Raw genomic sequence first — 224,948 nt, 5'->3', positions numbered from 1 at the left:
CGGCCGGGTACGGCCGGGGCCCCGGGGCTGCTGCGCACCACCGTCTTCGCGGGTCTGCTGTCGACGGGCGTCCAGGGCGGCTACTACACGCTGGCGACCTGGATCCCGACGTACCTCAAGTCCGAGCGCGGGCTGTCGGTCGTCGGCACCGGAGGCTATCTGGCCTTCCTGATCTCCGGGGCCTTCCTCGGTTACCTGACCGGCGGGTACCTCACCGACCGGCTGGGCCGACGGCGCAACATCTGGCTGTTCGCGCTGCTCTCGGCGGTCTGCGTGCTGGCGTACGCGCACATCCCCGGCAGCGCCGACACTCTGCTGCTGGTGCTCGGTTTCCCGCTCGGCTTCTGCATGTCGGCGATCTTCAGCGGCTTCGGCTCGTACCTGAGCGAGCTGTACCCGACGGAGGTGCGCGGCACCGGGCAGGGCTTCACGTACAACGCGGGACGCGCGGTCGGCGCGGTCTTCCCGACCCTGGTGGGCTTCCTGGCCGACAGCTGGGGCGTCGGCGGCGCGCTGGTCTTCGGCGCGGCCGGTTACGGACTCGCCGCCCTGGCGCTGCTCGGGCTGCCGGAGACGCGCGGAAAGGAACTGGCGTGAACCACACGGAACCCGTCCTCTCGGCCGAGGACCGCCCTGTCGTCCTGACCGACGGGCACGCGCACGCGTGGCGCCCGGAAACCGCCCGGGCCCGCTTCCGGGCCGGCCTCACTGGCGCCACGGCCGGGGTCGCGGCCGGTCACACCCAGGCCAACCTGATCTCGGTGCCCGCCGACTGGGCCTACGAGATGCTGCTGTTCTGCCAGCGCAACCCCAAGCCCTGCCCGGTGCTCGACGTCACCGACGCCGGTGCCACCGGCACAGTGCTCGCGCCGGGCGCGGACCTGCGCACCGACCTGCCGCGCTATCGGGTGTGGCGGGACGGGGAGTTGGTGGACGAGCCGACGGACGTGCGGGCGTACTGGCGGGACGACCTGGTGTCGTTCCTGCTCGGCTGCAGTTTCACGTTCGAGTGGGCGCTGGCCGCGGCCGGGGTGCCGATCCGGCATGTCGAGCAGGGCCGGAACGTGCCCATGTACGTGACGAGCCGTCCGTGCCGCCCCGCGGGGCGGCTGCGCGGGCCGATGGTGGTGTCGATGCGCCCGGTGCCGCCGCACCACCTGTCGGCCGCGATCCGGGAGAGCAGTCTGCTCCCCGCGGTGCACGGCTCCCCCGTACACTGCGGCGATCCCTCGGCGCTCGGCATCGACGACCTCGGCCGGCCCGACTTCGGCGACCCGGTGGACACCGAAGCGGACGACATCCCGGTGTTCTGGGCCTGTGGGGTGACCCCGCAGGCGGCGGTGACGGCCTCCCGGCCGCCGTTCGCCCTCACCCACGCGCCGGGCCAGATGTTCATCAGCGACGCCCGCGACGAGCAGTTCCGTGTGGCCTGACAGGAGAGACAGCCGATCCATGACCTCGATCGATCTGAACGCCGACCTCGGCGAGGGCTTCGGCCGCTGGCGGCTCACCGACGACGAGCAGCTGCTGTCCGTCGTCACCAGCGCCAACGTGGCCTGCGGTTTCCACGCGGGGGACGCGGCCACCATGCGGCGGGTGTGCGAGCTGGCGGCGGGGCGCGGGGTGACGATCGGCGCCCAGGTGTCCTACCGGGATCTGGCCGGGTTCGGGCGGCGCGCGATGGACGTGCCGCCCGCGGAACTGGCGGCCGAAGTGGCCTACCAGATCGGCGCGCTCGAGGTCTTCGCCCGCGCCGCGGGCTCGCGCGTGGCCTATGTGAAGCCGCACGGCGCGCTCTACAACCGGGTGGTGCACGACGAGGAGCAGGCCGCCGCGGTGGTCGACGGGGTGCTCCTCGCGGACGGCTCGCTGCCCGTGCTCGGGCTGCCCGGTTCGCGGTTGCTGGCGCTGGCGGCGAAGGCGGGGCTGCCGGCTGTCACGGAGGCGTTCGCGGACCGCGCGTACACCGACGAGGGCACGCTCGTCCCGCGCGGGCGGGAGGGGGCGGTGGTGAGCGACTCGGAGGCGGTCGTGGAGCGCTCGGTGGAACTCGCACGCTCCGGCGCGGTCACCGCGTACTCCGGCGCGCGCATCGCCGTGCGCGCCCGCTCGCTCTGTCTGCACGGCGACACCCCGGGCGCCGTGGAGCTGGCGCGCAGGGTGCGCGCACGGCTCACGGACGCGGGCGTGACCGTGGCGGCCTTCGCGTGAGCGGCAGCCGTCCGGGGAGCGAGGGCCTTGGCGTGAGCCCGGAGGCGGGAACCGGCACCGCCCTGCCGATGACCGTCCATCCCGTCGGTGACGACGCCCTCCTCGTGGAGGTCGGCTCCGGTGCCGAGGCGCATTGGCTGCACGCCGAGTTGGTGCGCCGCCGTGCGGAGGGCTCGCTGACGGTCCGCGAGATCGTGCCGGCCGCCCGCACCGTCCTGCTCGACGGCGTCGACGACCCCGCCCGCCGGGCCGCCGAGCTGACCACCGCGGAATTCCCTCGCACTCCTGCACCCGCGCGGGCCGCGGTCGAACTCCCCGTGCGGTACGACGGCCCGGACCTCGCCGACGTCGCCGCGCACTGGCGGGTGACCGAACGGGAGGTGGCCCGTATCCACGCGGGCACCGAGTTCACGGTCGCCTTCTGCGGCTTCGCGCCCGGCTTCGGCTACCTGACCGGGTTGCCGGACCGCTACGACGTGCCGCGCCGGGCCACCCCGCGCACCGCCGTGCCCGCCGGGGCGGTGGCGCTGGCCGGGCCCTACACCGGCGTGTACCCGCGCTCCTCGCCGGGCGGCTGGCAGCTGATCGGGACGACGGAGGCGGTGCTGTGGGACCACGCGCGCGTGCCCGCCGCGCTGCTGGCGCCGGGGACACGGGTCCGGTTCGTACCGGTGGGGGACGTATGACCGACCGTGCGCTGGTCGTCGTGCGCGCCGGGGCGCTGACCACCGTGCAGGACCGGGGACGGCCCGGGTACGCGCATCTCGGGGTGCCCCGTTCCGGGGCCCTGGACGCGCCTGCCGCCGCCCTCGCCAACCGCCTGGTCGGCAACTCGGCCGCGGCGGCCGTCCTGGAGACCACCCTCAACGGCTGTGCCCTGCGGGCACGTTCCGCGGTGGTGGTGGCGGTCGCGGGCGCGCCGTGCCCGGTGGCGGTGGGCGGCCGGCCGGCCGCGTGGGGCGCGCCCGTCGTGGTGCCGGCCGGAGAGCTCCTGGAAGTGGGGGCGGCTCTGTCCGGGGTGCGCAGCTATGTGGCCGTCTCCGGAGGGATCGCCGTCGATCCGGTGCTGGGCAGCCGGGCCACGGACCTGCTCTCCGGGCTCGGACCCGCGCCGCTGGCGGACGGCGTTGTGCTGCCGTTGGGCGCTCCGGCGGGCCCGTACGCGCGCGTGGACGTCGTACCGCAGCCGTCCCCGCCGACGGAGCTGGTGCTGCGGGTGACGCCCGGTCCGCGTGCCGACTGGTTCACGCCCGAGGCCGCCCGCGTGTTCACCACGCGCGCGTACCGGGTGTCGTCGGCGAGCAACCGCATCGGGCTGCGCACGGAGGGGCCGGCCCTGGAGCGGGCCCGTCCCGGTGAACTCCCCAGCGAGGGCATGGTGCTCGGTGCCGTCCAGGTCCCCCCGGACGGCCGTCCAGTGGTGTTCCTGGCCGACCATCCGACCACCGGCGGCTACCCGGTGATCGCGGTGGTCCGTGCCGCCGACCTCCCGGCGGCGGCCCAGGCGGTCCCGGGCACCCCGGTGCGCTTCGTGACCGTACGCCGCCGCTGAAACAGTCCGGGCGCCCCCTCACGCGGCGTCGGCCGGGCGCTCCGGTGGCTGGAGGGCGGCCAGTGCCGCGGAGACGGCGGCCGACGCGCTCAGGTCCAGGCGGGCGCTGGTGCCCTTGCGACGGTGCCGCATCTCGTCGACGGCCAGCCGCAGCAGCTGGGGCAGCAGGTCGCGGCAGCGCCTGATCACCCAGGCGGTACCGGCGGTGGCCAGCCAGAGCAGGCTCGCCTTCCTGGTCGGCGCCGGGAACTCGGGCTCGGACGACGGCGCCGTCCCGGTCGCCTTGCCCAACGGGGCGAGCAGGGCGTGGAAGCGGACGGCGAGCTGCCGGTGGCCGCGCTCGCCGGGGTGCAGCCGGTCCGCGCTCCACATCGCGCGGTCGGCGAGCCAGGCGCCCTCCGCCGCGTGCAGGTGGACGGCGCCGTACCGTTCGGACAGCGCGTGCACCACCGTGTTGACCGCGCGCTGCCGGCGGGCCAGCGGGCGGGCCAGGGCACCCGGCAGCCCGAGCATCGAACCGGGGTCGGGCAGGCAGGCCGTGAGCAGCGTCGCGCCCGACGCGGTGAAGGCGGCGTACACCTTGTCCAGCCGTTCGGCCACCGCGTGGATGTCGAAGGTGCAGCGCAGGGTGTCGTTGACGCCTATGACGACCGCGACGATGTCGGGGCGCAGTTCCAGTGCGGCCGGGGTCTGACGTTCCAGCACGTCCCGGGTCTGCGCCCCGCTGACCGCGAGGTTCGTGAAGTCCACGTCCTGTGCCGCGAGTCCGCCGGCCAGCAGCGCGGCCCAGCCGCGCCACCCGTCGCCCGCGGGGTCGCCCACGCCCTCGGTCAGCGAGTCCCCGAGCGCCACGAACCGTACGGTTCTCATGCCACGCCCTCCGCCACGACACGGCGGGCCGGTGCCGTCGCCGCGTCCTCGGGCCGGTGGCACGTCAGCGGCGCGTCGTGCGCGTCGAGGAACGCCTCCACGGCCGTTCGCCAGCCGAAGCACTCCGCACGCGCGCGTGCCGTTTCCCGGCGTTCGGCGGCGGGCCGCTCCAGGATCGTCTCCACGGCGTCGGCGAACGCCTCGCCGCGGTCGGCCGCGGTGGCCCCCGCCGATCCGATCACCTCGGGCAGCGCGGAGGACGCGCTGGCGACCACGGGTGTCCCGCAGGCCATGGCCTCCAGGGCGGCGAGCCCGAAGGTCTCCGCGGGCCCGGGCGCCAGGCACACGTCCGCGGACGCCTGCAGTGCGCCCAGGGTGCCGCGGTCGGAGACGTGTCCCAGGAAGGTGACCGGCAGCCTGCGTTCCCGCGCCCGCTGTTCGAGACGCTCGCGCAACGGCCCGTCACCGGCGACGATCAGGACCACCCGCCGCCCGCGCCGCACCATCGCGTCCACGGCGTCGAGGGCGGTGCCCGGCCGCTTCTCCACGGACAGCCGCGAGCACATCACCAGCAGCGTCTCGTCCTCGCGCGCGTAGCGGGCCCGCAGGTCGGGGTCGCGCAGCGAGGGGTGGCGGCTCACCAGGTCGACGCCCAGCGGTGCGCGGACGACGTTGCGGGCGCCGATGCGGACGAACTCGCGCTCGGCGAACTCGGTGGTGCACACCACGCGCGCGTAGGTGTGCGCCGTACGGGCGTTGAGCGCGTCGGCGGTGCGGCGGGACATGTTCTCGGACATGCCCCAGGTCCGCAGGACGCCGTCGGCGGTCTCGTGGGAGACCATCACGGCGGGGATCCGGGCCCGCCGGGCCCAGCGGCCGGTCCAGCGCAGGGTGGTGCGGTCGGACACCTCCAGGCGGTCGGGCGCGAGGTGTTCCAGCAGGGTCTGCACCCGCCGCTTGTCGACGAGGACGCGGTAACCGCCGGTGCCGGGCAGCAGCGGGCCGGGCAGGGTGATGACCCGGCCCTGCTCCTCGTCCCGGTCGGAGTAGCGCTCGCCGGGCACGATCAGGACGGATTCGTGACCTGCCGCGACGAAGCCCTTCCCGAGTTCGCGCAGGGCGGTGCGCAGGCCCCCGGAGGAGGGGGCGACGAAGTTCGCCAGCCGGACGATGCGCAGCGGGCCCGGCGGGACGGACGGGGAGGCGCTCATGCCGCCACCACCGGCCGGCGTGCCGCGAGCACGTCCTCGTAGTGGCCGATCAGCTGGTCGCCGACGGCGGCCCAGGTGCGGCCCTCGACGGTGGCCCGCGCGGCGGCGCCGAACGCGGTCCGCAGGCCGGCGTCGGCGACGAGGGAGGCGACGGCCTCCCGTACGGCCCCGGCGTCGCGCGGCGGGACCAGGAACCCGGTGCGGCCGTGGTCGACCAGGTCGATGGGGCCGCCGGCGGCGGGGGCGACGACCGGGACCCCGCTTGCCATGGCCTCCTGGACGGTCTGGCAGAAGGTCTCGAACGGGCCGGTGTGGGCGAAGACGTCGAACGAGGCGAAGATCCGGGCGAGCTCGTCGCCGGTGCGGCGGCCGAGGAAGACCGCGCCGGGCAGCGCCTCGGTGAGGTGGGCCTGAGCGGGCCCGTCGCCCACGATCACGACCTTCACGCCCTCCAGGGCGCAGACCCCGGCGAGGAGTTCGACCTGCTTCTCGGGGGCGAGACGGCCGACGTAGCCGACGATCACCTCGCCGTTCGGGGCGATCTCGCGGCGCAGCGCCTCGTCGCGGAACTCGGGGCGGAAGCGGACGGTGTCCACGCCGCGCTGCCACAGCTGGATCCGGGGGACGCCGTGCGCCTCCAGGTCGCCGATCGAGGCGGTGGACGGGGCGAGGGTGCGGTCGGCGGCGCCGTGGACGGACCGGATCCGCCGCCAGGCGGCCGCCTCGCCGGCGCCCACGTAGGTCCGTGCGTATCCGGCCAGGTCGGTCTGGTAAACGGCGACGGCGGGGATGCCGAGCCGGGCGGCGGCGGCCATGCCGCGGACGCCGAGGATGAAGGGGCTGGCCAGGTGCACCACGTCGGGGCGGTGCCCGATCAGCGCGGCCGCGAGTCTGCGGCTGGGGAGAGCCACTCGGACCTGGGGATAGCCCGGGAGCGGGAGGGAGGGGACATGGACGACAGGGCAGGGCGCCTCGGCCGCGGCGAGCCTGTTTCCGGGAGCGGGAGCGGGGGCGACGACGAGGGGGGCGTGACCGCGATCGACGAGGTGTCGGGCGGTCTGGAGCGCGCAGTGGGCCACGCCGTTCACATCGGGGGGAAAGGATTCGGTCACGATGACGACACGCATACCGGTGTTGTCGCCGTGCTGGACGTGGCCGCGTCAAAGTGGATCTTTCCGGATGTTAAACGTCCCATGAGCGTTGCTCTGCACACCCGAGCGGGTCAGCCGGTGTCCATGTCCGGCTGATCCGCCGGTCACCGCTCGTTCATCCGGCGGGCGGTCGTCCGCACCTGCAACGTGTGAGGGTCCCCCGTGGTTCCCGTGGTCCCCGTGGTTCTCGTGGTGCCCGCGGTGCCGATGCCGCCGTGTTTCCCCCGTGGTCCCGTGTCACACGGCGGGTGCGTCCGGTCCGATGCGGCTGCGTACGGCCGTCTGGACCTCGGCCTCCTCGGCGGGGTCGGCGGCGAGCCGGCGGAGTTGTTCGACGACCCGGGCGTCACCGGTCTCGGCGTGCCGGGCGGCGATCTCGCGGGTGGTCTCCTCGCAGTCCCACAGGCATTCGACGGCGAAGCCGGTGGCGAAGGAGGGGTCGGTGGCGGCCAGGGCGCGGGCGGTGCGGCCGCGCAGGTGGGACGAGGCGGTCTCGCGGTAGACGTGACGCAGGACGGGGGCGGCGCAGGCGATGCCGAGCCGTCCGGTGCCGTCGACGAGCGTCCAGAGGGTGGGTGCGTCGGGGCCTTCGCCGCGGACGGCCTCCCGGAGCGCCGCGAGGACCAGTTCGCTGTCCTGGGCGCCGCCCCGGCAGGCGAGCATCCGGCCGGCGGCCGCACCGAGGGCGTCGGGGCGGCGGGCCCAGCCACGGGCGCGGTCGACGGCGGCGATGCTGCGCATGCGTTCGAAAGCGTCGACGGCGGCCTCCACCACCGTGGCCGTGCCGTCGGTCACCGCGGCCTCGATCAGGTCCGGCGCGGCGGGGTCGTTGGTGTCGGCGAGGTAGCGCAAGGCGGTGCAGCGGGCTCCGTCGGTGCCGTCCTGGGCGGCCCGGAGGATCTCCGGCCGGTCCTCGGGTCCGGCGACGGCGACCAGACACCGGGCGGCAGGCACATGGAGTGCCGCCCCCCGCTCGATGCCCTGCTGGGCCCACTCGAAGACCGCCCGCACGCTCCACCCCGGACGGGGCCCGGTAGGTCGCATCTGGCGTTGCCAGCGGTCGAAGCAGCCGGTCTCCTGCGCGGCACGCACGCGCGTGGCGATCGTTTCGCGGGGATCCTCGGCCCACAGCCGCCAGGGCCGTGGCTCGAAGGCGTCCCGTACGGCGGCGGCCAGCTCGGCCTCGCCCTCGGCGTCGGCGGCGAAGCGGGCGAGCACCGGGGCGGCGAGGGCGCGCAGGCCCGCGTCGTCGTCCCGCAGGGCCAGCTCGTCCAGGGCCCAGGCCCAGTTGACGCCGCACGCCGCGTATCTGCGCAGCAGTTCCAGGGCGTCCCTCCTGCCGTAGGAGGCGAGGTGCCCGAGCACGGCCAGCGCGAGGCCGGTGCGGGACTCCTCGGGATCGAGGACGTCCTCGGGATCGAAGAGGTGTGCCTCGATGGCGTCCAGCTCGCCGTTCAGGTCGAGGTAGAGCCGGGCGTAGTACAGGGAGCGGTTCTCCACCTGCCAGTCGTGGCGGGGGTCGCTCAGCACACAGTGGTTCAGCGCCGCGAGCGCCTCGGCGCGCGGGGCGGTGAGCGCGTGCAGCGTGCCGTCGCCTCGGCCCCGCTGGAGCAGGCCGAGCAGCGTACCGCTGGGCGCTATGACCGGATCGAACATGGGAAACAGCCTCACATCAAGCGTCGACGCAACCGGAGAACACGCATTACCTGGCCGCGTGACACAACGTCGGGGCGCCCGCCGTCTCTTGCTTGCTGTAGACCATTTCTCTCTGCCTCTCGTCAGTGGCCCGTGCGGGCCGATCACGGCCCGCGCGGTGCGGCAAGACCTGCCCGGCCATCGCGTCCGTGAATCACGACGTCATGATGACTCGGCACTTCGACCTGCCGCGACCGAAATTTCGGCGGCCCTGTACCGCCTCCCCCGTTTTGTGTGCTTTAGCTGGTCAGAACAGATGGGTCAGTGGGTACCGAACAGTTCCAGAAGGTCCGCCTTGCCGAACATGCGCGCCGTGTCGACGGCCGACGGAGTACCCGCCGCCGGGTCCGCGCCCGCGTTCAGGAGCACTCTGATCACTTCCGTCTCACCTTTGAAGACCGCTCCGGCGAGTGGTGTCTGACCTCGGTCGTTGACCCGGTCCGCCTCGGCACCCCGGGCGAGCAGCTCTCGTACCGCCTCGGCGTGCCCGTGGTAGGCGGCGAGCATCACGAGGGAGTCGCCGCGGTCGTTGGTGAGGTTGGCCGGAACGCCCGCGTCGAGGTACGCCACCAGCGCCTCGGTCCCGCCCTGCCGGGCCAGATCGAAGATCTTGGTCGCCAGCTCCACGACCTCGGGGTCGGGGGCTTCGGTCATCACCGGGACCGCCTCTCCTGTGTGCTGCGGGACATACGAGTGAATCGACAGCGTACTGGTTCGGGCTGGGCGGGCAATCCGGTCAGCTCCGGTCGAGAGTGATCCACCAGCAGAGTGAAATATACCGAGATTCACTCAATTGCACCTTTAATCGTATGGATACCTTCTGTGATGCTGGAAGAACTCATGGTGACTGTCCCCCCTCGACACCAGGAGATCTCAATGATCCTCTCCATCTCAGGCGTCATCGTGCTCGGCATCATCGTCTTCCTCTTCTTCCGCAAGGACGGGCTGAAGCCCTCGCACGCCACGGTCTCGGCGCTCTTCGGCTTCTACCTCGCCAGCACGGCCATCGCGCCGAGCATCAAGGCCGGCGGCGAGAGCCTGGCGAGCCTGCTCGGCGGCATCAAGTTCTGACGCTCGTCCCGCCCGTACGCACCATCAGGAGACAGCAGTGGCCCGGCGCCCCCTCCCCCGCATTCTGAGCAACGGCACCGCGCAGCTCGCCCGAAGCCGGGAGCTGGCCCGGACGGCTGCCGACAACGCCACCGACGTCCTCCACCCGCTCATCACCGTCACCCGCGGGCTGAGCCGGCTGGCCTCGGCCGGACGGCGCAGGTGGGCGGAGACGCCCAAGGACAAGCGCGGGCCACTGCTCTTCCTGGCGGCCTCGGCCGTCCTGGTCGTGGCGCTGGTGCCGTACGGACCACTGCTCGCCGTCATCACCCTGATGGCGGCGAGCGCCTGGCAGGGCCGCGACCGCACCCCACCCCCGCCGGAGGGTCCCGACGAGTCCCAGGCCCAGCGACTCCAGTCCCTGTACGAGGCCCTGGTGCCGTACTTCTCGGCCGCCGAGGACCCGGCGCCGCTGTACGCACACGGCGGGGAGTGGGACAAGGCCTTCCTCGCCCACGAGTTCGACGACACGGGCCGGATCGGCCAGCTGGTGATCCGCTACCCCGCATACTTCCCGGACGGCGACCCCGCGGCCCGCGCGGGGATCGAGCACTTGCTCACCGCGAAGTCCGGCCGGGGCCGCGAGTACCACTTCGCGTGGGACGAGGAGGCCAACCAGCTCACGGTGGCCGTCCTCGCCCCGCTGCCCACCGACATCGCCGCCCAGCGTTTCGTCACCACGCCGGGCGAGACGGTCCTCGGTTTCACCGACCCCACCGAGGTCCTGCGCACGCTCCCGCTCGGGTACGGCGAGGAGCAGCGGGACGTACCGCCGGTCGTCTGGCGCACCGGCGCCCGCTCCACCGAACCCCACCTGCTGGTCATGGGCAGGCCCGGCAGCGGCACCTCGACCCTGCTGCGCTCGGTCGCCCTGCAGGCCCTCCAGTACGGCGACGTGCTCGTCGTCGAGGGCGGCGGCACCGGCGAGTACGCCTGCCTCAGCGGCCGGGACGGGGTGCTCGCCGTGGAGTGCGGCCTGGCCGGGGCGCTCGCCAGCCTGGAGTGGGCCGCGCACGAGACGGAGCGACGGCTCATCGCCCTCAACCTCGCGCGGCAGGCGGGGCACGCTCCGCCGGAGGACTGCAGACGTCCGCTGTGGATCCTGCTGGACCGCCCGAGCGCCTTCGTCCACCTGGCCTCGGCAGACGGCCACGAGGACCCGCAGTCCCTCCTCCAGGTCCCCCTCCGGCACGGCCGCGCGGCGAACGTCACCGTGGCGGTCGCCGAACATCTCGACAGCGCGGACACGCTGAGCGAGGCGGTACGACAGCACACGCGCGCGCGGGTCGTGCTGGGACCGGCGCTGCCGGACGAGCTGACGGCGGTGCTGGGGGCGCCGCCGCACACGACGCCCTTGGCCCAGGTGCCGCCGGGGCGGGGCTACGCCCGACTGGGGCTCGGGCCGGTGCTGCGCCTTCAGGTACCGGCGACACCGGACCCGTACGACGACGCGACGAGCGAGGTGGACCGGGAGGCGGTACTGGCCCTGCTGCCACCGCGCAGCGGGGTGGTGGAACAGGCCGGAGCACCTCCGATGGAAGCCGCCGTGGCCGAGGGCTGAGGCGGGGGCCGGGTGGCGCCGGTCGCGGCCGAGCCGCTACGCCACGAACGACCTCGGCCCCTCGCTCCCTCCGCTTGCCCCCGACGCCACCAGCCGCCCCGCCGCGGCCAGCCGTGCCGCCGCCTCCTCAGCCACCGCTCCCCCCACGGTGAACGGCAGCCGCACATACCCCTCGAAGGCCCCGTCCACCCCGAAGCGAGGACCGGACGGGACCCGCACGCCCACCCGCTCCCCCGCCTCCGCGAGCCGCGATCCGGACAGCCCGCCGGTCCGGACCCACAGCGTCAGGCCGCCCTTCGGCACCTCGAACTCCCAGTCCGGCAGCTCCCGGCGCACCGCGGCCACCAGGGCGTCCCGGTTCTCGCGGGCCTGGGCCCGGCGCAGGTCGACGGCCCGCTCCCAGCCGCCTGTGGTGAAGAGCCAGTTCACCGCCAGCTGCTCCAGCACCGGGGTCCCCAGGTCGGCGTAGGCGCGCGCGGCGACCAGGCTGCGGACGACGTCCGGGGCCGCCCGTACCCAGCCGATGCGCATGCCCGCCCAGAAGGCCTTGCTGGCGGAGCCGACCGTGACGACCGTGGAACCGGCCGGGTCGAAGCCGCAGACCGGGCGGGGCATGGTCACGTCCTCGTCCAGCCACAGCTCGCTCATGGTCTCGTCGGCGACCAGCACCGTCCCCGCCGAGCGCGCCGCGTCCACCAGCCGGCGTCGCTGGTCGTCGTCGGCGAGCGCCCCGGTGGGGTTGTGGAAGTCGGCGACCACGTACGCGATCCGGGGCGCCGCGTCCCGCAGCACCTGGCGCCAGCGGTCCACGTCCCAGCCGCCCAGCCCCTCGGCCATCGCCACCGGCACCAGCCGGGCGCCCGCCTCCCGCATCAGCTGGAGGATGTTGGCGTACGACGGCGACTCGACGGCGATGCGCTCGCCGCGGCCCCCGAAGAGATGGCAGATCGCGTCGATCGCGCCCATCGCGCCGGTCGTGACCATGATCTGCTCGGGCATGGTGGGGATGCCGCGGGCGGTGTAGCGCTCCGCGATCATCGCGCGCAGGACGGGCAGGCCGGCCGGGTAGTCGCCGTGGGTGTGGGCGTAGGGCGGGAGTTCCTCCAGGGCGCCCTGGACCGCCCGGGTCAGCCAGGGCTCGGGGGCGGGCAGGGCGGCGGTGCCGAGGTCGATCACCGAGCCGAGCGCCTCGGGGGGCAGGGGTTCGAGGCCTCGGGCGGGCAGCGGGTTGCCCGCCGGGACGGCGGTCCAGCTGCCGGCGCCGCGCCGGGACTCCAGGAAACCCTCCGCGCGCAGCGCCTCGTAGGCCGCCGCCACGGTCGTCCGGCTGACGGACAGGGAGAGCGCCAGTTCCCGTTCGGCCGGCAGCCGGGCGGCGACCGGGACGCGGCCTTCGAGGACGAGCAGCCGGATGCCGTCGGCCAGCGCGCGGTAGGCGGGCGGGCGCCGGGTGCCGGGGCCGGCCGGCCGGTCCTGCTGCGAGTTGAGCAGCCGAGCGAGCTGCGCGGCCCCCACCGCTGACGTCCACTGCGCCATGAGAATCAGTCCACCTTCCCCGAATTGGCCATGGATGGCCCTTCCTCCCAAGCCACAGAGTGACACGGGTCAGGCCACCTTTTCCACCTCTCCCGTCGGAGGTATCCACTTGTCCACGCACGGCCGTCTCGGACGACGGTTGGTCCAGCTCTACGTGGGGCTCACGCTGTACGGCGTGAGCTCCGCGCTTCTCGTCGTGGCCGGTCTCGGCCTGGAGCCCTGGGGCGTGTTGCACCAGGGCCTCGCCGGGCACACCGGAATGGACATCGGCACGGTGGCGATCATCGTGGGCGCGGCCGTCCTGGTCCTGTGGATCCCGCTGCGCCAGCGGCCGGGACTCGGCACGGTCTCCAACGTCTTCGTCATCGGCCTCGCGATGAACGCCACGCTCGCCGTCGTCCCGGTGGCGCACGGGTTCGTCCTGCGGGTGCCACTGATGGCGGCGGCAATCGTGCTGAACGGAGCGGCGACCGGCCTGTACATCGCGGCGAGTTTCGGGCCGGGGCCCCGGGACGGTCTGATGACGGGGCTGCACCGTCGTACCGGACGCTCGATCCGGCTGATCCGGACCGGGATCGAGGTGGCCGTCGTGGTCACCGGTTTCGCGCTCGGCGGGACCGTCGGTGTCGGCACGCTCCTGTACGCGGTCTCCATCGGGCCGCTCGCGCAGCTGTTCCTGAAGGTGTTCGCCGTCCGGGCGGCATCCGGCCGCAGCACGGTCGTTGCCACGGGGTCACCGGAACACGCGATACTGCCCGAGTGAGCACGCCGAAACGCCACCCGTACCTGGACCACCCCGGCCCCATCGCCTTCGCCCACCGGGGCGGGGCCGCGGACGGCCTGGAGAACACCGTGGCGCAGTTCCGGCGCGCGGTCGAGGCCGGCTACCGGTACATCGAGACCGATGTCCACGCCACCGCGGACGGCAGGCTCGTCGCCTTCCACGACGACACCCTGGACCGGGTCACCGACGGCGCAGGCCGGATCGCCGACCTGCCGTGGGACGACGTACGGCACGCGCGCGTGGCGGGCCGCGAACCGCTCCCCCTCTTCGAGGAACTGCTGGAGGAGTTCCCGGACGTTCGGTGGAACGTGGACGCCAAGGCCGAGCCCGCCCTGCGCCCGCTTCTCGACCTGATCGAGAAGACGGACTCCTACGACCGCGTCTGCGTCGGCTCCTTCTCGGAGGCGCGGGTGCTGCGGGCGCAGCGACTGGCCGGGCCCCGGCTCGCCACCTCGTTCGGCACCCGTGGTGTGGTCGGGCTGCGGCTGCGCTCCTGGGGGCTACCCGCGGCGGTGCGCCGGTCGGCGGTGGCGGCCCAGGTGCCCGAGTCCCAGTCGGGGGTCCCGGTGGTGGACCGGCGCTTCGTGCGCGCCGCCCACGCGCGCGGGCTGCACGTCCACGTGTGGACGATCAACGAACCCGCGCGGATGCACCGGCTCCTGGACCTGGGTGTCGATGGCATCATGACCGATCACATCGACACGCTGCGCGAGGTCATGACGGACCGGGGCGTCTGGGTCTGAGAGGCGCGCGGCGCCGCCGCGGGAAGGGCGAGGGCACGGGTGGGCACGGAGACCGTGCGGACGGAGGCCTTGGACGAGGCCGCCGCACTGCGGCGCGAACAGCGCGGATGGTATGTCTACGACTGGGCGTGCTCGGTCTATTCGACGAGCGTCCTGACCGTGTTCCTCGGCCCCTATCTCACCTCGGTGGCCGACCACGCGGCGGACGCCGACGGCTATGTGCACCCGCTCGGCGTCCCGGTCCGGGCCGGCTCGTTCTTCGCGTACTCGGTCTCCCTGTCGGTGGTCCTGGCGGTCGTCCTCATGCCCCTGGTGGCCGGCGCGGCCGACCGCACGGGCCGTAAGAAGCACCTGCTGGGCGTCGCCGCGTACACCGGGGCCACGGCGACGACCGGCATGTTCTTCCTGGACGGCGACCGCTATCTGCTCGGCGGCCTGCTGCTGGTCGTCGCGAACGCCGCCCAGTCCGTGGCGCTGATGCTGTACAACTCCTACCTCCCGGGGATCGCCGCGCCCGAGGAGCGCGACACCGTCTCCTCCCGGGGCTGGGCCTTCGGCTACGCGTCCGGTTCGCTGGTGCTCGTGGCCGACCTGGTCCTCTACTCGGCGCACGACTCCTTCGGCCTGTCGCAGACGGAGGCGGTCCGCATCTGTCTGGCCGCGGCGGGTCTGTGGTGGGGCGCCTTCGCCCTCGTGCCGCTGCGTCGGCTGCGCGACCGCGGTGGCCGCGGCGACCGGACGGCCGGGGCGGCGGCGCCGGGGCTGCGTCAACTGTCGGCGACCGTCCGGGACATGCGCCGTCACCCGTTGACGCTGTCCTTCCTGCTGGCCTGCCTCATCTACAACGACGGCATCCAGACCGTGATCTCGCAGGCGTCCGTGTACGGCTCCGAGGAGCTCGGGCTCGGCCAGTCGACGCTCATCGGCGCCGTCCTGATGGTGCAGGTGCTGGCGGTGGCGGGCGCCCTGGGAATGGGGCGGCTGGCGCGGGTCCACGGGGCGAAGCGCACGATCCTCGGGTCGCTGGTGGCGTGGACGGTGACGCTGGCGGCGGGGTACTTCCTGCCCGCCGGCGCACCGGTGTGGTTCTTCGTCCTCGCGGGCGGCATCGGTCTCGTCCTCGGCGGCAGCCAGGCCCTGTCGCGCTCGCTCTTCTCGCACCTCGTACCGCCCGGCAAAGAAGCCGAGTACTTCGCGGCGTACGAGATGAGCGATCGGGGGATGAGCTGGTTGGGACCGTTGTTGTTCGGGATCACCTACCAGCTGAGCGGAAGCTACCGTTCGGCGATCATCTCGCTGGTGGCCTTCTTCGTCATCGGGTTCGCGCTGCTCGCGCGGGTACCGGTACGGCGGGCGATCGACGAGGCGGGCAACCCGGTTCCGCAGAAGATCTAGCAAAAAGATCCAGTGGGAAGATTTAGCGTTCAACGCGAAAGGGCGGTAGTGTACGCGTTTGGCCTGCCGGGCGTACCGTTACTGCGCGTCAAAGATGCCGAAACGCTGGGTGACATCTGTTAGCAGATGTGACAAACCGGGCGCTGGTGGGTACAACAAGGGGCGGCTACGACGGCGACGCATGACCCGGAACGGGAATCTTTACCGCCGACCGGACGTTGACCGGATGACGACGACAGCGACACCTGTCCTGTGGGCGACAAGCCCGGGAGGCACGATTCATGAGTGAGCGAGCTCTTCGCGGTACGCGCCTCGTGGTGACCAGCTACGAGACGGACCGCGGTATCGACCTGGCCCCGCGCCAGGCCGTGGAGTACGCATGCGAGAAGGGGCACCGCTTCGAGATGCCCTTCTCGGTCGAGGCGGAGATCCCGCCGGAGTGGGAGTGCAAGGTCTGCGGGGCCCAGGCACTCCTCGTGGACGGCGACGGCCCTGAAGAGAAGAAGGCCAAGCCCGCGCGTACCCACTGGGACATGCTGATGGAGCGGCGCACCCGTGAGGAACTCGAAGAGGTCCTCGAGGAGCGTCTGGCGGTACTGCGCTCCGGCGCGATGAACATCGCGGTTCACCCGAGGGACAGCCGCAAGTCCGCATAGTTCCGTGTAACGGGAAGCCGACACAACCCATCGAGGGCGCCGTACGTTCTGTGAACGTACGGCGCCCTCGGCTTTGTGTTCCCGGAGGGTCACCGCGTCAGCGGCGGCCGCTCCCCCGTCGGCTCGTCACCCCGGTCGGGGCCCTCGTGCCTGATCACCTCGCCCTGCACCACCTTGCCGTCCGGGCGGTGCATCCGGGCCTGCTGGAAGGCGTTGCCCAGGGTGCCGGGGGCGGCCGCGCGGAGCCTGCGGTCGATGGTGCGTTCCGTGAGGCGGGAGACGGCCTTGTGGACCGGGGGCAGCAGGAGCAGCAGACCGAGGGCGTCGGAGACCAGGCCGGGGATCATGAGGAGCAGGCCGCCCAGCATCATCAGGCCGTTGCCACCGCCGCGCTCCGGGGAGCCGCCGCGCCGGATCGCCTCGTTGAGGCTCTGGAAGGCACGGCGGCCGGCCCGCTTGATGACCACGGCGCCGCCGACGAAGCCCGCCACGAGCAGCAGGAAGACGGTGGTGCCGCCGGCCGCGCCCGCGACCACGGTCAGCAGCCAGATCTCCAGCACGAGCCATGCCGCGAGGCCCAGCGGCAGGTACCGGACGAGCCGGGAACGCCGGGGCCGGTCGGTGTACGGAGGGGTCTGCGCGCCAGTCGTCATGCACCCAGTGTGCCTGGGCCCGGCTCAGCGCGGGATAAGGGGATGATCACCCGGATCTGGGACGTTTCCGGACCTCGACGGTGGCGGCCGCCGCCCTAGGACTGTCCGCCCTTGCCGGTGATCTTGCCCACCCGCTCGCTGACGCCCCACGAGGTGACCCGCCACAGGGCCTCCACCAGGATGTCCCGGCTCATCTTGGAGTCACCGAGCTCGCGCTCCACGAACGTGATGGGCACCTCGACGACGTGGAAACCGGCCTTGACCGCGCGGCGGGCCAGGTCGACCTGGAAGCAGTAGCCCTGGGAGGCGACCTCGTCCAGGCCCAGACCCTCCAGGGTCTCGCGGCGGAAGGCGCGGTAGCCGCCGGTGATGTCGCGCAGCGGCAGGTCGAGGGCGAGGCGGGAGTACAGCGAGCCGCCCCGGGAGATGAACTCGCGGGACTTCGGCCAGTTGACGACCCTGCCGCCGGGCACCCAGCGGGAGCCGAGCACCAGGTCGGCACCCTTCAGCGCGGTCAGCAGCCGGGGAAGCTCCTCCGGCTGGTGGGAGCCGTCGGCGTCCATCTCGACGAGCACGCCGTAGCCGTTCTCCATGCCCCAGCGGAAGCCCGCGAGGTAGGCGGCGCCGAGGCCTTCCTTGCCCTTGCGGTGCAGGACATGGACGTGGTCGTCCTCGGCGGCCAGTTCGTCGGCGAGCTTGCCCGTGCCGTCGGGGCTGTTGTCGTCCGCCACCAGAACGTGCGCCTCGGGGACAGCCTGGCGCACCCGGCCGACGATGGACTTGATGTTCTCCGCCTCGTTGTAGGTCGGAATGATCACCAAGGCCGTGCCGAGCGGACCGAACTGCCTACCCTGGGCCTTTGCCGCGAGGGTCCCGTCGCCGTCGTTCACTGCTGCCCCTTCATGTCGTACGCAGGGGACCACCATAGTGGCCACGGCCTGCGCAGACGTGACAGCTCATTCGTATGGCGGTGTCGATTGCACAAGAACGGGGTAAGGATGCCCGTTTCAGGTGGCCGTCATCCGCGCTTTCGCCACTGTGTTCCCCCGGACGGCCGGTCCGTTCCCCTGCGGATGGGGGCCCGGCGCCCTTCGGGCCGACCTGGGGCCCGCTGGCTGCGGGTCGACCGAAAGCCGTTGTCTACTGAGCTCCGGGCCCCACCCGGGTCACACCTCCCGACCGTGCGGAACGTTCCCTCGTCGGCGCGGGCGCTGAGCCTGGCTCCCAGTGACGGTGCCCCGGTGCGGGGCACCGTCCCTGACCCAGCGGCGCTGCGACGAGTGCGCGAACTGCTCCCCGGTCGGGCGTCCGGTGGTGGACTCCGCCGAACCTACCGGCCCGCTGCCGTTGGCTGTCAACAGCCGTTTGACCTGCACAGACGCCCTCAAACCCCTGGTCAGAGCAGAGGATGCGCAGGTCGCGCGACGCGGCGGCGGTCGGTGATCACGGCCGCGCCACCCCGGGAGATCACTCGCCCGGCCGTACGAATGCGGTCCGGTCACTCGCCCGGCCGTACGAACACCGTTCGGCCGCCGACCACCGTGCGCAGGCAGACCGGCAGCGCGCGGCCGGGGGTCAGGTCGGGCAGCCCCGGGGTACCCGAGCGGGGGTCGGTGGACCAGCGGGCGACCCGGTCGTCCGGGGCCTGCACCACCAATTCGTCGGTGCGCCACACCGCGTAGTCGGCCGGCGCGCCGGGCACCAGGACACCGGCGTCGTCCCGGCCGATCGCCCGCCAGCCGCCCCGCGTGTGCGCGGTGAACGCGGCGCGGACGGAGACGCGGTGCTCGGGCGTGTGGTGGAAGGCGGCGGCGCGGACGGTCCCCCAGGGGTCGAGCGGGGTGACCGGGCTGTCGGAGCCGAAGGCGAGCGGGACCCCGGCCTTCAGGAGGGCCGCGTAGGGGTTCAGGGCGCGGGCCCGCTCGGCGCCGAGGCGCTGGGCGTACATGCCGTCCGCCCCGCCCCACAGGGCGTCGAAGGCGGGCTGCACGGAGGCGATCAGCCCCAGTTCGGCGAAGGCGGCGATGTGGTCGGGGGTCAGCATCTCGGCGTGCTCGACCCGGTGCCGGGCGGCGCGTACGCGGGTGAGGCCGACCTTCTCGGCGGCGGCGCGCACGCCCTCCACCACGGCGGTCACGGCGGCGTCGCCGATGGCGTGGAAGCCCGCTTGGAGGCCCGCCTCGGTACAGGCGACGACGTGCGCGGCGACGGCCGCCGCGTCCAGGTAGGCGGCGCCGGTGTGGTCCGCGTCGGCGTAGGGCTCGTGCAGACAGGCGGTGTGCGAGCCGAGGGCACCGTCGACGAACAGGTCACCGGCGGCGCCGAGCGCGCCCAGCTCCCGCGCCTTGTCGGCGTCCTGTTCGGCCCAGTAGCCGACGACCCGGGGGCCGGGCACCTCGGCCGCGAGCCGCAGCAGGTCCGTGAAGTCGTCCTCGGACGAGATCTTCGGGCCGCCGCACTCGTGCACCGTGCCGACCCCGAGCGAGGCCGCGCGCGCGAGGGCGGTGCGCTGGGCCTCGGCACGCTGGGCGGGCGTCACTGCCGCGAACGCGGCGGCGCGTACGGCGTGGTGGGCATCGCCCGTCAGCGGGGCGTCCTGCCGGGCCGCCGCGTCCGGGGCCAGGTCCAGCAGGGCGGTGGTCACGACGGCCGAGTGGACGTCGACACGGGAGAGGTAGAGCGGGCGTCCGCCGGTGGCCGCGTCCAGCTCGGCGCGGCTCGGCGGCCGGCCGCCGGACCAGCGGGAGGCGTCCCAGCCGTGCCCGAGCAGCACCCGGTCGTCCGGGCGGGCGGCGGCGAAGTCCCTGACCAGCGTGAGGATCTCGGCGACCGAGGCCGCCCCCGACAGGTCGAGGCCGGTGAGCGCGAGCCCGGTGGACGTGGTGTGGACATGAGCGTCCGTGAAGGCGGGGGTGACGAGCGCACCGTCCAGGTCGACGATCTCGTCGACCCCGTCGGCGAACGCGTCGGCGGCACCCTCGGACCCGACCCAGGCGACCTGTCCCCGCTCCACGACCATCGCGGTCGCGAACGGATCGGCGGGGCTGTGCACCTCGCCGCGGCGGAGGAGAACGGTCAGGGACTGCTCGGTGCGCTCACTCATGGGGAACAGTCTCGCCCCTCGCGCCGATCACCCGGTCACGAGGGGCCGGGTGAACGTGCTCGCACCGCTCAGATCCTCGGCGGACGGGCCTCGTAGGGCGTCGACAGCACCACCGTCGTCCGCGTGGACACCCCCGCCAGGCTGCGCAGCCGCGCCAGCAGTTCCTCCAGCTCGTGGGGCGTGGCGACGCGTACCTTGAGGATGTAGTTCTCGTCCCCGGCCACGCTGTGGCAGGCCTCGATCTCGGGGACGCCGGCCAGCCGGTCCGCGATGTCGTCGGGGGCGCTCGGATCGAACGGTTTCACCGAGATGAACGCCGTCATGGGCAGCCCGACGGCCTCCGGGTCGACGACCGCGGCATAGCCGCGGATGACGCCGCGCTGTTCCAGCCGGCGCACCCGCTGGTGCACGGCCGACGTGGAAAGACCCGTGGCCTTGCCCAGGTCCGTGTAGCTCATCCGCCCGTCCTTGACGAGCAGCTGCACGATGTGACGGTCCAGCTCCTCCATGGCGCAAAAGCTACCGTGCGCCTGATCTCCGGGGATACCTCGGCGACGCAGGTCATGGCCGGTTCCTGAGGTCACGGAGGGCGCGCCGCGGCGCACGCGGGGGGGGACAAAGCCACCGCAGCGGGCACCTGCGAATGGCATGTGACGAAGGACACAGCCCTCGAACCGGCTCCGTGATGGTCTCGTGATTACCGCCGAGACCGGACGGGAAGTGCTTGCTGTGGTCGAGGCCGCAGCGCCGTCCCGGCCCAGCCCGAGGGGGAGTACCCATGCAGAGTCTTAAGCGCCCTGGTCGTTCCGTGCCCAAGCGCCCGCAGTTGGTCGTCGAGCCCGAGCCGGAGGGCGTCGAACCCGACCTCTACGAGGCCGAGGAACCGGACGCCTACGACACCTTCGAGATGTTCCGGGTGGTCTGCCCGGACTGCGCGCAGCCCATCGCCCTGCTGGCGGACGAGGAGTTCCTGCCGGAGCACGCGCTGTGCGCCTCGCCGTGGAACCCGTTCGGCCTCACGGTCTGCCCCGGTACGGGCCGCGCGGCCGCCGACGCACCGTCCGCGGACGAGTCGGCCGAGCCGCAGGAGCAGGACACCGCCCTCCTGCTCACCCTGCCTCAGGGTCTGGACTGGCGGACGCAGCCCTTCTCGCACGTCGGCGGCCCGGGCTCACGCCCGATGCGCGTACCGGCGATGCGCTTCGGCGGCCGGGTCCTCGGCCGTCAGGCCGCCTGAGCCGGCGCACCGCACTCCAGTAGTCGCCCTGCACCATGGCACGCAGGCTGCCGTGGTGCGGGATCGGTGCGTCCGGATCCGCGACCGGACGCCCGTGAACTCACGCGCGAATGCGGGGACCGGTGACCTGGGCGGCCGGAGCCGCGTTGGGCGGGCATGACGACCACGTACTCCGCTCTCGGCCGTCAGCGCCGGATCTTCGTCCCCCCGCCCGCCTCGTCGCTTCCGCCGCCCACGCCGCAGGATCCGCCGATCTACCGTGAGCTGATGCGGATCTGGGCCGACCGGGGCCGCGCCCTGCCGGGCCGCCACGACCCGGAGTGGGTCAGGCTGGCGGCGCCGACGGTCGCACGCGGGCAGTTCAGCGACTTTCCGGCCCTGCCACATGACGGGCGATGACCATCCGCTGGATCTGGTTGGTGCCCTCGACGATCTGCAGGACCTTGGCCTCGCGCATATAGCGTTCGACCGGGAAGTCCGCCGTGTAGCCGTAGCCGCCGAGTATCTGGACGGCGTCCGTGGTGACCCTCATCGCCGTGTCGGTGCAGTGCAGCTTGGCCATGGCCGCCTGCCGGGCGAACGGGCGGCCGGCGTCGCGCAGCCGGGCCGCCGCGAGGTAGAGGGCGCGGCCGGCCTCGATCTGGGTGGCCATGTCGGCGATCATGAAACGCAGGCCCTGGAAGTCGGAGATGGGGTGCCCGAACTGCCGCCGTCCGGTGGCATAGGCGACCGCCTCGTCCAGGGCGGCCTGGGCCAGACCGATCGCGCAGGCCGCGATGCCGAGCCGGCCTGAGTCCAGCGCGGACAGGGCGATGGCGAAGCCCTGGCCCTCCTCCCCGAGGCGGCGCTCGTCGGGGACCCGGACGTCGTCGAGGTGGACCTGGGCGGTCGGCGAGCCCTTCATGCCCATCTTCTTCTCCGGCGCCGCGCCGGACAGGCCCGGGGCGTCGCCGGGGACCAGGAAGGCGGTGATGCCGTGCGAGCCCTCCCCGCCGGTGCGAGCCATCACCGTGTAGAAGTCGGCGATGCCGCCGTGCGTGATCCAGGCCTTGGTGCCGTTGATCACCCAGGAGTCGCCGTCGCGGACGGCCCTGGTGCGCAGGGAGGCCGCGTCCGAGCCGGAGGCCGGTTCGGAGAGGCAGTAGGCGCCGAGCAGGCCGCCGCCGAGGATCGCGGGCAGGTGCTCGACCTGCTGCTCCTTGCTGCCGTAGGCGGCGAGCGGGTAGCTCGCGAGGGTGTGCACGCTGACCCCGAGGCCGACGGTGAGGCGGGCCGCGGCCAGCTCCTCCAGGACCTGGAGGTAGACCTCGTAGGGCTGGTCGCCGCCGCCGTACTCGGCGTCGTACGGCAGGCCGAGCAGGCCTGATGCGGAGAGCAGGGTGAAGACCCCCCGCGGGAAGCGTCCGGCGTCCTCCTCCTCGGCCGCCCGGGGCGCGATCTCCTGCCGGGCGATGTCCCGGACCAGCGAGAGCAGGTCTCTCGCCTCTTCCGTGGGCAGTTGACGCTCCACCGGCTGCGGGTCGCGGTCGGACATGGCGTCGGTCTCCTCCCTGTCGGGCACCGGCGGTCGCGGCCCACGGGTGGGGGCGGCTCCGCCTGTCGTTCGGGTGCGGCCGAGGTGGGCACCTCCGGGTCTCGGAAGCTGCTGACCTGCGGCTGCGCAGTGAGTATGCCCGATCGGGGACCTTCCGTCACCAGTTAACGACCGCTTACTTCAGGAATCCCCGGCCACCATACGAGCGCATCGAAATTGGTCCGAACTATTGACCGACTGGTCTAGTCCTCCTAGGGTTCACGACCAACGCCTTACCGCGTTCATGCCAATCGGCGCGCGTTCCCCTCTCCCCCACGAGGAGACACCCGATGCACCTCTCCCACCGCTCCCGTTTCCGGGCGCTGCTGTCCGCGGGATCGTCGGCTACTTCACGGAATGGGGCACCTACGCGAAGCTCACCCACATCAACTACGCCTTCGGCGACGTGACCGGCGACCCCGCTCACCTCGGCCGATGAGTCACCGTTGCTTTCCTGCGACTTGATCCGCCGGACAGCCCCTGGCCCCCGCCACGGGGGGAGCGGGGCGGGGGTGCCACGAGACCTCCGCCCCGCGCACGTCACGTGTCCCGGCGGGCCGGGGCCGGGGCGGGGTAGGACGGGTCGAGTTCCTCGATGGCGCGCAGGGTGCCGCCGAGGGTCTTGACCAGCAGTTCACACATGGTGTCGCGGGAGAGTTCGGGACGGTCGATCCACGCGAGGGTGGCGCCCTCCACGCTGCACAGCCAGGAGAGCAGGCCCATCCGGGCCGGCGGGGCGATGTCGGTACGGCCGTAGGCGCCCTCGGCGATGGTCGCGACGATCGCCTCGCGCACTCCGTCCCGGATGGCGTGCACCTCGGCGTCGAAACCGACCCCGCCGCTGACGATCGTGCGGTACGCGGCCTGGTGGTGCTCGGCGTAGCGCAGATAGCTGTCGATGGTGCGGTGGACGCGGTCCACCTGGGGCAGTTCCAGACCGCTCGCGGCGTACGTGACCAGGTCGGCGACCGAGTCCTGGATGATCGCCAGGTAGTAACCGCGCTTGGACTGGAAGTAGTAGTAGATCAGCCCTTTGGCGACATGTGCCTGCTTGGCGATGTCGTCCATGGAGAGCGCGTCGTACGAGGTGTCGGCGAACAACTTCCGCCCGATGGCGATGAGTTCGGCACGACGGGCCACCGAGCGCTCGGTGCCGCGCGCCCGTGGGCGGGCGGCGGCACTCTGTTGACTGATATTCAATTTCGACCCTGGTCTCAACGGGCTGCGGGACATCCGCAGTATGTCAGCTCGGGTCGCGCGTCAGGTCACAGCAGCCCGAGTTGGGTGACCAGCATGGCGACGACCACGACCAGGGTCCAGCCCATGACGTGTTCCAGGACCTTCGGGCCGTCGTCCTTCGGGCCGCCGGTACGGGCGCGGACAGCGGTGGCGGAGTGCGTGGTCATGATGTCCACCATGCCACCGCCCGCGGCTTTTGCGACGGAGAGCTTGCTCACAGCAGCGCAGGTCAGCGCACGCCGACCGCCGCGAGCGCCGCGGTCTGGGCCGGCGTCGGGAAGGCCGGAAAGTACAGGTAGCAGATCCCACCGGTGCCGGAGGTCACCTTGCCGTCGGCGTTGTAGCGCCTGGTGCGCAGCCAGATGTTCTCGAACTCCCGCCGCCGGTAGACCCGCCGGACCGCGTCGTCGGCGGGCGAGCACGGGTCGTTGGCGATCACGTCGCCGTCCGCGGTGAGGCCGATCACCGTCATCAGGTGCCCCGAGGTCCCGTACCCGGCGCCCGTCAGCTCGCTCGCCAGGAACGACTGCGAGGTCATGGCCGGGATGCCGGCAGCGATCAGGGTCTCCAGGTCGGTCAGCGAACCGAGCCGCGTCACCACGCCCTGGAGGTCCTTGTACGTGGCCGCGTAGGCCGCGTTGAACGGCCAGTTGCCGCAGCCCCCGTACTGGTAGTCGTAGGTGGAGCGGGCCGCCTGGCAGACCTGCGGGTCGGCGTAGGACGGGTCGACCCAGGCCAGCTGCGCGGGGGTGGGCCGGCCGCCCCAGTACTCGACGATCATCTGCGAGGAGGTGGGACTGCACCAGGCCTCGCCCCCGTTGTCGTACTCCGGGTACTGGCCCTTGTGGATCTCCTGCGAGTACCGCGGGACCTGCAGTTCCCGGGCGAGGCCGGGCGTCGAGGCCGGGACGGTGAAACGGTCCGGGACGTCGGAGCCCATGGCACCGAGCCGCCAGACCGTCGGGGTCAGGCCGGCACCGGGCCGACGGTAGAGGGTCAGGCGCAGTTGGTACGAGGCGAGACGCAGCCCGCCGGCGGGGTCGGTGACGACGAAGGTGTCCGTCGAGATGCTGCTCCTGCCGTCGCCCTGACCGTCGACCGAGGTCCGCTTGATGTCCTGGTCGCCGGCCGCCCAGCGGCCCATCACGTACCAGGGGGTGTCGGTGCCGTCGGAGTAGGTGCCGTGCAGTTCGACCTGGATCCAGGTGCCGGCCGGGGTGTCCGCGTTCCAGGAGGCTACGGCCTCCGTGGCGGGGACGGCGAGCCGGTGCACCGGTCCGGTCCAGGTGGCGTACTCCCAGTCGGCGGCCTTGCCGGTGTGGGGATCGGTGTAGGTGGTGGTCCCGGCCGGGGTGGCGACGACCACGCCGGGGCGGTCACCGGCGACGACCTCGGTTCCCCTGGCGGTGCCGGTGCGCCAGTCGTCGTAGGTGGTCCAGGAGCAGTAGTCGACCAGGGCGCTCGCGGCCCGGGCGGCCGCCCCGGCCTCGGCGTCGGTCTCCGGTGCCGCGGCCGCCGGGACGGCGGCGACCGCCCCCTGGGCCACGGCGGCCGCGGCGACGCGGACGGCGGCGGCGAGCACGGTTCTGCGGGACGGCTGTTCGGCTCTGCTCATGGGTGGAAGACCCCCAGGGGTGCGCGTCGCGGCTGGTCGGGATGCGGGACCGTGCGCCCACTATGGAACAGGCGCCCTGCCCCCACCAGCACTTGCGCGTGTGCCACGCCCACCAATATTGGTCCTGTCCACTGAAAGGCGGCCCGGGGTCAGACGAGGTCCATCGCGGCGACCTCGTCGGGGCCGCCGTAGCTGACCGGGCCCTGGAAGCGGCGGCGGGCGGTGGCGAACCACCAGGCCGTGGCCACGACCAGGACGACGGCGAGTGCGATCGGCGCGTAGTTGAAGGAGTCGACCGTGACGGGCGAGGCCTGCGGCAGCATGAACAGGACGCTGCTGAGCAGGATCCAGACCACCGCGAGCCAGCCGACCGGCTTGCTCCAGCGGCCCAGGTTCCAGGGCCCCGGCTGGAACTCGGCACCGAGGCGCAGCCGCAGGAACACCGGCACGGCGTAGGCGAGGAACAGGCCGACGACGTTGACGCTGACGATCGCGGTGAACGCCGTGTGCGACCACCAGCCCGGCACCACCAGGGCGAGCGAGCAGGCCACCGCGAGCCATACGGCCTTGACGGGGGTCCGGGTGCGGGGTGAGACCGAGTGCCAGTGCCGGGAGCCGGGCATGGCACCGTCCCGGGAGAAGGCGAAGATCTGCCGGGTGTTACTGGTGAGGTTGGCGAGGCCGCAGAAGAGCATGGCGCCGATGACGACGAGCAGCATCGCCTTGGCCCAGCCCATGCCGAGCCCGTCGATGAGGATCTGGACGGGCGGCGCGGAGGAGCTCGCCACCTTGGCGTAGTCGCCGATGCTGTAGACGAGGGCCAGCATCAGGACCAGGCCGGCGATCGCCGAATAGCCGATGGAACGGATGATGCCCTTGGGGGCGTTGACGGTGGCCTGGACCGTTTCCTCGGACATGTGGAAGCTGCCGTCGAAGCCGGTGAAGGTCCAGCTGGTGACCAGCAGACCGAGCATGCCGCCGTAAAGGCCGTCGGTGAAGCCGGTGTTGTTCACGAAATGCGTCACGAAGGACGCCGGCCGGTGATGGTCGGGCAGCACGGTCAGTGCGCTCACGATCACCACGAGTCCGATCAGCAGCCACCACACGGAGATCCGGTTCAGCACGGCGACGAGTTGGACGGTGTAGGTGTTGGCGAGTCCCTGGAGCACGATGATCAGGGCTGTGATCAGCACCGTCTGGTGGGCGGTCGGCGTGTACGAGGTCCACTGGAGGGCGACGAAGGCCTGGACGAAGGTGGCCGCCGCGTATCCGGTGGCGGCCGTACCGCCGATCTGGCCCACGAAGTTGAGCCAGCCCGTGTACCAGGACCAGGCACCCTTGTGCCGTTTGGCGAGTTTGCCCGCGGAGAAATACAGCGCACCGCTCGTCGGATAGGCGGAGGCGACCTCCGCCATGGCGGCGCCGATGCACAGCACCAGCACGCAGACACCGATCCAGCCGAACACGAGAATACGGGGACCGCCCGCATTCATACCGAACCCGAAGGACGAGAAGATACCTGAAAGGATATTGATGATGGTGAAGGAGATCGCGAAATTGTCGAATGCCTTGAATCGGCGGGTGAGTTTCCGCGGATAGCCCATCGCGTGCAGGGTCGCGTCGTCGTCGAGCACGACCGGATCCGCTGTGCGTTCTGACACTTGCCGACCTTTCAACTGGAGGGACCGGGAGGGACCAGCAGGGACTCGGGAGGGACTAGGAGGGGACGGACAGGCCGCAGGCACGGCGGGCCCGGGAGAGCTGCTCGGCGGGCTCGCCGAAGACGCTCCAGGGCATCCGGGAGGCGTACGGCCCCATGGCCGCGAAGACCGCCCGGGCCTCGAACTCGCGCCGGGCCATGACCAGCGCGTGCGCGAGATAGGCCAGATCGAGCACCGGGGTGAAGCGGTAGCCGGCCACGGCTGGCAGCCAGTTGTGGTAGATCGCCAGCGCCGTGGCGCGCCACTGGGGCTGCTCCCAGACCCGTTCGGCGAGCAGCTGGGTGGGGTTGTGGCTCTCCACCAGCGTGACCAGGGGCAGCAGCCGTAGCGCCGAGTCGGCGGGGGCCCGCTGGCCGAGGAAGGCGGCGACGTCCCAGGCCGCGGTCACCGAGCCGCCGTGCCGGGTGAAGAAGAAGGAGAGGAAGCGGTGGTGCGCCTCGCGGTGCCATGGGTCGAGGCTGAGGGTGTGCGCGAACAGCCGCCAGGGCCCCGGCGGCGAGGTCAGCAGGCCGCCGGGGGCGGCGTCGTGCGGGCGGTGCAGCCGGGCCATGGCCAGCTTGGCGGCCCAGGGCGTGGGGTCGGCGGGGTTCATGGCGGCGGCGCGCTCGCAGGCGGTGAGGGCGATCCGCTCCAACGCCTCGGCCCGCTCGTCCTGGGCGTCGGCCGCCCGGATGGCGCGCTGCACGGCGACGCGGGCCCACATCAGCGCGGACTCGGGGCCCGGTTCCTCGGCGAGCCAGCGTTCCACCAGGTCGGTGCCGGCCGCCTCGGAGGCCAGGACCAGGGAGCGGTGGGCACGCAGGGCGAAGTCGGAACGCGTCTCGGCCAGCGCCTCGCGCGCGCTCAGATATCTTCCGGCGCGTACGTCCACGCATACACTCGCGAGGAAGCGGTCATCGGCCGCCGGATGCCATACGTACTGCCCCTCGAATAACTCCGCGGCCATCTTCCCCTGTCCGTCCCCGTGTGACGCGTGCACGCTGAAGGCACCTTACTCACGGCTGGGGAGGGCGGGAACATCCGAATTCGACATATCGGTCAGCCGGTCGGAAATATTGACGACCCTTGCCGGAGACCGGCCCTAAATTAGTTCAACCCGAGACTTCCCGGGGGCACAAACGCCCGCTATGCGCCGCACTACTAGACTGTTTCCGGAAAACACCCCACACCACGGCACACCTCGGGAATCGTCATTCACCACCTCGCCTCCGCACTCCGGAACCTGCCCCCTTCCTGCGGTCCGGTCCGGCTCGTCGCCGTCGACGGGCACGCCGGCTCCGGAAAGACCACGTTCGCCGGGCGGCTGGCCGGCGCGCTGGGCGGGGCGCCGGTGCTGCACCTCGACGACATCGCCAGCCACGAGGAGCTGTTCGGCTGGACCGGCCGCCTGCTGACCCAGGTGATCGAGCCGCTCGGCCGCGGCGAGACGGCGCGCTACTCCCCCTACGACTGGCGGGCCCGCCGCTTCGGCCCCTCCCGCCCGCTGCCGCCCGCCCCCGTGGTCCTGATGGAGGGGGTCGGCGCCGGCCGCCGGGCCCTGCGCCCCCATCTGGCGCGGCTGCTGTGGATGGAGCTGCCGCACGAGGAGTCCTGGACCCGGGGCAGGGCACGGGACGGCGCCGAACAACGGGACTTCTGGGCCCGGTGGGTCGAGGAGGAACGCGAACACTTCGCCGAGGACCCGTCCAGACCGTACGCCGACCTTCTGGTGACACAGTCGCGGCAGGGGTACGAGGTACTGCCGGGGCCTGTGAAGACCATTGGACCGGACCACGGCGTCACCCACCGTGACGGGCCGTCGGCAGTGTGCTGAACTTGTGAAGACACGCCCCGAAGAAGTTGCCCGAGTACCTCAACTCGGCTTGACCGGGGGGTCGTACAGGTCTTACGTTCTCAAGGAGCGGCCCTCTCAGGCCGCCCCACAGACGCGAAGCCCCCGGTTGTTCCCCCGTGATCGGGGGCTTCGTTCTGCCCTTTGCCCCTTTTGCGTGCGTCGCGTGCGCCCTCGCGCTCACCCTGGGTCACCGCCGGGTGTGCGCCCCGTCTGCTCCCACCTCGCCAAACGGCCTGTGCGGCACCCTTCGGCGGGCACCGGAACCGCAGGTACGATGCCCTCGGTGCGACCTTCGAACGGCTGCCTCGCGCACCTGCAACTCCGGTCCGCGGCACAGCGGTTCGACCAACGGCGGCCATCGGGGGGAGCCCGGGGGCACGGTTTGTGGGGGACGTGATGGAATTCGGCACGCAGGGCCCCGAGGCCCCGGCCGACCTCGCCTGGCTGCGAGGCGTGGACGCCTACACCATGGGCGCCTATCCGCAGGCCGAGGAGGAGTTCCGCACCGCGGTGCGGATGGATCCCGGGATGGCCGACGCCTGGCTCGGACTGCACGCGCTGCGGGTCGACACGACCACCGCGCTGCTGCGGATGTTCCGGCACCGGGACCGGTTCGGCGAACAGCGCGGCCGGCATCGCCGTACGCTCAACTCCTGGTACTGGCTCGGCTGGTGGGTGCAGCCGGTCCTGGAGAGCCCTCGTGATCTGCTGCTCGCCCACGCCTCCCACTGGCTGGACGGCAGGCACGTCCCGGAACTCGACCGGGCCCTCGCCGGACTGCCGCCCGTCGACGCCGACCCCCACGTCCGCTTCCTGCACTCCTGCCGGGCCTATCTGGTCAAGGACTGGGAGCAGCTGGTACGGCACACCGACCCGCTCCTCGACGATCCCCTGCTCGGCATCGAGGCGGGACTCTTCGGCGGCATGGCCCGCGTCCGTCTCGAGATGTACGGACAGGCCGAACCCCTGCTCTCCGCGGCGCTGATGCGGTGCCGCAGCGAGCAGCCGCAGCGCAAGGAGCTGCGCTACTGGCTGGCGCGGGCACACGAGGGCACCGGCCGCAGCGCCGCCGCACTCCCCCTGTACCGGGCCGTGCACCGGGTCGACCCCGCGTTCATGGACACCTCCGCCCGGCTGGCCGCGATCGCCGAGGGCGACGGGTACGACGACACCGCCGACCTCGCGGCGATCACCCTCGCCGGCGCCGGGCAGGACGTGGTGGACGGGCCCGACCTGCTCGACCCGCTCTTCGGCACGGAGGGACGCGACCTGCGGTTCGGGGAGGCGGAGCCGCCGGCCGGCGCGATGCCGTCGGTGATCGACCCGGCGGTGCGCGAGAAGACGGTGACGGCGCCACCGCTGCCGGCCGGCCCGACCGACCCCGCGTTACTTGAGGAAGCGCTCGCCGAACTGGAGCGCATGGTCGGGCTGGAGCCCGTGAAGCGGCAGGTCAAGGCGCTGTCCGCGCAGTTGAACATGGCCCGGTTGCGAGCCGGGCAGGGGCTGCCGGTGCAGCCGCCGAAACGCCACTTCGTCTTCTCCGGGCCGTCCGGCACCGGGAAGACCACCGTCGCCAGGATTCTCGGCCGGGTGTTCTACGCGCTGGGTCTGCTGGGCGGGGACCACCTGGTGGAGGCCCAGCGGGCCGATCTCGTGGGCGAGTACCTCGGCCAGACCGCCGTGAAGGCCAACGAACTGATCGACTCCGCGATCGGCGGTGTGCTGTTCGTCGACGAGGCCTACTCCCTGTCCAACTCCGGGTACGGCAAGGGCGACGCGTACGGCGACGAGGCGCTCCAGGTGCTGCTGAAGCGGGCCGAGGACAACCGCGACCACCTGGTGGTGATCCTGGCGGGCTACCCGGAGGGCATGGACCGCCTGCTGGCCGCCAACCCCGGGCTCTCCTCCCGCTTCACCACCCGCGTCGACTTCCCGTCCTACCGTCCGGCGGAGCTGACCTCCATCGGGGAGGTGCTGGCCGCGGAGAACGGCGACGCGTGGGACGAGGAGGCCCTGGAGGAGCTGCGCTCCATCGCCGGGCACGTGGTCGACCAGGGCTGGATCGACGAACTGGGCAACGGCCGGTTCCTGCGCACGCTGTACGAGAAGAGCTGCGCGTACCGGGATCTGCGGCTGTCGGCCTACCCGGGCGTGCTGACGCGGGACGACCTGGCGACGCTGCGGCTGCCGGACCTGATGCAGGCGTACGGGGAGGTGCTGTCGGGGCGGGGCCCGCAGGATCCGGCGGCGATGTAGGGGGCCGGGGCCGGAGCGGGGACGCGTGCCGGCGCCGGCAGGGTGCCTCCCCCAGCCTTCGGCCGGGGGACCCCCCCAGCGCCCACCCGCGCCGCCCTGCGGCACGCCTGCCCGCGGACATCGTGCCCCGTCGGGGGCGCGGGGAACTGCGCGACCGGCACCGCCGGCCCGCAGTTCCCCCGCACGCCCTCAGCCCACCGGCACTTCCTCCGGCTCCCCGCTGGAACGCGGCTCCGGAGTCCGTGGCGGTGTCGGCTGTTCCCGGTGCGCCGGGTCCGTCACCTCGCCGACGAGCAGTTCGAGTACGTCCTCGAGGGCGACCAGGCCGAGCACCCTGCCCTTCGCGTCGGCCACCTGGGCCAGGTGGGTGGCGGCCCGGCGCATCACCGTGAGGGCGTCGTCGAGAGGCAGCTCCGCCCTCAGGGTCGTCATCGGCCGCCATATCTGCTGCGGCACCGCCCGCTCCGAGTCCTCCAGGTCCAGGACGTCCTTCACGTGCACGTAGCCCATGAAGGCACCGGACTCGGCCGCCACCGGGAAGCGGGAGTACCCGGTGCGGGCGGTGAGCTCGACGATCTGGCCCGGGGTGACCGACGGCGGGACCGTGATCAGGGACTCGCGTCGCAGGAGGACGTCCGTCACCGGGCGGGAGCCCAGTTCCAGCGCGTCCTCCAGGCGCTCCCGCTCCTCGGGGTCGAGAAGTCCCGCCTGGCCGGAGTCCTCCAGGAGCCGGTTCAGCTGCTCGCTGGTGACGACGGCCTCGACCTCGTCCTTCGGCTCCACCCGGAAGAGCTTGAGGATGCCCTGGGCACAGGCACCGAGCGCGACCGTGATCGGCCGGCACACCCGGGCGAAGGCCACCAGGCCGGGACTCAGCCAGAGCGCCGCCTTCTCCGGTGCCGCCATCGCCAGGTTCTTCGGCACCATCTCACCGATGACCAGGTGGAAGAAGACGACACCGGCCAGCGCGATCACGTAGCCGAGGGGGTGGATCACGCCCTCGGGCAGGTGGACCGCCTCGAACAACGGCTCCAGCAGATGCGCCACGGTCGGTTCGGCCACCGCGCCCAGGGTCAGCGAGCAGACCGTGATGCCGAACTGGGCCGCGGCCATCATCTGCGGCAGACGTTCCAGGCCGTACAGCACCTGGCGGGCCCGCGCCGTGCCCAGCGGTTCGATCTGGCTGCGGCGGACCGAGACCAGCGCGAACTCCGCGCCCACGAAGAAGCCGTTGGCCAGGACCAGCAGCCCGGCGAAGACCAGTTGGAGGACGCTCATCGGGCGGCCTCCGCCACGGCTGGGGCGACCCGGACCAGGCGGACGCGTTCGGCGCGGTAGTGGCCGACCCGGCGGACCGACAGCCGCCAGCCGGGCAGTTCCGCGCGGTCGCCGGGCGCCGGGATGCGGCCGAGCAGGTCGGCGACCAGCCCGGCGACCGTCTCGTACGGGCCTTCCGGCACGTCCAGGCCTATCCGCTGGAGGATGTCCACGCGGACGCTGCCGTCGACGTCCCAGGCCGGCTTGCCGTCCTGGGAGGGGGCGGCGGAGAGTTCCGGCGTGTCCGGGCTGTCGTGCTCGTCGCGGACCTCGCCGACGAGTTCCTCGACGATGTCCTCCAGGGTGACCACGCCGGCCGTGCCGCCGTACTCGTCGACGACGACCGCGATGGGCTGTTCGCTGCGCAGCCGTGCCAGCAGCGGCTGGACCGGGAGTGTCTCGGGGACCAGCAGCGCCTGGCGGGCGATGCGGCCCACGGGGGTGTGCAGCCGTTCGTGCACGGGCACCGCCAGTGCGTCCTTGAGGTGGGCCATGCCGACGATCTCGTCGATCTTCTCCCGGTAGACGGGGAAGCGGGACAGGCCGGTGGCCCGGGTGAGGTTGACGACGTCCTCGGCGGTCGCCGAGTCCTGGAGCGCGCTGACCTTCACCCGGGGGGTCATGACGTGCTGGGCGGTCAGCTCGCCCAGGGACAGGGTGCGGACGAACAGGTCGGCCGTGTCCTGCTCCAGGGCGCCGGCCTGAGCCGAGTGCCGGGCCAGGGAGACCAGCTCGCCGGGGGTGCGGGCGGACGCCAGCTCCTCGGCCGGTTCGACGCCCAGCGCGCGCACGAGCCGGTTGGCGACCGTGTTCAGCGCGGCGATGACCGGGCGGAGGAGCCGGGAGAAGCGGGCCTGGGGGCCGGCGACGAAGCGCGCGACCTGGAGGGGCTTGGAGACCGCCCAGTTCTTGGGTACGAGTTCGCCGATCACCATCTGGATGGCCGAGGCCAGCAGCATGCCGACGACCACGGCGACACCGGAGACGGCGCCCTCGGGGAGGCCGATCGCGGTCAACGGGCCGCTCAGCAGCGCGGCCAGCGCCGGTTCGGCGAGCATGCCGACGACCAGGGAGGTGATGGTGATGCCGAGCTGGGTGCCGGACAGCTGGAAGGACAGCTCCTTCAGCGATTCGACGACCGTACGGGCACGCTTGTCGCCGTCGGCGGCGGCCTTCTCGGCCTCCGGGCGCTCGACGGTGACCAGTCCGAACTCGGCGGCCACGAAGAAGCCGTTGGCCAGGATGAGCAGGAACGCGGCTGCCAGGAGCAGCAGGGGGGTGGTCATGGTGCCGCCGCCTCCGCTTCGTCGCGGACGGGGCCGGAGCGGTCCGCGGTATGTCGGGAGGGGGCGGCGCAGGTACTACAGGACGATCCGTCCATCGCCGGAGAGGGTCACTCCTCGGGTAGCAGGAACCCCTGTGCGCGGGGCGCGCCACAGGGGCGGAGGCGGGACGTGAAAAGCCTCCGCCAACAGATTAATCAAGACGGGGGCCGTTGCGGCAGGGTCGACGGCCCCGAGGCGCCCCCGAAGTTGCGTGATCTCAGCCCTGATGCTGCTCGGGGTCGCGGATCGCGCGGGCCTCGGCGAGGGCTCGCAGGGCCCTGGCGTCGGCGATCGCGCGCTGCCTGGCGATGCCCGGCTGGATGCCGAGCGCGGGCAGGCTGGTGCCGTCGCTGAGGTTGAGGAACACCCACGGGTCACCCGGGCGGAGGTTCACCTGGAGGATCTCCGCCCACTCCAGGTGCCGCTCGCCGGCGATGTTGACGACGGTGACGCCGGACTCCTCCGCGACGACCTTCACGCGGGCCAGCCGCGCCAGCACCCAGAAGATCAGTGCGCCGGTGAGGACGAAACTGAGCTTCTCCCCCGGGCCGAGCTGCTCCAGGAGCAGCGCGACGCCGGAGATGGTGACGAAGATCGCGGCACCCGCTGTGAGCAGGATCGCGCGGGTGTGGCCCGGCCGGAAGGTGACGGGCAGGGTGGGCGGCTCGGACATCTCTCGCGGGCCCTCAGAGGCGGCAGGCGTGGATGGCCGTGGTCAGGATGGCGCGGGCGCCGAGGTCGTACAGGTCGTCCATGATCCGCTGGGCGTCCTTGGCGGGGACCATGGCGCGGACGGCGACCCAGCCCTCGTTGTGCAGCGGGGAGACGGTCGGCGACTCCAGGCCCGGGGTGAGGGCGACGGCCTTCTCCAGCTGCTCGACCCGGCAGTCGTAGTCCATCATCACGTACGTCCGGGCGACCAGGACGCCCTGGAGGCGGCGCAGGAACTGCTGGACCTTGGGTTCCTCGACGTCGGCGCCGGTACGGCGGACCACGATCGCCTCGGACTTCATGATCGGCTCGCCGAAGACCTCCAGGCCGGCGTTGCGCAGGCTGGTGCCCGTTTCGACGACGTCGGCGATGACCTCGGCGACGCCCAGCTCGATGGCGGTCTCCACGGCACCGTCGAGGTGGACGACGGAGGCGTCGACGCCGCTGTCGGCGAGGTGCTTGGCGACGATGCCCTCGTAGGAGGTGGCGACCGTCTTGCCCTTGAGGTCCGCCAGGGTGCTCGCGGCGCCCGGCTTGGAGGCGAAGCGGAAGGTGGAGCGGGCGAAGCCGAGCGGGAGGATCTCCTCGGCGTTGGCGCCGGAGTCCACCAGCAGGTCGCGGCCGGTGATGCCGATGTCGAGGCGCCCGGAGGAGACGTAGATCGCGATGTCGCGGGGGCGCAGGTAGAAGAACTCCACGTCGTTGACCGGGTCGACGGTACGGAGTTCCTTGGACTCCCGGCGCTGCCGGTAGCCGGCCTCATGCAGCATGTCCGCCGCAGGGCCGGAGAGGGAACCCTTGTTGGGGACGGCGATGCGCAGCATGAGGTCGGCTTCCTTCGCTTCGAAAGAGGGCTGATAGGGGGTGTCTGAAAGGGGTTTCACAGGTGGGCGTAGACGTCGTCCAGCGAGATCCCGCGGGCGACCATCATCACCTGGACGTGGTAGAGCAGCTGCGAGATCTCCTCGGCGGCCGCCTCCTTGCCCTCGTACTCGGCGGCCATCCAGACCTCGGCGGCCTCCTCGACGACCTTCTTGCCGATGGCATGGACGCCCTTGCCGACCAGCTCGGCGGTGCGGGACGTGGCGGGGTCGCCGTGGGCGGCCTTGTGCTGGAGCTCGGTGAAGAGCTCCTCGAAAGTCTTGTTGGACATGGTGAGCGCCAGACTACGCCAAACGCCGCCTCGCTCAGTGCCAGGGTTCGGATACTGAGCGGAGGGTGGCCGCCGTCGCCACCGCCGCGGTCACCGCCTCGTGGCCCTTGTCCTCGTTCGAGCCGGGCAGGCCTGCGCGGTCCAGGGCCTGCTCCTCGTTGTCGCAGGTGAGGACGCCGAAGCCGACGGGGACGCCGGTCTCGACGGAGACCTGGGTGAGGCCCTGGGTGACGCCCTGGCACACGTACTCGAAGTGCGGGGTGCCGCCGCGGATGACGACGCCGAGGGCGACCACCGCGTCGTAGCCGCGGCCGGCGAGGACCTTCGCGGCGACCGAGAGCTCCCAGGTGCCGGGGACCCGGAGCAGGGTGGGCTCGTCGATCCCCAGCTCGCGCAGGGCCCGCAGGGCCCCGTCCACCAGTCCGTCCATCACCTTCTCGTGCCACTGGGCCGCGATGACGGCGACCCGCAGGTCGCTGACATTGCGTACGGACAACTCCGGTGCACCCTTGCCGCTCACGTACGTCTCTCCTCAGTGCTGTTTCTCTACTGGTTCGCGCAGGTGGCCACGGCCGCCGTGTCCAGCCAGGGCAGGTCGTGGCCCATCCGGTCCCGCTTGGTGCGCAGGTAGCGGAGGTTGTGCTCGCCCGCCTGCACGGGCATCGGCTCGCGCCCGCTGATCCTCAGACCGTGGCTGAGCAGCGCGTCGCTCTTGTCGGGGTTGTTGGTCATCAGGCGGACGCTGTGGACGCCGAGGTCGGCCAGGATCCGGGCGCCCGCGCGGTAGTCGCGGGCGTCGGCGGGCAGGCCGAGTTCGAGGTTGGCGTCGAGGGTGTCGCGGCCGCGTTCCTGGAGTTCGTAGGCGCGCAGCTTGGACAGCAGCCCGATGCCGCGGCCCTCGTGCCCGCGCAGGTAGACGACGATCCCCCGGCCCTCTGCCTGGATCCGGTCGAGCGCCTCGTGGAGCTGGGGGCCGCAGTCGCAGCGGGCGGAGCCGAAGACGTCGCCGGTGAGGCACTCGGAGTGGACGCGGACCAGGACGTCCTCGCCGTCGCCGATCTCCCCGTGCACGAGGGCGACGTGCTCGACGCCGTCGGTGGTGGAGCGGTAGCCGTACGCGGTGAAGGTGCCGTGCCGGGTGGGCAGCTTGACCTCGGCCTCCCGGCGGACGGCCGGTTCGGCCGACCGGCGGTAGGTGATCAGGTCCGCGATGGAGATGATCGTCAGGCCGTGCTTGCGGGCGAACGGGATCAGCTCGGGCAGGCGGAGCATCCGGCCGTCCTCGCCGGCGATCTCCACGATGGCACCGGCGGGACGCAGGCCCGCGAGGCGGGCGAGATCGACGGCGGCCTCGGTGTGGCCGTTGCGGCTGAGGACGCCACCGGGGCGGGCGCGCAGCGGGAAGACGTGGCCGGGGCGGACGAGGTCGGTGGGCTCGGCCTCACCGCTCGCCAGCAGCTGGAGGGTGGTGGCGCGGTCGGCGGCCGAGATGCCGGTGGTGACGCCGTGCGCGGCGGATGCGTCCACGGAGACGGTGAACGCGGTCTTCATGGACTCGGTGTTGTCCTCGACCATCTGCGGCAGCCGGAGCCGGTCGAGTTCGTCGCCCTCCATGGGGGCGCAGATCAGGCCGCGGCACTCGCTCATCATGAAGGCGACGATCTCGGGGGTGGCCTTCTCGGCGGCGATGACGAGGTCGCCCTCGTTCTCGCGGTCCTCGTCGTCGACCACCACGACCGGTCGGCCGGCGGCGATGTCGGCGATGGCCTGCTCGATGGGGTCGAGGGTGAGGCCGTCGATGTCGTGGGTGTGGTGGAGAACGGGTGCCGCGGTCATGCGGGTGCTCCTTCCAGAGCGGGCCGCGAACCCTGGCGGGAGCGCAGCCACCAGTCGCGCATGCCCCACAGGACGAGCGCGCCGTAGATGACGTAGACGAAGCCGGAGAAGGCGTAGCCGTTGGCGAAGTTCAGGGGGACGCCGACCACGTCGACCAGGAGCCAGGCGATCCAGAACTCGACCATGCCGCGGGCCTGGGCGTACATCGCGACGATCGTGCCGACGAAGATGTAGGCGTCCGGCCAGGGGTCCCAGGACAGGGACGGGAAGGCCTTGAACAGCAGGGCGACGGCGACCGTGCCGGCGGCCGCGGCGGCGAGCATCGCGCCGCGCTCACGCCAGGTGGCGAAGCGGGGGACGATGTGACCGTCGCCGGACTGGCCCTTGTTCCGGTTCCACTGCCACCAGCCGTACAGGGCGACCACCATGACGACGACCTGCTTGCCCGCGCTGCCGGCCAGGTGGCCGTAGAAGGCGATGAACAGGACCAGGCCGGAGAGGAACTGCACCGGCCAGGTCAGCAGGGAGCGCCGCCAGCCGAGGGCGAGGGTGATCAGGCCCAGGATGTTGCCGATCATGTCCGACCAGATGATGCGCTGGTGGAGGAGGGTGAAGGCCTCGGAGTTCAGCCAGTTCACTTGCCCGCTCCCCGCGTGTTCGCGAGCAGCCGCTCGACGTACTTGGCGACCACGTCGACCTCGAGGTTGACCGGGTCGCCGGGCTGCTTGTGGCCGAGCGTGGTCAGGTCGAGGGTGGTGGGGATGAGGCTGACGGTGAAGTGGTCCTGGGCCGCCTCCACGACGGTGAGGCTGATGCCGTCGACCGTGATGGAGCCCTTCTCCACGACGTAGCGGCTGAGGTGGGCCGGGAGCGAGATCTTGACGATCTCCCAGTTCTCCGAGGGGGTACGGGCCAGCACCTCGCCGGTGCCGTCGACGTGGCCCTGCACGATGTGGCCGCCGAGGCGGGAGCCGACGGCGGTGGGACGTTCCAGGTTGACGCGGGAGCCGACGCCGAGGGCGCCGAGGGAGGAACGCTGGAGGGTCTCCGCCATGACGTCGGCGGTGAACTCGTCGCCCTCGTGCTCCACGACGGTCAGACAGACGCCGTTCACGGCGATGGAGTCGCCGTGCTGTGCGCCCTCGGTCACCACGGGGCCACGGAGCCGGAAACGGGAGGCGTCGCCGAGGTTCTCGACGGCGGTGATCTCACCCAGCTCTTCGACGATTCCGGTGAACACTTCCCGGGTCCTCCTGCCTCAACGGGGCACGGACTCCGGGGCCTGTCGAAGGACGACAGAATGTACGGGTGAGCACACCGGGGCGACGCCGAAGAGGTCCCGCCCGGCATCGGACGAGACCAGATACGGCGGCGCGCACATGTACATGCTCGCCCGCCGCGCACTGCCTCCCATCCGGACTTTAACCGTCGGTCCAGGAATTTCACCTGGTCAACCGGCCGCTGGAAGCGGACGGGTCGCGGACTGTAACCGCCGGTTCGGAGTTTCACCGACCCCGGAGTGCGCTGCTTCTGGTACACCGCCAGTGTGCCACGCCCGATGGTGGTCCATACAGGGGAACCGTGTGGGCTGCCTCACAGTCGGTGTCGCTGGACTTCTCACCAGGGACGCCATGTGCCCAACGGCCGCGCGGGCCCGCGCTCTTGACTTCGATTCACCTCTATTGACCCGGCTGGTCTAGTCCTTTTAGGGTGCGGTCGGCCCGGTGGCGGTGACGACGGCCCTTGCCCGCCGCCGGGTCGCGCCGATGTCACATTTCCCGGCGCCCGCGGGGTCGTACTCGCCGGAGGGGCGTTCCGGCCGGGAGCGCCCGGTGTCCGGAGGGACGGAACGACATGACCACGACCCTGGTGACCGGCGGGACCGGAACGCTGGGCAGGCTCGTCGTCGGGCGGCTGCGGGCGGACGGCCACGAGGTGCGGGTGCTCAGCCGGCACGCCGACCCCTACGCCGTGGACCTGCGCACGGGTGGGGCCGGTCTGGAGGCCGCGCTGACCGGCGTGGAAACGGTCGTGCACTGCGCGAGCACCCCCAGGGGCGGTGACGAACGGGCGGCGGCGAACCTGATCGCGGCGGCGCGGCGGGCCGGGGTGGGCCATCTCCTGTACATCTCGATCGTGGGCGTGGACCGGGTGCCGCTCGGCTACTACCGGGCGAAGCTCGCGGTGGAACGGCTGGTCGAGGAGTCGGGGCTGGGCTGGACCGTGCTGCGTACGACGCAGTTCCACGACCTGCTGGTGACGCTGTTCGAGGGGCTTGCGAAGGCGCCCGTGCTGCCGGTGCCGCGCGGGGTGGCCGACCAGCCGATCGAGGTGGGCGAAGTCGCCGACCGACTCGCGGAGTTGGCCGGTGCGGGGCCGGCGGGGCGGGTGGCCGACATGGGCGGGCCCGAGGTGCGGCCGCTGGAGTCGCTGGCGCGGGCGTACCTCGAGGCGGGCGGGCGGCGCCGGGCGTTGGTCGGGGTGCCGTTGTTCGGCGGGGTGTACCGGGCCTTGCGGGAGGGCGGTCATCTGGCGCCGGAACGGGCGGTCGGGAAGGGCACGTTCGAGGACTTCCTCGCCCGGCGCTGAGGGCGCGCGGGGCCGGGTCAGCGATCGGGGGGCGCGAACAGGTCGTCCTGGGCGCGCTCCCGGGCGGTCAGCAGGGCGCCGCGCAGGACGGCCGCGCCGCCGAGAGTGCTCGCCCGCACCTCCGTGGCCATCGGGGACATCCGGCGCAGCCGGGCCTCGACGCGGACGGCGAGCGCCGCGCCGCCGGCCGGGCCGACCTCTCCGCCGAGCACCACGCAGCCGGGGTCGAGGACGGCGACGACGGCGGCCACGCCCACGGCGATCCGGTCGGCGAGCACATCGAGAAACCGGGAGCGCGCCACGAACGGGCCCGGATCGGCCCGGTGCCCGGGTGCGGGCGCGTCGTGGCCGGTCGCGCCGTTCCCCGCGCCCCCGAGGGGCGCCGACACGTCGGCGTCGCTATGGGAGCCCTGTGGGCCGACCAGGCAGTTGTCAGGCGCGGGCGCGTCGTGGCCGGTCGCGCCGTTCCCCGCGCCCCTGCGGGGCGCTGTTGCGTCGGCGTCGGCGTGGGGGCCCTGTGGGCTGACCTGGCGGTTGTCGGGGTCGGCGGGCGTTGTTCGGGCGGCCAGTTCCACGGCGTGTGCCGCGGTCCCGGACGACGTCATCCCGTACTGTTCGGCGAGTTCCCTGATCGCCGCCGCTCCGACCAGGGAGTGGTAGCCGCCGGAGCAGTCCGTCGCCGACGGGAGCGCCGGGGTCCCCGGGACCGGCAGGAAGCCGATCTCGCCCGTGCCGCCGGAGGCGCCCCGGCGCAGGCTGCCGTCCAGGACGACGGCGGCGCCGGGGCTGTCGCCCAGCCAGAGCAGGACGAAGGTGTCCCGGTCGCGTGCCACGCCCTCCCGTTGCTCGGCGAGGGCCGCCAGGTTGGTCTCGTTCTCGACGCTGACCCCGGCCTCGGGAAAGCGCTCCTGGAGGACGGCGACCAGGCGGCGATGCCAGGCGGGCAGCCCCGCGGAGTCGCGGAGTTCGCCGGTCGCCGGATCGACGAGCCCCGGCGCCCCGATGCCGACGGTGTGCAGTCGCCCCCCTCCGGTGGCCTCCGCCTCCTTCACCGCCCGCTCCACCAGCCCCACCGCCTGCTCGACGGCGGCCGTGGTCCCCGTCTCCGGGCCGACCGGCACCGCCCCCTCCGCCAGCACCCGTCCCACCAGGTCGGAGACGAGGACCGAGACGCTCTCGGTGCGCACGTCGAGGGCGGCCAGACACGCGCGGTCGGCGGCGATCCCGTACAGCCGGGCGTTCGGCCCGCGACGCTGCTCGCCCGACTCGCCGACCACCCTGATCAGGCCGGACGCGCCGAGCCGTTCGACCAGGTCGGCGACGGTCGGCCGGGACAGCCCGGTCAGCTGTTTCAACTGGCCTGCCGTCAGCGGACCTTCCCGCTGGAGCAGGCTCAGGGCGAGCCGGTCGTTGATGGCCCGGGCGGTACTGGGTGAGGCGGGCATGACGGGCATCCTCCCAGAACGCGCGGCCCGCAACGGCCACTTCGCTCCCTATCTATCAGGCAGGGTCCCTGATAGTTTACGGCGGACAGCGGGGCGGCAACCGGCCGGGGAGGGCGGGACCATGAAAGACGTGGACCACGGACAGGGCGAGGTGAGGCGCTCGCGGTACGCCGTCGCGGCCGTGTTCACCGTGCACGGTGCCGTCACCGGCTCGTTCGCGACCCGGGTGCCGTGGATCCAGGACCACGCCTCGCTGGGCGCGGGACAGCTCGGCTTCGCGCTCGCCTTCGGGGCGTTCGGCGCCTCGTGCTCGATGCCGCTGGCGGGCCGGATCAGCCACCGCTTCGGCAGCCGGACCGCGATGCGCGGTCTGATCGCGATGTGGACGCTGGCCCTGGTGCTGCCGGCCCTCGCGCCGAACATGTACACCCTCTGCCTGGCCATGTACGTCTACGGCGCGAGCGCGGGCATGGCCGATGTCGCGATGAACGCGCTCGGCGTGGAGGTGGAGCGGCGGCTCAGGAAGTCGATCATGTCGGGGCTGCACGGCATGTGGAGCGCGGGCGCCCTGATCGGTTCGGCGGCCGGCACTCTCGCCGCGCACCTGGGCTCGGACGCCCGGCTGCACTTCGCGCTGGCGGCGGCCACCCTGACCCTGCTCGGCATCCTGGCCGCCGGCTGGGTCCCGGACCTCAGGCCGGAGGCGGGCGAGGAGCCGCCGCCGCGGTTCGCGCTGCCGCCCCGCTCGGCCCTGCTGATCGGCGCGGTGGGCTTCTGCGCGGTGTTCGCCGAGGGGGCGAGCCTGGACTGGTCGGCGGTGTTCCTGAAGAACCGGATGGACAGCTCCGCCGGGCTGGCGGCGGCCACCACCACCGGGTTCATGCTGACCATGGCGATCGCCCGGATCAGCGGGGACGCGGTGGTGAACCGCTACGGCGCGGTCCGTACCGTGCGCGGCGGCGGGGTGCTGGCCGTGCTCGGCGGGCTGCTGATCGTCCTCGCGGGGCATCCGGCGGTGGCGATGACGGGGTTCGCGCTGATGGGCCTTGGCATCGCGGTGGTCGTACCGCTGTGCTTCGCGGCGGCGGGGCACGCGGGGCCCAATCCCAGCCAGGCCATAGCGGGCGTCGCGACGATCACCTACACCTCGGGGCTGGTCGCCCCGAGCCTGATCGGCGGGGTGGCGCAGGCGACCAGTCTGGTGGTGTCGTTCGGCCTGGTCACGGCCCTGGCCTTCGGCCTGGTGGCGTGCGCGGGCGTACTGCGGTCCGGGGAACGCGCGGTCCGGGCGGAGGTCAGCTCCCGGGCCGAAGCAGTTCCCGGCCCGCGGCCCTGAACCGCTCGCTCCAGGGAGCCGGGCGCAGCGTACCGGCGTCCAGCCGGACCAGGACCCGGGTGCCCTGGGCATAGGTGACCGCGCCGTCCGCCGAGCAGAACCGGAAGCCGTAGGTCAGGCCCGTGGTGCCGAGCCGTTCCAGCCAGAGGTGGACGGCGTAGGCGCCGGGGCGGGTGACCGGCGCCTCGTAGCCGATGCGGAGTTCCTTGACGGCGTTGCAGGCGTCCTCGGCCGCGGCCCAGTCGCCCTCGAAGGCGAAGCCGTGCTCCTGCCACAGCTCGGCCCAGGCCCGCTCGACCATCACCGGGTAGCGGGCGTTGTGGAGCAGTCCGAGCGCGTCCAGGTCGTCGAAGTGGACGGTGACGGGGATCAGCCGGCCGTAGGACAGGGTGGGGGCGGTCGGGGCTTCGGCGGTCACGGGTGGGGCTCCTGAGCAGGGGGACGAAGTGGTGGGGACACTCCATCCTAAGCGGGTGCTCAGGAGCCCCGGCCGGGACGGGGCCCTCAGCCCGCGATCGAGTCCAGCTGCTCGGCGGCGGGCCGCAGGGCCCAGAGGTCGCCGCCGGGCGGTGCCTGAAGCCGCCGGGCCGCCTGCTGCGCCGCCCTGTCGCCCGCGTCGGCCGCCGCATGGACGACGTCGGTCGCGGCGTAGCGGTGGAACTCCAGCTCCGGGTACGGCCAGGCGGCGGCGCCGGTCGCGGCGGGCAGCAGATAGTCGACGGCCTTGGACAGGCCCTGCCCGTCGGGCCCCCGGTAGGCCCAGAGGTCCACCTCGACATGCCGGCCGATGGCCGCGAGCCGGGTGTAGGCGACCAGGTCGAAGGCCGAGTAGTGCCAGCTCCGGGTGCGGGCGAGTTCCTGCGGCTGGCTGCCGTCGCCCGCGATCTGCGGATCGATCCGCTTCGCCCGCGCGTCCAGCACGGTCTTCCGCGCCAGCGCCTTGTCGCCGGTCGCATAGGCGAGGGCGGCGAGCTGCATGTCGTAGAAGGTGCCGTGGTTGTTGGCGGCGGCGCCCTCCTCCTTGCCGAAGGCGCTGTTCTCCAGCCAGTCCCGGAAGTCCGTGTTCCAGCTCCGCATGCCGGACCGGTCCGCGGCGCTCCAGCCGGGCGCCCCGGTGCCGAGGAGGGCGAGCGCGTCGATCACGCTCGTGTACGACTGGGAGAAGTCGATGATGCCGATCGACCGGCCGTCGTACCTGCACGGGATGAACTGGGCGTGGTTCAGGTTCGGGTTCATCCGGGTCGCCGGGTCCAGGAACCAGGTGCGCAGCACCTGCCCGGCCTTCTCGGCGTACGCCCGCCTGCCCGTGTAGAACCAGGCGAGGGAGAGGTCGTACGTCGAGTCGAAGACCTTCTCGACGTCCTGGCGGTCGGTGCCGCTGTCGACCTCGGGGTTGCGCTGACCGTCGCGCTGCACGTAGGGGCAGCCCCAGGGGTTGTCCGCGGTGGGTGTGGTGGTGGGCCACCAGTAGGGAGCCTGGCTCAGGTAGTCGTGGACGTCACCGCCGGGGGCGGGCTTCGGTTTGTCGACGACCGTCCAGGGGCCCTGGTCCAGCCAGGCGTCGGCGCGTGCGGTCAGGTCCTGGACGGCGCGGCGCAGTCGCGGGTCGCCGTGGCCGAGTTCCGCCCGGGTGCGCAGGAGGCGGGCGCCGTCGAGGACGGCGGTGTCGGGCACCCGGTCCGTCCTCGCGGTCGCGTGGGCGGAGGGGGCGAGCACAGCCGCGACGGCCGCGAGCGCCGTCAGGACGACGGCCGCACGGGATCTTCCACTCATCGAGCACCCCGATCGTCTATTCAGACATGTGAACGCAGTTCATGAGTAGGACCGTGCGAGCGTAGGGCCCTCAGGTAGCCGTGACAATGGTCCGGACCGACTTCACGTACAAGGAAAGCGAAGCCCCACCATGGATCTCGGCGTGCGCTGGAAACTGCACGGCGACGGGCGTACGCCCGCGCCCGGAGCGGTGGTACGCCCCGACGAACGGCTCTCCTGGCCCCGCACCGTGGGGCTCGGCGCCCAGCACGTGGTGGCCATGTTCGGCGCGTCCTTCGTGGCGCCCGTCCTGATGGGCCTCGACCCCAACCTCGCGATCATGATGTCCGGCGTCGCGACCGTGATCTTCCTGCTGGCGACGCGCGGCCGGGTGCCCAGCTACCTCGGCTGTTCGCTGTCGTTCGTCGGGGTGGCTGCGGTGATCCGCGCACAGGGCGGGACGAGTGCCACGGTCACCGGCGCCACCCTCGTGGTCGGCGCCGTGCTCTTCCTGATCGGGCTCGCCGTCCAGCGCTTCGGCGCCCGGATCATCCACGCCGCGATGCCCCCGATCGTGACCGGCGCCGTCGTGATGCTGATCGGCTTCAACCTGGCGCCCGTCACCGCCGCCACCTACTGGCCGCAGGACCAGTGGACGGCGCTGCTGGTGATGCTGTTCACCGGTCTGGCCGTCGTCTGTCTGCGTGGTTTCTGGTCACGGGTCGCGATCTTCCTTGGCCTGGTCTTCGGATACGTCCTGTCCTGGGCCCTCGACCGGATCTTCGGCCGGATCCACTCGATGAGCCCGAGCGGCAAGGTCACCGACCACTGGCGCCTGGACCTCTCCGGCGTCGGCAAGGCCGACTGGATCGGGCTGCCGTCCTTCCACGGCCCGTCCTTCCAGTGGTCCGCGATCCTGGTCGCCCTCCCGGTCGTGATCGCCCTGGTCGCCGAGAACGCCGGACACGTCAAGGCCGTCGGCGAGATGACCGGCGACCCGCTGGACGACAGGCTCGGCACGGCGATCTCGGCGGACGGCGCCGCCTCGGTGCTCTCCTCCGCCGTGGGCGGCCCGCCCAACACCACCTACTCCGAGAACATCGGCGTGATGGCCGCGACCCGCGTCTACTCCACCGCCGCCTACTGGGCCGCCGCGGGCTTCGCGCTGCTCTTCGGCGTCTGCCCCAAGTTCGGCGCGGTCGTGGCCGCCGTCCCGGGCGGGGTGCTCGGCGGCATCACGGTGATCCTGTACGGCATGATCGGCCTGCTCGGCGCCCAGATCTGGCTGCACGCCAAGGTGGACCTGCGCAACCCGCTGAACCTGGTCCCGGCCGCCGCGGGCATCATCATCGGCGTCGGCAACGTCAGCATGAAGTTCACCGACACCTTCTCCCTCAGCGGCATCGCGCTCGGCACCCTGGTCGTCATCACCGGCTACCACGCGCTGCGCGCCATGGCCCCTTCCCACCTCAAGGCGCAGGAACCGCTGCTCGACGAGGGCACCAGCTCCTACGACGACACCAAACCCTAGGCGGACGGCGGGCACGGGTTCCGGCGGCCGCCGTTCCCCCGTTCCGGGGAAGCGCCGGGCCCGTCGGCCCGGGTGCCGGCCCGGGACTGGGACCCTGCCCCCATGGCGCAGCTGGAACACCTCACCGCTCCGGTCGACACCGTCGTCTCCCGGATGCGCGCCCTGGACGAGGACCTCCCCCGGCGGGACGGCGTGGCGGTGTTCAACCGCGTCTACCTGGCCGTCACGCAGGAGGTCGGACGCCGCCTGAAGGCGGGCCGGTTCGGGGATCCGAGAGCCGCCGCGACGCTGGACGTGCGGTTCGCCGAGCGCTACCTGGCGGCGGTGGACGCGGAGGCCGCGGGCCACCGCCCGCCGGCCTGCTGGCGGCCGTTGTTCCAGTTCCGGCACCATCCGGGGGTACGGCCGCTGCAGTTCGCCCTCGCGGGCATCAACGCGCACATCGGGCACGACCTCGCGCTGGCCGTGGTGGACGCCTGCCGTACCCTCGGCTGCGAACCGGCCGAGCTGGAGGACGAGTTCGACCGCGTGGGCGACCTCCTCGTCTCCCTGGAGGAGCGGATCCGGGAGGACCTGATGCCGGGTCCCGACCTGCTGCAGATCGCCGACCCGCTGACCCATCTGCTCGGTTCCTGGAGCCTGGAGCGGGCCCGGGACGCGACCTGGTCGGCGGCGCGGGCCCTGTGGGCGCTGCGCCGCTTCGAGGGCCTGGCCGAGGAGTTCGCCGAACGCCTGGACGCGGCGGTCGGCCTCGCGAGCCGCATGCTGCTCACCCCGCTGCGCGACTGAACCCGCAAGCACCGGTCCGACCCGTCTACTAGTCCTCCGGGAGTTCCACCGGGGCGATCTCGTCGTAGACGTCGCCGGGGCCGGGATTGGTCCGGTCGGTCTCTCCGCCGAAGTGGTGCATGACGCCCCAGACGGCGTTGAGCGCGGTCTGCACGGCGCCCTCGGCCCAGCCCGCCGTCCAGGAGATGTCGTCGCCGGCGAGGAAGATGCCCCGCTTGTCGTCGGGCAGCCGGTCCTGCATGAAGTGCGTGAACAGGCGCCGCTGGTAGCGGTAGTGGCCGGGCAGGTTGGCCTTGAACGCGCCCATGAAGTAGGGCTCGTTCTCCCAGGAGACGGTCACCGGGTTGCCGATGATGTGCTTCCTGATGTCGACCTTCGGGTAGATCTCGCCGAGCGACTTCAGCATGACCTCCATCCGCTCGTTCGCGGACAGCGGCAGCCACTTCAGGCTGTCGTCGCACCAGGTGTACGACAGGCAGATCACGGCGGGCCGGTCCGGGCCGTTGTCGAGCAGATAGGTGCCGCGGGTCATGCGGTCGGTGAGCGTCATCGACATGACGTCCCGGCCGGTCTCCTCGTCCTTGTCCAGCCAGAACGGCCGGTCCACGGGCACGAAGAGCTTGCTGGACTCCATGTAGTGGGTGCGCTCGATCGCGGTCCAGTGGTCGATCGGGAAGAGCGAGTCGTCGCAGGCGATCTTGGACAGCAGCATCCAGGACTGGGCGGTGAAGATCGCCGCCTTGTAGGTCCGGATGTCGCCGTTCGTGTCGGTCACGGTGATCTGGTTGCCCGCGGTGCGGTGCAGCCGGGTCACGGCCGGGCGGGGCTCGCCGTCCACGTGCAGGGACTTCAGCGAGGTGCCGTACGGCCAGTGGACGATCTTCTCCGGCTCGCGCTCCCAGAGGCGCAGCGGCAGCTGCTGGGAGCCGCCGACGATGCCGCGGTGGTGGTCGTCGGCCTCGGTGTAGACGACGCGCAGGATCTCCAGGATGGAGTTCGGGAAGTCGGTGTCCCAGCCGCCGGTGCCGAAGCCGACCTGCCCGAAGATCTCGCGGTGCCGGAAGGACCTGAAGGCCTCGGAGTCGCAGAGGAAGCCGTAGAAGGTCTGGTTGTCGAGCTTCTCGACCAGCTTCGCCCAGATCTCCCGGATGCGCGGGACGTCACGCTCGCGCATGGCGCGGTTCATGTCGGAGAAGTCGGCACCCTCTTCGAGGCACTTGTTCCAGGCCTCGGCGACGTCCCGGTACACCTGGGGCAGGTCGGCGCTGGTCTCGGCGTAGTGCGACTCGCCCTTGAGGTCCACGACGGTCGAGGGGGTGGCCTCGGCCAACGGGTTCGGGAAGGGACGGGTCTGAAGGCCCACCAGGTCGATGTAGTGCTGGAGGGCGGTGGACGAGGGCGGGAAGCGCATCGCGCCCATCTCGGCGGTCAACGAGGGGTCGCAGCCCTCGAAGCCGACGGTCCGCAGCCGGCCGCCGATCCGGTCGGCCTCGTAGACGACCGGCTTCAGGCCCATCTTCATCAGCTCGTACGCGGCCACGATGCCGGACAGTCCGCCCCCGATGACCGCCACCTCGGTGCCGTGCTCGGTCGCCGGGACCTGGCCGAGGCCCGCCGGGTGGGCGAGGAAGTCGTCGTAGGCGTAGGGGAAGTCCGGGCCGAACATGGTGATCGGCGGCTGCTGCTCGTCGGCGTGCTCGACGGCGTTGGGCACCGTGGACGTCATGGGGTACGGACTCCTTGCGACATGCGTGAAGAGGGAGAAGGAGAAGAAAGGAGGAGAAGCAGGGGCGGGAAGGTCAGGCCAGGGACCCGTAGAGGCCGGGGCGGCGGTCCTTCAGGTACGGGTTCGCCTCGCGGGAGGCGGCGAGGAGGGCGGGGTCCGCCTCGGCGAGGAGGAGCTCCGTACCGCGTCCGGCGCGGGCCCGGGCGATCCCGTCGGGGCCGGCCAGCGTGGACAGCCCGACGAACTCGAACTCGCCCTCGCTGCCCACCCGGTTGACGTACGCCACGTACATCTGGCTCTCCCAGGCCCGCACCGGGACCAGGGACTCGGCGACGAACTGGAAGGGGTGCATGTTCGCCGTCGGGACCAGCAGCAGGTCGGTACCGGCCAGGGCGTGCGCGCGGACCAGCTCCGGGAACTCGACGTCGTAGCAGATCATCAGGCCGACGGTCAGTCCGCCCAGCTCCACCTGGACCACCGGCTGCTCGCCCGGGGTGAAGTGGTCCCGTTCGAAGCAGCCGAAGAGATGGGTCTTGCGGTAGTTCGCGAGCCGGGTGCCGTCGGCGGAGATCAGCTGGACGGAGTTGTGGACGCTGCCGCCGGCGCGCTCCGGGTAGCCGTAGGCGATCGCGAGGCCGTGCCGGTGGGCCAGCTCGGCGATCGTGTCCGCGCTGTCGCCGTCGGCGGGCTCGGCGAGGCGGCCGACGCCGTCGCCGATCGCGTAGCCGGTCAGGAACATCTCCGGGGTGACGAGCAGCGCGGCGCCCGCGGCGGCGGCCCGGCCGGCGGCCTCGTCGAGCACCTTGAGGTTCTCGACGGTCGAGCCGGGGCGGCCGGAGCTCTGGAGCAGGGCGGTGCGCATGCGGGTCCTCACCGGGTACGGAAGGGGGTCTGGGGGCCAGTTAGACCGTACGGTCGGCGGGCCGAACCGGACAAGGAGGAGCCGTTGCGCGGTGGTGAGCGGTTCGTTGCGTGCGGGACGGGCCGGGCGGCGATTCGTTGCGCCGGGTCACGGCTTCCGCCGCCGTGCCACGGTCCCCGTCAGCGGTGCCGGGGTCACGGCTCGACGGCGAACGTGGTCACGACGGCCGCGTGGTCGGAGGGCCAGTCGTTGTCCGCGACCTCGGGCCAGGGGGCCGGGGTGCCGCTGACCCAGGTCCGGGAGTCGAGCACGCGCAGCCCCCTGTGCAGCACGTAGTCGATCCGGTCCTGCGGTTCGGGCCGCCCGCCGCCGTCCTCGTGGACGGGGTGGACCGGCGACCAGGTGTGCCCGGGTGCGGCGACCGGGTCGGGGTGCGCCTGCCGGTAGGAGTCGTGGAACCCGGCCTCCTCGGCGGCCCTGGTGACCGGCCACTCGACGGTCGGCCAGTCGAGGTGCGAGGGGCTGTTGAAGTCGCCCGTCAGCACGACCGGCACGGCACCGTCCCCGATCCACCGCAGCGTCTCCGTCAGCTGCCCGAGCCGCACCTCCTCGTGGGCCACCAGCTGGTCCGCCCCGAGCCCGTCGAAGTGGTACTCGTACGGTCCGTACGGCGTGTAGTGCAGGTGCGCGGTCCAGATGTCGACCTCGCGGCCGGGGCGGACGGCGATCCGCACCCCGGCGGCCCCGTAGAAGCCGACCTCCGGGTCGCCGAGGCGGGCGGTGATCGGGTAGCGGCTGATGATCCCGAGGTTCTCGCCGGCCGTGTGGTGGTGCCAGCCGAGGGCCGCGGCGAGTTCCCGGGCCGAGGTGCCGGCGGTCTCCTGGAGCCCGACGACGTCGGCGCGCGCGTCCAGGATGGTCTTGACCTGCTTGGCCCGGTGGTCGGTGATCCGGCTGCCGCCGAGCCACAGGTTCCAGGACATGACCCGCAGTTCCGGTACGGCCATCGCGCTCAGCTCCTTCGGGGTGACCCCGACCAGCGTGTCCCGGACGGTCCGGCCGGGCGCGTCGGCGATCGGCGCGAGCGAGGGCACCGCCAGCACGGCGCACCCGGCGGCCTCGGCGGAGGCGACCCCGGTCTCGGTGTCCTCGACGGCCACACAGGCCGCCGGGTCGACGCCGAGCGCCCGGCAGGCGGCCAGGTAGGGGTCCGGGGCGGGCTTGGTGCGGCCGGTGTCGTCGGCGGTGACGGACGCGGCGAAGCGGCCGGGGCCGAGGGCGTCGAGCACGAGGCCGGCGACCGCGCGGGGGGACGCGGTGACCAGGGCGGTGGGTACGTCTGCCGCCGCCAGGGCGTCCAGCAGGTCGAGGGCGCCGGGGCGGGGCACGATGCCGGTGCGGACCCGGTCCGCGAACTCCCGGTGCAGCTCGGCCGCGAGCCCGGCGGCGGGCCGGCCGGTGGCGTGGGCCAGCCACTGGGCGGTGTGCTCGACCGGACGGCCCAGTACGTCGGGCTCGTCGGCCTCGCCGAGCGCCCGTCCGGCGACGCTTTCCACCGCCTCCCACCACAGTCGCTCGGTGTCGACGAGCGTGCCGTCCATGTCGAACAGGACAGCCTGGAGCGGGAGCCGCGGGTGGGGGGTCACGTTGTCGTCATTCCTCACGTGGGGGGCGGGACTTCGGGGGGCTACTTCTGGACGCGTTCGGCGACGAGCACCGGCCGCTCGGGCAGCGAGACGGTCGCGGCGGATCCGGCGCCCAGTTCGGTGGCCTCGTGGGCGGGCAGGTCGGCCTTGGCCTCGGTACCGTCGGCGAGCCGTACGGTGATCCGGACGACCGCGCCCAGGAAGGCGGTGGCGACGACGGTGGCCGTACCGGAGCCGTCGGCGCGCACCCGGACGGCCTCGGGCCGCACCAGGACGTCGACCTCGCTCGCGCCGGGCGGCTGTCCGTCGACGGGCAGCCGCTGCCCGAGCACCTCGACCGAGCCGTCCCTGGCGGTCCCCGGGATCCGGCTCATCGTGCCCACGAACTCGGCGACGAACGCGGTGGCCGGGCGGCCGTACAGTTCGGCGGGTTCGGCGCACTGTTCGAGCTGCCCGGCGCGCATCACGGCGACCCGGTCGGCGACGGACAGCGCCTCCTCCTGGTCGTGCGTCACGAACAGCGTGGTGATGCCGAGTTCCTGCTGGAGCCGGCGGATCTCCTCGCGGAGCGTGAGCCGGACCTTGGCGTCGAGGGCGGACAGCGGCTCGTCCAGGAGGAGCACCCGGGGCCGCAGGGCGAGGGCGCGGGCGAGGGCGATCCGCTGCTGCTGGCCGCCGGAGAGCTGGTGGGGGAACCGCTCCCCCTTGTCACCGAGCCCGACCAGCTCCAGCAGCTCCGCCGCCCTGGCGCGCCGTTCACCCGTCCGCACCTTGCGCATGCGCAGCCCGAAGGCCACGTTGTCGACGGCGTCGAGATGCGGGAAGAGGCTGTACGACTGGAAGACCATCCCGGCGTCACGGCGGTGGGCCGGGACCCGGGTGACGTCCTCGCCGTCGACCAGCACCGCGCCGGAGTCGGGGTGTTCGAACCCGGCGAGCATGCGCAGGGCGGTGGTCTTGCCGCAGCCCGACGGGCCGAGCAGGGCCAGGAACTCCCCCGGCCGTACGGTCAGGTCGAGTCCGTCGAGGGCGACGGTGGAGCCGAACGCGCGGCGCAGTCCCCGGAATTCGACGGTGGCGGCGTTGTCGGGCGTGCTGACACTCATGGTTCATCCCCGGGAGGAAGCGGTTCGGTCACGGCCGCCGGCACCGGCGAGCGCGAGGAGCAGGGCCCAGGTCACCAGGAGACTGAGCACGGAGACGGCGACGGACAGCTGGGCCTGCGAGCCGCCGACGTCGTAGATCCACACGGCGAAGGGCTCGAAGCCCAGCAGCCGGGCGACGGTGAACTCACCGAGGACCAGCGCCAGGGTGAGGAAGGACGCGTTGAGCAGCGCCCCGCGCAGATTGGGCAGGACGGCCCTGACGAGCGCCTGCGGCCAGGAGGCACCGCAGCTGCGGGCGGCCTCGACGAGGGTGCGCACGTCGATCGCGCGCAGCCCGGCGTCCAGCGCCCGGTACACGAAGGGCAGCGCCATCACGACGTAGGCGAGCACCAGGACGATCGGGAAGGTGGGGTTCTGCACGGCGACGAACGTCTCGAACAGCGGGGTCCGGGACAGGTGGTCGGGGCCCCATTTGAGCACGGTGACGATGCCGGCGACGAACGCGATCGGCGGCACCACCAGCGGCAGCGAGCAGACGATCTCGACGACCGGCCGCAGCTTCGGCGCGCTCAGCCGCAGGGCGACCACCGCGGGCACCAACAGCAGCAGCACGACGGCGATGGTGGCGACGGCCAGTTCCAGGGAGAGCAGCAGGCTGGAGAGGAAGCCGTCGGCGGAGATGATCTGGGTGTAGGCGTCGAAGGTGACGCCCTGGCCGGGCACGTCCACCGTGAAGAGCACGGAGGCGGCGAGCGGGACCAGGAAGTACAGGGCGGCCAGGCCGAGGACGGCCCAGCGCCAGGGGGTCAGGCGTCGAGCCATCGGGCGCTCCGTCGTTGCAGGGGCAGGTACACCGCCATCACCAGGCCCGCCACCAGCACCATGTCCAGGCTCAGGGCGAGGGCGACGTTCTCCTGGCCGACCAGGACGTTGCCGGAGAGGGCGTCGGCGATCTGCAGGGTGACCAGCGGGACCGCGCTGCCGACCATGGCGGCAGCGGTGGCGTAGGCGGCGAAGGCGCTGCCGAAGAGCAGCACCAGGCCACCGAGCAGCGAGGGGGTGAGGACGGGCAGTGCCACGTACCGCCAGTACTGCACACCGGTGGCGCCGTTGTTGAGCGCGGCCTCCCGCCACTGGGCGCGCAGTCCGTCCAGGGCCGGGGTGATGGTGAGGACCATCAGCGGGATCAGGAAGTACAGGTAGACGAGGACCAGTCCCCAGAAGCTGTACAGGTCCCAGCCGTGCCGGGCGAGCCCGAGGTGCACGGTCAGCACACCGGCGTTGCCCAGGGTCGCCACGAACGCGAACGCCAGCGGCACACCGCCGAAGTTGGCGAGCACACCGGAGGCGGTGAGCACCGCCTCGCGCAGCGCCCGGGAGCGCGAGCCGACGACGGCCTGCGCGAGCGGCAGCCCGAGGACGGCGGCGATGAGGGCGGAGAGCGCGGACAGCTTGACGCTGCCGACGAGGGCGGTGAGGTACGGCCCCTGGAGCGAGTCGCCGAGGTTGCTCGTGGTGTACGAACTCGTGCCGGTGACCGGGTCCTTGACCGTGAAGGCGCCGTTCAGCATGGCCAGGGCCGGCAGCCCGAAGGCGACGGCCGTGAACGCGAGCAGCGGGACGACGGCGAGCCAGCCGGGGGCGCGGCGCCGCCGCTTCTGGGAAGCGGCGGTCGCCACGCCGGCCCGCGTGAGCGTGGCCGTCATCCGGATACGGCCTTCGACCAACCCGCCGAGAGGACCGTCTTGGCCTTGTCCTGCTGGGCCTCGGTCGGGAAGGACGGGGTGCCGGTGACCGCGGGGAGCTTGGCGGCGGCGGTCTTGTCGAGCGTGCCGGCCTTCTCCATGGCGGACATCAGGACCGGGCGCGCGTACCCCTTGAGCCACAGGTTCTGGCCCTCGGCGCTGTACAGGTACTCCTGCCACAGGCGGGCGGCCGCCGGGTGCGGGGCGTCCTTGTTGACGGCCTGGGAGTAGTACTGGGCGTACTGGCCGTCGCTCGGGATCGACACCTTCCAGTCCACGCCCTTGGACTTGAACTCGTCGGCGTAACCGGCGTTCAGGTAGTCCCAGTCGATGGAGATGGGCGTCTCGCCCTTCTCGACGGTGGCCGGGGTGGACTCGACGGGCGTGTAGTTGCCGTTCTTCTTCAGCTTGGCGAAGAAGTCCAGACCCGGCTGGATGTCGTCGAAGGAGCCCTTGCCGGCGAGCGCCGCGGCGTAGACGCCGCCGAACGCCGAACCGGACTTGGTCGGGTTGCCGTTCAGGGCGACCTGCCCCTTGTACTGCGGCTTCAGCAGGTCGGCGAAGGTGGTCGGGCAGGTCTTGACGCGCTTGGCGTCGCAGCCGATGGAGATGTAGCCGCCGTAGTCGTTGTACCAGCGGGCCTGCGGGTCCTTCTGGCCCTCGGGGATGTCGGCGTACGAGGTGACCCTGTACGGCGCGAGCAGGCCCTGCTGGGCGGCGCTGAGCGCGAACGACGAGCCGAGGTCGAGCACGTCGGGCGCCCGGTCCTGGCCCTTGCGCGAGGTCACGGCGTTGATCTCGTCCTGGCTCGATCCGTCGGGACTCTCGTCCTCGATCTTGATGCCGTACTTCTTCTGGAAGCCGTCGATGATCGCGCCGTAGTTCGCCCAGTCGCGGGGCACCGCGATGATGTGCAGCGTGCCCTCCTTCTTGGCGGCGGCGACCAGCTCGTCCATGCCGCCGAGGTCGGCGGCGGAGGTGGCGGTGGCGGCGTTCTTGCCACCGGAGGTGGTGGCCGACGCGTTGTCGGGAGCGGCGCCGCAGGCGCTCAGGGCGAGCGCGGCTACGGCGGCGAGGGAGCCGCCGAGGAGGGCGGTTCTCGGCAGGGACACGGTCACGGTCTCTCCAGGGAGTACGCACGAGGGTGGGTGGCGCTGCGGATGGCACCGGGCAACTTGTCTGAACAAGTTGGCCTCAGTACGCCCGCCGTGGGTTTCCCCTTCATGAACGGCAGCGAAACTCCGTCCCCTTATTCCCTGCACAATCCTGGCCGGGTACGGGCTGACACGCATCACCTGAGGCCGTCGATTAGGCTGGTCACGCTGTGCACAGCGATCTACTCAGAGGGGAAGCATGACGGCGCGACACGAGGAGATCGCCGACGAGCTGCGGCGCGCCATCGACCGCGAGGAGTACACCGTCGGCAGCCGGCTGCCCTCGGAGACGGAGCTGGCGACGCAGTACGGCGTCTCACGCGGCACGGTCCGCCAGGCGGTCGCCGCGCTCACCTCCGAGGGGCTGATCGGCTCCCGCCAGGGCGCCCGCCGGGTGGTGCTGGCCAGCCGCCGCAGCCAGAGCTTCGCGGAGCTGCGGAGTTTTGCGCAGTGGGCCAGGGCGATGGGCCGCGAGGCGACCGGACACGTGGTGGCGCAGGAGTACCGGCCCGCTGCGCAGGAGGACGCCGTCCGTCTCCAACTCGCGGTCGGCACACCGGTGTTGCATGTACTGCGGGTGCGCGGGCTGGACGGCGAACCGGTGTTGCTGGAACGCACGGTGTACGCGGACTGGATCTCCCCGGCGGTGGCGGAGATAGAGCCGGAGTGCCCGTCGGTGACCCAACGCCTCTACGAGGAAACCGGGTTGGTCTTCGCATACGGCGAGCACGTCATCGACGCGGTCGCCTGCGGCGCACGGGACGCCGAGTTGCTCGGGGTGCGACGGTCGAGCCCGCTGCTGCGGGTGCGGCGGGTGACGACGACGCGGGAGGGGCGGCCGGTGGAGTGGTCCGACGACCGGTACCGGTCGGACGCGGTGAGCTTCAGCGTGCACAACTCGATCGGCAGCAACCCGCTGGCGCGGAAGACCGCGGAGTAGCGGGGGGCGCGGTCGAGTGCCGGGTGCGGTCCGGTGGGGGCGGGTCGCGCAGTTCCCCGCGCCCCTTGGTCGGCGGTGGCACCGCGCCCTGCAGGGGCGCGGGGAACTGCGCGACCAGCAACGGAGCACGCGCACCCGGCACTCGACCGCACCCCGCCCCCCCCCCCCCCCCCCAACCCCCCCCCCCCCCCCCCCCCCCCCCCCCCCCCCACCCCCCGCCCCCCCGCCCCTCCCCCGCTCTCACCCCGGAGCCCCCGAGGAGAACCTCCTCAGCAGCGGGGACAGCACCAGTACCGACTTGGTCCGCTCGACGAACGGCTCCCCGGCGATCCGCTCCAGCACCCTCTCGAAGTGCCGCATGTCCGACGCGAACACCTGCACGACCGCGTCGGCGTCACCGGTGACCGTCGACGCGGCCACCACCTCCTGGTACCGCTCCAGCCCCCGCTGGATGGTCTCCGGAGACGTGTTGCGCCGGCAGTAGATCTCGACGAACCCCTCGGTCTCCCAGCCGAGGGCCGCGGGATCGACGCGTACGGTGAATCCGGTGATCGCCCCGGTCGCGCGCAGCCGGTCCACGCGGCGTTTCACGGCGGGTGCGGACAGGCCGACCAGCTGCCCGATGTCCGCGTAGGAGCGGCGGGCGTCCTCGGCGAGGGCGTGCACGATGCGTTCGTCGAGATCGTTCAGCAAGGGGTCGTTCAGCTTTCGGACGGTGCAGGACGGGACCGGCGGTGGCCGTACCCGAAGTAGAACACGAGCCCGACGCGTCTAGCTCCAGCTGGCGTGCAGCGGCTTGCCCTCGGCGTACCCGGCCGCGCTCTGGATGCCCACGATCGCCTTCTCGGCGAACTCCTCCAGGGACGCCGCTCCGGCGTACGTGCAGGAGGACCGCACGCCCGCGATGATCGAGTCGATCAGGTCCTCCACCCCCGGCCGGGCCGGGTCGAGGAACATCCGGGACGTCGAGATGCCCTCTTCGAAGAGCGCCTTGCGGGCCCGGTCGTAGGCCGACTCGTCGGAGGTGCGGTTGCGCACCGCGCGCGCCGAGGCCATGCCGAAGGACTCCTTGTACAGCCGTCCGTCGGCGGCCTGCTGGAGGTCCCCCGGCGACTCGTAGGTCCCCGCGAACCAGGAGCCGATCATCACGTTGGACGCACCCGCGGCCAGTGCCATGGCGACGTCGCGGGGGTGCCGGACACCGCCGTCGGCCCAGACGTGCTTGCCGTACTTCCGCGCCTCCGCGGCGCACTCCAGGACCGCCGAGAACTGGGGCCGGCCCACGCCCGTCATCATGCGGGTGGTGCACATCGCGCCGGGGCCCACCCCGACCTTGATGATGTCGGCGCCCGCGTCGATCAGGTCCTTGACGCCGTCGGCGGAGACGATGTTGCCGGCCGCGATCGGGACCTGCGGGTCGAGGTCGCGGACCAGCTTGATCGCGCTGATCATCGACTCCTGGTGGCCGTGCGCGGTGTCGATGACGAGCGTGTCCACACCCGCGCGGAGCAGCTGCTCCGCCTTGTCCGCGAAGTCGCCGTTGATCCCGACGGCGGCGGCGATGCGCAGCCTGCCGTTCGCGTCGGTCGCCGGGGTGTACAGGGTGGCGCGCAGGGCGCCCTTGCGGGTGAGGATGCCGGCGAGCGTGCCGTCCCGGTCGACGGCCGGGGCGTACCTGCGGTTGGCCGCGTCGAGCTTGTTGAACGCCTCGCGCGGGTCGATGTCCGCGTCGAGCAGCAGCAGGTCGCGGGACATGACCTCGGCGAGCTGGGTGAAGCGGTCGACGCCGCTGAGGTCCCGGTCGGTGACGACGCCGACGGGACGGCCGTCCTCGTCGACGACGACACCGGCGTTGTGCGCCCGCTTGGGCAGCAGGGCCAGCGCGTCGGCGACGGTCTGGTGCGGGGCGAGCACGATCGGGGTGTCGAGCACCAGGTGGCGGCTCTTCACCCAGGTGATGACATCGGTGACCACGTCGATCGGAATGTCCTGCGGGATCACGACGAGTCCACCGCGCCGGGCCACCGTCTCGGCCATCCGCCGACCCGCGATCGCGGTCATGTTGGCGACGACCAGCGGGATCGTGGTGCCGGTGCCGTCCGGCGAGCCGAGGTCCACGCCCTGACGCGAGCCGACCGCGGAGCGGCTCGGCACCATGAAGACGTCGTCGTAGGTCAGGTCGTACGCGGGCTGGATGTCATTGAGGAAACGCACGTGCCGCACATCCCAGTCGATCAGAGGTGACCCCCGGACCGGCCGGCCAGAGGGAAAAGCACGTACTTCATTCTCCCATGGGCACCGGCGCGTGATGCCCGGGACGAACATCCAGGCAGGTCAAAGGGGCCTCGGAGGAACCTCCAAGGGGTGTCAGCCGAGCGCCAGGGCCACGGTGAGGGCGGGTTCGCCGGTGGCCGCCTGGGTGAGGACGTCCCGGGCGACCCGCCACTCGTCCGGCCGCGCCCCGGCGTACTCCTGCCAGCCGGTCACGACGACCAGGAGCCCGCGGTCCACGGCCGGGGGCGGCCACACCGAGGGGTCGCGGAGGCTGTCCGCGAGGGCGTCCCAGTTGCGGCCGAACCAGTCGGGCAGGCCCAGGGCGGACACGGCCCGGTCCATGAGACCGGCCTTGTCCACGACCCCCGCGAGGTCGAGCGTGACCACGTGCGGACCCGTCGTCATCTCAGCACCGTCCGGGAAGGGTCGGGAGGTCGTCCAGGAAGTCGCCGGAGGGCACGAAGAAGAGCGTGCCGGTGACCGCCGTGGAGAAGTCGAGGATCCGGTCGTGGCCGGCGTCCGGGGTGCCGAGGAACATGTTGCGCAGCATGCGCTCGGTGACGTCCGGGGTACGGGCGTACCCGATGAAGTAGGTGCCGAACTCGCCGCGGCCGGGGCTGCCGAAGGGCATGTTGTCACGGAGGATCTGCTGTTCCTCGCCGTCCGGTCCGGTGACGGTGTTCAGGTCCACGTGGGAGGCGGGCTCCTCGAGTTCGAGGTTGGTGGCCTTGGTGCGGCCGATGATCCGTTCCTGGGTCTCGACCGGCAGGGCGTTCCAGGCGTCGAGGTCGTGGACGTACTTCTGGACGACGACATAGCTGCCGCCGGCGTGCGCGGCGTCCTCCTCGCCGATCAGCACGGCTCTGCGGGCGGCGGCCCCGACCGGGTTCTCGGTGCCGTCGACGAAGCCGAGCAGGTCGCGGGCGTCGAGGTACTTGAAGCCCTGCACCTCGTCCTCGACGGTGACCGCGCCGCGCAGCCGGTGCATGACTTCGGCGGCGAGCCCGAAGCACAGGTCGAACCGGGTGGCCCGGATGTGGAAGAGGAGGTCCCCGGGGGTGGCGACCGCCGTGTGCCGGGGCCCCTGAAGAGGCTGGAAGGGGTGAAGGGCGGCCGGGCGAGGGTGGTCGAACAGGCGGTCCCAGGCATCGGAGCCGATGCCCGCCACGCAGCTCAGGGAGGCTTCCGGGGCGCCGAACCCGAAGCTGCGCTCCAGCGCGCGGAGATCGCCCAGCACGTCGCGTGCGGCCTCCTCCCCGCCGGGGCGGACGGTGACCACCAGGAAGATCGCGGCGGTGGTCAACGGGCTGAGCACGGGCTGTGGTTCCGCTCCCGGCTCGGGTCGGGGATCTGCGGTCAACGTGTCCTCCGGATGCGATCGGCGCTCGGCGCTCGGCCTGTCGTACACATAGTCGGGGCCGAAGGCCGTCCGCCGCCTTCCGGATTCTTTCCGAGGACGGGAATAGACCGAGCTGTCTGCGAGGTTGACGGGGCCATATGGACAGACCGGTCTACTCAAAAACCGCTCCGAAACCGACGCTCCTCGGCCCCGTCCCCGCGAAGGATCACCGATGAACCAGCTCGCAGCCCCCGGCAAGCCGATCCCGCCCCGTGCGGCGTTCTACGTGCTCGCCTCCGTCGTCGTCTCCTTCCTCGCCGCCTCCAGCGCGCCCACCCCCCTCTACGCGACCTACCAGGCCGAATGGGGATTCACCCCGATCACCACCACCGTCGTCTTCGGCGTGTACGCGATCGCCGTGCTCTCCGGCCTGCTGGTCCTCGGCAAGCTGTCCGACCACGTCGGCCGCCGTCCGGTGCTGATCACCGCGATCGCCGCCCAGGCCGCCGCGATGCTGCTCTTCTCCACCGCCGCGGGAGTGGGCGAACTGCTCGTCGCCCGTGTGGTGCAGGGTCTGTCGACCGGCGCCGCGCTCGGTGCGATCGGGGCCGGGATGATGGACATCAACCGCTCCCGCGGCACGCTCGCGAACGCTTTCGCGCCGGGTGTCGGCACCGCGACGGGCGCCCTGGTCAGCGGGTTCGTCGTGCAGTACCTGCCCGCCCCGACCCACACCGTCTACCTCGGTCTGCTGGCCGTGTTCGCGGCCCAGGCCGTCGCCGTCGCCCTGATCGACGAGACCGTCACCCGCAAGCCCGGTGCGGCGGCCAGCCTGGTGCCCGAGATCAGGCTCCCGCGGACCGTCCGCGGTGCCGTCCTGGCGACCGCCCCCGTCATGTTCGCCGTCTGGGCGCTGGCCGGTTTCTACGGCTCCCTCGGACCGGCCCTGGTCCGCACCCTGGTCGGCTCGACCTCCGCCGTCTACGGCGGCCTGGGCCTCTTCGTCCTGGCGTTCGTGGCGGCAGGCTCGGTCCTCCTCCTGCGTGCCGCCTCGGCGACCACCGTCATGTACACCGGTATCGCGGCCCTCATCGCCGGGGTGACGCTCACCCTGGTGGCCGTCGACCAGGGTGCGCCGGCGCTGTTCTTCGCCGGGACGGCCGTGGCCGGCCTCGGGTTCGGCAGCGGCTTCCAGGGCGGCATCCGCACCGTGATGCCGCTGACCAGGCCGCACGAGAGCTCGGGTGTGCTGTCCCTGCTCTTCGTCGTCTCCTACCTGGGCATGGGCGTCCCGTCCGTCGTCGCCGGAGTGCTGGTGGTGCACGGTGGCGGCCTGGTGCCGACCTCCGAGGAGTACGGCGCGGTGGTCATCGCCCTGGCACTGCTGGCCCTGGCCGCCCTGCTGCTGCGCGGCCGGCCGCAGAGCGGGCGCGGGGTGCTGGTCGCCTCCGGCAGCACCCCGGCCGTCCATGCCGCCGAGCACGCGGAGTCCCGGTGACCGGCGTCGCGACCACTGAGTAGACCGGTCTGGCCGGCCGTAGAATGGGAGAGTCGGAGAAGGTGAGCGGCATGACGAAGACGTTGAGCGCCAAGGCACCCACGGCTCGGGAGCGGCTGCTCGCGGCGGCGAACGAGCTGTTCTACGCGGAGGGCGTGCAGACGGTCGGGATCGACCGGATCATCGAGCGCGCCGGGGTCGCCAAGGCCTCGCTGTACAACACCTTCGGCGGCAAGGAACAGCTCATCCGCGCCTACCTCGACTCCCGGCACGCAAGGCTGACCGAGCGTCTGCTGCGCAGTGTCGAGCGGGCGGACAGTCCCCGGGACCGGCTGCTGGCCGTCTTCGACGCGCAGGCCGAGCTGTTCGCCCAGCAGACCTACCACGGCTGCGCCTTCGTGGCGGCGAGCGCGGAGGCGAAGCACGGCAGCGCCATCGAGGAGGCGTCCGACGCCGCCCGCGGCTGGGTCCGCACCCTGTTCACCGACCTCGCCCGGGACGCCGGCGCCCCGCACCCCGAGGCACTCGCCCACCAGCTCCACCTGCTGTACGACGGGGGCGGGGTGTCCGCACGGATGGACCGCGACCCGTCGGCAGGGACGGTCGCCCGCGACGCAGCCGCGGCCCTGATCGACGCGGCACTACCGAAGCAGGGGTGAGTCCCGCGGGGCCCGAGAACCGCTCGGGCCGGCTCCTCAACGGGCCCGACGCCCCGGCCGGCCCCACCCCTGGGCAGGCCCAGAGTCCCGACGGCCCCGCGACCCGACGGCCCCACGACCCGGCGGCCCCGAGCCCAGGCAGGCCCGACAGACCCCCAGGAGGTCCGGAGTCCGGGCGGGCCCGAGACCTCGGCAAGCAGCGCCCTCGGGAACCTCAGGGGCCGTCCGGGTCCGCGCGGTTCAGCGCGGGCTTCGGGGTGGTGCCCGCCGTCATGAGGTAGTCCGCGGCCGAGGTGTCGGTGACGAGGCTGGTGACCAGCCCCGACCTGAGGACCGCGTCGATCGCGGCCGCCTTGCGCTGCCCGCCCGCGATCGCGACGACCTCGGGGATCCTGCGCAACTGGTCGGCCTTGACCGTGATGCATCGTTCCCCCAGGTCGCGCCCGACCCGGCGGCCGTCGGCGTCGAAGAGGTGCGCGGCCATCTCGGCGGCCACCCCGAGGGTGGCGTAGTGCGCGCGCTCCTCGTCGCTGAGCATGTCGTGCACCGTGGAGATGCCGGGCTCCCAGGAGCCGATGGAGACACAGGCGACCGTGACCTTGTCGAAGTACTCGAAGGCCCGGGCGATCCCGGTCTGGTTGCGCAGCGCCGCCGCGGTGGCCGCGTCCGGCAGCAGCATCGGCGCGTAGATGGGGTGGGCGTCGCCGCCGGACACCTGGGCGGCCCGCCGCACGGCCTCCACCGAACCGCGCTCGGAGGTCCCGGCGTCGTACACGCCCGTCAGCTGCACCACCGTGCAGGGCGGCAGCCGGTCCAGCGCCGCCGCCATGTGGATCGTGGACCGGCCCCACGCCAGGCCCAGCACGTCCCCCTCGTTGACCAGCTCGCCGAGCAGGTCGGCGGCGACCTCGCCGAGGTTCTCGGGGTCGGGGGTCTCCTCCGCCTCGGCCGGGGACTCGACCACCACGGCGTGCCGCAGACCGTAGCGGGCGCGGAGCGCGTCGGAGCGCTCGGCGTCCAGCTCGGCCGGCACCCGGATCTCGATGCGTACGAGATCCCTTTCGAGGGCAGTCTCCAGAACGCGCGCCACCTTGAAGCGGCTGACGCCGAACTCCTCAGCGATCTGGATCTTGGACTTGCCCTCGAGGTAGAAGCGGCGGGCCATGGCCGCCGCCTGCACCAGCTCAGCGGGTCCCATCCGCATGGCTGACCGGCCCGCCGACATACCCGACACGGCCATCTCCTCACTGCTGTTCACACTCTGGATACGCCGTTCATCCTTGCAGATCCGGCGCACTTGATCAGCCCTGATCGGAGCCGTTCACGTTCCCGTACCTCAGTGGTCGCACGCCCAGGACGCCTGGGCGGTGGCCGTCTCCGCCTGGGTGCGCAGTGCACGTACCGCCTCTGCCGGGTCGTTTGCCCCGTACACCGCGGAACCTGCCACGAAAACATCGGCTCCGGCGTCCGCGCACCTTTCGATCGTCGACGCCGAAACTCCTCCGTCGACCTGGAGCCACAGCTCCAGTCCGTGCTTGCTGATCAGCTCCCGGGTGCGGCGGATCTTCGGCAGCATGATGTCCAGGAAGGCCTGACCGCCGAAGCCCGGCTCCACCGTCATGATGAGCAGCATGTCCAGCTCGGGGAGCAGGTCCTCGTACGGCTCGACCGGCGTCGCGGGCCTGAGCGCCATGGAGGCGCGGGCCCCCTTCGCCCGGATCTCCCGCGCGAGCCGCACGGGGGCGGCGGCCGCCTCGACGTGGAAGGTGACGGAAGAAGCACCCGCCTCGACGTACTGGGGCGCCCACCGGTCGGGGGCGTCGATCATCAGGTGGCAGTCCAGCGGGGTGTCCGTAGCACGGGCCAGGGACTCTACGACCGGCACGCCGAGCGTGAGGTTCGGGACGAAGTGGTTGTCCATGACGTCGACGTGGAGCCAGTCGGCGCCTTCGACCGCCTTCGCCTCGTCCGCGAGGCGGGCGAAGTCTGCGGACAGGATGCTGGGGTTGATCTGCACGGCCATGCCCCAAGCGTGCCATGCCCTGACGGGGTGGGCCGAATCAGGTTCCGGGCCTGCCTTCGGCCGCGGGTGCACCCAGCACCCCTCGCGGGACGCTTCGCTCACCGTCCCCCAGGGGCCGTCCCCCTCAGCCGGTCCTCCGGATCAGGGCCAGATACATCGCATCCGTGCCGTGCAGGTGCGGCCACAGCTGCACATCCGGCCCCTCCCCCAGCTCCGGCACCCCCGGCAGCAGCGGACGCGCGTCCACCAGCTCCGTGTCCGGACGTTGCTTGAGCACGTCCTGGACCACGGCCCGCGTCTCCGCCAGGTGCGGGGAACAGGTCGCGTAGCCGACGACACCGCCCACCCGGACCGAGTCGAGCGCGGTGCGCAGCAGGGCGCGCTGGAGCGGGGCGAAGGTGTCGAGGTCCTCGGGGCGGCGGCGCCACCGTGCCTCGGGACGGCGGCGCAAGGCGCCCAGGCCCGTGCAGGGGACGTCCATCAGGACCCGGTCGAAGGTGCCGGGCCGCCACGGCGGCCTGGTGCCGTCGGCGGCGATCACCTGGTACGGCCCCGGATTGCCGTGCAACGCCTTGGCGACCAGCCCGGCCCGGTGCGGCTGCTTCTCGGAGGCGAGCAGCGAAGCCCCCCGCTCGGCGGCGAGCGCGGCGAGCAGCGCCGCCTTGCCGCCGGGCCCGGCGCAGCCGTCCAGCCACTTCTCGTCGCGCCCCTCGAGGGGGGCGTCGGCCAGCGCGCGGGCCACCAGCTGGCTGCCCTCGTCCTGGACCCCGGCACGGCCTTCCCGGACGGCCGGGACGGCACCGGGCTCGCCGCCCTCGGTGAGCCGCACCGCGTACGGCGACCAGCGCCCCGGCACGGCCGCGTCCTCGCGCAGCAGTTCCTCGGTGGTGGCCCGCCCGGGGCGGGCCACCAGGGTCACCTCGGGACGCTCGTTGTCGGCGGCCAGCAGCTCCTCGATCCCGGCGCGACCGCCGCCCAGCGAGTCCCAGAGCGCGGAGACGACCCAGCGGGGGTGTGAGTGGACGACGGCGAGATGGTCCTCGGGATCGTCGTCGTAGGCGGGTGCGACACGGGCGATCCAGCCCTCCAGGTCGTCCTGGGCGACCTTGCGGAGCACCGCGTTGACGAACTTCGCCCGCCCGTCGCCCAGCACCACGCGGGCGAGTTCGACGGAGGCGGAGACGGCGGCGTGGCTGGGGATGCGGGTCCCGAGCAGCTGGTGCACCCCGAGGCTGAGCACGTCGAGCACCGGCGGGTCGACCTCGCGCAGGGGCCGGTCGACACATGCGGCGATGATCGCGTCGTACGTCCCCTGCCGGCGCAGCGTCCCGTACACCAGCTCGGTGGCGAGCGCGGCGTCCCGGGCGTCGAACTTCTCGGGTCCCTCCTTCTCGCGGGCCTTGCGCAGCAGCGGCGGCAGCACGAGGTTGGCGTACGCGTCCCGCTCGTCCACGGCGCGCAGCGCCTCGAAGGCGAGGATGCGGACGGGGTCCTTCTGGGGACGGCGGTAGGGCTTGGCAGGTCTGCGCGGCCGCCGGGACTGCTCGCTCACGTAAAAGGTGCTCCGGGTACGGGAATGGTGCGGCCTTCAAGCGTACGTCGGGTACGCCGGAAAGCCGCTGCTGGGAAAGGGGGCTCAGGCTCCGAGGGTCTCCCCGGCGCCGATGCGCACGCCGCGCGCCCAGTCGGCGGCCCGCATCGGCTTCTTGCCCTGGGCCTGCGCCCAGAGCAGTTCCACGGCGTACGACCCGGTCCCCACGTGCACGCTGTTCTTGCCCACGGCGATCTCGGCGGGCGCGAGATCGGTCCGCTCGGGCACCGGCGTGACCTGGATCAGCTTGAGCCGTTCGCCGCGGAAGGTGGTCCAGGCGCCGGGGGCGGGGGTGCAGCCCCGGACCACCCGGTCGACGCGCAGCGCGGGCGCCGACCACTCGACCCTGGCGTCCTCGACAGTGATCTTCGGGGCGAGGGTGACGCCGTCGGCCGGCTGCGGCACGGGCTTGAGGGTGCCGTCCTCGATGCCGTCCATGGTGGCGACGAGCAGCCCGGACCCGGCGAAGGCGAGCCGTGTCAGCAGGTCCCCGCTGGTGTCGGTGGGCCGGATCTCCTCGGTGAGGGTGCCGTAGACGGGTCCGGAGTCGAGCCCCTCCTCGATGAGGAAGGTGGACGCCCCCGTGATCTCGTCCCCGGACATGATGGAGTGCTGCACGGGGGCCGCTCCGCGCCAGGCGGGCAGCAACGAGAAGTGCAGGTTGACCCAGCCGTGGGCCGGGACGTCGAGGGCGACGCGCGGCAGCAGCGCCCCGTACGCCACCACCGGACAGCAGTCCGGCCCGATCTCCCGGAGCCGCTCCAGGAACTCGGGATCGCGCGGCTTCGACGGCCTCAGCACCTCGATGCCGGCCTCCGCCGCCCGCTCGGCCACGGGCGAGGCGACCAGCCTGCGCCCTCGCCCGGCCGGCGCGTCGGGCCGCGTGACCACGGCGGCCACCTCGTGCCGCCCGGAGGCGATCAGCGCGTCCAGAGCGGGAACGGCGACTTCGGGGGTACCGGCGAAGACAAGCTTCATGGGCGGCTGAGGGCCTCTCGGACGGGGGCACTTACGGGTGACGCACCAGTCTATGCCGCTCCATGCCACGACACCGGTCCGGCGCCCCACGGGTCGGCCGCCCTCCCGGCCGACCCGTGGGGCGCGGACGGTGCGCGGGTGAACGAACAGGGCGTACGCATATGCCCATACGCCCCCACACCGTGACCAGCGGAGCGTCCACGCGTTGGTCAAGAGAGAGTTGACCACCACGGGCCGCACGCGCGGCCCGTTCCTTTCACGCCGGTTCGAGAGGCTTGTTCATGGCCGACCACGCAACCCACGACGCCCAGGCCCGGGCGAGCCTGCACTTGTTGGTGCGGGACATCGAGCGGGTCCGCCGGCAGGTGGACGCACTGCGTACGCTCACCGCCCAGTTGGGCAACGTCTACCGCCCGCGCCGCTCGGGCCCGTCCACGGGGTTCGTCGTCTACGGACGCGCCCCCGCGCCGACGGTCCGGCTCGCCCAGGAACTCCGGGACAGCGTCGAGACCCTGGTCACGGCCGCCGTGGACTTCGACCGCTCGCTCGGCTTCTCGTGGGACGCGGTGGGCTCCGCCCTCGGGGTCACCAAGCAGGCGGTGCACCGCCGTTACGGCGCCCGTCGCGCCGCGTCCCAGGCCACGGCGGTCCCGGAGACCGAGCGGCCCACGGAGCCGTCGGGCACCCGCACCCTCAACGTGGGCTCCGGCCTGCCCACCGTGCCCACGGTCCCGGCCGCCCGCTCCATGCCCACCCAGCCGACCGCCGGCAGCCCCACCCTCCGCGACGAGGCCAGGCCCACCGCCTTCCCCGGCCCGCGCAACGGCTGACGCCCCGTCGAGAAGGCGTACGCCACGGCTGACCTCAGGGCTCGTCCGCCCGCTCCCTGCCCTCCCGGCAAGCACCCGGGAGGGCAGCCGTCTGCCCGGCCACACCCCGTCGCCCTCCGGTGTCCGGCGTGGCGATCTCGTCCGATGTCCGGCGAGGGGCTCTCGTCACCCGATGTCCGGCGGATCGATCCGCACCCGCACCGTCGGCTCCCCGCTCCCCCGCGCCATCCGCGCCGCCTGGGCGGACTTCAGCGCCGCCGCCAGTGCCGCGCCGCTGCCCGGCGGCACCCGTACCAGCGCCCGTTCCCAGTGCTCCCCGGGCGGCGGCGCGCCGACCCGCCGGGGCGCCCCGGCGCGCACCACGGGCAGCGGGACCGGCCCCAACACCTCGGCGTCCGGAGGCAGTTCTGTCGTGCTGAGGAACCCGGCCAGCGCCTCGGCGGTTCCCGACACCGCCGCCATCCGGGACACCGGCGGAAACCCCAGCTCGGCCCGCTCGGCCAGTTCGCGCACCGCGTGCCCGACCGGATCCCACCGCACCAGCGCCTGCACGGGCCGCAGTGTCGGCTCCGCGACGACGACCACGGTGCCCCCCTCCCCCTGCGGCCGCACCAGTGCCCCGGCGGCCATCCACCGGCGCAGCGCGTCCTCACCGGCCCGCAGGTCCGGCCGCCCGAGCATGGCCCAGCCGTCCAGCAGAAGGGCCGCCGCGTAGCCGCCCTCGGCGACCGGCTCGGCGCCTGGGGTGCTCACGACCAACGCCGGAGTCCCCGGCACGGTGTCCAGCACATGCTCGCGTCCCGAGGTCCGTACGGGCACGGCGGGAAAGGCCCGCCCCAGCTCCTCCGCGGTCCGCCGGGCCCCGACCACCTGGGCGCGCAGCCGGAAGCCGCCGCACGCCGGGCAGTGCCAGGCGTTCTCCTCGCGTCCGCACCACCCGCATCGCAGCGCACCCGCGTCCCGTGCCTCCAGCGGCCCGGCGCAGTGCCGGCAGCGCGCCGGCTCCCGACACTGGGCGCAGGCCATCCGCGGCACGTAGCCGCGTCGGGGCACCTGGACCAGGACCGGCCCGTGCCGCAGGCCGTCCCGTACGGCCTGCCAGGCGAGCGTCGGCAGCCGGGCGGCCCGTGCGGCCTCGTCCCGCGCGAGGTCGCCGTCCCCGACCGTGCGGACGAGGGGCGCGGTCCGCCGCACCTGCTCCCGGCCGGCCACCAGGGGGCGGGCCCAGCCGTTCTCCACCAGCTGCGCGGCCTCCACGGTGCAGCTGCGGCCGCCCAGCAGGAACGCGCACTTGTCGAGCGCCGCCCGCAGCAGCAGCACATCCCGGGCGTGCGGCTGGGGAGCGTGCGGCTCGCTGTGGCTGTCGTCCCCGTCGTCCCACACGGCGACGAGTCCGAGGTCCCGTACCGGCGCGAACATGGCCGCCCGGGTCCCCACCACCGCCCGTACGGCCCCGCGACTGACGGCCAGCCACTGCGTGTACCGCTTCTCCGGCCCGGCATCGGCGGTGAGCAGCGCGTGCCGCCCCGTGCCGAGGACATCGGTCAGCGCGGCGTCGACCCGCGCGGCGGCCCGCCCGTCCGGTACGACGACGACCGCGCCGCGGCCCGAGGCGAGCGTGGCGGCGACGGCCCGGGCGATCTCCTCGCTCCACTCCGGCCCGGGCAGGGCGTTCCACACCGCGCGCGGGGCGCCGCCGGAGGCCAGCGACTCGATGAAGGCGGAACCGTGCTCGTACCGCGCCCAGGAGCCGGGATCCGGTGCCGGGGGCGGCGGCAGGGGTTCGGGCGAGGGCCGCTTCTCCGCCCGCGCGCTGCGGGGTGGCACGGCGAGCTGGAGCACGTCGGCGAGGCTCCCCGCGTACCGGTCGGCGACGGCCCGCGCCAGCCGCAGCAGTTCCTCGCTCAGCACCGGCTCGGGCGACACGACCTGCGCCAGCGCGGCCAGCGGCCCGGAGTAGTCGGACTCGTCGAGCCGCTCGATCAGGAAGCCGTCGATGAGGCCCCCGCCCTCCCGGCGGCCGTCCCGCACCCGGTTCCGGCCGGCCCCGAAACGGACCCGGACCCGGACCCCGGGCCGTGCGTCGGCGTCCAGCTCGGCGGGGACGGCGTAGTCGAAGTACCGGTCGAGATGCAGCACACCCTTGTCCACCAGCACCCGCGCCACCGGCAGCCGCTCGGCGAGCGCGGCCCCCCGCCAGGTCCGCGGCTTGGCCCGGGGCACCCTGGCTCCCCGTACGCTCTCGCGGATGAGCGCGAGCTGCTCCGGCCGCGCCCCCTCGCCGCCTCCGCTCCCCTGCCCGTTCTCGCTGCTCACGCTTGCATTCCTACCAAACACGACTGACAACGGCGGGGGTGTGCGACGGTTCAGGACCGGTTTGCCTGGCCGTAGCGCCGCATGACGACGCCGGCTCCCGCGACCACCTTCCGGTGGTCGCGGGAGCCGGCGTCGACTGCTCTACCGCTGTCCGCCTCAGAGGCCGGCGGCCTTGCGCAGGGCGTCCACCCGGTCGGTCTTCTCCCAGGTGAACTCGGGAAGCTCACGGCCGAAGTGGCCGTACGCCGCGGTCTGCGCGTAGATCGGGCGGAGCAGGTCGAGGTCACGGATGATGGCGGCCGGACGCAGGTCGAAGACCTCGTCGATCGCCTTCTCGATCTTCTCGTGGTCGATCTTGGCGGTGCCGAAGGTCTCAACGAACAGACCCACCGGCTCGGCCTTGCCGATCGCGTACGCGACCTGGACCTCGCAGCGGGCGGCCAGCCTCGCGGCGACCACGTTCTTGGCGACCCAGCGCATCGCGTACGCGGCCGAGCGGTCGACCTTGGACGGGTCCTTGCCCGAGAACGCACCGCCACCGTGGCGGGCCATACCGCCGTAGGTGTCGATGATGATCTTGCGGCCGGTCAGACCCGCGTCGCCCATCGGGCCGCCGATCTCGAAACGGCCGGTCGGGTTGACCAGCAGCCGGTAGTTCTCGGTGTCCAGCTTGATGCCGTCCTCGAGCAGCGCCTTCAGCTCCGCCTCCACCACGAACTCGCGGATGTCGGGGGCGAGCAGCGACTCCAGGTCGATGTCCGAGGCATGCTGGCTGGAGACCACGACCGTGTCGAGACGGACGGCCTTGTCGCCGTCGTACTCGATGGTGACCTGGGTCTTGCCGTCGGGGCGCAGGTAGGGGATGGTGCCGTTCTTGCGGACCTCGGACAGGCGCTTGGACAGGCGGTGCGCCAGGAAGATCGGCAGCGGCATCAGCGTCGGCGTCTCGTCCGTCGCGTAGCCGAACATCAGGCCCTGGTCGCCGGCGCCCTGCTTGTCGAGCTCGTCCTCGTCGCCCTCGACGCGCTTCTCGTAGGCCGTGTCCACGCCCTGGGCGATGTCGGGGGACTGCGCGCCGATCGACACCGAGACGCCGCAGGAGGCGCCGTCGAAGCCCTTCTTCGACGAGTCGTAACCGATCTCGAGGATCTTGTTGCGGACCAGCGTCGCGATGTCCGCGTACGTCTTGGTCGTGACCTCGCCGGCCACGTGCACGAGGCCGGTGGTGATCAGCGTCTCGACGGCGACCCGGGAGGTCGGGTCCTCACGCAGAAGCGCGTCGAGAATGGTGTCGCTGATCTGGTCAGCGATCTTGTCGGGGTGACCCTCGGTCACGGACTCCGAGGTGAACAGGCGACGGGACACAACGCTCCCTGGGGTTGCAGCGGCTGCTGGCTGATCATGGGCGGACGACACGGGGGCTGCACCCGGGCGTCGTCCGAGAACAGTTTATCGGTCGCACTCTGCCGCCGGCCCAACTGTCTCGACACTCGGAAGTGCTGTGACCTGCGGCACGGGCATTCTGCCCAATGGTCGGCGGCCTTGGCCAGAGCCACCGCGCCGTAATGCGACCTCTCGTGAAGTTGACAAATGGCCAGAAAAAGTTAACCCAAACGGGCCGCCGCCAGATCCCACACCACGTCGGCCAGCGCCTCCTTGGGCCCGTGCGGCACCGGTGTCTCGCTGCCGTCGGCACCGAGCACCACGGCCTCGTTCTCCTCGGAACCGAAGGTCTTGCGCTCTCCCACCTCGTTCACCACGAGCAGGTCGCAGCCCTTGCGGGCGAGCTTGGCGCGGCCGTTGGCGAGGACGTCGTCGGTCTCGGCGGCGAAGCCGACGATCACCTGTCCGGGCCGCGCCCGGTCGGCCGAGATCTCCGCGAGGATGTCCGGATTCCGCACCAGCACGATCGGCTCGGGCTCCTGGCCGTCCTTCTTCTTGATCTTTCCGGCCGCGTAGACCGCGGGCCGGAAGTCGGCGACGGCCGCGGCCATCACCACGGCGTCCGCGTCCGCGGCGGCCTTCAGCACGGCCTCGCGCAGCTGTACGGCCGTGCCGACCGGGACGACGTCCACGCCCGCCGGGTCCGGCAGGCCGGTGGTGTTCGCGGCGACCAGGGTCACCCGGGCGCCCCGGGCGGCGGCCGTACGGGCGAGGGCGTAGCCCTGCTTGCCCGAGGAGCGGTTGCCGAGGAAGCGGACGGGGTCGAGGGGCTCCCGGGTGCCGCCGGCGGACACGACGACGTGGCGGCCCTTCAGGTCGGGCTCGGTGACGCCCCGGGCCAGAACCCGGCGGCAGACCTCGAAGATCTCCCCCGGGTCGGGCAGCCGGCCCTTGCCGGTGTCGACGCCGGTGAGCCGGCCGACCGCGGGTTCGATGACGACTGCGCCGCGGCGGCGCAGCGTGGCCACGTTCTCCTGGGTGGCCGGGTGCTCCCACATCTCGGTGTGCATCGCGGGGGCGAAGACGACCGGGCAGCGGGCCGTGAGCAGGGTGTTGGTGAGCAGGTCGTCGGCGAGGCCGTGGGCCGCCCTGGCGAGCGTGTCGGCGGTGGCGGGGGCGACGACGACGAGGTCGGCGTGCTGGCCGATCCGGACGTGCGGGACCTCCTCGACGTGGTCCCAGACCTCGGTGGAGACGGGGTTGCCGGAGAGCGCGGACCAGGTGGCGGCGCCGACGAAGTGCAGCGCGGAGGCGGTGGGGACGACCCTGACGTCGTGACCCGACTCGGTGAACCTTCTCAGCAGCTCACAGGCCTTGTACGCGGCGATGCCGCCACTGACCCCCAGCACGACCTTCGGCTTGCTCACCGGGCCTCCATTCGACGACTCCACGAACTCACGACTCCATGACACACCACAGGCCCGGCAACGTGACTGCCGGGCCTGTGGATAAGTCAACCGCGATACGAAAGTACTACTGCGCCGGGCCTTCGATGGCCTCGGACGTCAGCAGACCCGCGTTGATCTCGCGCAGGGCGATGGAGAGCGGCTTCTCGTGGACGTGGGTGTCGACGAGCGGACCGACGTACTCGAGGAGGCCCTCGCCGAGCTGCGAGTAGTACGCGTTGATCTGACGGGCCCGCTTGGCCGCGTAGATCACGAGGCTGTACTTCGAGTCGGTGGCCTCGAGGAGCTCGTCGATCGGAGGGTTGATGATGCCCTCGGGCGCGGTGATGGAAGAGGACACGCTCTGCCTTCCGATGGATGGGAAAGATTCAGTCTGAATGATCAGCGACGATCACACAACGTCCATCAAGGCTAGCAGCTCGCGCGCCACGTCCTCGACGGAGGTGTTGATCAGTGTCTCGTCGAACTCCGGCTCCGCCGCGAGTTCGACCTTGGCCGCGTCCAGCCGCCGCTCGATCACCTCGGGCGCCTCGGTGCCGCGCCCGGTGAGCCTGCGCACCAGCTCCTCCCACGAGGGCGGGGCCAGGAACACCAGCCGGCCCTCGGGCATGGTCTCGCGGACCTGCCGGGCGCCCTGGAGGTCGATCTCCAGGAGGACCGGCACACCGGATTCCAGGTGCTCCAGTACGGCGGCGCGCGGCGTGCCGTAGCGGTTGCCCGCGAACTCGGCCCACTCCAGGAGCTCGCCGTTGGCGATCAGCTTGTCCATCTCCTCGTCGGAGACGAAGAAGTAGTGGACCCCGTGCTTCTCACCCGGGCGGGGCTTGCGGGTGGTGGCCGACACCGAGAGCCAGACCTCGGGGTGTGCCTTGCGCATATGGGCGACGACCGTGCTCTTGCCGACCCCGGAGGGGCCGGAGAGCACGGTCAGTCGCGGACGTACGTCCGGGGGCTCGGGGGTCGTCCCCCGGAATGTTGCAGCCATGCAGCGATTATTCCAGCAATCGCGGGTCGCCCGGGACGGCCCTCCCGGGCGGCTCGGCGATCAGGAGCCGGTGCTGCCGAACTCGCGCTCCAGGGAGGCGATCTGGTTGGACCCGAGGCCACGCACGCGGCGGCTCTCGGAGATCCCGAGACGCTCCATGATCTGCTTGGCGCGGACCTTGCCCACGCCCGGCAGGGACTCGAGCAGGGCGGAGACCTTCATCTTGCCGATGACGTCGTTTTCCTGGCCCTGCTTGATGACCTCGTGAAGAGAGGCGCCGGAGTGCTTGAGTCGATTCTTGACCTCGGCCCGCTCCCGGCGAGCCGCGGCGGCCTTTTCGAGCGCGGCTGCGCGCTGTTCAGGGGTAAGGGGCGGAAGAGCCACGCCTACGTCACCTCGGATGTCGAACTGTCGGATACGGACCGGTGAGGAACCTAGTCGCCCCACACCTGGGGAGCTACGAGCAACACGCTTGCCCGTTGACTCTGCTCGGAGACTAGCGGGCAAGTCCGCCGGAGTCAGCGAGAACAGCGGAAAAGTCCTGGTCAGCCTCCGTCAGGCCGGACATTTCAGACATACTGCCCTGGATTTGAGGATGTATTCACCCTCGGGCCGCCGTCGAAGCGCCCGCCGGGGCGCTTCGCGGAGGAGTCACCGACCTGCGACGACGTGCTGGATCTCACCCGCGAACCGCTCCGCGGCCGCCCGCAGGGCGCCGACGTCGGGACCGTGACGCAAAACACCTCGGCTCACGTTTGGAACCACGTTGCGCACGGCCGCCCCGAAGACCGTGGGCAGGTCGGCCGCCGTCGCCCCCTGCGCGCCGACCCCGGGCGCGAGGAGCGGACCGTTGATGTCGAGGTCGTACGACGACAGGTCGCCGACCGTGGCGCCCACCACGGCGCCGAAGGAGCCCAGCGGCTCCTCCCCCGCGTTCTCGGCGGCGAGGTGGGCCAGCATGGTCGCGCCGACCGTGCGTCCGTCACCGCGGACCGCGTGCTGCACCTCGGGCCCCTCCGGGTTGGAGGTGAGCGCCAGCACGAACAGGCCGGCGCCGCTCTCCCGGGCCAGGGCGACGGCCGGGCTGAGCGAGCCGTAGCCGAGGTACGGCGAGACGGTCAGGGCGTCCGAGAACAGCGGGGCGTCCTTGCCGAGGAAGGCCTCCGCGTACCCGGCCATGGTGGAGCCGATGTCACCGCGCTTGGCGTCCATGACGACCAGCGTCCCGGCCGCTCGCGCCTCCTGCACCACCCGCTCCAGAACGGCCACCCCGCGCGAGCCGAACCGCTCGAAGAACGCGCTCTGCGGCTTCATGACGGCGACCCGGTCGGCCACTGCCTCGACGACGGTGCGGCTGAACCGCTCCAGGCCGGCCACGTCGTCGTCCAGACCCCACTCGGACAGCAGCGAGGCGTGCGGGTCGATGCCGACGCAGAGCGGACCGCGCTCGTCCATGGCGCGGCGCAGCCGCGCGCCGAAAGGCTCCAGGGGGCTCATGCGGTCTTCCTCACGTCGGCGCCGACCGCGTCGGCGAGGCTGGCGTACGGGCTGGTGCGCAGACGCGCCGCGAGGCCCTTGTGGATGGCGCGCGCCCAGAAGGGGCCCTCGTAGACGAAGGCGCTGTAGCCCTGGACCAGCGTGGCACCGGCCAGGATGCGCTGCCAGGCGTCCTCGGCGGTCTCCACGCCGCCGACGCCGACCAGGGTGATCCGGTCGCCCACGCGCGCGTAGAGGCGCCGCAGCACCTCCAGGGAGCGCGTCTTCAGGGGCGCACCGGAGAGCCCGCCGGTCTCCTTCACCAGGGCCGGGTCGGACCGCAGGCCGAGCCCGTCGCGCGCGATCGTGGTGTTGGTCGCGATGATCCCGTCCAGGCCCATCTCCACGGCCAGGTCGGCGACGGCGTCCACGTCCTCGTCGGCGAGATCCGGCGCGATCTTCACCAGCAGCGGGACCCTGCGGTGGGCCACGACCCGGTCGGCGGCCTCGCGGACGGCGCTCAGCAGCGGCCTGAGCGCCTCGGTGGCCTGGAGGTCGCGCAGCCCCGGTGTGTTCGGCGACGAGACGTTCACGACCAGGTAGTCCGCGTACGGCGCGAGTCGCTCGGCGGACTTCACGTAGTCGCCGACCGCCTCGGCCTCCGGGACGACCTTGGTCTTGCCGATGTTGACGCCCACGACGGTCCTGAAGACGGGCTTCCGGGTCGCGAGGCGGGCGGCGACGGTCAGTGAGCCGTCGTTGTTGAAGCCCATGCGGTTGATCAGCGCCCGGTCGGCGACCAGCCGGAACAGCCGCTTCCGCGGATTTCCGGACTGGGCCTCGCCGGTCACGGTCCCGATCTCGACGTGGTCGAAACCGAGCATCGACATCCCGTCGATCGCCACGGCGTTCTTGTCGAACCCGGCCGCGAGCCCGAACGGCCCGTGCATCCGCAGCCCGAAGGCCTCGGTGCGCAGTTCCTTGTGGCGGGGCGCGAGCGCGGCGGCGACGAAGGTCCGCAGCACCGGAATGCGGGCGACGAGCCGGATCCACCGGAAGGCGAGGTGGTGGGCGGCTTCGGGATCCATCCGCCGGAAGACGAGCTGGAAGAAGATCTTGTACATCGGTGTCCTCACACGAAGGGGGGACGCCGTTTCCGGAGTCCCCCCTCAGCCGAGCGCCCCGAAGGGGCGCGGGGAACTGCGCGACCAGCCACAAGGCGGGCGCAGCCTCACTACGACCTCTCAGTCCCGCGCGGCGATCAACCTCTGCGCGTGCTCCTGGAGCGACCGCACGCCCACGTCGCCGTGGTTCAGCGCGTCGATGCCCTGGACGGCCGCGGCCAGTGCCTGCACGGTGGTCAGGCACGGTACCGAGCGGGCCACCGCCGCGGTCCGGATCTCGTACCCGTCCAGGCGTCCCCCGGTGCCGTAGGGGGTGTTGACGATGAGGTCGACGTCGCCGTCGTGGATGAGCTGGACGATGGTCTTCTCGCCGTTCGGCCCGATCCCCTCGGACTGCTTGCGCACGACGGTGGCGTTGATGCCGTTGCGCTTGAGCACCTCGGCGGTGCCGGAGGTGGCGAGGAGTTCGAAGCCGTGGGCGACCAGCTCCCGGGCCGGGAAGATCATCGACCGCTTGTCGCGGTTGGCGACCGAGATGAACGCGCGGCCCTTGGTCGGCAGCGGCCCGTACGCTCCGGCCTGGGACTTGGCGTAGGCGGTGCCGAAGACGGAGTCGATGCCCATGACCTCGCCGGTGGAGCGCATCTCCGGGCCCAGCACGGTGTCCACGCCACGGCCCTGGATGTCACGGAACCGCGACCAGGGCATGACCGCTTCCTTGACGGAGATCGGCGCGTCGAAGGGCAACTCGCCGCCGTCGCCGCGGGCGGGCAGCAGGCCCTCGGCGCGCAGTTCGGCGACGGTGGCGCCCAGCGAGATCCGGGCGGCGGCCTTCGCCAGCGGCACCGCGGTCGCCTTCGAGGTGAAGGGGACCGTGCGGGAGGCGCGCGGGTTGGCCTCCAGGACGTAGAGGATGTCCCCGGCCATCGCGAACTGGATGTTGATCAGGCCGCGCACGCCGACGCCGCGGGCGATGGCCTCGGTGGAGGCCCGCAGCCGCTTGATGTCGAAGCCGCCCAGCGTGATCGGGGGGAGCGCGCAGGCCGAGTCACCGGAGTGGATGCCGGCTTCCTCGATGTGCTCCATGACACCGCCGAGGTAGAGCTCCTGGCCGTCGTAGAGGGCGTCGACGTCGATCTCGATGGCGTCGTCGAGGAACCGGTCGACCAGGACCGGGCGGGTGGGGCTGATCTCGGTGGACTCGGCGATGTACGCCTCCAGCCGGGTCTCGTCGTAGACGATCTCCATGCCGCGTCCGCCCAGCACGTAGGAGGGCCGCACCAGCACCGGGTAGCCGATCTCGTCGGCGATGGCCTTGGCCTCGGTGAAGGTGGTGGCCGTGCCGTGCTTGGGAGCCGGCAGGCCCGCCTCGGCCAGCACCCGCCCGAAGGCGCCCCGGTCCTCGGCCGCGTGGATCGCCTCCGGGGACGTGCCCACGATCGGCACGCCGTTGTCCTTCAGCGCCTGCGACAGGCCCAGCGGGGTCTGCCCGCCCAGCTGCACGACCACACCCGCCACCGGGCCGGCCTGCTGCTCGGCGTGGACGATCTCCAGGACGTCCTCCAGGGTGAGCGGCTCGAAGTACAGCCGGTCGGAGGTGTCGTAGTCGGTGGAGACGGTCTCCGGGTTGCAGTTGACCATCACGGTCTCGTAGCCCGCGTCCGACAGGGCGAAGGAGGCGTGCACGCACGAGTAGTCGAACTCGATGCCCTGGCCGATGCGGTTCGGGCCGGAGCCCAGGATGATGACGGCCGGCTTCTCGCGCGGCGCGACCTCGCTCTCCTCGTCGTAGGAGGAGTAGAAGTACGGCGTCTTCGCGGCGAACTCGGCGGCGCAGGTGTCGACCGTCTTGTAGACCGGGCGCACCCCGAGCGCGTGCCGCACCTCCCGCACGACGTCCTCGCGCAGTCCCCGGATCTCGGCGATCTGCTGGTCGGAGAAGCCGTGCCGCTTGGCCTCGGCCAGCAGGTCCGCGCTCAGCTCGGCGGCCCCGGCCAGCTCGTCGGCGATCTCCTTGATCAGGAACAGCTGGTCCACGAACCAGGGGTCGATCTTCGTGAACTCGAAGACCTCCTGGGGGGTGGCGCCCGCGCGGATGGCCTGCATGACGGTGTTGATCCGGCCGTCGGTGGGCCGCACCGCCTCGTGCAGCAGCGCCTGCTTGTCGCCCGGCTCGCCGACGAAGGTGAACTGGCTGCCCTTCTTCTCCAGCGAGCGCAGCGCCTTCTGGAAGGCCTCGGGGAAGTTCCGGCCGATGGCCATGGCCTCACCGACCGACTTCATGGTGGTGGTCAGCGTCGAGTCCGCCTGCGGGAACTTCTCGAACGCGAACCGCGGGGCCTTGACGACCACGTAGTCGAGCGTGGGCTCGAAGGAGGCCGGGGTCTCCTGCGTGATGTCGTTCGGGATCTCGTCCAGGGTGTAGCCGACGGCGAGCTTCGCGGCGATCTTGGCGATCGGGAAGCCGGTCGCCTTGGAGGCCAGCGCCGAGGACCGCGACACCCGCGGGTTCATCTCGATGACGATGACCCGGCCGTCCTCGGGGTTCACCGCGAACTGGATGTTGCAGCCGCCCGTGTCCACACCGACCTCACGGATCACGGCGATGCCGATGTCCCGCAGGATCTGGTACTCGCGGTCGGTCAGCGTCATGGCCGGGGCCACGGTGATCGAGTCACCGGTGTGCACGCCCATGGGGTCGAAGTTCTCGATGGAGCAGACGACCACGACGTTGTCGTGCTTGTCGCGCATGAGCTCCAGCTCGTACTCCTTCCACCCCAGGATGGACTCCTCCAGGAGCACCTCGGTGGTCGGCGACAGCGTCAGGCCCTGACCGGCGATCCGGCGCAGCTCCTCCTCGTCGTGCGCGAAACCGGAACCGGCCCCGCCCATCGTGAACGAGGGACGCACCACGACCGGGTAGCTGCCACCGAGCTCCTCCACGCCCGCGATGACCTCGTCCATGGTGTGGCAGATGACCGAGCGGGCGGACTCGCCGTGCCCGATCTTCTTGCGGACCTCCTCCACGACCTCCTTGAACAGGTCGCGGTCCTCGCCCTTGTTGATGGCCTCCACGTTGGCGCCGATCAGCTCGACACCGTACTTGGCCAGGACACCGTTCTCGTCGAGCGAGATCGCGGTGTTCAGAGCCGTCTGGCCGCCCAGGGTGGGCAGCAGCGCGTCGGGACGCTCCTTCGCGATGATCTTCTCGACGAACTCCGGCGTGATCGGCTCGACATAGGTCGCGTCGGCGATCTCCGGGTCGGTCATGATCGTCGCCGGGTTGGAGTTGACCAGGACGACCCGCAGGCCCTCGGCACGCAGCACACGGCAGGCCTGGGTACCGGAGTAGTCGAACTCGGCGGCCTGGCCGATGACGATCGGGCCGGAGCCGATGACCAGGACGGACTGGATATCGGTGCGCTTAGGCACGCTGGCCCTCCATCGAAACGGTGCTCATCAAAGACGTGAAGCGGTCGAACAGGTAGGCGGCGTCGTGCGGGCCCGCTGCCGCTTCGGGGTGGTACTGGACGGAGAAGGCCGGCTGGTCGAGCAGCTGCAGGCCTTCCACGACGTCGTCGTTCAGGCAGACGTGCGAGACCTCGGCGCGGCCGAACCTCGTCTCACTGACCTTGTCGAGCGGCGCGTCCACGGCGAACCCGTGGTTGTGCGCGGTGACCTCGACCTTGCCGGTCGTACGGTCCTGGACCGGCTGGTTGATGCCCCGGTGGCCGTACTTCAGCTTGTAGGTGCCGAAGCCGAGCGCGCGGCCGAGGATCTGGTTGCCGAAGCAGATGCCGAAGAGCGGGGTCTTCCGCTCCAGGACGGCGGTCATCAGGGCCACCGGGCCGTCGGCCGTGGCGGGGTCGCCGGGGCCGTTGGAGAAGAACACCCCGTCCGGGGAGACGGCGTAGACGTCCTCCACCGTGGCCGTCGCGGGCAGCACGTGCACCTCTATGCCCCGCTCGGCCATCCGCTGCGGGGTCATGCCCTTGATGCCGAGGTCGATGGCGGCGACGGTGAACCGCTTCTCCCCGACGGCCGGGACGACGTACGCCTCCTTGGTGGCGACCTCCTCGTAGAGGCTGGCGCCCTTCATGTGCGGCTGGGCCTGCACGCGCTCGACCAGCTCGGCGTCGGGGGCGATCGCCTCGCCGGAGAAGATGCCGGACCGCATGGAGCCGCGCTCGCGCAGGTGGCGGGTGAGGGCGCGGGTGTCGATGCCGCAGATGCCGACCACGCCCTGGGCGACCAGTTCGTCGTCCAGGGAGCGCCTGGAGCGCCAGTTGGAGGGCACGCGCGCGGGGTCGCGCACGACGTAGCCGGAGACCCAGATGCGGCTGGACTCGTCGTCCTCGTCGTTCCACCCCGTGTTGCCGATCTGGGGGGCGGTGGCGACCACGATCTGGCGGTCGTAGGAGGGGTCGGTGAGGGTCTCCTGGTAGCCGGTCATGCCGGTGGAGAACACGGCCTCGCCGAAGGTCTCCCCCACGGCCCCGTAGGCGCGGCCGCGGAAGATCCGGCCGTCCTCCAGGACGAGTACGGCGGGAGCCTTGGCGGTTCCCCTTGTGGAGGTCGTCATCGTTCGGCGCCTTCCGTGCTGTTGGTTTTGATCATGGAGTTGATGGCGTCGACCCACTCGGTGTGCTCGGCCGCGTGGTCGGAGCGGAAACCGGAGTCGATCAGCTTGTCGCCGTGCGCCCAGGTCACCACGAGGAGTCCGCCCTCGGTGAGGACCTTGCCCGCGATGCCCTTGCCCAGCAGGGCCTCGCGGAGCGCGTCGGCGGGGATGAAGAAGTCGCTCGCCCCGGGGCGTACGACGTCCAGGCCCGCGTCGGTCAGGGTGAGCTCGGCCCGGCTGCGGGAGCCGAGGCCTTGGGCCACGATGCGGTCCAGCCACTGCCCGGCGGTGGTGGAGCCGTGGTAGCGGCCGCTCATGGTCAGTCTCACGGCACCGGGGTCGTCCGGCGCGCTGGGCAGCGCGGGCAGGTCGCCCTGGAGGGTGCCGCGCCATTTCCAGCCCTCGCGCATGAGCCAGTAGACGAGCGCGACGAAGAGCGCCAGGCCGACCAGCCAGCCGATGCGCGCGGCCCAGTCGGTGACCGCGGCCGACTTCTTCTCGTCTGCCAGCAGGATGAGAGGTGTCACGTGAGCTTCCCGTCCACGAGCGTCGCCTTGCCCCGCAGCCACGTGTGGGTGACACGGCCCGGCAGCTCGCGTCCCTCGTACGGGGTGTTGCGGCTGCGCGAGGCGAAGCCCGCGGGGTCCACGAGGCCACGGTATTGCGTGTCGACGAGGGTGAGGTTGGCGGGCTCACCAGCCGAGACGGGACGGCCGTGGCCGGTGGCCCGCCCGATGCGCGCGGGTTTGACGGACATCCGGTCGGCGACGCCGGCCCAGGTCAGCAGGCCCGTGTCCACCATGGTCTCCTGGACCACGGACAGCGCGGTCTCCAGGCCCACCATCCCCATGGCGGCCGCGGCCCACTCGCAGTCCTTGTCCTCGTGCGGGTGCGGGGCGTGGTCGGTGGCGACGATGTCGATCGTGCCGTCGGCGAGGGCCTCGCGCAGCGCCAGCACGTCGCGCTCGGTGCGCAGCGGCGGGTTGACCTTGTAGACCGGGTTGTAGGACCGCACCAGTTCGTCGGTGAGGAGCAGGTGGTGCGGGGTGACCTCGGCGGTGACGTCGATGCCCCGGGCCTTGGCCCAGCGGACGATCTCGACGGATCCCGCGGTCGACAGGTGGCAGATGTGGACGCGGGAGCCGACGTGCTCGGCGAGCAGCACGTCGCGCGCGATGATCGACTCCTCGGCGACGGCGGGCCAGCCGCCCAGGCCCAGCTCCGCCGAGACGACGCCCTCGTTCATCTGGGCGCCCTCGGTCAGCCGGGGCTCCTGCGCGTGCTGGGCGACCACCCCGCCGAAGGCTTTCACGTACTCCAGGGCGCGGCGCATGATCACGGCGTCGTCGACGCACTTGCCGTCGTCGGAGAAGACGGTGACCCCGGCGGCCGACTCGTGCATGGCGCCGAGTTCGGCGAGCTTCCTGCCCTCCAGGCCGACGGTGACGGCGCCGATGGGCTGGACGTCGCAGTAGCCGTGCTCCCGGCCGAGCCGGTAGACCTGCTCGACCACGCCGGCGGTGTCGGCGACCGGGAAGGTGTTGGCCATGGCGAAGACGGCCGTGTAGCCGCCGCTCGCGGCCGCGCGGGTGCCGGTGAGGACCGTCTCGGAGTCCTCGCGCCCCGGCTCGCGCAGGTGCGTGTGCAGGTCGACCAGGCCCGGCAGCAGCACCCTGCCCGCCGCCTCGACGACCTCCGCGCCCTCGGCGGACAGACCGGCGCCGACCGCCTCGATGACCTCGCCGTCGATCAGGACGTCCTGCGGCTCACCGCCGAGCACCTTCGCACCACGGATCAGGATCTTGCTCATGTGTTACTTCTCCTCGGTGGTGCGGGCATGGCTGACGGCGGGTTCGTTGCCGCCGAGCAGGAGGTACAGAACGGCCATCCGGATGGAGACGCCGTTGGCGACCTGCTCGACCACGGTGCAGCGCTCGGAGTCGGCGACCTCGGCGGTGATCTCCATGCCGCGGACCATCGGGCCGGGGTGCATCACGATGGCGTGTTCGGGCATCCTCGCCATCCGGTCGCCGTCGAGGCCGTAGCGCCGCGAGTACTCGCGCTCGGTGGGGAAGAACGCGGCGTTCATGCGCTCGCGCTGCACGCGCAGCATCATCACCGCGTCGGACTTGGGCAGGACGGCGTCGAGGTCGTACGACACCTCGCAGGGCCAGTGTTCGACGCCGACCGGCACCAGGGTGGGCGGGGCGACCAGGGTGACCTCGGCGCCCAGGGTGTGCAGGAGGTCGACGTTGGAGCGGGCGACCCGGCTGTGCAGAACGTCGCCGACGAGCGTGATGTGCTTGCCGGCCAGGTCCTGGCCGAGCCCGGCGTCCCGGCCGACGAGCCGGCGGCGCATGGTGAAGGCGTCCAGGAGGGCCTGGGTGGGGTGCTGGTGGGTGCCGTCGCCCGCGTTGATGACGGCGGCGTCGATCCAGCCGGAGTTGGCGAGGCGGTAGGGGGCGCCCGAGGCGCCGTGCCGGATGACGACGGCGTCGACGCCCATGGCCTCGAGGGTCTGGGCGGTGTCCTTCAGGGACTCGCCCTTGGAGACGCTCGACCCCTTGGCGGTGAAGTTGATGACGTCGGCGGAGAGGCGCTTCTCGGCGGCTTCGAAGGAGATCCGGGTGCGGGTCGAGTCCTCGAAGAAGAGGTTGACGACGGTGCGGCCGCGCAGGGTCGGCAGCTTCTTGATCGGCCGGTCGGCGACCCGGGCCATCTCCTCGGCGGTGTCGAGGATCAGGACGGCGTCGTCGCGGGTGAGGTCGGCGGCCGAGATGAGATGACGCTGCATCTGTCAGGCTCCGTAGGGCAGTTCACATATCGGGAGATTGCGGGCAGACCTGGGCGCGCCGGACCGGCGCGACCCCCTCGGTCCGCTACTGGGCCGGCTTCGCGCCGAGCAGCACGGTGTCGCGACCGTCCTCCTCGGCGAGCAGGACCTTGACCGTCTCCCGCAACGACGTGGGGAGGTTCTTGCCGACGTAGTCGGCGCGGATGGGCAGTTCGCGGTGACCGCGGTCGACGAGGACCGCGAGCTGGACCGCGCGCGGGCGCCCGATGTCGTTCAGGGCGTCGAGGGCGGCGCGGATGGTGCGGCCCGAGAAGAGCACGTCGTCGACGAGGACGACCAGCCTGCCGTCGATGCCGTCGCCGGGGATCTCGGTGCGGGCCAGCGCGCGCGGCGGGTGCATGCGCAGGTCGTCGCGGTACATGGTGATGTCGAGCGAGCCGACGGGGATCTTGCGGTCGGTGACCTGCTCCAGCTTGGCGGCGAGCCGCCGGGCGAGGAAGACGCCGCGGGTCGGGATGCCGAGGAGCACCACGTCGTCGGCGCCCTTGGCGCGCTCGACGATCTCGTGGGCGATGCGGGTCAGCACCCGCGCGATGTCGGGCCCTTCGAGAACGGGCCGGGCATCGGACGCCTGATGATCAGGCTTTACCTGCTTGTCCATACGAAACGGACCTCCTTCTCCGCCTCACGGGACGGACCTTAAAGGACGTCGGATTTGCGCCATCCACCGTAGCAGGTGACGGGGAGCCCCCCGATCACCCCCCTGGCGTAATCGGCCAGGGCGCGCGCGGAAGAGTCGGTGCGGACCATTCGGCTTGACGCGGGAGAGTAACGCTGCGTAACCTCACAGTGAGTTACCAGCCGCGCGGCGGGAACCAAGCCGGCCGCGTCGACAGTGTCCGGGGAGCCATATGTCCAGCGAATACGCCAAACAGCTCGGGGCCAAGCTCCGGGCCATCCGCACCCAGCAGGGCCTATCCCTCCACGGTGTCGAGGAGAAGTCCCAGGGGCGCTGGAAGGCCGTCGTGGTCGGCTCGTACGAGCGCGGCGACCGTGCCGTGACCGTGCAGCGCCTTGCCGAGCTGGCGGATTTCTACGGGGTCCCGGTGCAGGAGCTGCTGCCCGGCACCACTCCCGGCGGTGCCGCCGAGCCCCCGCCGAAGCTGGTCCTCGACCTTGAGCGGCTGGCCACCGTGCCGGCCGAGAAGGCGGGCCCGTTGCAGCGGTACGCGGCGACGATCCAGTCCCAGCGCGGCGACTACAACGGCAAGGTGCTGTCGATCCGCCAGGACGACCTGCGCACACTGGCCGTCATCTACGACCAGTCGCCCTCGGTCCTCACCGAGCAGCTGATCAGCTGGGGAGTCCTCGACGCGGACGCCCGTCGCGCGGTGGCCACCCACGAGGACGCCTGACCCGCACCACACCTGAGCAGAAACGTGCCGCCGGGGTGGCCGGAACCAGCTGGTTCCGACCGACCCGGCGGTGCTTTTTGTCATCGCCCTTCGAAAAGCCCCACACGGCCCGCAGCCGCCCCGAACGGCATCCCCGGCCCCATGGGGCGCACAGCACGTCGGAGGGCCTGCAGCAAGGCACGCTGCAGGCCCTCCGGCGTTCCGTCGGCTCACGCCTCGCGGCGCAGCGACGGCTTCAGCTCCTTCAGACGCCCGAGGAGCCCGTTCACGAACGCCGGTGACTCGTCCGTCGAGAACTCCTTGGCCATCTGCACCATCTCGTCGAGAACGACCGCGTCCGGCGTCTCGTCGGCCCAGATCAGCTCGTAGGCGCCCAGGCGCAGGATGTTGCGGTCGACGACCGGCATCCGGTCGAGGGTCCAGCCCACCGAGTACTGGGCGATCAGCTCGTCGATACGCGTGGCGTGTTCCGCGTAGCCCTCGACCAGCTGCATCGTGTACTCGCTGACCGGCGGCTGCCGGGTGTCGGTCCGGGACAGCCGGACCCAGTCCGCGAGCACGGTCAGGACGTCGGCCCCGCGCTGGTCGCCCTCGAAGAGGATCTGGAAGGCACGCTTGCGGGCCGTGTTGCGGGCAGCCACGGTTAGCCGTTCACCCGGCCGAGGTAGTCGCTGGTGCGGGTGTCGACCTTGATCTTCTCACCGGTGGTGATGAAGAGCGGGACCTGGATCTGGTGGCCGGTCTCCAGCGTGGCGGGCTTGGTGCCGCCGGTGGAGCGGTCGCCCTGGACGCCGGGCTCGGTCTCCTGGATGGTCAGCTCGACGGCGGCGGGCAGCTCGACGAAGAGCACCTCGCCCTCGTGCTGGGCGACGACGGCCGTGAAGCCCTCGATCAGGAAGTTCGCGGCGTCGCCGACGGTCTTCCGGTCGATGTGCAGCTGGTCGTACGTGTCCATGTCCATGAAGACGAAGTACTCGCCGTCCATGTACGAGAACTGCATGTCGCGCTTGTCGACAGTGGCCGTCTCGACCTTGACGCCGGCGTTGAAGGTCTTGTCGACGACCTTGCCGGACAGCACGTTCTTGAGCTTGGTGCGCACGAATGCGGGGCCCTTGCCGGGCTTGACGTGCTGGAACTCGACGACGGACCAGAGCTGGCCGCCTTCGAGCTTGAGCACCAGGCCGTTCTTGAGGTCGTTCGTGGAAGCCACGGTTGCGGAATCTCCTGGACTGACGTGGACGACCCCGGCGCACGCACCTTCCCTATAGTGCGAGCAGCTCCTTGGTCGTGATGGTGAGTAGCTCGGGTCCGCCGTCCGCCTCGGGGCGGACGACGAGCGTGTCATCGATCCGGACACCGCCCCGGCCCGGGAGGTGGACCCCCGGTTCGACGGTGACCGGCACGCAAGCGTCCAGTTTACCCATGGCCGCGGGAGCGAGCTGCGGGTCCTCGTCGATTTCGAGTCCGACGCCGTGTCCCGTCAGGGGTTGCAGGCCTTCGGAGTGGCCCGCGGAGTCCAGTACCTGGCGGGCCGCGCGGTCCACGTCCCGGCAGGCGGCGCCCGGCACGAGGCTCTCCCGGGCGGCCCGCTGGGCGGCGAAGACCAGGTCGTACAGCTCGATCTGCCAGTCCGCGGGCGAGGTGCCGATGACGAAGGTGCGGCCGATCTCGCAGCGGTAGCCCCGGTAGGTGGCGCCGAGGCAGACGGAGAGGAAGTCGCCCTCCTCGACCCGCCGGTCGGTGGGGCGGTGACCGCGGCGGCCGGAGTTCGGTCCGGTGGCCACGGAGGTCGGGAAGGCTCGGCCGTCGGCGCCGTGGTCGACGAGGCGGCGCTCCAGCTCCAGGGCGAGGTGCCGTTCGGTACGGCCGACGAGGATCGACTCCAGCAGTTCGCCGAGGGCCTGGTCGGCGATCTCGGCGCCGATGCGCAGGCAGGAGATCTCCTCCTCGTCCTTGACGACCCGGAGCTGCTCGACGGCGCTGCCCAGGTCGGCCAGGCGCAGCCGCGGGGCGACCGAGGCGAGGGCGCGGTGCCGGGCCACGGTGAGGTGGTGCTCCTCGACGGCGAGGGCGTCGGCGCCCTGGGCGGCGGCGAGGCCGCCGGCGGCCACGACGGGGTCGCCGCCGGGGCCTTCCAGGAGGTGCGGACGCAGGGAGTCGTCGGCGCGGGCCTCGGTGGGGCGGTCGTCCGCCGGGCCCGGACTCACCAGGAGGTCCTCGTGTCTCCCGAGCAGCAGGACGGAGCCGCGCGGGGCGGCGCCGGCGAGGTACCTCACGTTGGCGGGGCGTGAGACCAGCGCGCAGGCGCTGCCGCTGGCCTGGCAGCGGTCCCTCAGGCGGGTTCGGCGGGCGGCGTACACCTCGGACATGACACGAGCGTAGGAGTGATGGGCGGATTGTGCCGGTCGGGAGGGCCGAGTGGGGTGCGTCGTCGGGTGCGGGCCGGTGGGGGCTGGTCGCGCGGTTCCTCGCGCCCCTGAGTGTCTCCGCTCGACCCCGGTCACCAGTTCGGGGGGCTCGCTATCGCCCTGGCCAGGACCTCGTCCAGAACTCGGGCCGTGGTCGGCACGTCCAGCTGGGAGTTGTCGATGATCGGGAGGCCCGAGCCGTACCAGCCGGCCATGCGGCCGTGGATGCGGGCCACTTCCTCGTCGGTGAGGCGGCGGTTTCCCGAGCGTTCCGCGTTGCGCTCCAGGACGATGTCGAGGCCGGGCAGGAGGACGACGGGCAGGAGGCCCGGGCCGACGTGGCGCTTCCAGCCGCCGAGGCCGACGACCGGGCGGTCCGGGAAGACCGCGTCGTCGAGGATGCACGAGATGCCGTTGGCCAGGAAGTTGCGAGCGGCGAAGCCGCAGGTGCGGCGGGCGAGGCGGTACTGGGCCTCGGAGTTGTCGTTCCAGCCGGACTGGGGGTCGGCGAAGCCGGAGCGGACCCACTCGCGGACGTCGTCGAGGCTGATGTGGGCCGTGGGGACCCGGCGGTGGTCCGCCCAGTACTTGGCCACGCTGGTCTTGCCCGCCCCGGCCGGGCCGATGAGGAGGACGGCCAGGGTGGTGGCGGCGGGGTCGGGCGCGGTGGCCGCGGCCGGCGGTGCGGTGGGGATGCCCACCGGAGCGCCCGGCGGCAGCGGGACGTGGCCCGTGGCGTCGGGCGACGGGGGGGCCGTGGGCAGTGGCGGGACCGTGGGCGGTGGCGGGGCGGCCGGAGGCGGCGGCACGGGTGCGGGGCCCTGGGGCGCTCCCGGATGGTGTGCGGCCGGCTGCCAGCCGGTCGGTCCCTGCCCCGGCCGATGGGGCGGCGGCAGCGGAGATCCCACTGCGTGCTGCATCCGGTGCCACTCCGTCTCGTCATGTGCGGCTGCGCTCGTTACCGAACGGTACCGCCCCCGGTCGTCGTTCGATGAAACGGCCGGGGGCGGTCCGAAGTGCCCGCGCCACGCGGCGGAACCGGATGGCGCGGACAGCAGCGGTCCAGCGGACAGCGGTCTACTGGCCGACCTCGCCGTACGCGGCGAGCAGCACGGCCGGGTCGGGGCCCTCCAGGACGGTCGGCTTGGCGAGGCCGTCCAGGACGATGAAGCGCAGCAGGTCGCCGCGGGACTTCTTGTCGACCTTCATCGTCTCGACCAGCTTGGGCCACTGGTCGTAGCGGTAGTGCAGGGGCAGGCCCACGGACTCCAGGACCGTACGGTGGCGGTCGGCCGTCGCGTCGTCGAGACGTCCGGCGAGGCGGCCCAGTTCGGCGGCGAAGTGCATGCCGACGGCGACCGCGGCGCCGTGCCGCCACTTGTAGCGCTCGTTCTTCTCGATGGCGTGGCCGAGCGTGTGGCCGTAGTTGAGGATCTCCCGCAGCCCGGACTCCTTCAGGTCGGAGGAGACGACCTCCGCCTTGACCCGGATGGAGCGTTCGATGAGCTCGGCCGTGTGCGGGCCGGCCGGGGTCCGCGCCGCCTCGGGGTCGGACTCGATGAGTTCCAGGATCGCGGGGTCGGCGATGAAGCCGGCCTTGATGACCTCGGCGAGCCCGGAGACGTAGTCGTTGACGGGGAGGGAGTCGAGGGCGGCCAGGTCGCACAGCACGCCCGCCGGCGGGTGGAAGGCGCCGACCAGGTTCTTGCCCTCGGCCGTGTTGATGCCCGTCTTGCCGCCCACCGCCGCGTCCACCATGGCCAGCACGGTGGTCGGGATCGCGATCCAGCGCACCCCGCGCAGCCAGCTGGCGGCGACGAAACCGGCCAGGTCGGTGGTGGCGCCGCCGCCCACGCCCACGATGACGTCGGAGCGGGTGAAACCGGACTGGCCGAGCGCCTTCCAGCAGTAGGCGGCGACCTCGGCGGTCTTGGCCTCCTCGGCGTTGGGCACCTGGATGGCGACCGCCTCGTAGCCCTGCCCGGCCAGGTCGGCGCGGAGCGCGTCGCCGGTCTCGGCGAGCGCCTCGGGATGGATGACGGCGACCCGCTTGGCCTTCTCGCCGATCAGCCCGCCCAGTTCACCGAGCAGCTGACGGCCCACCAGGACCTCGTACGGCTCGGTGCCCGCCGTGCCGCCGACCTGGATCCGGGTGACTGCCTCGCTCATGCTTCCTTCAACTCCAGTGCGTCCAGGGCTGCTTGGGTGACCTCTTCGGGCGTACGGCCGTCGGTCGCCACGACGGCCGTGGCGACCTCCTCGTACAGGTGCCGCCGCGCCTCCATCAGCTCGCGCCACTGCTTGCGCGGGTTCAGGGCGAGCAGCGGCCGGGCCGCGTTCAGGCCGGTGCGCTTGACGGCCTCCTCGACGTCCATCGAGAGGTAGACCACCCGCCGCTCGGCGAGCAGCGCGCGGGTCCCGGCGTCGAGGATCGCGCCGCCGCCGAGCGCGAGGACGCCCTCGTGCTCGGCCAGCGCCACCCGCACCGCCTGCCTCTCGACGGCGCGGAACGCGGACTCGCCCTCGGCCACGAAGATGTCGGCGATGGTGCGGCCCTCGGCGGCCACGATGTCCTCGTCGGTGTCCCGGTAGCCGACGCCGAGCCGCGCCGCGAGCAGCTGCCCGACCGTGGACTTCCCCACTCCCATCGGCCCGACCAGCACCACCACCGGTGCGGTGTTCACCGGATGGCCAGGTGGTCGAGGTACGAGCGCACGTTGCGCCGGGTCTCGGTCACCGAGTCGCCGCCGAACTTCTCGGCGACCGCGTCCGCGAGGACGAGCGCGACCATCGCCTCGGCGACGATGCCGGCCGCCGGGACGGCGGAGACGTCGGAGCGCTGGTGGTGCGCCTGCGCGGCCTCGCCCGTCGCCACGTCCACCGTCTGCAGCGCGCGCGGCACGGTCGCGATCGGCTTCATCGCGGCCCGCACCCGCAGCAGCTCGCCCGTGGACAGTCCGCCCTCGGTGCCGCCGGCCCGGCCGGAGACGCGCCGGATGCCCTCCGGGGTGCCGACGATCTCGTCGTGCGCCTTGGATCCCGGCACCCGGGCCAGCTCGAAGCCGTCGCCGATCTCGACGCCCTTGATCGCCTGGATGCCCATCAGGGCACCGGCGAGGCGGGCGTCCAGCTTGCGGTCCCAGTGGACGTGCGAGCCGAGGCCGACCGGCACTCCGTACGCCAGCACCTCGACCACACCGCCGAGGGTGTCGCCGTCCTTGTGGGCCTGGTCGACCTCCGCGACCATCGCCTTCGACGCGTCGGCGTCCAGGCAGCGCAGCGGGTCGGCGTCCAGCTTCTCGACGTCGGCCGGGGTGGGGTAACTGCCGGCCGGGGCCTTCACGGAGCACAGCTCGACGACATGCGAGACGATCTCGATGCCGGCGGTCTCCTTCAGGTACGAGCGGGCGACGGCGCCGAGCGCCACGCGGGCCGCGGTCTCGCGGGCGGAGGCCCGCTCCAGGACCGGCCGGGCCTCGTCGAAGCCGTACTTCTGCATCCCGGCGAGGTCGGCGTGGCCGGGGCGGGGGCGGGTCAGCGGGGCGTTGCGGGCGAGGCCCGCGAGGATCTCGGGGTCGACCGGGTCGGCCGCCATGACCTGCTCCCACTTGGGCCACTCGCTGTTGCCCACCATGATCGCGACCGGGGAGCCGAGGGTCAGTCCGTGCCGGACGCCGCCGAGGAAGGTCACCTCGTCGCGCTCGAACTTCATCCGCGCACCGCGGCCATAACCGAGCCGCCGCCGCGCCAGGTGGTCGGCGACCATCTCGGTCGTGATCGGCACGCCGGCGGGAAGGCCCTCCAGCGTCGCGACAAGTGCGGGACCGTGGGACTCTCCCGCGGTCAGCCAACGCAGCCTGCTCAACGATGCTCCTCAGTGCTCGCGCCCTGGTACTGCCCTGCGTACGCGTGTCCTCGCGTACGGCGACGGCCCGACCGGGTGCGCGGCCCCGGTCCGCCACCTCCGATCCTCCCACGTCCGGACCCCGAACCCGGCCGCCGGTCCAGCAGGCGGACGCGGTTCGCCGGCGCCCCGCGACGTGCGGCTCCCCAGCGACGCGGTCAGCGCTCGGCCAGCGCCTTCTCCCCGGCCCGCCGCATGGCGTCGACGGGGGCCGGGCTGTGGCCGGTCATCTGCTCGACCTGGAGGACGGCCTGGTGCACCAGGAGGTCCAGGCCGCTCACCACGGCGCCGCCGAACATGGACCAGCGGGCGGCCAGGGCGGTGGGCCAGGGGTGGTAGAGGACGTCGAAGAGAGTGCTGGGGCGTTCCGGTACGGCGGTGGCGAGGTCGTCGGTGGTGCCGGCGGGGGTGGTGGCGATCACCAGAGGGGCACGCAGGGCCTGTTCGGCGTCGGCCCAGTCGGCGACGCGGACCTCGACGTCGAGCCGCTCGCCCCACTCCCGCATCTCGGCGGCGCGGGCCGAGCTGCGGACATAGGTGACGACCTCGCCGGTGCAGATCCGGGCGAGTGCGGCCAGGGCGGAGGAGGCGGTGGCGCCGGCGCCGAGGATCGCGGCGGAGTCGACCTGCTCGATGCCGTGCTCGCGGAGCGCGGCGACCATCCCCGGGATGTCGGTGTTGTCGCCGAGTCGGCGCCCGTCCTGCGTGAAGACGACGGTGTTGACGGCGTCGACCGAGGCGGCGGTCTCGCTGACCTCGTCGAGCAGCGGTATGACCGCCCGCTTCAGCGGCATGGTCAGCGACAGCCCCGCCCACTCCGGCCCCAGCTTCTCGATGAAGCCGGGCAGCCCGGCCTCGTCGACCTCGAAGCGCTCGTACGACCACTCGGTGAGCCCGAGTTCCTCGTACGCGGCCCGATGCAGCACCGGGGAGAGCGAGTGGGCGATGGGCTTACCGAGCACGGCGGCCCGGCGGGCGTCAGCGGCCCGAGGTGGCATTGAACTTTTCCTTGAGCTTTTCGAATTCGGCGTTGGTCTTGGCGAATTCGGTGTTGTTCACGCCGTCGGTCGCCACGAAGTACATCCAGCCGTCTTCGGTCGGATTCAGTGCCGCCTTCAGCGCGTCCTCGCCGGGGTTGCCGATCGGACCGGGCGGCAGACCCTTCTGGGTGTAGGTGTTGTACGGGTCCCGGTTGCTGTTGATCTCCGACTCGCTGATGTGGATATTGCTCGTACCCTTCAGGTAGTTGAAGGTCGAGTCGAATTGGAGCAACCGGTTCGTCTCGGTGTTCGTGTACTTGAGACGGTTGTAGACCACTTCCGCCATCTTCCGGAAGTCGTCGTGCGTCTTTCCTTCGGCCTGGACGAGGCTCGCGACCGTGATGACCTGCAGCGGACTGTCCAGGTCGTACTTCTTGGCCTCCGCGGCGAGGTCGTAGGTCGCGTACTGCTCCTTGGCCGCCGCGACCATCTGCTTGAGGATCGCGTCGGGCTTCATGCCCTTGGCCGCCGGATAGGTCCCCGGGTAGAGGAATCCTTCCAGCGGATCCATGATCTTGCTGTTGGTGTTCGCGTAGCTCGGCAGGCCGAGGTTCTTGTACTCGGCCTTGGCGATCTTCTTGCTGGTACCCGTGGAAAGGCCGAGTTTCTTGTCGAGGGCCACGTAGACGGCAGCCGCGCGCTCGCCCGGGGTGACCACCACATTCGCCTGGCTCTTCGGGTCGAGCATCAGCAGCACACAACTCGCGGCGGACATCTCCTTTTTCAAGGTGTAGGCGCCCGCCTGGATCGTGTTGCCCTTCGGGTTCTGCGACTGCGCGTGGACGAACGCGTCGACGCTCTTGACGACGCCGGCTTCCTTCAGCCGACGGCCGATGTCGTACCCACCCGCACCCTTGGGGATCTGTACGGTCACGGTCTCGCCGTTGCCGCTGCCCGCGTAGTCCGGGGAGGCGCCGAAACGATTTTGGTAGAAGTGCCAGCCGAAGTAGCCGACGGTGGCCGCGCCGCCGCCGAAGACCAGGCAGACCACCAGGCAGGCGAAGCCGTTGCGGCGCTTCTTGGCTCCTTCGCCGCCCTTGGCCTTCTTGCCGCCCTTGGGCTCCTTGCCCCCCTTGCCGCGGCCACCACCACGGCGTCCCTTCGGATCGTCGTCGTCCTCGTCGGCCTCGTCGTCCGCGCCGGTGAAGAAGGGATGCTGCTCTTCTTCCTCCTCCTCGGCAGCGGGGTCCGGCTGCGGGGCCGGCTCGGGTTCACGCCTGCGGCCGGGCGGCTCCGGCGGCGGGTAGGCGTCCTCGGTGCCGTAGAAGTCGGGCTGCTCACCGCCGTAGGCCACGGGTTGCTGACCGTAGGGGTCGCCCGGGTCGGCAGCGTAGGGCACCTCGCCGTGGGTGCCGGCCGCGTCCCAGGCGCCCTGGTGGTACTGCTGCGGGGCATGACCGGCGTACTGCTGGTCGTACTGCTGCTGGCCGTGCCCGTCGGCGTACTGCAGTTGACCCTGTTCGTCGTAGTAGGCGTACTGCTGCTGGCCGTGGTGCTGGTCGTACCCACCCTGCTGGTGCTGGCCCCAGTCGCCGTACTGCTGCTGCGACTGCTGCGGGTAGTGCTGCGGCTGGCCGCCGTAGGGGGACTGCCGGCCCACGTGGGCCTGCTGTCCGCCCCACCCGTCGTCCCCGTACAACGGGTCCTCCGGGTGCCACGGTTCGGAGCCTGGGCCCCGGCCATACTCAGTCATCGATCCCCTAGAGCCGCGAGGCGGCGCATCACGCGGCTGGTGGGCCGACGGACCGTTCCGCCTCTTGCTGTGCGGTGGCTGTTCGAAAACCATCGCATCGCGCGGAACGTTACCGTATCGCGATCAGATGACCACTTCGACGCCCTCACCGGGTGGTTTACCTGACACCCGTTCGGATTCCAGCGCCTGCTGAAGGATGATCACAGCGGCGGCCTGGTCGATGACGGAGCGTCCCTTCTTGGATTTCACCCCGGAGGCACGCAGCCCCTGACTGGCCGTCACCGTCGTCATCCGCTCGTCGACCAGGCGGACCGGCACCGGCTTGATGCCCTTGGCGAGCTCCTGGGCGAAGGCCCGGACCTTGACGGCGGCCGGGCCCTCACCTCCCTTGAGGGAGCGCGGGAGTCCGACGACGACCTCGATCGGTTCGTACTCCTCGACCAGTTGCCGTAGCCGGCGGTGGGCCGCCGGAACGTCCCGGCCGGGGACCGTCTCCACCGGGGTGGCGAGGATCCCGTCGGGGTCGCACGAGGCGACCCCGATCCGGGCGTCCCCGACGTCGATCGAGAGCCGACGTCCTCTGCGCATTTCCGACCGTTTCCTTACTTGGCGGTCTCGTCGACGAGACGCTCGACGGCGTCGATGGCCTCGCCGACCGCGGCCGGGTTCTGGCCGCCGCCCTGGGCGACGTCCGGCTTGCCGCCACCGCCGCCGCCGAGCGTCTTGGCGGCGGTACGGACCAGGTCACCGGCCTTGAGGCCGCGGTCGCGGGCGGCGTCGTTGGTGGCGATGACCGTGAGCGGCTTGCCGTTGTTGACCGTGAAGAGGGCGACCACGGCGGCGCGTCCGCCCTGGATGCGGCCGCGCACGTCGAGGACCAGCCTGCGCAGGTCGTCCGGGGTGGTGCCGTCCGGGACCTGCCCGGTGACGACGGCGATCCCGCGCACGTCCTTGGCGGACTCGACGAGACCGGCGGCGGCCTGCAGCACCTTCTCCGCGCGGAACTTCTCGATCTCCTTCTCGGCGTCCTTCAGCTTGCCGAGCATGGCGGAGACCTTCTCCGGCAGCTCCTCCGGACGGCCCTTGATCAGCTCCTGGAGCTGGGCGACGACCGTGTGCTCACGGGCCAGGAAGTTGTAGGCGTCGACACCGACGAGGGCCTCGATACGGCGCACGCCCGAGCCGATGGAGGACTCGCCGAGCAGCTTCACCAGACCCAGCTGGGACGTGTTGTGCACGTGGGTGCCGCCGCACAGCTCCTTGGAGAAGTCACCGATGGTCACCACGCGGACCCGCTCGCCGTACTTCTCGCCGAACTCGGCGATGGCGCCCTGCTTCTTGGCCTCGTCGATGCCCATGATGTCGGCGCGCACGTCGAGGTCGCGGGCGAGCACCTCGTTGATCTTCTGCTCGACGTCGGTCATCACGGCCGTGGGAACCGCAGACGGCGAACCGAAGTCGAAGCGGAAGCGGCCGGGCTGGTTCTCCGAACCGGCCTGGGCGGCGGTCGGGCCGAGCGCGTCACGCAGCGCCTGGTGGGTGAGGTGGGTGGCCGAGTGGGCGCGGGCGATGGCGGTCCGGCGACGGGAGTCGATCGAGGCGTGGGCCTTGGCACCCACCGTCACCTCGCCGACCTGGACGACGCCCTTGTGGACGTAGACGCCCGGGACCGGCTTCTGGGTGTCGCGGATCTCGATGACGGCACCGGTGTCGACCTTGATCCGGCCGGTGTCGCCGATCTGACCGCCGCCCTCGGCGTAGAACGGGGTGCGGTCGAGGACGATCTCCACCTCGTCGCCCTCGGTGGCGGCCGGCGAGGAGACGCCGTCGACCAGGATGCCGACGATCGTGGTCTCGCCCTCGGTGTCGCTGTAGCCGATGAAGTCGGTCTCGCCGGTCCTGTCGGCGATCTCACGGTAGGCGCCGGCACCGGCGTGGCCGGTCTTCTTGGCCTGGGCGTCGGCCTTGGCGCGCTCCCGCTGCTCCTTCATCAGGCGGCGGAAGCCCTCCTCGTCCACCGACAGGCCCTGCTCGGCGGCCATTTCGAGGGTGAGGTCGATCGGGAAGCCCCAGGTGTCGTGGAGCAGGAACGCCTTGTCACCGGCGAGGACCTTGCCGCCGGCCTCCTTGGTCTCGGTGACGGCCGTGTCGAGGATGTTCGTACCGGCCTTCAGCGTCTTGAGGAAGGCGTTCTCCTCGGCGACGGCGACCTTCTCGATGCGCTCGCGGTCGGTGACCAGCTCCGGGTACTGCTGGCCCATCATCGCGATCACGGTGTCGATCAGGTCGAGGACGACCGGGCCGGTGGCACCGAGCAGCCGCATGTTGCGGATGGCGCGGCGCATGATGCGGCGCAGCACGTAGCCGCGGCCCTCGTTGCCGGGGGTGACGCCGTCGCCGATGAGCATCACGGAGGTGCGCATGTGGTCGGTGACCACGCGCAGCGAGACGTCCGAGGCATGGGCGTCGCCGTAGTGGACGCCGGTCAGCTCGGTGGCCTTCTTGATGACGGCCATGGAGGTGTCGATCTCGTACATGTTCTGCACGCCCTGCAGAATCATGGCGAGGCGCTCCAGGCCGAGGCCCGTGTCGATGTTCTTGCTGGGCAGTTCGCCGAGGATCTCGAAGTTGTCCTTGCCGATGCCCTCGCCGCGCTCGTACTGCATGAAGACGAGGTTCCAGATCTCCACGTACCGCTCGTCGTTGACGGCGGGGCCGCCCTCGACGCCGAACTCGGGGCCGCGGTCGTAGTTGATCTCGGAACACGGGCCGCACGGGCCGGGGACGCCCATGGACCAGTAGTTGTCCTTCATGCCGAGGCGCTGGATGCGCTCCTTCGGCACGCCGACGACCTCGTGCCAGATGCGCTCGGCCTCGTCGTCGTCCTGGTAGACGGTGATCCAGAGCTTCTCCGGCTCCAGTCCGTAACCGCCCTTGTCCTGGGGGCTGGTGAGCAGCTCCCAGGCGTACGTGATGGCGCCTTCCTTGAAGTAGTCGCCGAAGGAGAAGTTGCCGCACATCTGGAAGAACGTGCCGTGCCGGGTGGTCTTGCCGACCTCTTCGATGTCCGGGGTGCGCACGCACTTCTGCACGCTGGTGGCGCGGGCGAAGGGCGGCTTGACCTCACCCAGGAAGTAGGGCTTGAAGGGCACCATGCCGGCCGGGACGAGGAGCAGAGTCGGGTCGTCCGCGATGAGCGACGCCGAAGGGACGACGGTGTGCCCGCGCTCCTCGAAGAAGCTCAGCCAGCGGCGGCGAATCTCTGCCGACTCCATCAGTGGTCCTCATTCCGGTCGTACGAGTACGTCGTGGGATCGACGTGCTTCGAAATCCTGCTGTTCTCGATGTACTTCGGGTTGCTGCGGTTGTTCTCGATGACGGCGAGCCGCCGGGGCGCGGGCAGGGCGGGGTCCGCGTTGATGCCCAGCGCCTCCCCGAGCTCTTCCTCCCGCTGGGCCATGTTGTCGCGGACGTCGAGCGCGAAGCCGACCGCCCGGTCCTTGATCCGGTGGCCGGTCTCCAGCGCCTTGTTCGCGGCGGTGGCGGCGAGGCTCTCCGGGGTCAGCTGCCGGATCTTGCGGTTGACCTTGGTGGTGGCCCAGACGCCGGCGGCGACACCGGTGGTGAACCAGAACGTACGGCGGAACATGTGGTCTGGCTCCTACTTTCCCCGGTTCTTCCGCCGTGCGGCGGGCACGGTCCGACCCACGATCACGGTACGCCTGGGCTCCTTCACGGGCACGTCCGCCTTGCGGCCGGCCAGCGCCCGGCGCACGCCGTAGCCGAAGGCCGCGACCTTGACCAGCGGGCCGCCGAAGGTGGAGGCGACGGTGGTGGACAGCGCGGAGGCGTTGGACGTGACCTCCTGGACGTCGGAGGCGATCGCGTCGACCCGGTCGATCTGGGTCTGCGCGGAGCGTACGGCCGCGGACGCGTCGGCGAGCAGCGGGACGGCCTGGTCGGTCACGTCCGCCACGAGCTTGGTGGTCGCCTTGAGCGTCTGGGCCAGCCTCACGAGAGCCACCGCGAGGAAGGAGACCAGGATCGCCCAGAAGACGGCCACCAGGATCCCGGCCACCTCTCCACCGGACACTGCGCGCACCCGCTCCCTGAAACGTGCCTGAACGTCGAAAAGTCTGCACCGAGCCTATCGCGCCGGGCATGCGGCTCCGTACCGGATTACCGTGCGCTGGTCGCCGATCCGGCGGCGGGACGGCACCGGCATGCGAAAGCCCGCCGCCTCGTCCGCCCGGAAGGGCGGGGAGACGGCGGGCTGACGCTGAGGTGCTACGCCGGGGCTGGGATCAGCGGGCGTAGTACTCGACGACGAGCTGCTCGTCGCAGATGACCGGAACTTCCTTGCGGTTCGGCTCGCGGTCCAGGCGGAACGCCAGGGCCTTGAGGTTCACCTGCAGGTAGCGGGGGGTCTCGCCGTCGGGGGCGAAGCCACCCTCACGGGCGACCTGGAAGAGCGTCTTGTCCTTGGAGCGGTCGCGGACCTGCACGACGTCGTCCGGGCGGACCCGGAAGGACGGCTTGTCGGTCTTCTGGCCGTTGACCTGGATGTGGCCGTGCACGACCATCTGGCGGGCCTGGTAGATCGTGCGGGCGATGCCCGAACGCAGGACCAGCGCGTCGAGGCGGCGCTCCAGCTCGACGATCAGGGCCTCACCGGTCTTGCCCTGCACCTTGGAGGCACGCTCGTAGGCGCGGACCAGCTGGCGCTCGGAGATGTCGTACTGCGCGCGCAGACGCTGCTTCTCCAGCAGACGGACCTTGTAGTCCGAGTTCTGCTTGCGGCCACGGCCGTGCTCACCCGGCGGGTAGGGGCGGGCCTCGAAGTACTTGACGGCCTTCGGGGTGAGCGCGATGCCGAGGGCACGCGACTTCTTGACCTTGGGGCGGGACTGGTTCGCCACTGTCTCTTTCTTCCTTTGGTATTCGGCTCGTCAGGGTTGAGGGAGGTCGCAATCCGCAGCCGGGGAATCCCGCCGGAGCCCGTTGCCGGGTCTGGTGGGCAGCCGCTCCCCTGGTCTGGGCACATACGTGCAGCACGCGAGTGGCCCACCGACCGGTACCGTCGTCTGTGCGCGACGGAAGGTGGTGGGCTGCCCGCGACACCGTTCGACGGTGCGCGACGCTCCTGGAGCCCCCTTGCGGGGGTTCCGGCCGGTTGTCCCGCTCTGACTGCGCGGAACTCGGCACTTCGGGGCAGTCTACAGGCTGCTCAGGACCGCCTGCGACCGAGGTGCTTCCTGGTCCACTCGACGGCGTCGGCGTAGCGCGCCTCGGAGCCGTGCCGGGTCGGGGTGTAGTACTCACGGTCCTTGACGGTGTCCGGCGCGTACTGCTGCTCGGCGATGCCCTCGGGCAGGTCGTGCGGGTACACGTACCCCTGGGCGTGCCCCAGCTTGGCGGCGCCCTTGTAGTGACCGTCGCGCAGGTGCGGGGGCACCTGTCCGGCCAGTCCCTTGCGGACGTCCTCGAGGGCGGCCCCGATCGCGGTGGTCGCGGAGTTGGACTTGGGGGCGAGGGCGAGGGCGATGGTGGCGTGGCTGAGGGTGAGGGCCGCCTCGGGGAAGCCGATCATGGCGACGGCCTGGGCGGCGGCCACGGCTATGGGCAGGGCGTTCGGGTCGGCGAGGCCGATGTCCTCGCTGGCCGAGATCATCAGGCGACGGGCGATGAACCGGGGGTCCTCGCCGGCCTCGATCATCCGGGCCAGGTAGTGCAGGGCCGCGTCGACGTCGGAGCCCCTGATGGACTTGATGAGAGCGCTGGCGACGTCGTAGTGCTGGTCGCCGTCGCGGTCGTACGTGACCGCGGCCCGGTCCACGACCTCCTCCAGGGTGCGGAGCGCGATCTCCGTCTCGTCCTTGTCGAGGGCGGCTCCGGCGGCGGCCTCCAGGGCGGTCAGGGCACGGCGGGCGTCGCCTCCGGCGATCCGCAGCAGGTGCTCCTCGGTGTCCTCGGGGAGGGTGACGGCGCCTTTGAGGCCGCGTTCCTCGGTGAGCGCCCGGCGCAGCAGGCCGCGGACGTCGTCGTCGCTGAGCGGTTCGAGGGTCAGGAGCAGGGAGCGGGACAGGAGTGGGGAGATCACCGAGAAGTACGGGTTCTCGGTGGTGGCCGCGATCAGGGTGACCCACCGGTTCTCGACCGCGGGGAGCAGGGAGTCCTGCTGGGCCTTGCTGAAGCGGTGGATCTCGTCCAGGAAGAGGACGGTCTCCTTGCCGTATCCGCCGGTGGCGCGGCGGGCGCCGTCGATGACCGCACGGACCTCCTTGACGCCGGCGGTGATCGCCGAGAGCTCCACGAACCGCTTGTCGGTGGCTTTGGAGACGACGTACGCGAGGGTCGTCTTGCCGGTGCCGGGCGGACCCCAGAGGAGCACGGAGGACGGTCCTGCCGGGCCGCCGGACCCCTCGCCGACCAGTCTGCGCAACGGGGACCCCGGCTTCAGGAGGTGCTGCTGGCCCACCACCTCGTCGAGAGTGCGCGGGCGCATGCGCACCGCCAGCGGACTGCCGGCGGGGTCCTTCTCCTGGCGTTCTTCTGCGGCGGCGGTGAACAGGTCGGGTTCCACGCTGAAACCCTAAATCACGGCACTGACAATCCCGCCGGGGCCGTCAGCTGGTCCAGAAGTCCCACCAGCGGGTCAGGATCAGCATGCCGATGATGCCGACGTGCACGACCGGCAGCACCCAGGTGAACTCGCCGAAGAACGACTTCAGCCACTTCGGGGCCGGCAGGAAGCCCTTGCGGACGTTGAAGGACGTCACGTACCAGAACATGGTGATCGTGGCGACCCAGGCCAGCGAGCACCACAGGCACAGCGCGTTGATCCGGTACAGGGACTGGAACTGCAGCCAGGTGCAGAACGCCACCCCGAAGAGCGTGCCGAAGTTGAAGGTCAGCCAGTACCAGCGGGGGAAGCGGGCGCGGGCCAGCAGGCTCATGCCGACGCAGATGACGATGCCGTAGCAGACCAGGCCGAGCATCGGGTTCGGGAAGCCGAAGGCGGCGGCCTGCTTGGACTCCATGACGCTGCCGCAGGAGACGACCGGGTTGAGGCTGCATCCGGGGGTGAAGGTCTTGCCCTCGACCTTGGCTTCCAGCAGCTTGAACTTGTCGACCGTGATGACCCACGCGGCCAGCAGCCCGGCGGCGCCGGTGATGATCAGCAGCAGGGCGAAGGCGAGACTGCCGCCCTCCGTGCGCGGTGCTGCGGAGGCGTTCTCGGGCTCGGGTTCCGTGGAGACGTCCTTGACTGTCGTCTTGCTCATCACGCCGATTCCGTGTGTTTGAGAGTTGGAACTTCTTCGGGCAGGGGCCATTGTGCCGCACGAGGTGTCCTGTCCACCGTTCGATGGACATAAGGAAGTACGCACAGGAGTCCCGAAAGGCTCGGTTCCGGCCGGTGGCGGCCCCGGGCCGGGGAATCGCCTGGCAGGGCGAATCGGCACCCGCGGAGTTGACGGTCTCCGAGACAGCGGCCGCGCCCCGGAGCAGGTCATCGGCCCTGCCGGTCCGGAGGGCGAGGCGGCCACGCCGTCGCCGTGCCGGTCAACTGCGCCGATCGCCGGGCGAGTTGACCGGCCGGTCCGTCCCGCTAGCCCAGCCTCGACTCCAGTTCGGCCACGATCTCGTTCACGCCCACCGCCGTCTGCTCCCCGGACTCCATGTCCTTCAGCTGGACGACGCCCTCCGCGAGGTCGCGTTCACCGGCGACGATCGCGTAGCGGGCCCCGCTGCGGTTGGCGTTCTTCATGGCGCCCTTGAGGCCCTTGCCGCCGTAGGAGAAGTCCGCCGCGACACCGACCCGGCGCAGCTCCGTGACCTTCGCGAAGAGGACTCGTCGGGCCTCCTCGCCGAGCGGCACCGCGAAGACGCTGGTCGCGGACGGGATGTCCAGTTCCACGCCTTCGGCCTCCAGGGCGAGGACCGTGCGGTCGACACCGAGGGCCCAGCCCACCGACGGCAGCGCGGGGCCGCCGATCATCTCGGAGAGGCCGTCGTACCGGCCGCCGCCGCCCACCGCCGACTGCGAGCCCAGGCCGTCGTGGACGAACTCGAAGGTGGTGCGGGTGTAGTAGTCCAGGCCGCGGACCAGCTTCGGGTCGTCCTCGAACGCGACACCGGCCGCCGTGATCAGCTCGCGGACCTCCTCGTGGTACGCCTTGCACGCGTCGCACAGGTAGTCCCGCAGGAGGGGCGCGTCGCCCAACTGCTTCTGGACCGACTCGCGCTTGTCGTCGAGGACGCGGAGGGGGTTGATCTCCGCCCGGCGCAGGGTGTCCTCGTCGAGGTCCAGGCCGCGCAGGAAGTCCTGCAGGGCCGCGCGGTACACCGGCCGGCACTCCTTGTCGCCCAGGCTGTTGAGCAGGATGCGGAAGTTGCTCAGGCCCAGCGAGCGGTACGCCTGGTCGGCCAGGATGATCAGCTCTGCGTCGAGTGCCGGGTCCTCGGCCCCGATCGCCTCGGCGCCGACCTGGGAGAAGTGGCGGTAGCGGCCCTTCTGGGGGCGCTCGTAGCGGTAGTACGAGCCGGAGTACCAGAGCTTGACGGGGAGGTTGCCCGTCTTGTGGAGGTTGGCCTCCAGGGCGGCGCGCAGGACCGAGGCGGTGCCTTCTGGGCGCAGGGCGAGCCTGTCGCCGCCCTTGGTCTCGAAGGCGTACATCTCCTTGGTGACGATGTCGGTGGACTCACCGACCCCGCGCGCGAACAGCTCGACGTTCTCGAAGCCGGGGGTCTCGATGTAGCCGTAGCCGGAGTTGCGCAGCGGGGCGGCGATCGCCTCGCGGACGGCCAGGTACTTGGCGCTGTCCGGCGGGATCAGGTCGTACGTGCCCTTGGGGGCCTGAAAGGTGCTCACGGAAGGTCTCTCGTCACATTCCTCGTCGGGGAGCCCGGGGTGCTCCCTGGCCGTCGGCGGCCACCTGCCGCAGATACGGGTTGGTGGCGCGCTCCTGGCCGATGGTCGTCTGGGGGCCGTGGCCGGACAGCACCACGGTGGAGTCGTCGAGCGGCAGGCAGACACGGGCCAGCGAGGCCAGCATGTCGTCCATGGAGCCGCCCGGCAGGTCCGTGCGTCCGATGGAGCCGGCGAAGAGCAGATCGCCCGAGAAGAAGACCGAGGGGATCTCGGCCGTCTCCGGCATCTGGAAGGTCACCGACCCCTTGGTATGGCCCGGCGCGTGCGCGACGGAGAATCCGAGTCCGGCCAGCTCCAGCCGCGCGCCGTCGGTCAGTTCGAAGACGTCGTCCGGCTCCCCCACCGTGAGCTCGCCCATGAGCGGCATCCCGATGGACCGGCCGAGCGCCTTCTCGGGGTCGCTCATCATGTAGCGGTCCTCGGGGTGGATCCAGGCCGGTACGTCGTGCGCCCCGCACACGGGGACGACCGAGGCCACGTGGTCGATGTGGCCGTGGGTGAGGACGACGGCGACGGGTTTGAGCCGATGCTTCTTCAGCGCTTCCTCGACGCCCTCGGCGGCCTGGTGGCCGGGGTCGATGATCACGCACTCCTCACCGGCGGCAGGGGCGACGAGATAACAGTTCGTCCCCCAGGCCCCGGCGGGGAACCCGGCAATGAGCACGATCGTCCTTCGTTGTGTCGATTCGGGCGGCTACCAGCTGTGGTCCAGAGCCTACCGGCGCTGCCGTTTCCTCAGCGAACCCATATACGGTACGGGGCTACACGCAGTGGTCGGCTCACACGACGCACAGCACGCACGCGTACCGGTCGGCATTCGACACGCATGAGGAGAGAACCCGGTGGTCAGCCAGGAGCAGCGGCGGCGTCAGCTCGCCCGGGAGAAGTTCTTGCGGCAGCAGCAGCGGCGCACCAGCGCGCGACGCAAGGCGCGCATGCGCAACTCCGTGATCGCGTCGGTGCTCGGCGTGATCGTGATCGGCAGTGTGGCGCTGTACACGACCGGAGTGCTGAAGAACAACGACGACAAGGCGAACGCCAGCTCGGAGCCGACTCCCGGCGCCTCCGCCTCGCCCAGCAAGGCACCGGACCCCTGCGCGAAGCCGGCGGCCGGCTCGGTGAAGAAGCTGAGCTGGAAGAAGGAGCCGGCGATGTCGATCGACACGTCCGCCGGCTACACCATGAAGCTGGCGACGACGTGCGGTGACATCGGCATCGCGCTGAAGACGTCGGCGGCCCCGCACACGGTGAACTCGTTCGACTTCCTGGCCGCGAAGGGCTTCTTCGACCACACGAAGTGCCACCGGCTCACCACCAACGGCATCTACGTGCTGCAGTGCGGCGACCCCACGGGGACCGGCAGCGGCGGCCCGGGGTACACGATCCCTGACGAGAACCTGAAGGACAAAAGCCTGAAGGGCGGTGTCTACCCGGCGGGTACGGTCGCCATGGCCAACACCGGTCAGAAGCACACCGGCGGCAGCCAGTTCTTCCTGGTCTACCAGGACAGTCAGTTGCCGCCCAGCTACACCCCGTTCGGCACGATCGACGCGGCCGGGATGAAGGTTCTGAAGAAGATCGCCGCGGCGGGCGAGAGCACCGGTCAGGGCGACGGAGCGCCGAACGCGACGGTCGTGATCAACAAGGCCACGGTCACCAAATCCTGACCACCAAGTGCGAAATTTCGGTCGCGCGGGATGCGGACAGGCCACCCGCCGGTCGCCTATGTTGGCCGTGACGAAACTGTGGACGATGCCCGGGGGCGCTGAGGCCCTTCGCAGGCATCATGTGGAGGAGGCGCTGTGAGCAGCGACCCGTGGGGCCGCGTCGACGAGACGGGGACCGTGTACGTGCGTACGGCCGACGGCGAGCAGGTCGTCGGTTCCTGGCAGGCCGGCTCCCCCGAGGAGGCGCTGGCCTACTTCGAGCGCAAGTACGAGGGCCTGGTTGTCGAGATCGGCCTCCTCGAAAAGCGAGTGAAGACCACCGACCTGTCCGCGAAGGACGCCCAGGCCGCCATCGACCATCTGCGCGAGCAGGTGGAGGCGCACCACGCGGTCGGTGATCTGGAGGCGCTGCGCACCCGGCTCGGCGAGCTGGTGAAGACCGTCGAGTCGCGTCGCGAGGAGCGTCGCGCGCAGCGGGCCAAGCAGTCCGACGAGGCCCGGCAGGCCAAGGAGGACCTGGTCGTCGAGGCGGAGCAGCTGGCCCAGTCCGACCAGTGGCGGGCCGCCGGTGAGCGGCTGCGGGCCCTGGTGGACACCTGGAAGGGCCTGCCGCGTCTCGACCGCAAGTCGGACGACGAGCTGTGGCACCGCTTCTCGCACGCCCGGTCGGCGTTCTCCAAGCGGCGCAAGGCGCACTTCGCGCAGCTCGACGCGCAGCGCGAGGACGCCCGCAAGGCGAAGGAGAAGCTGGTCGCCGAGGCGGAGGCGCTGTCCGGTTCGACGGACTGGGGTCCGACGGCGGCGCGCTACCGCGAGCTGATGGCCGAGTGGAAGGCCGCGGGCCGCGCCCAGCGCGAGCACGAGGACGACCTGTGGAACCGCTTCCGCGGCGCCCAGGACGTGTTCTTCGCGGCTCGTGGTTCGGCCTTCGCCGAACGCGACGCGGAGCAGACCGAGAACCTGAAGCTCAAGGAGGAACTGGCCGCCGAGGCCGAGAAGCTGCTGCCGATCACCGACCTGAAGGCCGCGCGGTCCGCCTTCCGTTCGATCAACGAGCGCTGGGAGGCCATCGGTCATGTGCCGCGGGACGCCCGTCCCAAGGTCGAGGGCCGGATGCACACGGTCGACCGGGCCATCCAGGAGGCCGAGGAGGCCGAGTGGCGCCGGACCAACCCGGAGGCACGCGCGCGTGCCGCGGGTCTGACCGGTCAGCTGCAGGCCGCCGTGGACAAGCTGAAGGCAGGGATCGAGCAGGCGCGCGCCCAGGGCAACACGTCGAAGGCGGAGAAGCTGGAGCGTGAGCTGGAGGGGCGCCAGGCGCTCCTGGACCAGGCTCTCAAGGGCCTCCAGGAGTTCGGCGGCTAGGAGCCCGACGACACCGAGAGGGGCCCCGTACGCGGCGTACGGGGCCCCTCTCGTCCGTCTCGTCGTATCGCGCCCGCCGGCTAGGAGCGGCTGCGTGCCGACGTCACCCGGTAGACGTCGTAGACGCCCTCCACACCCCGTACCGCCTTCAGGACGTGGCCCAGGTGCTTGGGGTCGCCCATCTCGAAGGTGAAGCGGGAGGTGGCCACCCGGTCGCGGGAGGTCTGGACGGCCGCGGAGAGGATGTTGACGTGCTGGTCGGACAGGACGCGGGTGACGTCCGAGAGCAGCCGGGAGCGGTCCAGCGCCTCGACCTGGATGGCGACCAGGAAGACCGAGGACTGGGTGGGCGCCCACTCGACGTCGAGGATGCGCTCGGGCTCACGTGACAGCGACTCCACGTTGACGCAGTCGCTGCGATGGACCGAGACACCGCTGCCGCGCGTGACGAACCCGATGATCGGGTCGCCCGGAACCGGGGTGCAGCAGCGGGCCAGCTTGACCCAGACGTCGTCGACGCCCTTCACGACCACGCCGGGGTCCTGGCTGCTGCGGCGCTTGCTGCGGCGGCCGCGGCTCGGCGGTACCGCCTCGTCGATCTCCTCGGTGGCCGCCTCCTCGCCACCGAGTGCCTGGACCAGCTTCTGCACGACGTTCTGCGCGGCCACGTGGCCCTCGCCGATCGCCGCGTACAGCGAGGAGATGTCCGGGTAGCGCATCTCGTGCGCGAGGGTGACCAGCGAGTCGCCGGTGAGGATGCGCTGGATCGGCAGGTTCTGCTTGCGCATCGCGCGGACGATGGCGTCCTTGCCCTGCTCGATCGCCTCGTCCCGGCGCTCCTTGGAGAACCAGCCCCGGATCTTGTTGCGGGCGCGGGGCGACTTGACGAAGCCGAGCCAGTCGCGGGAGGGGCCGGCCCCGGGCGCCTTGGAGGTGAAGACCTCCACCAGATCGCCGTTGTCGAGGGTCGATTCGAGCGGCACGAGCCTGCCGTTGACCCGCGCTCCTATGGTGCGGTGGCCGACCTCGGTGTGCACCGCGTACGCGAAGTCCACCGGGGTGGCGCCGGCCGGCAGCGCTATGACGTCGCCCTTGGGGGTGAAGACGAAGACCTCGTTGCGGGACAGGTCGAAGCGCAGGGACTCCAGGAACTCGCTGGGGTCCTCGGTCTCCTTCTGCCAGTCCAGCAGCTGCCGCAGCCAGGCCATGTCGTTGAGGTGGTCGTCCTTGCCCTTGCCGGACGACTTCGGCACGTCGGTGCGGACCTTGGAGGCGCCGGCGACCGCCTCCTGCTTGTACTTCCAGTGCGCGGCGATGCCGTACTCGGCGCGGCGGTGCATGTCGAACGTGCGGATCTGGAGCTCGACCGGCTTGCCGTTGGGCCCGATGACCGTCGTGTGCAGCGACTGGTACATGTTGAACTTGGGCATCGCGATGTAGTCCTTGAAGCGCCCCGGAACGGGGTTCCAGCGCGCGTGGACGGTGCCCAGGGCCGCGTAGCAGTCGCGGACGGTGTCCACCAGGACGCGGATGCCGACCAGGTCGTAGATCTCCGCGAAGTCCCGGCCGCGGACGATCATCTTCTGGTAGACGCTGTAGTAGTGCTTCGGCCGGCCGGTGACGGTCGCCTTGATACGGGCGGCGCGCAGGTCGGACTGGACCTCATCGGTCACTATGGCCAGGTACTCGTCCCGCTTGGGCGCCCGCTCGGCGACCAGCCGGACGATCTCGTCGTACATCTTGGGGTAGAGGATCGCGAACGCGAGGTCCTCCAGCTCCCACTTGATGGTGTTCATGCCCAGGCGGTGGGCGAGCGGCGCGTAGATCTCCAGAGTCTCGCGCGCCTTCTTCTCCTGCTTCTCGCGCTTGAGGTAGCGCATGGTGCGCATGTTGTGCAGCCGGTCGGCGAGCTTGATGACCAGGACACGCGGGTCCTTGGCCATCGCGACGACCATCTTGCGCACCGTCTCCGCCTGCGCGGCCTCGCCGAACTTGACCTTGTCGAGCTTGGTGACGCCGTCGACGAGCAGCGCGACCACGTCGCCGAAGTCGCGGCGCAGGTCCTCCAGGCCGTACTCGGTGTCCTCGACGGTGTCGTGCAGCAGGCCCGCCATCAGGGTCGCCGGGTCCATGCCCAGCTCGGCGAGGATCGTGGTGACCGCGAGCGGGTGCGTGATGTACGGGTCGCCGCTCTTGCGCTTCTGGCCGCGGTGCCAGCGCTCGGCGACCTGGTAGGCGCGCTCGATCTGGCGCAGCGTGGCGTTCTCGATCTTGGGGTCGTTGCTGCGGACTATGCGCAGCAACGGTTCCAGGACCGGGTTGTACGGATTGGCTCGCTGCACGCCGAGCCTGGCCAGACGGGCGCGGACGCGGTTGGAGGAGCCGCTGCGCGGGGGCGTGCCGGAGTTGGGACGGGCCGTGGGCGCCGTCTCGGGGCGCTCGGCCGGGACCGGCTTGGGACGCGACTGCTCGGCCGACTTGTCGACGGGCGCGGACTGGGCGTGCTCCACCGGTCCGCGGGCGTCGTTCTTCGCGTGCGGTGTGTTCGGCGCGGGCTTGGCCGCGGCTGCCGAGGCGGGCTCGGGCTTGGCGGCGGTCAGGTGCTGGGCCTCGTCTGGCAAGAGGACTCCTCGTGCGCGATCCGGGTCCCCCAGTCAGGCCCCGGACAACCATGGTAGCGATCCGGCCGCCCCCGAACGTGCGGAGCCCGTCCGAACGGCCGCCCGGACGTCAACGCGGAGGGCTCCCGCTGGATTCCCGGCTTCCGTATGTGAACCGATGCCGATGCCCAAGGCACAGCCCCGGGTGCGGACTTGGGGCCGCACCCGGGGCTGCTTCGTTCCCGGAGCTCTGCTCAGACGGTGAGTATGGCCTCCAGGGGAGCGCCCCTGAGCGCTGCTTCCAGGCGGGCCCGGCCGCTCAGGAAGCCCAGCTCCATGAGGACCGCGACGCCCGCGACCTCGGCGCCCGCGCGGTGGATCAGCTCGATCGAGGCCTCGGCCGTACCGCCGGTGGCCAGCACGTCGTCGACGATCAGGATCCGGTCGTCCGCGCCGATGTCCTCCGCGTGCACCTCGATCTCCGCGGAGCCGTACTCCAGCTCGTAGGCCTGGCGCAGGGTGGCCCCGGGGAGCTTGCCCGCCTTGCGGACCGGGATGAAGCCGAGGCCGGCGCGGACGGCGACCGGGGAACCCAGGATGAAGCCCCGGGCCTCCAGGCCGACGATCTTGGTGGCGCCGGTGCGCACGGCGATCCCGGCGAGGGCGTCGGTGAGCGCGGTGAACGCGGCCGCGTCGGCCAGCAGCGGCGTGATGTCCTTGAACATCACGCCCTCCTCCGGGTAGTCCTCGACGTCCCGGATGCGGCTGAGCAGCAGCTCCTTGAGGTCGCTCATCGGCGCTTCCCGGAGGGACGGCCGCGGCTGCCGCGGGTGCGGGAGGCCGGCTGGTTGCGCGGGCCGACGACGGCCGGTGCGGCGTCCTCCGGGTCCTCGCCGGCGCCCCGGGCCCCGGCCAGTTCCTCCTCGGCGGAGGCCTGCGCCCGCTTGGCGAGGACGCGCTTCCTCAGCGCCTTCATCTGCGGCTCCATCTCCTTGAGGTCGGCGACGAGCGGCGTGGCGATGAAGATCGACGAGTAGGCACCGGCGGCGAGGCCGACGAACAGCGACAGCGAGATGTCGTTGAGCGTGCCCGCGCCGAGGAAGCCGCCGCCGATGAACAGCAGGCCGGCGACCGGGAGCAGCGCGACGACCGTGGTGTTGATCGAACGGACCAGGGTGCCGTTGATCGACTGGTTCGCGATGTCGCTGTAGGTGAAGCGGGTCTGCTTGGTGATGTCCTTGGTCTGCTCCTTGAGGCTGTCGAAGACGACGACCGTGTCGTAGAGCGAGTATCCGAGGATCGTCAGCAGACCGATGACCGTACCGGGCGTGACCTCGAAGCCGACCAGGGCGTAGATACCGGTCGTGATGGTGATGTCGTGGATCAGCGCGACCAGGGCCGCGACGGCCATGCGCCACTCGAAGGCGATCGCCAGGTAGACGACCACCAGGATCATGAAGATCGCGAGGCCCTCCCAGGCCTTGTTGGCGATCTCGTCACCCCAGCTGGGTCCGACCAGGTCGGCGGCGATGGACTCGGGGTCCACGTTCATGTCCTTGGCCAGCGCGACCTTGGCCGCGTCCGACTTCGTGGTGTCCATGCCCGCGATCTGGATGCGCAGACCGCCCGTGCCGAGCTTCTGCACGACCGCGTCGTGGCCGGAGGCCTCCTTCGCGTAGGTCTCCGCCTGGGACACCGAGACACTGGTCTTCCCGGTGGTGAAGACGGCGCCGCCCTGGAAGTCGATGCCCATGTTCAGGCCGCGCACCGCCAGGCCGAGGATGGCCGTGATGGTGATCAGGATGGAGACGCCGTACCAGATCTTGCGCTTGCCGACGAAGTCGTAGCTGATCTCGCCGCGGTGGAGTCGGGCGCCGAGGTTGCCGAGTTTCGACATCGCTCACGCTTCCTTCGGGTCGACAGGGCCGGCGGCGGGGCCGGCGGGACGGCGGGTGCGGCGCAGCGGGGGCTTGGCGCCCAGGCCCTTCGGGTCGAGCCCGGACCACTTGTGGCCGTTCGCGAAGAACGGGCGCCGGGCGAGGATCGTCATCAGCGGCTTGGTGAAGAAGAAGACGACGACCACGTCGAGCACGGTGGTCAGACCGAGCGTGAAGGCGAAGCCCTGGACCTTGCCGACGGTCACGATGAACAGCACGGCGGCGGCCAGGAACGACACGAAGTCGGAGACCAGGATGGTGCGCCGGGCCCGCGGCCAGGCCCGCTCGACGGCGGGACGCAGCGTGCGGCCCTCGCGGATCTCGTCCCGGATGCGTTCGAAGAACACGATGAACGAGTCCGCCGTGATACCGATCGCGACGATCGCACCGCAGACGGCCGGCAGGTTCAGCGCGAAGTGGATCGCCGGGCCGAGCAGCGCCATGATCACGTAGGTGAGGATCGCGGACACCATCAGCGAGGGGATGGCCACGACCGACAGGCCGCGGTAGAAGGCCAGCAGGTAGATGATGACCAGGGCCAGGCCGATCGCGCCCGCGATGAGACCCGCGTGCAGCTGCTCGCCGCCGAGCGCGGCGGTCACGGTGGTGACGCTCTGCTCCTTGAAGGAGAGCGGGAGCGCGCCGTACGACAGCATGTTGGCGAGGCTCTGGGCCTCCGTCTGGGTGAATCGGCCGGAGATCTCGGCCTGGCCGCCGGTGATGGACTGGCTGACGTACGGGCTGGAGACGACCTGGCCGTCCAGGACGATGCCGAACTCGTTCTGCGGCTGCTGGTTCTTGGCCAGCTCGGCGGTGACGTCCGCGAACTTCTTGGATCCGCTGCCGGTGAAGGTCATCTGGACCTGCCAGCCGGCGGCGGTCTGCGTGTCGTAGACGGCCTGGGCCTTCTTGACCTCGGTGCCGTCGACGGCGGCCGGGCCGAGCACGTACTTGTACCAGACACCGGAGATCTTGCCGCAGGCCACGGTGGGGTCGGTGGGCTTGGCGGCCTTGCCGGCGGTGTTCTGAGCCGACTTCTTGGAGCAGTCCAGCGCGGCGTACTCGGCCTGCAGCTTGGAGGCCGCCGCGGAGGCGGCGGAGGAAGCCGAGGAGGAGGCGGAGGGGCTCGCGGACGCCTTGGCCGAGGAGGAGGCGCTCGCCGAGGCGGACGGCGTCGAGCCGGCCTTCAGGGCGTCGGTGACGGCGCGGCCCTGGGAGGTGGCGGAGGACGACGGGGACGCGGAGGACGACGACCCGGTCGCCTTCTGGGAAGCGCTGCTCGACGGGGAGGCGCTCGGGGAGGCGCTGGAGCTGCCGCTGGAGGACGCGCTCGGAGAGGCGCTCGGCGCGGCACCGGCACTGGCCTCGCTGGCCAGGACCGGGCGGAAGTACAGCTTGGCGGTGGTGCCGACCTGCTGGCGGGCCTCCTCGGAGTTGGTGCCCTTGGGGATGTTGACGATGATGTTGCTCGTCCCCTGGGTCTGCACCTCCGCCTCGGACACACCGAGGCCGTTGACACGGCGGTTCATGATCTGAACCGCGGTGTTCATGTTGGCCTTGTTGATCGCGTTCGGCTGGCCCGGCTCGTTGTGCGCCTGGAGCGTGATGCTCGTACCACCGGCCAGGTCGATGCCGAGACGCGGCGTGGTGTTCCCGGAGGCGAACATCCCTCCGGTCAACGCCACGATGGCGATCAGGATGAGGGCCAGCGAGCGCCCTGGCCTGCTCTGGGCGCTCGCGCTCCGGCCCCTCTTAGGTGCTGCCACCTTCTCGTACTCCCTCTCGGGCCGCCGTGCGCCTGGTCGGCGGCGCGGTCGGCCATGACATGGTGTCGGGATCCCGTACGGGAGACAGACGCGCCCGGGGTGCGAGGTGCGCGCGTGGTGCGCGCACCGCTCCCCGGGGCGCGGCTACTTCGCGTCGGAGTCGCCGTCGGTCTTCTTCGGCTCTTCGCCCGCCTTCGCCTCGGTGGTACCGGCCTCGTCGGCCTTGGCCTCGGCGGTCTCCGCGACGCCGTCCTCGGCCGCGTCCTTCTTCCCGAGGTCGACGGCCTTGTCGTCGGAGGCGGCGGCAGCGTCGGCAGGCTCGTCGTCGGTCTCGGTGAGGGAGGAGGCGTCGTCCGGGACGACGTCGGAGTCGGACTTCAGGTCGTGCTCGATACCGTGCACGATGCGGTTGTACTCGTCGTCCGTGAGAACGGCGCCGATCGCGTTCTTCGCGAAGAGAAGCTCGACACCCGGGCCGGCGTCGAGGAGGACGGTGTCCTCGCTGACTTCCTTGACCGTCGCGTACATGCCCCCGATCGTGCGGACACCGTTTCCGGGCTGGATCTCGTTCCGCATCTGGTTGGCCTGCTGCTGGCGCTTCCTGGTGGAACGCGTCATCAGGAACATGGCCGCGATGAGGACGATGAACACGAGAAGAGGCAAGCTATTCACGGGACGGGGTTTCCTTCGCACAGCCGCGGCGGTGAGCGGCCTGGATGATGGGGGTGTGCTCGGCGCCGCCCGCAAAGGCGGCATCGGCGGAGTCTAAGCGAGTCCGCGCGCATGGAACAACGCTCAGCATGGCACCTGGGTTCCTGCCCTCGCCAATGCCCCGCCGTCACGAAGCGATCACGTCTGCCGCCAGGGCCTGGCGGACGGCCGGCGGAGCCCGCACGGGGTGCGGCCGGTCCGCCGGGACCGCGTCAGCTGTCGAACAGGTCCTGCTGGCCGGGTCCGCCGGCCGCCCCACGCGGGGCCGTCAGGCCCAGGTGGGCCCAGGCCGCGGGGGTCGCGACGCGGCCGCGCGGGGTGCGGGCGAGGAGGCCCTCGCGGACCAGGAAGGGCTCGGCGACCTCCTCGACCGTCTCGCGCTCCTCCCCCACCGCGACCGCGAGCGTCGAGAGGCCGACCGGGCCGCCGCCGAACAGCTTGAGCAGGGCCTGCAGGACCGCGCGGTCGAGCCGGTCGAGGCCGCGTTCGTCCACCTCGTAGACGGCGAGGGCCGCGTGCGCGATGTCGCGGGTGATCAGCCCGTCGGCCTTGACCTGCGCGTAGTCGCGGACGCGGCGCAGCAGCCGGTTGGCGATACGGGGCGTGCCGCGGGAGCGGCCGGCGATCTCGGCGGCGCCGGCCGGCTCGATCTCGACGTCCAGCAGGGTGGCGGAGCGGTGCACGACCCGCTCCAGCTCGTGCGGCTCGTAGAACTCCATGTGCGCGGTGAAGCCGAAGCGGTCGCGCAGCGGCGGCGGCAGCAGGCCCGCCCGGGTGGTGGCGCCGACCAGGGTGAACGGGGGCAGTTCGAGAGGGATCGCGGTCGCACCGGGGCCCTTGCCGACGATGACGTCGACCCGGAAGTCCTCCATCGCCATGTAGAGCATCTCCTCGGCGGGCCGCGACATGCGGTGGATCTCGTCGAGGAAGAGGACCTCGCCCTCCTGGAGGGAGGAGAGGATGGCGGCCAGGTCGCCGGCGTGCTGGATGGCGGGGCCCGAGGTGATGCGGATGGGGGCACCCATCTCCGCCGCGATGATCATCGAGAGGGTGGTCTTGCCCAGTCCGGGCGCGCCGGAGAGCAGGACGTGGTCGGCGGTGGCGCCCCGCGCGCGTGCGGCGCGCAGCACCAGGTCGAGCTGCTCGCGGACCTTCTCCTGGCCGATGAACTCGCCCAGGTCCTTGGGGCGCAGGGCCGCCTCGACGGCCTGGTCCTCACGGTCGGCGACGGCGCCCACCAGCCGCTCCGTGTCGGCCCCGGTCTCGGTCGTGTCGTCCCAGTTCATAAGTGATGTGCCTCAGCGGTGGTGGGTCAGCGGGCGCGGTTGAGGGTCTGGAGGGCGGCCTTCAGGAGCTGGCCCACCTGGGGGGTGCCGCCCGCCGCCTCGGCCTGCGGGGCGACCGCGGTGACGGCCTCGTCGGCCTCCCGGGTCGCGTAGCCGAGGCCGATCAGGGCGGCGTGCAACTGGTCGCGCCAGCCCTGGGTGACGGGCGCGCCGACCGCGGGGGCGCCGATCGGTTCGCCGAGCCGGTCCTTCAGTTCGAGGAGCAGCTTCTGGGCGCCCTTCTTGCCGATGCCGGGGACGGCGACGAGCGCCTTCTCGTCCCCCGTGGCGATCGCGCGGCGCAGTGCGTCGGGGCTGTGCACGGCGAGCATCGCCTGGGCGAGCCGGGGGCCGACGCCGCTCGCGGTCTGCAGCAGTTCGAAGACCTGGCGTTCGTCGTCGTCCGCGAAGCCGTACAGGGTGAGCGAGTCCTCCCTCACCACCAGCGACGTGGCGAGTTTGGCCGGCTGGCCCATCCGCAGCGCGGACAGGGTGTTGGGCGAGCACTGGACGGCGATGCCGATCCCTCCGACCTCGACGACCGCGGAGTCCGGGGCGAGGGCGGCGACCGGGCCGCTGACGAAGGCGATCATGCCGTACGGCCTTTCGTTGCGTTGGCTGTGTGCAGGGCCATGGCCTGCTGGAGTCGGTTCTGGGCGGGGGCGCGCCAGATGTGGCAGATGGCGAGCGCGAGGGCGTCGGCGGCGTCGGCGGGCTTGGGCGGGGCGCTGAGCCGGAGCAGCCGGGTGACCATGGCGCCGACCTGGGCCTTGTCGGCGCGGCCGGAGCCGGTGACGGCGGCCTTGACCTCGCTGGGGGTGTGCAGGGCGACGGGGATGCCCCGGCGGGCGGCGCACAGTATGGCGACAGCGCTGGCCTGGGCGGTGCCCATCACGGTCCGTACGTTGTGCTGGCTGAACACCCGCTCCACGGCGACGAATTCGGGCCGGTGCTCGTCCAGCCACTGTTCGATGCCCTGCTCGATGGCGACGAGGCGATGACCGAGCTCGCCGTCCACGGGCGTCCGTACGACCCCCACGCCGACCATGGTCAGCGGCCGCCCGGCGACGCCCTCGACGACACCGACACCGCACCGGGTCAGCCCGGGGTCCACCCCCAGTACGCGCACCTTGCCCCCTCCCTTCGGTCACCTGTTTGTGCAGGCTAGCGGGTGCCACCGACAACGGCCGACATGGCGACGGGCCGACGGGTGTGTCCCGTCGGCCCGTTGCGTCCGTGCAGCCCGCGGCAGCGCTACGCGTCCACCTTCTCCATGACCTCGTCGCTGACGTCGAAGTTGGCGAAGACGTTCTGGACGTCGTCGCTGTCCTCCAGGGCGTCGATCAGCTTGAAGATCTTCTTGGCGCCCTCCTCGTCCAGTTCGACCTGCATGGTCGGGACGAAGTTGGCCTCGGCGGAGTCGTAGTCGATCCCGGCGTCCTGGAGGGCGGTGCGGACGGCGACCAGGTCGGTGGCCTCGCTGAGCACCTCGAAGGACTCGCCCAGGTCGTTGACCTCCTCGGCGCCGGCGTCCAGGACCGCGCCGAGCACGTCGTCCTCGGTCAGCTCGCCCTTGGGGACGATGACGACACCCTTGCGGTTGAAGAGGTACGACACCGAGCCCGGGTCGGCCATGGAGCCGCCGTTGCGGGTCATGGCGACCCGGACGTCGGAGGCGGCGCGGTTGCGGTTGTCGGTGAGGCACTCGATGAGGACCGCGACGCCGTTCGGGCCGTAGCCCTCGTACATGATCGTCTCGTAGTCGGCGCCGCCGGCCTCGAGGCCGCCGCCGCGCTTGACCGCGGAGTCGATGTTCTTGTTCGGGACCGACTGCTTCTTCGCCTTCTGGATGGCGTCGTAGAGGGTCGGGTTGCCGTCGATGTCGACGCCACCCATCCGGGCCGCGACCTCGATGTTCTTGATCAGCTTCGCGAAGAGCTTGCCGCGCTTGGCATCGATCACGGCCTTCTTGTGCTTCGTCGTAGCCCATTTAGAGTGGCCGGACATCTGCCTGTCTCCTTCGCGTAACCCATCCAAACAACGAACGCCAGAGATCCTACTAGGACTCCGTCGCCCGGTACGCGTGCACCATGTCGACGAACAGGGCGTGCACGCGGTGGTCGCCGGTCAGTTCCGGGTGGAAGGACGTGGCGAGCGCGTTGCCCTGGCGGACCGCGACGATGTGGCCGTCGTGCTCGGCGAGCACCTCGACGTCGGCGCCCACGGACTCGACCCAGGGGGCGCGGATGAAGACGCCCTCCACAGGATCGCCGTCGATGCCGCGCACGTCGACCGCCGACTCGAACGACTCGTTCTGCCGGCCGAAGGCGTTGCGGCGCACGATCATGTCGATGCCGCCGATCGTCTCCTGGCCCGAACGCGGGTCGAGGATCTTGTCGGCGAGCATGATCATGCCCGCACAGGTGCCGTAGACGGGCAGACCGGCCCGCACGCGCGCGCGGAGCGGGTCCATCACGCCGAACAGGACGGCCAGCTTGGAGATCGTGGTGGACTCGCCACCCGGTATGACCAGGCCGTCCACCTCGGCGAGTTCCTCGGGGCGGCGCACCGGCCTGGCCACGGCGTCGGCCGCGGCCAGGGCGACGAGGTGCTCCCGTACGTCGCCCTGGAGCGCGAGCACCCCAACGACGGGAGTGGTCATCACCAGCCCCGGTTCGCGTAGCGCTCGGCCTCGGGGAGGGTGTCGCAGTTGATGCCGACCATGGCCTCGCCGAGGTTGCGGGACGCGTCCGCGATGATCTTCGGGTCGTCGTAGAAGGTGGTCGCCTTGACGATGGCGGCGGCGCGCTTGGCCGGGTCGCCGGACTTGAAGATGCCGGAGCCGACGAAGACGCCCTCGGCACCGAGCTGGCGCATCAGCGCTGCGTCGGCCGGGGTGGCGACGCCACCGGCGGAGAACAGCACGACCGGCAGCTTGCCCAGCTCGGCGACCTCCTTGACCAGCTCGTAGGGGGCCCGCAGCTCCTTGGCGGCGGCGTACAGCTCGTTGTTGTCGCAGCCGCGCAGCTTGGCGATCTCACCCTTGATCTGGCGCAGGTGACGGACGGCCTCCACGACGTTGCCGGTGCCGGCCTCCCCCTTGGAGCGGATCATGGCCGCGCCCTCGGCGATCCGGCGCAGCGCCTCGCCCAGGTTGGTGGCACCGCAGACGAAGGGGGTGGTGAACGCCCACTTGTCGGAGTGGTTGACCTCGTCGGCCGGGGTGAGGACCTCGGACTCGTCGATGTAGTCGACACCGAGGGACTGCAGGACCTGGGCCTCGACGAAGTGGCCGATGCGGGACTTGGCCATGACCGGGATGGAGACGGCCTCGATGATGCCCTCGATCATGTCCGGGTCGGACATCCGGGCGACGCCGCCGTCCTTGCGGATGTCGGCCGGGACCCGCTCCAGGGCCATGACGGCGACGGCGCCCGCGTCCTCGGCGATCTTCGCCTGCTCCGGCGTGACGACGTCCATGATCACGCCGCCCTTGAGCTGCTCGGCCATGCCGCGCTTCACGCGGGCGGTGCCGGTCTCGGGGGCCTGGTTGTCGATGGTGGACACGGGTGACCTCACTCGTCGAAAAGAGGGTTTCTGCGAACATCGAGGAAACGCGAGCGGACCAGTCCACAGCAAGGGCCAATGGGAAGGCCGTGGATCCTTTTGCCGGTCGGCTGCCCCGCTAGAGCGCGCGCTCCGCCAGGGCCGCGGGTGGCTCGTCGTCCATCTCGAAGGCCATGGGGAACGGTGCGTGTCCGGCCAGCCGGAACCAGCGGACCTTGCGGTGTTGGCGCAGCCTGCGGGCCGCGCCGACGGCGTCGTTGTGGAACCGGCGGGCCATCGGCACCCGGCGCACGGCCTCCCCCAGCTCGTTGGCCGCCGCCTCGCCGCCGGGCGCCGCGCGGACCTCCTCCACCTGCTGCGGCTCCTCGAAGACCGCGCGCAGCGCCTGGCTCAGCTCGCTCTCGGCGACCTCCCGCTGCTCCTCCTCGGCCTGGCGGGCGGCGTGCGCGGCCTCGTAGAGCACGATCGAGGCGGCCGGGTCCAGCACCCCCGAGGTGGCCAGCTCCTGGGCGACCGAGGCGCGCCGCAGCAACTGGGCGTCCAGGGCGGCGCGCGCGGCGTCGATCCGCGCGTGCAGCCGGTCGAGCCGCCCGGCGGTCCAGCTCAGGTAGAGGCCGGTCACCACGAGGGCGGCGAGAACACAGAGGGTCCAGACGAGCGTTGCGGTCACGGGCGGAACGGTATAGGAAGCGCCATAGGGGCTGTCCGGCGGATCAGGTCGCAGGAAAGCAAGGGTGGCTCGTCGGCCGAGGTGAGCGGGGTCTGGGGCGTCCGGCTGCACGGCGGGGGAGCCGTGGCCGATCAGCCGCTGCCGCGGCGGGCGACGCGGTGGGGGCACCTCCCGGCCGGAGGCTGGGGGACGTCGGCGACCGACGACAACGCCGCTGGGGGTCCCCCCGCGCCTTTGAGGCAGTGGGGGAGGGCGTGCCGGACCCCGCGCCTGCGGCGTGATCCGCCGGACAGCCCCTAGTCCCGCGCCAGCCCGAACCGGGCCCGGAGCCCCGGGCGTTCGTCCGCCGCCACCGCCGCCGCTCCCGCGGTCACCGTCTCGTAGACGGAGAGGATGTCCGCGCCGACCGTCGACCAGTCGAACCGGCGCACGTGGACGCTGCCGCGCTGCCGCAGCTCCGCCCGGCGCTCCGGGTTCTCCAGCAGCCGTACCGCCGCCTGGGCCAGTGCGTCGGCGTCCTCGTTGGCGAAGAGCTCGCCGGCCGCTCCCTGGTCCAGGACCTGGGCGAAGGCGTCGAGGTCGGAGGCGAGGACGGGGGCGCCCGCGGAGAGGGCCTCCACCAGGATGATGCCGAAGCTCTCGCCGCCGGTGTTGGGCGCGATGTACAGGTCGAGGCTGCGCAGGAAGCGGGCCTTGTCCGCGTCGCTGATCATGCCGAGGAACTCGACGCGGGAGCGCAGCTCGGCGGGCAGGGACTCCACCGCGGCCTCCTCGTCGCCGCGGCCGGCCACCAGGAGCCTGGTCCCCGGGCGGGCGGCGAGGATCGCGGGGAGGGCCTTCATCAGCACCGGCAGGCCCTTGCGGGGCTCGTCGATACGGCCGATGAAGCCGATGGTGCCCCCCTGCCACTCGGGGCGGGGCTCGGCCTTGGCGAAGAAGTCGACGTCGACGCCGTTGGGGATGACGACCGCGTCGCCGCCCAGGTGCTCGACGAGGGTGCGGCGGGCGTACTCGCTGACCGCGATCCGGGCGCTGATCTTCTCCAGGGCGGCCTGGAGGATCGAGTACGCGGCGATCATCGCGCGGGAACGCGGGTTGGAGGTGTGGAAGGTCGCCACCATCGGGCCCTGCGCCGCCCAGCAGGTCAGCAGGCCGAGGGAGGGCGAGGTCGGCTCGTGGATGTGGACCACGTCGAACGCGCCCTCGTGCAGCCAGCGGCGCACCCGCGCGGCGGACAGCAGGCCGAAGTTGAGCCGGGCCACCGAGCCGTTGTAGGGCACCGGGACCGCACGGCCCGCCGAGACGACGTACGGCGGCAGCGGGGTGTCGTCGTCGGCGGGGGCCAGCACGGAGACGTCGTGGCCGAGGCGGATGAAGTACTCGGCGAGGTCACGGATGTGGAACTGGACGCCACCGGGGACGTCCCAGGAGTACGGGCAGACGATGCCGATCCTCACGACGGTCCCTTCGTGGGGTCGAGGTCGGCGAGCCACAGCCGCTGGAGCATGTGCCAGTCCTCCGGATGGTCGGCGATCCCGGTGGCGAAGGCGTCGGCCAGCGCCTGTGTCATGACAGACGTCTTCGAGGTCCGGTCACCTGACTCGGGCACCTCGATCGGGGCGTGGACGCGCCCCTTCATGACGGGGGTGTCGTCGTACCAGAGCGTCACGGGGAGCAGGTGGGCGCCGGTCTGCTGGGCGAGCAGGGCCGGGCCCGCGGGCATCCTGGCGGCGGCACCGAAGAAGTCGACCTCGACGCCGGACTCGGACAGGTCGCGGTCGGCGACCAGACAGACCAGGCCGCCGTCGCGGAGCCTGCGGGCCAGGGTGCCGAAGGCGGAGCCGCCGCTGTGCGGGAGGACCTCCATGCCGAGGCCCTCGCGGTAGGCGACGAACCGGTCGTAGAGGGTCTCCGGCTTGAGTCGTTCGGCGACCGTGGTGAACGGGGTCTTCAGCTCGGTGGTGACCCAGGCGCCCGCGAGGTCCCAGTTGGCCAGGTGCGGCAGCGCGATGATCACGCCCCGGCCGGAGGCGAGGCCGTCGGTGAGGTGGTGGAGGTCCTTGGGGGCGAAACCGGCCCGGACGCGCTGCTCGCTCCAGGCCGGGAGCCGGAAGGACTCCATCCAGTAGCGCAGGTACGACCGCATGCCCGCCCGGGAGAGTTCGCGCAGCCGCTCCGGGCCCGCGTCGGGCAGCACGCGCGCGTAGTTCGATTCGAGCCGTCGCACGCCCTTGCCGCGCCGCTTCCAGGCGAGGTCCGCGAGGGAGTCGCCGAGGCGCACCGCGACGGGCTCGGGGAGCTTCTTGACGGTGCCCCAGCCCATTCCGTACAGGGCGTCGGTGAGCCGCTCCGCGGCGGTCACTGGGTGGCCTCCGTGCCGTGCGAGGCCCGCTCGCCCTCGGCCGCCGCCTCCGCCTCGGCGGACTCGCGGCGCACGGTGACGACCCGCTGCACCAGGGTGACCAGGCTGCCCACGGCGACGATCCACAGGGCGATCGGGAGCAGGATCTGGATGCCCGGGACGCCGAACTTGTGGAATCCGGCCAGACCGGCCGCCACCAGCGAGATGACCAGCCGCTCGGCGCGCTCCACGAGCCCGTTGACGGCGACCGGCAGTCCGATGGACTCGCCGCGCGCCTTGGTGTACGACACCACCTGGCCGCTGGCCAGGCAGAAGATCGAGACCGCGCACAGGACGTCGTTGTCACCGGTGCCCGCGTACCAGAGGGCGAAGCCGCCGAAGATCGCGCCGTCGGCGACCCGGTCCAGGGTGGAGTCGAGGAAGGCGCCCCAGCGGCTGGTGCGGCCCAGCTGGCGGGCCATGTTGCCGTCGACCAGGTCCGAGAACACGAACAGCGTGATCACGATCGTGCCCCAGAAGAACTCGCCCCGGGGGAAGAAGACCAGTGCGCCCGCGACCACTCCGGCCGTGCCGAGGAGCGTGACCGTGTCCGGGCTCACGCCCCGGCGGATGAGAAACGCGGCGAACGGTGTGAGGACACGCGTGAAGAATGCACGCGCGTACTTGTTCAGCATGGCCTTCCCGACGGTCGTTGCGCCGTGCGGCCCCTGCTGGCCACCCCGGCTGGCCCATCGTAGCCACGCGCGCGTGTGTGCGACGGGCGGGCACTCGCGGACGGCCCCCGCGGCCAGGGCCGCCGGGGCCGCTCGGGCACGATCGCGTCCTTCGTATGGACGCACCGTGACAGGAGTGGAAAGCTCGAATGACCGCGGGCGTCGTCGGAGCCGCCACCGCACGCGGCCCGGCCTGCCCGCGCCCAGAGACCTCACCGTGCACGGGAGGCAAAACCATGGGCGACAAGGTCAAGGAACACCCCGGAGCCGCCGGCAGGGCTACGGCGGCCGACCACCCCGCGTCCGTACGGAATGTGGTGCTGGTCGGCCACTCCGGAGCGGGCAAGACGACATTGGTGGAGGCTCTCGCGCTGACCGCGGGAGCGGTGAACCGGGCGGGCCGCGTGGAGGACGGCGGCACCGTCTCGGACTACGACGACATCGAGCACCGGCAGCAGCGCTCCGTACAGCTGTCGCTGGTACCGGTCGACTGGAACGGAATCAAGATCAACCTCCTGGACACCCCGGGGTACGCCGACTTCGTCGGCGAGCTGAGGGCCGGTCTGCGCGCGGCGGACGCGGCCCTCTTCGTCGTCTCGGCCTCCGACGGGGTGGACGGCTCGACCCGGATGGTGTGGGAGGAGTGCGCGGCCGTCGGGATGCCGCGGGCGATCGTCGTCACGCACCTGGAGGCCGCCCGCGCGGACTTCGAGGAGATGACCCGGGTGTGCGCCGAGGCCTTCGGCGGCGACGACCCCGACGCCGTGCTCCCGCTCTACCTGCCGCTGCACGGCCCGCAGGGGCCGGACGGGCACGCACCGGTGACCGGTCTGGTCGGACTGCTCACGCAGAAGCTGTTCGACTACTCCTCCGGGGAGCGCAAGGAGTCCGAGCCCGGGCCCGACCGGCTCCCGGACATCGACGAGGCCCGCAACCGGCTCATCGAGGGGATCATCTCGGAGAGCGAGGACGAGACGCTCATGGACCGCTATCTGGGCGGCGAGCAGATCGACCTCAAGACGCTGATCGAGGATCTGGAGCGGGCCGTCGCCCGCGGCACCTTCTTCCCCGTGCTGGCCGCCGCCCCCGCGGCCGAGGGCGCCCGCCAGGGGCTCGGCACGGTGGAACTGCTGGAACTGGTCACCGGCGGCTTCCCGACGCCGTTCGAGCACCCCACACCCGGGGTCACCACGGTCGACGGCGAGCCGCGCGAGATCAAGCCGTGCGACACCGCCGGTCCGCTGCTCGCCGAGGTGGTGAAGACCGCCTCCGACCCCTACGTCGGCCGGGTCTCGCTGGTGCGGGTCTTCTCCGGCACCCTGCACCCGGACGAGACGGTGCACGTCTCCGGGCACGGGCTGGCCGACCGGGGCCACGAGGACCACGACGTCGACGAGAAGATCGGCGCGCTGTCCACCCCGTTCGGCAAACAGCAGCGGCCCGTCACCCACGTCATCGCCGGTGATCTCGCCTGCGTGGCGAAGCTCGGCCGCGCGGAGACCGGGGACACGCTCTCGGCCAAGGACGACCCGCTGCTCATGGAGCCGTGGGAGATGCCCGACCCGCTGCTGCCGCTCGCCATCGAGGCGCACAGCAAGGCCGACGAGGACAAGCTCTCGCAGGGGCTCGCCCGGCTGGTCGCCGAGGACCCGACCATGCGGCTCGAACAGAACAAGGACACCCACCAGGTGGTGCTGTGGTGCCTCGGCGAGGCGCACGCGGACGTCGCCCTGGAGCGACTGCGCAGCCGCTACGGCGTCCAGGTCGACGTCGTACCGCACAGGGTGTCGCTCCGGGAGACCTTCGCCGGCAAGGCCGCCGGACGCGGCCGGCACGTCAAACAGTCGGGCGGGCACGGGCAGTTCGCGATCTGTGAGATCGAGGTGGAACCGCTGCCCGGCGGCTCGGGCATCGAGTTCGTCGACAAGGTGGTCGGCGGCGCGGTGCCCCGGCAGTTCATCCCGTCGGTGGAGAAGGGCATCAGGGCGCAGGCCGCCAAGGGGGTCGCCGCCGGCTACCCGCTGGTCGACGTACGGGTCACCCTGCTCGACGGCAAGGCGCACTCGGTGGACTCCTCCGACGCCGCCTTCCAGACGGCCGGCGCGCTGGCGCTGCGGGAGGCGGCCGCGGACGCCAAGATCCATCTCCTGGAACCGGTGGCCGAGGTGTCCGTGCTGGTCGGCGACGACTACGTGGGCGCGGTGATGAGTGACCTGTCCGGACGGCGCGGCCGGGTGCTGGGCACGGAGCAGACCAGCGGAGGGCGCACCCTCATCAAGGCCGAGGTGCCCGAGTTCGAGATCGGCAGGTACGCGGTCGACCTGCGGTCCCTCTCGCACGGCACGGCCCGCTTCAGCCGCTCCTACGCGCGGCACGAGGCGATGCCGCCACAGGTCGCCGAGAAGATTCGCGAACAGGTGAAAGAAGCCTCGTAAATCGGCCACACGATCGACAACAGGGCGTTCGGCGGGCGGCTTCGGCCGTCCGCCGACGGTTGTCGGTGGCTGGGGATACTCTGAGTACTTGATCAACAGGTGTGCGGAGTACGGAAGTCGGGAAGGCCGCAGGAGCGGGACGGCGGCAAGTGGGGGCGGGAATGAGCTTCGAGGACTTCTTCGGGCCACAGGTACCGAGGCCGGGCGGCGAGGCGCAGGCCCCGACCTATGCCCTGGCGTCGGCGGCCTACCGGGACACACCCATGGAGGAGATCAAGAAGGCCGACAACGAATGGCACAGGTCCACGGTCAACGAGGGCCGCAGGTGGGCGAAGATCTTCCGGCCGAACTTCGGTGAGGCGTACTCGCAGGCGATCATCGACCGCATGCTGGGCGTCGGCCGCAAGCCGCTCATCCAGTCCTTCGGCAGCGAACCCCAGGTGGTCGTCGAGCACTGCCTCGCCGCCAACCGCATCCGCAAGGAACGCGACCAGCGGCTGACCGCCGTCATGTTCGTGTGCGGTGTGCTGTTCCTGCCCGGCCTGCTGCTCTTCCTGCTCGTCTTCCAGCTCCGGGCGACCATGCTCAAGGCGGACAACAAGCGGGTCTCCGGGCTCGGCAGCGCGCTGCTGGCCGCCGTCGGCGTCCTCGCGGTGCTGTTCATGATCAAGATGCCGTTCGGCGGCTTCTGGGGGTGGTACGCGCGCGGCTGCGTGGTGCTCCCCGTCGTCGGCTGGTACCTGGCCAAACGGCTGTGCGAGCGGACCGCGCAGGACCTGCGCGCCGCCTGGGACGGGCTGCTGTCCGGGGGCAGCGTCGGCGCGAAGGTGCCCGAGGCCGTGCCGACCAGCCCCGACCAGGCCGCCGCCGAGCAGCTGCGGCAGTCGCTGGCCAGGCTCAGCGCCGAGCAGCAGTCCAACTCGGTCTTCTACGCCGGCCCCAAGGGCATACTCGGCATGGGCACCCGCTGGGGCTCCTGGCACCTCGCGGAGGAACTGGTCCCGCTCGACCCGGTCAAGGGCGTCCACGAGTTCCGGGCCTGGACGGTCGTGCGGGAGATCGAGAAGGAACTGAGCGTGCTGCACCGGCAGCACCTGAAGACCGGCGGTTTCCCGGAACCCCAGGTCAGACACTGGATCGTCACCCATGTCGGGGAGGGCGCCAAGGAGGTGTCCCGGCCCGAGGGCACCGACTACAAGGTGGGGCCCAAGGACGTCGAGGACATCTGCAACAACAACCACTTCGACAAGGGCGACCGGCACTACCTGGGCGTGCAGTGGCCGCACCTGTGGAACGGCGAACTGATCATCACGATGATGGCCACCGTGACCGTGCTCAAGGAGACCCTGCGGATCGACGTCACCGGGCACGCCCTCGGTCCGGTCAACGGCCTGTTCAGCGTCAAGCCCGAGGCGCCCACGAAGACGGTCGCCAAGACCGTGCGGTTCTGGGAGACGCGGACCGTCAAGCTGCCGCTGGTCACCCCGGACGAGGTGGTCCGGCTGAGCGCGCGGGCCACCGTCAGCTGGTATCCGCCGCTGCTGAAGTGGCTCGGCGGCTCGATAGGTCTGCCCGAGCCGTTCGGCCTGCGGCACGCGTGGGCCGACCAGCCCTGGAAGCACCGCTTCATGGCCGACGACGCGTTGCGCGCGGCCACGCCGATACTGCGGGCCGTGCACCGGGCGGCGCTGCGGGTGCTCAAGGAGCACGACGTCGACATCGACAAGTTCAGCAGCCGCGCGTCGGTGCTCAGCGGGTCGGTGCAGGACGCCGCGCCGAAGAAGGCGGACACGTACGACGCGTAGCGAGCGGGGCGGGGGCAGGGGTCAGCTCGCCGGCCATGCCTCCGCCAGCATCGTGCGGGTGTCCGCCAGCAGCTGCGGGAGCACCCGGGTGTGGCCCACCACCGGCATGAAGTTCGTGTCGCCGCCCCAGCGCGGGACGATGTGCTGGTGCAGATGGGCGGCGATGCCCGCGCCCGCCACCGTGCCCTGGTTCATGCCGATGTTGAAGCCGTGGGCGCCGGACGCGGTGCGCAGCGCGGTCATGGCCTGCTTGGTCAGCTCGGCGAGTTCCACGGTCTCCGGCCCGGTCAGGTCCGTGTAGTCGGCGACATGGCGGTACGGGACCGTCATCAGGTGTCCGCCGTTGTACGGGTAGAGGTTGAGCACCGCGTAGACGTGCTCACCGCGCCGGACGATCAGTCCGTCCTCGTCCGACTTGGCCGGGATCGAGCAGAAGGGGCAGCCGTCGTCGGCGCCTGGGCCGGTCGGCTTGTTCTCACCCTGGATGTAGGCCATCCGGTGGGGTGTCCACAGGCGCTGGAACGCGTCCTGCGTCCCCACTCCGATCTGCTGTTCCGGCTCACTCGTCATGCTAGGCAGCATATGGCTTCGCCCGTTCGCGGCGTGTCGCCGGGGCCGGGCCGAGGCGATCGGCGGCGAAGCTGGGCGGATGGACGAAGACAGCCGGCTGGCGGACTGGGAACGGCGGACCGATCTGCCGCTCGTCACCGCGTCGCTGGTCTTCCTGGGCGCGTACGCGATGCACGTCCTGCTGCCGGGGCTGCCGGAGGCCGCGCACGCCTTCTTCCTGGCGTTGATGTACGCGGCATGGGCGGTGTTCGCCGTCGACTACGCGGTGCGCTGGCGGCTCAGTGGCGAGGGGCCGGGGTTCGTACGGCGGCACTGGCTGGACACCGTCGTGCTGGCGCTGCCCCTGCTGCGCCCGGTGCAGGTCGTACGGACCTACGAGTCGATCCAGCGACGGCGCGGTGAGCCCCGGCTGGGGCTGCACGCGCGCGTGGCGGCCTATTCGGGGTTGTCGATCTCGCTGCTGGGGTTCTCCGGCGCGCTCGCCGTCTACCAGGCCGAACGCGCGGCCCCGAACGCCACGATCCGCACCTTCGGCGACTCCCTCTGGTGGACCTGTTCGACCCTCTCCACCGTCGGGTACGGCGACTACGTCCCGGTCACCACCCTGGGGCGGTTCATCGCCGTGGGGCTGATGGCCTGCGGCCTGGCGCTGCTGGGTACGGTCACGGGCTCGTTCTCGTCCTGGATGCTGCAGCGGTTCTCCCTGGGCGAGGAAGAGGAGAGGCCCCCGGAGAGCTGATCCCCGGGGGCCCGCGCGACCGGCCGGGATCAGACCTGGGTCCGCTCCTCGACGATCTTCACGATCTTGGCGATGGCCTCGTCGAACGGGATGCCGTTCTCCTGCGAGCCGTCGCGGTAGCGGAAGGAGACCGAACCGGCCGCCATGTCCTCGTCGCCCGTGATGACCATGAAGGGCACCTTCTGCTTCTGGGCGTTGCGGATCTTCTTCTGCATCCGGTCCGAGGAGGCGTCGACCTCGACCCGCAGGCCCTTCTTCTTCGCCTCGGCGGCGAACCTGTGCAGGTAGTCGACGTGCGCGTCCCCGATCGGGATGCCCACCGCCTGGACCGGCGCGAGCCAGGCCGGGAAGGCGCCCGCGTAGTGCTCCAGGAGGACCGCGAAGAACCGCTCGATGGAGCCGAACAGGGCGCGGTGGATCATCACCGGACGCTGCTTGGAACCGTCGGCGGAGGTGTACTCCAGGTCGAAGCGCTCGGGCAGGTTGAAGTCCAGCTGGACGGTCGACATCTGCCAGGTGCGGCCGATGGCGTCCTTGGCCTGCACGGAGATCTTCGGGCCGTAGAAGGCGGCGCCGCCCGGGTCGGGGACGAGCGGGAGGCCCTGCTTCTCGGCGACCGCGCGGAGCGTCTCGGTGGCCTCCTCCCAGACCTCGTCGGAGCCGACGAACTTCTCCGGGTCCTTGGTGGACAGCTCCAGGTAGAAGTCGGTGAGGCCGTAGTCGCGCAGCAGGTTCAGCACGAAGGTGAGCGTCTTGTCGAGCTCCTCCGCCATCTGCTCCTTGGTGCAGTAGATGTGCGCGTCGTCCTGCGTGAAGCCGCGGGCCCGGGTCAGGCCGTGCACGACACCGGACTTCTCGTACCGGTACACGGTCCCGAACTCGAAGAGGCGCAGGGGCAGTTCACGGTAGGAGCGGCCGCGCGCGTCGAAGATCAGGTTGTGCATCGGGCAGTTCATGGGCTTGAGGTAGTAGTCCACGCCCTCGTCGAGCTGCATGGGCGGGTACATGCCGTCGGCGTACCAGTCCAGGTGCCCGGAGGTCTCGAAGAGCTTCCCCTTCGTGGCGTGCGGGGTGTAGACGAACTCGTAGCCCTCCTCCTCGTGCCGGCGGCGCGAGTAGTCCTCCATCACTCGGCGGACGATGCCGCCCTTGGGGTGGAAGACGGCGAGGCCGGAGCCGATCTGCTCCGGGATGGAGAACAGGTCGAGTTCGTTGCCCAGCTTGCGGTGGTCGCGCTTCTCGGCCTCGGCGAGGAAGTCCAGGTACGCCTTCAGCTCGTCCTTGGAGGGCCAGGCGGTGCCGTAGATGCGCTGGAGCATGGGGTTCTTCTCGCTGCCGCGCCAGTACGCCGCCGCGTTGCGCATCAGCTTGAACGCCGGGATCAGGCGGGTGGAGGGCAGGTGGGGACCGCGGCAGAGGTCCTTCCAGCACAGCTCGCCGGTCTTGGCGTCCAGGTTGTCGTAGATCGTCAGCTCACCGGCGCCGACCTCGACGTCAGCGCCGTCGTCCGAGGACGCCGAGCCCTTCAGGCCGATCAGTTCGAGCTTGTACGGCTCGTCCGCCAGCTCCTCGCGGGCCGCCTCGTCGGTCACCACGCGGCGCGAGAAGCGCTGCCCGCGCTTCTGGATCTCCTGCATCTTCTTCTCGATGGCCTTGAGATCCTCGGGCGTGAACGGCTTGTCGACGTCGAAGTCGTAGTAGAAGCCGTCCTTGACCGGCGGGCCGATGCCCAGCTTGGCCTCCGGGAAGATCTCCTGGACGGCCTGGGCCATGACGTGCGCGGTGGAGTGCCGCAGGATGTTGAGACCGTCCTCGGAGGAGATCTCCACCGGCTCCACGACCTCGCCCTCGGCGGGCGCGTACGCGAGGTCCTTGAGCTCCCCGGCCACCCGCGCGGCGATGACCGCACGCTCGCCGGCGAAGAGCTCGGCGGCCGTAGTGCCCGTCGTCACCACGCGCTCTTCCCGCTCGGAATCGCGTTGGATGATCACACGGACGTCTGACACCGGTCTCTCCTGACTGAAGGCGGATGCGGGCGCCGTACCAGGAGCGCGCGCAATACCGGATCGTACCGACCCGGCCCCGCCGACCGAAAAACGATTACCGACAGTGCAACGATTACCGACAGTGCGCCGTCAGTCGCAGTCGTCCCCGGTGCAGGCCTCCTCGAAGAAGTCCAGGTTCTCCTGGAGCGACTTCACCAGGCTGTCCCGCTCCTCGTCGTCCACCTGTACGGGTACCACCCCCGTGGCGCCGGACAGCCGCCGGAAGCCGCCCCGGCTCTCCAGCCGGCCGTGCACCCGCACCGGGAGTCCGACGAGATGGGCCTGGCCGGCGATGCGGTAGTCCTCCTCGTCGAGGGTGACCCGCACGTACGGCACCTCGGCGCCGGCGATCACCCGCAGCCGTACCGCGCCCTCGCCGCGCGGCTCCGAGCGGCGCATCCGGACCACGGTTCCGGTGAGCCGGACCGCGACGGAGGGTTCTTCGCGCAGGTAACGGGCGCCGGCCTCGCGCAGCACGGGCAGGTCGCCGGGTGAGAACTCGACGGGGTCCAGGGCCGACGCGCAGTCCTCGGGCACTCCGGCGCCCGGCGCCCAGTCCACCGAGACGCGAGCGCCTTCGGTACCGCGCACGAGCGTGACGAGGGCGTCGGTGAGTTCCCGGCTGACGCCGGCCTCGACGGCGCCGTCGAAGGCGTCCATGCCGCCGGTGGCCCGCTGGTAGTCGATGGCCTCGCGGGCGGCGTACAGGGCCTGGTGGAGGCGTACGGCGAGCGGGCGGCCGGTACCGACGGGCAGGAAGGCGGTCAGGCCGCGGCCGCCCTCCGCCGAGCCGACCAGCACCGACTCCAGCATGGCCGCGGCGGCCCGCTTGTGCCGGGCGCCGTAGTACCCGGCTCGCGCCCGGGTGGCGAGCGCGCCGGCCAGCAGGGTCCCCCGGGCGGCGGTGCGCAGTTGCTCCTCGGCGGTCCAGGACGCGGCGTCCGCGGGCCCGTTCGGCACGTCCCGCCACCAGCGGATCTCGTCGCTGGGCACGGCGAGCCCGACCAGTACCTCGCGGGCCGCGGGCGTCCCGCTGCGCACCAGAGCGGTGAGCGCCTCCCCGAGCAGGTCGTCACTGTCCGGGAAGGCGCGGCTCTCGGGTACCAGCAGGCTGGTGCCGGTGCTGCCCGGCCCGGGTGGGGTCCAACGGCCGTAGCGCCCCGGCGCACCCCCGCGCCGTACCCAGCCGTGCCGGCGCAGCAGGGCGCCGAGCACGGCGGGGTCGACCTCGGCGGGCTCGGGGGGACGGTCCCAGTGGGGCCGATGGAGATCGTCGGGATGCGGCCTGACCTCCCGCAGCGGCTCCTCGTACGGACGGTGCCTCATGGTCTGCCTCCCGTCCCGACCCGCGTCATGATCTCGCAGAGCGCCCGGTCGTCGAAGATGCGCGAGGTCGGGACCCGCACGGTGGTCCGGTGCCGGCCGGTGACCGGGTGCCCCGCCAGGTTGACCCAGTAGCAGCAGTGCCGCAGGTCGAGCCGGTCGTGGCTGGCGCGCAGCCAGTCGTCCTGGGATCGCGGCACCAGCATCACCACGAGGATCTTGTGCACCGACACCGGTGTGCGGGCGAGCTTGCGCAGGTGGTCGTTGTCGAGCGTGAAGGAGAAGAAACGTCCCGGCGGGTTGGGCGCTATCTGGTAGGTGCACTTGAGCTGCACCTTGATGGTCACCTCGTCGTCGACGGTGTGCCCCGGCGAGCCGTGGCTGACGTGCCAGTCGATGCCGTTGTCCGGGAACGGCTGCGACAGCGAGCAGCCGGCCGCCGCCGCGACGGCGTGCAGATATCCCACCTGCAGTGTCTCCATGCAGGCGGTGGTGGCGAGTGTGCCGCGAAGGGGGCCCGTACGTTCGGGCAGCAGCCCGCCCCGTTCGGGCTGCGCTATCGCCATGACCAACAGCCTTCCCAGCCAAGAGTTTCCCCGTGGCGGGCCGCTGAACTGCAAAGACCCGCACTCCTGTTGTGTCCTTCCGGCGTACGTCGCAAACGGCCCGGGTATCACCAAACGGGCAGAAGACGGAACGTCAGCTGCCGTGGGTGAACGAGGAGTTGTGTAGGCATGACGTGCTGGTACGAGGGGCCCCTGGCGGCCTTCGACACGGAGACCACGGGCGTCGACGTCGAGACCGACCGGATCGTGTCGGCCGCCGTCGTCGTCCAGGACGCCCCGGGCACCCGGCCGAGGGTGGTCCGCTGGCTGGTGAACCCGGGCGTGCCGGTGCCGGAAGCGGCGACGGCGGTGCACGGGCTGACCGACGAACACCTGCAGCGCAACGGCCGCTGGCCGGCGCCGGTGATGCACGAGATAGCCGAGGAGCTGGCCGGGCACGCGGCGATGCACCGCCCGCTGGTGGTGATGAACGCGCCGTTCGACCTGACCCTCCTGGACCGCGAGTTGCGCCGCCATCGGGCGTCCTCGCTGGACCGCTGGTTCGAGGCGAGCCCCCTGCTGGTCCTCGATCCCCGGGTCCTGGACAAGCATCTGGACCGCTACCGCAAGGGCCGCCGTACCCTGACCGACCTGTGCGCGCACTACGAGGTGACCCTTCAGGGCGCGCACGACGCGGGCGCGGACGCGCTCGCCGCCCTGGAGGTGGTACGGGCGCTGGGCCGCCGTTTCGCGAGCCGCCTGGAGCGTCTGACCCCGGCCGAGCTGCACACGCTGCAGACGACCTGGCACGCGGCGCAGGCCCGTGGCCTGCAGGCCTGGTTCACCCGCAGCGGCACACCGGAGACGGTGAACCAGGACTGGCCGCTGCGGCCGGAACTGCCGGCGGCGGCCTGAGGACCGACGCGAAAAAGGCCGGTCCGCACAGGCGGACCGGCCTTCCCGGTGGTGGGCGATACTGGGTTCGAACCAGTGACCTCTTCGGTGTGAACGAAGCGCTCTCCCACTGAGCTAATCGCCCGGGAACGCAGTGAACGATACAGGGAGCTGTGGGTTTCGTTCAAACCGCTTGCAGGTGCCCGAGCAGTCCGCGCCGTCCCGACCGCATCATCAGCCGGTGGTTGGCACGGAAGAGCGGCCGCCCGGGGACGGCCAGCCGCCGCAGCAGTGCCTTGTGGACGTCCACGACCTGCTCGTAGCGGGCCAGCGCGCCGGCGCCGTCGGCGACGACCGTCCAGCGGGCCCAGCCCTCGATGTCGCCGGTCATACCGGTCTCCAGCACGCCCGCCTGCGGATCGCGCCGGGTCTCGCGCGCGGTGAAGGTGATGTCGTACGGCAGGACGGAACGGATGGTGATGACGCCCGTGGTGTCGTCCACGCGGGTGACCGAGCGCACCTGGGGCCACCAGTGCGGGTAGTCCTCGACCCGTTCGAGTGCCCGGTAGACGGCCGCGGTCCCGAAGGGCAGCGGCCAGCGGCTGAGGAAGCGGTAGTGGTTGCGGTCCATGGGCGGAGTCTGCCCGTGTGCCGGGGTCTGAGTACGCGTACTCATGCCCTGAGAAGTGACCCGTACCACACTCGGGGGCGTGAGCGCCGCCGCCCGTGCGACGGCGCTCCCCCACCGCTGCCTACGAGGGCATCCTGTCGCCGAGCAGGGCCAGGTTCTCGATGGCCGCGAGCCCGTACAGCGCGGTGTCGTTGGAGGACACCCAGCTCGCCTCGCTGCCCGCGACGAGGGCGACCGGGCCGGAGAGCGGCTCGGTCTTCCACGGCGAGGACTCCGTGTACCCGTCGGAGCCGTAGAACTTCGTCCAGGCGCGCTTGGCGAGGGCCTCGTCGCCCGTTTGCACGGCCGCGTACGCGTCGAGCCGGGAGTGGCCCTGGAAGAGCAGCAGGGTGCCGAAGTTGGAGCCGTAGCGCGCCGCCTGTTCGGCCTTGGTGGCGTTGAAGTAGCGGCAGTAGTCGAAGTACGCCTCGTTGAACTCCGGCATGTCGACCAGGTAGATGAGTTCGGCGCAGAGTTCGTTCAGGCCGAAGACCGCGGAGAGGTGGGAGACGGAGACCACCGGGGTGGCGGCGGTGGCGAACCTGCCGGTGTCGAGGTCGTACAGACCGCTGCCCTGCACGAAGCCGTTGGGCTGGGCGGCGATGCCCTCCATGGTCGACAGGACGCGCGCCCTGGCCTTCTCCCACTTGGGACCCTTGCGTTCCCACTCGGTCAGCCAGGCCGACACCAGGCCGCTCCAGTCGGTGCCGAAGCCGATGGACAGGGCGTGCCGGTCGGGGGTGTAGGGGTCGGTGCGGACCTTGCGCTGCGGGTCGAGGACGAGGAAGGTCTCGTCGGAGTCGACGTTGGCGGCCATGAGGTCGCCGACGCGTTCGTCCGCGGTGAGGAAGTAGTAGAAGCGCCGGTAGGTGGTGTTGGAGATGCGCTGCTGCTTGGCGCTGTCCGCGAAGTGCTGCACGCCGTGCCGGGTGCCGAGTCCCGCCCACTGGCCGATGTGATAGACGTCGACCTCTCCGGTGTGCCGGGTGAGCGCCTCGGCGAACCGGAAGATGTCGGAGCGCCCGCTCCTCAGGTACGCGTACCAGAGCCACAGGTCGGGTGAGAGCTCGGAGTTGTCCCAGGCGTAACCGCCGATGTCGTACCGCCACTGGTGGCGCACCGTGTCGTAGGTGTGCATGAAGTCGCCGTAGTCCCAGAAGCCGTACCAACGGCGCTGCTCGACCTGGTCCTTGTAGTAGGTGAAGAGGAAGTCGAGGTGGTCCTCGATCTTCGCCTTGGCGGCGGTGGAGCGGTCGGGTTCGGAGAACAGGCCCGGACCGAAGACCTTTGCCTTGATCAACTGCTGCGGCGGGGCCGTGAGTTGCGGGAGCACTCGGACGGCCTCGACCTGGTCGGCCAGCACCTGGGGTGTCGGAGTGGTCTCGTTGGCCCAGAACAGCAGCTCCGAGGTGCGGGCGATGCCGTAGGGGGTGCCGAACTCCGGCTCGTAGTCCTCGTAGGTGATGTTGAGGCCTTCGAGCTGCTTCGCGTAGGTGTCCTGGCCCATGCCGTCGTGGTAGAAGCGCAGGTCCATCGGCTGGGCCTCGGGCGACCAGAGCCAGAGGGTGACCTCGGCCTCGTCGGTGTGGGCGTCGCGGATGTCGAGCTGGGCCGGGAACTTCTCCCAGAAGTCCCTGAGGCCGAAGGAGAACCCGCCGCTCGCGCCGCCGACGTAACCGAATCCGGAGGCCCGCCTGCCGCCGCCGGCCGCGATCCAGCCGTACCCCTTCTTCGTGCGCTTGCGCAGGGTGAAGCCGTCGGCGGAGAGCTGGGAGAGGGTGTAGTCGCCCCAGTGCGGGATGTATTGGAGGCGGGTGGTGACGCGCTGGTCCCAGGTGGCCGGGTCGGGGAGCTTCTGGCCCGCGTACTGGGCCGCCTGCACGGCCGCGCCCGGGTCGCGGCGCAGTCCGGTGATGCCCTGGACCGCCTCCCGCAGCAGGCCGGTTCCCTCGCCGCCGATCCGGATGTGCCGGTCGTACGCCTCGTCGCGCATCGGCACCGTGAAGCGCACCCCGAGTCCGCGGATGAAGTCGCCGCTCGCCCTGCCCGGCTCCTGGGTGCCGTCGTAGGTGATCGTGTGGACCATGCGGAAGGAGTCGGCGCCCGCGTAGAAGTAGAGCCGGATCGAGAAGGGCAGCCACCTCCGGTTTCCCTTGCGGTGCTTTCCGTCGATTCGGACGACCGCGCGGACCGGCCCGTCCTGTTCGACGGTGACGGAGTCGATCGCGCCGTCGAAGCGCTCGGTCTTCACCGTGCCCTGGTCCTCGTCCTCGACCTCGGGCTGGCGGATGAGGACGAGCCTGCCGTTCCTGGCGATCTCCGTCGACCCCCGGGTGACCGACTTGATCAGGGTGGCGCCGTTCTTGCCGATCCTCACGGCGATCACGCCGGTGGACACGTCGATCGTGCCGCCGGTCGTGTCGACGGTGACCTTCCTGTCGGGCGCGGCCGGTTCGCCCGCCGCGAGGGTGAGCTTGCCGTGGCCCGATCCCACCGCGTGGGCGGTCCACTTGAGGGAGCCGTCCGGCCAGTAGGCGAGGGGCCAGGACTGGACCGGCACGTCCTTGCCGTCCTCGTCCGTGACCGCGAAGGCCTGGTCCTCCCGGAACGCGCCCCTCGGCCAGGGCACGCCGACGGTCGAGCCGGGCGCGGCTCCGAGGCCGCCGTCCTCCAGCCAGTCGAGGGTCACCGGGTCCGCGTCCGCGGCCTCGGCTCCGGGCGCGGCCTGCGCCTGCTTCGTTCCCAGCGCCCAGCTGAACTGGGCGGCGGCGCCGGCGACGGCGGCCGCCTTGAGGAGGGACCTGCGAGGGATGGGCGACATGGTCCGCCTTTCCTTTCCGTGCGCGTGCAAGATGGTCAGGGGCATGACAGAGAAGGGTGCGACGCCGGTCGGGCGCCGCCCCTGGGGGCCGGTCAGCGGCGGCGCCGGTGGCGCTCCTCCACGGCGACGGCCGCCGCCGCGACGGCACCCAGTACCGGGACCGCCAGCGGCGCGATGAGCAGGGCGGAGCAGACCAGGAGGACCGCTCCCCCGACGAGCAGGAAGGATCCGCCGGGGTCGAGGACGGTACGGCGCCCGGCCGCCGCGAGCAGGTCGCGCCAACGGTCGCCGGGCGTCCAGACGGCTGCCGCGCGCAGCCCCGCGACCGCCAGGCCCATCACCGCGAACAGGCCGACGGCCCCGACGAGCGGCCCGCCGGGCAGCCCGGCGCGCACCGCCCGTACGTCCACCCAGGCGACGGCGAGCGCCGCCCAGCCGGCCAGCCCGACCAGCCGGCCGCCGGGCAGCGCGGCCCGGAAGTCGCTCACGAACTCCCGCCAGCCGCCGGCGACCTGCCCGGTGCGGCGGCGCAGATGCCGGGCACCGGCGGCGAAGGCGGCCGGCCAGGTGACGACGCCCAGCGAGGCGACGGCGATCCACACGCCGGTGAGCAGGCACTCGGCGAAGACACCGAACCGGTCCGACAGGGGGGTGGGCTTCACGCGTACGTTGTCGGCCACGGTCTCAGCCCTTCAGTCCGGAGGTCGCCATTCCGTCGATCAGGTAGCGCTGGAAGGCGAGGAAGAACAGCAGCACGGGAAGCAGCGCCACCAGGGACATGGCGATCATGCCGCCGTAGTTGGCGGCCACGCCGTCGGAGTCGCGGAACATCATCAGGCCCAGCGAGACCGTGTACTTGCCGGGCTCGTTGAGGTAGATCAGCGGGCCCATGAAGTCGTTCCAGGCGTTGATGAAGGTGAAGATCGCGCTGGTGATGAGGGCGGGCCGGCACAGCGGCAGCACGATGGACCAGTAGATGCGCAGGTGCCCGCAGCCGTCGAGCCGGGCCGCCTCGTCGAGCTCCCGCGGCAGGTTCCGCATGAACTGCACCATCAGGAAGACGAAGAACGCCTCGGTGGCGAGGTACTTGCCGATCAGCAGCGGCGTGTAGGTGTTGATCCAGCCCAGCTTCTGGAACATCACGTACTGCGGGATCAGCAGCACGTGGTACGGCAGCAGCAGGGTGCCGATCATCAGGGAGAAGAGCAGGTTGCGGCCCGCGAACCGGATACGGGCGAACGCGTAGGCGGTGAGCGAGCAGGAGACGAGCACGCCCACGACGGCGCCCCCGGCGTAGAACAGGGAGTTCCGGAAGAACGTCCAGATGCTGATGTCCGCTATGCCGTCGGCGAGACCCTTGAAGTTGGACAGGATCGGCTGGGACGGGAGCAGCTGGAGGCTGTTGATGATGTCCTTGCTGGGCTTGAAGGACGCCCCGATCACCCAGACCACCGGGTAGAGGATGACCGCCAGGATCAGCAGGGCGCCGATGTGCCAGGCGAGGGATCCGGTCCGCTTGCGGCCGACCGCGTCCGTGACCTTGGTGGTGATCGCGCTCATCGGGCGTCCTCCTCGTAGTGCACCCACTTCTTCTGGGACCAGAAGAGGACGGCTGTCACCAGGGCGACGGCGAGCAGCAGCATCCAGGCCATCGCGGCGGCGAAGCCCATCTGGGCGTTCTTGAAGCCCTGCTCGTAGAGGTAGCAGGTGTAGACGAGCGTGGCGTCGGCCGGGCCGCACTGGGTGTTGGAGACGACGTACGCCGAGCCGAAGATCTGGAAGGAGTGGATGGTCTCCAGGAGCACGTTGAAGAACAGCACCGGGGAGATCATCGGCAGGGTGATGTTCCAGAACCGGCGCAGTGGCCCGGCACCGTCCATCGCGGCCGCCTCGTACAGCTCCCTGGGCACCTGCTTGAGACCGGCCAGGAAGATGACCATGGGGGCGCCGAACTGCCACACCGTCAGCGCGACCAGGGAGTACAGCACCCAGTCGGCGTTGCCGACCCAGCCACCGACGTGCCAGCCGAAGAGGGACTGGGTACGGTCCACCACCGCGCCGTCGGAGAACAGCGACCGCCAGACGAAGCCGACCGAGACGCTCGCGCCGATCAGCGAGGGGGCGTAGAACGCGGCCCGGTAGAAGGCCTGGCCGCGCCGGCTCTGGGCGAGCAGCATCGCCACCCCGAGTGCCAGCAGCAGTTTCAGCGGGGTGCCGATGACCACGTACTTCGCGGTCACCTCCACCGACTTCTGCCAGCGGGGGTCGTCGAACATCCGGGTGAAGTTGTCGAACCCGACCCACTTCGGGGTGTTGAAGAGGTTGTAGTCGGTGAACGCGAAGTACAGGGACGCGATCATCGGGCCCGCGGTCAGCAGCAGGAAGCCCGCGATCCACGGGGACACGAACAGGTAGCCGGCGAGGTTCTCGCGGCGGCGGCCCGGCCGCCGCACGGTGGCTGCGGCGGCCGAGCGCGTCCCGCGAGCCGCGGGCGGGGAGTCCTTGACGAGCGTCACGGCAGATCCCATCAGGCCTGGAAGGCGGCCTCGGACTCGGTGAAGAACTGCTTCACCGCGTCCGTGACCTTGGTCTTGCCCTGTCCGAGGTCGCCCCCGATGCGCAGGAACGCGGCCTCGATGGTGTCGGCACCGGAGGGGTGCGGGGTGATCGTGCCGAGCACGCCGGCCTTGGCGGTGTCGTCCTCGTACTGCGCGATCTCCTTGTTGACCGGGTCCGTCGGCTGGTAGGCCGCGTACTGCTCGGTGCTCGCGAGGATGCCCCGGTCGTAGCCCATGATCCTGCCGACCTCGGGGTCGTGGACCATGAAGTCGATGAACTGGGCGGCTTCCTTCGGGTGCGCGGTGCGGGCCGAGGCACTGAGCATCAGGGAGGCGAGGTACTGCCCGGTGTGCTTGCCGTCCATGGTCGGGATCGGGGCGAGACCGTAGGTGCTGCCGCCCTCCGCCGAGTAGCGGACGGTGAAGTTGTCCCAGGTGAACTCCGAGGCGCCGTGACCGGCGGAGAGGGAGGACTTGGGCGCGTCCTGCGCGACGACCTTCGGGTCGGTGACGATGCCCGCCTTGACGCGGTTGTAGCCGTCCGTCCACCACTCCGTCAGGTCGGCCTTGTCGAAGCCGAGTCCGTCCGAGGTGTAGAAGGCCTTGCCGTTCTGGCGGAGGTAGAGGTCGTAGAGGTACATGATCGTGAAGTAGCCCGTGTCCCCCGCGACCTTGGTCCTGTCGTGGATGGTCTTCAGGGCCTTGAAGTAGTCGTCCCAGGTCCAGCCCGGGTGCGGCTCGACACCGGCCTTCGCGTAGACCTTCTTGTCGATGACCAGCGCCATGGTGTTCGAACCGACGGGGATCCCGACCTGCTTGCCGTCGACCTCGCCGACCTTCGTCACGCCGGCCCGGAAGTGATCCAGGCTCAGATTGCCGGCCTGAACCTGTGACTTCAGATCGAGCAGAATTCCTCGCTTGTCGTACTTCCGGAGAAAGGTGACGGCATTTTGGAAAACGTCCGGGGGATTTCCGCCCGCAGCCTGGGTCTGGAACTTCTCCCAGAACGACGCATACGTCTGGAAGTCTGTCTTGACCTTGATCTTCGGGTACTTCTTCTCGAAGAGCGCGATGGTCTGGTTGATCTTCTTGGCGCGCTCCTCGGCACCCCACCAGGAGTAACGGATCGTCACTGTCCCGTCCCCAGAACCGCTGCCGCCCCCACACCCGGTGGTCGCGGCGAGCCCGAGCGCGGCCGCCGAGGCCCCGGCCGCCTTCAGGATGGTCCGCCTCTCCACATTCCTGCTGGTTCCCACAGTCGGGCCCCTCCCCGCAGCGGTCGCCGCCGCTCGCATGAATCGTTTCAAGTAAGCGCTTGCTGGCACAAGTTACGGAGGGGCCGGTGAGGCGTCAATGATTCGCACAGGAATTTCTTGCGACCGCAGCAACCGGGAGGCCCCACGCGACCGCCGGGGGACGCCCGTAGGGCAGGGGACACCGCAGGTGGGGAGCGCGCGGTCGACTGATCGAACGTCAAGTGTGCGACCGGCGGGAGGGTTACGGCTCGGCGTCGGCGGACGGCCCGGTGCAGGACGGGGGTCGTGCGGGGTCTTCCGAGGCGGGGCCGCCGACGTTCGGACTGCGGGCGGGCGGCGAGGCCGCGGAGGGGGCGCGGCGGCGGGGCGCGGAGGAGGCGCGGGCGGGGGCCGCGGAGGGGCGTCGGGTGTTCGCGGGTGTGACGCGGCCGGGGGCGGAGGAGGCGGACGGCTCTCCGGGTCGGCCGCCTCCCCCACCACACCTCCGACGATTACGACCACCGTCGGCCTCGGCCGCCCCACCGGGCACCGGACAGAAGACCCGGGAAGCCGGACACCGTGCGTGGTCTCCGCCACCGCCGACGAGCTGGGCCCCTCCCCCGGGTCCCCCGCACACCCGCCCCCCCCGCCCGTCGCTCGCCACGCCGCACCGGCCCGGGCGCGCCGCATGAGCCGGTGCGGCGTGGCGAGCGAGAGGGCCGTCCGTCTCCGCGCGAACCGGCCACGCGCCTCACCCGAGGGACGGCGCCGACCCCGGGGGCGTCCGGGCGCACGACTGCGGCCCACCTGCTCATTCGCAGATGGGCCGCAGTTCCGGGTGGGCGATACTGGGTTCGAACCAGTGACCTCTTCGGTGTGAACGAAGCGCTCTCCCACTGAGCTAATCGCCCGGGCACAGGAAGAACATTACCCCATGTCAGGGGGTGCCCCCGACCAGTCGCCGGGGGTGCGCGGCCTACGGCCGGATCACTCCTCGATCTTCCACGGCACGACCACGCCGAACCGGGAGAGGTAGATCCCGACTCCGCCGGCCACGATCACCAGGCCGATCGTCGTCAGCGTGATGTTGCGGCGGCGCACCTTGGGGTCGAGAGCCTTCTGTGCCGCCTCCGTGACCTTGCGCTTCGTCCAGCGGAGCACCAGCTGGGCCCAGACGAACTCGGTCGCCCAGATCGCCATGCCGCCGAAGATGACCACCCAGCCCGGGCCGGGCAGCGGCAGCATGACGATGCCCACGGCCACCACCGCCAGGCCGACCGCGAAGACCCCGACCTGCCAGCTCAGGTGCAGCATCCGGCGCGCCTTGACGAACTCGGGCGCCCGCGAGCCGAGCCCCCGCTCACCGCGCGCCCCGGCCGTCGTCCCGTCCACCTCGCTCCCGTCCGAGACCACGGCGGCCTCGCCCGGTTCGTTACTCCCCGTATTCATACGACCAAACCCTACCTGAGCGATTCGGGTCACCGGAATGGTCGTAGATCACGCTCGGCTTCTCGGCCGGAAGAGTTACGTAAACACACGCAAAACACTCAGAGGGGTTTACAACGGCACCGTAGGTGGCATGTCGATTTCGCCGACGTGCGAATCCCCGAGCGCACACTGAGCGAAAGGCCCTGGCGCTTATGAACACCACGGTCAGCTGCGAGCTGCACCTGCGCCTCGTTGTGTCGAGCGAGTCCTCCCTGCCTGTCCCCGCAGGCCTGCGGTACGACACGGCCGACCCCTACGCCGTGCACGCCACCTTCCACACCGGAGCCGAGGAAACCGTCGAGTGGGTGTTCGCCCGCGACCTCCTCGCCGAGGGGCTGCACCGCCCCACCGGCACCGGCGACGTCCGCGTCTGGCCGTCCCGCAGTCACGGTCAGGGCGTCGTCTGCATCGCCCTGAGCTCCCCCGAGGGGGAAGCCCTGCTCGAAGCCCCCGCGCGGGCCCTGGAGTCCTTCCTGAAGCGAACAGACGCCGCCGTGCCGCCCGGCACGGAACACCGGCACTTCGATCTCGATCAGGAGCTCTCGCACATCCTGGCGGAGAGCTAGGGCGAGTCCCCCCCAAAGCCGCCCGGCGCCGTCCACTCGGGGAGACGGCTCGGGCCTGGACAACCGCATACGGCAGCACCGGCGCCGCCACCGTGATCGGTCACGGGGCGGCACCGCTGTACCCACGCGCCCGTCCACGCGCGCTTCCGCGGGAACCTCCGCCAGGTGGTGACCGTTCTACGGAGAGCCACGAGTGGGACAGGGCACGGTGCGGGGCCTCCGTATGTCGCTACCATCGGCCACCATCGGCGGGCGCCCGCCCGACCCTCAGGCCAGGGAGCGAAACGTGCTGATCACCCACGACACCCGGTGTTCCCTCGACGCCGTGGTGGATCTGGTGAACACCGCGCCGGAGGACGGCTCGGCGGTGGACGGGCTGCCCGACGTCCCGGCCCTCCAGGATTTCGTACGAAGCCACGACATCAGCGATATCGGCACGCTGTCGGAGTTCGATCTGTCGGCCGTGCGCAAGGTCCGCGGTCGGTTCGCGGCGATCTTCGCCGCCCCGGACGCCCGGGCGGCGGCGGGAATGATCAACGAGCTGGTCGCGGCCGCCGGCACCACACCCCGGCTCACGGACCACGACGGCTACGACTGGCACGTGCACTACTTCGCCCCCGGTGCCTCGGTCGCCGACCACCTCGCCGCCGACTGCGGGATGGCGCTCGCCTTCTTCGTCGTCGCCGGGGAGCAGGAGCGGCTGCGCCGCTGCGAGGCCCCGGACTGCCGACGCGCCTTCGTCGACCTCTCCCGCAACCGCTCACGCCGCTACTGCGACAGCCGGACCTGCGGCAACCGCCTGCATGTCGCCGCCTACCGGGCGCGCCGCAAGGAGGCCGCCGGGTGATTCCCGGAGCGGGAGCGTCGATGCCGACGCCGGTCCCGGCGGGTGGCGCCGGGACGGGCGGGTACGGCTCACAGCCACAGCAGGTCGTGCAGCGCGGCCATGAGGAGTAGACACCCGATCACCGCAAGGAAGATCATCAGCGGTGGCTGGGAAAGGGCGAAGAGGCACCCGCGCGGCTCGTCCTCCGGCAGCGCGGCCTCGCTCTGTTTCGTGTCCAGCATCTCGCGGCGATGATGACCCAGCGGACACCCTGTAGGCGATCAACACGCCCGGAATAGGCGGTAGTTCGCCGAAATCCATGATGTCCGTTTCGCCTCCGCTCATCCACTGAACGGTTCTGTGCGCGCCGCGGACGCACTGTGTCGTTTCAATGCCTCATGTGACTGTCATATGCACAGGGCCAAGCGCTGCCCACACCGCTCGTCGCCCGTCGCCGCGGAGGTCATATTCCGTGCTTCTTGAGGATGGCCTCGATGTCGCTGAAGTCGTCGCCGGAGCCCGCGGCGCGGGGCGTCGCGGCGGGTCGGGCGGCCTGACGGGAGCCGGGACCGAGTGACGGCGCGGACGCGGTGGGGGCGACCGCGCCCTGCCGCCCGGCCCTGGCCGCCGCCTTCCGCTCGGCACGACTGCCGCCGCGTCTGCGCTCCACGGCACGGGTGGCGGCGAACAGTGCCCAGGCCACGCCGAGCACGCCGAAGCCCGCCCAGGCGGTGGGACTGAACGCGGTGTCGGCCAGCCAGCCGACCACCCCCGTCATCACCAGACCCACGGGCACCAGCGAGTAGGCGGCGATCCGGGCCGCCGCCAGGTACCGCTTGCGATAGGCGGTGACCACGGCGATGCCCAGGCCCGCCACGGACACGGCGGAACAGACTGTCTCGGCGATCATCCGGTCCTCCTGGCGGGCTCGGTCGGCAGGGCGAGCGACAGCCACGCGCCGTGCTTCGCCCCTTCCATCGTGCACCGCCCGGCCCGTGCGATCCATGCCCAGGCCTGACAATCAGGGGCATCTCGGGGTCCCGTCCGGGTCGCCTCCACCCCTGGTACGAGACACGGCAGCAGGGCCACCGGCGGGGCGCCGCGGCCGAGCCCACCGGGACCGTCGCCGTCGGCGGCCTCCCGCCCACCGTTCCGATTGGGTCCAGGCAGCCCGGCCTGGAAGACTGGAGTGCATGAACGACTCCTCCCCCGCCTCCGGCACCCCCGTCCTGGACGTCTGGTGTGAACTGCAGTGCCCCGACTGCCGCAGCGCGCTGGACGACCTCCGTGCCCTGCGTGCCCGGTACGGCGACCGGCTGGAGCTGCGGCTGCGGCACTTCCCGCTGGAGAAGCACAAGCACGCCTTCGCCGCCGCGCAGGCCGCCGAGGAGGCCCTGGAGCAGGGGAAGGGGTGGGAGTACGTCGAGGCGGTGCTCGGCCGGGTCGAGGAACTGGACCGCGCGGGCGAGCCGTTCCTGGTCGAGGTGGCCCGGGAACTGGGCCTGGACGCCGAGGAGTTCGACACGGCGCTGGTCGACGGGCGGCACATCCTGATCGTCGACGCCGACCAGGCCGAGGGCAAGGCCATCGGCGTGACCGGCACCCCGACCTATGTCATCGACGGGGAACGCCTCGACGGCGGCAAGAGCCAGGAGGGCCTGCGCGAGCGCGTGGAGCAGATCGCGGACCGGCTGCTGGCCGGACAGGGGTGAGGCCTCTCGGACCAGCTCCTCGGAGCAGGAGTACGAGTCAGGCCAGTCAGATCAGGTCCTTGTAGAAGGAGTACGAGACGGTGACGTACCCCAGCGACTCGTAGAGCCGCTCGGCCGGGGTGTTGCCGGCGAACACGTTGAGGGCCAGGACCCGCTTCCCGGCCGCGATCGCCTGGGCCTCGGCGAGCAGCATGAGGGTGCGGCCGTGCCCCTGACCGCGGTGGGCGGCGTCGGTCTCCACCCGGTACACCCAGGCGTCCGCCGCCCGCAGGGCCAGCCACAGGACGCCGACGCGCGTCCCTTCGTGTTCCAGGACACTGAGCCGCACGCCCTCCGTGGCCAGGCCCTGCGGCAGCAGCCGTGCGTGGTCGCGCCGCGAATTCTCCCATGCCTCAGCCTCGGGCACGCCCCGCTCGTGCCACTCACGCGCGTACGCCGCCAAGGCGTGGGGGAGCCACTCCTCGTACTCGGCCCCGGTCAGCTCACGGCTTCGGCTGCCCGCGGGCAGTGCGGGCGGAGTGTCGCCGAGCCGCTTCTCCATGCCCCGGTTGCGCAGCACATACCCGAGCGACCGTACGAGGCGCAGGGCCGGCTCCGCACCGGCGGGCACTCCCACCTCGATCTGGCGGCAGCCCCAGCCGCGCGCGACCTCCTCCGCGGCGAGCGCGGCCACCGTCCCCCGGCCCCGGCGGCGGTCGGGCTCCTCGATGCGCAGGTCGGTGATGCGGGCACCCAGGACGCCGAAGCGCCGCGAGGAGCCGAGGTGGAGGGTGCCGACGGGCCGGCTGTTCACACACACCTGGAAGCGGCGCGACAGCGTCCCGTCGGTGCTGCGCTGAAGCGGCTCGGTCGGCCGCAGGGTCGTGGTCATCAGGGGTGTTCTACCCATTGGGGACGCCCACGTCAGCCGAATAAAGTCCGGCCCCCTACGGATCCAGGTCCTCCCCCGACCGCTCGTCGAAGATCCGCATCGCCTTGGCGGTCACCGGCCCGGGCGCGCCCGGGAGTTCGCGGTCGTCGACCCGGTGCACGGCCTGGACGTCGCGCAGGGTGGAGGTGAGGAAGATCTCGTCCGCCCGCGCCAGGACGTCCATGGGCAGATCGGTCTCCGTGGCGCCCGTCCACTCGACGGTCAGGGCGCGGGTGATGCCCGCCAGACAGCCGGAGGCGACCGGCGGGGTGTGGATCTCGCCGTCCAGGACGACGAAGACGTTGGAGCCGGTGCCCTCGCAGAGCTGCCCGACCGTGTTGGCGAACAGCGCCTCGGTGGCGTCGTGTTGGTGGGCGCGGGCCAGGGCCACGACGTTCTCGGCGTACGAGGTGGTCTTCAGGCCGGTGAGCGCGCCGCGCTCGTTGCGGGTCCAGGGCACCGTGACGACGGCCGTGGAGTCCGGCCGGCGGGTGGTCTCGCCGAGAGCGACGATCAGGGTGGGTCCCTGGGCGCCGCGGTCGGAACCGAGGGGGCCGTGGCCGCCGGTGTAGGTGATGCGCAGCCGACCCAGCGGCATCGGGTTGGCCGCCAGGACCGCGGCGCAGGCCGCGCGTACCTCGTCGTGGTCGGGGTCGGGCAGGCCGAGGCCCCGGGCCGAACGGGTCAGCCGCTCCAGGTGGCGGGTGAGGGCGAAAGGCCTGCCGTCGGTCGCCCTGATCGTCTCGAAGACGCCGTCGCCCACGGTCAGTCCGTGGTCGAAGACGGAGACACGCGCGGTGTCGACGTCCTGCAGTCGGCCGTCCAGCCAGATGCTCACCCGAGACCTCCTTCGGTCATGTCGTACGTGCCCGACGCTATCGCGAGCAGCCGGGCGGCCTTCAGCTCGGTCTCCCGCCATTCGCCCTCGGGGTCGGAACCCCAGGTGATCCCGGCTCCGGTGCCGAACCGCAGCATGCCCTCGGCGCGGTCGATCCAGAAGGTGCGGATCCCCACGGCCAGCTCGCCGACGCCCCGGTCCGCGTCCACCCAGCCGATGCCACCGCAGTACGGGCCGCGCGGGGCGGTCTCCAGTTCCCCGATGATCCGCAGCGCGCTCGACTTCGGCGCGCCGGTGACCGAGCCGGGCGGGAAGGCCGCGGTGAGCAGCTCGGACCAGCCGGTGTCCGGGCGCAGCTCGCCGCGGACCGTGGAGACGAGGTGGACCAGCCCCGGGTGCTTCTCCACGGCACACAGGTCGGGGACGGTCACGCTGCCGGTGGCGCAGACCCGCCCGATGTCGTTGCGGACCAGGTCCACGATCATCACGTTCTCGGCGTAGTCCTTCTCCAGGAGGTCCGCCTCGGTACGGCCGGTGCCCTTGATGGGCCCGCTCTCCACGGTCCGTCCCGTGCGGCGCAGGAACAGCTCGGGCGAGGCGGTGGCGGTCTCGACGCCGTACGCGGGCAGCCGAATCGTTCCGGCGTAGGGCGCGGGGTTGCCGCGGGCCAGCAGCGCGGTCAGCGCGTCCACGTCGGCACCGGGGTGGACCGGCGCGGACAGCACCCGGCACAGGTTGGCCTGGTAGACCTCGCCGGCCGCGATGCGCGAACGGATCCGCCGCACCGCCGCCGTGTACGCGTGGCGGCCGAGGGAGGACGACCAGTCACCGGCGGCCGGCCCCCGCCAGGCCCCCGGCACCGGCGCGGGCACCGGCTCCTCGCGCACGTCACGGAAGCGTGCGCAGGTCAGCCCGCCTTCGAAGTCGGCGCAGACGGCCCAGAAGCCGGTCGAGTCGAGGGCTTCGGGATCGCTGGTGACGTCGACGAGACCGGTGGCGACACGGCCGCCGAACCGGGCGAGCGGAGGGAGATGGAGCACGTCGTCGAGTCTATGGCGGGTGTCCCCGGGGTGACCCGGGCGTGTCGCCGAGGGGCCCCTGACCACCTCGTCCGTCGGGCGCAGCGCAGCACGCTGCGTAAACGCGTTTTTGTGCTGGCCCGGGAATCCGCTAGAGTTCAACACGTCGCCGGGACGCGAGAGCGGACCGAAACGACTGGCGGACGTAGCTCAGTTGGTAGAGCGCAACCTTGCCAAGGTTGAGGTCGCGAGTTCGAGCCTCGTCGTCCGCTCGAAGGAAACAGGGGTCTTCCCGATCCCCTACACTCCTGGTGGAGTGGCCGAGAGGCGAGGCAACGGCCTGCAAAGCCGTCTACACGGGTTCAAATCCCGTCTCCACCTCCAAGGACGATTAGCTCAGCGGGAGAGCGCTTCCCTGACACGGAAGAGGTCACTGGTTCAATCCCAGTATCGTCCACTGGAACCCCACCGGGTTCGACCCGCGCGATTAGCTCAGCGGGAGAGCGCTTCCCTGACACGGAAGAGGTCACTGGTTCAATCCCAGTATCGCGCACGCACCGCCCGTGATCCTCGGATCCCGGTCCCGAGGACGATTAGCTCAGCGGGAGAGCGCTTCCCTGACACGGAAGAGGTCACTGGTTCAATCCCAGTATCGTCCACACGCAAAGAGCCCCGGCCGCCCAGAGCGGCCGGGGCTTCTTCGTGGGCTCAGCTGGAGAAGAGCATGTGGGCCCAGCCCTTGTTGTGGTGGCCGCCGTGGTGTCCGTGGCCGCCGTAGTGACCATGGCCGTGCCCCCCGCCGTGCGGGGCGCCCCAGGCCGGGGCGGGCGGGGCCGCCGGGTACGGCTGCGGTGCGGGCGGGACCGGCTTCGCCCACTGGGCCTCCAGCTGGGTCAGCGCCTCCAGCTCGCCGTAGTCGAGGAAGATGCCCCGGCAGCCGCTGCACTGCTCGATCTGGACGCCGTTGCGGTTGTAGGTGTGCATCGGCGCATGACACTTCGGACACTGCATGGTCGGCTCAACTCCTCGCCGGTGAAGACTGCTTCACGTTCTTCCGGGACAGACTCCGTCCGGCCCCGGCCGGTTGCAGCGTACGTCGGGAAATCGTGCGCCGACCGGACCGGGAAGAGGGTGTTTCCAGGGCCACCGGGGGTCATAACCGGGTCATTCGGGCACACGCGTCGATCAGGGACTGCTCGACCTCGTCCAGCGGACGGTCCGCCGCGACGGCCTTCGCGAGGTACCGGGCGCCGGTCTGGACGGTCAGCGCACGGGCCGGGACGTCCAGCGCGGCCCAGGGGTCGCCGCCCACCGATACGGCCGGGCCGCCGGCCGCGCGGTAGGCGGCGAGGAAGCGGGTCCACGCGTCGGGCGGGAGGAGGCCGCAGGCGTACCAGGACGCGGGGCGGGCGAGGTCCCAGGCCGGCACCCCGACGCCGAGGTCGTCGACGTCGATGAGCCGCCACGGGCCGTCCGGCGCCGGATGCCGGACCAGCTGGCCGAGGTGCAGGTCACCGTGGCACAGGGCGCGTGGCTGATCACCGGGCGCGGGTGCCTCGGCGCGGGCCCACGCGGGCAGCGCGGACCAGGCGCGCAGGAGGGGCGGGGCGGCGGGGTGCGGGCGCGAGGCCGCCAGCGTGGCACGCAGGCGGGTCATCGCGAGAGCGGCCTTCTCGGGGCCGCGCATCGGGGGTGAGGCCGAGGCGAGCGGAGTGCGGTGGAGCCGGGCGAGGAGGGCCGCGGCGGCCTCCCAGGGGGCGCTGTCCGGGGCCTCGGGGTCCACGGGAGCGCCGTACGGCCAGAGGGTGACCGGGCGGCCCTCGACGGAGGCGGCGGCCGGGGCGAGGGGCGGGAGGAAGACGTCCGGGAGGCGGGCGGCGGTGGCCAGGCGGAGGGCGAGCGCGGTGGGGTCGGTGCCGGGGGCGTGGGCCTTGGCGACCGTGTCCGCGTGGCGCAGGACCGTGGCGTCGGGACGGTGGGCGAGGGTGGTGGTCGCGCAGGCGCAGGGGGCGGCGTCGGTGTCGGGGTGGGCGGCGGCTCTGACCTCGGCGGTCAGCTGGGTCAGTACGTCTGTGGTCACGGGTCCCCCGGGAGGTGCGGCAGCGCTGCGGTGAGGGTACGGGGGTTCACCGGGCCGGGTTCCCGGCGGGCCGGGGTGGAGGGGGGCACCGGGTGTCGCGCGCCCACGCGTGCGGAGTGCCAGGTGCGCCCGCCCGCGCCTGCGGAGTACCAGGTGTCGCGCGCCCACGCCGGCGGGGTATCGGGGGTTCCCCGCCCGCGCCTGCGGGGTGCCGCTGCGCCCGGCCGTGGGCTCCGCCGGCGCGACGGTCCGCAGGCAAAGCAATGCCGGCGCAGCTCCCCAGCTGCGCCGGCATCTTTGCCGTCCGTCGCACCCCCGTCCCCACGGGGTTTCATGGGTGGATGTCCCCGCCCGGACCGCTCTTCCGGGCCTGGGGTCGCCGCTCAGCGCCCCAGCATCGCTCCCACGGACGACGCCTGTGTGGCCACCGTCTGCCAGCCGTCGAAGACCAGCAGGAGCAGGGCCGCCAGGGGAAGGGCCATCAGCGTCGCCACCAAAGGGTGGCGGCGGCCCTGTCGGCGAGGACGGGTGGTGTGTGTCCGCTGTGCCGTAAGAGCCATGGTCCCTCTCCTGACCGTTCAGTTGTCGTGGCAGCGGCGGGTGTCTGACCTCGGGGGACGAGTGCTGCACCCGCCGCTTGACCTCAAATCTAGGCGTGCGGCGCCCTGCGGGCGTCATGCCCTCGTACCGAATCACGGGCCTCCGAGAGGATGAGCCGTGACCTGCGGAGTACTCCTCTGGGTGGAGACGACGCCCCCTGTCTCCACCTACGTCTCCGGGTCTTCCCCGAGGGGGCGCCCGGTCCTTCCCGGCTTTTCCGAGATGTCCTCACGAGGCACCGGCTGCTCGACGAGGGCCAGGACCCGGTTGGCCATGAAGCGGGCGGTCCGGACCACGCTCCCGTTTCTCGTGACTTCGCTCACTTCGACCACCCCCCGTCGTACCGCCGTCTCCACCCGGCGGCCCGCTCTGCTCGCCACCACCTCGTAGGTGCGCGTCGTGTCGCCGGCGTCGACGACTATCTCCACCCGGTCACCCTTCACAGCTTCAATCCCCCTTCTGTGACGGCTTGTTGGAGCAGTCGGGTGCTCAAAGGCGCCGACTGGGGCGCCTTCCTGACCACTTCTCAAGTCTCGCACCCGGCACTGACAATCCATCGGACCGAGAGGGCGCGGCCTCTGCGCACGGGCGGCCCGGTAAACGTAAGCTGTGCCACGTCAGACGGACCGGGCAGCGGGGATGAACATGGCGATGATGCGCCTGAGGCGCGAGGACCCGCGCGTCGTCGGCTCGTTCAGGCTTCACAGAAGGCTCGGCGCCGGCGGGATGGGCGTGGTCTACCTGGGCTCCGACAAGAAGGGGCAGCGGGTCGCGCTGAAGGTGATCCGGCCGGATCTGGCCGAGGACCAGGAGTTCCGGTCGCGGTTCGCCCGTGAGGTCTCGGCGGCCCGGCGGATCAGGGGCGGTTGCACGGCACGGCTGGTCGCGGCGGACCTGGAGGCCGAGCGGCCGTGGTTCGCCACCCAGTACGTACCCGGGCCCTCGCTGCACGACAAGGTCGCCGACGAGGGCCCGCTGCACGCCGCGGAGGCCGCGGCGGTCGGGGCGGCCCTGTCCGAGGGCCTGGTCGCGGTGCACGAGGCCGGGGTCGTCCACCGGGACCTGAAGCCGTCCAACATCCTGCTGTCCCCGAAGGGGCCGCGGATCATCGACTTCGGCATCGCCTGGGCCACCGGGGCGTCGACGCTCACCCACGTCGGTACGGCGGTGGGCTCCCCCGGTTTCCTCGCACCCGAGCAGGTGCGCGGGGCGGCCGTCACCCCGGCCACGGACGTGTTCTCGCTCGGCGCGACCCTCGCGTACGCCTCGACCGGTGACTCGCCGTTCGGGCACGGCAGTTCCGAGGTCATGCTCTACCGGGTCGTCCACGAGGAGCCGGCGCTGCACGGTGTGCCGGACGCGTTGGCACCCCTGGTGCGGGCCTGTCTGGCGAAGGATCCGGAGGACCGGCCGAGCACGCTCCAACTGTCGCTCCGGCTGAAGGAGATCGCCGCGCGCGAGGCGCACGGGATGGCCGACGTACGGCCGCCGTCGCCGCGGGCCGCGGAGGCCGACCGGCCCACCGGGCGGCTCGCCGAGACCTACCCGGAACCGCAGCGGGCCCAGCGGCGGCCGCAGTCCGCACCGGGCGCGCCCGTACGCGGCAACGCGCCCTCGCGCGGCGGCAGCGGTCCGCGGTCCGGCGGCGGGGTGCCGTCACGGCCGAACGGCGCCCGCCCCACCCCGGCCCCCCGTGGCAACGGCACCCGCCCCGGAACCGGTGGCCGGCCCGCGCCGCGCAGCGGCACCGGACGTCCCACGCCGCGGCCGACGGGCACCGGACGGCGGCCGGCCAATCCCCGGCTGCTGCGTCAGCGGCTGTTCGTGTTCGTCGTGGTGACCCTGCTGGTGGCCCTGGGCATCGCGCTCGCCCAGGGCTGTTCGGGCCCGGCGCACGGGATGGGCGTGCCCGGCGGCGGGATCCCGGCGAAGGCCCTGCCTCTTCGGGAGTAGCCCCGGCGGGTCACGCCTGGGGGCGGCCGGTGGTCACCGCGTAGAAGGCGACCGCGGCCGCCGCGCCGACGTTCAGGGAGTCGACGCCGTGGGACATGGGGATGCGCACCCATTCGTCGGCGGCGACCAGCGCCTGGGTGGAGAGGCCGTCGCCCTCCGCGCCGAGCATCAGCGCGACCCTGTCCATGCGGTGCGGGGCGGCCTCGTCGAGGCTGCGCGCCTTCTCGTCCGGGGTGAGGGCGAGCAGCGTGAACCCGGCCTCGCGGACCGAGTCGAGCCCCTTGGGCCAGGTGTCGAGACGGGCGTACGGCACCGAGAAGACCGCGCCCATCGACACCTTCACGCTGCGCCGGTAGAGGGGGTCGGCACAGTCGGGGGACAACAGCACCGCGTCCATGCCGAGGGCCGCCGCCGAGCGGAAGATCGCACCGATGTTGGTGTGGTCGTTGACCGACTCCATGACGACGACCCGGCGGGTGGTGCGCAGCAGTTCGGTCGCCGTGGGCAGCGGCTTGCGCTGCATGGAGGCGAGGGCGCCGCGGTGCACGTGGTAGCCGGTGACCTTCTCGGCGAGTTCCGGGCTGACCGCGTAGACGGGGGCCGGCAGCTCGTCGATGACGTCGCGCATGACGTCGACCCACTTGGCGGACAGCAGCATCGAACGCATCTCGTAGCCCGCGTCCTTCGCCCTTCGGATGACCTTCTCGCCCTCGGCGATGAACAAGCCCTCGGCCGGTTCGCGCTTGCGGCGCAACTCGACGTCGGTCAGGCCCGTGTAGTCGCGCAGGCGCGGGTCGTCGGGATCCTCAACGGTGATGAGATCGGCCACAGGGTGATACTGCCTTGTCCTGGGTGGGGTGCCAATGGTCTGGGACGGGTTGTGTTACCCGGGGTTACGCCAGGCCTGCTCAGGCCGACGCGGGCGGGCCGATGTTCACGACCTCGCCGATGACGATGACGGCCGGCGGCTTCACCTCTTGCGTGCGGACCACGTCCGCCACGGTGGCGAGGGTCGCGTCCACCCGGCGCTGCGCGGCCGTCGTGCCCTCCTGGACCAGGGCGACGGGGGTCGCTGGGGACCTGCCGTGGGCGACGAGCGTCTCGGCGATCTTCCCTATCTTGTCGACGCCCATGAGGACGACGAGGGTGCCGGTGAGCTTCGCGAGCGCCGGCCAGTCGGCCAGCGAACGCTCGTCGTCGGGCGCGACATGGCCGCTGACCACCGTGAACTCGTGGGCGACGCCCCGGTGGGTGACCGGGATGCCGGCCGCGCTCGGCACGGAGATGGAGCTGGAGATACCGGGGACGACCGTGCAGGGGACACCGGCCTCGGCGAGCGCCTGGACCTCTTCCATGCCCCGGCCGAAGACGTAGGGGTCGCCGCCCTTGAGCCGTACGACCGACTTGCCCTGCTTGGCGTGCTCGATGAGGGCGTTGTTGATGGCCTCCTGGGCCATGTACCTGCCGTACGGGATCTTCGCCGCGTCGATCACCTCGACGTGCGGGGGCAGTTCGGCGAGCAGGTCGCGGGGCCCGAGGCGGTCGGCGATCACCACGTCGGCCTCGGCCAGCAGGCGGCGGCCGCGCACCGTGATCAGGTCGGGGTCGCCGGGGCCGCCGCCGACGAGGGCGACGCCGGGGGTGCGGGTGCGGTGGTGCGGGGCGACCAGGGTGCCGTCGCGCAGGCCCTCGACGACCGCGTCGCGGATGGCGGCGGTGTGCCGGGGGTCGCGGCCGCGCGCGTCGGTGGTGAGGACGGCGACCGTGACACCCTCGCTGTGGCCGGTGGCCGGGGTCCAGGCGGTGGCCTGGTCGGCGTCGTCGGAACGCACGCACCACACGCGGTGGCGCTCCGCTTCCGCGGAGGCGGCGGTGTTGGCGGCGGGGTCGCTGGTGGCGATCAGGGCGTACCAGGCGTCCGCGAGGTCGCCGTCCTGGTAGGGGCGCCTGGCCCAGGAGATCTCTCCGGTGTCCGCCATCGCCTCGACCGAGGGGGTCGCCTCCGGGGACACGAGGGTGACCCGGGCACCCGCCGCGATGAGGGCGGGCAGGCGGCGCTGGGCGACCTGACCGCCGCCGAGGACGACCACCTTGCGGCCGGTGAGGCGGAGGCCTACGGGATAGGCGGGGTGTTCGGCCATGAGGTGGCGGCTCCTCCGAGGCGTTGCTGTAGCCCTGACGTGCAGATTTTACGGGGCGGGGGTCGGGGCGGCGCAGGGTGTCCAGTGGCTGGGCGTCGTCGCCGGTGCATGGCTGTGGGTGGTCGTGCCCGTCCGTGCCACGGCACGGCGCGGACGGGCACGACCACCGGTCGGCCGAAGGGCGCCCTCGGCCGCGGTCCCCCGGGGTCTCCGCTACTTCTCCGTCACGCCCGCCGAGTCGAACGTGGCCACCTCGTGCATCGCCCGCGCCGTGCTCTGGACCAGGGGAAGCGCCAGCAGGGCGCCGGTGCCCTCGCCCAGGCGCAGGTCCAGGTCGACCAGGGGGCGCAGGCCGAGCTTGTTGAGGGCTGCCACGTGGCCCGGTTCCGCGCTGCGGTGGCCCGCGATGCAGGCGGCCAGGACCTCGGGGGCGATGGCGCGGGCCACCAGGGCGGCCGCGCCCGCGCTCACGCCGTCCAGGATGACGGGCGTGCGCAGGGACGCGCCGCCGAGCAACAGGCCGACCATCGCCGCGTGTTCGAAGCCGCCGACCGCCGCGAGGACACCGATCGGGTCGGCCGGGTCCGGCTGGTGGAGTTCCAGGGCACGCCGGACGACCTCCGTCTTGCGGGCGAGCGTCTCGTCGTTGATGCCGGTGCCCCGGCCGGTGACCTCGGCGGGGTCGGCACCCGTGAAGACCGAGATCAGGGCGGCGGACGCGGTGGTGTTGGCGATGCCCATCTCGCCGGTGAGGAGTGCCTTGTTGCCGGCCGCCACCAGGTCGCGGGCGGTCTCGATGCCCACCTCGATGGCCTGCTTGGCCTCCTCGCGGGTCATCGCGGGACCGGTCGTCATGTCGGAGGTGCCCGCGCGCACCTTGCGGGGCAGCAGCCCCGGGGTGGCCGGCAGTTCGGAGGCCACACCGACGTCCACCACGCAGACCTCGGCGCCCACCTGGCCGGCGAACGCGTTGCAGACCGCTCCCCCGCCGAGGAAGTTGGCCACCATCTGGGCGGTGACCTCCTGCGGCCAGGGCGTAACGCCCTGGGCGTGCACCCCGTGGTCGCCGGCGAAGATGGCGACGGCCGCGGGCTCCGGAATCGGCGGCGGGCACTGCCGGGACAGCCCGGACAGCTGGGCGGAGATGATCTCCAGCATGCCGAGTGCGCCGGCCGGCTTGGTCATCCGCTTCTGCCGCTCCCAAGCCTCGCCGAGCGCCTTGGCGTCCAGCGGGCGGACACTGGCGACGGTCTCGGCGAGCAGGTCGTGCGGGTCCTCGCCGGGCAGCGCGCGGCGGCCGTACGTCTCCTCGTGGACGACCCATGACAGCGGGCGGCGCTTGGACCAGCCGGCCTGCATCAGCTCGGGCTCTTCCGGGAACTCGTCGACGTAGCCCACGCAGAGGTAGGCGATGACCTCGAGGTGCTCGGGCAGCCCCAGCGCGCGGACCATCTCGCGCTCGTCGAAGAAGCTGACCCAGCCGACGCCCAGGCCCTCGGCGCGGGCGGCGAGCCAGAGGTTCTCGACGGCGAGCGCGGCGGAGTAGGGCGCCATCTGGGGCTGGGTGTGCCGACCGAGGGTGTGGCGGCCGCCACGGGTCGGGTCGGCGGTGACGACGATGTTCACCGGGGTGTCGAGGATGGCCTCGATCTTCAGTTCCTTGAACTGCTTCGCACGGCCCTTGGGGAGGGACTTGGCGTACGCGTCGCGCTGACGCATCGCCAGTTCGTGCATGGTGCGGCGGGTGTCGGCCGAGCGGATGACCACGAAGTCCCAGGGCTGGGAGTGGCCCACGGAGGGCGCCGTGTGGGCGGCCTCCAGGACGCGCAGCAGCACCTCGTGCGGGATGGGGTCGCTGCGGAAGCCGTTGCGGATGTCCCGGCGTTCCCGCATGACCTTCAGGACGGCCTCCCGCTCGGCGTCGTCGTAGGCGGGCGCGGCCGGACCGGTGGACTGTCGTGCTTCTGCCACGGGGGCCGTGCTCTCTTCCTGATCGGCGGCCCTGGTCTCCAGGTCCTCCGCCTGCTGTACGACATCGGGGTGGGGCTCCGCCACGGTGCCGGGCTCGGCCTCGCGGGGCGCGGGGACGGTCGCGCCCGGTTCGGGAGCCTGTTCGCCCTGGTCCTGGGTGGGGAGCACCAGGGGGTGCGGCGGGGTCGGGGCGAGGTGCGGGGTGGTCGGCACCTGTCCCTCGACGGCGACGAACTCCCCGAGGGGCTCCCGGGCGTCCGGGGACGCCTGGGGGGCGGTGCCCTGCGCCTCGGGGGACGCGGGGGCTTCCGCGACGTCGGCGGTCTCTGGCGTGCCGGTCTCGGCCTGCGGTACGGCGGCCGCCGCGGCGGCCTCGTCCACGAGGGCGCCGGGCGCGGGCTTCTCGGCCCCGGGGGCCGGTGCCGGCTGCGCCTGGGGGGCCTCGGCGACGGGGGCGGGACGTTCCGCGGGCTGCTGCGCCTGGGCCGGTGCGGCCGGGTCGACGGCCTGCGGCTGCGCCGGCTCGGCCGCCATCGCTTCCGGAGCCGGAACGGTCTCGGGCAGACCGGCCTCCGACCCGGACACGGACTCCGGTTCGGGTACGAAGGTTTCCGCCGCCCCGACGGGCTCGGCCGCGACGCCCTCGGCGACGGCCTGCCCGGCAGGCTGCCCGGCCACGACGGGCTCGGCACCGCCGGGCGCGGCGACGGCCTGCTCAGTCGCCACCTGCTGGGGTACGGCGCCCTCGGCCACGGCCTGCCCGGGTACGACCCCCTCGGGATCGGCCTGGTGGGCCGCGACCGGCTCGACGGGCTGCGCCTCCGGCACGACCGGTCCTGCGGCCGACTCGGCGGCCACGGCGTCCGCCGCCACCTCGGGACCCGCCGCCTCCGGAACAACCGCCTCCAGTACAACTGCCTCCGACGACGCCACCTGCGGAGCGACACCCTCCCCAACGGCCTCCTCGGCAGCCGCGCCCTCCGGAGTCGGCGCTGCGACCGCGGCCTGCGCGAGCCGGTCCGCAGCGTCAGCGGTCTCCGCCGCCACGACGGGCTCGCCCGGAGCGCCTCCGGCCTCGGGCGCCTGCGGAGCCTCGGGCGCTCCACCCTGAACGTGCGGCACGTGCGACGGCTGCGACGGCTGCGGTGAATCCGGGGCGGGCCCCGGCTCCGGCCGGGCTCCCGGCACCGCGCCCAGAGCAGCTTCCGGAACCTGCGCGACCTGCGCGGCCACCGGTTCCGCCGCCGGGACGGGGACGCCCCCGCCGACCGGCTGGGCCATGCCCTGCGGACCGTGCGCGGGCACGGACTGCGCCCCTGCGACCGCCGGCACCTGCTGCTCCGTGGCGACCGGGGCGGCGCCGGACGGGTCAGGAGTCGGCACCGCTGCCTGCTGGGCGGCGGGCTGTTCGGCCGCGGGCCGGGCCGCCACGGGCTCCAGCGCGGGTTCCGGCGTGGGAACAACCGTTTCGGCGGCCGGGGCCTGCGCGGCGACCTGTGCCACCGGAGCGGCCTGCGGGACGGCCTGAGGGACGGCTTGCGGGACGGTGCCCGGGGTGCCCCAGGGCGCGGCGGGCTGAGGTGCGGCCTCGCGCAGCGGCTGGGCGTCGAGGTACTCCGGACCGCCCGACGGCAGCCCGGACTGCCGTACCGGCGCACCCGCGGGGCCGCGGTCGGCGAGGGAGCGGACCGGGCTGGCGGAGGCGTCGGGGATCGGCGGGCCGAGGTGCAGCGGGCGGCGCGGGGCCGGGGTGGCCGCGGGATCGTGCGGCACCGACAGGATCGGGGACGCCGGAACCGAGCTGGGCAGCCGGACGGCGGTGAGGTCCACCGACCCGCTGTCCCGGCCGCCCGTCTCGTGCGGACCGGGTTCGTGGACGGCCTCGACGACCGGCTCGGGGGCCGGCGGCGGGACCTCGTTGCCCCAGGCCCCCTGGGCTCCGGGCAGCAGCAGCTCTTCGTCCTCGGCGGGCGACTCGGAGAGGTAGGTGTACACGCCGTGCGCGGGAACGCCCGGCTGTTCCACCATGCCTGCGCTCTCCGGCAGTCCCTCGCCCGGGACCTGGCCGGTGTCCGTCATGCGTACCCCTCGCCCATCGGTTAGTGCCTTCTACGACCAGCTCGCCCGGAGCGGCGCACCGACCGCCCCACTGTCAAGAACGAGCGTGCGTGCCCAGCGGCACGAACGACCCGCCGGAAAAGGCGACAAAGCCATTCAGTGGCATTGTCCCGGCCGTTCGACCGTCGCGACAGCGTGATCCGCGACAGCCCGCTGTGGACTGCGCCACGTTGCGCGTCCCCGGTTCTGCCGTACCACACCCGCCCCAAAAGGAGCACGTTTTCCGGATATTGACGAACGAATTTCCGGGCCACCGGTGCGGTGCAGCGATCGGCCAGCCTACCGCGCGCAGTATGACAACAGGATCACGGGGCGCGTTCCGGCAGTACGCCGCTGAGCAGGAACGCGACGTTCCGTTCGGTCTCCGTCCAGGCCCTGGTGTCGAGTTCGACGGACTGCAGGAGGGCGCATTCGACCTGGTACCCGTGCTCGGTCAGGTCGCGGCCGATGAGTTCGGCCGCGTCCCGGGTGGCGGCGTGGGTGACGATGCGCTGCGGGCGGCGGTCGGCGACCGCGCCGACCACGGCGACTCCGCCGCCGCCGACCCGGACGACGTCCGGTTCGGGCAGGTTCTCCAGGACGTGGGGCGCGACGCCGTGCACGATCTGGAGCTGGACGCCGAACGTCCGGGCGGCCGTCTCGCTGCGCACACAGGCCGCCAGGTCCCGGTCGACGGCGATGACGGCGGCTCCGGCGCGCGCGGCCTCGGTGGCGAACGCGCCGCTGCCGCAGCCGATGTCCCAGACGAGGTCGCCGATCCGGGGCCCGAGGCGGGCCAGTTGGGCGGCCCTGAGCAGATCCGTCTCCCCTTCGCCGAGCGGTGCTCCGTCGCCGTACCGCGCGTCGGGCTGCACCCAGCCCCGCGGGCCGGCGGCCGGGTCCCGGCCGGCGATCCAGCCGCCGCCCTCGGGCACCGGCACCGGTCCGGTCGTACCACCGATGACGATGACGACGTTGGGGTCGCGCCAGGCGTGGTCGGCGGCCTTGTCGGAGGTGACGACGTGGACCTGCTCGCGTTCGGTGCCGAGTTCCTCGCAGATGACGAAGGTGCGGTGGACGCCCTCCAGGAGGAGGCCGAGTTCGGCGGGGCCGGCGCCGGGCGAGGTGAGGACGGCGACCTTGGTGTGGGCGCGGCACACGTTCACCGCGCGTCGCAGGGTGCGCCGGTGTGCGACGACCACCTCGGCGTCGTCCCAGGGCATGCCGGCGCGCGCGAAGGCGGCGGCCACCGAGGAGACGGCGGGGACGACCTCGACCTCAAGGCCGAACTCGGGGGCGCGCAGGGTCCGTACGACACCGAAGAAGCCGGGGTCGCCGTCGGCGAGGACCACGGCGGTGCCGCGGTGGCCGGTGATCCGGCGGGCGGCGAGGGAGACGCTGCCGAGGCGGATGCGCTCCGCGGCCTGCGGCACCTCGGGGAGGTCCAGATGGTGGGCCGCGCCCGCGACGAGCGTGGCGGCGCCGAGCGCTCCGCGTGCCGCGGCGGTCAGCGGCGAGCCGTCCCAGCCGATCACCGTGACCCGGTCGGCCATCGTCGTCAGTCTCCAGAATTTCGCAGGTCGTCAGGGGCCGGTGCCCGTGGGCGGGCTCCGTGAGAGTACCTGGTGGAGGTGGAGCGCGTGCGAGGGGGCGAGTGCGCCCGCGTCAGTTCCAGGAAGTGAAGCCTTCGCTTCCGGCGAGTTCCTCGCCGGCGCCCTCCAGGTCCTCCGGCAGGAGGCTCCACACGATGAAGTCGGTGCGCAGGTCCGCCCACGTGCCGTCCGCGGTGCGGACGTGGGCTATGCAGGCGTTGCGCAGGACGCCCTCGCTGATACAGCCGATCTTCTGGGCCACCTGCTGGGAGGCGGTGTTGTCGGCGGCCGTGCGCAACTCGATGCGCTCGAACTTCTGGTCGCCGAAGAGCCACTGGGCGGTGGCGAGCGCGGCCTCGGAGGCGTAGCCCTCGCCGCGGGCCCAGGGGGCGATGATGTATGACAACTCGGTGGCCCGGATGTGCCAGTCGGTCTTGGTCAGCTGGATGACGCCGACCAGGCGCTGGGTCAGGAACTCGGTGACCGCGAGGTCCAGGCCCCGCCCGGAGGTGCGCTCCGCGGGGGCGTACGCGGTGATCCAGTGCCGGGCGCCGGCCTCGGTGAACGGCTGGGGGACGTCGGTCCAGGCGGCCACCTGCTCGTCGTTCATCATCTCCGCCAGGGCGGGCACATCGTCCTCGTCGAGGGGACGCAGCACCAACCGCTCCGTGCTGATGGAGATGTTGGGGAAGGTGCTACTCATGCGCCGCTCCGTAACCTTCGGAAATACTTCCGGGCCCAGACCTTCGGAGCCCGCGAACTGCCCAGCATGCAGCATGAAACCACCGAACCGCACGACGGGGCCCACCCCTGGTGAGCGAGTGGACCCCGTGCGTGGCGATACGCCGTATACGTGCCGCCGAGGACGGCCGGGCGAACGATCAGAAGGACGGGATGACCGAACCCTGGTACTTGTCCTCGATGAACTTCTTGACCTCGGGCGAGGTGAGGAGCTTGGCGAGCTTCTTGACCCGCGGGTCCTTCTCGTTGCCCTTCTTCACCGCGAGGAAGTTGCCGTACGGGCTGTTCTTCGCGGACTCCAGTACGAGGGCGTCCTTGGCGGGCTTGATGCCGGCCGAGATGGCGTAGTTGCCGTTGATCACCGCGGCGTCCACGTCGTCCAGGGAGCGTGCGGTCTGGGCCGCCTCGACCTCCTTGAACGTGAGGTTCTTCGGGTTCTTCGCGATGTCCTGCGGGGTCGCCTCGCTGCCGGTGCCGTCCTTGAGGGTGATGAGTCCGTCGGCGGCGAGCAGCTTGAGGGCGCGCGCCTCGTTCACGGCGTCGTTGGGGACGGCGATCGTCGCGCCGCTCTTCAGCGCGTCGGTGCTCTTGACCTTGTGGGAGTAGAGGCCGAGCGGTTCCAGGTGCACGGTGACGACGGGCACGATGTGGGTGCCGCGCTTCTTGTTGAAGTCGTCGAGGTACGGCTGGTTCTGGAAGTAGTTGGCGTCCACCGAGCCGTCCTCGGTCGCCGTGTTCGGCGTGATGTAGTCCGTGAACTCCTTGACCTGGAGGTCGAGTCCGGCCTTCTTCGCCAGGTTGTCCTTGACGTAGTCCAGGATCTCGGCGTGCGGGGTCGGGCTCGCGGCGACGACCAGCGGTCCGCTGTAGTCGGAGGAGGCGGAGTCCTTCTGCGAGCCGCAGGCGGTGAGCCCGAAGGTGAGGGCTCCGGCGGCGAGGACGGCGGTGGTGAGCTTGGCGGTGTTACGCACGAAAAGTGCCTTTCCTTAAGGGTGGAGCGACCCCGCGGAGGGTGGTGCGGGGAAAACAGGGGGTGGGCTCAGGCGGTGTTGCCGGTGGCGGCCGACGCCTTCAGCAGGCGCAGCCTCGGGGCCGGACCGGACTGGCCGCCGCGGCGGTGCAGCGAGCGGGCCGCGTAGTCGCCGGCGAACTGGATGACCGAGATGACGACGGCGAGGATCGCCACGGTGATCCACATCAGCTCGGTCTCGAAGCGCTGGTAGCCGTAGCGGATGGCGATGTCGCCGAGACCGCCGGCGCCGACCGTGCCGGCCATGGCCGAGTAGCCGATGAGAGCGACGATCGTGGTCGTGGTGGAGGAGATGAGCGAGGGCAGCGCTTCCGGTACGAGGACCTTGCGTACGACGGTCCAGGTGTTGCCGCCCATCGACTGCACGGCCTCGACGAGTCCGCCGTCCACTTCGCGCACGGCCGTCTCGACCAGGCGCGCGAAGAACGGGACGGCCCCGATGGCGAGGGGCACGATGGCGGCCTCGCGGCCGATGGTGGTGCCGGTGATCCAGCGGGTGAAGCTCATCAGGGCGACCATCAGGATGATGAACGGCATCGAGCGGGCGATGTTCACGATCTGCCCGATGACCTTGTTGGCCAGCACGTTCTGGAGCAGGCCGCCCCGGTCGGTGAGGACGAGCAGGACGCCCAGCGGCAGACCGGCGACGACGGCGATCAGCGTGGACCAGCCGACCATGTAGAGGGTGTCCCAACACGCCTGGGACAACAGCGGCTGCATCTCGGACCAGCTCACTTGGCACCTTCCTTCACCAGCGCGGGCTCGTGGCCCAGGACGTCGATCCCCAGGCCCTGTTCGCGCAGGAAGCCGATGGGCACCACGTTGTCCTCGTAGCGGCCGGGCAGTTCGATGCGCATCCGGCCGATCTGGAGGCCGCCGACGGTGTCGATGGCCGCGCCGAGGATCGATATGTCGATGTTGTAGGTGCGGGAGAGCTGGGAGATGACCGGCTGGGTGGCGGCCTCGCCGTGGAAGGTGACGTCGAGGACGGTGCGGTCGTCACCGGAGGCCTCGCCGTCGAGCGGGAAGAGCGCGCCGGCCAGTTCGGAGCCGGGGGTGCCGAGCAGTTCGCCGACGGTCCCGGACTCGACGATCCGCCCCTTCTCCATGAGGGCGGCGGAGTCGCAGATCGTCTTCACGACGTCCATCTCGTGCGTGATGAGCAGGACGGTCAGGCCCAGCTGCCGGTTCAGGTCGCGCAGCAGCTGGAGGATGGAGCGGGTGGTCTCCGGGTCGAGGGCGCTGGTGGCCTCGTCGGAGAGCAGCACCTTGGGGTCGCCGGCCAGTGCGCGGGCGATGCCGACGCGCTGCTTCTGGCCGCCGGAGAGCTGGGCGGGGTAGGACTTCGCCTTGTCGGCGAGCCCGACGAGGTCGAGCAGTTCCAGTGCCTTGCGGGAACGTTCCTTCCCCGACCTGCCCAGGATCTCCAGCGGCAGTTCGACGTTGTCCTGAACGGTCCGCGAGGACAGCAGGTTGAAGTGCTGGAAGACCATCCCGATACGGCTGCGCGCCTGCCGCAGCTCCCTGCCCGCCCTCGGACCGCGCCCGGCGAGGGCGGTGAGGTCCTGTCCGGCGACGGTGACCGTCCCGGCGGTGGGACGCTCCAGGAGGTTGACGCAGCGGATGAGCGAGGACTTGCCGGCGCCGGACTGGCCGATGACGCCGTACACCTCGCCCTCGCGGACGTGCAGATCGACGCCGTCGAGGGCGGTGACCTCGCGGCCGCGCGAGCGGTAGACCTTGGTCAGGCCCGTTGTGGTGATCACGTGGGTTTCCGTCACTGTCGAGTGCGCGGGCGCGGGTGTGCCCGGGCGCACGGATGCGTTCGTGCAGGGACGCGGCACGGTTCTCGCGGAGGCGCTGAACCGGGGAGAACATGTGCGCGGGGGCGGCTTGCGTCACATACGCGCGTCGGGGCGTCGTACGGACATGCCACCTGTCTCGCTTCGGGGCGCGAGCTCTGGGGTGGTGCGGGGGCCCTCTAGAAGGCGCACATTCGACACATACAACGAGCACCGGGCGTCATGGTCGCCTCGGTCACCGGGGTGCGGTCGCTCGTCGTGGTCATGCGATCAGTAAACCAGACCGACGGTCCTGACAGGCCGCCGCTGTCCGCATGCTGGACAGCGGCGGACACCCGTCACACGCGTTCGGCGATCTCCACGCCCCGGTCGGTGACCAGCACCGACAAGGCCGAGAGGTCCTGCACCACGAGGTCCGCGACCAGCTCGTGCGGCTGGTGGGTTGTGGTCAACGCCACGGTGGTCATCCCGGCGGCGCGGCCCGCCCGGAGGCCGGCCGGGGCGTCCTCGAAGACGACGCAGTCGGCCGGATCGACACCCAGCTGCCGGGCGGCGAGGAGGTAGGGCTCGGGGTCGGGCTTGCCCCGGGTGACGTCGTCGGCGCAGACCAGCGTCTTCGGCCGTATCCCCACCGCGGCCAGCCGGGCCTCGGCCAGCCGGCGGGTGGCGGAGGTGACGACGGCCCAGCGGTCCGCGGGCAGGGAGTCGAGCAGGGCGGCGGTGCCGGGGAGCAGGTGGACGCCGCCCGGGACGTCGTCCACCTCCAGCTGTTCGACCCTGGCGACGGCCTCCGGCACGCGGGCCGAGGGCAGCAGGTCGGCGACGATCTCGGCGGCGGGGCGGCCGTGCAGCGCAACGCGGGCGAACTCCTCGGGGGTGATCCCGTACTCGACGGCCCATCGGGTCCAGCAGCGGTCGACCGAGGCGAGGGTGGAGACGAGGGTGCCGTCGTTGTCGAACAGCAGGGCTTGTGCGTGGATCGTCATGCTCCCGACCCTACGGCGTACGGCAGGGGCGACGGCATCGCGCCCTTTCGGCCGTAATAAGGTCACGGCATGCTCAATGCCCTGCTGCTGGCGACCGGTGTCGCCGCGCTGCTGCTCGCCGTGTGGTGCGGGTGGGCGGCGTACCGGGACCAGCCGACGAAGGACTGGCACTTCATCGGGATGGCCGTGGTGACGGTGCTGGCGCTGGTCCAGCTGGTGGCCGGGATCGTGCTGCTGGCCCGGGGCGGGAAGCCGGACCAGGGGACGACGATCTTCGTGGCCTATCTGCTGGGGGCGTTCGCGTGTGTGCCGGCCGCGGGGTTCATGTCGCTCGCCGAGCGGACCCGGTGGGGGTCGGTGACGGTCGCCGCCGGCGGTGTCGTGCTGGCGGTGCTGGAGGTGCGGCTCTATGACATCTGGGGAGGCTGAGATGACGGCTGTGGAAGAGAAGCCGAAGCGGCTCACCAGTGGGCCGGGCACGCTGCTCGTGTGGTTCTACGGGGTGATGGTGGTCGGGGCGGTGTCGCGGTCCGCGTACCAGATCGCCACCGAGTTCGACCGGGCGCCGCTCGCGTACTCGCTGTCGGCGGTGGCGGGGGTGGTGTACGCGTTCATCACGTACACGCTGGTGCGGGGCGGGGAGACGGCCCGCAGGGTGGCGCAGGCGTGCTGCGCCGCCGAGCTCGCGGGGGTGTTGATCGTGGGGACGTGGACCGTCGTCGACGGTTCCGCGTTCCCGGACGCGACCGTGTGGTCGGACTACGGGATGGGGTACGTGTTCATTCCGGTGCTGTTGCCGGTTTCCGCTCTGTACTGGTTGCGGAAGGGCGCCAAGGGGGCAGCCGCCTGAGGAGCGTGCGTCAAGCCGTTGTCGCGTACGTGGTGGCCGGCTTTTCCAGGACGATCATCGGGACGCCGTCCGCGCCCTTCGACGTGCCCACCGTCTCGTAGCCGACCCTCCTGTACAGCCTGAGGTTGCCCTCGCTGCGGTGGCCGGTGAAGAGGCGGAACTTCTTGGCGCCGCGCTCCTCGACCAGCGCCGACTCGGCCGCGCGCAACAGCCGCGCCCCGATGCCGTGACCCTGGAGGCGGGGGTGGACGCAGAGCTTCCCGATGGCAGCGGCGCCGTCCTCGGTGATCTTGCCGCGGACCGAGCCGACGACCTCCTCGCCGAGGCGCGCCACGAAGACGCAGTCGGCGGCGACCTCCTGGCGGACCGAGTCCAGGCTCTGCACGAGCGGGTCGATGCGGTAGTTGCCGTACAGCGCCGCCTCACTCTGGAAGCACAGGTACTGGAGCCTGAAGATCTGCTCCGCGTCATGCTCGGTCGCCACCGAGATGGTCACGCTCATGCCCATGTGCGCACGCCTCCCGCTCACCTGATCACCTGTCGTTCTCACTCCTATCCCCGCGCTTCGCGGGCCGCAACCTCCGGCGTCAACAATCGGCGCAGACATCCCAGACATCTGGAACGTTCCGGCCCAAGGTTGCCCTGTGAGATACCCAACTCCCCCGCGACCTCCCGGTATGTCAGGTCCCGCGGGGAGAACAGGGCCTGCAGAAGGCGGGGGCAGCGGCCGGGCAGACGGGCGACCGCGGCGCGCAGGGCGCGGCGGTGGGCGGCCGCGAGGGCGAGTTGCTCCGGGCCGGCCGCGGTGAGGTCGGCGGGTTCGGTGCCGTAGGGCCGTTCATGGCGTGCTCTGCGGCGGGTGCGGCGGGACTCCGCGCGGACGGCCCGGCGCAGCCAGTCCTCGGGGGCGCGGGGCGGGCCGTGGGCCTCCAGGCGCTCCAGGAGGCGGAGCCAGACGGTCTGTTCCAGGTCGCCGGGGTCGCTCCCCGAGGCATGCGCCTCGGCGCGGGCCTCGGCGGTGAGCAGCGGGCGCAGGGCGGCGACCAGGTCGTGCGTCATACGCGGAACGACGAGGCCGCCCCGGGGCAGGTTGCCGGGACGGCCGGGAGACACCCCGAACGGGGGGCGGTGGCTCAGCCGTTGACGAAGTCGGCGCGGGCCAGCAGGGCGGTGTCGGCGTTGTCGGTGAAGACACCGTCGATGCCCGTCGCGAAGTAGGCCCGGAAGACGGGGAAGACGTCGCCGTAGGCGTCCGGGGCACTGCCCTTGCGGAAGGCCGGCGGCAGGAACGGGTTCTCGTTGCGCATGGTGTAGGGGTGCAGGACCAGACCCACCTTGTGCGCGTCCGCGACCAGCGTGCTCGGCTCGGTGAGGTTGCCGCCCGCGTCCTTCGGGATGATCAGGTCGAGGGTCGGGCCGATGCCCTGCGCGTAACCGGCGATCTCCCGCAGGCCCTTCGGCGTGATCAGGTCGGCGACCGTGCGCGGGTCACCGGTGGCCACGAAGTCGTAGGGCCGGGTGTTCGCGGCGGACAGCAGCACGACCAGCGGGTTGTCGACCAGCGTGTTCAGGCGCTGGATGCTGGTCGGCTCGAAGGACTGCAGGATGACCGGCGAGTTCCGCTTGTCCTTGCCGTACTTGCGCAGCAGCTTGGCGACCCGCTCCTCGAGGCCGAGGCCGAGCCCGCGGAAGTAGGTGGGGTGCTTGGTCTCGGGGTAGATCCAGACCTGCTTGCCGCGCCTGCGGGTCTGCTCGTCCTGCCACTTGAGGACTTCCTCGAAGGTGGGGATCTCCCAGCGGCCGTTGTAGAGCGTGTTGTGCGGGCGGTTGGCGGGGATGCGCTCGACCGCACGCAGCGTCTTCAGTTCGGCGAGCGTGAAGTCCTCGGTGAACCAGCCGGTCGTGGGGACGCCGTCCAGCGTCTTGGTGGTCCTGCGGTCGGCGAACTCCTTGTGGTCGGCGACGTCCGTGGTGCCGCCGATCTCGGGCTCGTGACGGCAGACCAGGTGGCCGTCCTTGGTGGGGACCAGGTCGCCGGCCTCGACCACGTCGGCGCCGAGGTCGAGGGCCAGGTCGTAGGAGCCGAAGGTGTGCTCCGGCCGGTAGCCGCTGGAGCCGCGGTGGCCGATGACGGTCGGCTTCGGCAGGCTCTTGAGCCCGCCGCCGTGTCCGGCCTGCTGCGCCTCGGCCGCTCTGGCGGCACCGGGCAGTCCGAGGACCGCACCGCCGGCGCCGAGCACCGCGGCGCCGAGCAGCGCCCGCCGCCCGGTCATGCCGCCCGCCCGGGTCCGCTCGTTCGATTCGTTGCTGTCCATGAGCGCTCTCCTGCCGTCCGCCCTCTCGCATGCGCGCCGATCGTAGGGGTGCGGACGTGACCGACGGGAGACGGCCGGCCCAACGGCCGGGTGACGCCGTATGGCTGCTGGACGGCGGGGATGACGGACCGTCGGCGATTTCCGTCACATGGCCGCCGCCCGGTGGAGGCGTGCCGCCGGGGCACCACCGCAGGTAAACCAGCGTCAACACTACGTAAGACCTCGGTGAACCGGCCGTACCCGATGTGCGCTTCCCACGGAGCCGCGAGTAATGTCCTCACCTGCACAGACTCATACCGCCACTCGACATCGGAGGGCCCGTTGTCCCGCTTCGCGCTCATCAAGGCAGTGCTCGGACCGATCATGCGCCTGATGTTCCGCCTCCGGGCGGAGGGCGTGGAGCACATCCCGGGGGACGGTCCGGTCATCCTCGCCGGCAACCACCTGACCTTCATCGACTCGATGATCCTGCCGCTGGTCAGCAAGCGGCAGGTGTTCTTCATCGGCAAGGACGAGTACGTCACCGGTAAGGGCCTCAAGGGCCGGCTGATGGCCTGGTTCTTCACCGGTGTCGGCATGATCCCGGTCGACCGGGACGGCGCGAGCGGCGGGGTCGCCGCGCTGATGACCGGCAAGCGGGTCCTGGACGAGGGCAGGATCTTCGGGATCTACCCGGAGGGCACCCGCTCCCCCGACGGCCGGCTGTACCGGGGCCGCACGGGCATCGCGCGGCTGACGCTGATGACCGGCGCGCCCGTGGTGCCGTTCGCCATGATCGGCACGGACAAGCTCCAGCCCGGCGGCAAGGGCATGCCGCGGCCCGGCAAGGTGACCGTGCGGTTCGGCGAGGCGATGGAGTTCTCCCGGTACGAGGGCATGGACCGGGACCGCTACGTGCTGCGGGCCGTGACCGACTCCGTGATGGCGGAGGTCATGCGGCTGTCCGGTCAGGAGTACGTGGACATGTACGCCACGAAGGCGAAGGCCGCCTGAGCACGGGCGAGCGTCTGACACTCTTTCGAGGGATGGGCACGGACCGTTGGTCCGTGCCCTTTTGTCTGCCATCCGCCTGACATCCGGCCGGGGTTGTCCGGCGTCCGCCTGCCGGTGGAATCTGGTCCGACACATCGGTCATTCCTTCGCATTTACCTGGCATATGAGCACACAGCATGTCTTATTCAGATATGCAGAAACCTTCTCGGCGTACCCTGCTCCGTGCTCCGTTCGCTGCCGCAGGCGCGGGGCTCCTGGCGTCATGTTCCGGCTCCGGCTCCGAACCCCGCTCCGGCCCGCGGCACCCGGCCGGCACCGCAGCGTTCGTCCCCCAGGGACCCAAGGGGTATGTCAACCCGTCGGACCCGGAGGTGCTCGCGGCCGAGCGCAAGCGGGGCTCGGGGCCGGTGCGCATGGTCAGGTTGACGGCCGCCGAGAGCACGCTGGACCTGGGCGGACGGTCCGTGCACAGCTGGGCGTACAACGAGTCGGTGCCGGGGCCGCTGGTGCGGGTCACCGCCGGTGACGTCCTGAGTCTGACCCTCAGCAACCGGCTGGTCGAGAAGACCACTCTGCACGCCCACGGGGTGCGGCTGCGCTGCGACATGGACGGCGCCCCGGACCTGACCCAGGCACCCATCGCGCCGGGCACGGACTTCGTCTACCGCTTCACCGCCGCCCACCCGGGGACGTACCTGCTCCACTCGCACGTCGGCATGCAGCCCGACCGGGCCCTGTACGCGCCTTTCGTCGTCGACGACCCGAGGGAACCGCTCAAGTACGACAAGGAATGGATCGTCGTCCTGGACGACTGGCTCGACGGCGTCGAGGGCTCCAACCCCGAGCAGGTGCTCGAACAGCTCAAGCCGGGCGGCGGCATGAAGATGGGGACGGGCATGGGGATGGGCCCGGCCGGGCACAGCGCCGGTCCGCACGGATCGGCGAGCGCTTCCGCGTCGCGGTCCGGGTCGCCGTCGGCGTCGGCGGCGGCGGCGGCGTCCGGGGCCAGGCGCGCGGCGGGGCCGGACCGGGTGCTGCGCGACTCCCACAGCCGCCTGCTCCACGGTGAGGGCGGCAACGTCAACTACCCCCACTATTTGATCAACGGACGGCTGCGTACCGACCCCTCCGTCTTCCGCTGCCGCCCCGGCGACCGCATCCGGATCCGGATCATCAACGCGGGCTCCGAGACGGCGTTCCGGGTGGCGCTCGGCGACCACCCCATGACGATCACCCACACCGACGGCTATCCCGTGCAGCACACGCGCACCGACGCACTGCTCATCGGCATGGCCGAGCGGTACGACGTGCTGGTCACCGCCAAGGACGGGGTCTTCCCCCTGGTCGCGCTCGCCGAGGGCAAGAAGGGCAAGGGGGTGGCGATCCTGCGGACCGACAAGGGCAGAAACCTTCCGGCGCCGGACGCCCGTCCGAACGAGCTCGACCGCGAGATCGTGCCGGCGCGCCGGCTGCTGCCGGCCGACTCCGTCGCCATGGACGACCGGGTTCCCGACCGCGATCTGCGGATCAGGATCACCGGCTCGATGCAGCGTTACGACTGGGGGTTCGACCACAAGCCGTACGACGTGCGGGAACGGCATGCGGTGCGGGCCGGTGAGCGGGTGCGGCTGACGCTCGTCAACGCGACCGACATGTGGCATCCGATGCACCTGCACGGACACACGTTCTCGGTCAACGGGATCAGCTCGACCGGGGCGCGCAAGGACACCACGATCGTGCTGCCGCACCGCAAGCTCGTGCTGGACTTCGATGCCGACAACCCCGGGCTGTGGATGCTGCACTGTCACAACCAGTACCACTCGGAGAGCGGGATGATGACGGTGCTGGGGTACAAGAGGTGAGGTGCCGGTGGTTCACCCGGCGCCCTCCAGTCTCTGCCCCTTGAGCAGGAACCACGCCGCCGCGGCCGTCGCAAGGAGGACCGCCGCTCCCGCTCCTGACGCCAGGTGGAGGCCGTGGACGAAGGAGTCGCGGGCCGCTGTCAGCATGTCGGCAGCCGTCGGCGTGGGCATGGTCCGCGCCGCCTCCACCGCCGCTCCGAGGGACTCGTGGGCGGCGGCCGGGGTGCCCGTGGGGCCCGGGAAACCACGGTAGGCGCCCATCACGATCGAACCCAGCAGGGCGATTCCCAGCGCCGCGCCCAGTTCGTACGCCGTCTCGGAGACCGCGGAGGCGGCGCCCGCCTGGTTCTTGGGGACGCTGGAGAGGATCACGTCCGCCGTGACCGTGAAGGAGAAGCCCGCGCCGACGCCCACCACCAGGAGGGCGGCACCGAGAACCGGGTAGCCGGTGGACCGGGACAGGGTCGTCAGCGCGGCCAGGGCCACGCCCACGGCCGCCAGGCCGCCGGAGACCACCAGTCGCACCGAGTAGCGGCGGGCCGCGCGGCCGGCCACCAGGCCCGCCCCCACCGCGCCGACGGCGGCCGGGAGTTCGGCCAGGCCGGCCTCGAACGGGGGTCGGCCCTGCACCAGTTGCAGGTACTGGGAGAGGAAGAACACCAGGCCCGACATGCCGAGCACGGTCAGCAGGTCGGCCAGCACGGCGCCGCTGAAGCCGCGGCTGCGGAAGAGCCGCATGTCCAGCAGGGGCCTGGGCATGGTGAGCTGACGGCGCACGAAGCCGTGGAGGGCCGCGGCTCCGAGCACGGCGGCCGCGGCGGTGACCGCGGTGAGGCCGTGGGCCGCCGCCTCCTTCACCGCGTAGACGAGGGCGATCATGCCGACCAGCGACAGGGCGACGCTGATCAGGTCCCAGGGTCCGGGGTCGGGGTTGCGGGACTCGGGGAGCGTCCGGATGCCGACCAGGACCAGGACCACCATCACCGGCAGGTTGATCAGGAAGACCGAGCCCCACCAGAAGTGTTCGAGCAGGAAACCGCCCACGATCGGGCCGACGGCGGTACCGGCCGAGGCCGCCGCGCCCCAGACGCCGACGGCGAGACTGCGCTCGCGCGGGTCGTGGAAGAGGTTGCGGATCAGGGCGAGGGTCGCCGGCATCAGGGTCGCGCCCGCGACACCGAGCAGGGCGCGGGCTGCGATCATCATCCCGGGTGTGGTCGCGTAGGCGTTCAGTACGGATATCGCGCCGAACGCCGTCGCGCCGCAGAGCAGGATCCGCTTGCGGCCGATGCGGTCGCCGAGACTGCCCATGGAGACCAGCAGACCGGCGATGACGAACGAGTAGACGTCACCGATCCACAGCAGCTGGGTGCCGGACGGGTCGAGGTCTTCGCTGATGTAGGGGGTCGCGAGGCCGAGGACGGTGGCGTCGACGGCCACCAGCAGCACGGCGAGCACGAGCACGCAGAGCGCGAGCCACCGGCCCGGGCGCTTCTCCGTCTTCGTGGCGACCGCCGGCTGCAGGGCGCTGGTCATGGTTCCTCTCTTCTTCGTGCGCCGCCGAGCAGCAGCTCGACGATCATGTGGGTGAAGTCCTTGGGCGCGACGCGGCCCTCGGAGACCGCCCAGGCCGCGGAGGCCAGCAGGCCGTACAGCGCTTCGGTGAGCCAGGCCGGCGTGAGGTCGATGCGGAACTCGCCGCCGCGCTGTCCGCGCCGGAAGAGGGCCGCGATGCGGTCGTCGATCCGGGTCCAGCCCGCGTTCTGTCCGTCGCCCTCGAACAGCTGGTTCTCGGTGTACAGGAAGGCCAGCAGGCCGGCGGCCGGTTCGATCGCGCGGACCAGGCGGTGCACGGCGTCGGCCGCCGGGCCCTCGTCGAGGCGGGCCGCGTCCAGGGCCGCCTCGCACTCCGCGATACCGAGCGCCTCCAGCGCGCGGACCAGCGCGTCGCGGCCCGCGAAGTGGCGGTGCAGCGTGGCCCGGCTGATCCCGGCGGCCTTGGCGACCTCGTCCATGGTCGCCGTGGACTTACGGGTCAGCAGGGCCGCGGCGCTGCGGAGGACGTGGTCACGATCGAGGGGCATGAGACGAGAGTAGCGCAGATGAGACAGATTTGTCTCATGACGGGCATGCGTGACTCATGGGTGGTGGGCAGGGGGGCTCGCGGGGGTGGCGGGGAACTCCGCGGCTCAGTGCCAGGGCAGGCTGCCGCGGTGCTCCCAGTAGGCCCGGGGGTCCTCGGCGAGGGCGGCGAGGCGGGTCAGCTGGTCCTCGTCCAGGTCGACCACGGCCGCGTGCAGGTTGGAGGCCAGCTGGGCGAGTGTCGCCGCGCCGGAGAGGACGACTCCGGCCCAGGGCCGGCGCAGTACGAACGCGAGCGCCACGGCGTCACAGCCGAGGCCGGTCTCCTCGGCCACGGCGCGTACCGCGTCGGGGGCGTGCGGGGCGGCGAGCCGGCCGTTGGCCATGCCCTCCTTCACGATCACCGTCAGTCCGGCCTCGTGCGCCTCGGCCAGGGCGGCGGCCGCCGAGGTCTCCAGGACGTTGAACGTCGACTGGACCGCACGGAAGAGGGGCTCGCCGTCGACCGTGACGGCGAGGGCGGCCCGGATGGCGTCGGCCTGGGCGGGGCCGCTCGTGGAGAAGCCGACGGTGAGGCCGCCGGCCGCCGCTTCGGCGAGGCGGGCGTGGAGTTCCTTGTCGGTGAGGGCGGGACTGTCCGGGGTCACCGAGTGGATCTGGTAGAGGTCGAGCCGGTCACCGAGGAGTTCCGCGGTCTCGGCGCGCTGGCGGTCGTAGGTCTCGACGCTGTGGTCCTTGACCTCGTGCTTCTCGGCGTCCGTGGTCCAGTCGGCGGTGTAGGTGTAGCCCCACTTGCTGCCGACGACCACGTCGGTGAGCTCCGGTCGGGCCGTGAGCCAGCCGGCGAGGAACTCCTCGCTGCGGCCGTAGGAGCGAGCGACGTCGACGTAGCGGACGCCCTGGGCGTAGGCGGCGTCGAGGAGTTCGTGGGTGCGGGCGCGGAGGGCTTCCACGCTGCGGTTCTCGCCGAGGTCCGCCTCGCGGCCGAGGTTGATGTAGCCGGGGCGGCCGACCGCGGCGAGGCCCAGGCCGATGTGGCAGGTCGGCGTCGTTGCGGTCGCCAGGCGGGCGAGGGGCATCGCGGGCTCCGGTTCGGTCGGCTGCGTCGGGCTATTGACCAACGTAACCCGTGACGCCCTTCGGTTCGCCGTTCAGCTCGGGGGGTGCGGTGCGTCGGCGCGTGCGGGTGGGTGGGGCTGCTCGCGCAGTTCCCCGCGCCCCTTTCAGGGCGCGGGGAACTGAAGTTCTACTTCTTCGCGTCGGCCCACTCGTGCTGCCGGGCCACGTCCGCCTTGACCTCGGTCAGCTGCACCGCCACCGCGCTCGGGGCCGTGCCGCCGCGGCCGTTGCGGGAGGCGAGGGCGCCGGGGACGTTGAGGACCGTGCGCACCTCGGGGGTCAGGTGGGCGGAGATCTTCGCGAACTGGTCGTCCGTCAGTTCGTCCAGTTCCTTGTTCTCGGCTTCCGCGGCCTTCACGCACTCGCCGGCCACCTCGTGGGCCACGCGGAACGGCACACCCTGCTTGACCAGCCACTCGGCGATGTCGGTGGCGAGGGAGAAGCCGGCCGGGGCCAGTTCCTCCATGCGCTCGCGGTTGACGGTGAGGGTGGCCATCATGCCGGTGAAGGCGGGGAGCAGGACCTCCAGCTGGTCGCAGGAGTCGAAGACCGGCTCCTTGTCCTCCTGGAGGTCGCGGTTGTAGGCGAGGGGCAGCGCCTTCAGGGTGGCCAGGAGGCCGGTGAGGTTTCCGATCAGGCGGCCCGACTTGCCGCGCGCCAGCTCCGCGATGTCCGGGTTCTTCTTCTGGGGCATGATCGACGAGCCGGTGGAGAACGCGTCGTGCAGGGTCACGAAGGAGAACTCCTTCGTGTTCCAGATGATGACCTCCTCGGCGATCCGGGAGAGGTTCACGCCGATCATCGCGGTGATGAAGGCGAACTCCGCCACGAAGTCGCGGGAGGCCGTGCCGTCGATCGAGTTGCCGACGCTGCCGTGCTCGAAGCCGAGGTCGGCCGCCACCGCCTCCGGGTCCAGGCCCAGGGAGGAACCGGCCAGCGCGCCGGACCCGTACGGGGAGACCGCCGTGCGCTCGTCCCACTGGCGCAGCCGCTCCGCGTCCCGGGACAGGGACTGGACGTGGGCCAGCACGTGGTGGGCGAAGAGGACCGGCTGGGCGTGCTGGAGGTGGGTGCGGCCGGGCATCGCCACGTCCGGGTGGGCCTCGGCGAGCCCGATCAGGGCGTCCTGGAGGTCGGCGATCAGGCCGCCGATCACCCGGGCGTGGTCCCGGAGGTACATCCGGAAGAGGGTCGCCACCTGGTCGTTGCGGGAGCGGCCGGCGCGGAGCTTGCCGCCGAGGTCCGGGCCGAGGCGTTCCAGGAGGCCCCGCTCCAGGGCGGTGTGGACGTCCTCGTCGGCGATCGTGCCCACGAAGGAGCCGGCGGCGACGTCGGCCTGCAGCTGGTCCAGGCCCGCGATCATGCGCTGGAGCTCGTCCTCGGTGAGCAGGCCCGCCTTGTGCAGCACGCGGGCGTGGGCGCGGGAACCGGCGATGTCGTAGGGCGCGAGCCGCCAGTCGAAGTGGACGGACGCGGACAGCTTCGCCAGGGCCTCGGCGGGACCGTCGGCGAAACGGCCGCCCCAGAGCCGTACGTCACCGCTGTTGCTGCTCACTTGCGTTGCTCCTAGAGAGGGTTGACGGGTGGGCCAGATCCTCGCAGATCTGTGCCTGTCTGTGCCTGGTCTCGCTATGCCTGGTCCCGCTTGGCCGCGATCTTCGACGACAGGCTGTAGATGTCGATGAAGCCCTTGGCCGCGGCCTGGTCGAAGGTGTCGCCGGTGTCGTAGGTGGCGAGGTTGAAGTCGTAGAGGGAGGACTCGGAACGGCGGCCGGTGACGACCGCGCGGCCGCCGTGCAGGGTCATCCGGATGTCGCCGGTGACATGCTGGTTCGCCTCGTCGACGAACCCGTCCAGGGCGCGCTTGAGCGGGGAGAACCACTGGCCGTCGTAGACGAGTTCGCCCCAGCGCTGCTCCACCTGCCGCTTGTAGCGGGCGAGTTCGCGCTCGACGGTGACGTTCTCCAGCTCCTGGTGGGCGGTGATCAGCGCGATCGCGCCCGGAGCCTCGTACACTTCGCGGGACTTGATGCCGACGAGGCGGTCCTCGACCATGTCGATGCGGCCGACGCCCTGGGCGCCCGCGCGTTCGTTGAGTTCCTGGATCGCCTGGAGCACGGTGACCGCTCTGCCGTCGATCGCGACCGGGACGCCCGCGTCGAAGGTGATGACCGCCTCGTCGGCCTCGCGCGGGGTGGCGGGGTTCTGGGTGTACTCGTAGACGTCCTCGATCGGGCCGTTCCAGATGTCCTCCAGGAAGCCGGTCTCCACGGCGCGGCCGAAGACGTTCTGGTCGATGGAGTACGGGGACTTCTTGGTGGTCGCGATCGGCAGGTTCTTCGCCTCGCAGAAGGCGATGGCCCTGTCCCGGGTCATCGCGTAGTCGCGGACCGGGGCGATGCAGGTGAGGTCGGGGGCCAGGGCGACGATGCCGGCCTCGAAGCGGACCTGGTCGTTGCCCTTGCCGGTGCAGCCGTGGGCGACCGTGGTGGCGCCGTGCTTGCGGGCGGCGGCGACCAGGTGCTTCACGATCGCCGGCCGGGAGAGCGCGGAGACCAGCGGGTAGCGGTCCATGTAGAGGGCGTTGGCCTTGATCGCCGGGAGGCAGTACTCCTCGGCGAACTCGTCCCTGGCGTCGGCGACCTCGGCCTCGACCGCCCCGCAGGCGAGGGCCCGCTTGCGGATGACGTCCAGGTTCTCGCCGCCCTGGCCGACGTCCACCGCGACGGCGATGACCTCGGCGTTCGTCTCCTCGGCGATCCAGCCGATGGCGACGGAGGTGTCCAGCCCGCCCGAGTAGGCGAGTACGACGCGCTCGGTCATGGGTCCCTCCTCCCGTACATCCGCTTACTATGCATGAGTATGCAGAGCAATGCATGATTCGTCAATCCGCCGGGGTCGCGGACGGATTCTCAGAAAGGTTTGAACAAACGAAACCGCTTACCCGTACCCATCCCTGAACGCTGGCGCCGCGTTTGTAAACCCACCTCTGACCCAAGTGAGGCATCCGCATGTCCAGGGCTCTTCCGAAGTACAACAAGCGTCGTGTCGCGATCATCGGCGGTGCCGCCGCCGTGGCGCTGTCCGGTGCGGTCATCGCCGGTTCGGCCCTGGCCGGAACGCCGGACAACAGCAGCGGTACCGCCAACGCCCGCACCTTCGCCGCCTCGCCCGGCACGATCACCTGCCCGGACGTCGCCTCGAAGCTGCCGGCGATCCCCGCCACCGCACAGGCGGAGGTCACCCGCAACCTCGCGCTCCTCCAGACGCAGATCCAGGAGGCCAACAAGCGGCTGGTCGACACCGTGGGCCAGGGTGGGCCCAACTTCGTGAACAACGCGATCCTCGGTCCCCTCAAGGACAAGCGTGTCGCGACGGTCAACCGGATCGCGACGGCGATCGGCCGTACGGCCGCCAAGCCGACCGGTCTGGACGCGCTGGCGCCGTGCACCCTGAACGCGGGCGGCACGAACACGAACACCGGCGCCGGTACGGCGACGGGCTCGACGGCGGCCTCCGCCGCGCCGGGCAAGGCGGCCAACCAGCAGCAGTCGGCCGGCAACGCCGGGACGAACGCCGGCAACAGCGCGGTGGGCACGATCAGCTGCCCGGACGTCGCCTCGAAGCTGCCGGCGATCCCCGCCACCGCGCAGGCGGAGGTCACCCGTAACCTCACGCTCCTCCAGACGCAGATCCAGGAGGCCAACAACCGGCTCCAGAGCACGGTCGGCCAGGGCGGCCCGAACTTCGTGCAGAACGCGATCCTCGGCCCGCTGGCGGACAAGCGGAAGTCGACCATCGACCGCATCGCCATCTCGATCGGCCGTACCGCCGCCAAGCCGACCGGCCTCGACTCCCTGGCCGCCTGCACGCTCACCAAGTGACGTGACAGGCAGCCGTGGCCGCCCCGCGTACAGCGCCGGCCGGGGCGGCCACGGTGACGTCCGGCGACGCACGGCGCCCGGCGCCGTGGCACCCCGGACGGCCCACCCCGGCTGCCGGCGCCGCTGCCCGCGCCTACGGTCTGAGCCATGCGCCCAGGCCTCCCCGCCGTCCTCGTCTCCGCCTGCCTGCTGCTGCTCGGTGCGGCTCCCGGGACCGGGGACCCCGCGCCCCTGCCCGCCCTGATGGCCGACACGGGCGGCGGCAGCCAGCTGATCACCGCCGAGGCGTCCGCGCCGAGCGCGACCTCCGGGACCCTGACCTGGTGGGAGCGCCGGGGCGGCGGCTGGGTGAAGGAGGGCTCCGCCGCTGCCCGGTTCGGGGCGAAGGGCCTGGTCGAGGGGGCCGCACGGAAACAGGACACCAACACCACCCCTACGGGGTTGTACGACCTCCCGTTCGGCTTCGGACTGCGGGCGGCGCCGACCGGGACCCTGGTCGAGTACCGCGCGGTGACCGCGGGTTCCTGGTGGTGCCAGGACACCGGTTCGGCCTCCTACAACCGTTGGGTGGAGCCGTTGCCGGGCGACTGCCGGGCCGCGGAGTCGGAGCGGTTGTCGTCGTACCCGGAGCAGTACGCCCACGCGCTGGTGATCGGGTTCAACTACCGGAAACCGGTGCGGGGCCGGGGGGCCGGGATCTTCCTCCATGTCAACGGGGCGGGCGCGACCGCTGGATGTGTGTCGGTGCCCCGGGACGCGATGCGGCGGATCCTTCAGTGGGTCGACCCGAGGAAGGGACCGCACATCGCCGTGGGGACCGCGACCGGGAACACGGCGCTCACCCGGTACTGACCGCCCTGCCGCTAGGCGGCAGGGGTCGTCGGCAGTTCCACCGTGAAGGTGGTCGCGCCCGGACGGCTCTCCAGGGTCACCGTCCCCCCGTGCGCCTCCACCACCGCCGCCACGATCGACAGCCCCAGGCCCGCTCCTGCCCCCGTCGCGTCCTGGCGGCGGCGGTGTTCCGCCCTGGTGAAGCGTTCGAAGACGCCCGGCTGGATGTCGGCCGGGATGCCGGGACCGTCGTCGTGGACGTGCAGGACCGCCCGTCCGCCGTCCGTCTCCAGGGTCACCGTCACCTTCGTACCGGCCGGTGTGTGCAGGCGCGCGTTGGCCAGCAGGTTGGCCAGCACCTGGTGGAGGCGGTGGGTGTCGCCCGGGACCGTGACCGGGTCCTCCGGGAGGTCCAGGGACCAGCGGTGGTCCGGGCCGGCGGCGCGGGCGTCCGTCACCGCGTCCAGGACCAGTCGGGTGAGGTCCACCGGGGTGCGTTCGAGGGGGCGGCCCGCGTCCAGGCGGGCCAGCAGGAGGAGGTCGTCGACCATCTCGCCCATGCGCGCGGACTCGGCGGCGATGCGTTCCAGGGCCCGGGTGATCTCGGGCGGCACCGGGCCGGGATGGAACAGGGCGAGTTCCGCGTGGCCGCGGACCGAGGCGACCGGAGTGCGCAGTTCGTGGCTGGCGTCGGCGGCGAAGGTGCGCAGGCGTTCCTCGCTCGCGTGGCGTTTGGTGAGGGCGTCCTCGACATGACCGAGCATGCGGTTGAAGGCGGTGGCCACCCGTCCGACCTCGCCACGGGGGTCGGACTCGGGCGCCCGGGGCGGCAGTGCCACCTCACCGCTGGCGAGGGGCAGCTCGCTGACCCGGGTGGCGGTGGCCGCGACCCGGCTCAGGGGGCGCAGGGACCAGCGGACCCAGAAGGCGCCGGCCACCCCGGCCACGGCCAGGGCGAGACCGAAGACCACCGCGGCGACCAGTTCCAGCCGGTGCACGGTCGCGTGCACGGGCTCCAGGGGCAGCCCGGTCATCAGGACGTCGCCGTCGAGGCCGGTCCAGGCCACGATCCGGTAGTCGCCGATCGACCGCAGGCGGACGGTGTGTCCCCTGCCGTTCGCCGGCACCTCGGCCAGGGCCGTGCGGTCGCGTGCGGTGAGACCGACGGTCAGGTCCGGATCGTCGTCGGCGGGGATCAGGGCCGCGTTGGTGATCCGGCCGTTCACCAGGCGCGCGCCGAAGGTGCCGGCGGCCTGGCGGCGGGTGTCGCCGTGCTCGTCGCCGTCCCGGTCGCTGGGTTTGATCCTGCCGTGTTCGAGGGACTGCGGGAAGCTCGGGCCGCTCTGCTGGAGCTGCTGGTCGACGCGGCCGGTGAGGAAGCCGTTCAGTTCGACCACCGCGGCGACACCGACGGCCGCGCAGCTCACCGCCAGCAGCACCACCAGGCCCGCGGTGAGGCGGGCCCGCAGGGTGCGGGGGAAGCGGGGGCGGGGCAGGTGCCGTAGCCGTCGCAGAGGATTCACCTGGTCACCGGCTTGAGGACGTAACCCGCGCCGCGGACCGTGTGGATCATGGGATCGCGGCCCGCGTCCACCTTCTTGCGCAGGTAGGAGATGTACAGCTCGACGACGTGGGCCCGGCCGCCGAAGTCGTAGGACCAGACCCGGTCGAGGATCTGGGCCTTGCTGAGCACCCGGCGCGGGTTGCGCATCAGGAAGCGGAGCAGCTCGAACTCGGTCGGGGACAGCTCGATCAGTTCACCCGCCCGGGTGACCTCGCGGGCTTCCTCGTCCATGGTGAGGTCGCCGACCGTGAGCCGGGGCCCGTCCTCCTGCTGGCGGGCCATGCCGGCCCGGCGCAGCAGGCCGCGCAGCCGGGCGACGACCTCCTCCAGGCTGAACGGCTTGGTGACGTAGTCGTCACCGCCCGCGGTGATACCGGCGATCCGGTCCTCGACGGCGTCCCGGGCCGTGAGGAAGAGCACACAGACGTCCGGCTTGACCCGGTGCAGCGAGCGCAGCACGGCGAAGCCGTCGGTGTCCGGGAGCATCACGTCGAGGACCACCGCGTCGGGCATCAGCTCCTGTGCCGCGGTCAGCGCGGTGGCGCCGTCGCCCGCGGCGCGGACCTGCCAGCCCTCGTAGCGCAGGGCGCCGGTGAGCACCTCCGCGAGGTCGGGGTCGTCGTCGACGACGAGGACGCGCAGCGGGGTGCCGTCGGGGCGGGTGAGGGCGGGACGGCCGGAGCGGGTGGTGTTCATCGCGTCTACCAGCATCTCTCCTCCGGGCGGCGAGCAGTGCCCGGAGGTGCTCTGAGTTTCCTCTGAGTGGGCTGGGACGGGCCCGCTCAGAGGTCCCTCAGAGGTTCGCGCTGCACAGTGGGCGTCCTGACCGGAGAAAGGACGCCCCTCATGACGACCGTGGACGAACGGCGCACGGCCCCGGCCGCGCACGCCGTGGCCACGCGCCGCTCCCCCGCCGTCGCCGTGCTCACCCTGCTGTGGGCCGGGGCGGCGGCCGTGCTCGCGCTGTGGTGGTCCGACACCGGCTCGATCGTCGGTGCCGCGGGCTGGCTGACCGGGGCCGGGCGGATCGCCGGACTGCTGTGCGGGTACGCCTGTGCGGTGCTGGTCGCGCTGATGGCCAGGGTGCCGCTGCTGGAGGTGCGGGTCGGGTCGGACCGGGTGGCCCGCTGGCACGCGATGGCCGGCCGGTACACGGTGTGCCTGCTGGTCGCGCATGTCGTGCTGATCCTCACCGGGTACGCGGCCCAGGACCATGCCGGGGTCGTCCGCGAGGCGGTCGACGTCGTCCTGCACTATCCGGAGATGCTCAAGGCGACCGCCGGCACGGCGATCCTCTTCGCGGTCGGCATCACCTCGGCCCGTGCGGTGCGCCGTCGTACCAGCTACGAGTTCTGGTACTACGTCCACCTGCTGACCTACGCGGCCGTCTTCCTCGCCTTCGGCCACCAGCTGGCGCTCGGCAACGACCTGAACGGCAAGCCGGTCGCCACCGCCTTCTGGTACGCGCTGTACCTGGGGGCCGCGGCCCTGGTGCTGTGGTTCCGGGTGCTGGCGCCGGTCCGGCTCAACCTCCGGCACCGGTTGCGCGTGGAGTCCGTGCAGCAGGAGGCGCCCGGCGTGTACTCGGTCGTGATCCGAGGGCGGCGGATCGACGCACTGGGCGCCCAGGCAGGGCAGTTCTTCCGCTGGCGGTTCTTCGGCGGCGAGGGCATGGGCTGGACGTCCACGCCCTACTCGCTGTCCGCGCCGCCGCGCGGCGACCTGCTGCGGATCACCGTCAAGGCGCTCGGCGACCACAGCGCGGCCGTGCCGCTGCTGCGGCCCGGCACCCGGGTGTGGGCGGAGGGCCCGTACGGCTCCCTCACCGCCGACCGGGCCACCGCCCGGCGCTCCCTGCTGATCGCGGCCGGGGTCGGCGTCACCCCGCTGCGGGCGCTGTTCGAGACGCTGCCCGGCGAGGTCACCCTGCTCTACCGGGCCCGCACGGCGGAGGACCTGGCGCTGGGCGGCGAGCTGGAGGCGATCGCGCGGTGGCGCGGGGCCCGGGTGCTCTACGCCCTCAACGGCCCGCGGGGCGAACGCCCCGCCCTGACGGCCCAGGCGCTGCGCGCCACCTTCCCCGGTCTCGCCGCACACGACGTCTACATCTGCGGTCCGCACGGCTTCGCCCAGGAGATGTACGACGCGCTGCGGGCCGCCGGGGTGCCCGACCGCCGTATCCACCACGAGTCCTTCGAGCTGTGAGGCCGCTGCCGTGCACGCACTGAACAAGAACCGCCCCCTGCGCAGGGTCATGCTGGCGAGTGCCACGACCGTCTCCGGGATCGTGCTGCTGCTGGCACTGAAGCCGCACACCAGCCCGACGGTGATCACGGACTCGGCGGCTCCGGCGCCGTCGAGCAGCGCGAGCGCCACACCGGGCGCGACCGCCGGCTCCGGCACCGGCACCGGTTCCGGCAAGTCGGGCAAGTCCGGCAGCACCGGCACCGGCACCAGGACCGTCACCGGCAACACCGTGCAGACCCGCTGGGGGCCCGTCCAGGTCCGGGTGACCGTGAAGAGCGGCAAGATCACCGATGTGACGGCCGTCCAGTACCCGCAGGACAACCCGCACGACCAGCAGATCAACAGCTATGCCCTGCCGCAGTTGCGCAGCGAGGCGCTGGCGGCGCAGAGCGCGAGCATCGACACCGTCTCCGGGGCCACCTACACCAGCGAGGGTTACCAGCAGTCACTCCAGTCCGCACTCGACTCCGCGGGACTCTGAACAATCAGGCGGTACGGCACGTACCTGTGGGCCAAGGGTCAATTCCCCACGGAGGAACCGTGACCACCACACTCGCAGGCGGACGTGCCGCCCGCCGCCAGACGATGCGCCGCATCCGCCCGCGCCGCTCCCCGGCCGTACCGCTGCTGCTCGCCGTGTGGGCGGGCGCGGCGGCCGTGCTCTGGCTGTGGTGGCACAACACCCCGTCCATCGCCGACACCAACGGCAAGATACTCAACGCGGGCCGTATCACCGGTCTGCTGGCCGGCTACCTGATGGCACTGGTCGTGCTGCAGATGGCCCGGGTGCCGGCGCTGGAGCGGCGGGTCGGCTCCGACCGCGTCGCCCGCTGGCACGCGATGAGCGGCCGCTACACGCTCTGCCTGGTCTTCGCGCACGTGTTCCTCATCATGTGGGGCTACGCGCTGCAGGCGGGCAAGACGCTGAACGACATCGTCCAGCAGACGATCGACTCCATCAACCAGCTGCCCGACATGGGCAAGGCCGCCATCGGCACCGGTCTCTTCGTCGTCATCGGCCTCACCTCGATCGGCCCGGTCCGGCGCAGGCTGCCGTACGACACCTGGTACCACGTGCACGTGCTCACGTACGGCGCGGTGTTCCTGACGTTCTGGCACCAGATCACCACCGGGAACGACTTCGCCCTCACCCCGGCCGCCAAGACCTTCTGGTACGGCCTCTACGGCACCGTCACCCTGCTGGTCGTCTGGTACCGGATCCTCACCCCGATCCGGCTCAACCTGCGGCACCGGATGCGGGTCGAGGCGGTCATCGAGGAGACGCCGGGCATCGTGTCGGTGCTGATCGGCGGGCGCAAGCTGCACCGGATGGGCGCGGAGGCCGGCCAGTTCTTCCGCTGGCGGTTCCTGGCGCCCGGGATGCGGTTCAGCTCGCACCCGTACTCCCTGTCGGCGGCCCCCCGCCCCGACATGCTGCGGATCACCGTCAAGGCGATCGGCGACCACAGCGCGCGGCTGCGTGAACTGCGGCCCGGGACCAAGGTGTGGGCCGAAGGGCCGTACGGCGCGATGACCGCGTCCCGGCGCAGCCGCGGCAAGGTCCTGCTGGTGGCGGGCGGCGTCGGGATCACGCCCATGCGGGCGCTGTTCGAGACGCTGCCCGGCGCCGCGGGCGACCTGACCCTGCTCTACCGGGCCAACACCACCCAGGACCTGGCCCTGTGGGACGAACTGGCGAAGATCGCCGAGGAGCGCGGGGCCAGGCTGATGTACGCGGTCAACAGTCCGGAGGGCGAGCGTCCCGACATCTCCGCGGAGAACCTCCAGCGGAAGATCCCGGACATCGACGACCACGACGTCTTCATGTGCGGCCCGCCCGGGTTCGCACAGGGCGTGTACGAAGCACTGCGCGGCGCGGGGGTTCCCGCCCGCCGCATCCATCACGAGTCGTTCGAGATGTGAGCGACGGGACCACTCGGGAATCCAGGGAATCGGGAGTTCGGGAACGATGAGGAAGAGTCACCCCATCAGGCGGGTGGTGCTGGCCACCGCGGCGACCGTGTCCGGTGTCGTGCTGCTGCTGTCGCTGAAGCCGTCGTCGGACCCGGCGGCCGCGTCCGCGGCGGGCGCGGCGCCGTCGGCCGCGGCGGCCGGGCAGGAGTCGCCGCAGGGCGGCACCGGGGCCGCCGGCGCCACCACGGTGGACGGGGCCGCGACCCAGACGCAGTACGGGGTCGTGCAGGTCCGGCTGACCGTGGCCAACGGCAAGATCACCCAGGCCCAGGCGATCCAGGCGCCCAAGGGCGGCACCAGCGACCAGAAGACCGCGTTGTCGGTGCCGCAGCTCAACAAGGAGACGGTGGCGGCGCAGAGCGCGAACATCGACTCCGTGTCCGGGGCGACGTACACGAGCACCGGGTACAAGCAGTCGCTGCAGTCGGCGCTGGACAAGATGAAGCAGGCGGCCTCCTCGTCGTCCTCCTCGGGCTCCTCCTCCGGCTCCTCCTCGGGTTCCTCTTCGTCGGGGTCCGCGCAGGCGCAGGCGAAGACGGTGACCGGGCAGGTCGCGCAGACCCAGTACGGGGCCGTCCAGGTCCGGATCACCGTCGCGGGCGGGAAGATCACCAAGGCGGAGGCCGTCCAGGCGCCCAAGGGCGGTCTCAGCGACCAGAAGACGGCGCTGGCCGTGCCGCAGCTCAACAAGGAGGCGGTGGCGGCCGGCAACGCGAACATCGACTCCGTCTCCGGCGCCACCTACACCAGCACCGGCTACAAGCAGTCGCTGCAGTCGGCGCTGGACCAGGCAGGTGGCTGAGGCGGTGGCGGAGCCCGCGGAGGCTCCCGCCGCGGTGCGGCACGCGGAGGAGGTCATGGGGACCGTCTTCTCCTTCGACGTCCGCGGCGGGGATCCGGAAGCGGTACGGGCCGCCCTGGAGGAGGCGGTGGCCGGGCTGCACCGGGTCGACGAGGTGTTCAGCACCTACCGCGACAACAGCCAGGTGTCCCGGCTGGCGCGGGCGGAGATCGAGGTCGCGCAGTGCGATCCCGAGGTCGCCGAGGTGCTGGAGCTGGCGGCCGAGGCGGAGCGGGTGAGCGACGGCTGGTTCAGCACGCGCTACCGGGGCCGGCTCGATCCCACCGGCATCGTCAAGGGCTGGTCGGCGGAGCGGGCGGCCCGGGCGCTCGCCCGGGTGGCCGGGGTCAGCGGCGTCAGCGTCAACGGCGGCGGCGACGTGCAGATGCTCGGCGCGCCGGAGCCCACGCGGGCGTGGCGGGTGGGCATCGCGGATCCGCTGCGGCCAGGCGGGCTGGCGGCGGTCATCTCCGCGGCGGGCGTGCCCGAGTTGTCGGTCGCCACCTCGGGCACGGCGGAGCGGGGCGCCCACATCGTCGATCCGCGGACGGGCAAGTCGGCGGTGACGGACCTGGTGGCGGTGACGGTGGTGGGCCCGCGGCTGACGTGGGTGGACTGCTGGGCCACGGCGGCGTTCGCGATGGGGTCGCGGGCCGGGCTGGCCTTCCTGGAGTCGCTGCCGGACGTGGAGGGGCTGCTGATCACGGCCGGTGACGAGGTGCGGTGCACCGGGGGACTCGCGGCGCGGCTCGGCTGAGCATGCCGAGCTTTTTTCACTTTTGTCCCGCGGACCGCCATCCATATCGCTTCCTCCCCCGTATCCCCTATGAAGCAAGTTTCGGGAGGAACACCATGGCCATCTTCAGCAATCTGTTGCCTGCGATGCGCCGCGACCACAACCACGGCTCGTCCGGTCACGGCGACCACGGGTTCGGGGACCGGCACGGCGACCGGCACGGCGACGAACACGGCGACTTCGGCGGCGACCACCACGAGGGCGGCGACCGTCACGGCCACAACGGCTACTGACCGCAGAGGGAAGGGTAAGCGGACCGGCTACCGGGGCAGCCGGTCCGCGCCGCCGCCTGCTCACGAGGAACTCCCGCCATGGCGCATGTCCTGCGGCGTCTGCTGTCCCCCGCCGTCCCCTCCGAGGACGTGGTCGCGGCCGCGCCCGCGGTCTCCCCGCGCGAGGTGTTCCGGCGGTTCTGGCCGTACACGCGCGGCGGCCGCCGCTGGCTGGTGCCCGTCGTCCTGCTGAGCCTGACCGCTCCCGCCGTCGACGCGGCCGAACTCTGGCTCTTCAAGCTCGTCATCGACGACGTGCTGGTCCCCCGCGACCTGCGGCCCTTCCTGTGGATCGCGCCGGCCTTCCTCGCTCTCGTCATCTGCTCGGGCATGCTCGGCTTCGCCGACGACGTGACGTCCACCTGGGTCGGCGAACGCTTCCTGCTCGCGCTGCGCTCCGACGTCTTCCGGCATGTCCAGGGGCTGTCGCTCGGCTTCTTCGAGCGCCGCAGGCTCGGGGACGTGCTGTCCCGGATCACGGGGGACGTCGACGCGGTGGAGACCTTTCTGCTGTCGGGTGTCGCCGACGTCCTGTACTACGTGATCCGGCTCGCCGTCTTCGTCGGTCTGCTGTTCTACCTGCGCTGGGACCTGACCCTGCTCTCGCTCGCGGTGGTGCCGCTCTTCTGGGGCTGTGCCCGGCACTTCTCCCGGCTCATCAAGGACGCGTCACGGGAGCGCAGACGGCGTTCGGGTTCGCTCAGCGCGGTGGCCGAGGAGTCACTGGGCAACGTCGCGCTGGTGCAGGCGTACAACCGGCAGGGCTGGGAGGCGCGCCGGTTCGAGCAGGAGAGCGTCGGCAGGTTCCGGGCGGCGATGGCCTCGGCGCGGATCCGCGCCGTCTACCGGCCCGTCGTGGAGATCATCGAGGTGTCAGGTGGTCTCGTGGTGCTGGGTCTCGGCACCTGGAAGCTGGCTCAGGGCCAGCTCACGCTCGGCGGGCTGCTGGTGTTCCTGGCCCTGATCGGCAAGCTCTACGGCCCGGTCCACGGCCTGTCCGGACTCGGCACCACCTTCTACGCGGCCTCCGCCTCCGCGGAACGGATCATCGAACTCCTCGACCAGCGGCCCCAGGTGGCCGAGTCCCCCCACCCCCGGCGGATCCGGCGGGCGGCCGGCGCCGTCGAGTTCGACGGGGTGTGGTTCCGCTATCCCGGGACGGCGGCCCACGCGCTGGCGGACGTGTCCTTCCGGGTGGCGCCCGGGGAGACGCTCGCGCTCGTCGGGGCGAGCGGGGCGGGCAAGTCCACGGTGGCGAAGCTGCAGTTGCGGTTCTACGACCCCGACCGTGGCGCGGTCCGCCTCGACGGCACCGACCTGCGCGAGCTGAGCCTCGCCGACGTGCGGGAGAGCGTGGCGGTGGTGCTCCAGGAGACGCTCGTCTTCCACGGCACCGTGCGGGAGAACATCGCCTACGGCAGGCCCACGGCCACCGACGCGGAGATCGTCGCGGCGGCCCGGGCGGCGGACGCGCACGAGTTCGTCGAGCGGCTCCCGGAGGGCTACGACACCCTCGTCGGCCAGCGCGGCCGGACGCTCTCCGGGGGCCAGTGCCAGCGGCTGGCGATCGCCCGCGCGATGATCCGCAACGCTCCGGTGCTGCTGCTGGACGAGCCGACCGCGGGGCTCGACGCCGGGTCGGGCCGGCGGATCATGGGGCCGCTGCGGCGGCTGATGGCCGGACGGACGACCGTGGTCATCTCCCACAACCTGCTCACCGTCCGAGCCGCCACCCGGATCGTGGTGCTCGACCACGGCCGTGTCGTGGAGGACGGGGCGCACGCGGAGCTGCTCGGGCACGAGGGGCCGTACGCCCGGCTGCACCGGCTGCACGCGGGAGCGGTGCTGTCATGAGCTTCGCGGGCCAGGTCCCGCCGCTGGCGCCGGGCACGGAACCGGTCCCGGGGTACGAGGTGCTGGCCCATCTCACCCGGACCGGGTGGCTGGACGTCCACGACGCCTGGAGCGCGGAGCGGTACTGCCGTTGCGTGATCAAGGTGGTGCGTCCCGACCGGCGGGACGAGCGGGGGCTGGGCGCGCGGCTGCTGCGGGAGGGCCGCCGGCTGCGGGAGTTCAGCCATCCGCATCTGGTCCGCGGCTACGACGTCTTCGGCTCCCCCGAGCCGCTCGTCGTCCTGGAGACGCTGACCGGTGAGACCCTCTCCCATCTGCTGCACCGGCTGCGGCGGCGGCCGTCCGCCGCCGACGTGGCGCTGCTCGGGGTGCAGTTGTGCTCGGCGGTGCACTATCTGCACGGGCGGGGCCTGCTGCACCTGGATCTCAAGCCGTCCAACGTGGTGGTGGAGCGCGGTCACGTCAAGGTGCTCGACCTGAGCGTGGCCCGGCGCCCCGGACCCGCGCCCGCGGGTCTCGGCACCCACGGCTACCGCGCTCCCGAACAGACCCGGGACGGGGTCCTGACGCCCGCCGCCGACGTGTGGGGCATCGGCGTCGTCCTCCACGAGGCGGCTTGCGGGACCGGTTCCTCGGAGCCCGGCGGGAGCGGTCCGCAGTGCCCGGCGCGGCCGGCGCCGGTCTCCTCGCTGCGGCGGCTGCCCCGTGCTCTCGCGGCGGCCGTCGACGGGTGTCTGCGGGCGGATCCCGCGAGCCGTCCCGGGGTCGCCGAGCTGGCCGCCGAGCTGGCGGCGGTCCTGCCGTCGCCGGCTCGTGGCCGGTGAGTCACGTCACGGGTGTCACCACCTTGCCCCGCTGCAGCTGGGCGGTGGCGAGGACGGTCCCGTCGGCGGAGGTCAGGCGGGCGCCGGAGTACCTGGTGAGGTCGACGGGGACCGCCACGCCCCAGTTGGCGCGTCCGTGGCGCAGCGGGAAGTCACCGACCCGGGTGGTGGTCCCGTCGGCGCGGGCGAGCAGGCAGGTGACCCGGCCGGTACGCGCGGGCCCTTCGAGGGCGACGGACACGAACATCCAGGCGGGGCTGCCCGGATGGGCGTAGACCTCGCCGACCGGCTGCCCGCCGCCGGCCGGGATCATGTCCCCGACCAGGACGGGTTCGGACTCGACGGCGGCCGAGGGCGGGGCGGTGGCCTCCTCGACGACGGTGCCGATCCCCCAGCCGGCGAATCCGACCGCGACGGCGAGGGCGGCGGCGGCCGTGGCCAGTCGCAGCCGGGCCCGCCGGGCGCGGCCGCGCAGGCGCTGGGGGGCGTGCCGGTCCCCTTCCTGCCCTGTCGCCATCTCGGCGAGGCTGCGCGCCACCCGGGTCTCGAAACCGGACGGTGGCTCGGTCTGCGGCAGCAGGCCGATCAACCGGTCGCCGATCCCGGTCAGTTGGCGAACGTGTTCCCGGCAGTCCGCACACCCGTCGAGATGGGCGAGGGCCTCGGCCCGTTCACGGCCGGGCAGCACGCCCAGCGCCAGCTCGGCGCCGTTCTCCCGCAGCTTCTCGCAGGGTGCGTCACCGGTCATCGCCGCCTCCCTCCGAAGCCGTGAGTGCGGTGCGGAGCCTTGCCATCGCCGTCCTGATCCGGGTCTTGGCGGTGCCCAGCGGGATCTGCTCCGCGTCGGCGACCTGCTGGGCCGTCATGCCGTAGATGCCGGCCATCATCAGGGCCCTGGCCTGTTCCCTGGGCAGCCGGCCGAGGGCGGCCCGGAGCTGGGTGGAGGCCTCGTCGGCCAGTGCCCACCGTTCGGGGGTCTCGGTGACGGCCTCCAGGAGGGGGTCGAGGTCCTCGGGGGCCATCGGCTCCGTCCGGCGGGCGCGGACGGCGTCGACGGCGAGGTTGTGCGCGATGGTCGTCAGCCAGGTGGTGACCGAGCCACGGCGCGGGTCGTAGATCTGGGCGTGCCGCCAGGCGCGCTCGAAGGTCTGCTGGGCGATGTCCTCGGCGAGCTGCTGGTCCCCTGTGACGGCCATGGCGACGCCGAAGACCCGCTGCTGGAACCTCCGTACGAAGATCACCGCGAGCTCCGGGTCGCCGGTCGCCAGCCCGGACAGCAGAGCCTCGTCCGGCAGTCGGCCGACGGGGAACCGGAAGCCCGTCACACCTCTGTATACGTTGGACGGCCGCCAAGGGATTGCCCGCCCGCCCGACCGCTCGCCGCGGAAGATCACATACTCATTCTCCGTCGGCGGGCCGGAGCCCGCACGCGGGTCAGTGGCCGTTCTGGGCGAGCCGCAGCAGGTGGTCCGCGAGGGCCTGGCCGCCGGTCGGCTCACGGCTGATGAGCAGCAGGGTGTCGTCGCCCGCGATGGTGCCCAGGATGTCGTGCAGCTCGGCCTGGTCGATCGCCGAGGCGAGGAACTGGGCCGCGCCGGGCGGGGTGCGCAGGACGACCAGGTTCGCGGACGCCTCGGCGGAGATCAGCAGTTCCTGGGAGAGGCGGCGCATCCGCTCCTCCTTGGCCGACCCCCCCAGCGGGGCGCGGGGGGTGCGGAAGCCGCCCTCGCTGGGCACCGCGTAGATCAGCTCCCCGTCGGTGTTGCGGATCTTCACCGCGTTCAGCTCGTCGAGGTCCCGGGAGAGCGTCGCCTGGGTGACCGTGAGCCCGTCGTCGGCCAGCAGCTTGGCGAGCTGGCTCTGCGAGCGCACCGGCTGCCGGTTGAGGATGTCCACGATCCGGCGGTGCCGGGCGGTCCGGGTCTGCGGCACCGCGGCCCCCGTACCGCCCGACTGGTCGAACTCCTGCGCCTGGCTCATCGTCGTCTCATTCTCCGGATCGTCCGTCCCCGCTCGCTGCGTCGAGGATGCCGGGCAGGGCCCCGAGCAGCGCGTCCGCCTCGGCGTCGCGGAGATTCAGCGGCGGCATCAGCCGTACGACGTCGGGAGCGGGCGCGTTCACCAGGAACCCGGCCTCCTGAGCCGCCTGCTGCACCTGCGCTGCCAGCGGCTCGGTGAGCACGATACCCAGGAGGAGACCCGCCCCCCGGACATAATCGATCAACCCGTGGCCGAGGCCCTCGATTCCGTCGCGCAACCTGCCGCTCTGCCGCTTGACGTTCTCCAGCAACCCCTCGTTCTCGATGGTGTCGAGGACGGCGAGCCCGGCGGCGCAGGCGACCGGGTTGCCGCCGAAGGTGGTGCCGTGGTGGCCGGGCCGGAGCAGGTCGGCGGCGCGGCCGAAGGCCACGGTCGCGCCCAGCGGCAGTCCGCCGCCGAGCTGCTTGGCAAGGGTGACGACGTCGGGCAGCACGCCCTCGTGGGCCTGGTACTCGAACCAGGTGCCGGTGCGGCCGACGCCCGTCTGGACCTCGTCGAGGACCAGCAGTGCGCCGGTGGCGGCGGTGATCGCGCGGGCCGCCTTCAGGTAGCCGGCCGGGGGCACGACCACGCCGTTCTCGCCCTGGACGGGCTCGATGACGACGAGGGCGGTCTCCTCGGTGACGGCGGCGGCCAGCGCCTGCGCGTCGCCGTAGGGCACGTGGGTGACGTCGGCGGGCAGCGGGCGGAACGGGTCCTGCTTGGCGGGTTGCCCGGTGAGCGCGAGGGCGCCCATGGTCCGGCCGTGGAAGCCGCCGTCGGTGGCGACCATGTGGGTCCGCCCGGTCAGCCGGCCGATCTTGAAGGCGGCCTCGTTGGCCTCCGCGCCGGAGTTGCAGAAGAAGACCCTGCCGTCCCGGCCGAAGAGCTGGATCAGCCGTTCGGCGAGGGCGACGGTGGGCTCGGCCATGAAGAAGTTGGAGATGTGGCCGAGGGACGCGATCTGCCTGCTGACGGCCTCGACGATCGCGGGGTGGGTGTGGCCGAGCGCGTTGGTGGCGATGCCGCCGACGAAGTCGAGGTACTCGCGGCCCTCGGTGTCCCAGACCTTGACGCCCTCGCCGCGCACCAGGGGCAGCCGCGGGGTGCCGTAGTTGTTCATGAGCGTGCCCTGCCACCGGGCGGTCAGTTCCTGGTTGCTCATGACTCCCCCTCCGCGTCCGGCACGACCATCGTGCCGATGCCTTCGTCCGTGAAGATCTCCAGCAGGATCGAGTGCTGGACCCGGCCGTCGATGACGCGGGCGGTGGTCACGCCGTTGCGTACGGCGTGCAGGCAGCCCTCCATCTTCGGCACCATGCCGGAGCTCAGGTCCGGCAGCAGCTTCTCCAGTTGGGAAGCGGTGAGGCGGCTGATCACCTCGTCGGAGTTCGGCCAGTCCTCGTAGAGGCCCTCCACGTCGGTGAGGACCATGAGGGTTTCGGCGCCCAGAGCAGCAGCGAGTGCCGCAGCCGCCGTATCAGCATTGACGTTGTAGACATGCCCGTCGTCCTGGGAGCGGGCGATGGAGGAGACGACCGGGATCCGGCCGTCGGCGAGCAGTGCCTCGATCGCGCCCGTGTCGATCGCGGTGATCTCGCCGACCCGCCCGATGTCGACGAGTTCACCGTCGATCTCGGGCGTGTGCTTGGTGGCGGTGATGGTGTGGGCGTCCTCGCCGGTCAGTCCGACGGCGAGCGGCCCGTGCTGGTTGAGCAGGTTGACCAGCTCCCGCTGGACCTGCCCGGCGAGCACCATCCGTACGACGTCCATGGCGTCCTCGGTGGTGACCCTGAGCCCGGCCTTGAACTCGCTGACGATGCCGTGCCTGTCGAGGGCGGCGCTGATCTGCGGGCCGCCTCCGTGCACGACGACCGGCCTGAGACCGGCGTGGTGCAGGAAGACGACGTCCTGGGCGAAGGCGGCCTTGAGGTCCTCGTCGATCATGGCGTTGCCGCCGAACTTGATCACGACGGTCCTGCCGTTGTGCCGGACCAGCCAGGGCAGCGCCTCGATGAGGATCTGCGCCTTGGGCAGCGCGGTGTGCTTACGCGTGGTGCTCATGACGAATAAGCGCTGTTCTCGTGGACGTAGTCGGCGGTCAGGTCGTTGGTCCAGATGGTGGCGGTCTCGGAGCCGGCGGCCAGGTCGGCGACGATGTGCACCTCGCGGTAGCGCATGTCGACCTTCTCCCGGTCCTCGCCGACCCCGCCGTTCTTGCACACCCACACGCCGTTGATGGCGACGTTGAGCCGGTCCGGCTCGAAGGCGGCCTTGGTGGTGCCGATCGCGGAGAGCACCCGGCCCCAGTTGGGGTCCTCGCCGTGGATGGCGCATTTGAGGAGGTTGTTGCGGGCGATGGACCGGCCCACCTCGACGGCGTCGTCCTCGGAGGCGGCGTTGACCACTTCCACCCTGATGTCCTTGCTGGCGCCCTCGGCGTCCCGGATCAGCTGCTGGCCGAGGTCGTCGCAGACGGCGCGGACGGCCTCGGCGAACTCCGCGTACTCCGGGGTGACACCGGCCGCACCGGAGGCGAGCAGCAGCACGGTGTCGTTGGTGGACATGCAGCCGTCGGAGTCGACGCGGTCGAAGGTGGTGCGGGTCGCGGCCCGCAGCGCCTTGTCGAGGACCTCGCTCTCGACGGCCGCGTCCGTGGTGAGGACGACCAGCATGGTGGCGAGGCCGGGGGCGAGCATGCCGGCGCCCTTGGCCATCCCGCCGACGGTCCAGCCGTCCTTGGTGACCACGGCCGTCTTGTGCACGGTGTCGGTGGTCTTGATGGCGATGGCGGCCTTCTCGCCGCCGTGCTCGCTCAGGGCGGCGGCCGCGGTCTCCACGCCCGGCAGCAGTTTGTCCATGGGCAGGAGCACGCCGATCAGGCCGGTCGAGCAGACCGCGACCTCGATGGCACCGCGCCCGAGCACCTCGGCGACCTTCTCGGCGGTCGCATGGGTGTCCTGGAAGCCCTTGGGGCCGGTACAGGCGTTGGCGCCGCCGGAGTTGAGGACGACGGCCGAGACCTGGCCGCTCCTGAGCACCTGCTCGGACCACAGCACCGGCGCGGCCTTGACGCGGTTGGAGGTGAACACGCCCGCGGCGGCGCGGCGCGGCCCGTTGTTGACCACGAGGGCCAGGTCCGGGTTGCCGTTCTGCTTGATCCCGGCGGCGATGCCCGCGGCCGTGAATCCCTTCGCTGCCGTCACGCTCACGGCGCAACTCCGATCGTGGTCAGCCCCGTGGTCTCGGCGAGACCCAGGGCGAGGTTCATGCTCTGGACGGCACCGCCCGCGGTGCCCTTGGTCAGGTTGTCGATGGCACTGATCGCGATGATGCGGCCGACGGCCTCGTCGTACGCGACCTGCACCTGAACGGCGTTGGAACCGTGGACGGACGCCGTGGCCGGCCACTGTCCCTCGGGGAGCAGGTGGACGAAGGGCTCTTCCGCGTAGGCCTTCTCGTAGGCGGCGCGCAGGGACTCGGCGGTCACCCCGTCCCTCGCCACGGCGGTGCACGTGGCGAGGATGCCCCGGGGCATCGGCGCGAGCGTCGGGGTGAAGGAGACGGCGACCCGCTCCCCCGCCGCCGCGCTCAGGTTCTGGATCATCTCGGGGGTGTGCCGGTGGCCGCCGCCGACGCCGTACGGCGTCATCGAGCCCATGACCTCGCTGCCCAGCAGGTGCGGCTTGGGCGCCTTGCCCGCGCCGGAGGTGCCGGACGCCGCGACGATCACCGCCTCGGGCCCGGCGATCCGGGCCGCGTAGGCCGGGTAGAGGGCGAGGGAGACGGCGGTGGGGTAGCAACCGGGTACCGCGATGCGCTTGGACCCCTCCAGCGCGGCGCGGGCACCCGGCAGTTCGGGGAGGCCGTAGGGCCAGGTGCCGGCGTGCGGGGAGCCGTAGAAACGCTCCCAGTCGGCCGGGTCCTTCAGGCGGAAGTCGGCGCCCATGTCGACGACGAGGACGTCCGGGCCGAGCTGCTCGGCGACGGCGGCGGACTGCCCGTGCGGGAGCGCGAGGAAGACGACGTCGTGCCCGGCGAGGGCCTCGGGGGTCGTCTCCGTGAGCACCCGGTCGGCCAGCGGCAGCAGGTGCGGCTGGAGCGCGCCCAGGCGCTGGCCCGCGTTGGAGTTGCCGGTCAGGGTGCCGATCTCGACCTCGGGGTGCGCGAGGAGCAGCCGCAGGACCTCTCCGCCCGCGTATCCGCTCGCTCCGGCCACCGCCGCACGTACCGCCATGTCCATCCTCCTCTGGATGGCATGACTATACGGTTCGCTGCACGTTTATGCAACAGTGCGCAGGGCTATGCGGCCTCGGCCTTCGGCAGCATGACCCACCGCGACACCACGAACGTCACCGGGATCGCCGCCGCCGACGCCAGCAGTGGCGCGAACTCGCTGCCCACGTGGAGTACGTCGACGATCACGTAGACCCCCGCCGTGGTGATCACGAAATTCGTCGCGTTGGTCAGCGGGAAGAGCAGGAATTTCCGCCAGGTGGGACGGATCCGGTAAGTGAATCGGGCATTGAGAAAGAACGAGCCGACCATGCTGAGCAAGAAAGCGATAACGTGCGCGGCGAGATATGGCAAATACCTGAGAAAAAGCAGGTAAAGCCCGTAGTAGGTCGCGGTGTTGACGACGCCCACCGCCGCGAAGGTGATGATCTGCCCCGATATCGGGCGCGGGGGTCGGGTGGTCGTCGGGGCGGTCGACAGGGCGTTCGGCATCAGGGGATGAGGTCCTTCGTCGTGCCGCGGGTGCGGTCTTCCGTACGGTCCACGTTCGTCGCCTTCACCAGGAAGTGCGGGCGCCCCTTGACCTCGTAGTAGATCCGGCCGGTGTACTCGCCGATGACCCCGAGCATGATCATCTGGACGCCGGCCAGGGCGGTGACGGCTGTAATGATGGTGACATAGCCGGGCGTCTGGACGCCGTTGATCATCGCGGCGCCCACGATCCACGCCGTGTACGCGCCGGCGAGGGCCAGCAGGGTCATGCCGAGGTAGAGCGCGGCGCGCAGCGGACGGTTGTTGAAGGAGAGCAGCCCGTCGAGGCCGTAGTTGAGCAGGCTGCGGAACGACCAGGAACTGCTGCCGTGCTCACGCACCGCGTTCTCGTACTCGAAGGTGGTGCTGGGGAACCCGACCCAGGCGAACAGGCCCTTGGAGAACCGGTTGTACTCGGTCAGGCTCACGATCGCGTCCACCACCCGGCGCGACATCAGCCGGAAGTCGCCCACGCCGTCGACGAGTTCGACGTCGACCAGCCGGTTGATGAGCCGGTAGTAGAGGCGGGCGGTGAGGGTGCGGGTGAAGCGGTCGCCCTGCCGGGTCCGCCTGGCGATGACCTGGTCGTAGCCCTCGCCGCGCAGCTCCACCATCCGCTTGATGAGCTCCGGCGGGTGCTGGAGGTCGGCGTCCATGACGATCACGGCGTCGCCGGTGGCGTGCTTCAGGCCGGCCAGCAGGGCCGACTCCTTGCCGAAGTTGCGGCTGAAGGACACGTACCGGACGCGCGCGTCGCCGTCGGCGATCCGGCTCAGCAGGGTCAGCGTGCGGTCGCGGCTGCCGTCGTCGACGTAGACGAACTCCATGTCGTGGCCGAGCGGCAGGAGTTCGTTGGCGATCTTCTGGACCTGCTCGTGGAAGCGCTCGATGACGTCTTCCTCGTTGTAGCAGGGCGCGACGATCGATATCAGCATGGGTTCTTCTCCCCTGGGGACGGGTCAGTGAGCGGTGGCCGTGCGCTCGCCGCGGCGGGCGGCGGTTCTGCGGCGGACGGCCGGGACGGCGCCGATCAGCAGCAGCGCCAGCAGCGAGGCGCCGCCGACGGCGGTGCCCAGGCGCAGGCCGGGAGGGTGGAAGGTGCAGGTGAGGCTGGTGGCGGAGCCGTCCAGAGGGACGGCGATCAGGCCGTAGAACTCGCCTGCGGGCGTCTCGCGGCCGCCGGCGGAGCAGCGCCAGCCGGCGATGCGCGGGGCGGCCACCACGGCGGTCCCCCTGCTTCCTGCGGGCAGCTGGGCGTGCACGGTGCCGTCGGAGACCGACACCTCCGTCGCGCCCGTGGACCTCAGATGCTGGACCGCGGCGCGCAGCCGCCCGGTGGCGAGACAGCCGACCGCCCCCCGGGCCGGGACCCGGCCGGGAAGGTCGGGCCGCAGCTCGATCCGGACCCGCCCGGTGGCGGGAACCGTGCCGAGCGGCTGCATCGCGGCGATCTTCGTGTTCTCGGCGTCGGACCGGTAGAGCTTCGGGCCGCCGCCACCGGGCAGCCGGGCGGTGCCGGAGTAGTGCGGCGCCCACAGGAAGACCTCACTCCCGGGCCGGCAGCGGGCGGTGAGCGTCCCCGCCGCGTCCACCGGCAGCTCCCGCACCCGGTCGCCCGGCCGGCTGCCGCTGAGGGTGGTGCGCGGCAGGGTGTAGACGCGGGCGCCGAGCAGCAGTTCCTGGTTGCGGTAGGGCGAGGGGCCGAAGGCGGCGGGGGTGGTCCGGGGCGCGGCCGGCCGCACGGTCACCAGCGGCGGGACGTCCTGCCGGGTGACGGTCGACGTGCCGCCGTCCTGGGGCAGCCACTTCTGGTGCGGGTCCGGCGGGTTGTGCAGCCGGGCGCCCACGGAGAACAGCGCGTCGGTGACCGGGTTGTCGAGGCTCTGCAGACTGCGTCCGCGCGAGGTCCAGCCGTCGCCGAGCGCGGTGAGGGTGCGGCCGAGGACGTCGGAGGTGAGGCTGCTGTAGTACTGGGCGCCCTGGCCGCCGACCACCATCGGGTCGTTGCCGACCGTCTGCTCCCGGCCGGGTTCCGTGCGGTACCGCGGCCAGGCGTCGGCCCGGGCGACGGCGTCCGCCTCCACCTGCTGGCGGTCACCCCAGGGGGCGTAGTCGTCCATCTCGTTGAGGCGCCTGTGGGTGGCCACGGCGGAGGTGGCGGCGGCCTCGCCGAACTGCGCGCCGATCAGCAGCAGCGCGGCCAGCCCGACCAGCGCGGGCCGGCCGTTCCCGAAGGTGAGGAGGGCGAGGCCGCCCAGCGCACCCGCGGCGGCCAGCGCCACGATCGGCCAGGTGAAGTGGGGGTGCCGCAGGACCAGCGGGCTGCGGCCGGCCACGGCGGCGATCAGGACCAGCAGCACGGCCGCCGCACCGAGGGCGCGCCGGTCCGGCGTCCCGTGGGCGAGGGCGTGCCAGGCGGCGATGACCAGCAGGGCGCAGCACACGAACGCCTGGCGGTAGAAGCTGCCGTTCGGGACGGCGAAGGCGTGCCAGGCGAGGCTGGTCGGCGCCCATTGCAGGGAGAGGACGGCCGCGAGCACGAGCCCGGTCCAGCCCGCCCGCACCTTGGCCGGGACCCCGCGGTGGAACGGCAGGGCCAGGGCGAGGACGAGCGCGGTGACGCCGACGTAGAGGGCCGGGGAGCCGTAGCTGTAGGTGGTCGGCAGCAGCCGGGCGAGCAGGTCCTCGGTGCTGACGGGGGCGAACTGGCCCTCGCGGCCCGGGTAGGCGTGCTTGGTGCCGGCGTACACGACGACCACCAGCGGCGCGGCCAGTCCGATGCCGAGCCCGACGGTCACCGCGGCCCGGCCCAGCACTGCCAGGGCGCGCCGCCAGGGCAGTTCGGCCAGCACCAGCCGGAGCAGCAGCACCAGGGCGGCGCCGAGGGTGGCCATGTAGGCGGTGTAGAAGTTGGCGATCCAGGCCAGCGCCACGATCACCACGCCGAGCAGCGGACGCCGGCCGGCCATGAGCCACTCGCCGACCAGGCAGAGCAGCGGCAGCGCGATCAGGCCGTCCAGCCACATCGGGTTGTACGAGGCGAGCGCGAGGCTCCAGCCGCACAGCGCGTAGGAGGCGCCCAGCAGACCGGCCGCCCACCAGCGGCCCCGGCGCAGGCTGAGCAGCAGCCAGGCCATGGCGGCGCCGGCCGTCGCCGTCTTCAGCACGGTGATCGTGTACACCGCGAGGTCGATCTCGTCGCGCGGGAACACCGCGACCAGTAGGGCGAACGGGCTGCTGAGGTAGGTGCCGACGTCCGGCAGGAAGCTGGAGCCGTAACCGGACTGCCAGTTGACGAGGAGCCCGCCGTCGGCCCTGCCGTGCAACAGGTCCCAGAGGTGGGCGTGGAAGGGCACGTACTGGTTGCCGAGGTCGTTGACGTCGCGGGTGCGGGGGCCGAAGGGGTAGCTGCGGGCGGCTGCGTCGGCGGCGCAGAACGCGACGGTGGTGAGGAGGGCCGCGAGCAGGGCGGCGGACGTTCTCGGACGATCGGCGAGCCGCCGCGCCGGACCGGTCCTCGTCTTTGTGTCGCCTGCCGGTTTCACCCCCTGTTCGCGCTCCGTCAGGGTAGTGCGAGTCATTCTGTGCGGCCCCCAGAGAAATAACGGGGGCGTTACTCCCCGCTGGTCTTTGTTTCGCCGACTTAGACGGGTTGAGGTTCGTGATGGTTGTGTCTCGCATATGAACTGACAACTCCAATTCCGAAACCACGTGCCCCGGGGAAAGAATTCACGACTTCACAGGAAACAAAAGCTTTCGGAGAAATGTTTTTCAGGTTAACGCGCTCGTGAGAGGTCCCCGGTGACCCCCATGGGTCGCGCGTGCGCAGACGCGGCCCGTTGGGCACTTTCGATCGATCTACCCCAGTACGTCCCTGCCACGATCAGTGCGGCGCCCAGCGCGGAGAGCACGGTGAGGCGTTCGCCGCCGAACCCGATGCCGACCAGCAGGGCCCACACCGGCTCGGTACCGAGGAGCAGCCCGGCCCGGGTCGCGGAGGTGCGCTGGATCGCCCAGGTCTGGGCGAGGAACGCGAACAGGCCGCAGCCCAGCGCCAGATAGAGGAGCTGCGCCCAGGTGACGGCGCCGGTCCTGGTGAGCGCCGGCAGGCCGGACGCCGCCGGCCCGAGGAAGAGGACCGCACCGGCCACGCTCTGCACCGCCGTCAGCGGCAGCGGACGCAGGATGCGGCCCGAGGTCACCCGCCCGACCAGCACCACGTGCCCCGCCCGGGCCACCGCCGCCGCCAGCATCAGCAGGTCACCCGCGCCGGGGGCGTGCAGCCCGCTGCCGCACACGAGCAGCCCGACCCCGGCTACGCAGACAGCGGCGGCGAGGAAGAACCTCCCCGGCAGCCGCGCGCGATCCAGGACCGGGGTGAGCACCAGGGTGAGGCTGATGATCAGACCCGCGTTCCCGGCGCTGGTGTGGGCGACGCCGTAGGTCTCCAGGACGAGGACGGCGGACTGGGTGAGCCCGAGCAGACCGCCGCAGAGCCTCTCGGCACGGCTGGGGGAACCGGGTCCGCACAGCACGGGGAGGCAGGCGAGCGCGGCGACGGCGTGGCGCACGAGGAGGACGGTCAGCACGGGGAGGGCGTCCGTGGCCGTCTTCGCCGTCAGGTAGCTGGAGCCCCAGACGACGGCGACGGCCAGCAGCACCCCATCGGTACGGCGGGTGGTCGGCATGCCGTTCACGATCCCGGACCTGCATGTTGAAGTAAACGCCGACTTTGTGAACCAACCCTTTAGCAGAGCTACACTCTGGTCGTGGACGAGCGGCAGTTGCGGGTTCTGCGAGAGCTGGGCGAGCTGGGCAGCGTCACGGCGGTCGCCGAGGCGCTGCGGGTCACGCCATCGGCGATCTCGCAGCAGCTGCGCCTGTTGCAGCGCTCGATCCCGGTCCCGCTCACCGAGCGGGCGGGGCGTCGGCTGGTCCTCACGGCGGCCGGGCAGGCGCTGGCCGACGCGGCGATCGGTGTGGAGACGGCACTGGCCCGGGCCCGCCACACCATCGAGGAGTACGTCGAGGAGCCCGCGGGCACGGTGTCCCTGGCCGCCTTCCACAGCGGGGCGGCCGCCTTCTACCCCCTGTTGCTGCGACGGCTGCGGGCACCGGACTCCCCCCGGCTCGCCCTGCACGACGAGGACGTGGCGCAGGCCGGCTTCCCGCCCCTGACCCGCGTCTACGACCTGGTCGTCGCCCACCGTCTCGAACACGCCCCGCCCTGGCCGCGCACCGCGACGGTCACCCCGCTGCTGCGCGAGCCCCTCGACATCGCCCTGCCCGTCGGCCACCCCCTGGCGGCCCGGTCCGCCCTGACCGCCGAGGACGTCGCCGGCGAGCCCTGGATCAGCGTGCACGACGGTTTCCCGCTCCTGGCGACCGTCGACGCCATCTCCGCCGCGGCCGGCCGCCGGGTCGAGATCGTCCACCGGGTCAACGAGATCGCGGTGGTCGCGGAGGTGGTCGCGGCGGGCGGCGGGATCGCCCTGATGCCCCGCTGGACGTCCCGCCCGCACCCGGGTGTCGTCCTCAGAGCACTCGACGGTATCGAGGTCCACCGCCACATCGACGTCCTTCACCGCCCCGAACGCGCGGCGCGCCGGGCGGTGCGGACCGTTCTCGGCGAACTCCTCGCCGCCGCGGACACCGTCCGGGGCCGGGGCGCGGGCTGAGCGGATCGCCGCGCTGCGGATGCCGGGTGAGCGCTAGCACCGGCTTGACCTGGAGCACGCTCCGACTCCTAGCGTTCTCGTCGTGACCGTCGCCGAGGAGAACGGAAGAACCGGCATGAGCGAGAGCACGACCCGTGAAGAGCGTTTCGCCCAGGGCCTGGAGGTCATGGGCCAGGTCGCCGGCGGCGCCGCACCCCAGGTTCTCGACGCCCTGGCCGACACCAGTCCCGAGCTGGGCCACCAGGTGGTCGCCTGGGGCTTCGGGGAGATCTACTCCCGCCCCCAGCTGCCGCCCCGCGACCGGCAGCTGGTGACGCTGGGCATCCTCACCGCGCTGGGCGGCTGCGAGCCCCAACTGGAGGTGCACGTCAACTTCTCCCTCAACGCGGGCCTCAGCCCGGAGGAGATCGTGGAGGCGCTGCTGCACTCCGCCGGGTACTGCGGTTTCCCGCGGGCGCTGAACGCCACCCTGGTCGCGAAGAAGGTGTTCGCCGAGCGCGGTCTGCTCCCGGTCGGGGAGCGGCCCGCCCCCGGTACCGACGTCGCTTAGGGTCGAGAGGGGCGCGGACACGGCGGGGCGCCGTGCGCTGTGCGGGGTGCGCGCCGCGTGCGAGGAGGTGAGGGACGTGGACGGGTTCTGGCCGGTGCCGGACGCGCTGGCCCATCTGGCCGGGCGGTGGCGGGTCGAGCGGACCGTGCGGGACCTGGCGGGCGGGGACGAGGGGCGGTTCGAGGGGACCACCGTGTTCCGGCCGCTGGACGGGGGCGGGCTGCTGCACGAGGAGTCGGGGACGTTCACCTGGCAGGGGGTGGCGCGGCCCGCCGAGCGGACGCTGCGGTTCCTGCCGGGCGCGCGGCCGGGCACGGTGGACGTGCGGTTCGCCGACGGGCGGCCCTTCCACGACCTGGACCTGACGTCGGGGCGGCACGTCGCGGACCACCCCTGCGCGGCCGACCTCTACCGGGGCGAGTTCACGGTCCGGGACGCCGACCGCTGGCGGACGGTGTGGCGGGTGGGCGGTCCGGCGAAGGACCTGCTCCTGACGACCGACTACACGCGCGAGGGGTGACCGGGGCCGGGCGCACCGGCGCCGGGCGGGCTACGTACGCGGGGGCTGCGGCGGCACGGCGTCGAAGCGGAGGTTCCAGCGGCCGGCGAGGCCCGTGACCGTGGTCGTCGACAGCGGGCGGACGTCGATGTTCCAGTAGGTCGAGGGCGGCGCCTTGAGGGCGTAGACGACGGCGGCGCGGATCACCGAGGGTTCGGCGACGGCGACGATCCGGCCGCCGTCGCCCACCGGGCGGGTGTCCAGCCAGCCGCCGACCCTGGAGATGAACCCCAGCAGCGACTCGCCCCCGTGCGGGACGGCACGCGGGTCGGCGAGCCAGGCGTCCACCAGGTCCGGCTCCCGTGCCATCGCCTCGCCCAGCGTCAGCCCGCGCCAGCGGCCCATGTCGCAGTCGCGCAGGGCGAGCTGGACCAGCGGGGCGTACCCCAGGCCCTCCCCGGTCGCCCGGCTGCGCGGGGTCGGTGAGCAGTAGCGCAGCTCGGCCGCCGCCAGCGGCAGCAGCTCGGGGACGACGCGCTGCACCTCCTGCCAGCCCGCCTGGTCCAGCGGGCGGTCGTCCTCGAAACGCTCGGCGAGCATCGGTGAGCTGCGCGCAGCCGCGACAAACGTGACCCGTAGTGACATGCGGCGATGGTGGGACGCCCATGTGCGCAGGTCAAGAGCGTTCGGTCGGTTGGTTGCCGGAGGTGGGGGAAACGTTACCCAGTGGTCAGGAGGTGTCCGACAAGTCGGCCGTCATGTCACTCCGGTACCGGGTAGTGGAACGCCATCCACTGGTCCGGGTGTTCGAGCGGGGCGAATCCGAGCTTCGCGTAGACGCCGTGGGCGTCGTGGGTGGCCAGCAGCACCCGGCGCACCCCGGACGGCCGCAGGTGTTCGCGGATCGACTCGACCATCGCGGTGCCGACGCCCTTGCCGCGCACCGCCGGGTCCACGTACACGTCGGCGAGCCAGGCGAACAGCGCGTGGTCGGTCACCACGCGCGCATACGCCACCTGCTCGCCGGTGACGGTGTCGTACACCCCGAAGTTGAGGGACCCCGCCATCGCCCGGCGGTGCTGTTCCAGCGGGCGGCCGGTCGCCCAGTACGCGTCGGTGGACAGCCAGCGGTGGACGCGGTCGACGTCGACCCGGTCGGTGTCGGCGGAGAACTCGTAGCCCTCGGGGAGGCGGGGTGCATCAGTCATGCGGGGATCCTCGCCGCTGGGGCGCGGCGGCGTCGATCGGATTTCAGGGTCAGGTCAGGGGCAGGTCAGGGGGCAGGTCAGGGTCCGGGGCGCAGCACCTCGTCGCAGGCGGCGCGGAGCCGTCGGACCCCTTCGGTGAGCTCGCCCGCCCCGGCGACCGCCGCGAAGCTCAGCCGGACGTGGGCGGCGGGGGGTTCGGCACTGAAGTAGGGGCGGCCGGGGGTGATGGCGACGCCCGCGCGAAGGGCGGCGCCGGTCAGGGCCGCGTCGTCGACGCCCTCGGGCAGCCGCAGCCAGAGGTGGTAGCCGCCGGACGGGACGTGCGGGAGGGCGAGTTCGGGGAGGTGCTGGGCGAGGGCGCCGGTGAGCGTGGACCGGCGGGTCCTCAGCTCGGCCGACAGGGCGCGCAGATGGCGGGGCCAGGCCGGGGAGCCGACGAGTTCGAGGGCGGCCTCCTGGAGCGGGCGGGGCACGAAGAAGGTGTCGACGATCTGGATGGCGCGCAGGCGTTCGAGGACCGGGCCGCGGGCGGCCAGGGCGGCCACCCGGAAACTGGGGGACGTCGCCTTCGTCAGCGAGCCCACGTAGACGACCACCCCGTCCGGGTCGTCGGCCACGAGCGGGCGGGGCACCGGGCCCGCGTCCGCGTGCACGAGCCGTCGTACGAAGTCGTCCTCGACCACGAACGCGCCGGCCTCGCGGGCGATGCGCAGCACCTCGGCACGGCGGTCGGGGGCGAGCACGGCGCCCGTCGGGTTCTGGAAGAGGGGCTGGCAGACGAAGACCCGGGCCCCGGTGGCGCGGAAGGCGTCGGCGAGCAGTTCCGGCTTCACGCCGTCGGGGTCGACCGGGACGGGGACCGGGCGCAGGCCGGTGGCACGGGCGATGGCGAGCATGCCGGGGTAGGTGGGCGACTCGACGAGGACGGGGGCGCCGGGCGGGGCGAGGGCGCGCAGGGCGGTGGCGAGCGCGGACTGGCCGCCGGCCGCGATCAGCACCTCGGCGGCGGTGACGGCGCCGCCGATGTCCCGGGCGAACCACTCGCGCAGCTCGGGCAGCCCGTCGAGCGGCGGCCGACCCCAGGCGCCGGGACGCCGGCCGGCCCGGGAGAGCGCCGCCGCCAGGGCGCGTTCCGGCTCCAGGGAGGCGTGCAGGTAGCCGCCGCTGAGTTCCAGGACGCCGGGCGGCGGGGCGGCCAGGCAGACGGTGACCCCGGAGGCGTCGACCGTGCGCGGGACCACGTCGAGGGCGCCCTCGGCGCTGAGCGCGACCTCCTGCCAGGAGGTGTCGCCGGCGGGCTCGGCCGCGGCGCGCGGCCGGGCCTTGAAGACACCGGCGCCGGGCCGGGTGACGACCAGACCTTCCGCGACCAGCTGGGCCAGCGCCCGCGAGACCGTCACCGGACTCACCCTGAACCGCTCGACGAGCACCCGACTCGACGGGAGCTTTCCACCCGATGAGTAGCGGTCGAGCTCCCGCCGCAGATGTTCCGCCAGTTCAACGGCGCTGCTACGCTCTTGCATGAGAGTAAAGAGTAGCGTTACCGAACCGCATTCGATAGCGGTCAACGGTTCCCCGACAGGTCCCGGGACCACCGCTCCCGCCTCCCGCCGGCTGGGCACCGTGCAGGCCGCCCTCGGTGTCGTCACCTTCTCCCTCACCTTCCCCGCCACCGCCTGGGGCCTGGAGGGCTTCGGCCCCTGGGCCCTGGTCGCGGTGCGCAGTGTGCTCGCGGCGGCCATGGCGGGCGCCTGCCTGCTGTTCCTGCGGGTACGAGCGCCCGAGCGGCGGCACTGGGCGGGGCTGGCCGTGGTCGCGGCCGGCGTCGTGCTGGGCTTCCCGATGCTGACCACGCTCGCCCTGGAGACCTCCACCACCTCGCACGCGGCGGTCGTGGTGGGCCTGCTCCCGCTGACCACCGCCCTCTTCTCGGCCCTGCGCACGGGCGTCCGCCCCTCCCGCACCTTCTGGGCCGCGGCGCTGGCGGGCGCGGCGGCCGTGCTGGCGTTCACGGTCGCCCAGAGCGGCGGGGCGCTCACGACCGCCGACGGATACCTCTTCGGGGCGCTGGTGGTGTGCGCGGCCGGCTACACCGAGGGCGGCCGGCTGGCCCGGGTGATGCCGGGCTGGCAGGTCATCGGCTGGGCGCTGGTGCTCTGCCTGCCGCTGACCGTCCCCGCCGCGGTGGTCGCGCTGTCGTACGAGCCGGTCGTCTGGAACGCGCACGGGATCGCCGGTCTGCTGTGGGTGGCGGCGGGTTCGCAGTTCCTCGGGCTGATGGTCTGGTACCGGGGCATGGCGACCATCGGGATCCCGAAGGCCAGCCAGTTGCAGTTGGCCCAGCCCCTGCTCACACTGGTGTGGTCGGTGCTGCTGCTGGCCGAGCACCTCACCGTGGCCGCTCCACTCACGGCCGCCGCAGTGCTCGTGTGCATCGCCGTCACCCAACGATCGCGATCGTGAGGAGGCCCTGGAGATGCGTGCATCTGAGGGCGACCAGCTTGTCCAGCACGGCAGGGTGGTCGGACAGCACGACCAGGTCTCGACCGTCGTCAAGGTGCTGGGCCCCGAGGGCAACCCGCCCTACCGGGTCCGCTTCGAGGACGGCCACGAGGCCATCATGTCCCCCGGCCCCGACTGCCAGGTCAGGCACCGGGAGATCCACGAACAGCACTAGGCGCTCCGCCCTCGCGGGGCGCGGGGAACCGTGACGGACCTGTCAGCCCGGTGGGGCCGCCGGCTGCTTGTAGTGGTCGGCGACCACCCGGGCGAACGCGCCGATCCGGTCCGCGGCCACGTCCTTGGCCGCGAAGTACACGTGCCCGCCGACCTGTGGGTACCGGTCGGCCAGGGTGAGGTGCCGGGACAGCTCGGCCGGGTCCTGCCAGGCCGCGGCCGCACCGGCGGCTCCCGCCTGGTAGAGCGCCTCGCCGATGTACAGCCGGGTCCCGGACCCCTCGGCCACGCCCGCCCACCAGTCGACGACCTCTGCGTAGTCGGCGGCGGCGTTCCCGATCTCCCAGTACGCCTGCGGGACGATGTAGTCGATCCAGTTCTTCCGCACCCACGTCCGGGTGTCGGCGTACAGGTCGTCGTACGTCTCGACGCCCGCGCTGGTGTCCGAGCCGCGGGAGTCGGTGGCGGCGTTGCGCCACACCGCGAACGGGCTGATCCCGAACCGGGTGCCGGACCGCAGCTTCCTGATCCCGGCGGCGGTCTCGGTCACCAGCTTGTCGATGTTGTCGCGGCGCCAGGCCGCCCGGGAGGAGAAGTCGCCGCCATGGGTGTCGTAGGCCTCGTCGTCGTCGAAGCTCTGGCCGGCCACCGGGTACGGGTAGAAGTAGTCGTCGAAGTGGACCGCGTCCACGGGGTACCGGGCGACCGCGTCCAGGATCGCCTGCTCCACGAAGGCGCGGACGGCCGGGAGCCCCGGGTTGTAGTAGAGCCTGCCGCCGTAGGGCACCACCCAGTCCGGGTGCTTGCGCGCCGGGTGCGAGGAGACCAGCTTGCCCGGGTCGGTGTGGTTGGCGATCCGGTACGGGTTGAACCAGGCGTGCAGGTGCAGACCCCGGGCATGCGCCTCCTCGACGGCGACGCCCAGCGGGTCCCAGCCGGGGTCCCTGCCCTGGGTGCCGGTGAGGTACTGCGACCAGGGCTCGTACGGCGAGGGCCAGAACGCGTCCGCGGTGGGCCTGACCTGGAACATCACGGTGTTGAGCCGGTGCTGGACCGCCTTGTCGAGGAGGGCGGTCAGCTCCTGGCGCTGGTCCCCGGCCGTGAGTCCGGCACGGGAGGGCCAGTCGCGGTTGGAGACGGTGGCCAGCCACATGCCGCGCATCTCGGTGGCCGCCCGGGGAGGACGTCCCGCGCCGGCCGCCGCGCCCGGTGCCCCCGTCGTGAGCGTGGCCAGCGCCGCCATCGCGAACGCCCTGCGGGACACTCGTGCCATCGTGAGACCTTCCGACGCTGCGGATCCGCGCGATCACGGATCGCTTCCGCGCACAGGATGCCCCCACCCGGACGATCGATCATCGATACTTACGGGTAACGTGCACGAACGGAGCAGGCACCGGATCCGGAGGTCCTGCCGGCCGCCCGAAGATCAGCGAAAGGGACGATGTGACCGACATCGAGAAGGTCGGAGTCGTGGGCTGCGGCCAGATGGGAGCGGGCATCGCCGAGGTGTGCGCCCGCGCGGGTCTGGACGTGCGGGTCGCCGAGACCACCGGCGAGGCCCTGGAGATCGGCCGTACCCGGCTGTACAACTCCCTGGCCAAGGCCGCCGAGCGCGGCAAGATCAGCGAGGAGGAGCGGGACGCCACCCTGGCCCGGCTGAGCTTCACCACGGACCTCGGCGAGTTCGCCGACCGTGACCTGGTGATCGAGGCCGTCGTGGAGAACGAGCAGGTGAAGACGGAGATCTTCCAGGTGCTCGACCAGGTGGTGACCCGCCCGGACGCGATCCTGGCCTCCAACACCTCCTCGATCCCGCTGGTCAAGCTGGCGGTCGCGACCTCCCGCCCCGACCATGTGATCGGCATCCACTTCTTCAACCCGGCGCCGGTGCAGAAGCTGGTCGAGCTGATCCCGGCCCTCACCACCTCCGAGGGGACCCTCAGCCGCGCCCAGATGTTCGCCGAGAAGGTGCTCGGCAAGCACGCGATCCGCGCCCAGGACCGCTCCGGGTTCGTGGTCAACGCGCTGCTGGTGCCGTACCTGCTCTCCGCCATCCGGATGTTCGAGTCCGGCATCGCGGGGCGCGAGGACATCGACAACGGCATGGAGATGGGCTGCGCCCACCCGATGGGCCCGCTGCGGCTGTCCGACCTGATCGGCCTGGACACCATCGTCTCCATCGCGAACAGCATGTACGCCGAGTACAAGGAGCCGCTGTACGCCGCTCCCCCGCTGCTCCAGCGCATGGTCGAGGCGGGCCGGCTGGGGCGGAAGACCGGCTCGGGGTTCTACACGTACGGCTGAGCACGCCCCGTTGGTCACAGGGAGCGACGCTCCACGGGCCCGGCACCTCCTTCGGTGCCGGGCCCGTGCGTTTCACACACCGTGTGTACCCCGGGCACGCATATGCCCTTCGCACACTCTCCCCACGCGCTCACCAGGCGAGTTCACTCTTCATGCGCATGCAAAGGGATGCGGAGCAACGACTTCGACTACGCAAGGGAGTGGACCCGTGACCACCGAACCAGAGCATCCCGTGGTCCAAGGAGAACTCGCAGAGTTACGTCGCCGCCTCGATGTGGCCTACGCACAGGTCGAGGGAGGGCTGAACCTGCTCAGCCACCGCACCAAGGAGACGGCCAAGGAACTGGACGAGCTGAACATCCGCCTGTCCTCGCTGGAGCACGCCCGCTGGCCGCTGCCCTCACTCGCCGCGCTCACCGCGCTGGGCGCCCTGGTCGTCACGGTCTGGCAGGCGCTGGCCCGCTGACCTACCGGTCGTCGGCGAGCCTCATGTGATGCAGCAGGAGTAACGCGGCCGCCATGTTGGCGGCCGGGACCTCCCCGCGGGCGATCAGATCCGGGACGAGCTTGAGGGAGACCCACTCCCGACGGTCCGACTCGAAGTCGTCCACGGGGTGTCCGACGTACTCGCCCTCGTCCGACCAGTAGATGTGGTGCCGGGCGTCGGTGAGGCCGTTGGACGGCTCCACGGTCATGAGATGGTGCAGGGTCCCCGGCCGCCAGCCGGTCTCCTCCTCCAGTTCCCTGGCGGCCGCGACGGCGATGTCCTCGCCGTCCTCCACGACTCCCGCCGCGAGTTCCCAGCCCCAGCTGTCGGTGATGAAGCGGTGGCGCCACAGGAGCAGGACCTCGCCCGCCCCGTTGACCACCGTCGCCACGGCCACCGGCCGCAGCCGTATCAGGAAGTGGTCGAGGTGCCGGCCGTCCGGCAGCTCGACATCTGCGAGATTGACACTGAACCAGCGGTTTTCGTACACAGTTTGTTCGTTCTGTTTCGCCCACTGCATGGTTCTGCCACCTTCCGCCGAGTAAGTGGCAATATCGCAGCAGGGGCTCCTCAGGCCTACAGCACGCCTAGAGCGGTACGCGCAGTGCGCCGTCGATGAGTTCGGCGGCCTCGGCGGTTCCGGTGCCGCCGCTGCGCACCAGGTGCTCGCGTACCGCGCGCAGTCTGTCGCGCAGCCGCTGGGACTCCATCCCGCGGGCCTGCTCGGCCATCAGCACGGCCGTGGCCACCGCGTTGTCGGCGTTTCCCTGACGCAGTTCGATGGTGCTCAGCATCGCGAGCCGGTGCACCCGCCCCCGGTCGTGGGCCGGGTTGTCGACGGCGGCCGCCGCGTGCTCCCGGGCGGCGGCGAGTTCGCCGAGGCTGAGCAGCGCCTCGGCCACCTGCACGTTGACCAGGCCCGGTTGGACATAGCCGGTCTCGTCGGGTTCGTGGACCCGCCGGATACGATCGGCGGCCGTCTCGGCCAGCCGGATGCAGGACAGCGCGCTCGTGCCGTCGCCGAGATGGGCGTACGCCTTGGCCTGCATCGCATAGAGGTCGGAGGCGAGGGCGGGGGTGATGTGTTTGCCCGCGGTGCGCAGCGCGGCCTCCGCGAAGGCGACGGCCTGCCTGAACTCCCGCATGAACAGGGACTGGTTGACGAGCAGCGCGATGACGTACGCGCCGAGCCCCCGGTCCCCGCTGGCCTTGGCCAGGCGCAGGGCCTGGTGGAAGTAGCGCTGGGCGAGACCGTGGGCGTCGGAGTCGTACGCGCAGATACCGGCGATGGCCACCAGCCCGCCGGTCGCCCGGTGCAGTTGGCGTCCGGTGGCGTCCGTGTAGCTGCCGCGCAGCAGCGGGGCCGCCTCGGCGTTGAGGAAGCCGACGATCCGGGTGCGGGTCGCCATGCCGCCGGCCTTGCGGTACATCTGCTCGTAGTGGGCGCGGGCCGCGCGCAGCATCTCCAGGTCCGCGGGGGTCACCCGGTGCCGTCCGCCGCGCGAGACGTCGACGTCCTCCGGGGGGTTCTCCCACTCCCACACCGGCATCACGGCGGGCGTGCCGGTGACCGCGGGGGCGCCGAGTACGTGCGGGCGCTGCTGCTCGTCGGAGCGCCACAGCGCGGTGGCCCGTTCGACGAAGCCGGAGAGCGAGGTGGCGCCCGTGGCGCTGGGTTCGCCGGGGACGCCGAGGCCGATGTCGTCGAGGGTGACCGGGCGGTGCAGACGGCCCGCGAGCACCTCGCAGATCAGGTCGGGCACCTGCCCCCTGGGCCGCTGCCCCTTCAGCCATCGGGCGACGGCGGTGTGTTCGTAGCGTAGCGAGAGTCCACGGGCCCGACCCGCCTGGTTGACGTGGGCGGCGAGACCCGCGTGCGAGATCCCCGCCTCGTCCAGGATCGCGTCGAGCAGTGAGTTGGGCTGCATGGATGCCCCCCGGGTGGCCTGGTGCCGTCAGCGTAGTGCGTGCGCGTTCACACGGGGTGTGAACCGAGTGCGCACATCCCCAGCGTGCGCGCGCTGTCGCGGAGAGTGTCGGTCCGGTTGACTGAACTGCCTCGCAAGAGGCCGGCCCGGCCACCGGCTCCCCCTCGAACGACGCGGTGGCCTGGCCGTCGCCCGGCCGACGACTAGAGAAGGGGACGCTCGAAGTAGTCGGTCGGCCGCGGGTGTGTCGGGGTTGCTCGCGCAGTTCCCCGCGCCCCCGAGGGGGCATGGTGATGCGTGCGTCCGTTGTGGATCACCAGGAGGGCGATGTCGTCGGCCGGGCGGCCGTTCGTGTGGTGCAGCAAGGCCGTGAAGACCGTGCGGAGCACGGCCTGGGGGGAGACCGGGCGGTCCCCGACCGCTTTCCCGAGCGCTTCCGGCAGGGAGAAGAAGCGGCCTCTGGCGTCTCTCGCGTCCTCCGCTCCGTCCGTGAAGAGGACGAGCGACTCGCCGTCGGACAACTGGCCGCAGTCGGTCGCGGCCAGGTCCGTCGGCAGGGGGAAGGGCCCGAGAGGCGGCAGTGGATCGGCCGCCGAGAGGGGCGCCACCCGCGCACCGCTCAGCACGTACGGCCAGGGATGACCGCAGTTGATCGCCCGTACCTCGCCGTCTCCCGCGATCTCCAGGAGCAGCAGGGTGACGAACTCCTCGGCGACCGGGTCGTCCGGGTCGAGGCCGCTGGAGGGGTGTTCCGTCCTGGCCCGTTCTCGCAGGTGCCGGGCGAGGGCGCGGTCCAGGCGGCCCAGGACCCGGCCCAGCTCGGGTTCGTCGTGGGCGGCCTCGCGGAAGCTGCCGAGGACGGCTGCGGCCGTGGCGACGGCGGCCAGTCCGTGTCCGCGGACGTCACCCATCACGACCCGTACGCCGTGTTCGGTGGCGACGGCCTCGTAGAGATCGCCGCCGATGCTCGCACCCCGGTCGGCGGAGAGCTGGGCGGCGGCCACGTGCAGCCCGGCGAGGCGTGGAGGCAGCGGCCGCAGCAGCACGCTCTGCGCGGCACCGGCGACCTTGCGGGCCTGCCTCAGCTCCTTGAGCAGGGTCCGGCGGACATGGAGTATCAGCCCGGTGCCGACCGCGAAGAACACCGCGCTGGTGACGATCCGTGCGCCGAGCGCGTTCTGCTCGGCCAGCGGGCACCCGAACCGGTAGCCGACCGCGACGGCACCCCATGCCGTGGGGAGCGCCAGCGGGAGGCCCCGGTGCCTGGGCCGTGCGTGCGTCCGGGACCGCCCGCTGCGGGGAACCCCAGCCTTGATGCGGATCATGCCGATGGCCCCCATGTAGGCCCTGACAGACAGATAGGCCCCGACAGACAGAATCGGACCGACCCCGAAAGGCCGGTCCGATTCTGTCGACGGCATGCCCACGAAGGGCCATGTCCAGGTGGATCTCACTCAAATGAGTGAGCACTCACCAGACCCCGCATGTATGCAGGTAGCGGGGCCTAGCCGCGCAGCACCGCCCCCGTGCGCTCCCCGGCGAGGGCGACCGCCGCATCCCGCGCGGCCGAGGCCTCGTCCACGGTCAGCGTGCGGTCGGGCGCCCGGAAGCGCAGCGCGTACGCCAGCGACTTCTTGCCGTCGCCGAGCTGCTCGTCGTTGACGTACACGTCGAACAGCCGGATGGCCTCGAGGAGTGCACCCGCGCCCTCGCGCAGCGCCGCCTCGACCTCCGCGGCCGGGACCGGCTTGTCGACCACGAGCGCGACGTCCTGCGTGGCCACCGGGAACGTCGAGATGCTCGGCGCCTGCGGGGTGCTGTCACCGGCCTGCTCCACCGCGTCCAGGTCCAGCTCCATCGCACAGGTGCGGGCCGGCAGCCCCAGCGCCTTGACGACCCGCGGGTGCAGCTCACCGGCGTGGCCCACGACCCGCTCGGTCCCGTCGGCGACGACCACCAGCTCGGCGCACCGGCCGGGATGCCACGGCCCGTACTGGCCGGCCCGCACGATCAGCTCGGCCCCGACCTCGCGCGCCACCGTGCGCCCCGCCTCGATCGCGTCGGCCCAGTCGGCCGGACGGCCCTTGCCCCACCAGCCGGCCTGCTCGCGGGCGCCCGCGAGGACGACGGCGACATGGCGCGGCTGCTCGGGCAGCACGGCGTTCAGCGCGGCGATCTCCGCGTCGGTGGGGCGGCGGTCGACCGGGAGGTGTCCGGCGCTGCCCTGCTCCTCGCGGGGCAGGAAGACCAGGCCGGTCTCGAACAGCGCCAGGTCGTGCGCCCCGCGCCCGTCGTTGCGCCGGAGCGCCCCGAGCAGGCCCGGCAGCAACGACGTACGGAGCGCGGGCTCCTCGTCGTTGAGCGGGTTGGTGAGCCTGACGACGCGGCGGGCGGGGTCGTCGGCGGCCAGACCGAGCTGGTCGAAGACGCTCTCGCCGACGAACGGGTAGTTCAGTGCCTCGACGAAGCCGGCCCCGGCGAGCGCGCGGCCCACCCGGCGGTGCAGCCGCTGCCGGGCGGTCAGGCCCCGGCCGGCCGACGGCTTGGGCAGCGTGGAGGGCAGGTTCTCGTAGCCCTCCAGCCGGATGACCTCTTCGGCCAGGTCGTTCTGCTCGTACAGGTCCGGCCGCCAGGACGGCACGGTGACGATCAGCTCGTCCTGCCCGTAGACGTCGCAGCCGACCTCCTGGAGACGGCGGACGACGGTCTCCCGGCCGTACGCGACACCCGCGACCTTGTCGGGGTGGTCCGCCGCGAGGGTGATGGTGTGCGGCGCCGACGGCGCGATGACCTCGGTGACCCCGGCCTCGGCGGTACCGCCGGCGAGCAGCACCAGCAGGTCGACGGTGCGCTGTGCGGCGGCGGCCGCGGCCTGCGGGTCGACGCCGCGCTCGAAGCGGCGGGAGGCCTCGGAGGACAGCTTGTGCCGACGGGCGGTGCGGGCGATCGCGACCGGGTCGAAGTGGGCCGCCTCGATCACCACGTCGGTGGTGGAGTCGGCCCCGTTCTCGGCGGCATCGTGGTCGGCGATCTCGGTGTCGGCGCCGCCCATGACGCCCGCGAGGCCGATGGGCCCGCGGTCGTCGGTGATGACCAGGTCCTCGGCGTGCAGCTTCCGCTCCACACCGTCGAGGGTGACGATCTTCTCGCCCTCGGCCGCGCGGCGGACGCCGATGGTGCCCTGGACCAGGTTGCGGTCGTAGGCGTGCAGCGGCTGGCCGAGCTCCATCATCACGTAGTTGGTGACGTCGACGGCGAGGGAGATCGGGCGCATGCCGACCTTCTGCAGACGACGCTGGAGCCAGATCGGGGAGCGGGCCTCGGGGCTCAGACCGCTGACGGTGCGGGCGGTGAAGCGGTCGCAGCCGAACGGGTCCGAGACCTGGACCGGGTAGCCGAAGGCGTTCGGTCCCGGCACGTCGAGGAGGGCCGGGTCGCGCAGCGGCAGACCGTAGGCGATGGCGGTCTCGCGGGCCACGCCGCGGAGGGACAGGCAGTCGCCGCGGTTGGCGGTGACGGCGATGTCCAGGACCTCGTCGACCAGTTCGAGCAGCTCGACGGCGTCCCTGCCGACCTCGGTCTCCGGCGGCAGCACGATGATGCCGTGGGTGCCGTCGTCGCCCATGCCCAGCTCGTCGCTGGAGCAGATCATGCCGTGGGAGGTCTTGCCGTAGGTCTTGCGGGCGCTGATCGAGAACCCGCCGGGGAGCACGGCCCCGGGCAGGACGACGACGACCTTGTCGCCGACGGCGAAGTTGCGGGCGCCGCAGACGATCTCCTGGGGCTCGCCGGTGCCGTTGGCGGAGCCGACGTCGACGGTGCAGAAGCGGATGGGCTTCTTGAAGCCCTCCAGCTCCTCGATGGTCAGCACCTGGCCGACCACCAGGGGACCCTTGAGGCCGTCGCCGAGCTGCTCGACGGTCTCCACCTCGAGGCCTGCCGAAATGAGCTTGGCCTGGACGTCACGCCCGGTCTCCGTCGCCGGCAGGTCGACGTACTCCCGCAGCCAAGAAAGCGGGACCCGCATCAGATCTCCATCCCGAACGGCCGGGTGAACCGGACGTCACCCTCGACCATGTCTCGCATGTCCTCGACGTTGTGGCGGAACATCAGCATCCGCTCGATGCCGAACCCGAAGGCGAAGCCGCTGTACTTCTCCGGGTCGACGCCGCAGGCGGTGAGCACCCGCGGGTTGACCATGCCGCAGCCGCCCAGCTCGATCCAGCCCTCGGAGGAGCAGGTACGGCAGGGGCGGTCCGGGTTGCCGACGGACTCGCCCTTGCAGACGTAGCAGAGCATGTCCATCTCGGCGGACGGCTCGGTGAAGGGGAAGAAGTTCGGCCGCAGCCGGGTCTTCATGCCCTCGCCGAACAGGGACTGGACCATGTGGTCCAGGGTGCCCTTGAGGTCCGCCATGGTCAGGCCCTCGTCCACGGCGAGCAGCTCGACCTGGTGGAAGACCGGGGTGTGGGTGGCGTCCAGCTCGTCGGTGCGGTAGACCCGGCCCGGGCAGATCACGTAGACCGGCAGCTCACGGTCGAGCAGGGAGCGGATCTGCACCGGCGAGGTGTGGGTGCGCAGTACGACACCGGACTCGGTGCCGCCTTCCGGGCCCTGCACGAAGAAGGTGTCGGCCTCGCCGCGCGCCGGGTGGTCCGGGCCGATGTTCAGGGCGTCGAAGTTGAACCACTCGGCCTCGACCTCGGGGCCCTCGGCGACTTCGTAGCCCATGGCCACGAAGATGTCCTCGATGCGCTCCGAGAGCGTGGTCAGCGGGTGCCGGGCGCCGGCCGGGACGCGGTCGTAGGGCAGGGTGACGTCCACCGCCTCCTCGACGAGCACCCGGGTGTCGCGTTCGGCCTCCAGCTCCTCCTGGCGGACGGCGAGGGCCTTGTTCACCGCGCCGCGGGCCTGGCCGACCAGCTTGCCGGCGGCGGCCTTGGCGTGCGGGGGCAGGGCGCCGATCTCGCGGTTGGCGAGGGCCAGCGGGGAGGTGCCCCCGGTGTGGGCGACCTTGGCCTCCTGGAGCGCGTCGAGGGAGTCCGCGGCGGCGAAGGCGGCGAGCGCCTCGTCCCGCATGCGCTCGATCTCTTCCGGTTTCAACGCCTCGACCTCTACAGGGTCGTACGACTTGTTCGGTGCCGACATCTCTTCCCGTGCTTCCGATTACTGGCGGATGGTCCCCGTGACCGTCGGTGGCCGTGTGCAGGACACAAAGGTGCCAAAGGCCGAGTCTAACGGGGTGGAGGTGTACGGATGCGCCCGCGGGCCGCTCGGCCGATCTCAGGTGAGATACGCCGGCGCGCTCACGGGCAACGTAAATCGGAACTCGGCGCCGCCGCTGGGGGCGCGTCCGACGGTGATGGTGCCCCCGTGGGCCTCCACGATGCCCTTGACGATGTACAGGCCCAGGCCGGTGCCACCGCGCTTGCTGCCCCGCCAGAAGCGGGTGAAGACGCGGTTCATGGACTCCTCCGGGATGCCTGGCCCCTCGTCGCCCACCGTGACCGACGTACCGGCGTCCTCCCCTTCGCGCGGGGACGCCGAGGGCGTGACGTCGATGGTGACAGTTCCCTCGCCGTGACGCACGGCGTTTTCGATGAGGTTGCTGAGTACCTGGTCGATCTTGTCGGGGTCGGCCCAGAGCGCGGGCAGCGGCTGCTCGATCCGCAGCAGGAACCGGTCGGCGGGCTGCCCGGCCGCCACGTACGCCTGGATGTGCCGTCCGACGGCCGCGCCCATGTCCACCGGCTGCCGGCGCACTTCGAGCCGCCCGCTGTCGATCCGCGAGATGTCCAGCAGCTCGGCGATGAGCCGGGTGACCCGGTCGGCGTCCGCGTCCACCGTCTCCAGCATCAGCCGTTTCTGGTCGTCGGTGAACCGTTCCCATTTGGCGAGCAGGGTGGCCGTGAACCCCTTGACGGAGGTGAGCGGCGAGCGCAGCTCGTGGGCGACGGTGGCGATCAGCTCCGCGTGGCTGCGTTCGGTACGGCGCCGGGCCTCGGTGTCCCGCAGGGAGACGACGACCCGGCGCACGGGACCGGCCGGTTCGGCGCGCACGTAGCGGGCCGACACCATCACCTCACGGCCGCCGGGCAGCAGCAGGTTGCGCTCGGGCTGGCCGACCCGGATGGCGAGACCGCCGTAGGGGTCGGTGAGCTGCCACCAGCGCCTGCCCTCCAGGTCCTCTAACGGCAGTGCCTTCTCCAGCCGCAGGCCGAGGGCGTCGGCGGGTGCGGTGGCGGTGATGCGGGCGGCGGCGGCGTTGAAGCAGACGACGATGCCGTGCTCGTCGGCGATCACCAGGCCGTCGGGCAGTTCGTCGGGGTCGAGGCCGAGCCCGGTGAGGTCGCCGTGCCGGGGTGCGGGTACGCGGCCGGTGCCCCGGCCACCCGGCGCGTTGCTGGTGCCGACACTCATCCCCTCACTCCACCTCTCAGACGGCGCAGCAGGCCCCCGGGCTGGTCACCCTACTAGCCCCTGGTGACGGAACGGCACCCTCCGGGGGCACGCTGTGCACGGGCCGATGCGTAGAGACATACGGCGGCGGCGGTGGCGAGGTTCAGGCTTTCGGCCTTTCCGTGGATCGGGACGCGCACGACGGCGTCCGCGAGCGCCCGGGTCTCCTCCGGGAGCCCCCACGCCTCGTTGCCGAACACCCACGCGGTCGGGCCGCCCATGGTCCCCTTGTCGAGTTCGGCGTCGAGGTCGTCGGTGCCCGCGCCGTCGGCGGCGAGGATCCGCACCCCGATGTCCCTGAGCCCGGCCACGGCCCGCTCGACCGGAACGCCGACGGCGACCGGCAGGTGGAAGTGCGAGCCGACGGAGGCGCGCACGGCCTTGGGGTTGTAGAGGTCGACGGACGCGTCGGTGAGGACGACGGCCTCGGCACCGGCCGCGTCGGCGCACCGCAGCACGGTCCCGGCGTTGCCCGGGTCACGGACGTGGGCGAGGACGGCGACGAGCCGGGGGCGGGCGGCGAGGACCTCCTCGAAGGGGGTGTCGAGGAACCGGCAGACCCCGACGAGGCCCTGGGGCGTCACGGTGGTGGAGATGTCGGCGATGACGTCCTCGGAGGCGAGGTGGATCCGGGCGCCGACCGTCCTGGCCTCTCCCACGATGTCGGGGTACCGCTCGGCGGCCTCGACGGTCGCGAACAGCTCCACGAGCGTCGGTGCGTCCCCGGCCCGGTGCCCGGCCGCCTCCCGGACGGCCTGCGGCCCCTCGGCGAGAAACAGCCGGTCCTTCCCCCGGAAGTTCCGCTTCGCGAGCCGCCGGGCGGCGGAGACACGCGCGGAACGCGGGGAGATCAGCTCGGGGCTGGGCATCCTGTGGTTCACCTTCACAACGAAACGTGGTCGTAGCGCCCCGTCAGGGGCGCTGGGGGTACCCCCGGCCGAAGGCTGGGGGAGGAACTGCGCGACCAGCCCCCACCGGCCCGCAGCCGAACGACAGCCGTGGGACGCCAACAACAGGACCCGCAAGCCTTTCAGCCTGCGGGTCCTCAGGTCACGTCGGCCGAAGCCAGCGCAGCGTCACGCCGCCTTGGGGGCGTTGACGTCCGACGGCAGCGCCTTCTGCGCCACCTCGACGAGCGCGGCGAACGCGTTCGTGTCGTTGACCGCCAGCTCGGCCAGGATCTTGCGGTCGACCTCGACGTTCGCGGCCTTCAGACCCTGGATGAAGCGGTTGTAGGTGATGCCGTTGGCGCGGGCAGCGGCGTTGATGCGCTGGATCCACAGCTGACGGAAGTCGCCCTTGCGCTTCTTGCGGTCGTTGTAGTTGTAGACCAGCGAGTGGGTGACCTGCTCCTTGGCCTTGCGGTACAGGCGCGAACGCTGACCGCGGTAGCCGGAGGCCTGCTCGAGGATCGCCCGGCGCTTCTTGTGGGCGTTGACTGCCCGCTTGACGCGTGCCACTTGTTAACTCCTTGTAGCGGGGCCGCGGTTGGACTCACGCGGCCCGGAAACGACTGGGTCCCGGTTGTACTGACTCAGGGCGCGGCGAGGCGCCCTCGTGTCACTTGCCGAGAAGCTTCTTGATCTTCGCGGTGTCACCCGGGGCCATCTCGGCGTTGCCGGTCAGGCGACGCGTCACGCGGGACGACTTGTGCTCGAGCAGGTGGCGCTTGCCGGCGCGCTCACGCAGCACCTTGCCGGAGCCGGTGACCTTGAAGCGCTTGCTGGCACCGCTGTGCGTCTTGTTCTTCGGCATAGCGCCGTTATCTCCTCGTCGGTGGCGCTCCGGTGCCCGGTCGCGAAAACCGGGCACGGTGGAACGTCGCTCTTGTATCGGTTACATCCTGGGACGCTCGCCCCGGGCTGCTGCCCTGGGGCGGGTGTACCCCGGGATCACGCCTCGGCGTGCTCCTCGGCGGGCGCCTCGACCTCGACGTCGGCCTCAGCCTCGGCCTCGGCGGGGTTCTGCGACCGACCGGGGTTGGCCTTCGCCTCCGCCTTGCGGGCTTCCTGCGCCTGCCGGGCCTCGGCCATCGCCTCGGTCTTCTTCTTGTGCGGACCGAGAACCATGATCATGTTCCGGCCGTCCTGCTTCGGGTTCGACTCCACGAAACCGAGGTCCTGGACGTCCTCCGCGAGCCGCTGCAGCAGTCGGTAGCCCAGCTCGGGCCGGGACTGCTCGCGACCACGGAACATGATCGTGATCTTGACCTTGTCGCCCTGCTTGAGGAACCGGACGACGTGACCCTTTTTGGTGTCGTAGTCGTGCGGGTCGATCTTCGGCCGGAGCTTCATTTCCTTGATGACCGTGTGCGCCTGGTTCTTGCGCGCCTCACGGGCCTTCATGGCCGACTCGTACTTGAACTTGCCGTAGTCCATGAGCTTGCAGACCGGCGGGCGTGCGCTCGCAGCCACCTCGACGAGGTCGAGGTCGTACTCCTGGGCAAGCTCCAGGGCCTTGGCAAGCGGAACAATCCCGACCTGCTCGCCGCTGGGACCGACAAGTCGCACTTCGGGAACGCGAATCCGGTCGTTGATGCGGGGCTCGGTGCTGATGGATCCTCCTCGGTAGCACCACGCGACGGTCTGGCGGACAGCCGCGTAACGTCTGTGTCGTAAAGACCTAACCGCACCGAAGCACAAAAAATGCCCCGGACGATCACAGGCGGGACTCCTCGAACTACCGGAGACACCGCCGCGAGGATCGCGGGGCGCGCTATCGGACGGAACGCCGTCGCCGTGAACGGCGAAGCGACCGTCTGACCGGTGACCCGCCGCCCTGGGGGTGGTCGGGTGGGAGTTCGAAGCCTCCACTTGTGGGCCGGGTCAGCTAGCCGTATGGCACACCTGTCCGGCCGGTCGTCACACCAGGCTAGCAGCCAATCGAAGAGACGGCCAATTGGGGCGAGGCGGGCCCTGGTGAGCGCGGTTCGCGGCTGCGCCTATCGTGTGGGGCATGAGTGAGACGCCCCTTTCCGGCCCCGGCTCCGCCGAGCAGCCCGACTACGACGAGATGACCCGCGACATCGCCGAGGTCCCCGCGGTCGAGGTGATCGTGACGGTCGCCGTCAACCTGATGAGCGCGGCCGCCGTGAAGCTCGGTCTGACCGAGGAGGGCGACAAGTACAAGGACCTCGACGAGGCCCGCAAGCTGGTCACCGCGCTGGCCGGACTGCTCGACGCCTCCGCGACCGAGATCAGCTCCTTCCACGCGGCCCCGCTGCGGGACGGCCTGAAGTCGCTCCAGCTGGCCTTCCGCGAGGCGTCGATCGTCCCCGACGAGCCGGGCCAGGGCCCCGGCGAGAAGTACACCGGCCCGGTCTACGGCTAGGGGCTGTCCGGCGGATCAGGTCGCAGGAAAGCAACGGTGACTCGTCGGCCGAGGTGAGCGGGGTCTGGGGCGTCCGGCTGCACGGCGGAGGAACCGTGGCCGATCAGCCGCTGCCGCGGCGGGCGACGCGGTGGGGGCACCTCCCGGCCGGAGGCTGGGGGACGTCGGCGACCGACGACAACGCCGCTGGGGGTCCCCCCACGCCTTTGAGGCAGTGGGGGAGGGCGTGCCGGACCCCGCGTCTGCGGCATGACCGCCGGACAGCCCCCAGGGCGCGACACTCCCTGGGGGACCGGCTCAGTCCCGTACGTACAGGGGCTCGCCCGGAGGTGTGGTCCCGGCCGGCAGGAGTGCCAGGTCGAGGCCGCGCACCAGGCGGGCCCGCAGTGTCTCGTCGGCGGCGAGCCGCTCGGCGACGGAGCGGGCGGCGGCCGCGGGCGCCGCGGCCGGGTCGAGGACGAGGGCCAGGACGCCGTCCGCCTGGCCGGGACCGAGGTGGGCGCGGAGCACGGCGGGCTCGGCGGCCACGGCCGTACGGACGGCCTCCAGTACCCGGGGGTCGGTGAGCGGATCGGCCGCCGTGCGCCCCTCCGCGAGGGCGAGCAGCGCGGCGCCCGTCAGTTCGAACGGCACCGGTCCCGACAGGTCCAGCACCACGGTGTCCGCCTTTTCGTGCGCGGCGGCCTGCAACGCCTGGTGCAGGGGTACGGCGACGGGCCGGGCCGCCGGGTCCCAGCGGGCCAGCGACCCGGTGGAGGTGAAGGCGGGCAGGGCGGTGCGGCCGCCGGCCTTCAGGGTGGGCACCGCCATGTCGCTGGTCTTCTCGCGGCGCAGCCCGTTCTCGTCCTCCTCGACCTCGCCGAGCACGGCGACCACGGGAACCAGCAGCCGGGCGCCCTGCAGCGCCTCCAGGACGGGGCCCACCGCCGTGCGGTCCTCGGCCCAGGCGGCCAGCGCGGCGGTCAGCCGGGGGTCGGCGGAACCGTCGTCGTCGGAGTAGCCGGAGTCGGGAATGTTCTTGTTCGCCACGGTCCCCGACCCTATCGGGGGGATGCTGCTGCGGTTGTGCGGCCCCCGAAACCGGGCCGACACCGCTTTCACAGGAATCTCAGAATTCCCTGACCTTCCTCTAACGTCCGGCAAACGGCGCGCACAGTCCCCGCCCCGAGCATCACGGGCATGGAGTCCCCCAGAGCCACTTCCGGTTCCCGCCGCGGCCGGCGCCGCGCCCTGCCACGGCGCCGGGCCCTTCTCCCGGCCTCCCTTGCCGTGGTCGCCGTCCTCGGCGCGACCGCGGCGGGAACCGTGTACGTGAAGGCACACGCCCGCGAGGACGCCGTATCCTCGGCTGCGTCGCCGTCGCCCTCCTTCTCGGCCTCGGCGCACGGGGAGGCGACGGTGGAGCCCGTGACGGAGCCGGCCGTGGACCGGGACGCGCTGCTGGGTTCGGCACTCGCGGCGGTGAGCGTGCCGTCCGGTGCGCAGGTGTCGGCGGCGGTGCTCGACCTGGACACCGGTGACAGCGCGGTCCACGGCGACGCGGCCTTCGACACCGCGAGCATCGTCAAGGTCGACATCCTGGCGACGCTGCTCCTGCAGGCGCAGGACGCGGGGCGGCGGCTGACGTCGGCGGAGCGGGCGTACGCCACGAAGATGATCGAGAACAGCGACAACGCGTCGGCGTCCGAGCTGTGGGACACCATCGGCAAGGCGCAGGGGCTCGACGCCGCGAACAAGCGGTTCGGGCTGACCTCGACCGAAGGGGGCGAGGGGGCGCTGTGGGGGCTGACCCAGACCACGGCGGCGGACCAGCTCACCCTGCTCCGGCAGGTGTTCGGGGACGATTCGCAGCTGAGCGAGGCCTCGCGGGCCTATGTCCAGGGGCTGATGGGGACGGTCGAGTCCGACCAGCGGTGGGGGGTCTCCGCCGTGGCGGACGGTTCCGGGTTCGCGCTGAAGAACGGGTGGCTGGCGCGGAGCACGACGGGGCTGTGGGACGTCAACAGCATCGGGCGGGTGACGGTGGGCGGGACGGACTACCTGGTGGCGGTGCTGTCGAAGGGGACCGTGAGCCAGGCGAAGGGGATCTCGCTCGTGGAGGCGGCTGCCAGGGCGGCGGTGAGTTCCTTCACCGGAGCTGATTCGTCGGCGTCTGCCTCGGCTTCGCCGTAGCGGGAGGGACCACGGGCGAGGGTCAGGGTGTTCCGAGTGATCGGCGACGGGCTCGCCACAGGACGACCGCGGCCACCAGGAGGACACCGCCCGTGCCGCCCGCCAGGGGGGCCGCCCAGTCGGTGGCGCTCGTCGCGTCCTTCTGCGGGTCGGGGCCCGGACCGAAGTACTTCTTCCCGTACGAGGCTGCCGTCAGGTCCTGGGTCCTGAGCCTGCCCGCCGCCTTGATGGCGGCCACCGGGTCGATCATGCCGAAGCCGCGGGAGTCGTCCCGGCCGCCCGCCGGGGCGTCGCGGGCGGTGTCCTCCACGAGCTTCTTGATCTGGGCGGGGGTGAGTCCGGGGTGGGCGGCCTTGATCAGGGCCACGGCGCCCGAGACGAAGGCGGAGGCGGCGCTGGTGCCCCAGCCCTCGTAGTACTTGTGGTCCGGGTCCGCGATGACGATGTCGTCGCCGGGCGCGCTCACCGTGGCGTACCAGCGGCGGGTGGAGAAGGAGGCGCGGGTGCCGAACTTGTCCACGGCGGTGGCCGCGATGACCCCGGGATAGGCCGCCGGGTACGAGATGTGGTCGCCCTTGTCACCGCCGTTGCCGGCCGAGGCGACGACCACGACGTCCTTCTTCAGGGCGTACTGGATGGCCTCGTCCTCGCCGGGCTCGGGGTGCGCGGAGTCGGAGTCGTCGCCGAGGGACAGGTTGATGACGTCGGCGCCGTGGTCGGCGGCCCAGCGGATGCCTTCGGCGAGGGCGTCACCGCGGGTGGAACGGGCCTTGCCGCGGGCGCTGTCGCCGTCTTCGAGGATCACCCGGACGGGCAGGATCCTGGCCTCGGGTGCCACGCCCATCACACCGTCGCCGTTGCCGACGCCATGGCCGTGACCGGCGATGATCCCGGCCATGGCGGTGCCGTGCCGGGCCCAGTCGCGTTGGCCCTGCCGGGCGCCGAAGCCGATCATGTCCTTGGCGGGCAGGACGTTGCCGACGAGATCCGGGTGGTCGGCCTCGACGCCGGTGTCCAGGACGGCGACGGTGACGCCCCGGCCCTTGGTGGTCTGCCAGGCCTCGTCGAGGTGCAGGGCGGACAGGCCCCACTGCTGGGCGCGGATGCTGTCCGCGTACGCGGTCGTGGACGGCAGCAGGGCGAGCGAACCGGCGCACAGCAGGCTCAGCGCGGCTCCGGTCGCGCGGCGCTTCATGAGGGTTTCTCCGTTGCCGGGCCTGCGATGTTCTGGCGCAGGCGCCGTTCGATGCGGTCGGCCAGGCCCTGCGCCTCGTTGCCGAGGCCGGCCTGGGCCACGGCCGTGGTGGCCCCGGACGCCTCCGCGTCGGCGGCGGGCTGCGGGGTGTCGACGGTACGGCCGTCGGCCCAGCCGGAGACGGCGTAGGCGACGACCGGGGAGTCGGTGAGCACGGAGACCGTCCAGGAGGCGCGCTGGTGCGGGCCGAACCGCTCGGCCGCGGTGCCCTTCGCGGCGTACGGGAGGGGCATCAGATCGGTACGGCGGTCCAGGCGCTGGTCCGCGAAGCGGGTGGCGAGGGCGGTCATGGCGGCCGGGTCGGCCCTGGTGAAGAGGAGACCTACGGTCGTCACGTAGCTCTGGGTGGCGTCGGTGTAGGTGGCGCGGACCAGGCGCCGGCAGCCGACGGGGGCGAGCACCTTGCGCAGCAGCGGGTCGAAGGCGTCGGTGCAGCCGGTGGCCGGGGCGACGGCGATCCGGGTCCAGGTGCGGTCGGCTCCGCCGGGGCCGGCGCCGGTGCCCAGCACGGTGGGCGGGAACAGTTCGTCGACGGGGACGTTGTGCCACAGGTCGGCGGCGGCGCTGTAGGTGCCGGCGGCGGTCACGTCACCGCCGTCGTCGACGATCCAACTGCCGGTCACGGCACCGCCGATGAGGCCGAGGCCGAGGACCATACAGGCGGCGGCAGCGGCGGTGCGGGGGGCCACGCGACCGACCAACGACAGCCCCCGCCCGCGCTCGTCGTATCCCTCGGGCTCACCGAACGTGACAACGGGGCGGTCCCTGCCGGGAGTTCCCACGGAGGCGCTCCAGGACATGGCAGGGTCCGGCATCGGGCCGAGCGGCGCGCCCGGGTCTCCGGAACCGGCGGGCGGCACCGGCGACGACGCCGGGGGCGCGGCCGGGCGGGGCGGCGCGCCGCCCGGCACGCCGACCGCCGGACCCGGCGGGGCATCGACGACGGCGGACCGCGCCACGCGCGGCGCCGCGACGGCAGGGGTGGCTCCCGCGGCCTGCGCACCCCCGCCGGGACGCGGCACGCCACCGGTCGCCGACCCACCGTCCTGACGCGCAGCGCGCACGGGCGCCGGGGCGGCCCCGACCGTCGGAGGACTCATCGGCCGGGGCGGGGTGGCAGGTGCCGGGGTCGAGCCGGAAACCGGAGGGGGCGTCGGCCGCGCCGGGGCGCCCGCGGAACGCGACGCACCACCGGTCGCCGGAGGCTCGGACGGG

Annotated in this window: 214 protein-coding genes, 7 tRNA genes, 1 pseudogene and 1 riboswitch (1 of these 223 cut by a window edge); of the genes and pseudogenes, 63 read left to right on the top strand and 159 right to left on the bottom strand. The window is 71.8% G+C overall.

The features are described from left to right. From ACZ3KP_RS21350 to ACZ3KP_RS21330, 5 genes are all read left to right on the top strand, one after another. A protein-coding gene (locus ACZ3KP_RS21350; RefSeq protein ID WP_467501257.1) for an MFS transporter crosses the window boundary here: on the top strand, window positions 1-597 show its final stretch. 723 nt of this gene lie to the left of the window's left edge; only the last 597 of its 1,320 coding nucleotides appear in the window; its start codon lies off the left edge, out of view; the stop codon is at window positions 595-597. Next, window positions 594-1,433, top strand: coding sequence for a putative hydro-lyase (locus ACZ3KP_RS21345; protein WP_467501256.1), 840 nt, complete (start codon window positions 594-596; stop codon window positions 1,431-1,433). The genes ACZ3KP_RS21350 and ACZ3KP_RS21345 overlap by 4 nt, the downstream gene beginning before the upstream one ends. 19 nt (window positions 1,434-1,452) lie before the next feature. Then, a complete protein-coding gene (locus tag ACZ3KP_RS21340; protein ID WP_467501255.1) occupies window positions 1,453-2,211 on the top strand; it encodes a LamB/YcsF family protein in 759 nt (252 codons plus the stop codon). Window positions 2,212-2,279: 68 nt separating this feature from the next. After that, on the top strand, window positions 2,280-2,897 hold the full coding sequence (gene pxpB / locus ACZ3KP_RS21335) for a 5-oxoprolinase subunit PxpB (protein WP_467501289.1): 618 nt from the start codon (window positions 2,280-2,282) through the stop codon (window positions 2,895-2,897). Beyond that, complete coding sequence (locus ACZ3KP_RS21330) at window positions 2,894-3,763, top strand: 5-oxoprolinase subunit C family protein (RefSeq protein ID WP_467501254.1); 870 nt, start codon at window positions 2,894-2,896, stop codon at window positions 3,761-3,763. Before pxpB ends, ACZ3KP_RS21330 begins: the two co-directional genes overlap by 4 nt. Window positions 3,764-3,781: 18 nt before the next feature. Here the strand turns inward: ACZ3KP_RS21330 and ACZ3KP_RS21325 are convergent, their stop codons facing one another. The 3 genes from ACZ3KP_RS21325 to ACZ3KP_RS21315 are packed head-to-tail and all read right to left on the bottom strand — an operon-like array spanning window position 3,782 to window position 6,971. Continuing rightward, window positions 3,782-4,633, bottom strand: coding sequence for an SGNH/GDSL hydrolase family protein (locus ACZ3KP_RS21325; protein WP_467501253.1), 852 nt, complete (start codon window positions 4,631-4,633; stop codon window positions 3,782-3,784). After that, the gene (locus ACZ3KP_RS21320) at window positions 4,630-5,844 is read right to left on the bottom strand and encodes a glycosyltransferase (RefSeq protein WP_467501252.1); all 1,215 of its coding nucleotides are present in this window, start codon (window positions 5,842-5,844) and stop codon (window positions 4,630-4,632) included. Before ACZ3KP_RS21320 ends, ACZ3KP_RS21325 begins: the two co-directional genes overlap by 4 nt. Further along, entirely contained in the window at window positions 5,841-6,971 is a 1,131-nt protein-coding gene (locus tag ACZ3KP_RS21315; protein WP_467501251.1) for a glycosyltransferase family 4 protein, read from the bottom strand. The genes ACZ3KP_RS21320 and ACZ3KP_RS21315 overlap by 4 nt, the downstream gene beginning before the upstream one ends. Here ACZ3KP_RS21315 and ACZ3KP_RS21310 point away from each other — a divergent pair. Continuing rightward, window positions 6,873-7,091, top strand: coding sequence for a hypothetical protein (locus tag ACZ3KP_RS21310; RefSeq protein WP_358982781.1), 219 nt, complete (start codon window positions 6,873-6,875; stop codon window positions 7,089-7,091). The genes ACZ3KP_RS21315 and ACZ3KP_RS21310 overlap by 99 nt on opposite strands. 141 nt (window positions 7,092-7,232) lie before the next feature. Here the strand turns inward: ACZ3KP_RS21310 and ACZ3KP_RS21305 are convergent, their stop codons facing one another. Further along, a complete protein-coding gene (locus tag ACZ3KP_RS21305) occupies window positions 7,233-8,651 on the bottom strand; it encodes a HEAT repeat domain-containing protein (protein WP_467501250.1) in 1,419 nt (472 codons plus the stop codon). Window positions 8,652-8,951: 300 nt separating this feature from the next. After that, a complete protein-coding gene (locus tag ACZ3KP_RS21300) occupies window positions 8,952-9,344 on the bottom strand; it encodes an ankyrin repeat domain-containing protein (RefSeq protein WP_358982700.1) in 393 nt (130 codons plus the stop codon). A 222-nt stretch (window positions 9,345-9,566) separates the two neighbouring features. Between ACZ3KP_RS21300 and ACZ3KP_RS21295 the strand changes: the two genes are divergently transcribed. Continuing rightward, complete coding sequence (locus ACZ3KP_RS21295; RefSeq protein WP_046731976.1) at window positions 9,567-9,761, top strand: hypothetical protein; 195 nt, start codon at window positions 9,567-9,569, stop codon at window positions 9,759-9,761. Between the two features lie 37 nt (window positions 9,762-9,798). Continuing rightward, a complete protein-coding gene (locus ACZ3KP_RS21290) occupies window positions 9,799-11,361 on the top strand; it encodes a hypothetical protein (protein ID WP_467501249.1) in 1,563 nt (520 codons plus the stop codon). A gap of 36 nt (window positions 11,362-11,397) precedes the next feature. On the opposite strand, the gene ACZ3KP_RS21285 is transcribed toward ACZ3KP_RS21290, so the two are convergent. After that, on the bottom strand, window positions 11,398-12,897 hold the full coding sequence (locus ACZ3KP_RS21285) for an SCO1417 family PLP biosynthesis transcription factor (RefSeq protein ID WP_467501248.1): 1,500 nt from the start codon (window positions 12,895-12,897) through the stop codon (window positions 11,398-11,400). 109 nt (window positions 12,898-13,006) lie between these two features. Between ACZ3KP_RS21285 and yczE the strand changes: the two genes are divergently transcribed. The 4 genes from yczE to ACZ3KP_RS21265 all read left to right on the top strand — a co-directional run bounded on the left by yczE (window position 13,007) and on the right by ACZ3KP_RS21265 (window position 16,475). Further along, entirely contained in the window at window positions 13,007-13,660 is a 654-nt protein-coding gene (yczE, locus tag ACZ3KP_RS21280; protein ID WP_467501247.1) for a membrane protein YczE, read from the top strand. Then, window positions 13,657-14,424 (top strand): glycerophosphodiester phosphodiesterase family protein, encoded by a 768-nt coding sequence (locus tag ACZ3KP_RS21275; protein ID WP_366892461.1) that lies wholly within the window; start codon window positions 13,657-13,659, stop codon window positions 14,422-14,424. Before yczE ends, ACZ3KP_RS21275 begins: the two co-directional genes overlap by 4 nt. Window positions 14,425-14,463: 39 nt before the next feature. Beyond that, window positions 14,464-15,819, top strand: a complete 1,356-nt coding sequence (locus ACZ3KP_RS21270) for an MFS transporter (protein ID WP_467501246.1) — start codon at window positions 14,464-14,466, stop codon at window positions 15,817-15,819. A gap of 281 nt (window positions 15,820-16,100) precedes the next feature. Continuing rightward, a complete protein-coding gene (locus ACZ3KP_RS21265) occupies window positions 16,101-16,475 on the top strand; it encodes an RNA polymerase-binding protein RbpA (protein WP_003977404.1) in 375 nt (124 codons plus the stop codon). Window positions 16,476-16,564: 89 nt separating this feature from the next. Here the strand turns inward: ACZ3KP_RS21265 and fxsA are convergent, their stop codons facing one another. The 4 genes from fxsA to ACZ3KP_RS21245 form a co-directional block, all read right to left on the bottom strand. Beyond that, complete coding sequence (fxsA, locus tag ACZ3KP_RS21260; RefSeq protein ID WP_467501245.1) at window positions 16,565-17,128, bottom strand: FxsA family membrane protein; 564 nt, start codon at window positions 17,126-17,128, stop codon at window positions 16,565-16,567. 95 nt (window positions 17,129-17,223) lie between these two features. Beyond that, on the bottom strand, window positions 17,224-18,018 hold the full coding sequence (locus tag ACZ3KP_RS21255; protein ID WP_467501244.1) for a polyprenol monophosphomannose synthase: 795 nt from the start codon (window positions 18,016-18,018) through the stop codon (window positions 17,224-17,226). A 608-nt stretch (window positions 18,019-18,626) separates the two neighbouring features. After that, window positions 18,627-20,231: an amidohydrolase gene (locus ACZ3KP_RS21250; protein ID WP_467501243.1), complete on the bottom strand. Its 1,605-nt coding sequence runs from the start codon at window positions 20,229-20,231 to the stop codon at window positions 18,627-18,629. Window positions 20,232-20,299: 68 nt separating this feature from the next. Continuing rightward, entirely contained in the window at window positions 20,300-20,740 is a 441-nt protein-coding gene (locus ACZ3KP_RS21245) for an Lrp/AsnC family transcriptional regulator (RefSeq protein WP_132894176.1), read from the bottom strand. Between the two features lie 269 nt (window positions 20,741-21,009). Between ACZ3KP_RS21245 and ACZ3KP_RS21240 the strand changes: the two genes are divergently transcribed. Both ACZ3KP_RS21240 and ACZ3KP_RS21235 read left to right on the top strand, forming a co-directional pair. Further along, window positions 21,010-21,468, top strand: a complete 459-nt coding sequence (locus tag ACZ3KP_RS21240; RefSeq protein ID WP_467501242.1) for a hypothetical protein — start codon at window positions 21,010-21,012, stop codon at window positions 21,466-21,468. 156 nt (window positions 21,469-21,624) lie between these two features. After that, the gene (locus ACZ3KP_RS21235) at window positions 21,625-21,867 is read left to right on the top strand and encodes a hypothetical protein (protein WP_165939559.1); all 243 of its coding nucleotides are present in this window, start codon (window positions 21,625-21,627) and stop codon (window positions 21,865-21,867) included. Here ACZ3KP_RS21235 and ACZ3KP_RS21230 read toward each other — a convergent pair. The 6 genes from ACZ3KP_RS21230 to ACZ3KP_RS21205 form a co-directional block, all read right to left on the bottom strand. Further along, complete coding sequence (locus ACZ3KP_RS21230; RefSeq protein ID WP_467501241.1) at window positions 21,830-23,002, bottom strand: acyl-CoA dehydrogenase; 1,173 nt, start codon at window positions 23,000-23,002, stop codon at window positions 21,830-21,832. The two genes, ACZ3KP_RS21235 and ACZ3KP_RS21230, sit on opposite strands and share 38 nt — an antisense overlap. A 579-nt stretch (window positions 23,003-23,581) precedes the next feature. Continuing rightward, window positions 23,582-24,241 carry a TetR/AcrR family transcriptional regulator gene (locus ACZ3KP_RS21225; protein ID WP_467501240.1) on the bottom strand — a complete coding sequence of 220 codons (660 nt, stop codon included), beginning with the start codon at window positions 24,239-24,241 and terminating at the stop codon, window positions 23,582-23,584. A gap of 65 nt (window positions 24,242-24,306) precedes the next feature. Next, complete coding sequence (locus ACZ3KP_RS21220; protein WP_358982725.1) at window positions 24,307-24,447, bottom strand: SCO1431 family membrane protein; 141 nt, start codon at window positions 24,445-24,447, stop codon at window positions 24,307-24,309. A 62-nt stretch (window positions 24,448-24,509) separates the two neighbouring features. Further along, entirely contained in the window at window positions 24,510-25,895 is a 1,386-nt protein-coding gene (locus ACZ3KP_RS21215; RefSeq protein WP_467501239.1) for a peptidase C39 family protein, read from the bottom strand. Window positions 25,896-26,044: 149 nt separating this feature from the next. Beyond that, window positions 26,045-27,499 (bottom strand): amino acid permease, encoded by a 1,455-nt coding sequence (locus tag ACZ3KP_RS21210; protein ID WP_467501288.1) that lies wholly within the window; start codon window positions 27,497-27,499, stop codon window positions 26,045-26,047. Between the two features lie 112 nt (window positions 27,500-27,611). Further along, window positions 27,612-28,562, bottom strand: coding sequence for a hypothetical protein (locus tag ACZ3KP_RS21205; protein WP_467501238.1), 951 nt, complete (start codon window positions 28,560-28,562; stop codon window positions 27,612-27,614). Between the two features lie 246 nt (window positions 28,563-28,808). Between ACZ3KP_RS21205 and ACZ3KP_RS21200 the strand changes: the two genes are divergently transcribed. Next, on the top strand, window positions 28,809-29,429 hold the full coding sequence (locus tag ACZ3KP_RS21200; protein WP_467501287.1) for a uridine kinase family protein: 621 nt from the start codon (window positions 28,809-28,811) through the stop codon (window positions 29,427-29,429). Window positions 29,430-29,846: 417 nt separating this feature from the next. After that, window positions 29,847-31,706, top strand: coding sequence for an AAA family ATPase (locus tag ACZ3KP_RS21195; RefSeq protein ID WP_467501237.1), 1,860 nt, complete (start codon window positions 29,847-29,849; stop codon window positions 31,704-31,706). Window positions 31,707-31,895: 189 nt separating this feature from the next. Here ACZ3KP_RS21195 and ACZ3KP_RS21190 read toward each other — a convergent pair whose 3' ends face one another. The 9 genes from ACZ3KP_RS21190 to ACZ3KP_RS21150 all read right to left on the bottom strand — a co-directional run bounded on the left by ACZ3KP_RS21190 (window position 31,896) and on the right by ACZ3KP_RS21150 (window position 39,288). Beyond that, on the bottom strand, window positions 31,896-32,984 hold the full coding sequence (locus ACZ3KP_RS21190; protein WP_467501236.1) for a hemolysin family protein: 1,089 nt from the start codon (window positions 32,982-32,984) through the stop codon (window positions 31,896-31,898). Further along, window positions 32,981-34,309: a hemolysin family protein gene (locus tag ACZ3KP_RS21185; protein ID WP_467501235.1), complete on the bottom strand. Its 1,329-nt coding sequence runs from the start codon at window positions 34,307-34,309 to the stop codon at window positions 32,981-32,983. The genes ACZ3KP_RS21190 and ACZ3KP_RS21185 overlap by 4 nt, the downstream gene beginning before the upstream one ends. 256 nt (window positions 34,310-34,565) lie before the next feature. After that, window positions 34,566-35,021 carry a PH domain-containing protein gene (locus ACZ3KP_RS21180; protein ID WP_358982734.1) on the bottom strand — a complete coding sequence of 152 codons (456 nt, stop codon included), beginning with the start codon at window positions 35,019-35,021 and terminating at the stop codon, window positions 34,566-34,568. A gap of 13 nt (window positions 35,022-35,034) precedes the next feature. Continuing rightward, a complete protein-coding gene (gene hisG, locus ACZ3KP_RS21175) occupies window positions 35,035-35,883 on the bottom strand; it encodes an ATP phosphoribosyltransferase (protein WP_467501234.1) in 849 nt (282 codons plus the stop codon). A gap of 56 nt (window positions 35,884-35,939) precedes the next feature. Beyond that, window positions 35,940-36,212, bottom strand: a complete 273-nt coding sequence (locus ACZ3KP_RS21170) for a phosphoribosyl-ATP diphosphatase (RefSeq protein WP_030946750.1) — start codon at window positions 36,210-36,212, stop codon at window positions 35,940-35,942. A gap of 34 nt (window positions 36,213-36,246) precedes the next feature. Then, the gene (ribH, locus tag ACZ3KP_RS21165; RefSeq protein WP_358982738.1) at window positions 36,247-36,732 is read right to left on the bottom strand and encodes a 6,7-dimethyl-8-ribityllumazine synthase; all 486 of its coding nucleotides are present in this window, start codon (window positions 36,730-36,732) and stop codon (window positions 36,247-36,249) included. Window positions 36,733-36,758: 26 nt separating this feature from the next. Beyond that, the gene (locus ACZ3KP_RS21160; RefSeq protein ID WP_467501233.1) at window positions 36,759-38,048 is read right to left on the bottom strand and encodes a bifunctional 3,4-dihydroxy-2-butanone-4-phosphate synthase/GTP cyclohydrolase II; all 1,290 of its coding nucleotides are present in this window, start codon (window positions 38,046-38,048) and stop codon (window positions 36,759-36,761) included. Next, window positions 38,045-38,686 (bottom strand): nicotinamide riboside transporter PnuC, encoded by a 642-nt coding sequence (gene pnuC, locus ACZ3KP_RS21155; protein ID WP_358982742.1) that lies wholly within the window; start codon window positions 38,684-38,686, stop codon window positions 38,045-38,047. Before pnuC ends, ACZ3KP_RS21160 begins: the two co-directional genes overlap by 4 nt. Next, window positions 38,683-39,288, bottom strand: coding sequence for a riboflavin synthase (locus ACZ3KP_RS21150; protein ID WP_467501232.1), 606 nt, complete (start codon window positions 39,286-39,288; stop codon window positions 38,683-38,685). Before ACZ3KP_RS21150 ends, pnuC begins: the two co-directional genes overlap by 4 nt. A gap of 156 nt (window positions 39,289-39,444) precedes the next feature. Beyond that, window positions 39,445-39,575: riboswitch (FMN riboswitch) on the bottom strand. Window positions 39,576-39,902: 327 nt separating this feature from the next. On the opposite strand from ACZ3KP_RS21150, the gene ACZ3KP_RS21145 reads away from it, so the two are divergent. Next, window positions 39,903-40,637 (top strand): SDR family oxidoreductase, encoded by a 735-nt coding sequence (locus ACZ3KP_RS21145; RefSeq protein ID WP_467501231.1) that lies wholly within the window; start codon window positions 39,903-39,905, stop codon window positions 40,635-40,637. A gap of 17 nt (window positions 40,638-40,654) precedes the next feature. Here the strand turns inward: ACZ3KP_RS21145 and ACZ3KP_RS21140 are convergent, their stop codons facing one another. Then, window positions 40,655-42,082 (bottom strand): ROK family transcriptional regulator, encoded by a 1,428-nt coding sequence (locus ACZ3KP_RS21140; RefSeq protein ID WP_467501230.1) that lies wholly within the window; start codon window positions 42,080-42,082, stop codon window positions 40,655-40,657. A 121-nt stretch (window positions 42,083-42,203) separates the two neighbouring features. Here ACZ3KP_RS21140 and ACZ3KP_RS21135 point away from each other — a divergent pair, with 121 nt between their 5' ends. Next, a complete protein-coding gene (locus tag ACZ3KP_RS21135; protein WP_467501229.1) occupies window positions 42,204-43,418 on the top strand; it encodes an MFS transporter in 1,215 nt (404 codons plus the stop codon). On the opposite strand, the gene ACZ3KP_RS21130 is transcribed toward ACZ3KP_RS21135, so the two are convergent. Beyond that, window positions 43,378-43,836: an acyl-CoA thioesterase gene (locus ACZ3KP_RS21130; RefSeq protein WP_467501228.1), complete on the bottom strand. Its 459-nt coding sequence runs from the start codon at window positions 43,834-43,836 to the stop codon at window positions 43,378-43,380. The genes ACZ3KP_RS21135 and ACZ3KP_RS21130 overlap by 41 nt on opposite strands. An 86-nt stretch (window positions 43,837-43,922) precedes the next feature. Further along, window positions 43,923-45,191, bottom strand: coding sequence for an alginate lyase family protein (locus ACZ3KP_RS21125; RefSeq protein ID WP_467501227.1), 1,269 nt, complete (start codon window positions 45,189-45,191; stop codon window positions 43,923-43,925). A gap of 130 nt (window positions 45,192-45,321) precedes the next feature. On the opposite strand from ACZ3KP_RS21125, the gene ACZ3KP_RS21120 reads away from it, so the two are divergent. Then, window positions 45,322-46,701 (top strand): uracil-xanthine permease family protein, encoded by a 1,380-nt coding sequence (locus ACZ3KP_RS21120; protein ID WP_467501226.1) that lies wholly within the window; start codon window positions 45,322-45,324, stop codon window positions 46,699-46,701. Window positions 46,702-46,803: 102 nt separating this feature from the next. Then, a complete protein-coding gene (locus ACZ3KP_RS21115) occupies window positions 46,804-47,490 on the top strand; it encodes a DUF5995 family protein (protein ID WP_467501225.1) in 687 nt (228 codons plus the stop codon). A 28-nt stretch (window positions 47,491-47,518) separates the two neighbouring features. Here the strand turns inward: ACZ3KP_RS21115 and ACZ3KP_RS21110 are convergent, their stop codons facing one another. From ACZ3KP_RS21110 to ACZ3KP_RS21080, 7 genes are all read right to left on the bottom strand, one after another. Beyond that, on the bottom strand, window positions 47,519-49,216 hold the full coding sequence (locus ACZ3KP_RS21110) for a flavin monoamine oxidase family protein (protein WP_467501224.1): 1,698 nt from the start codon (window positions 49,214-49,216) through the stop codon (window positions 47,519-47,521). A 73-nt stretch (window positions 49,217-49,289) separates the two neighbouring features. Beyond that, window positions 49,290-50,078, bottom strand: a complete 789-nt coding sequence (locus tag ACZ3KP_RS21105) for a carbon-nitrogen hydrolase family protein (RefSeq protein ID WP_467501223.1) — start codon at window positions 50,076-50,078, stop codon at window positions 49,290-49,292. A gap of 194 nt (window positions 50,079-50,272) precedes the next feature. Beyond that, entirely contained in the window at window positions 50,273-51,679 is a 1,407-nt protein-coding gene (locus ACZ3KP_RS21100) for an HAD-IA family hydrolase (RefSeq protein ID WP_467501286.1), read from the bottom strand. 86 nt (window positions 51,680-51,765) lie between these two features. Beyond that, window positions 51,766-52,830, bottom strand: coding sequence for an ABC transporter ATP-binding protein (locus ACZ3KP_RS21095; RefSeq protein ID WP_467501222.1), 1,065 nt, complete (start codon window positions 52,828-52,830; stop codon window positions 51,766-51,768). A 3-nt stretch (window positions 52,831-52,833) separates the two neighbouring features. Then, window positions 52,834-53,652 (bottom strand): ABC transporter permease, encoded by an 819-nt coding sequence (locus ACZ3KP_RS21090; protein WP_467501221.1) that lies wholly within the window; start codon window positions 53,650-53,652, stop codon window positions 52,834-52,836. Next, window positions 53,637-54,536 (bottom strand): ABC transporter permease, encoded by a 900-nt coding sequence (locus ACZ3KP_RS21085; RefSeq protein ID WP_467501220.1) that lies wholly within the window; start codon window positions 54,534-54,536, stop codon window positions 53,637-53,639. Before ACZ3KP_RS21085 ends, ACZ3KP_RS21090 begins: the two co-directional genes overlap by 16 nt. Next, window positions 54,533-55,693 carry an ABC transporter substrate-binding protein gene (locus ACZ3KP_RS21080; RefSeq protein ID WP_467501219.1) on the bottom strand — a complete coding sequence of 387 codons (1,161 nt, stop codon included), beginning with the start codon at window positions 55,691-55,693 and terminating at the stop codon, window positions 54,533-54,535. The genes ACZ3KP_RS21085 and ACZ3KP_RS21080 overlap by 4 nt, the downstream gene beginning before the upstream one ends. Window positions 55,694-55,928: 235 nt before the next feature. On the opposite strand from ACZ3KP_RS21080, the gene ACZ3KP_RS21075 reads away from it, so the two are divergent. Further along, window positions 55,929-56,669, top strand: coding sequence for a GntR family transcriptional regulator (locus ACZ3KP_RS21075; RefSeq protein WP_467501218.1), 741 nt, complete (start codon window positions 55,929-55,931; stop codon window positions 56,667-56,669). Between the two features lie 240 nt (window positions 56,670-56,909). Here ACZ3KP_RS21075 and ACZ3KP_RS21070 read toward each other — a convergent pair whose 3' ends face one another. The 4 genes from ACZ3KP_RS21070 to ACZ3KP_RS21055 form a co-directional block, all read right to left on the bottom strand. Further along, on the bottom strand, window positions 56,910-57,362 hold the full coding sequence (locus ACZ3KP_RS21070) for an Lrp/AsnC family transcriptional regulator (protein ID WP_132894522.1): 453 nt from the start codon (window positions 57,360-57,362) through the stop codon (window positions 56,910-56,912). A 78-nt stretch (window positions 57,363-57,440) separates the two neighbouring features. Continuing rightward, on the bottom strand, window positions 57,441-58,883 hold the full coding sequence (locus ACZ3KP_RS21065; RefSeq protein WP_467501217.1) for a GuaB1 family IMP dehydrogenase-related protein: 1,443 nt from the start codon (window positions 58,881-58,883) through the stop codon (window positions 57,441-57,443). A 153-nt stretch (window positions 58,884-59,036) separates the two neighbouring features. After that, window positions 59,037-59,348 carry a barstar family protein gene (locus ACZ3KP_RS21060; protein ID WP_467501216.1) on the bottom strand — a complete coding sequence of 104 codons (312 nt, stop codon included), beginning with the start codon at window positions 59,346-59,348 and terminating at the stop codon, window positions 59,037-59,039. A 1-nt stretch (window position 59,349) separates the two neighbouring features. Further along, the gene (locus tag ACZ3KP_RS21055) at window positions 59,350-60,303 is read right to left on the bottom strand and encodes a Dyp-type peroxidase (RefSeq protein WP_467501215.1); all 954 of its coding nucleotides are present in this window, start codon (window positions 60,301-60,303) and stop codon (window positions 59,350-59,352) included. Between the two features lie 211 nt (window positions 60,304-60,514). On the opposite strand from ACZ3KP_RS21055, the gene ACZ3KP_RS21050 reads away from it, so the two are divergent. Both ACZ3KP_RS21050 and ACZ3KP_RS21045 read left to right on the top strand, forming a co-directional pair. Further along, entirely contained in the window at window positions 60,515-61,780 is a 1,266-nt protein-coding gene (locus ACZ3KP_RS21050; RefSeq protein ID WP_467501214.1) for an MFS transporter, read from the top strand. Between the two features lie 71 nt (window positions 61,781-61,851). After that, window positions 61,852-62,439 (top strand): TetR/AcrR family transcriptional regulator, encoded by a 588-nt coding sequence (locus ACZ3KP_RS21045; RefSeq protein WP_467501213.1) that lies wholly within the window; start codon window positions 61,852-61,854, stop codon window positions 62,437-62,439. Between the two features lie 214 nt (window positions 62,440-62,653). Here ACZ3KP_RS21045 and ACZ3KP_RS21040 read toward each other — a convergent pair whose 3' ends face one another. The 4 genes from ACZ3KP_RS21040 to fmt form a co-directional block, all read right to left on the bottom strand. After that, entirely contained in the window at window positions 62,654-63,697 is a 1,044-nt protein-coding gene (locus ACZ3KP_RS21040) for a sugar-binding transcriptional regulator (RefSeq protein ID WP_358978044.1), read from the bottom strand. Window positions 63,698-63,775: 78 nt separating this feature from the next. Then, window positions 63,776-64,462 carry a ribulose-phosphate 3-epimerase gene (gene rpe / locus ACZ3KP_RS21035; RefSeq protein WP_360565575.1) on the bottom strand — a complete coding sequence of 229 codons (687 nt, stop codon included), beginning with the start codon at window positions 64,460-64,462 and terminating at the stop codon, window positions 63,776-63,778. A gap of 124 nt (window positions 64,463-64,586) precedes the next feature. Next, window positions 64,587-66,014 carry an RsmB/NOP family class I SAM-dependent RNA methyltransferase gene (locus ACZ3KP_RS21030; RefSeq protein WP_467501212.1) on the bottom strand — a complete coding sequence of 476 codons (1,428 nt, stop codon included), beginning with the start codon at window positions 66,012-66,014 and terminating at the stop codon, window positions 64,587-64,589. An 84-nt stretch (window positions 66,015-66,098) separates the two neighbouring features. Beyond that, window positions 66,099-67,031, bottom strand: coding sequence for a methionyl-tRNA formyltransferase (fmt, locus tag ACZ3KP_RS21025; protein ID WP_467501211.1), 933 nt, complete (start codon window positions 67,029-67,031; stop codon window positions 66,099-66,101). Between the two features lie 281 nt (window positions 67,032-67,312). On the opposite strand from fmt, the gene ACZ3KP_RS21020 reads away from it, so the two are divergent. Beyond that, entirely contained in the window at window positions 67,313-67,861 is a 549-nt protein-coding gene (locus ACZ3KP_RS21020) for a hypothetical protein (RefSeq protein ID WP_358978052.1), read from the top strand. A gap of 165 nt (window positions 67,862-68,026) precedes the next feature. On the opposite strand, the gene ACZ3KP_RS21015 is transcribed toward ACZ3KP_RS21020, so the two are convergent. From ACZ3KP_RS21015 to pyrR, 14 genes are all read right to left on the bottom strand, one after another. After that, window positions 68,027-70,177, bottom strand: a complete 2,151-nt coding sequence (locus tag ACZ3KP_RS21015) for a primosomal protein N' (protein ID WP_467501210.1) — start codon at window positions 70,175-70,177, stop codon at window positions 68,027-68,029. A gap of 156 nt (window positions 70,178-70,333) precedes the next feature. Then, a complete protein-coding gene (metK, locus tag ACZ3KP_RS21010; RefSeq protein WP_467501209.1) occupies window positions 70,334-71,542 on the bottom strand; it encodes a methionine adenosyltransferase in 1,209 nt (402 codons plus the stop codon). Window positions 71,543-71,781: 239 nt separating this feature from the next. Beyond that, complete coding sequence (coaBC, locus tag ACZ3KP_RS21005) at window positions 71,782-72,987, bottom strand: bifunctional phosphopantothenoylcysteine decarboxylase/phosphopantothenate--cysteine ligase CoaBC (RefSeq protein WP_358978058.1); 1,206 nt, start codon at window positions 72,985-72,987, stop codon at window positions 71,782-71,784. 106 nt (window positions 72,988-73,093) lie between these two features. Then, window positions 73,094-73,366, bottom strand: coding sequence for a DNA-directed RNA polymerase subunit omega (gene rpoZ / locus ACZ3KP_RS21000; protein ID WP_005319902.1), 273 nt, complete (start codon window positions 73,364-73,366; stop codon window positions 73,094-73,096). A 51-nt stretch (window positions 73,367-73,417) separates the two neighbouring features. Next, window positions 73,418-74,011 (bottom strand): guanylate kinase, encoded by a 594-nt coding sequence (gene gmk / locus ACZ3KP_RS20995; protein WP_467501208.1) that lies wholly within the window; start codon window positions 74,009-74,011, stop codon window positions 73,418-73,420. 60 nt (window positions 74,012-74,071) lie between these two features. Further along, a complete protein-coding gene (locus ACZ3KP_RS20990) occupies window positions 74,072-74,395 on the bottom strand; it encodes an integration host factor (protein WP_003977346.1) in 324 nt (107 codons plus the stop codon). A 267-nt stretch (window positions 74,396-74,662) separates the two neighbouring features. Further along, window positions 74,663-75,508 (bottom strand): orotidine-5'-phosphate decarboxylase, encoded by an 846-nt coding sequence (gene pyrF / locus ACZ3KP_RS20985; protein WP_358978060.1) that lies wholly within the window; start codon window positions 75,506-75,508, stop codon window positions 74,663-74,665. After that, a complete protein-coding gene (locus ACZ3KP_RS20980; RefSeq protein WP_467501207.1) occupies window positions 75,505-76,611 on the bottom strand; it encodes a quinone-dependent dihydroorotate dehydrogenase in 1,107 nt (368 codons plus the stop codon). Before ACZ3KP_RS20980 ends, pyrF begins: the two co-directional genes overlap by 4 nt. Before the next feature lie 120 nt (window positions 76,612-76,731). Further along, entirely contained in the window at window positions 76,732-80,043 is a 3,312-nt protein-coding gene (carB, locus tag ACZ3KP_RS20975) for a carbamoyl-phosphate synthase large subunit (RefSeq protein ID WP_467501206.1), read from the bottom strand. Continuing rightward, window positions 80,036-81,193, bottom strand: coding sequence for a glutamine-hydrolyzing carbamoyl-phosphate synthase small subunit (gene carA / locus ACZ3KP_RS20970; RefSeq protein ID WP_467501205.1), 1,158 nt, complete (start codon window positions 81,191-81,193; stop codon window positions 80,036-80,038). Before carA ends, carB begins: the two co-directional genes overlap by 8 nt. Then, window positions 81,190-81,759 (bottom strand): PH-like domain-containing protein, encoded by a 570-nt coding sequence (locus tag ACZ3KP_RS20965; protein WP_132889289.1) that lies wholly within the window; start codon window positions 81,757-81,759, stop codon window positions 81,190-81,192. The genes carA and ACZ3KP_RS20965 overlap by 4 nt, the downstream gene beginning before the upstream one ends. Then, window positions 81,756-83,042, bottom strand: a complete 1,287-nt coding sequence (locus ACZ3KP_RS20960; protein ID WP_358978068.1) for a dihydroorotase — start codon at window positions 83,040-83,042, stop codon at window positions 81,756-81,758. The genes ACZ3KP_RS20965 and ACZ3KP_RS20960 overlap by 4 nt, the downstream gene beginning before the upstream one ends. Window positions 83,043-83,045: 3 nt before the next feature. Next, window positions 83,046-84,026: an aspartate carbamoyltransferase catalytic subunit gene (locus ACZ3KP_RS20955; RefSeq protein WP_467501204.1), complete on the bottom strand. Its 981-nt coding sequence runs from the start codon at window positions 84,024-84,026 to the stop codon at window positions 83,046-83,048. Between the two features lie 85 nt (window positions 84,027-84,111). After that, window positions 84,112-84,687: a bifunctional pyr operon transcriptional regulator/uracil phosphoribosyltransferase PyrR gene (pyrR, locus tag ACZ3KP_RS20950; protein ID WP_358978072.1), complete on the bottom strand. Its 576-nt coding sequence runs from the start codon at window positions 84,685-84,687 to the stop codon at window positions 84,112-84,114. 250 nt (window positions 84,688-84,937) lie between these two features. Here pyrR and bldD point away from each other — a divergent pair, with 250 nt between their 5' ends. Then, a complete protein-coding gene (bldD, locus tag ACZ3KP_RS20945) occupies window positions 84,938-85,441 on the top strand; it encodes a transcriptional regulator BldD (RefSeq protein WP_020938842.1) in 504 nt (167 codons plus the stop codon). A gap of 209 nt (window positions 85,442-85,650) precedes the next feature. On the opposite strand, the gene nusB is transcribed toward bldD, so the two are convergent. From nusB to ACZ3KP_RS20855, 18 genes are all read right to left on the bottom strand, one after another. After that, entirely contained in the window at window positions 85,651-86,082 is a 432-nt protein-coding gene (nusB, locus tag ACZ3KP_RS20940) for a transcription antitermination factor NusB (RefSeq protein WP_132889285.1), read from the bottom strand. A 2-nt stretch (window positions 86,083-86,084) separates the two neighbouring features. Next, window positions 86,085-86,651: an elongation factor P gene (gene efp / locus ACZ3KP_RS20935; protein WP_132889284.1), complete on the bottom strand. Its 567-nt coding sequence runs from the start codon at window positions 86,649-86,651 to the stop codon at window positions 86,085-86,087. 52 nt (window positions 86,652-86,703) lie between these two features. Next, window positions 86,704-87,810: an aminopeptidase P family protein gene (locus ACZ3KP_RS20930; protein WP_467501203.1), complete on the bottom strand. Its 1,107-nt coding sequence runs from the start codon at window positions 87,808-87,810 to the stop codon at window positions 86,704-86,706. Between the two features lie 131 nt (window positions 87,811-87,941). Then, window positions 87,942-88,769 (bottom strand): Pro-rich N-terminal domain-containing protein, encoded by an 828-nt coding sequence (locus ACZ3KP_RS20925; RefSeq protein WP_467501202.1) that lies wholly within the window; start codon window positions 88,767-88,769, stop codon window positions 87,942-87,944. A gap of 157 nt (window positions 88,770-88,926) precedes the next feature. Continuing rightward, complete coding sequence (gene aroB, locus ACZ3KP_RS20920; RefSeq protein ID WP_366894655.1) at window positions 88,927-90,018, bottom strand: 3-dehydroquinate synthase; 1,092 nt, start codon at window positions 90,016-90,018, stop codon at window positions 88,927-88,929. Beyond that, a complete protein-coding gene (locus tag ACZ3KP_RS20915) occupies window positions 90,015-90,497 on the bottom strand; it encodes a shikimate kinase (RefSeq protein ID WP_467501285.1) in 483 nt (160 codons plus the stop codon). The genes aroB and ACZ3KP_RS20915 overlap by 4 nt, the downstream gene beginning before the upstream one ends. A 32-nt stretch (window positions 90,498-90,529) precedes the next feature. Further along, window positions 90,530-91,714: a chorismate synthase gene (gene aroC, locus ACZ3KP_RS20910; RefSeq protein WP_358978080.1), complete on the bottom strand. Its 1,185-nt coding sequence runs from the start codon at window positions 91,712-91,714 to the stop codon at window positions 90,530-90,532. 197 nt (window positions 91,715-91,911) lie between these two features. Then, the gene (locus ACZ3KP_RS20905; protein ID WP_467501201.1) at window positions 91,912-92,751 is read right to left on the bottom strand and encodes a shikimate dehydrogenase; all 840 of its coding nucleotides are present in this window, start codon (window positions 92,749-92,751) and stop codon (window positions 91,912-91,914) included. Further along, window positions 92,732-94,486 (bottom strand): endolytic transglycosylase MltG, encoded by a 1,755-nt coding sequence (gene mltG / locus ACZ3KP_RS20900; RefSeq protein ID WP_467501200.1) that lies wholly within the window; start codon window positions 94,484-94,486, stop codon window positions 92,732-92,734. Before mltG ends, ACZ3KP_RS20905 begins: the two co-directional genes overlap by 20 nt. Window positions 94,487-94,609: 123 nt before the next feature. Continuing rightward, the gene (gene ruvX / locus ACZ3KP_RS20895) at window positions 94,610-95,074 is read right to left on the bottom strand and encodes a Holliday junction resolvase RuvX (protein ID WP_132889276.1); all 465 of its coding nucleotides are present in this window, start codon (window positions 95,072-95,074) and stop codon (window positions 94,610-94,612) included. Window positions 95,075-95,088: 14 nt separating this feature from the next. Then, entirely contained in the window at window positions 95,089-97,761 is a 2,673-nt protein-coding gene (gene alaS / locus ACZ3KP_RS20890; RefSeq protein ID WP_467501199.1) for an alanine--tRNA ligase, read from the bottom strand. Further along, window positions 97,761-98,135 (bottom strand): hypothetical protein, encoded by a 375-nt coding sequence (locus ACZ3KP_RS20885; RefSeq protein WP_467501198.1) that lies wholly within the window; start codon window positions 98,133-98,135, stop codon window positions 97,761-97,763. The genes alaS and ACZ3KP_RS20885 overlap by 1 nt, the downstream gene beginning before the upstream one ends. 12 nt (window positions 98,136-98,147) lie before the next feature. Next, the gene (locus tag ACZ3KP_RS20880; RefSeq protein ID WP_089103241.1) at window positions 98,148-98,588 is read right to left on the bottom strand and encodes a DUF948 domain-containing protein; all 441 of its coding nucleotides are present in this window, start codon (window positions 98,586-98,588) and stop codon (window positions 98,148-98,150) included. Between the two features lie 202 nt (window positions 98,589-98,790). Further along, window positions 98,791-99,405, bottom strand: coding sequence for a 30S ribosomal protein S4 (gene rpsD / locus ACZ3KP_RS20875; protein WP_046726586.1), 615 nt, complete (start codon window positions 99,403-99,405; stop codon window positions 98,791-98,793). 308 nt (window positions 99,406-99,713) lie between these two features. Beyond that, complete coding sequence (locus tag ACZ3KP_RS20870) at window positions 99,714-101,069, bottom strand: replication-associated recombination protein A (protein ID WP_467501197.1); 1,356 nt, start codon at window positions 101,067-101,069, stop codon at window positions 99,714-99,716. Between the two features lie 43 nt (window positions 101,070-101,112). Next, window positions 101,113-101,769, bottom strand: coding sequence for a vitamin K epoxide reductase family protein (locus ACZ3KP_RS20865; protein ID WP_358978093.1), 657 nt, complete (start codon window positions 101,767-101,769; stop codon window positions 101,113-101,115). 326 nt (window positions 101,770-102,095) lie between these two features. After that, a complete protein-coding gene (gene hisS / locus ACZ3KP_RS20860; protein ID WP_358978095.1) occupies window positions 102,096-103,358 on the bottom strand; it encodes a histidine--tRNA ligase in 1,263 nt (420 codons plus the stop codon). A 13-nt stretch (window positions 103,359-103,371) separates the two neighbouring features. Next, window positions 103,372-104,082 carry an MBL fold metallo-hydrolase gene (locus ACZ3KP_RS20855; protein ID WP_358978097.1) on the bottom strand — a complete coding sequence of 237 codons (711 nt, stop codon included), beginning with the start codon at window positions 104,080-104,082 and terminating at the stop codon, window positions 103,372-103,374. 178 nt (window positions 104,083-104,260) lie between these two features. Between ACZ3KP_RS20855 and ACZ3KP_RS20850 the strand changes: the two genes are divergently transcribed. Together ACZ3KP_RS20850 and ACZ3KP_RS20845 are read left to right on the top strand one after the other, a co-directional pair. Next, entirely contained in the window at window positions 104,261-105,085 is an 825-nt protein-coding gene (locus ACZ3KP_RS20850) for a peptidylprolyl isomerase (RefSeq protein WP_467501196.1), read from the top strand. Window positions 105,086-105,220: 135 nt separating this feature from the next. Then, on the top strand, window positions 105,221-106,450 hold the full coding sequence (locus tag ACZ3KP_RS20845) for a DUF349 domain-containing protein (protein ID WP_467501195.1): 1,230 nt from the start codon (window positions 105,221-105,223) through the stop codon (window positions 106,448-106,450). 80 nt (window positions 106,451-106,530) lie between these two features. Here the strand turns inward: ACZ3KP_RS20845 and ACZ3KP_RS20840 are convergent, their stop codons facing one another. The 15 genes and pseudogenes from ACZ3KP_RS20840 to pgsA form a co-directional block, all read right to left on the bottom strand. Continuing rightward, window positions 106,531-109,071, bottom strand: a complete 2,541-nt coding sequence (locus ACZ3KP_RS20840; protein ID WP_358978103.1) for a RelA/SpoT family protein — start codon at window positions 109,069-109,071, stop codon at window positions 106,531-106,533. A gap of 233 nt (window positions 109,072-109,304) precedes the next feature. Continuing rightward, window positions 109,305-109,844 (bottom strand): adenine phosphoribosyltransferase, encoded by a 540-nt coding sequence (locus ACZ3KP_RS20835; protein WP_467501194.1) that lies wholly within the window; start codon window positions 109,842-109,844, stop codon window positions 109,305-109,307. After that, window positions 109,841-110,947, bottom strand: a complete 1,107-nt coding sequence (gene secF, locus ACZ3KP_RS20830) for a protein translocase subunit SecF (RefSeq protein ID WP_467501193.1) — start codon at window positions 110,945-110,947, stop codon at window positions 109,841-109,843. The genes ACZ3KP_RS20835 and secF overlap by 4 nt, the downstream gene beginning before the upstream one ends. A 3-nt stretch (window positions 110,948-110,950) precedes the next feature. After that, complete coding sequence (gene secD / locus ACZ3KP_RS20825) at window positions 110,951-112,753, bottom strand: protein translocase subunit SecD (protein ID WP_467501192.1); 1,803 nt, start codon at window positions 112,751-112,753, stop codon at window positions 110,951-110,953. A gap of 144 nt (window positions 112,754-112,897) precedes the next feature. Next, a complete protein-coding gene (gene yajC, locus ACZ3KP_RS20820; protein WP_132889262.1) occupies window positions 112,898-113,425 on the bottom strand; it encodes a preprotein translocase subunit YajC in 528 nt (175 codons plus the stop codon). A 251-nt stretch (window positions 113,426-113,676) separates the two neighbouring features. Then, window positions 113,677-114,750: a Holliday junction branch migration DNA helicase RuvB gene (gene ruvB, locus ACZ3KP_RS20815; RefSeq protein ID WP_467501191.1), complete on the bottom strand. Its 1,074-nt coding sequence runs from the start codon at window positions 114,748-114,750 to the stop codon at window positions 113,677-113,679. Window positions 114,751-114,776: 26 nt separating this feature from the next. Further along, complete coding sequence (gene ruvA / locus ACZ3KP_RS20810) at window positions 114,777-115,382, bottom strand: Holliday junction branch migration protein RuvA (RefSeq protein WP_358978115.1); 606 nt, start codon at window positions 115,380-115,382, stop codon at window positions 114,777-114,779. Then, complete coding sequence (ruvC, locus tag ACZ3KP_RS20805) at window positions 115,379-115,918, bottom strand: crossover junction endodeoxyribonuclease RuvC (RefSeq protein ID WP_467501190.1); 540 nt, start codon at window positions 115,916-115,918, stop codon at window positions 115,379-115,381. The genes ruvA and ruvC overlap by 4 nt, the downstream gene beginning before the upstream one ends. A gap of 125 nt (window positions 115,919-116,043) precedes the next feature. Continuing rightward, window positions 116,044-116,796 (bottom strand): YebC/PmpR family DNA-binding transcriptional regulator, encoded by a 753-nt coding sequence (locus ACZ3KP_RS20800; RefSeq protein ID WP_132889258.1) that lies wholly within the window; start codon window positions 116,794-116,796, stop codon window positions 116,044-116,046. Window positions 116,797-116,848: 52 nt separating this feature from the next. Next, window positions 116,849-117,451 (bottom strand): pyridoxal 5'-phosphate synthase glutaminase subunit PdxT, encoded by a 603-nt coding sequence (pdxT, locus tag ACZ3KP_RS20795; RefSeq protein WP_467501189.1) that lies wholly within the window; start codon window positions 117,449-117,451, stop codon window positions 116,849-116,851. After that, window positions 117,451-118,356 carry a pyridoxal 5'-phosphate synthase lyase subunit PdxS gene (gene pdxS, locus ACZ3KP_RS20790; protein ID WP_132889256.1) on the bottom strand — a complete coding sequence of 302 codons (906 nt, stop codon included), beginning with the start codon at window positions 118,354-118,356 and terminating at the stop codon, window positions 117,451-117,453. The genes pdxT and pdxS overlap by 1 nt, the downstream gene beginning before the upstream one ends. 118 nt (window positions 118,357-118,474) lie before the next feature. Then, the gene (locus tag ACZ3KP_RS20785) at window positions 118,475-119,026 is read right to left on the bottom strand and encodes a hypothetical protein (protein ID WP_467501188.1); all 552 of its coding nucleotides are present in this window, start codon (window positions 119,024-119,026) and stop codon (window positions 118,475-118,477) included. Window positions 119,027-119,322: 296 nt separating this feature from the next. After that, window positions 119,323-120,483, bottom strand: a complete 1,161-nt coding sequence (locus ACZ3KP_RS20780; protein WP_467501187.1) for a glycosyltransferase family 4 protein — start codon at window positions 120,481-120,483, stop codon at window positions 119,323-119,325. Continuing rightward, window positions 120,480-121,388 (bottom strand): phosphatidylinositol mannoside acyltransferase, encoded by a 909-nt coding sequence (locus ACZ3KP_RS20775; protein ID WP_467501186.1) that lies wholly within the window; start codon window positions 121,386-121,388, stop codon window positions 120,480-120,482. The genes ACZ3KP_RS20780 and ACZ3KP_RS20775 overlap by 4 nt, the downstream gene beginning before the upstream one ends. Continuing rightward, a pseudogene (pgsA, locus tag ACZ3KP_RS20770) lies at window positions 121,385-122,120 on the bottom strand (phosphatidylinositol phosphate synthase). The gene ACZ3KP_RS20775 and the pseudogene pgsA overlap by 4 nt, the downstream one beginning before the upstream one ends. Window positions 122,121-122,337: 217 nt before the next feature. Between pgsA and ACZ3KP_RS20765 the strand changes: the two are divergent. Next, window positions 122,338-124,536 carry an elongation factor G-like protein EF-G2 gene (locus ACZ3KP_RS20765; protein WP_467501185.1) on the top strand — a complete coding sequence of 733 codons (2,199 nt, stop codon included), beginning with the start codon at window positions 122,338-122,340 and terminating at the stop codon, window positions 124,534-124,536. A gap of 161 nt (window positions 124,537-124,697) precedes the next feature. Next, window positions 124,698-126,341 carry a hypothetical protein gene (locus ACZ3KP_RS20760; RefSeq protein ID WP_467501184.1) on the top strand — a complete coding sequence of 548 codons (1,644 nt, stop codon included), beginning with the start codon at window positions 124,698-124,700 and terminating at the stop codon, window positions 126,339-126,341. A gap of 21 nt (window positions 126,342-126,362) precedes the next feature. On the opposite strand, the gene ACZ3KP_RS20755 is transcribed toward ACZ3KP_RS20760, so the two are convergent. Further along, the gene (locus ACZ3KP_RS20755) at window positions 126,363-126,923 is read right to left on the bottom strand and encodes an HIT family protein (RefSeq protein ID WP_132889249.1); all 561 of its coding nucleotides are present in this window, start codon (window positions 126,921-126,923) and stop codon (window positions 126,363-126,365) included. Window positions 126,924-126,990: 67 nt separating this feature from the next. Here ACZ3KP_RS20755 and ACZ3KP_RS20750 point away from each other — a divergent pair, with 67 nt between their 5' ends. After that, window positions 126,991-127,650, top strand: a complete 660-nt coding sequence (locus ACZ3KP_RS20750; RefSeq protein WP_467501183.1) for a potassium channel family protein — start codon at window positions 126,991-126,993, stop codon at window positions 127,648-127,650. 29 nt (window positions 127,651-127,679) lie between these two features. On the opposite strand, the gene thrS is transcribed toward ACZ3KP_RS20750, so the two are convergent. The 3 genes from thrS to ACZ3KP_RS20735 all read right to left on the bottom strand — a co-directional run bounded on the left by thrS (window position 127,680) and on the right by ACZ3KP_RS20735 (window position 131,584). Continuing rightward, a complete protein-coding gene (gene thrS, locus ACZ3KP_RS20745) occupies window positions 127,680-129,656 on the bottom strand; it encodes a threonine--tRNA ligase (RefSeq protein ID WP_467501182.1) in 1,977 nt (658 codons plus the stop codon). A gap of 129 nt (window positions 129,657-129,785) precedes the next feature. Continuing rightward, window positions 129,786-131,021, bottom strand: a complete 1,236-nt coding sequence (locus ACZ3KP_RS20740; protein ID WP_467501181.1) for a hypothetical protein — start codon at window positions 131,019-131,021, stop codon at window positions 129,786-129,788. Next, window positions 131,018-131,584, bottom strand: coding sequence for a DUF4365 domain-containing protein (locus tag ACZ3KP_RS20735; protein ID WP_132889245.1), 567 nt, complete (start codon window positions 131,582-131,584; stop codon window positions 131,018-131,020). Before ACZ3KP_RS20735 ends, ACZ3KP_RS20740 begins: the two co-directional genes overlap by 4 nt. A 168-nt stretch (window positions 131,585-131,752) precedes the next feature. On the opposite strand from ACZ3KP_RS20735, the gene ACZ3KP_RS20730 reads away from it, so the two are divergent. After that, on the top strand, window positions 131,753-132,478 hold the full coding sequence (locus tag ACZ3KP_RS20730) for an exonuclease domain-containing protein (RefSeq protein ID WP_467501180.1): 726 nt from the start codon (window positions 131,753-131,755) through the stop codon (window positions 132,476-132,478). Window positions 132,479-132,527: 49 nt separating this feature from the next. Here ACZ3KP_RS20730 and ACZ3KP_RS20725 read toward each other — a convergent pair. From ACZ3KP_RS20725 to ACZ3KP_RS20685, 9 genes are all read right to left on the bottom strand, one after another. Then, a tRNA-Val gene (locus tag ACZ3KP_RS20725) sits at window positions 132,528-132,602 on the bottom strand. 39 nt (window positions 132,603-132,641) lie between these two features. Further along, on the bottom strand, window positions 132,642-133,088 hold the full coding sequence (locus ACZ3KP_RS20720; RefSeq protein WP_467501179.1) for an SRPBCC family protein: 447 nt from the start codon (window positions 133,086-133,088) through the stop codon (window positions 132,642-132,644). Between the two features lie 121 nt (window positions 133,089-133,209). After that, complete coding sequence (locus ACZ3KP_RS20715; RefSeq protein WP_467501178.1) at window positions 133,210-135,948, bottom strand: exo-rhamnogalacturonan lyase family protein; 2,739 nt, start codon at window positions 135,946-135,948, stop codon at window positions 133,210-133,212. A 92-nt stretch (window positions 135,949-136,040) separates the two neighbouring features. Further along, window positions 136,041-136,628, bottom strand: coding sequence for a hypothetical protein (locus ACZ3KP_RS20710; protein WP_467501177.1), 588 nt, complete (start codon window positions 136,626-136,628; stop codon window positions 136,041-136,043). Between the two features lie 4 nt (window positions 136,629-136,632). After that, complete coding sequence (locus ACZ3KP_RS20705; protein ID WP_467501176.1) at window positions 136,633-137,508, bottom strand: carbohydrate ABC transporter permease; 876 nt, start codon at window positions 137,506-137,508, stop codon at window positions 136,633-136,635. Then, window positions 137,505-138,464 carry a carbohydrate ABC transporter permease gene (locus tag ACZ3KP_RS20700; protein ID WP_467501175.1) on the bottom strand — a complete coding sequence of 320 codons (960 nt, stop codon included), beginning with the start codon at window positions 138,462-138,464 and terminating at the stop codon, window positions 137,505-137,507. Before ACZ3KP_RS20700 ends, ACZ3KP_RS20705 begins: the two co-directional genes overlap by 4 nt. A gap of 11 nt (window positions 138,465-138,475) precedes the next feature. Continuing rightward, window positions 138,476-139,762, bottom strand: a complete 1,287-nt coding sequence (locus tag ACZ3KP_RS20695) for an ABC transporter substrate-binding protein (RefSeq protein WP_467501174.1) — start codon at window positions 139,760-139,762, stop codon at window positions 138,476-138,478. A gap of 818 nt (window positions 139,763-140,580) precedes the next feature. Beyond that, a tRNA-Val gene (locus ACZ3KP_RS20690) sits at window positions 140,581-140,652 on the bottom strand. 76 nt (window positions 140,653-140,728) lie between these two features. Next, a complete protein-coding gene (locus ACZ3KP_RS20685) occupies window positions 140,729-141,190 on the bottom strand; it encodes a TIGR02611 family protein (RefSeq protein ID WP_467501173.1) in 462 nt (153 codons plus the stop codon). A gap of 191 nt (window positions 141,191-141,381) precedes the next feature. Here ACZ3KP_RS20685 and ACZ3KP_RS20680 point away from each other — a divergent pair, with 191 nt between their 5' ends. Together ACZ3KP_RS20680 and ACZ3KP_RS20675 are read left to right on the top strand one after the other, a co-directional pair. Beyond that, window positions 141,382-141,795 carry an SsgA family sporulation/cell division regulator gene (locus ACZ3KP_RS20680; protein WP_004002642.1) on the top strand — a complete coding sequence of 138 codons (414 nt, stop codon included), beginning with the start codon at window positions 141,382-141,384 and terminating at the stop codon, window positions 141,793-141,795. Window positions 141,796-142,081: 286 nt separating this feature from the next. Continuing rightward, complete coding sequence (locus ACZ3KP_RS20675; protein ID WP_467501172.1) at window positions 142,082-142,642, top strand: CGNR zinc finger domain-containing protein; 561 nt, start codon at window positions 142,082-142,084, stop codon at window positions 142,640-142,642. Between the two features lie 68 nt (window positions 142,643-142,710). On the opposite strand, the gene ACZ3KP_RS20670 is transcribed toward ACZ3KP_RS20675, so the two are convergent. Both ACZ3KP_RS20670 and ACZ3KP_RS20665 read right to left on the bottom strand, forming a co-directional pair. After that, window positions 142,711-142,863, bottom strand: coding sequence for a hypothetical protein (locus ACZ3KP_RS20670; RefSeq protein ID WP_165939380.1), 153 nt, complete (start codon window positions 142,861-142,863; stop codon window positions 142,711-142,713). Window positions 142,864-143,084: 221 nt separating this feature from the next. Continuing rightward, window positions 143,085-143,531 (bottom strand): hypothetical protein, encoded by a 447-nt coding sequence (locus ACZ3KP_RS20665; protein WP_467501171.1) that lies wholly within the window; start codon window positions 143,529-143,531, stop codon window positions 143,085-143,087. Between the two features lie 283 nt (window positions 143,532-143,814). Here ACZ3KP_RS20665 and ACZ3KP_RS20660 point away from each other — a divergent pair, with 283 nt between their 5' ends. Beyond that, window positions 143,815-144,333 (top strand): DsbA family protein, encoded by a 519-nt coding sequence (locus ACZ3KP_RS20660; RefSeq protein ID WP_358978160.1) that lies wholly within the window; start codon window positions 143,815-143,817, stop codon window positions 144,331-144,333. Window positions 144,334-144,379: 46 nt separating this feature from the next. Here the strand turns inward: ACZ3KP_RS20660 and ACZ3KP_RS20655 are convergent, their stop codons facing one another. Genes ACZ3KP_RS20655 through ACZ3KP_RS20645 form a run of 3 tightly spaced genes read right to left on the bottom strand, consistent with a single transcriptional unit; the run spans window position 144,380 to window position 147,121 of the window. Beyond that, window positions 144,380-145,204, bottom strand: a complete 825-nt coding sequence (locus ACZ3KP_RS20655) for a GNAT family N-acetyltransferase (protein ID WP_467501170.1) — start codon at window positions 145,202-145,204, stop codon at window positions 144,380-144,382. Between the two features lie 55 nt (window positions 145,205-145,259). Beyond that, window positions 145,260-146,081: an aminotransferase class IV gene (locus ACZ3KP_RS20650; protein WP_467501169.1), complete on the bottom strand. Its 822-nt coding sequence runs from the start codon at window positions 146,079-146,081 to the stop codon at window positions 145,260-145,262. Next, window positions 146,078-147,121, bottom strand: a complete 1,044-nt coding sequence (locus tag ACZ3KP_RS20645; RefSeq protein WP_467501168.1) for a chorismate-binding protein — start codon at window positions 147,119-147,121, stop codon at window positions 146,078-146,080. The genes ACZ3KP_RS20650 and ACZ3KP_RS20645 overlap by 4 nt, the downstream gene beginning before the upstream one ends. Before the next feature lie 178 nt (window positions 147,122-147,299). Here ACZ3KP_RS20645 and ACZ3KP_RS20640 point away from each other — a divergent pair. The 5 genes from ACZ3KP_RS20640 to ACZ3KP_RS20620 all read left to right on the top strand — a co-directional run bounded on the left by ACZ3KP_RS20640 (window position 147,300) and on the right by ACZ3KP_RS20620 (window position 147,759). Beyond that, window positions 147,300-147,372 (top strand) — tRNA-Gly (locus ACZ3KP_RS20640). Between the two features lie 38 nt (window positions 147,373-147,410). After that, window positions 147,411-147,484, top strand: a tRNA-Cys gene (locus ACZ3KP_RS20635). 1 nt (window position 147,485) lies between these two features. Further along, window positions 147,486-147,557: transfer RNA gene (locus ACZ3KP_RS20630), tRNA-Val, on the top strand. 24 nt (window positions 147,558-147,581) lie between these two features. After that, window positions 147,582-147,653 (top strand) — tRNA-Val (locus ACZ3KP_RS20625). 34 nt (window positions 147,654-147,687) lie between these two features. Then, window positions 147,688-147,759: transfer RNA gene (locus ACZ3KP_RS20620), tRNA-Val, on the top strand. 49 nt (window positions 147,760-147,808) lie between these two features. Here the strand turns inward: ACZ3KP_RS20620 and ACZ3KP_RS20615 are convergent. From ACZ3KP_RS20615 to ACZ3KP_RS20600, 4 genes are all read right to left on the bottom strand, one after another. Continuing rightward, window positions 147,809-148,111, bottom strand: coding sequence for a TFIIB-type zinc ribbon-containing protein (locus tag ACZ3KP_RS20615; protein WP_467501167.1), 303 nt, complete (start codon window positions 148,109-148,111; stop codon window positions 147,809-147,811). Between the two features lie 142 nt (window positions 148,112-148,253). Beyond that, entirely contained in the window at window positions 148,254-149,180 is a 927-nt protein-coding gene (locus tag ACZ3KP_RS20610; RefSeq protein WP_467501166.1) for a phosphotransferase family protein, read from the bottom strand. 383 nt (window positions 149,181-149,563) lie between these two features. After that, on the bottom strand, window positions 149,564-149,740 hold the full coding sequence (locus tag ACZ3KP_RS20605; protein WP_132889228.1) for a hypothetical protein: 177 nt from the start codon (window positions 149,738-149,740) through the stop codon (window positions 149,564-149,566). Between the two features lie 207 nt (window positions 149,741-149,947). Then, window positions 149,948-150,223, bottom strand: a complete 276-nt coding sequence (locus ACZ3KP_RS20600) for a hypothetical protein (protein ID WP_358978170.1) — start codon at window positions 150,221-150,223, stop codon at window positions 149,948-149,950. A gap of 196 nt (window positions 150,224-150,419) precedes the next feature. Between ACZ3KP_RS20600 and ACZ3KP_RS20595 the strand changes: the two genes are divergently transcribed. Next, a complete protein-coding gene (locus ACZ3KP_RS20595) occupies window positions 150,420-151,733 on the top strand; it encodes a serine/threonine-protein kinase (RefSeq protein WP_467501284.1) in 1,314 nt (437 codons plus the stop codon). A 10-nt stretch (window positions 151,734-151,743) separates the two neighbouring features. Here the strand turns inward: ACZ3KP_RS20595 and ACZ3KP_RS20590 are convergent, their stop codons facing one another. The 9 genes from ACZ3KP_RS20590 to ACZ3KP_RS20550 form a co-directional block, all read right to left on the bottom strand. Next, window positions 151,744-152,562, bottom strand: coding sequence for a TrmH family RNA methyltransferase (locus ACZ3KP_RS20590; RefSeq protein ID WP_132889225.1), 819 nt, complete (start codon window positions 152,560-152,562; stop codon window positions 151,744-151,746). Window positions 152,563-152,641: 79 nt separating this feature from the next. Further along, a complete protein-coding gene (cobA, locus tag ACZ3KP_RS20585; protein WP_467501165.1) occupies window positions 152,642-153,874 on the bottom strand; it encodes a uroporphyrinogen-III C-methyltransferase in 1,233 nt (410 codons plus the stop codon). A gap of 213 nt (window positions 153,875-154,087) precedes the next feature. Continuing rightward, complete coding sequence (gene cobT, locus ACZ3KP_RS20580) at window positions 154,088-157,924, bottom strand: nicotinate-nucleotide--dimethylbenzimidazole phosphoribosyltransferase (RefSeq protein WP_467501164.1); 3,837 nt, start codon at window positions 157,922-157,924, stop codon at window positions 154,088-154,090. 344 nt (window positions 157,925-158,268) lie between these two features. Further along, window positions 158,269-159,495, bottom strand: coding sequence for a precorrin-6y C5,15-methyltransferase (decarboxylating) subunit CbiE (gene cbiE, locus ACZ3KP_RS20575; RefSeq protein WP_467501163.1), 1,227 nt, complete (start codon window positions 159,493-159,495; stop codon window positions 158,269-158,271). Between the two features lie 112 nt (window positions 159,496-159,607). Then, window positions 159,608-160,237 (bottom strand): GNAT family N-acetyltransferase, encoded by a 630-nt coding sequence (locus tag ACZ3KP_RS20570; protein ID WP_358978175.1) that lies wholly within the window; start codon window positions 160,235-160,237, stop codon window positions 159,608-159,610. A gap of 178 nt (window positions 160,238-160,415) precedes the next feature. Further along, window positions 160,416-161,246: a MetQ/NlpA family ABC transporter substrate-binding protein gene (locus ACZ3KP_RS20565; RefSeq protein ID WP_467501162.1), complete on the bottom strand. Its 831-nt coding sequence runs from the start codon at window positions 161,244-161,246 to the stop codon at window positions 160,416-160,418. A gap of 68 nt (window positions 161,247-161,314) precedes the next feature. Then, window positions 161,315-162,040, bottom strand: coding sequence for a methionine ABC transporter permease (locus tag ACZ3KP_RS20560; protein WP_467501161.1), 726 nt, complete (start codon window positions 162,038-162,040; stop codon window positions 161,315-161,317). Beyond that, the gene (locus ACZ3KP_RS20555) at window positions 162,037-163,071 is read right to left on the bottom strand and encodes a methionine ABC transporter ATP-binding protein (protein ID WP_467501160.1); all 1,035 of its coding nucleotides are present in this window, start codon (window positions 163,069-163,071) and stop codon (window positions 162,037-162,039) included. The genes ACZ3KP_RS20560 and ACZ3KP_RS20555 overlap by 4 nt, the downstream gene beginning before the upstream one ends. 374 nt (window positions 163,072-163,445) lie before the next feature. After that, entirely contained in the window at window positions 163,446-164,093 is a 648-nt protein-coding gene (locus ACZ3KP_RS20550) for an HAD family hydrolase (protein WP_467501159.1), read from the bottom strand. 69 nt (window positions 164,094-164,162) lie between these two features. On the opposite strand from ACZ3KP_RS20550, the gene ACZ3KP_RS20545 reads away from it, so the two are divergent. Then, a complete protein-coding gene (locus ACZ3KP_RS20545; protein ID WP_132889216.1) occupies window positions 164,163-164,522 on the top strand; it encodes a hypothetical protein in 360 nt (119 codons plus the stop codon). A gap of 1 nt (window position 164,523) precedes the next feature. Then, window positions 164,524-164,943 (top strand): hypothetical protein, encoded by a 420-nt coding sequence (locus tag ACZ3KP_RS20540; RefSeq protein ID WP_467501158.1) that lies wholly within the window; start codon window positions 164,524-164,526, stop codon window positions 164,941-164,943. A 10-nt stretch (window positions 164,944-164,953) separates the two neighbouring features. Here ACZ3KP_RS20540 and ACZ3KP_RS20535 read toward each other — a convergent pair whose 3' ends face one another. From ACZ3KP_RS20535 to ACZ3KP_RS20525, 3 genes are all read right to left on the bottom strand, one after another. Further along, the gene (locus tag ACZ3KP_RS20535; protein WP_358978189.1) at window positions 164,954-165,451 is read right to left on the bottom strand and encodes a GNAT family N-acetyltransferase; all 498 of its coding nucleotides are present in this window, start codon (window positions 165,449-165,451) and stop codon (window positions 164,954-164,956) included. Between the two features lie 44 nt (window positions 165,452-165,495). Next, on the bottom strand, window positions 165,496-166,002 hold the full coding sequence (locus tag ACZ3KP_RS20530; protein WP_467501157.1) for a sigma-70 family RNA polymerase sigma factor: 507 nt from the start codon (window positions 166,000-166,002) through the stop codon (window positions 165,496-165,498). A 74-nt stretch (window positions 166,003-166,076) separates the two neighbouring features. After that, a complete protein-coding gene (locus ACZ3KP_RS20525; protein ID WP_467501156.1) occupies window positions 166,077-167,258 on the bottom strand; it encodes a glycerophosphodiester phosphodiesterase in 1,182 nt (393 codons plus the stop codon). Between the two features lie 321 nt (window positions 167,259-167,579). On the opposite strand from ACZ3KP_RS20525, the gene ACZ3KP_RS20520 reads away from it, so the two are divergent. Both ACZ3KP_RS20520 and ACZ3KP_RS20515 read left to right on the top strand, forming a co-directional pair. Continuing rightward, a complete protein-coding gene (locus ACZ3KP_RS20520; protein ID WP_132889212.1) occupies window positions 167,580-168,251 on the top strand; it encodes a lysophospholipid acyltransferase family protein in 672 nt (223 codons plus the stop codon). A 191-nt stretch (window positions 168,252-168,442) separates the two neighbouring features. Further along, the gene (locus tag ACZ3KP_RS20515) at window positions 168,443-170,113 is read left to right on the top strand and encodes a multicopper oxidase family protein (RefSeq protein ID WP_467501155.1); all 1,671 of its coding nucleotides are present in this window, start codon (window positions 168,443-168,445) and stop codon (window positions 170,111-170,113) included. A 12-nt stretch (window positions 170,114-170,125) separates the two neighbouring features. On the opposite strand, the gene ACZ3KP_RS20510 is transcribed toward ACZ3KP_RS20515, so the two are convergent. The 5 genes from ACZ3KP_RS20510 to ACZ3KP_RS20490 form a co-directional block, all read right to left on the bottom strand. Further along, window positions 170,126-171,649 (bottom strand): MFS transporter, encoded by a 1,524-nt coding sequence (locus tag ACZ3KP_RS20510; RefSeq protein ID WP_467501154.1) that lies wholly within the window; start codon window positions 171,647-171,649, stop codon window positions 170,126-170,128. Continuing rightward, entirely contained in the window at window positions 171,646-172,197 is a 552-nt protein-coding gene (locus ACZ3KP_RS20505; RefSeq protein WP_358978199.1) for a TetR/AcrR family transcriptional regulator, read from the bottom strand. The genes ACZ3KP_RS20510 and ACZ3KP_RS20505 overlap by 4 nt, the downstream gene beginning before the upstream one ends. 105 nt (window positions 172,198-172,302) lie before the next feature. Then, window positions 172,303-173,274, bottom strand: a complete 972-nt coding sequence (locus ACZ3KP_RS20500) for an aldo/keto reductase (RefSeq protein ID WP_467501153.1) — start codon at window positions 173,272-173,274, stop codon at window positions 172,303-172,305. A 167-nt stretch (window positions 173,275-173,441) separates the two neighbouring features. Then, the gene (gene argH / locus ACZ3KP_RS20495; protein WP_467501152.1) at window positions 173,442-174,869 is read right to left on the bottom strand and encodes an argininosuccinate lyase; all 1,428 of its coding nucleotides are present in this window, start codon (window positions 174,867-174,869) and stop codon (window positions 173,442-173,444) included. Window positions 174,870-174,943: 74 nt separating this feature from the next. Then, a complete protein-coding gene (locus ACZ3KP_RS20490) occupies window positions 174,944-176,137 on the bottom strand; it encodes an argininosuccinate synthase (protein ID WP_467501151.1) in 1,194 nt (397 codons plus the stop codon). A 188-nt stretch (window positions 176,138-176,325) separates the two neighbouring features. Here ACZ3KP_RS20490 and ACZ3KP_RS20485 point away from each other — a divergent pair, with 188 nt between their 5' ends. Further along, window positions 176,326-177,198 (top strand): hypothetical protein, encoded by an 873-nt coding sequence (locus ACZ3KP_RS20485; protein ID WP_467501150.1) that lies wholly within the window; start codon window positions 176,326-176,328, stop codon window positions 177,196-177,198. 147 nt (window positions 177,199-177,345) lie between these two features. Continuing rightward, the gene (locus ACZ3KP_RS20480) at window positions 177,346-178,050 is read left to right on the top strand and encodes a L,D-transpeptidase family protein (RefSeq protein WP_467501149.1); all 705 of its coding nucleotides are present in this window, start codon (window positions 177,346-177,348) and stop codon (window positions 178,048-178,050) included. 11 nt (window positions 178,051-178,061) lie between these two features. On the opposite strand, the gene ACZ3KP_RS20475 is transcribed toward ACZ3KP_RS20480, so the two are convergent. Both ACZ3KP_RS20475 and ACZ3KP_RS20470 read right to left on the bottom strand, forming a co-directional pair. Next, window positions 178,062-179,552: a sensor histidine kinase gene (locus ACZ3KP_RS20475; RefSeq protein ID WP_467501148.1), complete on the bottom strand. Its 1,491-nt coding sequence runs from the start codon at window positions 179,550-179,552 to the stop codon at window positions 178,062-178,064. Continuing rightward, entirely contained in the window at window positions 179,549-180,289 is a 741-nt protein-coding gene (locus ACZ3KP_RS20470) for a response regulator transcription factor (RefSeq protein WP_358978402.1), read from the bottom strand. The genes ACZ3KP_RS20475 and ACZ3KP_RS20470 overlap by 4 nt, the downstream gene beginning before the upstream one ends. A 150-nt stretch (window positions 180,290-180,439) precedes the next feature. Here ACZ3KP_RS20470 and ACZ3KP_RS20465 point away from each other — a divergent pair, with 150 nt between their 5' ends. The 8 genes from ACZ3KP_RS20465 (at window position 180,440) to ACZ3KP_RS20430 (ending at window position 188,401) form a co-directional block, all read left to right on the top strand. Further along, on the top strand, window positions 180,440-181,798 hold the full coding sequence (locus ACZ3KP_RS20465) for a ferredoxin reductase family protein (protein WP_467501147.1): 1,359 nt from the start codon (window positions 180,440-180,442) through the stop codon (window positions 181,796-181,798). Between the two features lie 10 nt (window positions 181,799-181,808). Beyond that, a complete protein-coding gene (locus ACZ3KP_RS20460) occupies window positions 181,809-182,321 on the top strand; it encodes an FMN-binding protein (protein WP_467501146.1) in 513 nt (170 codons plus the stop codon). Between the two features lie 59 nt (window positions 182,322-182,380). After that, entirely contained in the window at window positions 182,381-183,763 is a 1,383-nt protein-coding gene (locus ACZ3KP_RS20455; protein WP_165939376.1) for a ferredoxin reductase family protein, read from the top strand. Window positions 183,764-183,809: 46 nt separating this feature from the next. Next, on the top strand, window positions 183,810-184,616 hold the full coding sequence (locus tag ACZ3KP_RS20450; protein ID WP_467501145.1) for an FMN-binding protein: 807 nt from the start codon (window positions 183,810-183,812) through the stop codon (window positions 184,614-184,616). Between the two features lie 55 nt (window positions 184,617-184,671). Continuing rightward, complete coding sequence (locus ACZ3KP_RS20445) at window positions 184,672-185,412, top strand: FAD:protein FMN transferase (RefSeq protein WP_467501283.1); 741 nt, start codon at window positions 184,672-184,674, stop codon at window positions 185,410-185,412. 95 nt (window positions 185,413-185,507) lie between these two features. Beyond that, window positions 185,508-185,684 carry a hypothetical protein gene (locus ACZ3KP_RS20440; RefSeq protein WP_467501144.1) on the top strand — a complete coding sequence of 59 codons (177 nt, stop codon included), beginning with the start codon at window positions 185,508-185,510 and terminating at the stop codon, window positions 185,682-185,684. A 78-nt stretch (window positions 185,685-185,762) separates the two neighbouring features. Then, a complete protein-coding gene (locus ACZ3KP_RS20435) occupies window positions 185,763-187,577 on the top strand; it encodes an ABC transporter ATP-binding protein (RefSeq protein WP_467501143.1) in 1,815 nt (604 codons plus the stop codon). After that, on the top strand, window positions 187,574-188,401 hold the full coding sequence (locus tag ACZ3KP_RS20430) for a serine/threonine-protein kinase (RefSeq protein WP_467501142.1): 828 nt from the start codon (window positions 187,574-187,576) through the stop codon (window positions 188,399-188,401). The genes ACZ3KP_RS20435 and ACZ3KP_RS20430 overlap by 4 nt, the downstream gene beginning before the upstream one ends. A gap of 1 nt (window position 188,402) precedes the next feature. On the opposite strand, the gene ACZ3KP_RS20425 is transcribed toward ACZ3KP_RS20430, so the two are convergent. The 11 genes from ACZ3KP_RS20425 to ACZ3KP_RS20375 all read right to left on the bottom strand — a co-directional run bounded on the left by ACZ3KP_RS20425 (window position 188,403) and on the right by ACZ3KP_RS20375 (window position 199,875). Next, window positions 188,403-189,149 carry a hypothetical protein gene (locus tag ACZ3KP_RS20425; protein WP_467501141.1) on the bottom strand — a complete coding sequence of 249 codons (747 nt, stop codon included), beginning with the start codon at window positions 189,147-189,149 and terminating at the stop codon, window positions 188,403-188,405. Continuing rightward, entirely contained in the window at window positions 189,139-189,726 is a 588-nt protein-coding gene (locus ACZ3KP_RS20420; RefSeq protein WP_467501140.1) for an RNA polymerase sigma factor, read from the bottom strand. The genes ACZ3KP_RS20425 and ACZ3KP_RS20420 overlap by 11 nt, the downstream gene beginning before the upstream one ends. A gap of 109 nt (window positions 189,727-189,835) precedes the next feature. Next, window positions 189,836-190,381 (bottom strand): arginine repressor, encoded by a 546-nt coding sequence (locus ACZ3KP_RS20415; protein WP_467501139.1) that lies wholly within the window; start codon window positions 190,379-190,381, stop codon window positions 189,836-189,838. 7 nt (window positions 190,382-190,388) lie between these two features. Beyond that, window positions 190,389-191,585: an acetylornithine transaminase gene (locus ACZ3KP_RS20410; protein WP_467501138.1), complete on the bottom strand. Its 1,197-nt coding sequence runs from the start codon at window positions 191,583-191,585 to the stop codon at window positions 190,389-190,391. Continuing rightward, window positions 191,582-192,484 carry an acetylglutamate kinase gene (argB, locus tag ACZ3KP_RS20405; protein ID WP_358978231.1) on the bottom strand — a complete coding sequence of 301 codons (903 nt, stop codon included), beginning with the start codon at window positions 192,482-192,484 and terminating at the stop codon, window positions 191,582-191,584. The genes ACZ3KP_RS20410 and argB overlap by 4 nt, the downstream gene beginning before the upstream one ends. Then, a complete protein-coding gene (argJ, locus tag ACZ3KP_RS20400) occupies window positions 192,481-193,632 on the bottom strand; it encodes a bifunctional glutamate N-acetyltransferase/amino-acid acetyltransferase ArgJ (protein WP_467501137.1) in 1,152 nt (383 codons plus the stop codon). The genes argB and argJ overlap by 4 nt, the downstream gene beginning before the upstream one ends. Then, the gene (argC, locus tag ACZ3KP_RS20395) at window positions 193,629-194,657 is read right to left on the bottom strand and encodes an N-acetyl-gamma-glutamyl-phosphate reductase (RefSeq protein ID WP_467501136.1); all 1,029 of its coding nucleotides are present in this window, start codon (window positions 194,655-194,657) and stop codon (window positions 193,629-193,631) included. Before argC ends, argJ begins: the two co-directional genes overlap by 4 nt. A gap of 65 nt (window positions 194,658-194,722) precedes the next feature. After that, on the bottom strand, window positions 194,723-195,148 hold the full coding sequence (locus ACZ3KP_RS20390) for a GtrA family protein (RefSeq protein WP_358978370.1): 426 nt from the start codon (window positions 195,146-195,148) through the stop codon (window positions 194,723-194,725). Next, window positions 195,148-196,122, bottom strand: coding sequence for a glycosyltransferase family 2 protein (locus ACZ3KP_RS20385; protein ID WP_467501135.1), 975 nt, complete (start codon window positions 196,120-196,122; stop codon window positions 195,148-195,150). The genes ACZ3KP_RS20390 and ACZ3KP_RS20385 overlap by 1 nt, the downstream gene beginning before the upstream one ends. A 24-nt stretch (window positions 196,123-196,146) precedes the next feature. After that, window positions 196,147-198,768 carry a YfhO family protein gene (locus tag ACZ3KP_RS20380; RefSeq protein ID WP_467501134.1) on the bottom strand — a complete coding sequence of 874 codons (2,622 nt, stop codon included), beginning with the start codon at window positions 198,766-198,768 and terminating at the stop codon, window positions 196,147-196,149. Window positions 198,769-198,963: 195 nt separating this feature from the next. After that, window positions 198,964-199,875: a DMT family transporter gene (locus tag ACZ3KP_RS20375; protein ID WP_467501133.1), complete on the bottom strand. Its 912-nt coding sequence runs from the start codon at window positions 199,873-199,875 to the stop codon at window positions 198,964-198,966. Between the two features lie 81 nt (window positions 199,876-199,956). Here ACZ3KP_RS20375 and ACZ3KP_RS20370 point away from each other — a divergent pair, with 81 nt between their 5' ends. From ACZ3KP_RS20370 to ACZ3KP_RS20360, 3 genes are all read left to right on the top strand, one after another. Continuing rightward, the gene (locus ACZ3KP_RS20370) at window positions 199,957-200,865 is read left to right on the top strand and encodes a LysR family transcriptional regulator (RefSeq protein ID WP_467501132.1); all 909 of its coding nucleotides are present in this window, start codon (window positions 199,957-199,959) and stop codon (window positions 200,863-200,865) included. Between the two features lie 115 nt (window positions 200,866-200,980). Continuing rightward, entirely contained in the window at window positions 200,981-201,415 is a 435-nt protein-coding gene (locus tag ACZ3KP_RS20365; protein WP_358978412.1) for a carboxymuconolactone decarboxylase family protein, read from the top strand. Between the two features lie 76 nt (window positions 201,416-201,491). Beyond that, window positions 201,492-201,935 (top strand): DUF6314 family protein, encoded by a 444-nt coding sequence (locus ACZ3KP_RS20360; protein ID WP_467501131.1) that lies wholly within the window; start codon window positions 201,492-201,494, stop codon window positions 201,933-201,935. Between the two features lie 30 nt (window positions 201,936-201,965). On the opposite strand, the gene ACZ3KP_RS20355 is transcribed toward ACZ3KP_RS20360, so the two are convergent. From ACZ3KP_RS20355 to ACZ3KP_RS20345, 3 genes are all read right to left on the bottom strand, one after another. Beyond that, on the bottom strand, window positions 201,966-202,559 hold the full coding sequence (locus tag ACZ3KP_RS20355) for a histidine phosphatase family protein (RefSeq protein ID WP_366891232.1): 594 nt from the start codon (window positions 202,557-202,559) through the stop codon (window positions 201,966-201,968). A 116-nt stretch (window positions 202,560-202,675) separates the two neighbouring features. After that, window positions 202,676-203,122 (bottom strand): GNAT family N-acetyltransferase, encoded by a 447-nt coding sequence (locus ACZ3KP_RS20350; protein ID WP_467501130.1) that lies wholly within the window; start codon window positions 203,120-203,122, stop codon window positions 202,676-202,678. Window positions 203,123-203,199: 77 nt separating this feature from the next. Further along, window positions 203,200-204,645, bottom strand: coding sequence for an aminotransferase-like domain-containing protein (locus ACZ3KP_RS20345; protein WP_467501129.1), 1,446 nt, complete (start codon window positions 204,643-204,645; stop codon window positions 203,200-203,202). Between ACZ3KP_RS20345 and ACZ3KP_RS20340 the strand changes: the two genes are divergently transcribed. Both ACZ3KP_RS20340 and ACZ3KP_RS20335 read left to right on the top strand, forming a co-directional pair. Continuing rightward, window positions 204,644-205,585, top strand: coding sequence for a DMT family transporter (locus ACZ3KP_RS20340; protein ID WP_467501128.1), 942 nt, complete (start codon window positions 204,644-204,646; stop codon window positions 205,583-205,585). The two genes, ACZ3KP_RS20345 and ACZ3KP_RS20340, sit on opposite strands and share 2 nt — an antisense overlap. Window positions 205,586-205,598: 13 nt before the next feature. Continuing rightward, entirely contained in the window at window positions 205,599-205,799 is a 201-nt protein-coding gene (locus ACZ3KP_RS20335; protein WP_358978390.1) for a DUF1918 domain-containing protein, read from the top strand. A gap of 42 nt (window positions 205,800-205,841) precedes the next feature. Here ACZ3KP_RS20335 and ACZ3KP_RS20330 read toward each other — a convergent pair whose 3' ends face one another. Beyond that, a complete protein-coding gene (locus tag ACZ3KP_RS20330; protein WP_467501127.1) occupies window positions 205,842-207,071 on the bottom strand; it encodes a glycoside hydrolase family 10-like protein in 1,230 nt (409 codons plus the stop codon). Window positions 207,072-207,241: 170 nt separating this feature from the next. On the opposite strand from ACZ3KP_RS20330, the gene ACZ3KP_RS20325 reads away from it, so the two are divergent. Continuing rightward, window positions 207,242-208,102: a 3-hydroxybutyryl-CoA dehydrogenase gene (locus ACZ3KP_RS20325; RefSeq protein ID WP_360520662.1), complete on the top strand. Its 861-nt coding sequence runs from the start codon at window positions 207,242-207,244 to the stop codon at window positions 208,100-208,102. Between the two features lie 208 nt (window positions 208,103-208,310). Further along, on the top strand, window positions 208,311-208,568 hold the full coding sequence (locus tag ACZ3KP_RS20320; RefSeq protein WP_358977662.1) for a hypothetical protein: 258 nt from the start codon (window positions 208,311-208,313) through the stop codon (window positions 208,566-208,568). 1 nt (window position 208,569) lies between these two features. Here the strand turns inward: ACZ3KP_RS20320 and ACZ3KP_RS20315 are convergent, their stop codons facing one another. The 10 genes from ACZ3KP_RS20315 to infC all read right to left on the bottom strand — a co-directional run bounded on the left by ACZ3KP_RS20315 (window position 208,570) and on the right by infC (window position 219,531). Continuing rightward, window positions 208,570-209,109, bottom strand: coding sequence for an NUDIX hydrolase (locus ACZ3KP_RS20315; RefSeq protein WP_132889180.1), 540 nt, complete (start codon window positions 209,107-209,109; stop codon window positions 208,570-208,572). A gap of 67 nt (window positions 209,110-209,176) precedes the next feature. After that, window positions 209,177-210,517, bottom strand: coding sequence for a transcriptional regulator (locus tag ACZ3KP_RS20310; protein ID WP_467501126.1), 1,341 nt, complete (start codon window positions 210,515-210,517; stop codon window positions 209,177-209,179). A gap of 203 nt (window positions 210,518-210,720) precedes the next feature. After that, complete coding sequence (locus ACZ3KP_RS20305) at window positions 210,721-211,842, bottom strand: PP2C family protein-serine/threonine phosphatase (protein WP_467501125.1); 1,122 nt, start codon at window positions 211,840-211,842, stop codon at window positions 210,721-210,723. A 179-nt stretch (window positions 211,843-212,021) separates the two neighbouring features. Continuing rightward, the gene (gene pheT, locus ACZ3KP_RS20300; RefSeq protein ID WP_467501124.1) at window positions 212,022-214,544 is read right to left on the bottom strand and encodes a phenylalanine--tRNA ligase subunit beta; all 2,523 of its coding nucleotides are present in this window, start codon (window positions 214,542-214,544) and stop codon (window positions 212,022-212,024) included. Further along, on the bottom strand, window positions 214,544-215,665 hold the full coding sequence (pheS, locus tag ACZ3KP_RS20295; RefSeq protein WP_358977655.1) for a phenylalanine--tRNA ligase subunit alpha: 1,122 nt from the start codon (window positions 215,663-215,665) through the stop codon (window positions 214,544-214,546). Before pheS ends, pheT begins: the two co-directional genes overlap by 1 nt. 135 nt (window positions 215,666-215,800) lie before the next feature. Next, complete coding sequence (locus ACZ3KP_RS20290) at window positions 215,801-216,937, bottom strand: sensor histidine kinase (protein WP_467501123.1); 1,137 nt, start codon at window positions 216,935-216,937, stop codon at window positions 215,801-215,803. Window positions 216,938-216,990: 53 nt separating this feature from the next. Further along, window positions 216,991-217,845 carry a TrmH family RNA methyltransferase gene (locus ACZ3KP_RS20285; protein ID WP_467501122.1) on the bottom strand — a complete coding sequence of 285 codons (855 nt, stop codon included), beginning with the start codon at window positions 217,843-217,845 and terminating at the stop codon, window positions 216,991-216,993. Window positions 217,846-218,052: 207 nt separating this feature from the next. Continuing rightward, complete coding sequence (rplT, locus tag ACZ3KP_RS20280) at window positions 218,053-218,436, bottom strand: 50S ribosomal protein L20 (protein ID WP_132889174.1); 384 nt, start codon at window positions 218,434-218,436, stop codon at window positions 218,053-218,055. Between the two features lie 100 nt (window positions 218,437-218,536). Beyond that, window positions 218,537-218,731 carry a 50S ribosomal protein L35 gene (gene rpmI / locus ACZ3KP_RS20275; protein WP_046726698.1) on the bottom strand — a complete coding sequence of 65 codons (195 nt, stop codon included), beginning with the start codon at window positions 218,729-218,731 and terminating at the stop codon, window positions 218,537-218,539. 137 nt (window positions 218,732-218,868) lie between these two features. Next, on the bottom strand, window positions 218,869-219,531 hold the full coding sequence (gene infC / locus ACZ3KP_RS20270; RefSeq protein WP_358977718.1) for a translation initiation factor IF-3: 663 nt from the start codon (window positions 219,529-219,531) through the stop codon (window positions 218,869-218,871). A 400-nt stretch (window positions 219,532-219,931) separates the two neighbouring features. On the opposite strand from infC, the gene ACZ3KP_RS20265 reads away from it, so the two are divergent. Beyond that, window positions 219,932-220,306, top strand: a complete 375-nt coding sequence (locus ACZ3KP_RS20265) for a DUF1844 domain-containing protein (protein WP_132889172.1) — start codon at window positions 219,932-219,934, stop codon at window positions 220,304-220,306. Between the two features lie 297 nt (window positions 220,307-220,603). Here ACZ3KP_RS20265 and ACZ3KP_RS20260 read toward each other — a convergent pair whose 3' ends face one another. Then, window positions 220,604-221,335 (bottom strand): SseB family protein, encoded by a 732-nt coding sequence (locus ACZ3KP_RS20260; RefSeq protein ID WP_358977649.1) that lies wholly within the window; start codon window positions 221,333-221,335, stop codon window positions 220,604-220,606. Between the two features lie 150 nt (window positions 221,336-221,485). Between ACZ3KP_RS20260 and ACZ3KP_RS20255 the strand changes: the two genes are divergently transcribed. Further along, the gene (locus ACZ3KP_RS20255) at window positions 221,486-222,478 is read left to right on the top strand and encodes a serine hydrolase (RefSeq protein ID WP_467501121.1); all 993 of its coding nucleotides are present in this window, start codon (window positions 221,486-221,488) and stop codon (window positions 222,476-222,478) included. 22 nt (window positions 222,479-222,500) lie between these two features. Here ACZ3KP_RS20255 and mycP read toward each other — a convergent pair whose 3' ends face one another. Then, window positions 222,501-223,673, bottom strand: a complete 1,173-nt coding sequence (gene mycP / locus ACZ3KP_RS20250; protein ID WP_467501120.1) for a type VII secretion-associated serine protease mycosin — start codon at window positions 223,671-223,673, stop codon at window positions 222,501-222,503. After that, the gene (locus ACZ3KP_RS20245; protein WP_467501119.1) at window positions 223,670-224,422 is read right to left on the bottom strand and encodes a hypothetical protein; all 753 of its coding nucleotides are present in this window, start codon (window positions 224,420-224,422) and stop codon (window positions 223,670-223,672) included. The genes mycP and ACZ3KP_RS20245 overlap by 4 nt, the downstream gene beginning before the upstream one ends. Window positions 224,423-224,948 lie beyond the last annotated feature (526 nt).

This window comes from Streptomyces sp. NPDC020958 (assembly GCF_055562175.1).
The sequence above is the reverse complement of the archived record's forward strand: the minus strand, read 5'-3'. Positions and strand labels throughout refer to the sequence as shown.

Coding starts and splice junctions, on each gene's coding strand:
- ACZ3KP_RS21340 (WP_467501255.1), top strand. CDS start 1,453: ATGACCTCGATCGATCTGAACGCCGACCTCGGCGAGGGCTTCGGCCGC.
- pxpB (WP_467501289.1), top strand. CDS start 2,280: ATGACCGTCCATCCCGTCGGTGACGACGCCCTCCTCGTGGAGGTCGGC.
- ACZ3KP_RS21330 (WP_467501254.1), top strand. CDS start 2,894: ATGACCGACCGTGCGCTGGTCGTCGTGCGCGCCGGGGCGCTGACCACC.
- ACZ3KP_RS21325 (WP_467501253.1), bottom strand. CDS start 4,633: ATGAGAACCGTACGGTTCGTGGCGCTCGGGGACTCGCTGACCGAGGGC.
- ACZ3KP_RS21320 (WP_467501252.1), bottom strand. CDS start 5,844: ATGAGCGCCTCCCCGTCCGTCCCGCCGGGCCCGCTGCGCATCGTCCGG.
- ACZ3KP_RS21315 (WP_467501251.1), bottom strand. CDS start 6,971: ATGCGTGTCGTCATCGTGACCGAATCCTTTCCCCCCGATGTGAACGGC.
- ACZ3KP_RS21305 (WP_467501250.1), bottom strand. CDS start 8,651: ATGTTCGATCCGGTCATAGCGCCCAGCGGTACGCTGCTCGGCCTGCTC.
- ACZ3KP_RS21300 (WP_358982700.1), bottom strand. CDS start 9,344: ATGACCGAAGCCCCCGACCCCGAGGTCGTGGAGCTGGCGACCAAGATC.
- ACZ3KP_RS21295 (WP_046731976.1), top strand. CDS start 9,567: ATGATCCTCTCCATCTCAGGCGTCATCGTGCTCGGCATCATCGTCTTC.
- ACZ3KP_RS21285 (WP_467501248.1), bottom strand. CDS start 12,897: ATGGCGCAGTGGACGTCAGCGGTGGGGGCCGCGCAGCTCGCTCGGCTG.
- ACZ3KP_RS21265 (WP_003977404.1), top strand. CDS start 16,101: ATGAGTGAGCGAGCTCTTCGCGGTACGCGCCTCGTGGTGACCAGCTAC.
- fxsA (WP_467501245.1), bottom strand. CDS start 17,128: ATGACGACTGGCGCGCAGACCCCTCCGTACACCGACCGGCCCCGGCGT.
- ACZ3KP_RS21250 (WP_467501243.1), bottom strand. CDS start 20,231: ATGAGTGAGCGCACCGAGCAGTCCCTGACCGTTCTCCTCCGCCGCGGC.
- ACZ3KP_RS21245 (WP_132894176.1), bottom strand. CDS start 20,740: ATGGAGGAGCTGGACCGTCACATCGTGCAGCTGCTCGTCAAGGACGGG.
- ACZ3KP_RS21240 (WP_467501242.1), top strand. CDS start 21,010: ATGCAGAGTCTTAAGCGCCCTGGTCGTTCCGTGCCCAAGCGCCCGCAG.
- ACZ3KP_RS21235 (WP_165939559.1), top strand. CDS start 21,625: ATGACGACCACGTACTCCGCTCTCGGCCGTCAGCGCCGGATCTTCGTC.
- ACZ3KP_RS21230 (WP_467501241.1), bottom strand. CDS start 23,002: ATGTCCGACCGCGACCCGCAGCCGGTGGAGCGTCAACTGCCCACGGAA.
- ACZ3KP_RS21220 (WP_358982725.1), bottom strand. CDS start 24,447: ATGACCACGCACTCCGCCACCGCTGTCCGCGCCCGTACCGGCGGCCCG.
- ACZ3KP_RS21215 (WP_467501239.1), bottom strand. CDS start 25,895: ATGAGCAGAGCCGAACAGCCGTCCCGCAGAACCGTGCTCGCCGCCGCC.
- ACZ3KP_RS21210 (WP_467501288.1), bottom strand. CDS start 27,499: ATGGGCTATCCGCGGAAACTCACCCGCCGATTCAAGGCATTCGACAAT.
- ACZ3KP_RS21205 (WP_467501238.1), bottom strand. CDS start 28,562: ATGGCCGCGGAGTTATTCGAGGGGCAGTACGTATGGCATCCGGCGGCC.
- ACZ3KP_RS21195 (WP_467501237.1), top strand. CDS start 29,847: ATGGAATTCGGCACGCAGGGCCCCGAGGCCCCGGCCGACCTCGCCTGG.
- ACZ3KP_RS21190 (WP_467501236.1), bottom strand. CDS start 32,984: ATGAGCGTCCTCCAACTGGTCTTCGCCGGGCTGCTGGTCCTGGCCAAC.
- ACZ3KP_RS21185 (WP_467501235.1), bottom strand. CDS start 34,309: ATGACCACCCCCCTGCTGCTCCTGGCAGCCGCGTTCCTGCTCATCCTG.
- ACZ3KP_RS21180 (WP_358982734.1), bottom strand. CDS start 35,021: ATGTCCGAGCCGCCCACCCTGCCCGTCACCTTCCGGCCGGGCCACACC.
- hisG (WP_467501234.1), bottom strand. CDS start 35,883: ATGCTGCGCATCGCCGTCCCCAACAAGGGTTCCCTCTCCGGCCCTGCG.
- ACZ3KP_RS21170 (WP_030946750.1), bottom strand. CDS start 36,212: ATGTCCAACAAGACTTTCGAGGAGCTCTTCACCGAGCTCCAGCACAAG.
- ACZ3KP_RS21160 (WP_467501233.1), bottom strand. CDS start 38,048: ATGACCGCGGCACCCGTTCTCCACCACACCCACGACATCGACGGCCTC.
- ACZ3KP_RS21145 (WP_467501231.1), top strand. CDS start 39,903: ATGACCACGACCCTGGTGACCGGCGGGACCGGAACGCTGGGCAGGCTC.
- ACZ3KP_RS21140 (WP_467501230.1), bottom strand. CDS start 42,082: ATGCCCGCCTCACCCAGTACCGCCCGGGCCATCAACGACCGGCTCGCC.
- ACZ3KP_RS21135 (WP_467501229.1), top strand. CDS start 42,204: ATGAAAGACGTGGACCACGGACAGGGCGAGGTGAGGCGCTCGCGGTAC.
- ACZ3KP_RS21125 (WP_467501227.1), bottom strand. CDS start 45,191: ATGAGTGGAAGATCCCGTGCGGCCGTCGTCCTGACGGCGCTCGCGGCC.
- ACZ3KP_RS21120 (WP_467501226.1), top strand. CDS start 45,322: ATGGATCTCGGCGTGCGCTGGAAACTGCACGGCGACGGGCGTACGCCC.
- ACZ3KP_RS21115 (WP_467501225.1), top strand. CDS start 46,804: ATGGCGCAGCTGGAACACCTCACCGCTCCGGTCGACACCGTCGTCTCC.
- ACZ3KP_RS21110 (WP_467501224.1), bottom strand. CDS start 49,216: ATGACGTCCACGGTGCCCAACGCCGTCGAGCACGCCGACGAGCAGCAG.
- ACZ3KP_RS21105 (WP_467501223.1), bottom strand. CDS start 50,078: ATGCGCACCGCCCTGCTCCAGAGCTCCGGCCGCCCCGGCTCGACCGTC.
- ACZ3KP_RS21100 (WP_467501286.1), bottom strand. CDS start 51,679: ATGGACGGCACGCTCGTCGACACCGAGCGACTGTGGTGGGAGGCGGTG.
- ACZ3KP_RS21095 (WP_467501222.1), bottom strand. CDS start 52,830: ATGAGTGTCAGCACGCCCGACAACGCCGCCACCGTCGAATTCCGGGGA.
- ACZ3KP_RS21090 (WP_467501221.1), bottom strand. CDS start 53,652: ATGGCTCGACGCCTGACCCCCTGGCGCTGGGCCGTCCTCGGCCTGGCC.
- ACZ3KP_RS21085 (WP_467501220.1), bottom strand. CDS start 54,536: ATGACGGCCACGCTCACGCGGGCCGGCGTGGCGACCGCCGCTTCCCAG.
- ACZ3KP_RS21075 (WP_467501218.1), top strand. CDS start 55,929: ATGACGGCGCGACACGAGGAGATCGCCGACGAGCTGCGGCGCGCCATC.
- ACZ3KP_RS21060 (WP_467501216.1), bottom strand. CDS start 59,348: ATGACGACGGGTCCGCACGTGGTCACGCTCGACCTCGCGGGGGTCGTG.
- ACZ3KP_RS21050 (WP_467501214.1), top strand. CDS start 60,515: ATGAACCAGCTCGCAGCCCCCGGCAAGCCGATCCCGCCCCGTGCGGCG.
- ACZ3KP_RS21045 (WP_467501213.1), top strand. CDS start 61,852: ATGACGAAGACGTTGAGCGCCAAGGCACCCACGGCTCGGGAGCGGCTG.
- rpe (WP_360565575.1), bottom strand. CDS start 64,462: ATGGCCGTGCAGATCAACCCCAGCATCCTGTCCGCAGACTTCGCCCGC.
- fmt (WP_467501211.1), bottom strand. CDS start 67,031: ATGAAGCTTGTCTTCGCCGGTACCCCCGAAGTCGCCGTTCCCGCTCTG.
- ACZ3KP_RS21020 (WP_358978052.1), top strand. CDS start 67,313: ATGGCCGACCACGCAACCCACGACGCCCAGGCCCGGGCGAGCCTGCAC.
- gmk (WP_467501208.1), bottom strand. CDS start 74,011: ATGGCTGCAACATTCCGGGGGACGACCCCCGAGCCCCCGGACGTACGT.
- pyrF (WP_358978060.1), bottom strand. CDS start 75,508: ATGAGCCCCCTGGAGCCTTTCGGCGCGCGGCTGCGCCGCGCCATGGAC.
- ACZ3KP_RS20980 (WP_467501207.1), bottom strand. CDS start 76,611: ATGTACAAGATCTTCTTCCAGCTCGTCTTCCGGCGGATGGATCCCGAA.
- carA (WP_467501205.1), bottom strand. CDS start 81,193: ATGACGACCTCCACAAGGGGAACCGCCAAGGCTCCCGCCGTACTCGTC.
- ACZ3KP_RS20960 (WP_358978068.1), bottom strand. CDS start 83,042: ATGAGCAAGATCCTGATCCGTGGTGCGAAGGTGCTCGGCGGTGAGCCG.
- ACZ3KP_RS20955 (WP_467501204.1), bottom strand. CDS start 84,026: ATGCAGCGTCATCTCATCTCGGCCGCCGACCTCACCCGCGACGACGCC.
- pyrR (WP_358978072.1), bottom strand. CDS start 84,687: ATGGACAAGCAGGTAAAGCCTGATCATCAGGCGTCCGATGCCCGGCCC.
- bldD (WP_020938842.1), top strand. CDS start 84,938: ATGTCCAGCGAATACGCCAAACAGCTCGGGGCCAAGCTCCGGGCCATC.
- ACZ3KP_RS20930 (WP_467501203.1), bottom strand. CDS start 87,810: ATGTCCGAGGTGTACGCCGCCCGCCGAACCCGCCTGAGGGACCGCTGC.
- ACZ3KP_RS20925 (WP_467501202.1), bottom strand. CDS start 88,769: ATGCAGCACGCAGTGGGATCTCCGCTGCCGCCGCCCCATCGGCCGGGG.
- aroB (WP_366894655.1), bottom strand. CDS start 90,018: ATGAGCGAGGCAGTCACCCGGATCCAGGTCGGCGGCACGGCGGGCACC.
- ACZ3KP_RS20915 (WP_467501285.1), bottom strand. CDS start 90,497: ATGGGAGTGGGGAAGTCCACGGTCGGGCAGCTGCTCGCGGCGCGGCTC.
- ACZ3KP_RS20905 (WP_467501201.1), bottom strand. CDS start 92,751: ATGCCACCTCGGGCCGCTGACGCCCGCCGGGCCGCCGTGCTCGGTAAG.
- mltG (WP_467501200.1), bottom strand. CDS start 94,486: ATGACTGAGTATGGCCGGGGCCCAGGCTCCGAACCGTGGCACCCGGAG.
- ruvX (WP_132889276.1), bottom strand. CDS start 95,074: ATGCGCAGAGGACGTCGGCTCTCGATCGACGTCGGGGACGCCCGGATC.
- alaS (WP_467501199.1), bottom strand. CDS start 97,761: ATGGAGTCGGCAGAGATTCGCCGCCGCTGGCTGAGCTTCTTCGAGGAG.
- ACZ3KP_RS20885 (WP_467501198.1), bottom strand. CDS start 98,135: ATGTTCCGCCGTACGTTCTGGTTCACCACCGGTGTCGCCGCCGGCGTC.
- ACZ3KP_RS20865 (WP_358978093.1), bottom strand. CDS start 101,769: ATGAGCAAGACGACAGTCAAGGACGTCTCCACGGAACCCGAGCCCGAG.
- ACZ3KP_RS20835 (WP_467501194.1), bottom strand. CDS start 109,844: ATGAGCGACCTCAAGGAGCTGCTGCTCAGCCGCATCCGGGACGTCGAG.
- secF (WP_467501193.1), bottom strand. CDS start 110,947: ATGTCGAAACTCGGCAACCTCGGCGCCCGACTCCACCGCGGCGAGATC.
- ruvB (WP_467501191.1), bottom strand. CDS start 114,750: ATGAACTGGGACGACACGACCGAGACCGGGGCCGACACGGAGCGGCTG.
- ruvA (WP_358978115.1), bottom strand. CDS start 115,382: ATGATCGCCTTCGTCAGCGGCCCGGTCGCCGCCCTCGCCCCGGACTCC.
- ACZ3KP_RS20800 (WP_132889258.1), bottom strand. CDS start 116,796: ATGTCCGGCCACTCTAAATGGGCTACGACGAAGCACAAGAAGGCCGTG.
- pdxT (WP_467501189.1), bottom strand. CDS start 117,451: ATGACCACTCCCGTCGTTGGGGTGCTCGCGCTCCAGGGCGACGTACGG.
- ACZ3KP_RS20765 (WP_467501185.1), top strand. CDS start 122,338: ATGGGCGACAAGGTCAAGGAACACCCCGGAGCCGCCGGCAGGGCTACG.
- ACZ3KP_RS20760 (WP_467501184.1), top strand. CDS start 124,698: ATGAGCTTCGAGGACTTCTTCGGGCCACAGGTACCGAGGCCGGGCGGC.
- ACZ3KP_RS20755 (WP_132889249.1), bottom strand. CDS start 126,923: ATGCTGCCTAGCATGACGAGTGAGCCGGAACAGCAGATCGGAGTGGGG.
- ACZ3KP_RS20750 (WP_467501183.1), top strand. CDS start 126,991: ATGGACGAAGACAGCCGGCTGGCGGACTGGGAACGGCGGACCGATCTG.
- ACZ3KP_RS20740 (WP_467501181.1), bottom strand. CDS start 131,021: ATGAGGCACCGTCCGTACGAGGAGCCGCTGCGGGAGGTCAGGCCGCAT.
- ACZ3KP_RS20735 (WP_132889245.1), bottom strand. CDS start 131,584: ATGGCGATAGCGCAGCCCGAACGGGGCGGGCTGCTGCCCGAACGTACG.
- ACZ3KP_RS20730 (WP_467501180.1), top strand. CDS start 131,753: ATGACGTGCTGGTACGAGGGGCCCCTGGCGGCCTTCGACACGGAGACC.
- ACZ3KP_RS20720 (WP_467501179.1), bottom strand. CDS start 133,088: ATGGACCGCAACCACTACCGCTTCCTCAGCCGCTGGCCGCTGCCCTTC.
- ACZ3KP_RS20715 (WP_467501178.1), bottom strand. CDS start 135,948: ATGTCGCCCATCCCTCGCAGGTCCCTCCTCAAGGCGGCCGCCGTCGCC.
- ACZ3KP_RS20705 (WP_467501176.1), bottom strand. CDS start 137,508: ATGAGCGCGATCACCACCAAGGTCACGGACGCGGTCGGCCGCAAGCGG.
- ACZ3KP_RS20685 (WP_467501173.1), bottom strand. CDS start 141,190: ATGAATACGGGGAGTAACGAACCGGGCGAGGCCGCCGTGGTCTCGGAC.
- ACZ3KP_RS20680 (WP_004002642.1), top strand. CDS start 141,382: ATGAACACCACGGTCAGCTGCGAGCTGCACCTGCGCCTCGTTGTGTCG.
- ACZ3KP_RS20670 (WP_165939380.1), bottom strand. CDS start 142,863: ATGCTGGACACGAAACAGAGCGAGGCCGCGCTGCCGGAGGACGAGCCG.
- ACZ3KP_RS20665 (WP_467501171.1), bottom strand. CDS start 143,531: ATGATCGCCGAGACAGTCTGTTCCGCCGTGTCCGTGGCGGGCCTGGGC.
- ACZ3KP_RS20660 (WP_358978160.1), top strand. CDS start 143,815: ATGAACGACTCCTCCCCCGCCTCCGGCACCCCCGTCCTGGACGTCTGG.
- ACZ3KP_RS20655 (WP_467501170.1), bottom strand. CDS start 145,204: ATGACCACGACCCTGCGGCCGACCGAGCCGCTTCAGCGCAGCACCGAC.
- ACZ3KP_RS20615 (WP_467501167.1), bottom strand. CDS start 148,111: ATGCAGTGTCCGAAGTGTCATGCGCCGATGCACACCTACAACCGCAAC.
- ACZ3KP_RS20605 (WP_132889228.1), bottom strand. CDS start 149,740: ATGGCTCTTACGGCACAGCGGACACACACCACCCGTCCTCGCCGACAG.
- ACZ3KP_RS20595 (WP_467501284.1), top strand. CDS start 150,420: ATGAACATGGCGATGATGCGCCTGAGGCGCGAGGACCCGCGCGTCGTC.
- cobA (WP_467501165.1), bottom strand. CDS start 153,874: ATGGCCGAACACCCCGCCTATCCCGTAGGCCTCCGCCTCACCGGCCGC.
- cobT (WP_467501164.1), bottom strand. CDS start 157,924: ATGACGGACACCGGCCAGGTCCCGGGCGAGGGACTGCCGGAGAGCGCA.
- cbiE (WP_467501163.1), bottom strand. CDS start 159,495: ATGGCCGACCGGGTCACGGTGATCGGCTGGGACGGCTCGCCGCTGACC.
- ACZ3KP_RS20570 (WP_358978175.1), bottom strand. CDS start 160,237: ATGAGTAGCACCTTCCCCAACATCTCCATCAGCACGGAGCGGTTGGTG.
- ACZ3KP_RS20550 (WP_467501159.1), bottom strand. CDS start 164,093: ATGACGATCCACGCACAAGCCCTGCTGTTCGACAACGACGGCACCCTC.
- ACZ3KP_RS20545 (WP_132889216.1), top strand. CDS start 164,163: ATGCTCAATGCCCTGCTGCTGGCGACCGGTGTCGCCGCGCTGCTGCTC.
- ACZ3KP_RS20540 (WP_467501158.1), top strand. CDS start 164,524: ATGACGGCTGTGGAAGAGAAGCCGAAGCGGCTCACCAGTGGGCCGGGC.
- ACZ3KP_RS20535 (WP_358978189.1), bottom strand. CDS start 165,451: ATGGGCATGAGCGTGACCATCTCGGTGGCGACCGAGCATGACGCGGAG.
- ACZ3KP_RS20530 (WP_467501157.1), bottom strand. CDS start 166,002: ATGACGCACGACCTGGTCGCCGCCCTGCGCCCGCTGCTCACCGCCGAG.
- ACZ3KP_RS20525 (WP_467501156.1), bottom strand. CDS start 167,258: ATGGACAGCAACGAATCGAACGAGCGGACCCGGGCGGGCGGCATGACC.
- ACZ3KP_RS20515 (WP_467501155.1), top strand. CDS start 168,443: ATGCAGAAACCTTCTCGGCGTACCCTGCTCCGTGCTCCGTTCGCTGCC.
- ACZ3KP_RS20510 (WP_467501154.1), bottom strand. CDS start 171,649: ATGACCAGCGCCCTGCAGCCGGCGGTCGCCACGAAGACGGAGAAGCGC.
- ACZ3KP_RS20505 (WP_358978199.1), bottom strand. CDS start 172,197: ATGCCCCTCGATCGTGACCACGTCCTCCGCAGCGCCGCGGCCCTGCTG.
- ACZ3KP_RS20500 (WP_467501153.1), bottom strand. CDS start 173,274: ATGCCCCTCGCCCGCCTGGCGACCGCAACGACGCCGACCTGCCACATC.
- ACZ3KP_RS20490 (WP_467501151.1), bottom strand. CDS start 176,137: ATGACCGAGCGCGTCGTACTCGCCTACTCGGGCGGGCTGGACACCTCC.
- ACZ3KP_RS20485 (WP_467501150.1), top strand. CDS start 176,326: ATGTCCAGGGCTCTTCCGAAGTACAACAAGCGTCGTGTCGCGATCATC.
- ACZ3KP_RS20480 (WP_467501149.1), top strand. CDS start 177,346: ATGCGCCCAGGCCTCCCCGCCGTCCTCGTCTCCGCCTGCCTGCTGCTG.
- ACZ3KP_RS20470 (WP_358978402.1), bottom strand. CDS start 180,289: ATGAACACCACCCGCTCCGGCCGTCCCGCCCTCACCCGCCCCGACGGC.
- ACZ3KP_RS20465 (WP_467501147.1), top strand. CDS start 180,440: ATGACGACCGTGGACGAACGGCGCACGGCCCCGGCCGCGCACGCCGTG.
- ACZ3KP_RS20450 (WP_467501145.1), top strand. CDS start 183,810: ATGAGGAAGAGTCACCCCATCAGGCGGGTGGTGCTGGCCACCGCGGCG.
- ACZ3KP_RS20445 (WP_467501283.1), top strand. CDS start 184,672: ATGGGGACCGTCTTCTCCTTCGACGTCCGCGGCGGGGATCCGGAAGCG.
- ACZ3KP_RS20440 (WP_467501144.1), top strand. CDS start 185,508: ATGGCCATCTTCAGCAATCTGTTGCCTGCGATGCGCCGCGACCACAAC.
- ACZ3KP_RS20435 (WP_467501143.1), top strand. CDS start 185,763: ATGGCGCATGTCCTGCGGCGTCTGCTGTCCCCCGCCGTCCCCTCCGAG.
- ACZ3KP_RS20430 (WP_467501142.1), top strand. CDS start 187,574: ATGAGCTTCGCGGGCCAGGTCCCGCCGCTGGCGCCGGGCACGGAACCG.
- ACZ3KP_RS20425 (WP_467501141.1), bottom strand. CDS start 189,149: ATGACCGGTGACGCACCCTGCGAGAAGCTGCGGGAGAACGGCGCCGAG.
- ACZ3KP_RS20415 (WP_467501139.1), bottom strand. CDS start 190,381: ATGAGCCAGGCGCAGGAGTTCGACCAGTCGGGCGGTACGGGGGCCGCG.
- ACZ3KP_RS20410 (WP_467501138.1), bottom strand. CDS start 191,585: ATGAGCAACCAGGAACTGACCGCCCGGTGGCAGGGCACGCTCATGAAC.
- argB (WP_358978231.1), bottom strand. CDS start 192,484: ATGAGCACCACGCGTAAGCACACCGCGCTGCCCAAGGCGCAGATCCTC.
- argC (WP_467501136.1), bottom strand. CDS start 194,657: ATGGCGGTACGTGCGGCGGTGGCCGGAGCGAGCGGATACGCGGGCGGA.
- ACZ3KP_RS20390 (WP_358978370.1), bottom strand. CDS start 195,148: ATGCCGAACGCCCTGTCGACCGCCCCGACGACCACCCGACCCCCGCGC.
- ACZ3KP_RS20385 (WP_467501135.1), bottom strand. CDS start 196,122: ATGCTGATATCGATCGTCGCGCCCTGCTACAACGAGGAAGACGTCATC.
- ACZ3KP_RS20380 (WP_467501134.1), bottom strand. CDS start 198,768: ATGACTCGCACTACCCTGACGGAGCGCGAACAGGGGGTGAAACCGGCA.
- ACZ3KP_RS20375 (WP_467501133.1), bottom strand. CDS start 199,875: ATGCCGACCACCCGCCGTACCGATGGGGTGCTGCTGGCCGTCGCCGTC.
- ACZ3KP_RS20365 (WP_358978412.1), top strand. CDS start 200,981: ATGAGCGAGAGCACGACCCGTGAAGAGCGTTTCGCCCAGGGCCTGGAG.
- ACZ3KP_RS20355 (WP_366891232.1), bottom strand. CDS start 202,559: ATGTCACTACGGGTCACGTTTGTCGCGGCTGCGCGCAGCTCACCGATG.
- ACZ3KP_RS20350 (WP_467501130.1), bottom strand. CDS start 203,122: ATGACTGATGCACCCCGCCTCCCCGAGGGCTACGAGTTCTCCGCCGAC.
- ACZ3KP_RS20340 (WP_467501128.1), top strand. CDS start 204,644: ATGAGAGTAAAGAGTAGCGTTACCGAACCGCATTCGATAGCGGTCAAC.
- ACZ3KP_RS20345 (WP_467501129.1), bottom strand. CDS start 204,645: ATGCAAGAGCGTAGCAGCGCCGTTGAACTGGCGGAACATCTGCGGCGG.
- ACZ3KP_RS20335 (WP_358978390.1), top strand. CDS start 205,599: ATGCGTGCATCTGAGGGCGACCAGCTTGTCCAGCACGGCAGGGTGGTC.
- ACZ3KP_RS20330 (WP_467501127.1), bottom strand. CDS start 207,071: ATGGCACGAGTGTCCCGCAGGGCGTTCGCGATGGCGGCGCTGGCCACG.
- ACZ3KP_RS20315 (WP_132889180.1), bottom strand. CDS start 209,109: ATGCAGTGGGCGAAACAGAACGAACAAACTGTGTACGAAAACCGCTGG.
- ACZ3KP_RS20310 (WP_467501126.1), bottom strand. CDS start 210,517: ATGCAGCCCAACTCACTGCTCGACGCGATCCTGGACGAGGCGGGGATC.
- ACZ3KP_RS20305 (WP_467501125.1), bottom strand. CDS start 211,842: ATGATCCGCATCAAGGCTGGGGTTCCCCGCAGCGGGCGGTCCCGGACG.
- pheT (WP_467501124.1), bottom strand. CDS start 214,544: ATGCGGGTCCCGCTTTCTTGGCTGCGGGAGTACGTCGACCTGCCGGCG.
- pheS (WP_358977655.1), bottom strand. CDS start 215,665: ATGTCGGCACCGAACAAGTCGTACGACCCTGTAGAGGTCGAGGCGTTG.
- ACZ3KP_RS20290 (WP_467501123.1), bottom strand. CDS start 216,937: ATGAGTGTCGGCACCAGCAACGCGCCGGGTGGCCGGGGCACCGGCCGC.
- ACZ3KP_RS20285 (WP_467501122.1), bottom strand. CDS start 217,845: ATGCCCAGCCCCGAGCTGATCTCCCCGCGTTCCGCGCGTGTCTCCGCC.
- rpmI (WP_046726698.1), bottom strand. CDS start 218,731: ATGCCGAAGAACAAGACGCACAGCGGTGCCAGCAAGCGCTTCAAGGTC.
- ACZ3KP_RS20265 (WP_132889172.1), top strand. CDS start 219,932: ATGAGTGAGACGCCCCTTTCCGGCCCCGGCTCCGCCGAGCAGCCCGAC.
- ACZ3KP_RS20255 (WP_467501121.1), top strand. CDS start 221,486: ATGGAGTCCCCCAGAGCCACTTCCGGTTCCCGCCGCGGCCGGCGCCGC.
- mycP (WP_467501120.1), bottom strand. CDS start 223,673: ATGAAGCGCCGCGCGACCGGAGCCGCGCTGAGCCTGCTGTGCGCCGGT.